This is a genomic window from Achromobacter sp. RW408, from assembly GCF_003184165.1.
Lineage (GTDB): Bacteria > Pseudomonadota > Gammaproteobacteria > Burkholderiales > Burkholderiaceae_B > Achromobacter > Achromobacter xylosoxidans.
In genome coordinates this window covers 636,897-801,567 of record NZ_QHHO01000022.1, presented here as the reverse complement: position 1 = coordinate 801,567, position 164,671 = coordinate 636,897, and the positions used below count along the sequence as shown (strand labels likewise).

The 164,671-nt window shown below is 66.2% G+C and carries 152 protein-coding genes and 1 pseudogene; 79 read left to right on the top strand and 74 right to left on the bottom strand.

What is annotated here, in order from left to right:
- Together DK459_RS05985 and DK459_RS05980 are read left to right on the top strand one after the other, a co-directional pair.
- A partial coding sequence (locus DK459_RS05985; protein ID WP_233256766.1) for an acyl-CoA synthetase occupies positions 1-1,900 on the top strand: 1,900 nt, incomplete at its 5' end.
- 87 nt (positions 1,901-1,987) lie between these two features.
- On the top strand, positions 1,988-2,974 hold the full coding sequence (locus tag DK459_RS05980) for a tripartite tricarboxylate transporter substrate binding protein (RefSeq protein WP_006385083.1): 987 nt from the start codon (positions 1,988-1,990) through the stop codon (positions 2,972-2,974).
- Between the two features lie 55 nt (positions 2,975-3,029).
- Here DK459_RS05980 and DK459_RS05975 read toward each other — a convergent pair whose 3' ends face one another.
- A complete protein-coding gene (locus DK459_RS05975) occupies positions 3,030-4,091 on the bottom strand; it encodes a D-cysteine desulfhydrase family protein (RefSeq protein ID WP_047991017.1) in 1,062 nt (353 codons plus the stop codon).
- Positions 4,092-4,369: 278 nt separating this feature from the next.
- Here DK459_RS05975 and DK459_RS05970 point away from each other — a divergent pair, with 278 nt between their 5' ends.
- Both DK459_RS05970 and DK459_RS05965 read left to right on the top strand, forming a co-directional pair.
- A complete protein-coding gene (locus DK459_RS05970) occupies positions 4,370-5,056 on the top strand; it encodes a GntR family transcriptional regulator (protein WP_035181720.1) in 687 nt (228 codons plus the stop codon).
- A gap of 133 nt (positions 5,057-5,189) precedes the next feature.
- Entirely contained in the window at positions 5,190-5,636 is a 447-nt protein-coding gene (locus DK459_RS05965; protein ID WP_006385086.1) for a universal stress protein, read from the top strand.
- A gap of 77 nt (positions 5,637-5,713) precedes the next feature.
- Here DK459_RS05965 and DK459_RS05960 read toward each other — a convergent pair whose 3' ends face one another.
- Positions 5,714-6,589, bottom strand: coding sequence for a LysR family transcriptional regulator (locus DK459_RS05960; protein ID WP_006385087.1), 876 nt, complete (start codon positions 6,587-6,589; stop codon positions 5,714-5,716).
- Positions 6,590-6,742: 153 nt separating this feature from the next.
- Here DK459_RS05960 and DK459_RS05955 point away from each other — a divergent pair, with 153 nt between their 5' ends.
- Positions 6,743-8,272 (top strand): MFS transporter, encoded by a 1,530-nt coding sequence (locus DK459_RS05955; RefSeq protein WP_110134539.1) that lies wholly within the window; start codon positions 6,743-6,745, stop codon positions 8,270-8,272.
- Between the two features lie 130 nt (positions 8,273-8,402).
- Entirely contained in the window at positions 8,403-8,870 is a 468-nt protein-coding gene (locus DK459_RS05950) for a MarR family winged helix-turn-helix transcriptional regulator (RefSeq protein ID WP_006385089.1), read from the top strand.
- Between the two features lie 111 nt (positions 8,871-8,981).
- Here the strand turns inward: DK459_RS05950 and DK459_RS05945 are convergent, their stop codons facing one another.
- The 4 genes from DK459_RS05945 to DK459_RS05930 all read right to left on the bottom strand — a co-directional run bounded on the left by DK459_RS05945 (position 8,982) and on the right by DK459_RS05930 (position 15,160).
- Positions 8,982-10,298, bottom strand: a complete 1,317-nt coding sequence (locus DK459_RS05945) for an MFS transporter (protein ID WP_006385090.1) — start codon at positions 10,296-10,298, stop codon at positions 8,982-8,984.
- Positions 10,299-10,506: 208 nt separating this feature from the next.
- Positions 10,507-13,431: a cytochrome c gene (locus tag DK459_RS05940; protein ID WP_110134538.1), complete on the bottom strand. Its 2,925-nt coding sequence runs from the start codon at positions 13,429-13,431 to the stop codon at positions 10,507-10,509.
- On the bottom strand, positions 13,428-13,958 hold the full coding sequence (locus DK459_RS05935) for a (2Fe-2S)-binding protein (RefSeq protein WP_038503767.1): 531 nt from the start codon (positions 13,956-13,958) through the stop codon (positions 13,428-13,430). The genes DK459_RS05940 and DK459_RS05935 overlap by 4 nt, the downstream gene beginning before the upstream one ends.
- A 44-nt stretch (positions 13,959-14,002) precedes the next feature.
- Positions 14,003-15,160, bottom strand: coding sequence for an FAD-dependent monooxygenase (locus DK459_RS05930; protein ID WP_006385094.1), 1,158 nt, complete (start codon positions 15,158-15,160; stop codon positions 14,003-14,005).
- Positions 15,161-15,474: 314 nt separating this feature from the next.
- Here DK459_RS05930 and DK459_RS05925 point away from each other — a divergent pair, with 314 nt between their 5' ends.
- Genes DK459_RS05925 through DK459_RS05910 form a run of 4 tightly spaced genes read left to right on the top strand, consistent with a single transcriptional unit; the run spans position 15,475 to position 20,418 of the window.
- Complete coding sequence (locus DK459_RS05925; protein ID WP_038503770.1) at positions 15,475-16,308, top strand: alpha/beta fold hydrolase; 834 nt, start codon at positions 15,475-15,477, stop codon at positions 16,306-16,308.
- A 35-nt stretch (positions 16,309-16,343) separates the two neighbouring features.
- Positions 16,344-17,417, top strand: coding sequence for a hypothetical protein (locus DK459_RS05920; RefSeq protein ID WP_006385097.1), 1,074 nt, complete (start codon positions 16,344-16,346; stop codon positions 17,415-17,417).
- Positions 17,414-18,067, top strand: a complete 654-nt coding sequence (locus tag DK459_RS05915; RefSeq protein WP_006385098.1) for an isochorismatase family protein — start codon at positions 17,414-17,416, stop codon at positions 18,065-18,067. Before DK459_RS05920 ends, DK459_RS05915 begins: the two co-directional genes overlap by 4 nt.
- Before the next feature lie 38 nt (positions 18,068-18,105).
- Positions 18,106-20,418 (top strand): molybdopterin cofactor-binding domain-containing protein, encoded by a 2,313-nt coding sequence (locus tag DK459_RS05910; RefSeq protein ID WP_110134537.1) that lies wholly within the window; start codon positions 18,106-18,108, stop codon positions 20,416-20,418.
- A 33-nt stretch (positions 20,419-20,451) separates the two neighbouring features.
- Here DK459_RS05910 and DK459_RS05905 read toward each other — a convergent pair whose 3' ends face one another.
- Positions 20,452-21,738 carry a cystathionine gamma-synthase family protein gene (locus DK459_RS05905; protein WP_024069149.1) on the bottom strand — a complete coding sequence of 429 codons (1,287 nt, stop codon included), beginning with the start codon at positions 21,736-21,738 and terminating at the stop codon, positions 20,452-20,454.
- 179 nt (positions 21,739-21,917) lie between these two features.
- Here DK459_RS05905 and DK459_RS05900 point away from each other — a divergent pair, with 179 nt between their 5' ends.
- The 5 genes from DK459_RS05900 to DK459_RS05880 all read left to right on the top strand — a co-directional run bounded on the left by DK459_RS05900 (position 21,918) and on the right by DK459_RS05880 (position 27,044).
- Positions 21,918-22,397, top strand: a complete 480-nt coding sequence (locus DK459_RS05900) for an Lrp/AsnC family transcriptional regulator (RefSeq protein WP_026385073.1) — start codon at positions 21,918-21,920, stop codon at positions 22,395-22,397.
- 148 nt (positions 22,398-22,545) lie between these two features.
- Positions 22,546-23,664, top strand: coding sequence for a porin (locus tag DK459_RS05895; RefSeq protein ID WP_006384507.1), 1,119 nt, complete (start codon positions 22,546-22,548; stop codon positions 23,662-23,664).
- A complete protein-coding gene (locus DK459_RS05890; protein ID WP_054438264.1) occupies positions 23,661-24,374 on the top strand; it encodes an ABC transporter ATP-binding protein in 714 nt (237 codons plus the stop codon). Before DK459_RS05895 ends, DK459_RS05890 begins: the two co-directional genes overlap by 4 nt.
- Before the next feature lie 43 nt (positions 24,375-24,417).
- Entirely contained in the window at positions 24,418-25,347 is a 930-nt protein-coding gene (locus DK459_RS05885; protein WP_199234253.1) for an ABC transporter substrate-binding protein, read from the top strand.
- A gap of 41 nt (positions 25,348-25,388) precedes the next feature.
- Positions 25,389-27,044, top strand: a complete 1,656-nt coding sequence (locus DK459_RS05880; RefSeq protein WP_110134536.1) for an iron ABC transporter permease — start codon at positions 25,389-25,391, stop codon at positions 27,042-27,044.
- A 42-nt stretch (positions 27,045-27,086) separates the two neighbouring features.
- On the opposite strand, the gene DK459_RS05875 is transcribed toward DK459_RS05880, so the two are convergent.
- The 11 genes from DK459_RS05875 to DK459_RS05825 all read right to left on the bottom strand — a co-directional run bounded on the left by DK459_RS05875 (position 27,087) and on the right by DK459_RS05825 (position 40,735).
- Positions 27,087-28,130, bottom strand: a complete 1,044-nt coding sequence (locus DK459_RS05875) for a PleD family two-component system response regulator (RefSeq protein ID WP_020928086.1) — start codon at positions 28,128-28,130, stop codon at positions 27,087-27,089.
- A 36-nt stretch (positions 28,131-28,166) separates the two neighbouring features.
- The gene (locus DK459_RS05870; protein WP_024069154.1) at positions 28,167-29,183 is read right to left on the bottom strand and encodes a chemotaxis response regulator protein-glutamate methylesterase; all 1,017 of its coding nucleotides are present in this window, start codon (positions 29,181-29,183) and stop codon (positions 28,167-28,169) included.
- Positions 29,180-31,441 (bottom strand): hybrid sensor histidine kinase/response regulator, encoded by a 2,262-nt coding sequence (locus DK459_RS05865; RefSeq protein ID WP_024069155.1) that lies wholly within the window; start codon positions 31,439-31,441, stop codon positions 29,180-29,182. The genes DK459_RS05870 and DK459_RS05865 overlap by 4 nt, the downstream gene beginning before the upstream one ends.
- Positions 31,438-32,127, bottom strand: a complete 690-nt coding sequence (locus tag DK459_RS05860; protein ID WP_107315833.1) for a chemotaxis protein CheW — start codon at positions 32,125-32,127, stop codon at positions 31,438-31,440. Before DK459_RS05860 ends, DK459_RS05865 begins: the two co-directional genes overlap by 4 nt.
- Positions 32,120-33,430 carry a CheR family methyltransferase gene (locus DK459_RS05855; protein ID WP_110134535.1) on the bottom strand — a complete coding sequence of 437 codons (1,311 nt, stop codon included), beginning with the start codon at positions 33,428-33,430 and terminating at the stop codon, positions 32,120-32,122. The genes DK459_RS05860 and DK459_RS05855 overlap by 8 nt, the downstream gene beginning before the upstream one ends.
- Positions 33,427-33,942: a chemotaxis protein CheW gene (locus tag DK459_RS05850; protein WP_110134534.1), complete on the bottom strand. Its 516-nt coding sequence runs from the start codon at positions 33,940-33,942 to the stop codon at positions 33,427-33,429. The genes DK459_RS05855 and DK459_RS05850 overlap by 4 nt, the downstream gene beginning before the upstream one ends.
- 4 nt (positions 33,943-33,946) lie before the next feature.
- Positions 33,947-35,566, bottom strand: a complete 1,620-nt coding sequence (locus DK459_RS05845; protein ID WP_006385136.1) for a methyl-accepting chemotaxis protein — start codon at positions 35,564-35,566, stop codon at positions 33,947-33,949.
- A gap of 275 nt (positions 35,567-35,841) precedes the next feature.
- A complete protein-coding gene (locus DK459_RS05840; RefSeq protein ID WP_054498790.1) occupies positions 35,842-37,314 on the bottom strand; it encodes an amidase in 1,473 nt (490 codons plus the stop codon).
- A 131-nt stretch (positions 37,315-37,445) separates the two neighbouring features.
- A complete protein-coding gene (locus tag DK459_RS05835) occupies positions 37,446-37,997 on the bottom strand; it encodes a PaaI family thioesterase (protein ID WP_020928093.1) in 552 nt (183 codons plus the stop codon).
- A gap of 107 nt (positions 37,998-38,104) precedes the next feature.
- Positions 38,105-39,682: an alpha/beta hydrolase-fold protein gene (locus DK459_RS05830; RefSeq protein ID WP_110134606.1), complete on the bottom strand. Its 1,578-nt coding sequence runs from the start codon at positions 39,680-39,682 to the stop codon at positions 38,105-38,107.
- Positions 39,683-39,850: 168 nt separating this feature from the next.
- Complete coding sequence (locus tag DK459_RS05825) at positions 39,851-40,735, bottom strand: LysR family transcriptional regulator (protein WP_054498789.1); 885 nt, start codon at positions 40,733-40,735, stop codon at positions 39,851-39,853.
- A 186-nt stretch (positions 40,736-40,921) separates the two neighbouring features.
- Here DK459_RS05825 and DK459_RS05820 point away from each other — a divergent pair, with 186 nt between their 5' ends.
- Together DK459_RS05820 and DK459_RS05815 are read left to right on the top strand one after the other, a co-directional pair.
- Positions 40,922-42,451, top strand: a complete 1,530-nt coding sequence (locus DK459_RS05820) for an MFS transporter (protein WP_035181408.1) — start codon at positions 40,922-40,924, stop codon at positions 42,449-42,451.
- A 123-nt stretch (positions 42,452-42,574) separates the two neighbouring features.
- A complete protein-coding gene (locus tag DK459_RS05815) occupies positions 42,575-42,979 on the top strand; it encodes a group III truncated hemoglobin (protein WP_006384516.1) in 405 nt (134 codons plus the stop codon).
- Positions 42,980-43,048: 69 nt separating this feature from the next.
- Here DK459_RS05815 and DK459_RS05810 read toward each other — a convergent pair whose 3' ends face one another.
- The 3 genes from DK459_RS05810 to DK459_RS05800 all read right to left on the bottom strand — a co-directional run bounded on the left by DK459_RS05810 (position 43,049) and on the right by DK459_RS05800 (position 47,565).
- Complete coding sequence (locus DK459_RS05810; protein ID WP_070541996.1) at positions 43,049-45,319, bottom strand: helicase C-terminal domain-containing protein; 2,271 nt, start codon at positions 45,317-45,319, stop codon at positions 43,049-43,051.
- Positions 45,316-46,980 carry a VRR-NUC domain-containing protein gene (locus tag DK459_RS05805; RefSeq protein ID WP_070541993.1) on the bottom strand — a complete coding sequence of 555 codons (1,665 nt, stop codon included), beginning with the start codon at positions 46,978-46,980 and terminating at the stop codon, positions 45,316-45,318. Before DK459_RS05805 ends, DK459_RS05810 begins: the two co-directional genes overlap by 4 nt.
- 66 nt (positions 46,981-47,046) lie before the next feature.
- A complete protein-coding gene (locus DK459_RS05800; RefSeq protein ID WP_070541990.1) occupies positions 47,047-47,565 on the bottom strand; it encodes an ATP-binding protein in 519 nt (172 codons plus the stop codon).
- Positions 47,566-47,808: 243 nt separating this feature from the next.
- Between DK459_RS05800 and DK459_RS05795 the strand changes: the two genes are divergently transcribed.
- Positions 47,809-48,324, top strand: a complete 516-nt coding sequence (locus DK459_RS05795; protein ID WP_006384443.1) for a GNAT family N-acetyltransferase — start codon at positions 47,809-47,811, stop codon at positions 48,322-48,324.
- 93 nt (positions 48,325-48,417) lie between these two features.
- Positions 48,418-48,663 (top strand): hypothetical protein, encoded by a 246-nt coding sequence (locus DK459_RS05790; protein WP_006384442.1) that lies wholly within the window; start codon positions 48,418-48,420, stop codon positions 48,661-48,663.
- A gap of 47 nt (positions 48,664-48,710) precedes the next feature.
- Here DK459_RS05790 and DK459_RS05785 read toward each other — a convergent pair whose 3' ends face one another.
- Positions 48,711-49,145, bottom strand: a complete 435-nt coding sequence (locus tag DK459_RS05785; RefSeq protein WP_006384441.1) for an SgcJ/EcaC family oxidoreductase — start codon at positions 49,143-49,145, stop codon at positions 48,711-48,713.
- A gap of 151 nt (positions 49,146-49,296) precedes the next feature.
- On the opposite strand from DK459_RS05785, the gene DK459_RS05780 reads away from it, so the two are divergent.
- The 3 genes from DK459_RS05780 (at position 49,297) to DK459_RS05770 (ending at position 51,052) form a co-directional block, all read left to right on the top strand.
- Entirely contained in the window at positions 49,297-50,034 is a 738-nt protein-coding gene (locus DK459_RS05780) for an SDR family oxidoreductase (protein WP_054436513.1), read from the top strand.
- A 65-nt stretch (positions 50,035-50,099) separates the two neighbouring features.
- Positions 50,100-50,417 carry a multidrug efflux SMR transporter gene (locus DK459_RS05775; protein ID WP_024069168.1) on the top strand — a complete coding sequence of 106 codons (318 nt, stop codon included), beginning with the start codon at positions 50,100-50,102 and terminating at the stop codon, positions 50,415-50,417.
- Positions 50,414-51,052 (top strand): TetR/AcrR family transcriptional regulator, encoded by a 639-nt coding sequence (locus DK459_RS05770; RefSeq protein WP_110134533.1) that lies wholly within the window; start codon positions 50,414-50,416, stop codon positions 51,050-51,052. Before DK459_RS05775 ends, DK459_RS05770 begins: the two co-directional genes overlap by 4 nt.
- Positions 51,053-51,241: 189 nt before the next feature.
- Here DK459_RS05770 and DK459_RS05765 read toward each other — a convergent pair whose 3' ends face one another.
- The 3 genes from DK459_RS05765 to DK459_RS05755 are packed head-to-tail and all read right to left on the bottom strand — an operon-like array spanning position 51,242 to position 55,061.
- Positions 51,242-52,558, bottom strand: coding sequence for a cytochrome c (locus DK459_RS05765; RefSeq protein ID WP_020928104.1), 1,317 nt, complete (start codon positions 52,556-52,558; stop codon positions 51,242-51,244).
- 10 nt (positions 52,559-52,568) lie between these two features.
- Positions 52,569-54,344 carry a GMC family oxidoreductase gene (locus tag DK459_RS05760; RefSeq protein ID WP_006384437.1) on the bottom strand — a complete coding sequence of 592 codons (1,776 nt, stop codon included), beginning with the start codon at positions 54,342-54,344 and terminating at the stop codon, positions 52,569-52,571.
- Between the two features lie 3 nt (positions 54,345-54,347).
- Complete coding sequence (locus DK459_RS05755) at positions 54,348-55,061, bottom strand: gluconate 2-dehydrogenase subunit 3 family protein (protein WP_024069170.1); 714 nt, start codon at positions 55,059-55,061, stop codon at positions 54,348-54,350.
- A 343-nt stretch (positions 55,062-55,404) separates the two neighbouring features.
- Between DK459_RS05755 and DK459_RS05750 the strand changes: the two genes are divergently transcribed.
- A complete protein-coding gene (locus tag DK459_RS05750; protein ID WP_054447858.1) occupies positions 55,405-55,980 on the top strand; it encodes a hypothetical protein in 576 nt (191 codons plus the stop codon).
- Positions 55,981-56,094: 114 nt separating this feature from the next.
- Here the strand turns inward: DK459_RS05750 and DK459_RS05745 are convergent, their stop codons facing one another.
- A complete protein-coding gene (locus DK459_RS05745) occupies positions 56,095-57,504 on the bottom strand; it encodes an MFS transporter (protein WP_110059501.1) in 1,410 nt (469 codons plus the stop codon).
- Positions 57,505-57,693: 189 nt separating this feature from the next.
- On the opposite strand from DK459_RS05745, the gene DK459_RS05740 reads away from it, so the two are divergent.
- Positions 57,694-58,584 carry a LysR family transcriptional regulator gene (locus tag DK459_RS05740; RefSeq protein WP_024069173.1) on the top strand — a complete coding sequence of 297 codons (891 nt, stop codon included), beginning with the start codon at positions 57,694-57,696 and terminating at the stop codon, positions 58,582-58,584.
- A 136-nt stretch (positions 58,585-58,720) separates the two neighbouring features.
- Here DK459_RS05740 and ftrA read toward each other — a convergent pair whose 3' ends face one another.
- The gene (gene ftrA, locus DK459_RS05735) at positions 58,721-59,683 is read right to left on the bottom strand and encodes a transcriptional regulator FtrA (RefSeq protein ID WP_006387130.1); all 963 of its coding nucleotides are present in this window, start codon (positions 59,681-59,683) and stop codon (positions 58,721-58,723) included.
- A gap of 127 nt (positions 59,684-59,810) precedes the next feature.
- On the opposite strand from ftrA, the gene DK459_RS05730 reads away from it, so the two are divergent.
- Positions 59,811-60,218, top strand: coding sequence for a rhodanese-like domain-containing protein (locus tag DK459_RS05730; protein WP_053498571.1), 408 nt, complete (start codon positions 59,811-59,813; stop codon positions 60,216-60,218).
- A gap of 119 nt (positions 60,219-60,337) precedes the next feature.
- On the opposite strand, the gene DK459_RS05725 is transcribed toward DK459_RS05730, so the two are convergent.
- Positions 60,338-61,372: an AraC family transcriptional regulator gene (locus tag DK459_RS05725; protein WP_110134532.1), complete on the bottom strand. Its 1,035-nt coding sequence runs from the start codon at positions 61,370-61,372 to the stop codon at positions 60,338-60,340.
- 381 nt (positions 61,373-61,753) lie between these two features.
- Between DK459_RS05725 and DK459_RS05720 the strand changes: the two genes are divergently transcribed.
- The gene (locus DK459_RS05720) at positions 61,754-62,245 is read left to right on the top strand and encodes a GNAT family N-acetyltransferase (RefSeq protein ID WP_026382883.1); all 492 of its coding nucleotides are present in this window, start codon (positions 61,754-61,756) and stop codon (positions 62,243-62,245) included.
- 38 nt (positions 62,246-62,283) lie between these two features.
- On the opposite strand, the gene DK459_RS05715 is transcribed toward DK459_RS05720, so the two are convergent.
- Positions 62,284-63,261 carry a tripartite tricarboxylate transporter substrate binding protein gene (locus tag DK459_RS05715; RefSeq protein ID WP_070541981.1) on the bottom strand — a complete coding sequence of 326 codons (978 nt, stop codon included), beginning with the start codon at positions 63,259-63,261 and terminating at the stop codon, positions 62,284-62,286.
- A 49-nt stretch (positions 63,262-63,310) separates the two neighbouring features.
- Positions 63,311-64,831 carry an argininosuccinate lyase gene (argH, locus tag DK459_RS05710; RefSeq protein WP_024069178.1) on the bottom strand — a complete coding sequence of 507 codons (1,521 nt, stop codon included), beginning with the start codon at positions 64,829-64,831 and terminating at the stop codon, positions 63,311-63,313.
- A 109-nt stretch (positions 64,832-64,940) separates the two neighbouring features.
- On the opposite strand from argH, the gene DK459_RS05705 reads away from it, so the two are divergent.
- Positions 64,941-65,840 carry a LysR substrate-binding domain-containing protein gene (locus DK459_RS05705; RefSeq protein ID WP_024069179.1) on the top strand — a complete coding sequence of 300 codons (900 nt, stop codon included), beginning with the start codon at positions 64,941-64,943 and terminating at the stop codon, positions 65,838-65,840.
- A gap of 14 nt (positions 65,841-65,854) precedes the next feature.
- On the opposite strand, the gene DK459_RS05700 is transcribed toward DK459_RS05705, so the two are convergent.
- Positions 65,855-67,081: an MFS transporter gene (locus tag DK459_RS05700; RefSeq protein WP_110134605.1), complete on the bottom strand. Its 1,227-nt coding sequence runs from the start codon at positions 67,079-67,081 to the stop codon at positions 65,855-65,857.
- Between the two features lie 110 nt (positions 67,082-67,191).
- Here DK459_RS05700 and DK459_RS05695 point away from each other — a divergent pair, with 110 nt between their 5' ends.
- Positions 67,192-68,172: a LysR family transcriptional regulator gene (locus DK459_RS05695; RefSeq protein WP_110134531.1), complete on the top strand. Its 981-nt coding sequence runs from the start codon at positions 67,192-67,194 to the stop codon at positions 68,170-68,172.
- A gap of 35 nt (positions 68,173-68,207) precedes the next feature.
- Here DK459_RS05695 and DK459_RS05690 read toward each other — a convergent pair whose 3' ends face one another.
- The 6 genes from DK459_RS05690 to DK459_RS05665 form a co-directional block, all read right to left on the bottom strand.
- On the bottom strand, positions 68,208-68,618 hold the full coding sequence (locus DK459_RS05690; RefSeq protein WP_049052543.1) for a MerR family transcriptional regulator: 411 nt from the start codon (positions 68,616-68,618) through the stop codon (positions 68,208-68,210).
- Between the two features lie 98 nt (positions 68,619-68,716).
- Positions 68,717-69,484 (bottom strand): DUF4198 domain-containing protein, encoded by a 768-nt coding sequence (locus tag DK459_RS05685; protein WP_110134529.1) that lies wholly within the window; start codon positions 69,482-69,484, stop codon positions 68,717-68,719.
- Positions 69,485-69,970: 486 nt separating this feature from the next.
- A complete protein-coding gene (locus DK459_RS05680; RefSeq protein WP_054443992.1) occupies positions 69,971-71,311 on the bottom strand; it encodes an ATP-binding protein in 1,341 nt (446 codons plus the stop codon).
- A 136-nt stretch (positions 71,312-71,447) separates the two neighbouring features.
- On the bottom strand, positions 71,448-71,963 hold the full coding sequence (locus DK459_RS05675; protein ID WP_006387115.1) for a PaaI family thioesterase: 516 nt from the start codon (positions 71,961-71,963) through the stop codon (positions 71,448-71,450).
- Between the two features lie 164 nt (positions 71,964-72,127).
- Positions 72,128-72,853 (bottom strand): siderophore-interacting protein, encoded by a 726-nt coding sequence (locus DK459_RS05670; protein ID WP_197742400.1) that lies wholly within the window; start codon positions 72,851-72,853, stop codon positions 72,128-72,130.
- 5 nt (positions 72,854-72,858) lie between these two features.
- Positions 72,859-73,563: an O-methyltransferase gene (locus tag DK459_RS05665; RefSeq protein WP_026382891.1), complete on the bottom strand. Its 705-nt coding sequence runs from the start codon at positions 73,561-73,563 to the stop codon at positions 72,859-72,861.
- 144 nt (positions 73,564-73,707) lie between these two features.
- Between DK459_RS05665 and DK459_RS05660 the strand changes: the two genes are divergently transcribed.
- The gene (locus DK459_RS05660) at positions 73,708-74,541 is read left to right on the top strand and encodes an AraC family transcriptional regulator (protein WP_024069186.1); all 834 of its coding nucleotides are present in this window, start codon (positions 73,708-73,710) and stop codon (positions 74,539-74,541) included.
- A 45-nt stretch (positions 74,542-74,586) separates the two neighbouring features.
- Here DK459_RS05660 and DK459_RS05655 read toward each other — a convergent pair whose 3' ends face one another.
- Positions 74,587-75,561 carry an alpha/beta fold hydrolase gene (locus tag DK459_RS05655; protein ID WP_110134528.1) on the bottom strand — a complete coding sequence of 325 codons (975 nt, stop codon included), beginning with the start codon at positions 75,559-75,561 and terminating at the stop codon, positions 74,587-74,589.
- Positions 75,562-75,644: 83 nt separating this feature from the next.
- Between DK459_RS05655 and DK459_RS05650 the strand changes: the two genes are divergently transcribed.
- Positions 75,645-76,076, top strand: a complete 432-nt coding sequence (locus DK459_RS05650) for an Rrf2 family transcriptional regulator (protein WP_058664666.1) — start codon at positions 75,645-75,647, stop codon at positions 76,074-76,076.
- A 36-nt stretch (positions 76,077-76,112) separates the two neighbouring features.
- Here the strand turns inward: DK459_RS05650 and DK459_RS05645 are convergent, their stop codons facing one another.
- Positions 76,113-76,976, bottom strand: coding sequence for an SDR family oxidoreductase (locus DK459_RS05645; protein ID WP_006387112.1), 864 nt, complete (start codon positions 76,974-76,976; stop codon positions 76,113-76,115).
- A gap of 168 nt (positions 76,977-77,144) precedes the next feature.
- Between DK459_RS05645 and DK459_RS05640 the strand changes: the two genes are divergently transcribed.
- Positions 77,145-78,083 (top strand): AraC family transcriptional regulator, encoded by a 939-nt coding sequence (locus DK459_RS05640; protein WP_006387111.1) that lies wholly within the window; start codon positions 77,145-77,147, stop codon positions 78,081-78,083.
- Positions 78,084-78,087: 4 nt separating this feature from the next.
- On the opposite strand, the gene DK459_RS05635 is transcribed toward DK459_RS05640, so the two are convergent.
- The 6 genes from DK459_RS05635 to DK459_RS05610 form a co-directional block, all read right to left on the bottom strand.
- Positions 78,088-79,296, bottom strand: coding sequence for a hypothetical protein (locus tag DK459_RS05635; RefSeq protein WP_054447852.1), 1,209 nt, complete (start codon positions 79,294-79,296; stop codon positions 78,088-78,090).
- 75 nt (positions 79,297-79,371) lie between these two features.
- Complete coding sequence (locus DK459_RS05630; RefSeq protein ID WP_053497878.1) at positions 79,372-80,385, bottom strand: hypothetical protein; 1,014 nt, start codon at positions 80,383-80,385, stop codon at positions 79,372-79,374.
- 3 nt (positions 80,386-80,388) lie between these two features.
- Positions 80,389-80,982, bottom strand: coding sequence for a hypothetical protein (locus DK459_RS05625; RefSeq protein WP_006387108.1), 594 nt, complete (start codon positions 80,980-80,982; stop codon positions 80,389-80,391).
- 110 nt (positions 80,983-81,092) lie between these two features.
- Positions 81,093-81,752 (bottom strand): glutathione S-transferase family protein, encoded by a 660-nt coding sequence (locus tag DK459_RS05620; RefSeq protein ID WP_070541970.1) that lies wholly within the window; start codon positions 81,750-81,752, stop codon positions 81,093-81,095.
- Positions 81,749-82,228 (bottom strand): SRPBCC family protein, encoded by a 480-nt coding sequence (locus DK459_RS05615; protein WP_020928143.1) that lies wholly within the window; start codon positions 82,226-82,228, stop codon positions 81,749-81,751. The genes DK459_RS05620 and DK459_RS05615 overlap by 4 nt, the downstream gene beginning before the upstream one ends.
- Positions 82,225-82,605: a helix-turn-helix transcriptional regulator gene (locus tag DK459_RS05610; RefSeq protein WP_006387105.1), complete on the bottom strand. Its 381-nt coding sequence runs from the start codon at positions 82,603-82,605 to the stop codon at positions 82,225-82,227. Before DK459_RS05610 ends, DK459_RS05615 begins: the two co-directional genes overlap by 4 nt.
- Positions 82,606-82,751: 146 nt before the next feature.
- On the opposite strand from DK459_RS05610, the gene DK459_RS05605 reads away from it, so the two are divergent.
- Together DK459_RS05605 and DK459_RS05600 are read left to right on the top strand one after the other, a co-directional pair.
- Positions 82,752-83,054, top strand: coding sequence for a helix-turn-helix transcriptional regulator (locus DK459_RS05605; protein ID WP_045953579.1), 303 nt, complete (start codon positions 82,752-82,754; stop codon positions 83,052-83,054).
- A 148-nt stretch (positions 83,055-83,202) separates the two neighbouring features.
- Positions 83,203-84,165, top strand: coding sequence for a zinc-dependent alcohol dehydrogenase family protein (locus tag DK459_RS05600; RefSeq protein ID WP_049053418.1), 963 nt, complete (start codon positions 83,203-83,205; stop codon positions 84,163-84,165).
- Between the two features lie 166 nt (positions 84,166-84,331).
- Here the strand turns inward: DK459_RS05600 and DK459_RS05595 are convergent, their stop codons facing one another.
- Both DK459_RS05595 and DK459_RS05590 read right to left on the bottom strand, forming a co-directional pair.
- Entirely contained in the window at positions 84,332-85,228 is an 897-nt protein-coding gene (locus DK459_RS05595) for a methylenetetrahydrofolate reductase (protein ID WP_054444003.1), read from the bottom strand.
- Positions 85,229-85,284: 56 nt separating this feature from the next.
- On the bottom strand, positions 85,285-86,202 hold the full coding sequence (locus tag DK459_RS05590; RefSeq protein WP_026382901.1) for a LysR family transcriptional regulator: 918 nt from the start codon (positions 86,200-86,202) through the stop codon (positions 85,285-85,287).
- A 125-nt stretch (positions 86,203-86,327) separates the two neighbouring features.
- Between DK459_RS05590 and msuE the strand changes: the two genes are divergently transcribed.
- From msuE to DK459_RS05565, 5 genes are all read left to right on the top strand, one after another.
- Positions 86,328-86,909: an FMN reductase gene (gene msuE / locus DK459_RS05585; RefSeq protein WP_006387100.1), complete on the top strand. Its 582-nt coding sequence runs from the start codon at positions 86,328-86,330 to the stop codon at positions 86,907-86,909.
- A gap of 172 nt (positions 86,910-87,081) precedes the next feature.
- Entirely contained in the window at positions 87,082-88,065 is a 984-nt protein-coding gene (locus DK459_RS05580; RefSeq protein ID WP_006387099.1) for a DUF1852 domain-containing protein, read from the top strand.
- Between the two features lie 39 nt (positions 88,066-88,104).
- Positions 88,105-89,133, top strand: a complete 1,029-nt coding sequence (locus DK459_RS05575) for a methionine synthase (protein ID WP_006387098.1) — start codon at positions 88,105-88,107, stop codon at positions 89,131-89,133.
- Between the two features lie 447 nt (positions 89,134-89,580).
- A complete protein-coding gene (locus DK459_RS05570; protein WP_110134527.1) occupies positions 89,581-89,970 on the top strand; it encodes a hypothetical protein in 390 nt (129 codons plus the stop codon).
- A gap of 51 nt (positions 89,971-90,021) precedes the next feature.
- On the top strand, positions 90,022-90,738 hold the full coding sequence (locus DK459_RS05565; RefSeq protein ID WP_070541967.1) for a hypothetical protein: 717 nt from the start codon (positions 90,022-90,024) through the stop codon (positions 90,736-90,738).
- Between the two features lie 123 nt (positions 90,739-90,861).
- Here DK459_RS05565 and DK459_RS05560 read toward each other — a convergent pair whose 3' ends face one another.
- Entirely contained in the window at positions 90,862-91,470 is a 609-nt protein-coding gene (locus tag DK459_RS05560) for a pentapeptide repeat-containing protein (RefSeq protein ID WP_233256765.1), read from the bottom strand.
- A gap of 319 nt (positions 91,471-91,789) precedes the next feature.
- Between DK459_RS05560 and DK459_RS05555 the strand changes: the two genes are divergently transcribed.
- From DK459_RS05555 to DK459_RS05545, 3 genes are read left to right on the top strand one after another with little or no spacing between them, the layout of a single operon-like run.
- Positions 91,790-93,712 (top strand): IucA/IucC family siderophore biosynthesis protein, encoded by a 1,923-nt coding sequence (locus DK459_RS05555; RefSeq protein ID WP_054436557.1) that lies wholly within the window; start codon positions 91,790-91,792, stop codon positions 93,710-93,712.
- Positions 93,709-94,956, top strand: coding sequence for an MFS transporter (locus DK459_RS05550; RefSeq protein WP_070541964.1), 1,248 nt, complete (start codon positions 93,709-93,711; stop codon positions 94,954-94,956). Before DK459_RS05555 ends, DK459_RS05550 begins: the two co-directional genes overlap by 4 nt.
- Positions 94,953-97,082 carry a TonB-dependent receptor gene (locus DK459_RS05545; protein ID WP_070541961.1) on the top strand — a complete coding sequence of 710 codons (2,130 nt, stop codon included), beginning with the start codon at positions 94,953-94,955 and terminating at the stop codon, positions 97,080-97,082. Before DK459_RS05550 ends, DK459_RS05545 begins: the two co-directional genes overlap by 4 nt.
- A 321-nt stretch (positions 97,083-97,403) precedes the next feature.
- Here DK459_RS05545 and DK459_RS05540 read toward each other — a convergent pair whose 3' ends face one another.
- From DK459_RS05540 to DK459_RS05485, 12 genes and pseudogenes are all read right to left on the bottom strand, one after another.
- On the bottom strand, positions 97,404-99,173 hold the full coding sequence (locus tag DK459_RS05540) for a hypothetical protein (protein WP_060720358.1): 1,770 nt from the start codon (positions 99,171-99,173) through the stop codon (positions 97,404-97,406).
- Between the two features lie 47 nt (positions 99,174-99,220).
- On the bottom strand, positions 99,221-100,522 hold the full coding sequence (locus DK459_RS05535) for an ATP-binding protein (protein ID WP_081089550.1): 1,302 nt from the start codon (positions 100,520-100,522) through the stop codon (positions 99,221-99,223).
- A gap of 101 nt (positions 100,523-100,623) precedes the next feature.
- Positions 100,624-102,069, bottom strand: coding sequence for a hypothetical protein (locus tag DK459_RS05530; RefSeq protein ID WP_060720359.1), 1,446 nt, complete (start codon positions 102,067-102,069; stop codon positions 100,624-100,626).
- 76 nt (positions 102,070-102,145) lie between these two features.
- Positions 102,146-103,564 carry a UvrD-helicase domain-containing protein gene (locus DK459_RS05525; protein ID WP_060720360.1) on the bottom strand — a complete coding sequence of 473 codons (1,419 nt, stop codon included), beginning with the start codon at positions 103,562-103,564 and terminating at the stop codon, positions 102,146-102,148.
- Positions 103,551-105,281: an ATP-dependent endonuclease gene (locus DK459_RS05520; RefSeq protein WP_060720361.1), complete on the bottom strand. Its 1,731-nt coding sequence runs from the start codon at positions 105,279-105,281 to the stop codon at positions 103,551-103,553. The genes DK459_RS05525 and DK459_RS05520 overlap by 14 nt, the downstream gene beginning before the upstream one ends.
- A gap of 162 nt (positions 105,282-105,443) precedes the next feature.
- Positions 105,444-106,157 carry a TIGR02391 family protein gene (locus tag DK459_RS05515; protein ID WP_060720362.1) on the bottom strand — a complete coding sequence of 238 codons (714 nt, stop codon included), beginning with the start codon at positions 106,155-106,157 and terminating at the stop codon, positions 105,444-105,446.
- A 95-nt stretch (positions 106,158-106,252) separates the two neighbouring features.
- Positions 106,253-107,158 (bottom strand): AbiJ-NTD4 domain-containing protein, encoded by a 906-nt coding sequence (locus tag DK459_RS05510; protein WP_060720363.1) that lies wholly within the window; start codon positions 107,156-107,158, stop codon positions 106,253-106,255.
- A gap of 33 nt (positions 107,159-107,191) precedes the next feature.
- Positions 107,192-109,414 carry a S8 family peptidase gene (locus DK459_RS05505; RefSeq protein ID WP_110134526.1) on the bottom strand — a complete coding sequence of 741 codons (2,223 nt, stop codon included), beginning with the start codon at positions 109,412-109,414 and terminating at the stop codon, positions 107,192-107,194.
- Positions 109,411-110,568 carry an AAA family ATPase gene (locus tag DK459_RS05500; protein WP_060720365.1) on the bottom strand — a complete coding sequence of 386 codons (1,158 nt, stop codon included), beginning with the start codon at positions 110,566-110,568 and terminating at the stop codon, positions 109,411-109,413. Before DK459_RS05500 ends, DK459_RS05505 begins: the two co-directional genes overlap by 4 nt.
- A gap of 195 nt (positions 110,569-110,763) precedes the next feature.
- Positions 110,764-111,312: pseudogene (locus DK459_RS05495) on the bottom strand (tyrosine-type recombinase/integrase); the annotation flags it as partial.
- A 407-nt stretch (positions 111,313-111,719) separates the two neighbouring features.
- Positions 111,720-111,917 (bottom strand): addiction module antidote protein, encoded by a 198-nt coding sequence (locus tag DK459_RS05490; RefSeq protein ID WP_048279607.1) that lies wholly within the window; start codon positions 111,915-111,917, stop codon positions 111,720-111,722.
- Between the two features lie 147 nt (positions 111,918-112,064).
- Entirely contained in the window at positions 112,065-113,819 is a 1,755-nt protein-coding gene (locus DK459_RS05485) for a hypothetical protein (RefSeq protein ID WP_012540896.1), read from the bottom strand.
- A 432-nt stretch (positions 113,820-114,251) separates the two neighbouring features.
- Between DK459_RS05485 and DK459_RS05475 the strand changes: the two genes are divergently transcribed.
- Both DK459_RS05475 and DK459_RS30715 read left to right on the top strand, forming a co-directional pair.
- Positions 114,252-114,842: a ComF family protein gene (locus DK459_RS05475; RefSeq protein WP_012540894.1), complete on the top strand. Its 591-nt coding sequence runs from the start codon at positions 114,252-114,254 to the stop codon at positions 114,840-114,842.
- A gap of 582 nt (positions 114,843-115,424) precedes the next feature.
- Entirely contained in the window at positions 115,425-115,700 is a 276-nt protein-coding gene (locus DK459_RS30715) for a helix-turn-helix domain-containing protein (protein WP_172593518.1), read from the top strand.
- A 54-nt stretch (positions 115,701-115,754) separates the two neighbouring features.
- On the opposite strand, the gene DK459_RS05465 is transcribed toward DK459_RS30715, so the two are convergent.
- Complete coding sequence (locus tag DK459_RS05465; RefSeq protein WP_034025071.1) at positions 115,755-116,129, bottom strand: CopG family transcriptional regulator; 375 nt, start codon at positions 116,127-116,129, stop codon at positions 115,755-115,757.
- A gap of 487 nt (positions 116,130-116,616) precedes the next feature.
- On the opposite strand from DK459_RS05465, the gene DK459_RS05460 reads away from it, so the two are divergent.
- From DK459_RS05460 to DK459_RS05435, 5 genes are all read left to right on the top strand, one after another.
- Positions 116,617-116,826, top strand: a complete 210-nt coding sequence (locus DK459_RS05460; RefSeq protein ID WP_000101767.1) for a TraC family protein — start codon at positions 116,617-116,619, stop codon at positions 116,824-116,826.
- A gap of 2 nt (positions 116,827-116,828) precedes the next feature.
- Positions 116,829-117,053, top strand: a complete 225-nt coding sequence (locus DK459_RS05455; protein WP_012540891.1) for a hypothetical protein — start codon at positions 116,829-116,831, stop codon at positions 117,051-117,053.
- Positions 117,054-117,322: 269 nt separating this feature from the next.
- Entirely contained in the window at positions 117,323-118,117 is a 795-nt protein-coding gene (trbJ, locus tag DK459_RS05450) for a P-type conjugative transfer protein TrbJ (RefSeq protein WP_012540890.1), read from the top strand.
- Between the two features lie 193 nt (positions 118,118-118,310).
- On the top strand, positions 118,311-119,879 hold the full coding sequence (gene trbL, locus DK459_RS05440) for a P-type conjugative transfer protein TrbL (protein ID WP_110134525.1): 1,569 nt from the start codon (positions 118,311-118,313) through the stop codon (positions 119,877-119,879).
- A gap of 2 nt (positions 119,880-119,881) precedes the next feature.
- Positions 119,882-120,202, top strand: coding sequence for a hypothetical protein (locus DK459_RS05435; protein ID WP_023115107.1), 321 nt, complete (start codon positions 119,882-119,884; stop codon positions 120,200-120,202).
- A gap of 536 nt (positions 120,203-120,738) precedes the next feature.
- Here the strand turns inward: DK459_RS05435 and DK459_RS05430 are convergent.
- The 6 genes from DK459_RS05430 to guaB form a co-directional block, all read right to left on the bottom strand.
- On the bottom strand, positions 120,739-121,437 hold the full coding sequence (locus DK459_RS05430; protein WP_233256763.1) for an ABC transporter ATPase: 699 nt from the start codon (positions 121,435-121,437) through the stop codon (positions 120,739-120,741).
- Positions 121,438-121,477: 40 nt separating this feature from the next.
- A complete protein-coding gene (locus tag DK459_RS05425; protein WP_012540887.1) occupies positions 121,478-122,356 on the bottom strand; it encodes a helicase RepA family protein in 879 nt (292 codons plus the stop codon).
- Between the two features lie 3 nt (positions 122,357-122,359).
- Entirely contained in the window at positions 122,360-122,590 is a 231-nt protein-coding gene (locus DK459_RS05420) for an AlpA family transcriptional regulator (RefSeq protein WP_000410046.1), read from the bottom strand.
- A gap of 291 nt (positions 122,591-122,881) precedes the next feature.
- Positions 122,882-124,084, bottom strand: coding sequence for a site-specific integrase (locus DK459_RS05415; protein WP_023115105.1), 1,203 nt, complete (start codon positions 124,082-124,084; stop codon positions 122,882-122,884).
- A 308-nt stretch (positions 124,085-124,392) separates the two neighbouring features.
- Positions 124,393-125,985, bottom strand: coding sequence for a glutamine-hydrolyzing GMP synthase (gene guaA, locus DK459_RS05410; RefSeq protein WP_020928155.1), 1,593 nt, complete (start codon positions 125,983-125,985; stop codon positions 124,393-124,395).
- A 120-nt stretch (positions 125,986-126,105) separates the two neighbouring features.
- The gene (gene guaB, locus DK459_RS05405; protein ID WP_006387084.1) at positions 126,106-127,566 is read right to left on the bottom strand and encodes an IMP dehydrogenase; all 1,461 of its coding nucleotides are present in this window, start codon (positions 127,564-127,566) and stop codon (positions 126,106-126,108) included.
- 206 nt (positions 127,567-127,772) lie between these two features.
- Between guaB and DK459_RS05400 the strand changes: the two genes are divergently transcribed.
- The 4 genes from DK459_RS05400 (at position 127,773) to DK459_RS05385 (ending at position 131,097) form a co-directional block, all read left to right on the top strand.
- Positions 127,773-128,399 carry a DUF2239 family protein gene (locus tag DK459_RS05400; protein WP_110134524.1) on the top strand — a complete coding sequence of 209 codons (627 nt, stop codon included), beginning with the start codon at positions 127,773-127,775 and terminating at the stop codon, positions 128,397-128,399.
- Between the two features lie 249 nt (positions 128,400-128,648).
- Positions 128,649-129,038: a DCC1-like thiol-disulfide oxidoreductase family protein gene (locus DK459_RS05395; RefSeq protein ID WP_053497856.1), complete on the top strand. Its 390-nt coding sequence runs from the start codon at positions 128,649-128,651 to the stop codon at positions 129,036-129,038.
- Between the two features lie 173 nt (positions 129,039-129,211).
- The gene (locus tag DK459_RS05390; RefSeq protein ID WP_110134523.1) at positions 129,212-130,516 is read left to right on the top strand and encodes a YcxB family protein; all 1,305 of its coding nucleotides are present in this window, start codon (positions 129,212-129,214) and stop codon (positions 130,514-130,516) included.
- A complete protein-coding gene (locus tag DK459_RS05385) occupies positions 130,513-131,097 on the top strand; it encodes a hypothetical protein (protein WP_006387079.1) in 585 nt (194 codons plus the stop codon). The genes DK459_RS05390 and DK459_RS05385 overlap by 4 nt, the downstream gene beginning before the upstream one ends.
- An 82-nt stretch (positions 131,098-131,179) precedes the next feature.
- On the opposite strand, the gene DK459_RS05380 is transcribed toward DK459_RS05385, so the two are convergent.
- Entirely contained in the window at positions 131,180-132,070 is an 891-nt protein-coding gene (locus DK459_RS05380) for a LysR family transcriptional regulator (protein ID WP_006387078.1), read from the bottom strand.
- A 175-nt stretch (positions 132,071-132,245) separates the two neighbouring features.
- On the opposite strand from DK459_RS05380, the gene DK459_RS05375 reads away from it, so the two are divergent.
- Together DK459_RS05375 and DK459_RS05370 are read left to right on the top strand one after the other, a co-directional pair.
- Complete coding sequence (locus tag DK459_RS05375; RefSeq protein WP_026382912.1) at positions 132,246-133,241, top strand: tripartite tricarboxylate transporter substrate binding protein; 996 nt, start codon at positions 132,246-132,248, stop codon at positions 133,239-133,241.
- Positions 133,242-133,429: 188 nt separating this feature from the next.
- A complete protein-coding gene (locus DK459_RS05370) occupies positions 133,430-134,395 on the top strand; it encodes a 2-hydroxyacid dehydrogenase (protein ID WP_110134522.1) in 966 nt (321 codons plus the stop codon).
- Positions 134,396-134,655: 260 nt separating this feature from the next.
- Here the strand turns inward: DK459_RS05370 and DK459_RS05365 are convergent, their stop codons facing one another.
- Positions 134,656-134,895, bottom strand: a complete 240-nt coding sequence (locus DK459_RS05365; protein ID WP_020928164.1) for a hypothetical protein — start codon at positions 134,893-134,895, stop codon at positions 134,656-134,658.
- An 84-nt stretch (positions 134,896-134,979) separates the two neighbouring features.
- On the opposite strand from DK459_RS05365, the gene DK459_RS05360 reads away from it, so the two are divergent.
- A complete protein-coding gene (locus tag DK459_RS05360) occupies positions 134,980-135,189 on the top strand; it encodes a hypothetical protein (protein WP_020928165.1) in 210 nt (69 codons plus the stop codon).
- A 79-nt stretch (positions 135,190-135,268) separates the two neighbouring features.
- Complete coding sequence (locus tag DK459_RS05355) at positions 135,269-135,556, top strand: hypothetical protein (RefSeq protein ID WP_020928166.1); 288 nt, start codon at positions 135,269-135,271, stop codon at positions 135,554-135,556.
- Here the strand turns inward: DK459_RS05355 and DK459_RS05350 are convergent.
- Positions 135,553-136,488, bottom strand: coding sequence for a LysR family transcriptional regulator (locus DK459_RS05350; RefSeq protein WP_006387071.1), 936 nt, complete (start codon positions 136,486-136,488; stop codon positions 135,553-135,555). The two genes, DK459_RS05355 and DK459_RS05350, sit on opposite strands and share 4 nt — an antisense overlap.
- A gap of 137 nt (positions 136,489-136,625) precedes the next feature.
- Here DK459_RS05350 and DK459_RS05345 point away from each other — a divergent pair, with 137 nt between their 5' ends.
- From DK459_RS05345 to DK459_RS05335, 3 genes are all read left to right on the top strand, one after another.
- Positions 136,626-137,612: a tripartite tricarboxylate transporter substrate binding protein gene (locus DK459_RS05345; RefSeq protein WP_024069245.1), complete on the top strand. Its 987-nt coding sequence runs from the start codon at positions 136,626-136,628 to the stop codon at positions 137,610-137,612.
- A 14-nt stretch (positions 137,613-137,626) separates the two neighbouring features.
- Complete coding sequence (locus tag DK459_RS05340; protein WP_110134521.1) at positions 137,627-139,150, top strand: amidase; 1,524 nt, start codon at positions 137,627-137,629, stop codon at positions 139,148-139,150.
- Between the two features lie 98 nt (positions 139,151-139,248).
- Positions 139,249-139,542, top strand: coding sequence for a hypothetical protein (locus DK459_RS05335; protein ID WP_035182813.1), 294 nt, complete (start codon positions 139,249-139,251; stop codon positions 139,540-139,542).
- 15 nt (positions 139,543-139,557) lie between these two features.
- Here the strand turns inward: DK459_RS05335 and DK459_RS05330 are convergent, their stop codons facing one another.
- Positions 139,558-140,106: a hypothetical protein gene (locus DK459_RS05330; RefSeq protein WP_233256762.1), complete on the bottom strand. Its 549-nt coding sequence runs from the start codon at positions 140,104-140,106 to the stop codon at positions 139,558-139,560.
- 328 nt (positions 140,107-140,434) lie between these two features.
- Here DK459_RS05330 and DK459_RS05325 point away from each other — a divergent pair, with 328 nt between their 5' ends.
- From DK459_RS05325 to DK459_RS05280, 10 genes are all read left to right on the top strand, one after another.
- A complete protein-coding gene (locus DK459_RS05325) occupies positions 140,435-141,460 on the top strand; it encodes a MerR family transcriptional regulator (protein ID WP_070541934.1) in 1,026 nt (341 codons plus the stop codon).
- A gap of 212 nt (positions 141,461-141,672) precedes the next feature.
- Positions 141,673-142,641 (top strand): LysR family transcriptional regulator, encoded by a 969-nt coding sequence (locus DK459_RS05320; RefSeq protein ID WP_110134520.1) that lies wholly within the window; start codon positions 141,673-141,675, stop codon positions 142,639-142,641.
- Complete coding sequence (locus DK459_RS05315; protein WP_054497430.1) at positions 142,638-144,113, top strand: NAD(P)/FAD-dependent oxidoreductase; 1,476 nt, start codon at positions 142,638-142,640, stop codon at positions 144,111-144,113. The genes DK459_RS05320 and DK459_RS05315 overlap by 4 nt, the downstream gene beginning before the upstream one ends.
- Positions 144,110-145,084: an ABC transporter permease gene (locus DK459_RS05310; protein WP_110134604.1), complete on the top strand. Its 975-nt coding sequence runs from the start codon at positions 144,110-144,112 to the stop codon at positions 145,082-145,084. Before DK459_RS05315 ends, DK459_RS05310 begins: the two co-directional genes overlap by 4 nt.
- Before the next feature lie 29 nt (positions 145,085-145,113).
- Complete coding sequence (locus DK459_RS05305; protein ID WP_024069310.1) at positions 145,114-146,016, top strand: ABC transporter permease; 903 nt, start codon at positions 145,114-145,116, stop codon at positions 146,014-146,016.
- Positions 146,013-147,035 carry an ABC transporter ATP-binding protein gene (locus DK459_RS05300; RefSeq protein ID WP_110134519.1) on the top strand — a complete coding sequence of 341 codons (1,023 nt, stop codon included), beginning with the start codon at positions 146,013-146,015 and terminating at the stop codon, positions 147,033-147,035. Before DK459_RS05305 ends, DK459_RS05300 begins: the two co-directional genes overlap by 4 nt.
- Positions 147,032-148,066, top strand: coding sequence for an ABC transporter ATP-binding protein (locus DK459_RS05295; RefSeq protein ID WP_110134518.1), 1,035 nt, complete (start codon positions 147,032-147,034; stop codon positions 148,064-148,066). The genes DK459_RS05300 and DK459_RS05295 overlap by 4 nt, the downstream gene beginning before the upstream one ends.
- A 31-nt stretch (positions 148,067-148,097) precedes the next feature.
- Entirely contained in the window at positions 148,098-149,669 is a 1,572-nt protein-coding gene (locus tag DK459_RS05290; protein WP_020928179.1) for an ABC transporter substrate-binding protein, read from the top strand.
- Between the two features lie 10 nt (positions 149,670-149,679).
- On the top strand, positions 149,680-151,038 hold the full coding sequence (locus tag DK459_RS05285; RefSeq protein WP_110134517.1) for an acyl-CoA thioester hydrolase/BAAT C-terminal domain-containing protein: 1,359 nt from the start codon (positions 149,680-149,682) through the stop codon (positions 151,036-151,038).
- A gap of 24 nt (positions 151,039-151,062) precedes the next feature.
- Complete coding sequence (locus DK459_RS05280; RefSeq protein WP_082400485.1) at positions 151,063-152,232, top strand: CMD domain protein; 1,170 nt, start codon at positions 151,063-151,065, stop codon at positions 152,230-152,232.
- Positions 152,233-152,372: 140 nt separating this feature from the next.
- Here DK459_RS05280 and DK459_RS05275 read toward each other — a convergent pair whose 3' ends face one another.
- Entirely contained in the window at positions 152,373-153,272 is a 900-nt protein-coding gene (locus DK459_RS05275; RefSeq protein ID WP_006387054.1) for a LysR family transcriptional regulator, read from the bottom strand.
- Positions 153,273-153,380: 108 nt separating this feature from the next.
- On the opposite strand from DK459_RS05275, the gene DK459_RS05270 reads away from it, so the two are divergent.
- The 6 genes from DK459_RS05270 (at position 153,381) to DK459_RS05245 (ending at position 159,164) form a co-directional block, all read left to right on the top strand.
- Positions 153,381-154,373 carry a tripartite tricarboxylate transporter substrate binding protein gene (locus DK459_RS05270; RefSeq protein ID WP_054444046.1) on the top strand — a complete coding sequence of 331 codons (993 nt, stop codon included), beginning with the start codon at positions 153,381-153,383 and terminating at the stop codon, positions 154,371-154,373.
- 34 nt (positions 154,374-154,407) lie between these two features.
- Positions 154,408-155,454, top strand: a complete 1,047-nt coding sequence (locus DK459_RS05265; protein ID WP_110134516.1) for an Ldh family oxidoreductase — start codon at positions 154,408-154,410, stop codon at positions 155,452-155,454.
- Positions 155,455-155,481: 27 nt separating this feature from the next.
- Entirely contained in the window at positions 155,482-156,453 is a 972-nt protein-coding gene (locus tag DK459_RS05260) for a tripartite tricarboxylate transporter substrate binding protein (RefSeq protein ID WP_110059536.1), read from the top strand.
- A gap of 4 nt (positions 156,454-156,457) precedes the next feature.
- Entirely contained in the window at positions 156,458-157,228 is a 771-nt protein-coding gene (locus tag DK459_RS05255) for an MBL fold metallo-hydrolase (RefSeq protein WP_110134515.1), read from the top strand.
- Between the two features lie 133 nt (positions 157,229-157,361).
- A complete protein-coding gene (locus tag DK459_RS05250; protein ID WP_110134603.1) occupies positions 157,362-158,156 on the top strand; it encodes an ABC transporter substrate-binding protein in 795 nt (264 codons plus the stop codon).
- 150 nt (positions 158,157-158,306) lie between these two features.
- Positions 158,307-159,164 (top strand): SAM-dependent methyltransferase, encoded by an 858-nt coding sequence (locus tag DK459_RS05245; RefSeq protein WP_024069320.1) that lies wholly within the window; start codon positions 158,307-158,309, stop codon positions 159,162-159,164.
- 25 nt (positions 159,165-159,189) lie between these two features.
- Here DK459_RS05245 and DK459_RS05240 read toward each other — a convergent pair whose 3' ends face one another.
- Positions 159,190-159,405 carry a hypothetical protein gene (locus DK459_RS05240; protein WP_006384150.1) on the bottom strand — a complete coding sequence of 72 codons (216 nt, stop codon included), beginning with the start codon at positions 159,403-159,405 and terminating at the stop codon, positions 159,190-159,192.
- Positions 159,406-159,719: 314 nt separating this feature from the next.
- Here DK459_RS05240 and DK459_RS05235 point away from each other — a divergent pair, with 314 nt between their 5' ends.
- Together DK459_RS05235 and DK459_RS05230 are read left to right on the top strand one after the other, a co-directional pair.
- Complete coding sequence (locus tag DK459_RS05235) at positions 159,720-160,592, top strand: leucine-rich repeat domain-containing protein (protein ID WP_035181169.1); 873 nt, start codon at positions 159,720-159,722, stop codon at positions 160,590-160,592.
- Positions 160,593-160,771: 179 nt separating this feature from the next.
- Entirely contained in the window at positions 160,772-161,317 is a 546-nt protein-coding gene (locus DK459_RS05230) for a hypothetical protein (RefSeq protein ID WP_035181172.1), read from the top strand.
- Between the two features lie 31 nt (positions 161,318-161,348).
- On the opposite strand, the gene DK459_RS05225 is transcribed toward DK459_RS05230, so the two are convergent.
- Positions 161,349-163,262 carry a radical SAM protein gene (locus DK459_RS05225; RefSeq protein WP_070541904.1) on the bottom strand — a complete coding sequence of 638 codons (1,914 nt, stop codon included), beginning with the start codon at positions 163,260-163,262 and terminating at the stop codon, positions 161,349-161,351.
- Positions 163,263-163,409: 147 nt separating this feature from the next.
- On the opposite strand from DK459_RS05225, the gene DK459_RS05220 reads away from it, so the two are divergent.
- The gene (locus DK459_RS05220) at positions 163,410-163,838 is read left to right on the top strand and encodes a VOC family protein (protein ID WP_024069322.1); all 429 of its coding nucleotides are present in this window, start codon (positions 163,410-163,412) and stop codon (positions 163,836-163,838) included.
- 103 nt (positions 163,839-163,941) lie between these two features.
- Positions 163,942-164,532, top strand: coding sequence for a hypothetical protein (locus DK459_RS30355; RefSeq protein WP_131726714.1), 591 nt, complete (start codon positions 163,942-163,944; stop codon positions 164,530-164,532).
- The last annotated feature ends 139 nt before the right edge of the window (positions 164,533-164,671 follow it).

The window sequence follows — 164,671 nt, the reverse complement described above, 5'->3', positions numbered from 1 at the left end:
CCCGCCCTTCGCCGCGCCATTCCCGGTGCGTTCCATCGACGACGTGCGCCGACTGGCGGCCCGGCCGCTGGCCGAGACGCTGACGGTGCAAAGCACCTACGAGATCTTCCGCAACTCGGCCGCCGCCTTCGGCGACCGCACCGCGCTGACCTTCCTGCGCAGCGCCGATCCCGACGAGCCGGCCATCAGCTGGCGCTACGACGAGCTGCTGGCCGGCATCCACCAGACCGCCAACCTGCTGCACAGCCTGGGGCTCGGCCCTTCGGACGCGGTCGGCGTGCTGCTGCCGGGCTGCCTCGAATACCACCTGGCGCTCTGGGGCGGCGAGGCGGCCGGCATCGTGCAGCCGCTCAATCCGCTGCTGACCGAGGACAAGCTGGCCTCGCTGCTGACCACCGCTGGCGCCAAGGTGCTGATCGCCTACGGCTCGGACACCGAATGCGAATCCTGGTCCAAGGCCCTGCGCCTGCGCGAGCGGGTGCCGACGCTGCGCACGCTGCTGCGCGTCACGCCGCATGACGAGCCGCCGTCGCAACGCCCGGCGCTGCCCGGCTTCGCGCTCGACTTCAACAGCGCGCGCGCCGCCCAGCCCTCGGACCGGCTGGTCAGCGGCCGCGTGATCCGCGCCGACGACGTGGCCGCCTACTTCCATACCGGCGGCACCACCGGCGCGCCCAAGCTGGCCATCCATACCCACGCCAACCAGGTCTTCACGGCCTGGGCGGCGGTGCAGTTGCAGGGCGCAGGGCCCGGCGACGTGGTCATCAACGGCTATCCGCTGTTCCACGTGGCCGGCGTGCTGCCGGCCTCGCTGGCGGCGCTGTCGGCCGGCGTGCAGACCGTGATCCCGACCACGCAGCTGCTGCGCAACCGCGAGGTGCTGCGCAATTATTGGCGGCTGGTGGAGCGCCACCGCGCCACCTCGCTACAGGGCGTGCCGACCATCCTGGCGGCGCTGGCCGAGATCCCGCTGGACGGCGCCGACATCTCGTCGCTGCGCTACTGCCGCACCGGCGCCGCGCCGTTGCCGGCGGAGCTGGCGGCGCGCTTCGAACGCCTGTTCGGCCTGCACGTGAACGAAAGCCTGGGCATGACGGAGATGGCCGGCATCACCTCGATCACGCCGCCCGGCTCGCGCTTTCCGGTCAACTGCGTGGGCTTTCCGCTGCCCTACGTGCAGGTGCGCGTGGTCGGCCTGGACGCGCCCGCCGGCCAGCCGGCGCGCGACCTGCCGCCCGGGCAGGCCGGCATGCTGCTGTTCAAGTCGCCCAACGTGATCCCCGGCTTTCTCGACCCCGAGGATACGGCCCGTGCCTTCACCGCGGACGGCTGGCTCATCAGCGGCGACGTCGGCTTCCTGGACGCCGAGGGCCGCCTGCATCTGCAAGGCCGGGCCAAGGACCTGATCATCCGCGGCGGCCACAACATCGATCCCAAGACCATCGAGGATGCGCTGGCCTCGCACCCGGCGGTGCGCATCTGCGCCGCGGTCGGCGCGCCCGATCCGTACGCGGGCGAACTGCCGATCGCCTTCGTGACCCTGGCCGACGATGCCGAGGTCTCCGAGGCCGAGCTGGTCGCGTATGCGGCTGCCCGCGTCGACGAAGCGCCGGCGCGGCCCAAGCGCGTGATCGTGCTCGAGCAGATGCCCATGACCAATGTCGGCAAGATCTACAAGCCCGATCTGCGGCGCCTGGCCACGGCGGTGTCCGCGCGCGCCGTGGTGGAGCGCGTGCTCGCACAGGCCGGCCTGCCGCCTGACAGTTCCCTGCTGCGCGTGCTGTCCGACGCGCAGCCCGACGTCGCCGTCGAGGTCGACGCCACCGCCCCCGCGCCGCTGAAGGAGCAGTTGCGCGAGGCGTTGCAACGATTGCCGGTCAAGGTCGCGCTACGCGACTGACCGGCGCCATTGCAAAGCAACACAGCCGTAAAGCAGCCCCCGAAGCGACAAGACCACAAAACCATAATCACATTGGAGACAAGCCCCATGGCCCACCAACCCCTGCGCCGCGCCTGCCTGGGCGCCCTGCTGCTGGCGCTGGCCGGCGGCGCGCTGGCGCCCGCGGCGTCGGCGCAAAACGCCTTTCCCAACAAACCCATCACCCTGATCGTGCCGTTCCCGGCCGGGGGCTCCACCGATCGTCACATGCGCATCGTGGCGCAGGACGCATCCAAGTACCTGGGCCAGCCCGTCATCGTCGAGAACCGTCCGGGCGCCGGCGGCACCCTCGGCACCGCCACCATGTCGCGCACCGCCAAGCCCGACGGCTACACCGTCGCGCTGTACACGCTGGCCATGCTGCGCATGCCGTACATGCAGAAGACCTCGTGGGATCCGATCAACGATTTCACCTTCATCATTGGCCTGTCGGGCTACACCTTCGGCTTCACGGTGCGCGCCGACTCGCCCTACAAGACCTTCAACGAGTACATCGAAGCGGCGCGCAAGAATCCCGGCAGCGTCGACTACGGCTCGACCGGCGTGGGCTCGTCGCCGCACCTGCTGATCGAGGAAATCGCCATCAACGCCAAGGTCAAGCTGAACCACGTGCCCTACAAGGGCAACGCCGACATGCAGCAGGCGCTGCTCGGCGGCCACGTCATGGCGCAGAGCGACGCCACGGGCTGGGACCAGTTCGTGGACTCGGGCAAGATGCGGCTGCTGGTGACGTTCGGCGAAAAGCGCACCACCCGCTGGCCCGACGTGCCGACCGCGCAGGAGCTGGGCTACAAGGTCGTATCGACCTCGCCCTATGGCCTGGCCGGCCCCAAGGGCATGGACCCGGCGGTGGTCAAGACGCTGCACGACGCCTTCAAGAAGGCTTTGTTCGACCCGGCCAGCATGGAGGTCATGAAGCAGCTGAACCAGGAGCCGGCCTACCGCGACAGCGCCGATTACAAGGCCTGGGCCCAGGCCACCTACGTCAAGGAAAAGGGCCTGATCGAATACCTGGGGCTGATGGCCAAGGATTGACGCCCCCTGCTTCGCCCCGGGCGGGCCGGACGCCTTGCGGCGACCGGCCCGCTTTTCATTGGAACGCCGGCTTGTAGGCGTACAGCCCCGGCGCGCCGCCCGTCATCACGAACAGCACGTCGCTGCCGGGTGCATGGCGGCCGGCGCGCACGTCGGCCAGCAGGCCGGCGAAGGCCTTGCCCGAATACACCGGGTCGAGCAGCAGCCCTTCGCTGCGCGCCAGCAGGCCGACGGCCTCGAGCATGGCGGGCGTGGGCACGCCGTAGGCCGGACCACGCTGGCTGCCGTCCACCAGGATGTCGTTGGGCGCCGGCGCGGCCGCCTCGCCCGTGGCGGCGCCGTGTTCGCCATCCGCCCGGCCCAGCAGCGCCAGGGTGGCGGCCATCAGGTCGCGCGTCTTCGCCTGCGCGACCTCGGTGTCGGCCAGGGTGGTGAACGACTGCACGCGGGTTGCCGGCAGGCCCGCCGCGACCATGCCGGCGGCCAGGCCGGCGTGGGTGCCGGCGCTGCCATTGGCCACCACCACCCGCGCGAACGTCACGCCCAGGGCGCGCTCCTGCTCCAGGATCTCCTGCGCGCAGGCCGCATAGCCCAGCGCGCCGACCGGCGTGGAGCCGCCCAGCGGCGCCAGGTAGACGCGGCGTCCCGCCAGTTCCAGCGCGCGCACCCGTTCCAGGGCCGCCGCCATGGCGTCGGCGCCGACCGGCAAGGCGTGCACGGTGGCGCCGAGCAGCCGGTTGAGCAGCATGTTGCCGTTTTCTTCGTAATCGGCGTCGGCGCACGGCACCACCCGCCCCAGCACCAGCTCGCAGGCCATGCCGGCGCGGGCCGCGGCCGCGGCGGTCAGGCGCGCGTGGTTCGATTGCAGGCCGCCCACGGTCACCACCGTGTCGGCCCCCTGCCCGCGCGCCTCGCCCAGCAGGAACTCCAGCTTGCGCAGCTTGTTGCCGCCCCCGCCCAGCGCCATGTGGTCATCGCGCTTGGCGTACAGGCGCACGCCGTTGGCCGCCGCGCCCAGCGCCGCCTCCAGCCGGGCCAGGCGCTGGATCGGCGTCGGGCCATCGAGCAGGGCGTAACGGGGAAAGCGTTGCAGGGCGGACGACAAATCTATGGACATGGGCGGATTCCTGGATACGTTGAAAGCCGGCCGGCAACCGGATGCCGCTGCCGGTCCGGGCGTGACACGGGGATGGCCAGCAGGATACGCCAGGTCCCCCGGGGGATTGATCACGCTTGGCGGCGCGATTGTGCGGAATCCGGCATGAATCGACCCAGACCGGCTCCACCGGGCGCGCGGAAGGCCGGTTCGCCAACAATTTTCGTATGCAATAAATGTTGCGTGCGCGGGTTTTTGATAGACTGGCTGCCCATACCGTCTTCCCGCCCCCGCGCTTCATGACCCAGGCAGTACCTCCCGACCCCAGCGCCGACGACATCGCCAAGGAAGTCGCCGCCGCCATCGTGGCGCACCGCCTGCCGCCCGGCACCCGCTTGCGCGAAGAGGCCCTGGCACGCGTCTACAAGGTCAGCCGGACCAAGATCCGCGCCGCCCTGCTGATGCTGTCCAAGGACAAGCTGATCAACATCGTGCCCGACAAGGGCGCCTTCGTCAGCAAGCCCGACGCCAACGAGGCGCGCGAGGTCTACGCGGTGCGCCGCATCCTCGAAGCCGCGCTGGCGCGGGAGTTCGTCACCCGCGCCACGGCGGCCGACTACCGCCGCATCGACGCCCACCTGGCCGAGGAACGCGCGGCCGTGGAAAGCGGCGACGTGCAGGCGCGCAACCGCCTGCTGGGTGACTTCCACATCCTGCTGGCCGAGGCCGTCGGCAACTCGGTGCTGACCGGCATGCTGCGCGAGCTGTCGGCGCGCAGCGCCGTGATCACCGTGCTGTACCAGAGCTCGCACGACGCCAGTTGTTCCTCGCGCGAGCACCACGCCTTCATCGAAGCCGCTCGCGCCGGCGACGTCGACCGCGCCTGCGCGCTGATGGACGAGCACCTGGAACACGTGCAGACCGCGCTCGACTTCAGCGAGGGCGACCGCGCCGGCGGCGACCTGGTCGCGGCACTGTTGAGCTGACGCGGCGCCACGCGTGGCGGTTTGACCGCGCGCAACCCTTGATTACGCGCAAACGGCGTCCGTCTCCCGCCCGATACAGTGTTACGTAGCCGCCGCAAGTCGCGGCGGCCGCCGCACAAACACGGGAGACACCATGTACAAGCACATTCTCATTCCCACGGACGGCTCGCAATTGTCCTCGGAAGCCCTGGTCGAAAGCCTCGAGCTGGCCAGGTCGCTGGGCGCCAAGGCCACCATCCTCACGGTCGAGGAACCCTTCCACGTCTTCGCCATGGGCGCGGCGCAGGTGGCCCACAGCCTGGGCGAGTACCAGGACCAGATCCGCGCCCAGGCCGAACGCCTCTTGAGCGCGGCCGCCACCCAGGCGCGCGAAGCCGGCGTGCCTTGCGAAACGCTGCGCGCCACCCACGAAGATCCGTACCAGGCCATCATCGACGCGGCCCGCGAGCGCCACTGCGACCTGATCGCCATGGCTTCGCACGGCCGCCGCGGCATGGCCGCCGTGGTGCTGGGCAGCCAGACGCAGAAGGTGCTGGCGCATTCCACCACGCCGGTGCTGGTGTACCGCAAGAAGGCCTGACGCGCCCGGACTCGGGCAGCCGCCGCGGTCGCCTTCCGGAAGCGGCCGGCGCCGGCCGCCCGGCCGCCCCGACCTGCTCAGGCCGCCGGATGCAGCAGTTGCTCCATGCGATCCTGGATCCAGCGCTCGGTGGCCGTCGGCGTCCGGCCTTGCAGCCAGAGCGTGCGCACCGACAACGGCGGCAGCGACAGGCCGACGCACGGCACGTTGGCCAGGTCCTCGCGGTAGCCCTCGTACTCGGCGATGTTCAGCGGCAGAATGGCCCAGCCCAAGCCATCCACGGCCATGGCGGCGATACTGTAGAAACTGTCTGAACGCCAGGCCGACGGACTCATCACCACATCCTCCACCCCCTCCATCCGCATCACCAGTTGACGATGGCGCGCCAGGTCGTTGCGCGTGACTTCGGGCAACGCGGCCAGCGGATGGTCGCGCGCCACGAAGATGCCCTGCCCCACGTCGCCCAGGTAGCGATGGGCGAAGGCCGCGCCCGGATCGCCGCGATCGTAGTGGAACGCCACGCTGGCGCGCCCCTGCGAGACATAGTCCGCCACTTCGGTGGCCGTGCCGTTCAACTGGGTCAGCTCCAGCGCGGGAAAGCGCGCCGAGACCTCCTTCACCAGCGCGCCCAGCACCCGATCGGGCAAGGCCTCGTCCAGCGCCAGGCTGAGGTGCGCGTCCTGCCCGGCCGCGAATGACAGCGCCCGCTGCTCCAGTCCCGCGGCCTGGCGCAACAGTTCGCGCGCCTCCTGCAACAGCACTTCACCGGCCCGCGTCAGCGTGGCATTGCGGCGCGAGCGGTCGAACAATTCCACCCCCAGGTCCGCTTCCAGCAATCCCAGCGAGGTGCTGACGGCCGATTGCGCCCGCCCCACCTGGCGCGCCGCCGCCGAAAACGAGCCGGCGTCCGCCGCCGCCACGAAATGCCGCAGTTGTTCCAGGGTCCAGTGCATGGTTGCCTCCAGTCGTGGCCAAGCAAGCCTTCAAAAGGCCCTCGCCGCGCGAGGCGGCGGAGCCGCCAGTTATACATCTATTTTATAGATGGATTCCAACTTCTTATCCATGCTTCATAGATTGAAAATGTCCGGCGTTACAGGAGTAAATGCATGACGCAGCGCAATCCCTTCCCCGCTGTCGCCGCGCCCGCGCCGGGCCGCTGGCTGGTGCTGGCCATCGTTTCCAGCGCCCTGTTGTTGATCGTGGTCGACATGACCGTGCTGTACACCGCCCTGCCCCGGCTCACGCACGAGCTGGGCGTGACGGCCTCGTCCAAGCTCTGGATCGTCAACATCTACGCGCTGGTGGTGTCCGGCCTGCTGCTGGGCATGGGCACGCTGGGCGACCGACTGGGCCACAAGCGCCTGTTCATGATGGGCCTGGCGGTGTTCGGCGCGGCCTCGCTGGCGGCGGCCTATTCGCCCAACCCCGCGGCGCTGATCGCGGCGCGCGCGGTGCTGGCCGTGGGCGCGGCCATGATGATGCCGGCGACCCTGTCGATCCTGCGCCTGACCTTCGCCGACGAGCGCGAGCGCGCCATCGCCATCGGCGTCTGGGCCTCGGTGGCCTCGGGCGGCGCGGCGCTCGGACCGGTCATCGGCGGCATCCTGCTGGAGCACTTCTGGTGGGGCTCGGTGTTCCTGATCAACCTGCCCATCGTGCTACTGGCCCTGCCGCTGGCGCGCCGCTACATCCCCGCCGGCCAGCCGGATCGCCAGCGCCCCTGGGACCTGATCGGTTCGCTGCAGGTGATGGTCGGCCTGATCCTGACCGCCTATGCGCTCAAGGAGCTGGGCCGCGCCCAGCCGTCGTGGTTGGACGCCGCGCTGGCCTGCGCCGGCGGCGCGGCCATGCTGTTCGTCTTCGCCCGGCGCCAACGCGCGCGGCCGCATCCGCTGATCGATTTCGCCATCTTCCGCAACCGCAGCTTCAGCTCGGCCGTGGCCGCGGCGCTGTTCGCGGCGGCGGCGCTGCTGGGCATGGAGCTGGTGTTCAGCCAGCGCCTGCAGCTGGTGCTGGGCATGTCGCCGATCGAGGCGGCGCTCTACATCCTGCCTTTGCCGCTGGCCGCGTTCATCGCCGGGCCGCTGGCCGGCTGGCTGCTGCCGAAGGTGGGCAGCGCGCGTCTGCTGTTCGTGGCGCTGCTGACGTCCGGCCTGGGCATGGGCGGCTACCTGTTCAGCTACGACGGCGCGCTGGCGGCGCAGATGGCCAGCCTGTGCGTGCTGGGCGTGGGCATCGGCGCCACCATGACGGCCGCTTCCAGCACCATCATGCAGAGCGCCACGCCGGAACGCGCCGGCATGGCCGCCTCGATCGAGGAAGTGTCGTACGAACTGGGCGGCGCGCTGGGCGTGACGCTGATGGGCTCGATCCTGTCGGGCGTGTACGCGCACACGCTGGAAGTGCCGGCGGGCGTTTCCGCGGCCGTCGCCCGCGACAGCCTGGACGAGGCGCTGGCGCTGGCCGAGGGCCTGTCCGGCGAATTGGGCGCGTCGCTGGCGCGCCTGGCGCGCGGCGCCTTCGACGCGGGCTACGCGGCGGTCATCGCCACGGCCGCCCTGATGCTGCTGGGCACCGCGGCGCTGGTGCTGGCAAACCGGCTGCGTGGCGGCGCGGGCGAGGCCACGCCCCGTTGATCGGGCGCCGGCTTCGCGGCGCTGCGAAAAACCTGCCCCCTGTCGGCACAAAGGCGGCAAGCCCCGTAAACTTCCGGACATTCCCATTGAGATAGATCATCGTACCCAGGGTATGGCTTCGGATAGGCTTATGCGAAACGTGAAACACAAGTCCGCCCCCGACAAGGACAGCTATTTGTTCTCCGACCAGATTGGGCACCTGCTGCGGCGGGTGTACCAACGGCATACCGCCCTGTTCCAGCAGTACATCCCCGACTCGCAGCTGACCGCGGCGCAGTTCGTCGTGTTGTGCTCGGTACGCGACAACCAGGGCAGTTCGCTGGCGGATATCGTCAAGGCCACGGTCATCGACCAGGCCACGGTGCGCGGCGTCGTCGACCGGCTCAAGCAGCGCGAGCTGGTGCGGGTCGACCACGACCCGCACGACCGCCGCAAGGTGGTCATCAACCTGACCCCGGTGGGCCAGGAGCTGGTGCGCAAGATGGAACCCTTTGCCCTGCAGATCACCGAAAGCACCTACGGCACGCTCAATCCCGCCGAGCGCGTGGCGCTGGAATTCCTGCTGCGCAAGATGATCGAGGGCGACGCCGGGGAATGAGGCGTCCGGGCTTCCGGCGTCCGGGCGTCCGGCGTCCGGGCTTCCGGCGTCCGCGCTTCCGGCGTGCGAGCGGCACGCGTCCTCCCGGATGCGCGCCGCCCTTCTGACGGATCAGTCCAGCGCGCGGTTGCGCGACTCGACGTCGACCGCCCGGATCGACAGCGCCGCGGCCAGCAGCATGGCCGCCAGCACCGCCAGCGCCAGCGTGAAGTGGGTGGCCATGATGGGTGCGATGATGGCCGGCGCGAACAGCCCGCCGAAACGCGCCACCGCGCCCGCCAGCCCCATGCCGCTGGCGCGCAGGTCGGTCGGATAGACCTCGGGCGTGAAGGCGTACAGCGCGCCCCAGGTACCCAGCAACGCGAAGCTCATGAGCAGCGTCGAGCCAACCACCAGGAAGCTGGAGGTGCCCAGGCTGTACAGCATGCACCCCACCGCGCTCAGGATCAGGAAGCCGACCAGCGTGGGCTTGCGGCCCCAGCGTTCCACCCCGTAGGCCGACAGCGCGAAGCCGGGCAATTGCACCAGCGCCAGCAGCACCAGGAATTCCTGGCCGCGCATGAAGGCGAAGCCCTGGCTGCTGAGCTTGATCGGCAGGTAGACGAATACGCCGTAGTAGGCGATGGAGATCAGCGCCCAGGCCAGGCACAGCGCGATGCTGCGGCGGCGCAGCGCGTTCGAGAACAGTGCCGACAGCGGCTTGCGCTCATGCAGTTCCGGCTTGAGCTCGGGGATGTCGGTCGGACGTCCGTTGACGCGGGCCACGCGTTCGAGCACCTTGCGCGCCTGTCCCGACTTGCCGTTGCGGTTCAGGTACATCGGCGACTCGGGGATGTAGAAGCGCAGTACCACGCCGATCAGCGCCGGCAGGCCGGTGACGAAGAAGATCACGCGCCAGGCATCATCGCCCCACGACAGCGCGGCCAGCGCCAGCAGCGCCAGGCAGATCGTGCCCAGGGCCCAGAACGATTCCAGCAACACCAGCCAGCGGCCGCGGCGCTCGCTGGGCAGGAACTCGGCCATCATGGTGTAGTCCACCGGCAGCGTGCCGCCGACACCGATGCCGGTGACGAAGCGCAGCAGCAACAACCACGCGAAGTCCGGCGCGAAGGCCGAGGCCACGCCGGCGCAGGCGTCGATGACCACCGCCATCATCAGCACCGGCCGGCGGCCGATGCGGTCGGCCAGCCGGCCGAAGGCGAAGGCGCCGATCAGCATGCCGACGAAGAACGCGGTGCCGGTCTGCAGGGCTTCGGGCACCGGGATGCCGAAGGTGCGGGCGATGGACGGCGCGCTGAAGCCGATCGACAGCACCTGCATCGCGTCGGCGAGCCAGACCAGGCCGAAGATCATGAACAGCCGGTACTGGAACTTGCCGACACCGGCGGTCTTGATGCCTTGTTCCACCGTGATGAATGAAGCTGACATATGCGTGATTCCCTTTGTTTGCCGCGCGCGGCCCGTGCCCGCCAAGGCGCCGGTGCCGCTGTCGGTATGTGGCCCGCCCCGCGGATGCGGGGGTACAGCAACGCCCCCTCGGCGCCGGGCGGGTGCCGATGGAAACCGATGCGCGCGATGTTGTGTCGCGAGGCGCGGCCGGACCCGCCATGGGCCGGTCCGCTGCCCCGTCTTCCCCTTACTGCTGCTGCGCGTGCTGGCGCAGCCTGCCTATGGTCGTCGTGTCAACTGGCCAAGCCTCTTCCTCCGGCGCGAATCGCGCGCGCAAATAGTCGATCAAATCGCCGATCTGCCTGTCGTCCAGGCTGTTACCGAACGACGGCATGTAGCCCAGGGCATCGTCGGCCGGGGCCTGGATGCCGTGGAGGATCACCTGGATCAGGTTGTCCGGCGATGCGGCGTGCAGATTGGTGTTCTGGCCCAGCAGGGGCTTGACCCCGAACAGGGTCGGCCCGCTGCCGGCTTCATGGCAGACGGCGCAGGCGTTCTGGTAGATGCGTTCGCCGCTGGCGCGGCGCAGCGTGATGGCCTCGCTGACGGCCGCGGGCGCGGGGACCGCGGTGTTGGTGGCGGCGGCGGTAGCGGTCGTGGCCGCCGGGGCGGACACGACGCTGGCCGACGTGGCGGCGCTTGCCGTGGCCGTGGCAGTAGCCGTCGCGCGCGCCGCCGACGGCGTCCGCCCCGGCACCGCCATCAGGTAGGTGACGATGGCCTTCAGGTCGCTGGCCGGCAGTTCGGCCAGCCCATGGATCACGGGCGCCATGGGGCCCGCGGCCACGCCATGGCGCGGCGAATAGCCGGTGCGCAGGTACTGGAACAGTTCCTCGCCCGACCAAGCCCGCTCGCCCGTGGCGAGCTGGTTCAGCGCCGGCGCGTTCCAGCCCTCGGCCTGGCCGCCGGCCAGGTAGGCCAGGCCGCCCTTCTCCGCGCCCAGCGCGTTGCGCGGCGAATGGCAGGCGGCGCAATGGCCCACGCCTTCCACCAGATACGCGCCGCGATTCCATTCGGCGTCCTGCGAGGGATCCGGCGTGAATGGCTTGGGATCATGGAACAGCAGATTCCAACCGGCCAGCAGCGGCCGCAGGTTGAACGGAAAACCGAGCTCGGTGCGCGGCGGCGTGGCGGCGACCGCCGGCTGCGACATGAGGTAGCCATACAAGGCCTGCATGTCCGCGTCGCTGAGCTTGGCATAGGCGGTGTACGGAAAAGCGGGATACAGCTGGCGGCCATCCTGGTGCACGCCCTGGCGCATGGCGCGTTCGAAGGCCGCGAAGGACCAGCGGCCGATGCCGGTCCGCGGATCGGGCGTGATGTTGGTGGAATAGATCGTGCCGAACGGCGTCTCCAGGGCCAGGCCGCCGGCGTTGCGGGCGCCGCCCGGCGCCGTGTGGCAGGCGACGCAATCGCCGGCCGCGGCCACCAGCCGGCCGCGCTCGATTGCCTGGGCCGAATACAAGGACGGGTCGGGACCGGCGGTCAGCGGCAGCGCCGGCTTGAGCGGCCACAGCGCGGTGGCCAGCGTGGCCACGCTGGCCGCGCCCGCCGCCAGCCAGCCCCAGCCTCGGCGCAGCGCGCCGCGCCGCGCCGCGCGCCGGTCCGCCAGGGCCAGGCGCAATTGGCCGGCATCGAACGGCGCCTGCCGCAGCCGCACCCCGGTGGCGTCCGCGATGGCGTTGGCGATGGCGGCGGCGGCCGGCAGCGTCGCCACGCCGTCCAGGTCGAGGCAGCCGGCGCGCACCACGTCGGGCGGCGTCGGCGCCGCCATGGCCAGCGCATCCGTCGCCCCGTTCGCGGCCGCCGGCGTGGCGGCGCGCCAATCGTCGAACGCCGCCGGCGCGCCGATCAGGCGGCGGGCCTCGGCCAGCCGTTCGGGTTGCTGGCGGGTGATGGCCAGGCGTGTCGTCGCGCCCTGCGCCGGCCGCAGGTCCTGGCTGTCATGGCCGGCGACTACCCGCGTCACCTCGATCGCGCCGGTGGCGGGCTGGATCGCCACCTCGGCAACCCAGGCGCTCCAGACCATGCGTTCCGAACCATCCTCGGCCTCGCAACGCACCTGGGCCGTGGCAAAGCCGCTGCCGCGCAGCAGGCCGTCGCGCGGCGCGGCGGCGTCATCCATGGCCGCCTGCTCGACCACCTGGCGCGCCAGCTCGCGGCCGCGCGCGTCGGCCAGGTGCCGCAGGCGCCAGTCAACCGGATCCTCGCCGGCGGCCAGTGCGCGTTCATGCCACAGGCTTTCGCCGGCGAAGACCTGGGCCGCGTTCAACTCGTCGACGCTGGCGTGCAGCAAGGCATGCGACGACGCTTGCGCCCGTACCGGGCCATCGCCCAGCACCGTGGCATGGCCACTGGCCGGCGCCGGCCCGGACCGCGCCAGCAGGCGCGCCAGGCTGGGCCGCATGGCCCAGGGCTGCGGCGAGCACAGGACCGGCCCCGCCGCCAGGTCCGCTGCGCGCAGGGCCAGCGTGGCCGGCAGCGGCGGGCGGCTGGCCACGCACACCGGCCGCGCCACCGCCTCGGACAGCAGCGCCGCTTCGGCGGCGGCATCCAGCAGATCGAGCGCATGCGCCGCGTGCGCGGCCGGGGCCGCGCCCTGCGGCCATGCCGCCACGGTCACCGCGCACTCGGGCCAGTCGAACAAGGCCGCCAGCTCGCGCCGTGCCAGGGCATGCAGCGCGGCCGCGTCCGGTGGCAGCCACAGCGTCAGGCGGCCTTCCAGGCACCAGGCCGCGACCCGCGCGCTGGCCGCAGCCGCGGCCGGCCGCCAGAGATATTCAGGTTCATCCGCCGGCGCCGTGCCGGCGCTTTCGGCCAGGCCTTCCTGCGCCGGCCGGCCCCCGCCACGCCACGCGGGCGCGAGACTGGCCAGGGCCTGCCGCGCGTGCAGCGGCGTCACCGCCACCACACCGGCGAAGTTTTCCCGCCGCACCACCGCCACCACGCCCGCCTGCGCCCGCGCCTCGTCCAGGCGCACGCTGTCGAGCGCGCTGCCGCGATAACGGCTGCCGTCCCAGGCGGCTTCGGGCGGGCGCAGCGCCAGCCCGTGCAACAGCTCGGAGGGCGGCGCGACGGCGAGCGGCGCGGCCTCGGGCAGCCACGCGCTCATGCGCCGGCCCCTTCCGGCCCGCATGGCCGCGCCGCTGCGCGCAATTGCACCGCGCGCAGCGCCGCCTGCATGATTTCAACGTGCGTGCCGCAGCGGCACAGGTTGTGATGCAGCTCGCTGCGCACGGCCTGCTCCGAGGGCGCGGGGTCGCGGCGCAGCAACGCCTCGACGGTCATGATCATGCCGTTCAGGCAATAGCCGCACTGGGCCGCCTGGCATTCGATGAAAGCGCGCTGGGTCGGGCCGGGCCGCTCGCGCGTGCCCAACCCTTCCAGCGTGGTGACTTCGCGTCCCTGCGCCGCCCGCACCGGGATCACACAGGAACGCGCCGCCACGCCGTCGATCAGCACGGTGCAGGCGCCGCACTCGCCCAGGCCGCAACCGTATTTCGGACCGTTCAGCGCCAGGTCGTTGCGCAGCACCAGCAACAGCGGGGTCGCCGGCGCCACCGCCACCCGCGCGGCGGCGCCGTTGACCTTCAGGTCGATCGGATCGGCGGCGGGCGCGGTGGCGGCGGTATGTTCCATGGTGTGCGTGGCGAAAGTCCGGTGAATGAAGCGCGGCGGGCGCGTCAGGCCGCCGCCTTGGCCTTCGGTTCGACCAGCGGCTCGCTGAACACGTCGTAACCGAAGCACCAGGTCGGATCCTCGTTGGTCCGCAGCCAGGTGTTGTCATGCGAAATGCGCTGCACCTTGCTGGCGCGCTCGGCGCGGTTGGCTTCGTACAGCGCGAAAGCCAGTTCGTGATTATGCGCCCCCACTTCCTTGAAGCAACGCACCAGCATCGCGCCGTCCTCGATGGCCATGGCCGCGCCCTGCGCCATGTGCGGTTTCATCGGGTGGCAGGCATCGCCGAGCAGCACCAGGCGGCCGCGGCTCCACAGCGGCAGCGGGTCGCGCTCCAGCAAGGACCACTTGGTGACCTCGACGGTGGCGTCGATCAGCGCCTGCACCGTCGGATGCCAGCCCTGGAACGCCTCGCGCATCTCGTCCTTGCTGCTGGGCAGCCAGCGGTCGTTCAGGTCCCATTGCTCGACCGGCACGCCGGTCACGTAGTAGAGCTCGTCGGCCTTGCTGGTGACGAAGTACGTCATCATGTGGCGGTCGTCGGTCCACCACTTCACGCAGGCGTCGAACGGCAGCATGCCGGCCTTGACTTCGGGCGTGGGGAACACCGCGCGGTGGGCCAGATAGCCGGCGTACTTGGGAGGCTCGGGCCCCAGCAGTTCCTCGCGGATGCAGGAATTGACGCCGTCGGCGCCGATCACGATGTCGGCATGCTCGACGCTGCCGTCGGCAAAGCGCATCTCGACGTCGTTGCCGCGGTCGGTGACGCCGACCAGGTGCTTGGAATAGGCCATCACCCGCTCGGGCAGCGCCTCGATCAGCAGGGCGTGGAAGTCGCCGCGGTGCACCGTCAGGTACGACGCGCCGTAGGTTTTGACGGCATAGTCGCCCAACGGAATCCGCGCGAGCACGTCGCCGGTCAGGCCGTGGCGGCTGTACCAGTAGTCGGGGTGCGACCCTTGGGCGTTGAGCGCGTCCTCGATGCCGATGCGGCGCAGGATCTTCATGACGTTGGGGCCGACGTGGATACCGGCGCCCAGCCGCGAAAAACTCGGCGCCTGTTCGTACACGCGCACGTCGAAGCCTTCCTGCAGCAGGAGCGAGGCGGTGGCGGCGCCACCGAGGCCGGCGCCGATCACGGCGATGCGGGGGGATTTAGACAAGAGGCTCTCCTACTTTTCTATGCATACACTCTATTTTTTCCAGATGGAAAACCGCACCATCGTGGATCCGAAATTGTTCGCCTGCGTCCAAAACAGTGCATTTTTATGCACATATAGGTAAAAACCACTATGAACATCGGCTTTGCGATTCACCTCGCTGTTTGCAAGAATAGAGCGTCTACACTGTTTTTTTAATTTATCGAAAACCCTAAGATGGATCCGCGCTTCACGTCATCACGCTCGATCCGCGCCCTGCGCGGCGCAAGCGATGACCGCCGGATCCCGTCCTGGCATCGACCCACCCGGAGCACGGCATGAGCCAACCATCCAGCACCTTCCTGTACGGCGCCAACGTCCACGCCAACGGCATCCGCCAGCACTACCTGCGCTACGGCGGCGCGGACGGCGCGCGCGCCGAACGCGACGCGCTCATCCTGATCCCCGGCATCACCAGCCCGGCCGTGACCTGGGGCTTTGTGGCCGAGCGCCTGGGCCAGCGCTACGACACCTATGTGCTGGACGTGCGCGGCCGCGGCCTGTCCAGCGCCGACCCCGGGCTGGACTACGGCCTGGACGCGCAGGCCGCCGACGTGCTGGCGCTGGCGCAGGCGCTGGGCCTGCAGCGCTATGCGCTGATGGGCCATTCCATGGGCGGCCGCATCGCGGTGCGCGCGGCCCGCGGCCAGCCGGCCGGCCTGACGCGGCTGGTCATCGTCGACCCGCCCGTCTCCGGCCCGGGCCGCCGCCCCTACCCCGCCAAGCTGGCCTGGTACGTCGACTCGATCCGCCAGGCCACGCACGGCATGGATGCCGAGGCCATGCGCGCCTTCTGCCCCACCTGGACCGAGGAACAGCGGCGCCTGCGCGCGCAATGGCTGCACACCTGCCACGAACCCGCCATCGTGCGCAGCTTCGAGGACTTCGGCCGCGACGACATCCATGCCGACCTGCCGCATGTGCGCGTGCCGCAGTTGCTGATGACCGCCGAGAACGGCGGCGTGGTCGGCGACGAGGACGTGGCCGAATGGCAGGGCCTGGCGCCCGACACCCTGCACCGGCGCGTGCCCGCCGCCGGCCACATGATTCCATGGGACAACGAGGCCGGTTTCCACGAGGCGCTGGGCGACTTCCTCGAACCGCGCGGCTGAATCCCCTTTTTCCCCTTACCGGACAGGAGTCCGCCATGCCCGTCAGCGACATCGACCTGATCCGCGCCTGGAAACAGGTGCTCACGCTTTCCCGCCTCGAAGCCGGCCAGACCGTGACCGTGCTCACCGGCGCCGACACCCATCCGCAGACGCTGCGCTGCGCCATCGCCGCCGCCGGCGACATGGGCGCGCGGGTCAACCGCCTCGACCTGCCGCCGGTCAACGGCGAAAAATCCCTCAGCCGCGACTCGCTGGCCTACCTGGGCACCACGCCGCTGACCGGCAACCCCGCCGCCATCGCCGCGCTCAAGGCCAGCGACCTGGTGCTGGACCTGATGACGCTGCTGTTCTCGCCCGAGCAGCACGAGATCCTGCAGGGCGGCACCAAGATCCTGCTGGCGGTCGAGCCGCCCGAGATTCTCTGCCGCCTGGTGCCGACCGAGGCCGACCGCGCCCGCGTGCGCGCGGCCGCCGCGCAAATCGCCGAGGCGCGCCAGATGCGCATCACCTCCCGGGCCGGCACCGACCTGCAATGCCGCCTGGGCAGCTTCCCGGCGATTTCCGAATACGGTTTCGTCGACGAGCCAGGGCGCTGGGACCACTGGCCCAGCGGCTTCGTGCTGACCTGGCCCGACGAGGGCCACAGCAACGGCCAGGTGGTGCTGGACCGCGGCGACATCCTGCTGCCGATGAAGGACTACGTCACCGACCCGATCACCCTCACCGTGGAACGCGGCTACGTCACCCGCATCCAGGGCGGCCTGCAGGCCGAGGTGCTGCGCGACTACATGGCGTCGTACGAAGACCCGGAAGCGTACGCCGTCTCGCACATCGGCTGGGGCCTGCAGCCGCGCGCCCACTGGTCGATGCTGGGCCATTACGGCAAGGAGACCCACATCGGCATGGACGCCCGCGCCTTCGAGGGCAACTTCCTCTGGTCCATGGGACCGAACAACGAGGCCGGCGGTCAACGCACCACCGCCTGCCATATCGACATCCCGATGCGCCGCTGCACGGTGATGCTGGACGAACGCGCCGTCGTCATCGACGGCGTGGTGCAGGACGAACCCGGGCTGGCCTACGCCGCCCGCCGCAAGGAGCTGGCATGACCCACACCGTTCCCGCCGGGGATATCTCGGCCTACGCCCGCCAGGGCTTCGGCACGCCGCTGCCGTTGAAGGCGCCGTTCGGCCTGCTGATCATCGACTTCGTCAACGGCTTTGCCGACCCCGCCGTGTTCGGCGGCGGCAACATCCCGCCGGCCATCGAGCGCACCCGGACGTTGCTGGCGCATGCGCGCGAACAAGGGTGGCCGGTGGCCCACAGCCGCATCGTGTTCTCCGACGACGATGCCGACAGCAACATCTTCTGCCTCAAGGTGCCGGGCATGCTGACCCTGAAGGAAGACAGCCACAACAGCGCCATCGTGCCGCAGCTGGCCCCCGCGCCCGGCGAATACGTGGTGCGCAAGAGCACGCCGTCGGCGTTCTACGGCACCATGCTGGCGCCGTGGCTGGCGCAACGCGGCGTGCAGACGCTGGTGGTGGCCGGCTGCGTCACCAGCGGCTGCGTGCGCGCCAGCGTGGTCGACGCCATGCAGGCTGGCTTGCGGCCACTGGTGGTGTCCGACTGTTGCGGCGACCGCGCGCTGGGGCCGCACGAGGCCAACCTGTTCGACATGGCGCAGAAGTACGCCGCCGTCATGCCGCTGGAGCAGGCGCTGGCCGACATCGCCGCGCTGCCCGGCGCGGCGCGATAGCGGCATAATCAGCCAATCCGCCCGGATCGCCTTCGCCCATGAACCTGCCCCATCCCCGCGCGCAGCACGACGCGCTGCTGAGCCACCCCGGCGCGCTCCTGGTCGTGCGCGCGCCGACCGCCCCGCCGCGCCCGGCGCCCGGGCAGCCGGGCGTGGTCTCGGATTACGTCCAGGACACGCCCGAGATCTTCGTGGCGGTGCTGGCAGATGATGCCGCGCCTGATGGCTGGCGCGCGCTGGCCTTCAACGGCCACGTCGACCTGGGCACCGGCATCCGCACCGCGCTGGCGCAGATCGTGGCCGAGGAATTGCATGTGCCGATGGCGCGGCTCGAAATGGTGCTGGGCCACACCAACGCCACCCCCAACCAGGGCCCCACCATCGCCAGCGCCAGCATCCAGATTTCGGCCGCGCCCTTGCGCCGCGCCGCGGCCCAGGCGCGCGAGCAGCTGCTGGCGCGGGCCGCGCGGCAATGGGGCGTGGCGGCGGACACGCTGCGCTTGCGCGACGGCATCGTGCGCCCCGCCGATGAGCGCGACGAACGCGCCCTGCGCTACGGTCAACTGGTCCAGGGCCAGCACACCCGGCTGGAACTGGCCGCCGATGATTCCCAGGTGCGGCTCAAGCCGGCGGGCGACTACACCCTGGTCGGCAGCGCCGTCGCGCGCGTCGACATTCCCGCCAAGGCCACCGGCGAACTGAGCTTCGTGCACGACGTGCGCGTGCCCGGCATGCGCCACGGCCGCGTGGTGCGCCCGCCGCATCCCGGCCGCGATGCCGGCGACTTCATCGGCCGCTGCCTGCTCGATGTCGACACCGGTTCGGTCGCGCACCTGCCCGGGCGCGTCCAGGTCGTGGTGCAAGGCGATTTCATCGGCGTGGTGGCGGACCGCGAGGAGCAGGCCGAAGCCGCCATGCGCGCGCTCAAGGTCCGCTGGAAGCCGGTGCCGCCGGCGCCGGCGCTCGACGACCTGGCCAGCGCCATCCGCGCCAACCCGGCGCGCCGCCGCCTGCTGCTGGAGGAAGGCGACGTCGACGCCGCCTGTGCCGGCGCAGCGGTGCACCTGCGCCGCACCTACGTCTGGCCCTACCAGATGCACGCGTCGATCGGGCCTTCGTGCGCGGTGGCGGATCATCGCGATGGCCGCCTCACGGTCTGGGCCGGCACCCAGAATCCGCACATGCTGCGCGCAGACCTGGACCGCCTGCTCAAGCTGGGCGAGGACCGCATCGACATCATCCGCATGGAAGCCGCCGGCTGTTATGGCCGCAACTGCGCCGACGACGTCTGCGCCGACGCCGCGCTGCTGTCGGCCGCCGTCGGCGCGCCGGTGCGGGTGCAACTGATGCGCGACCAGGAACACCAGTGGGAGCCCAAGGGCACGGGCCAGCTGATGGACGTGGGCGCGGCGCTGGACACCGAGGGCAGGCTGCTGGCCTACGACTTCCAGGTGCGCTATCCGTCCAACGACGCGCCGCTGCTGGCGCTGCTGCTGACCGGCGGCGTGTCCGGCGAGCCGCGCGTGCTGGAAATGGGCGACCGCACCTCGGTGCCGCCGTATCGCTATCCCAGCCGCCGCATCGTCTGCCACGACACCGCGCCGCTGGTGCGCGCCTCGTGGCTGCGCGGGGTCTCGGCCCTGCCCAGCTCGTTCGCGCACGACTGCATGGTCGATGAACTGGCCGAGGCGGCCGGCGCCGACCCGGTTGCGTTCCGGCTCGCGCACCTGGACGATGCGCGCGCCACCGCGCTGCTGGAGGCGACCGCGGCGCGCGCTGGCTGGCACGAGCGGCCGCCCGGCAGCCGCGGCACGCCGGGCGCCGACGGTATCCTGCGCGGACGCGGCGTGGCCTACGCGCGCTATGTGCACAGCAAGTTCCCGGGCTTTGGCGCCGCCTGGGCGGCGTGGGTCATCGACCTGGGCGTGGACCCGGCCAGCGGGCGCATCGCCATCACGCGGGTGGTGGTCGGCCAGGACACCGGCATGGTCGTCAACCCCGACGGCGTGCGCCACCAGATCCACGGCAACGTCAACCAGACCCTCAGCCGCTGCCTGCTGGAACGCGTGCGGTTCGATGCGGCCGGCGTGGCCAGCCGCGAATGGGGCGGCTATCCCATCGTCGGTTTCAAGGACCTGCCGCCCATCGACGTGCTGCTGATGCCGCGCCAGGACGAAGCGCCCATGGGCGCCGGCGAATCCGCGTCGATTCCCGGGCCGGCGGCCATCGCCAATGCGCTGTTCGACGCCACCGGACGCCGCTTCCACCAGGCGCCCTTCACGCCGGAAGCGGTGCGCGCCGCCCTCGCGGACCGCGCTGCCGCGGCCTGCGCAACACCGTCCGCGGCGTAGCGCAGGCCGCCAAACCGGCATTGCGCCCGTCGCTCAGAGCACGCTGCGCATGGCCTGGTCCATGTCGGCGATCAGGTCTTCCTCGTGCTCCAGGCCGATGGAAATGCGGATCAGGCCTTCGGACACGCCGGCCGCGTCGCGTTCGGCCGCCGGCACGCCGGAATGCGTGGTCGAGGCCGGGTGGCAGACCAGCGATTCGGTGCCACCCAGGCTCACCGCCGACTTGAACAGGCGCAGCGCGTTGATGAAGCGGAACGCCTTGGCGCGGCCGCCGTCCAGCACGAATGCGAAGGTCGAGCCCGGCCCCGTGCACTGGCGCTTGTAGACCGCCTGGTAGGCCTCGTCGGCAATGGTCTCGGGATGGTAGATGCGCACTTTCTCGTGCGGATTGCCCGCCAGCCATTGCGCCACGCGGGTGGCGCTGCGGGCGGCCTGCTTCATGCGCAGCACCACGGTCTCCATCGAGCGCGTGATCATCCAGCACGAGTGCGGATCGAGCTGCGAGCCGAAGGCGCTGCGGATGGCGCGCACCTTCTTGATCAGGTCTTTCGAGCCGGTGACCGCGCCGGCCACCAGGTCGCTGTGGCCGCCCACGTATTTGGTCAGCGAATACACGCACAGGTCCACGCCATGCTCGGCCGGCTTCTGGAAGATCGGGCCCAGCAGCGTGTTGTCGCACACCGAGATCGGGCGGTAGCCGTGGCGCGCGGCAAACGCGTCCAGCTCGGCCTTCATGGCCTGGAAGTCGATCAGCGCATTGGTGGGATTGGCCGGCGTTTCCACGTAGAACAGCTTCACCGGCCCCTTGGCGGCGGCCGCTTCCAGCGCATCGCGCATGCTCTGCGCCGACAGGCCGTCGTGGATCGGGTGCGAGCCGATGCCCCATTCCGGGAAGATCTTGGCGATCAGGGTCTCGGTGCCGCCGTACAGCGGCACCGACTGCACCAGCTGGTCGCCCGGGCGCAGGAACGCCAGGAACACCGCGCTGATGGCCGACATGCCGCTGGAGGTCACCGCCGCGTCCTCCGAGCCATCCAGCAGCGACAGGCGATCCTCGACGATCTCCAGGTTGGGATGGTTGAAGCGGCTGTACACCAGCCCGGCCGACTCGCCCTGCGGCAGCGGCTTGCGGCCCGACACCAGGTCGAAGAACTCGGCGCCGTCCTCGGCCGAGCGGAAGGCGAAGGTGGACGTGAGGAATACCGGCGGCTTGACCGCGCCTTCGGACAGGAAGGGATCGAAGCCGTACGACATCATCTGCGTCTCGGCGTGCAGCGGACGGCCGGAAATGTCTTTCTTGTGATAGCTGGAGTAACTCATGGCGTGCCTCTCAATGGGGGAAGTGCGGCCTACCTGACGGCGATATCACGGATTCGGACACGATAGCGCCGCCGGCCGGGGGATGCAGCGAGTATGGGCGCGTCCGGCCACAATATTCTTTCCATTTCTACTCTTTGGATCGGATAATGGGAAATATCGTTTCCCATACCTTCGAAACCATGAAAGAGACTGCCTTGTTACATCAACTTGACGCGATCGATTGGAAAATCATGAAAATCCTTCAAGAAGATGGCCGGCTCTCCAACGCCGAACTGGCCGAGCGCGTGTCGCTGTCGGCCTCGCCCTGCTGGAAGCGCCTCAAGCGCCTGGAGACCTCGGGCGTCATCCGCGGCTACCAGGCCATCCTGGACCGCCGCGCGCTCGGCATGGGGGTGGTGGCGTTCGTCAGCATCTCGCTGGAAAACCACACCGAAAAAACCTGCCGCGCGTTCGAGGCGGCGGTGGCCGCCATGCCCGAAGTGCTGGCCTGCCACAACACCACGGGCCAGCACGACTACCTGCTGCACATCGTGGCGCGCGACTTCGACGCCTATTCCGAATTCGTGCGCAACCGGCTGCGCACCCTGCCCGGCGTCAAGGAACTGCTCAGCACGCTGTCGATGCACGAAGTGAAGTCGTCGACCAAGTTGCATCTTTGAACCCGCAATGACCGGCGCCCGGGCCGTTCCAGCGCGGCCCGGCGGCCGGCCCGCGCCTGCCCGCCAAATGCCAGGGAGTGTCACGAAGCTGTAGCGACCCGTGCCTAGAGTGTCGATTCCGATTGAATCCCAAAGAGGACTTCCTGTCATGAAATCGACTCTCCGCATCGCGGCGGCTGGCGCCTGCCTGTCCGTCTTCAGCTTCTCCCCCGCCCTCGCGGCGACGGCCACTTCCAGCTCGGTCCAGCTCTACGGCCTGGTCGACACCGGCCTGCAATACCTCAGCAACGGACCCAGCGGCAACAGCAAGACGGGCATGAGCACGGGCAACCTGAGCGGCTCGCGCTGGGGCCTGCGCGGCACCGAAGACCTGGGCGACGGCCTGTCGACCGTGTTCGTGCTGGAAAACGGCTTCGACTCCGGCAACGGCACCACCATGCAGGGCGGCCGCCTGTTCGGCCGCCAGGCCTACGTCGGGCTGTCGAGCAAGAGCCTGGGCCGCCTGACGCTGGGCCGCCACAACACGCTCATGATCGACTGGATGAGCAAGTACAACCCGTTCGACAACGCCAATTTCTCGATCAAGCGCCCCGACGCGGCCTTCTCGGACCGCACCGACAACGCGGTGATGTACGTCGGCAAGTTCGGCCCCGTGTCCGTCGGCGGCTACTACAGCTTCGGCTGGAACAACGAGCAGTCGTTCGACGACAAGACGCTGGGCCGCATGCTCGGCGGCGGCGTGCGCTATCAGTCGGGCGGCCTGGACGCCGGCCTGCTGTACCACTCCAAGCATGCCGACAAGCCGGCCAAGGGCGCCAACAGCGACAACCGCGAAGACCGCATCGTCGCCGGGCTGTCGTATGACTTCGAGGGCGTGAAGGTCTACGCCGGCTACCGCTGGCTGGAACAGAAGCTGACGCAGCGCACCTACAAGAACAACCTGACCTGGCTGGGCGTGACCTACCTGCCGGTGCAGAACAACCGCCTGTCGTTGGCCGTGTACCACCTGAACGACTCGGTCTGCGACGACATGAACAATGCCGTCTGCCCGGCCGCGCAGGCCGCCGGCACCGGCCAGAAGTCCACCATGTTCGTCCTGGGCAACGAATACGACCTGTCCAAGCGCACCACCGTCTACGCCGTCGCGGCCTACGCGGTCAACGACGACAAGTCGGCGCAGAGCGTGGTCGGCGGCAAGTACGGCGCCAACGTCGAGCCGGGCAAGAACCAGTTCGGCCTGAACCTCGGCCTGCGGCACCGGTTTTGAACGCGCTCGGACCCTCCGCGGGCGGCACGGCGATCGCCGTGCGCGGCCTGCGCCACGCCTTCAACGGCCACACCGTGCTGGACGGCGTCGACCTGGACGTGCCCGCGGGCGCCGTCCTGGCGCTGCTGGGCCCGTCGGGCTGCGGCAAGAGCACCCTGCTCAAGTCGCTGGCCGGACTGCTGCGGCCGCAGGCCGGCAGCATCGCCTTCGGCGATGCCGTCGTCTGCGACGCGCAGCGCCACGAACCGCCCGAACGCCGCGACCTCGGCATGGTGTTCCAGGACTACGCGCTGTGGCCGCACATGAGCGTGGCCGGCAACGTCGCCTTTCCGCTGGAAATGCGCGGCGTCGCCCGGCGCGAGCGGCCGGCGCGGGTGCGGGAAGCCCTGGCCCTGGTCGGCCTGGACGAGCACGCCGCGCGCCGCCCGTCGGAACTATCGGGCGGCCAGCAGCAGCGCGTCGCGCTGGCCCGCGCCATCGTGGCGCGGCCGCGCGTGCTGCTGTTCGACGAGCCGCTGTCCAACCTGGACCGGGCCCTGCGCGAATCGCTCTGCGTCGAGATCGGCGCCCTGCTGCGCCGGCTCGGCACCACCGCCGTCTACGTCACCCACGACCACGAGGAAGCCCATGCCCTGGCGCACACCATCGCCCGCATGGAACACGGCCGCATCGCCGACCTCGCCGTGTCCAAACCCCAGGACTCTGCCTAAAATGCCCCACGCACCCGTTTCCAAACTACTTGCCACGTTCTTTATGACGCTTTCGTTCGGATTGGCCGCCGGCCAGGCCAAGGCGCTGACCGTTTACACCGCGGGCCCAGGCGGGCTCATCAAGCAACTGGCCGCCGGCTTCCAGGAGAAGACCGGCATCAAGGTCGACGTGTTCCAGGCCACCACCGGCAAGGTCATGGCCCGGCTTGAGGCCGAGTCCGCCAACCCGCGCGCCGACGTGCTGATCTCGGCCTCCTGGGACACCGCGCAGGACCTGGACCAGCGCGGCTGGCTGCTGGCCTATGAAAGCCCCAACGCGGCCCAGGTGCCGGCCCGCTTCAAGGCCCCGACCTACGTGGCGCAGGGCATCTCGGCGCTGGGCATCGTCTGGAATTCGCGCAGCGGCACGCCCGAACCGCGCGACTGGTCCGACCTGACCGGCCCGCAGTTCAAGCAGAAGGTCACCACCCCCGACCCGGCCCTGTCGGGCGCCTCGCTCGACCTGCTGCTGGGCCTGCAAAGCGCCCAGGGCGAATCGGCCTGGAAGCTGTTCGAGACGCTGCGCGACAACGGCATGACCATCTCCGGCCCCAACGCCCAGGCGCTGACGCCGGTGCTGCAGGGCGCCAAGGCGGCGGTGTTCGGCGCCGTCGACTACGTGTCGTACGCCAGCGTCGAGAAAGGCGAATCGATCAAGGTGATCTTTCCGTCCAGCGGCACCGCCATCGCGCCGCGCCCGATGATGATCCTGAAGACCACCAAGGCGCCCGACCAGGCGCGCCAGTTCATCGACTATGTGCTGTCCGAGGACGGCCAGCGCGCCGTCGCCGACGCCTGGCTGATGCCGGCGCGCCAGGACGTGGCCGGCAAGCGGCCGCTGTTCAAGGACCTGGCGCTGCTGCCCGAGACCGCGCCCGGCGCCTCGCGCGCCGAGGTGCTGGCGCGTTTCGCGCGCCTGTTCGGCCAACACTGACAGGCCAGGATGCCGGCGCGTCCGGCATCCCCACTCCGACCATGAAAAGTGCTTTCATCCTGGCGGCCATCACCGTGGCCGCCCTGGGCGTGCTCGTCGCCCTGCCGATGGCCTTCGTCGCGTTGCAGGCCGTCTTCCCGCATCTGGCCGAAGGTTCGCTGCGCGATCCCTTCGGCGCCTGGGCCGCCACGCTGGCCACGCCGGCCGCGCTGACACTGCTGGGCGGCACGCTCAAGCTGGGGCTGGGCGTGGCCGCCGTCAGCGCGCTCATCGGCATTCCGCTGGGCGCCCTGCGCGGCCTGTTCCAGGTGCCGCTGGCGCGGCTGTGGGACCTGTTGTTCCTGGTGCCGTTCCTGCTGCCGCCCTACATCGCGGCGCTGTCGTGGACCATGGCGCTGCAGCCGCGCGGCTACCTGGAACAACTGGCCGGCTTCAACCTTGGGCCGCTGCTGTTCTCGCCCGCTGGCGTGACGCTGGCGATGGGCCTGGCGATCTTCCCGGTGGTGTACTTCGCCGTCTCGCGCAGCATGGCGGCCAGCGGCGCGCGGCTGGCCGAGGTGGCGCGAGTGTTCGGCGCCGGCCCCTGGCGCGCCTTCCTGCGCGTGACCCTGCCGCTGGCCCTGCCGGCCATCGGCGCCAGCCTGCTGCTGGCCTTCACGCTGGCGATCGAGGAATACGGCGTGCCCGCCGCGCTGGGCGCGCAGGCCGGCGTGGCCGTCATGACCACCGCCATCGAGCGGCGCCTGGCGGACTGGCCCATCGACCTGCCGGGCGCCGCGCTGCTGTCGCTGGTGCTGGTGGCGCTGGCGCTGACGGCCTACGCGGTGCAGCGCGCGCTGGTCGCCGGACGCGGCTTCGAGACCACCACCGGCAAGCCCGCGCCGCTGGCGCGCGGCCGGCTCGGCGCCTGGCGCTGGCCGGTGCTGGGCCTGTTCGCGGCGGTGGCGCTGATTGCGGTGGCGGCGCCGCTGGCATCGATGCTGGCCGCGGCCCTGACGCGCCACGTCTCGGCCGGCCTGGCGCCGGACAACCTGACACTGGCCAATTTCACCGCGCTGTTCCGGGCCCGCGGCGAGGCCTGGCAGGCGCTGTCGACCAGCCTGCTGCTGGCCACCGGCACCGCGCTGGCGGCGGGCGCCGTGGGCCTGCTGGCGGCCTGGTGCGTAGCCGGCCGCCACGTGCCGGGCGCGGCCGTCATCGACGCGCTGGCGCTGCTGCCAGCGGCGCTGCCCGGCGTGGTGGTGGGGGTCGGCCTGATCCTGGCCTGGAACCAGCCGTTCTGGCCGGCTTCGCCGTACGGCGGCTGGGGCATCCTGCTGCTGTCCTACACCTGCCTGCTGCTGCCGTATCCGGTGCGCTACGTCAGCGCCGCGCTGGCGCAGCTGGGCGCGAACCTGGAAGCCGCGGCGCGGGTGCATGGCGCCAGCGCGGCAACGGCGCTGCGCCGCATCGTGCTGCCGCTGGTGCTGCCGGGCCTGGCGGCGGCCATGCTGATGGTGTTCGCCGTGGCCTCGCGCGAACTGGTCACGTCGTTGCTGCTGGCGCCCGCCGGCGTGCAGACGGTGTCGGTGTTCGTGTGGCGCCAGTTCGAGCAGGGCTCGGTGGGCGAAGGCATGGCGATGGCCGCGGTGGCGGTCGGCGTCAGCCTGGCGCTGATGCTGGCGGCGACGTCGCTGCGGCGCGGCGCGCGCGCCTGAGCGATCGCGCGGGTCCGGCGGCCGGCGCCCGCCGGCCTCGCATCAGACCGGATCCGGCGTGTCCCCGGCCGACGGCAGCGGCCCCTGCACCACGCGGTTGCGGCCCTGGCGCTTGGCCTGGTAAAGACCGCGATCGGCGATCTGGATCAGATCCGTGCAGGGCTGGTCGACCACGGGCACGGCGGTGGCGGTGCCGATACTGACCGTCAGCCAGGGGCCGCCGCCGTTGTCCTTCTGCGGAATCTGCATGGCCTCGACCGCGCGCCGCAGTTTCTCGGCGGCCAGGCGCGCGCTGCCCGCCGGCGTGCCCGGCAGCACCAGCGCGAATTCCTCGCCGCCAAAGCGCGCGGCCAGGTCGGTGGAACGGTCGCAGCTGGCGAAGATGGTGTTGGCCACGCGCTTGAGCGCCTCGTCGCCGGCGATATGGCCGTAGGTATCGTTGTAGGACTTGAAATGGTCCACGTCGATCATCAGCATGCTGATTTCGCGGCCGTCGCGGCGCGCGCGCAGCCATTCGGCGTTGAGGTATTCGTCGAAATAGCGGCGATTGCCCAGCCCGGTCAGGCCATCGGAATTGGTCAGGCGGCGCAGTTCCATATTGCTTTCCAGCAATTGCTGCTGGCTCTGGCGCAGCGCCTGGTAGGCCTCGTCGCGCTGCACCAGCGCCAGGTACGAGCGCGAATGGTAGCGGATGCGCGCCACCAGCTCGATCGAATCGGGCAGCTTCACCAGGTAGTCGTTGGCGCCGGCCGCGAAGGCGGCGCTCTTGATGGCGGGGTCTTCCTTGGTCGACAGGACGATGATGGGAATATCGCGCGTGACCGGATGGCTGCGGTATTCCTGCACCAGGCTCAGGCCGTCCACCCCGGGCAGCACCAGGTCCTGCAGGATCACGGTGGGCCGGGTCTGCACCGCCACCGTCAGCGCCTTGTACGGATCGGAGCAGTAATGGAAGTCGATATTGCCCTCCGTGGCCAGGGCCCTGCGGATCGCCTCGCCGACCATGACCTGATCATCGACCAGCAGCACCATGGCCGCGTGCGAGTTCAGGTCGGCCGAAGCCGGGCTGTCAATGGGAGGGTGCATAGTGTCTTTCCTTGATTGCTAGCAATGTCCGCCGCCTCAGGCAAAAGCCTGGATCAAGCGGGGTGCGATCCTGTCCAGCGGCCGGATTTCGACCGCGGCCTGTATCGCGGCGGCCGCCTTGGGCATGCCATAGACCGCGCTGGTGGCCTGGTCCTGGGCGATGGTCAGGCAGCCGCGGTCGCGCAGCGCCTTCAGGCCACGGGCGCCGTCCTGTCCCATGCCGGTCAGCAGCACGCCGACGGCCAGCCCGCGCCAGTGCTGCGCGACGCTATGGAAAAATACATCGATGGAGGGACGGTACAGGCTTTCCTTCGGATTCTCGGTGTAACGCAGCGTACCATCGGCCACCAGGTGCAGATGGTCGTCGGTGCCGGCCAGCAGCACCTGCCCTGGCGTCGGCCGCTCGCCTTCGCGCACCAGCCGCACGGGCAATTCGACCTGATCGTTGAGCCAGTCGGCCATGCCGGCGGCGAACGAGGCGTCCACATGCTGCACCAGCACGATGCCGGCCGGGAACGTGACCGGAATATCGCGTAACAACTGTGCCAGGGTCGCCGGACCGCCGGCGGAGGCGCCGATCACCAGCAGGCCCTGCGACGGCCCCGCTTGCGCCGCGTCGCGGACCACCGGCGTGAGCGCGGTGCGGTTATTGCCATAGCGTCCGATCAGCCAGCCGATATTGCGGATCTTGCGCAGCAGCGGCGCGGCCGCGCTGCGCAGGTCGGCGCCGCCCACCACCGGCGTGTCGGCGGCGTCCAGCGCGCCGTAGCCCATGGCGTCGAACACGCGCGCGGTATGGCGTGCCACGTCCACCGTGACCACCACGATGGCGCAAGGCGTTTCGGCCATGATGCGGCGGGTGGCCTCGACGCCGTCCATGACGGGCATGACGAGGTCCATCAGCACCACGTCGGGCCGGTCCTGCGCGCATTGCTGCACCGCCTCCAGGCCGTTGGACGCGACCCAGGCGACCTCCAGCCCTGGTTCCAGCGCGATCACGCGCCTGAGGGTTTCCACCGCCATCTGCATATCGTTGACGATTCCGACTCTCACGTCCGCGCCTTTCCGATCAGGTCTTCCACGGCGTCCAGCAAGGCGTCGTCGTGGAAACTGCCCTTGGCCAGGTAATAGTCGGCGCCCGCGTCCAGCCCGCGCCGCCGATCCTCTTCTCGATCCTTGTAGGACACTACCATTACCGGCAGGCTTTGCAACTTGGGATCGGCCTTGATGCGCGACACCAGTTCGATGCCGTCCATGCGCGGCATGTCCACGTCGGTCACCACCAGGTCGAAGGCCTCGTTGCGCAGCATGTTCCAGCCGTCCATGCCGTCCACCGCCACCGCCACATCGAAACCGCGGTTCAGCAGCAACTTGCGTTCCAGCTCGCGCACCGTCAGGGAATCGTCCACCACCAGCACGCGCTTGCGCCGGCGCGCCTGCGCCACCGGACCGCCGCCATCCACCCGCGCCAGGCGGCCGCCCTCGACCAGCTTCTGCACCGACAGCAGCATATCCTCGACATCCAGGATCAGCAGCGGCGTGCCATCGTCCATCAGCGAGCCGGCCATCACGTCCTGCACCTTGCCCAGGCGAGGATCCAGCGGCTGCACCACCAGGGTGCGCTCGCCGACGTAGCGGTCGACGGCGATGCCGTAGAGCCTGTCGTGGTCGCCGACGACCACCACCGGCAGGGTTTCAGCGGCCGGCGCCGGCGCGCCGGAGCGCAGGATCTGGCGCGCCGACACCAGGCCGATCTGGCGGTCCATGAAGCGGAAATGCTGGTGCCCTTCGAGCTGCTCGATGTCCTGCGCCCGCACCTGCAGCGCGTGGCTGACGTAGGCCAGCGGAAATGCGTAGATCTCGCCCTGCACTTCGACCAGCAGGCTGCGCACCACCGACAGCGACAGCGGCATCTCCAGCACGAAGCGCGTGCCCTGGCCGGTCTGCTGGTGGATGCGCACGGCGCCGCGCAGTTGCCGCACCATGGTCTGCACCACGTCCAGCCCGACGCCGCGGCCCGAGATCTCGGTGACCTCGCCGCGCGTGCTGAAGCCGGACAGGAACAGGAATTCCAGCAGCTCGGCCTCGCTCAGGCGGGCCGCGGTCTCGGCATTGGTCAGCTTGCGCTGCACCACTTCGACCCGCAGGCGATCGAGCGAAATGCCGGCGCCGTCATCGCTCAGTTCAATCAGCAGCATGCCGGCCGCGTGACGCGCCGACAGCCGTATCAGCCCTTCGGCCGGCTTGCCGGCCTCCAGGCGATCCATCGGCATCTCGATACCGTGGTCGACCGCGTTGCGCAGCAGGTGCATCAACGGGGCGTCGAGTTTGTCCAGGATGTCGCGGTCGACCTGGGTCGAATCGCCCTCGACCTCCAGCCGCACCTGCTTGCCCAGCGAGCGTCCCAGGTCGCGCACCATGCGCGCCATGCCGCCCAGGCCGTCGCCGAACGGCCGCATGCGGCAGGCCAGCGCGGTGTCGTACAGGCGCTGCGCCAGGTGGCCCATGCGCCAGCCGAACTCATCGACCTCGCTGGCGCGCTGCGCCAGTTCCCGCTGGCAGGCCTCGACGATGCGCTGGGCGTCATCCAGCGCCGCCTGGCTGCGGGCGTCGATGTGCACGCCGGCCAGCGAGGCGCGCAGGCTGTCCAGCGCCTGGCCGGCGCCGGACTGCAGCCGCCGCAGCCGCAACATGGAGGCGCTGAACGGCGCGATCCAATGCGATTCGACCAGGGTTTCGCTGGACAGGCCGAGCAGTTTGTTGAGCGTATCGGCGGTGACCCGCAGCACCCGCTCACCCTCGCCCAGCGTCTGGTCCGAACTGCGGCGCGCCGGCGGCGGCGCGGGCGGCGGATCATCGGGCTGGTGGATGGGCGGCAGGAAATCCGAAGGCTTGGGCGGCCGCTCGACCACCGGCGCGGCCGGCGGCGCATTGGGCGCATTCGACAGGCGCGTCACCAGCGTGTCGATCTCTTCGCCCAGTTCGACGCCCGGGGTGGCAACCCGCTGCAGCAGGTCCGCGCCCAGCAGCAGCGCATCGATGTCGGCGGCCTGCAGGCGCAGCCGGCCTTCCTGCGCGGCCACCAGGCAGTCCTCCATGGCGTGCGCGATGCGCACCGCCGGGTACAGGTCGACGATACGCGCCGCGCCCTTGAGCGAATGCGCCGCGCGCATGCAGGCTTCCAGCTGCGGCGCCGAGGTCGGGTCGTGCTCGAGCGCCAGCAGGCCGTTGTTCAGCACCTGCACCTGATTGCGGGTTTCCAGCTGGAACAGCTCCAGCAGCGAGGCATCGCGCATCTGGTCCGGGTTCACGCCAGGCTCCGTTCCAAGGCTTGCATCAACAGGGTCTCGTCCAGCACGCCGACGCTGCGGGCGCCACAGCGAACCACGCCGCGCGAGTACTTCAGGCTGGCGCCTTCGATGGTCGCCGGCAAGGCTTCGAGCGCCTCCAGGTCCACGCCATGAATACCCTCCACCTCGTCGACCGGCAACACCACGGCGCGGCCCGCGCCGCCGAAAATCAGCATGCGCGCCGCGGCCGGCCGCTCGCGGCCGCTCTCGGCCGCCGTCCCCTCCAGGCCCAGCAACCGGCCGAGCGAGACACAGACCGTCAGCGTGCCGCGCATGTTGGTAACCCCCAGCACCGCCGGGTCACGCCGGTGCGGCAGGGTCAGGATCGGGCGCGTGCCCGCCACTTCGTCCAGCGCCTTGGTTGGCAGGCCCAGCCATTCCCCCTGCAGGCGGAACACCAGCAGCGATGACAGCCGCCCCCGGCCGGCCTGGGCCGCGCCGGCGCCGTCGTCCGCGCCTTCGGCCTGCGGCGGCAGGCGGTCGAGGATGCGCTTGGCGGCGTCGGCGTACACCGGGCAGTTGCGGCAATGCACGTAGCCGACCAGGCGCTCGCAGCGCTTGTCGCCGCGGATGCCGATGCGGTTCCAGCAGTCGTCCACCTCCGCCAGCCTGGCCAGCGAATCCAGCGAATCCGGGAAATCACTCACGGCGGGCCTCCTGGCGCGCGGCGCGCGCCTGCAAGCGGCGGGCGCCTTCATGGTCGCCTTCGGCCGCGATCAGCGCCGCCAGGTGCAGCAACGCTTCCCGGTGCGCGGGGTCCAGGTACAGCGCCTTGCGGTAGGCAGCCTGGGCCGCGCGCGTGTCGCCGTCGGCGTCCTGCAGCAGGCCCAGCAGGTACAAAGCCTCGGCGCTGGCGCCGTGCCGTTCGAGATGGGCGCGGCATTGCGCCAGGGCGTCCCGCACCCGCCCCTGGTCGGCCAGGGCGGCGATCTCGCGCAGGGCTGCCGCGGTGTCCTGGCCCGCTTGCGCGGTCGTTCCGTGCGGCGCCAGGGATGCCGCATGCGGCCGCGCCGGGGCGGCTGGCGTGTAGGGCTGTGGACGCGCGGCCGGCGTCCAGGGCTGGGCTGCGCGCGGCGCCACGACGGGCGGCGGCGTGGCACGCCCGCTCGCCGCGCCCGCCGTCCGGGCCGGCGCGGCCTCGGTCGGCGGCACGGGCTCGGCGCGGAAGGCGAACGCCCGCGCCAGCGGCACGGCCGGCAGGCGCCGGCCGGTCATCAGGCTGGTCTCGGCCGGCCCCACGAACAGGATGCCGTCGTGGCGGGCAAAACGCCTGAGCACCGTCACCGCGCGCTCCTGCGTGGGCGCGTCGAAATAGATCAACAGATTGCGGCAGAACACGAAATCGTACGGCGCCGCGTTCGGCAGCAGGGCCGGGTCGAACAGGTTGCCGGCCAGCAAGCGCACGCGCGCCGTGACATGCTCCGTCAGTTGATGGCCATCGGCGGTTTCGGTGAAATAGCGGTCACGGTACGACAGCGATTCGCCGCGGAATGAATTGCGGCCGTAGCAGGCGCGCCGGGCAAACGCCACCATGCGTTCGCTGATGTCCACAGCGTCCACCTGGAAGCGCTCCGCCGGCACGCCCGCGTCCAGCAACGCCATGGCGATGGAGTACGGTTCTTCGCCGCTGGAACAGGGAACGCTCAGCACGCGCAACTGGCGCGCCTCGGCGCCCGGCGCGAAGAGGCGCTCGCGCGCCAGCGCCGCCATCGCCTCCTGGGATTCCGGATACCGGAAGAACCATGTCTCCGGCACGATCACCGCTTCGATCAGCTGCTGCATTTCGGCCGGCGAAGTCTGCAGGCGCATCAGGTAGTCGTGCTCGTCGTCGCTACCCACCGACTGCATCCGATGACGCACCGCGCGCTCGACCGCGGCCGCGCCGATGGAACCGCTGTCCAGCCCCATCTTGCGCTTGAGCACCGCGCTGAAGTCGTCCACCAGCATCATGGCTGCGCTCCCCCGGCCGGGAACAGCATCGCCCGCACCGGCTCCGGCAACAGGTCGACGACCCGCAGCGCCTGCACCATGCCATGGCCGTCGCTCAGCACCGGGCCCAGGTAACGGGCCTGCGGCATATCCAGGCCCACCGGCCGGAAGGCGGCGGGGTCATAGTGGACCGTTTCCGTGGCGCGCTCCAGGATCAGCCCCAGCAGGCGCGCGTCGCGCTCGCCGGCGGGCCGATAGCGCACCAGCGCCAGCCGCGTGCTGGTCACCTTGGCCGCCGCGCCCGCTCCGGCCAGCGCGCTCAGATCGATGGCCGGCACCGCCGCGCCGTGGCAATCGAACATGCCCGCCATCCAGGCCGGCGTGCCCGGCACCTGCTTGAACGGGCGCATGCCCAGCACCTCGACCACGTCGGCCGCGTCCAGCGCATAGCGGTCGGCGCCGATGCGAAACAGCAGGTACAGCCGGCGGCCGGCGCCGGCCCCCGCGGACGGGATCGGGGCGAGGTCGGGCATGGAATCAGACCTTGAAGCGCGACACGCCGCTGCGCAGGTCGTTGGCCACCAGCGTCAGCTCCTCGATCGCCAGGCTCGACTGGCGCAGCGATTCCACCGTCTGCTGGGCCGCATCGCTCAGTTGCTGCAATGCCTGGTTGATCTGCTCGGCGCCGGTGGCCTGCGCCTGCATGCCTTCGTTGACCATTTGCACGCGCGGCGCCAGCGTCTGCACCTGCTGGATGATCTGCGACAACTGGTCGCCGACCTGCTGCATGTCGGCCATGCCGCGGCGCACCTCTTCCGAGAACTTGTCCATGCCCATGACGCCGGCCGACACCGACGACTGGATCTCGCGCACCATCTGCTCGATGTCGTAGGTGGCCACGGCGGTCTGGTCCGCCAGCCGGCGGATCTCGGTGGCCACCACGACAAAGCCGCGGCCGTACTCGCCGGCCTTCTCGGCTTCGATGGCCGCGTTCAGCGACAGCAGGTTGGTCTGGTCGGCCACCTTGGTGATGGTGGTGACCACTTGCGTGATATTGCCCGCTTTCTCGTTCAGGATGGCCAGCTTGGCGTTGACCGAGCCCGCCGCCCCGACCACGTTGCGCATGGTGTCTTCCATGCGCGCCAGGCCCACCTGGCCGCTGCCGGCCAGCGATGCCGTCTGCTCCGCCGCGCTGGAGACCTCAGTCATGGTGCGGACCAGTTCGCGCGAGGTCGCGGAAATCTCGCGCGAGGTCGCGCCGATCTCGGTGGTGGTGGCCGCCACTTCCGATGCGGTGGCCTGCTGCTGCTTGGACGTGGCCGCGATTTCGGTCACCGACGTGGCCACCTGCACCGCCGAGCGCTGGGTCTTGCCGACCAGGCCGGTCAGCTCGTCCACCATGCCATTGAAGCCGCTCTCGATGGCATTGAACTCGTCCTTGCGGGCCAGCGTCAGGCGGCGTGTCAGATCGCCGCCGCCGGTCGCCTCGAGCGTCTTGACGATGGCGCTCATGGGGTTGACGATGGCGCGCAGCAGCAACACGCCGCAGATGATGGCGGCCACGATGGCCAGCCCCAACGACACCAGCATGCCGACTTCGGCCTTGTCGACCGCCTTCTGGATGCCGATCGCCGACTCGTCGGCCTGCTCCTTGTTGGCCGCCACCATCGTGGCCAGCACATCGCGGCCGGCGTAGAACGCGGGGCGCAGGTCGCTCTTGATCTTGGCCTGGGCCCGCGCCGGATCGGCCAGCATGGCCGGCTCCAGGATTTCCGCGCGGATGCGCATGTACGTCTGCAGCGCCTTCTCGAAATCGGCGAACATGCGCTGGTCCTCGCCGCGAACCACGGTGCGGCGGTATTGCTCGATGTCGTCCTTCAGGTGCTGGTCGTTCTTGGGCAGCGCCGCCAGGCCGGCCTGGCGCTCCTGTTCGGTATCACTGTTGAAGGCGTCCTGCACCGCCACGAAGCCGGCAAACCACGACGCCCGTATCGAGGTGCTGTAGTAGATGCCGGGCACCGCGTCGGTATTGATCGACTTGGCCTCGGCTTCGACCTGCAACAGCCGCTGGTAATCGACCACGACCATCAGCGCCATGATGGCCAGGATCACCAGGAAACTGGCGATGATGCGCTCGCGGAGTGTCAGATTCTTCATACCGGGGACCCTTGTGCAATGTCGGCGCCAGCATCCGCGCCAGCGCCGTCGACTTTTTTCCGGCGGCCGTTTCGGCCCGCCTTCCACCCGTTTCTGACGGAGTGTGGGAATAGTCAGCAATTATTGCAAAGGCGCGGCCTCTCAGCTACGGAAAAACAGGGGAAACCCCGTATTCCCGCCGCGCTCCGTCGGGAAAAAGCAAAGCCTGCTTACACGGGACTTGTCTTTTGGTGTGACAGGGCGTACGAAATGGCCGCAAGCCTGCGGCCTTTCTCCTACCCCCACAGGCCTTGCGGCGGACGGGACCCGACCCAGTCGCGCAGTTGATCGTGGGCGTGGGCCAGTTGCAGCACCGCCAGGTCGCCGCGCGGCGGCCCGATCAACTGCATGCCCATCGGCAGGCCGGCCGCGCCGAATCCCACCGGCACGCTGATCACCGGGCAGCCGGCCAGCGTCCAGGGCGTGACGGTTTCCATCCAGCGGTGGTAGGTGTCCATCGGCCGCCCCGCGATCTGCCTGGGCCAGTCGAGCTTGGCGTCGAACGGGAACACCTGCGCCGATGGCACCGCCAGGTAATCGACGTCCTCGAACATCCGCAGCACGGCCTGGTACCAGGCGCTGCGCTCCTCGGTGGCCTGGTAGACCTGCCGCGCCGTCATGCCGTCCAGCCCCTCGACTTCCCAGATCAGCGCCGGCTTGACCAGCTTGCGGGTTTCGGGGTTGCGCACCAGGTCGTGGTACTGGCCGCCCACCATCAAGTGCCGGTGCGCCAGCCAGATGCGCCACAGCCGCTCGCCGGCGAACGGCACGCGGTAGTCGTCGACCCGGCAGCCGGCCGCCTGCAGGTCGGCCAGCGCCTGCGCGCACAGGTCCAGGATGCCCGGCTCCATCGGCAGATAGCCGTCCCAGTCGCCCAGCCAGCCGATGCGCTTGCCGCGCAGGTCGGCGTCCAGCGGCTGCGCGAAAACGGCGGGATCGTCGCCCAGCGACAGCGGCGCGCGGGCGTCGTGGCCGGCGATCACCGACAGCATGCGGGCCACGTCGCGCGGCGTGCGGCCCATCGGGCCCTCGTACGACAGTTGCTTGAGGAACACTTCAGTGGACGGCCCGTTGGGCACGCGGCCGGCCGACGGCCGCATGCCGTAGACGTTGCAGAATGCCGCCGGATTGCGCAGCGAGCCGCCGAAGTCGCTGCCATCGGCCACCGGCAGCATGCGCGCCGCCAGGGCCGCCGCCGCGCCGCCGCTGCTGCCGCCGGCGCTCTTGGTGGCATCGTAGGGATTGACGGTGGTGCCGTAGACGGGGTTGTAAGTGTGCGAACCCAGGCCGAACTCGGGCACGTTGCTGCGGCCGATGAAAATCGCGCCGGCCGCCCGCATCCGTTCGACCAGGATGGAATCCTGCTGGCTCACCTGATCCTTGTAGACCAGCGACCCCATCGACGTGACCATGCCGCGCACGGCGGTCAGGTCCTTGGGCGCCTGCGGCATGCCGTGCAGCCAGCCCAGCCACTGCCCGGCGGCCAGTTGCGCGTCGCGCTCGTCGGCTTCGCGCAGCAGTTCAGCGCGCTCGCGCAGCGCCACCAGCGCATTGAGCGCGGGGTTGACCGCATCGATATGGTCCAGGTAGGCCGCCATGACCTCGCGGCAGGATACCCGGCGCTGCCGGATCGCGTCCGACAGCGCATGCGCGGGCATGGCGACGATATCGTTCAGGCGGCCGGCGGCCGCAGGCGTGGCTGCATTCATGGTGTTGTCTCCGCTTTTTTTTCTTGGCAGGCCGACGATACTACGCCAATGCCGTGGTCGCCGCGCGGGGCGGCCGATGCCTGCCGGGCCAGGCCCCCGTCCCGGCCTCGTGCCCGCCGTGTTCGCCGCCTTCAGGCCGGCGGGCGGGCGAACACCAGCAGCGTTGACGTGGCCGAAGCCAGCAGGCGGCCTTCGGCGTCGGTCAGCTTGGCTTCGGCGTAGGCCACGCGCTGGCCGAACGACAGCACCCGGCCCTCGGCCCGCAGCCGGCCGCTGTGGCGCGTGATGGCCTTGTGATAGGCCACCTTCAGTTCCAGGGTGGTGTAGGCCTGCTCGGCCGACAGGCGCGAATGCACCGCGCAGCCGCAGGCCGAATCCAGCAAGGTCGCGGCATAGCCGCCGTGCACCGTGCCGATGGGGTTGTAGGCATGCGGGCCGGGCGTGCCGGCGAACACCGCCAGCCCTTCCTCGGCTTCGACGAAATCGAAATCCAGCGACACCAGGATGCCCGGCTTGCGCCCCGATGCCAGCAGCGCGCGCAATTGCGCCAGGCCGTCCAGGCCGGCGCCGGTCTGGTCGACCAGGCTGGGTTCGCGCCGCGCGGCGCGGTTGGCATCGGTGGACGGGGAAGAGGCGGTCGCGTCGCGGGCGGCGGCGTCCGCGCGGGTCGAATCGGAGGTCATGCGCAATGCTCCGGCAAAGGGAATGGGAAAGCCCGGGAATGGGGAAGCCCGCGGGCGGAAGTATTTATATGACAATCATCATATAGCATCCTTCCCCGCCCGCCGCTTCACCGCGCCTGCGCGCCCTTGCCGATCAGCTCGATCAGGCCGTCCGACAGCGTGCCGCGCCAGCTCAGGTAGTCATGGCCGCCGGCCACCTCCTGGTGCGTGACGACATAGCCCTTGGCCCGCAGCACATCGCGCAGGTGGCGATTGGTCTCGAAGATGCCCGGCTGGCCGGCGCGGCCCGTCTCGAACCGGCCCGCCACCAGGTAGAAGCGGATCGGCAGCTTGCGCACCGCCGCGTATTGGCGCGTCAGCCACTGGTCTTCGCCGCCAGGCTGGCCCCACCAGTAAGAGCCCGACTGGCTCAGCACGTTGCCGAACACTTCCGGGTGGCGCAGCGCGGCGTACGAGGACGCCAGGCCGCCATAGCTGGAGCCGCCGATCACCGTGCGCGCGGCCGGCGCGGCGATGCCCTGGCGCGCCGCCCAGGGCATCAGTTCGCGCGCCAGGAACTCGGCGAAGTCCGGATTCGGCGGCAGTTCGACGCCACGGGATTCGGCGGTGGGGTTGGAGATCAGCAGCGCCGCCGTCGGTGGAATCACGCCGGCCGCGATCATGTTGTCGAGGATGGTCGGCGTGGGCACGCGGTTCAGGTACGGACCGGCGTCGAACAGCACCAGCACGTGATTGTCGGCCGCGCCGGGACGCCAGCCGGCCGGGCGATACAGCTGGATATCGCGGGTATTGCCGAGGATGGCGCTGGTGATCGACCGCGTCTGCACCTCGCCCGGCGTCACGCCGGCGCGCGGCGCCACCCAGGGTTCGGGCGCGGCGTCGGCCAGCTCCAGCACCGAGGCGTACTGGAAGGCGTCAATGCCGCGCGCCGGATAGGCCTTGGGATTGAGCGGGTCGGCCTGCGCCGTCGCCAGGATGGCGCGCCGCCGCGCCGTGTCCGATGCGGGCAGTTCCGGCACGTCGGGCGCCAGCTTGTACGAAAGCCGCGTCGAGCGCGGCAGCACGAAGCTTGCGTACCAGACATCGGACGCGCCCAGGCGGGTCAGCATGGTGTGGTCCTGCCCGGGACCGCCGAACAGCCGCACGTTGCGCTCGGCGCCGCGCCACAGGAAAGTCACCCGGTCGCGCCCGGCGTCGACCGGCTCCACCAGCGGCGTGCCCTGCCCCGCGATCTCGCGCCAGAACGCGTCGGTATTGCCGCCTCGCGCCAGTTCGCGCGCCAGCGCCGCCAGGCGCGGGCTGTCGATGGCGGGCGCCGGCGCGCGCTGCGCCGCCAGCGGCACGCGTTCGTTCAACGTCCAGCGATAAGCGCCCTGCCCGCTGGCCCGCACGGTATAGCGGCCGTCGGCCGGCGCCACCAGCATCAGGCCGCCGGCCGGCCGCTCGGCATCGCTCAGGCGCCGCAGGTGGCGACCGTCGGCGTCCAGCAGGTCCAGCGTCACGCCAGGCGCGGCCTCCCACTGGCCGGCCACGAATTCGCCCTTGGCCAGGGCCAGCGGCGTATCCGCCGGCGTGCCGGAAGCCACCACGCCTTGCGCGCTTTGGGCCGACGCGGCGCCCGGCCCCGCCGCCAGCGCCAGGGCGAGCCAGCCGGCGCGCCACAGATTGTTTTTTCTGGAATGCATCTTGTTGTTCCCCGGGCGCATGCCGCCCGCGGCGCGCTGGCGCCGCTGCGCGGCCTGCACCCGGTTTGAGGTTGTCGAAAACGAAATACGTATCATTATTGCCCGAAAGCGGGCCGCGCCATTGAACGGCCCCGCGCCGGGCGCGGGAATTGCCGCGCCGCCGGAGTCTCAATCGAACAGATGCCGCGCCAGATGGTCGATGAACACGCGCAGCTTGGGCGAGGGATGGCGGCTGGCCGGCCACAGCGCCCACATGGTGGCGTTGCCGCGCGTGCGTTCATCCATTACGGTCACCAGCCGGCCCGAAGCCAGCTCTTGCCTGATGGTGAAATCCGGCAGGCAGACGATGCCCAGGTCGCCCAGCGCCAGGAAGATGCGGGTCTCCACGCTGTTGCAGACGAGCGTCAGCGGCAGTTCGGGCGCAGGCGCGCCGGCCGCCGTCTTCAAGGGCCATTGCTCCAGCTTGCCCGTGCTGGGATAGCGGTAATGCAGGCAGCAATGGCGCTGCAGGTCGCTGGCGCGCCGCGGGGTTCCGTGGCGCGCCAGGTAATCGGGCGAGGCCGCCAGGATGCGGCGGAACTGCCCCAGGCGCCGGCGCTTCAGGCCCGAGTCCTGCATCTCGCCGGAACGCACCACGGCGTCGTAGCCCTCGCCGATCACGTCGACCATCCGGTCGGTGAAATCCAGGTCCAGCCGCACCTGCGGATACTGCTTCATGAACGTGGCGATGGCCGGCTCGAACAGGCGGCTGTAGCGCGGCAGGCTGACGCGCAGGCGGCCGCTGGGCGTGCCGGCGGCCTCGGACAGCTCCAGTTCGGCGGCCTCCACTTCGCACAGGATGCGGCGGCACCGCTCCAGGAACTTCTCGCCTTCGGGCGTCAGGGTGATGTGGCGCGTGCTGCGGTGGAACAGGCGCACTTTCAGGTGCGCCTCCATCCGCGCCACGCTCTTGCCCACCGCCGACGGCGACACGCCCAGGGTGCGCCCCGCCTCCGCGAAGCTGCGGGTGTCCGCCACCAGCACGAAAACACCGATACCGCTCAGGCTGTCCATGGCCGGATTCCTTCAGTACGGACTTCAATGTCCGGAATATCCGGAATCCTAGCCTATTTTTCTTTTATCCATGGCTGCCTATCCTGCCGGCATCGTGTTCCCCGGCGCCATGCCCGTCGGGAGCCGACGCCGTTTCTCCCTGTTTGCCGGCCGACCCGGCCGCCCTCCTCGTTTGACGTGATCGACATGACTCGCCTGCCTCCTTCCCGCATGACCAACCGCTGGCTGCAATTGCTGGCCGCCTGCCTCACCGCGGTGCTCATTCCCCTGTGCTTCACCGGCCCCGCCGTGGTGCTGCCCGCCATCAGCCATGCGCTCGGCGGCACGCCGGTGCAATTGAACTGGATCCTCAACGGCTACATCCTGGCCTATGGCAGCGTCATCATGGTGTCCGGCAGCCTGACCGACCTGTACGGGCCGCGCCGCGTCTGGCTGGGCGGATTGGCGTGGTTCTGCGCCTTCACCTTTCCGATCGCCTGGGCGCCTTCGGCCGCCTGGATCGATTTCCTGCGGCTGATGCAGGGCGTGGGCGGCGCGGCGGCCTTCGCCGCCGCCATGTCGTCGCTGGCGCCGCTGTTCCACGGCGCGGCCCGGGCCCGCGCCTTCAGCCTGCTGGGCACCACCTTCGGCATCGGCCTGTCGTTCGGGCCCCTGGTGTCGGGTTGGCTGGTGCAGACGGCCGGCTGGCGCTGGGTCTTCCACGGCACCGGCCTGGTCGGCCTGCTCGGGCTGGCGCTGGTGGCCGCCAGCGTGCGCGCCACGGCGGGCGCGGCCAACGGACGTTTCGACTGGCGCGGCGCGCTCAGCTTCACCGGCGCGCTGGGGTTGTTCACCTACGGCATGCTGCTGGCGCCCGAGAACGGCTGGCGCGACGCCGCCGTGGCCGGCTCGCTGCTGGCCAGCGCGCTGCTGGCCATCGCTTTCATCGCCACCGAGATGCGCGCATCGCATCCGATGCTGGACCTGTCGCTGTTTCGCAGCGCGCGCTTTGTCGGCGTGCAGGCCCTGGCCGCCTCGCCGGCGTTTCTGTTCATCGCCCTGATCGCCATCCTGCCCGGTCGCTTCATCGGCATCGACGGCCACAGCGCGTTGCGCGCCGGCCAGCTGATGATGGGCCTGGCCACGCCGCTGCTGGTGGTGCCGTTCCTGGCCGCGCTGCTGACGCGCCGCTTCAGCCCCGCCATCTTGTCCAGCATCGGCCTGGCGCTGGCCGCCGCCGGCCTGGCCTGGCTGGCCCGCGACCTGGGCGGCGACGCCGGCCGGCTATGGCTGCCGATGAGCCTGATCGGCATCGGCATCGGCCTGCCCTGGGGATTGATGGACGCGATGGCGGTCAGCGTGGCGCCGCCCGAGCGCGTCGGCATGGCGACCGGCATCTTCAACACCGTGCGGGTATCGGCGGACGGCGTGGCCATCGCGGTCATCAGCGCCTTGCTGGCCACGCTGATCCACGCCCGCGTCGCCATCGACCAGCCGGACGCGGGCGCCCAGCTGCTGTTGCAGGCCGCCAACCGCGCGGCGCTGGGCCAGCTGGACGTCGCCGGCGCGTTGTTGCCCGGCGCGGGCGGCCTGCTGCACCAGGCCTACGACGTGGCTTTCGGGCAGGTGCTGTACGCCCTGTCCGGATTCGCGCTGTTGCTGGCCGTACTGGTCTACGCCTTGCTTGCCCGGCCCGAGGCGGCGCCCATGGCGCCGGCGCGGCCCCAGCCGCATTGAACGCCGGCCGCGTGATCCGGACGCCGGCGCGCGGACCGGCAGCGGTTTGCGCCAGATCAATCCGCCCCTGCGCCGCCGCGCCCTACTATTCGCGCTGCCGATTCACGCCGCCAGGAGACCCATTTGTCCGAACCCGACATCTGCACCGAAGCCGAGATCCGCGATCTGGTGCATACGTTCTACGCCAAGGCGCGCGCCGACGCCGCGCTCGGGCCGGTGTTCGAATCCCAGGTGCACGATTGGGACGAGCACCTGGCGACGCTGTCGGACTTCTGGTCCGCGGTGCTGCTGGGCACGCGCCGCTTCACCGGCATGCCCATGCCCAAGCACGTGGCAATGCCGCACCTGAGCGCCGAACTGTTCGAGCGCTGGCTGGCGCTGTGGGGCGAAACCCTGGCGGCGCTGCCCAACCGCGCGCTGGCCGACGCCGCCGGTGAAATGGCCAAGCGCATGGCGCGCAGCCTGTGGTACGGCTACCAGCTCAGCCGCGATCCGAACCAGCCGCTGACGGAATTGCGTTCGGCCTGAAGCCACGGCCCCACGGCGCCGCCAGCGGGGCGTCTCCGGCGCCGCGTCCGGGTGGAAATCGGCGCGCGCTCAGTCCACCCGCCACCAGCTGGGCAGCAGGTTGCGCACCTTGGCGCGGCGATAGCGGTCGTCGATCAGGTGCACCGTGCCCACGTCGTGCTCGGTGCGGATCACGCGCCCGGCCGCCTGCACCACCTTCTGCATGCCCGGATAGAGATAGGTGTAGTCGTAGCCCTGCGCCTCGCCGTAGCGGCGCTCCATGGCGCGCTTGATGTTCTCGTTGATGGCATTCACCTGGGGCAGCCCGAGGGTGGCGATGAAAGCGCCGATCAGGCGCTTGCCCGGCAGGTCCACGCCCTCGGAGAAGGCGCCGCCCAGCACCGCGAACCCCACGCCCTGCCCGCTTTCGGTGAATCGCGCCAGGAAGGCGGCGCGGCCGCTTTCGTCCATGCCCGGCGTCTGCAGCCAGATCGGCACTTGCGGATGGCGTACCCGCATCAGCTCGGCCACCTGCCGCAGGTAGTCGAAGCTGCTCAGGAACCCCAGGTAGTTGCCGGGCCGGCGCGCATACTGGTCCGCGATCAGGTCCGCGATCGGCGCCAGCGAACGCTCGCGGTCGCGATATCGGGTGGATACGTTGCCCACCACCTTCACCGCCAGCTGCTCGGCCTGGAACGGCGCGGCCACGTCGATCCAGGCCGCCTCGGGCGGCAGGCCCAGCGTGTCGCGGTAGAACTGCTGTGGGCTCAGGGTGCCCGAAAACAGCACCGTGGCATGCGCCGCCGCATGCCGCGCGGCCAGGTACGGCGCGGGCACCACGTTGCGCACGCACAGCGTCGACGGCGGCGTCCTGGCGCCCCATGCGCCGCCTTCGGCCCGCGTCACGTCGAACAACGCGTGCGGCCCGAACTGCTCGGCCAGGCGCATGAAATGCAAGGCCTCGAAGTAAAAGGCCAGCACCGGGTCGTCCTGGGCCAGCGGCGCCTCGCCGAGATAGTCGGTGATGGCCGCCACCGCCTTCTGCACCGCCGCCAGCACGCCGGCCGGCGCCTCGTCGTAGGCCTGGTAGGCCTCGGCCTGCTTCTTGTTGAACGCCGTCCAGGAGCGCTGCAGCCCGTCCAGCGGCTTTTTCAGCGCCTTGGGCGCGGCCTGCCGCGCCGCCGCCAGTCCCAGCTGGTTCAATTCCCCGGTGTACATGCGGCGCGCGCGATCGACCAGATTGTGGGCCTCGTCCACCAGCACCGCCACCTTCCATTGGTGGGCCTGCGTCAAGGCGTACAGCATGGCGGTGGCGTCGTAGTAGTAGTTGTAGTCGCCCACCACCACGTCGCTCCAGCGGATCAGTTCCTGCGACAGGTAGTACGGGCATACCTGATGGGCGCGGGCGGCGGTGCGCACCGCCGGCGCGTCCAGCCGCCCCTGCGCCAGCGCCGCCTCGCGCGCCGCCGGCAGGCGATCGTAGAAGCCCTGCGCCAGCGGGCAGGATTCGCCATGGCAGGCCTTGTCCGGATGCTCGCAGGTCTTGTCGCGCGCCTGCAGGTCCAGCACCCGCAGCGCCGGTTGCGCGGGCTGGGCGTTCAGGGTGTCCAGCGCCGCCAGCGCCAGCCCGCGCCCCGAGCCCTTGGCCGCCAGGAAGAAGACCTTGTCCAGCCCGCTGCCCGGCGCGGCCTTGAGCAACGGAAACAGCGTGCCCAGCGTCTTGCCGATACCGGTGGGCGCCTGCGCCATCAGGCAGCGGCCGTCGCGCGCGCTGCGGTACACCGACACCGCCAGCTCGCGCTGGCCACTGCGGAAATCGCCATGGGGAAACGCCAGCCGTTCCAGCGCCGCGTCGCGCGCCTGGCGATGGGCCAGTTCGGTACGCGACCAGGCCAGGAAGCGATCGCATTGCTCATGGAAAAACGCCGCCAGCCACGCCGCGTCGCGGCTCTCGGACAGCACCGTCTCTTCTTCGGTCGCCACGTTGAAATACACCAGCGCCACGCGGACCTGCGCCAGGCCGCGCGCCGCGCACAACAGGTGGGCGTAGACCCGGGCCTGGGCCCAATGCGCGGCGCGATGGTTGTCGCGCACGCTGTCGAGCCGCCCCCGGTAGGTCTTGATCTCTTCGACCTGGTTGGCCACCGGGTCATAGCCGTCGGCGCGTCCGCGCACCAGCAGGTTCTCGTATTGGCCGGCCAGCGCCACTTCGGTCTCGTAGCCGGGGCCGCGCCGGCTCGTCACCGCCGTGTGGCCCGCCATGCCTTCCAGGCCGCTGGGCGCCGGCGTGAAACGCAGGTCCAGGTCGCCCGCGCGAGCCGTGAATTCGCACAACGCGCGCACCGCCACGGCGTAGGTCATGGCCGCGGCTCCCGCCAGCTGACGTGGCAGACCCGCACCGGCATGCCGTGCTCGGCGCAATACGCCAGCCAGCGGATCTGGTTGTCCTGCAGCTTGTCGCCTGGCCCCTTGATCTCGATGAGTTCGTAGCCCGGCGCCTGGGCCTGGAAGCGGATCAGGTCCGGCAGGCCCGAGCGGTTGGCCTTGACGTCGCGCAGCAGCCGCGTGAAGAACAGCTTCAGGTGGGCCGGCGGAAAGTGATCCAGCGCCCGCTGCAACAGCGATTCGTCGAGCGCGCCCCAGAACACGAAGGGGGACTGCACGCCCCGTTTGTCGGCATAGCGCAGGCGGATCGTGTCGCGATATTCGCCCGTATCCAATTGCGCCAGGCAGGCGGCGAACAGAGCCTGTCGCCGCGCGTGGAAATCCGGCGCGTCGAGGTCGGCGGGCCCGCGCTGGAAGGGATGGAAAAAAGCCCCCGGCAAGGGCGCGAACACCGCCGGCCAGCACAACAGGCCGAACAGGGAATTGATCAACGTGTTTTCCACGTAGTGCACCGGCGCGTCGTCCCGGTGCAGGTGGTCGCGCGCGGCGAACTCCACCGGCATCGGCGCCGCGGGCCGGTCCAGTTCGAGGTCCAGCCGCGCCACCGGCGCCGCCGCGCGCCGCGCCGCGTGCTGTCCCAGCTTGCGGCGCAGCCGCGGCAGCATGCGCGCCAGCCGTTGCGATTCTTCCTCGCTTTCCGGCGCGGCCTCGGCGCGCAGCGCCAGCGCCAGGGCATCCTGGAAACGCGCCATGCGCTCGTACACGCGGATACGGCGATGACGCGCGCCGGGGTAGGCGCACAAGGCATACACCCGCTCGGCCGCCGCCCAGTCCTGCGCGCGCTCGCACGCTTGTCCCAATCGCAGCAACACCTTGGCGCGGCGCTTTTCCAGCCAGGGGTTGTCGCTGGCGCAGCCGGCCACCGCGCGCAGTTGCGCGTCCACGTCCAGGCCTTCGTCCAAGGCCTGTCGGCACGCCTGCAAAGCCAGGTAGCGGTCGACGTCCTGGCGCGCCTGGAACGCGCGCGATGACGGTTCGAACGGCACCACCTCGTACTGGAACACGCCCAGGTCGGCCAGCACGAACTCCGACCAGTCCTGGTGCAGGTTGCCGAAGAACATCAGCCGGAACCGTTCGCACAGATCGGCGATGGCGACCCGCCAGGCCGCATCGGCGCCCGCCGGGTCGGGCTGCGCGCGCGTCCCGGCGCGCCAGCGGGCATAGGGCTGGGCGTCGGGCTGGCAGGCGCGCAGCGCTTCCAGCAGGTCCGCCTTGCGCGCCGCTCCCCGGCCCACGACACCCGCAAAGAGACGATCCAGTTCGGGCCGCGTATGCAGGCCGAACAGCTCATCGAGCGTCATCGGCGCGTCCGCGTCCAGCCAGCCCAGCGCCAGCAACGGCGCGGCGGCGTCCAGGGTGTTCGGGATTTCCTCGTACACCAGGCGGCTGGCGCGGAACCAGGGCCCGCGCCGCATCAGCATGCGCGTCAGCAAGGCCTGCGACGCCCGTGGCAAGGCCGCGAAATCGGCCATGAAAAGGCGTTCGCGTTCGTCCAGCAGATCCGCATAGCGCTCGCCGACCCACGCGAGCGCGCGCTGGAAATTGTGCAGGTAGTAGTAGCGGTGCGGGGGCAGCATCGGCCGGAAGGACAACTGGCTATTTATCCAGTAATCATAGCAGGCCGCCCGCCCCGCCGCCGGGCCTTATTCCTGTCCGTGCCGCACGATATGGAAGCCCTCGTCGTCCTGCGGCGCCACGAAATACGCGGTGATGGCGTCGTACTGGGCTTCGCTGGTGGTGAACGGATGCGTGCCCGACGCGTTGCGCGCGCGCAGCCGTGCCTTGCAGACCTCATCGGGCAGGTCGAGAAAATGCAGTTGATGGCGACAGCCCGCGGCCTGCGCGACCTGCCGCAGCCATGCGCGGCTTGCGCGCGTATTGGCCGGGAAATCCAGCACCATCGACAGCCCCGCCGCGACCACGGCGGCGATATGCCCGCCCATCGCGTCGCGCAGGCGGCCGGCGCAGCGGCCATAGTCGGCCACGCTGAGGATTTCGCCCGGATACAGGGCCGCCAACCACGCGTCCTCGCTGATCAGCAGGGTATCCGGCCGCGACGCCAGGCGGGCCGCCAGGGTGGATTTGCCGGCGCCGATCTTGCCGCACAGAAAGTGCAGCATCGGCGTGGAGGAAGGGGACAGGGAAGACGGGTTCGATTGCATGGCTTGCCTATGAGAAAACCAGCGGCGGGCCAACAACAAACCCGCCTTTGGCGGGTTGATGCAGTGATGATCCGACGCGCGCTAACCCACCATGTTCCGAATGGTGGTAATAATCAGGGCGAACGAAAGCGACGGGCGGTTCATGCGCCGATCATGCGCGAGCCCGCCCGACCTGTCAAACCGATCGCACCCCGACCGCTGCCGCGCCAGCGCCGTCGCGGCCGGGCGCGCCAAGGAATCCCGATGTCCGACCACCCCGTCACCCTGCGCCAGGCAACCGCCCGGGACGCCGACGCCATCGCCGCCATGCATGCGGCCAGTTGGGCCGCCACCTACCGCGGCCTGCTGCCCGACGGATTCCTCGACGCCGGACTGGCCGACGACCGCATGGTGCACTGGCAGGACAGGATGCGGGAATCCAACCTCGACGCCCGGGCCGTATTCATCGCCGAACAGGACGGGCAGCCGATCGGCTTCGTCTGCGTGCAGCAGGAACACGACCATCCCGGCGAAGTCCTGCTCGACAATCTGCACGTCCTGCCGCCCTACCAGGGCACCGGCGCCGGCAAGCTGATGGTGGCGCGCGCCGAGGCCTGGGCCCGCGCCCGTGGCGCCGCGCGCCTGTACCTTTACGCGCTGGAAGGCAATACCCGCGCCATCGCCTTCTATGAACGCCAGGGCTGGCAATACACCGGCAGCGAGATCGACCGCATCGGCGGCATCGAGGCGCGGGCGCGGCGCTATGTCCGGCCGCTCTAGCGCGGAAAGCCCGCGATCGGGAGTAAGGTTCAGGGTAGAAATCCCGATTGCCCCGGCATGCCACCGTGTGCCGCCAGCAGGAATCCGAACACCATGAAGACTTCTCGATCAGTGCTGCGCCCTCTCCTGGCCATGCTCGCTTGCGCGTCGATCACCGCCTGCGCCGACAACCCGCCGCGCCAGGCCACCGATCTGGACTACCGCAGCCGCCCCTCCCCCTCCATGCGGGGCGCGACCAGCTCGCCGGACCAGCGCTTGAGCATCCAGTCCGGCGAGGGGGAAAAGTTGAATCTGCCCTGGTTCATCCAGGATACGCAGGACTGGATCAACCGCAACTGAGCAGCCGCTGCGCGGCAACCGGCCACTCGCCCTCGCCCGCCGCCGGATCAAGCCGGCGGGCTGTCCCTCAACACGGCTTCGCCCGTGCGTGGATTCGTCAGGGTGACGTTTTCCAGCGCCTTGATCCGCCACCCGTCGCCCTGTCGCGTCAGCACGGCCAGGATCAGCGTGTCGACGACGTGGCGGCCCGCGGGATGCGCGGCACCGGCCGACAGGCGGCTCCAGAAATGGATGATCGCCGCCTCGCCGCCGATTGCGGTCACGTCGATCAACTCGTTGCGCAGCGTGGAATCGCGATAGATGGTCTGGTGGATCGGCGCGTGCAGCTTGACGATCTCATCGACGCCGCGCACGTAATGGCCAAAGCGATTCACGAACGTCGCATCCGCATGGAACAGGGTTCCAAGCGCTTGCATGTCGTGGTTGTTCCAGGCGGCTTCAAACGCGATGGGCGCGTCTTCGGGGCGTTCCAGTCCGGGCATAGGAATCCTTGATGGGGTTGAGGTCGGTGCTTGCCGATGCGGGGGCGTCATCCCACACCATAGTCGCTTTGCCACCATTGTCCGCGCTTCTTGACGCGCAATTCCCGTTCGCATAGAATTTTAACCGATCGGTACAAAAGGAGCTGTCGACATGGAATTCCACGGCAAGGCCGCCCTCGTCACCGGCGGCACGCGCGGCATCGGCGCGGCCATCGTCCGCGGCCTGGCGCAACGGGGCGCCGCGGTGGCCTTCACCTACGCCAGCTCGGACAGCGCCGCAAACGAACTGGCGCGTGAACTTGGCGCGAGCGGCGCGCGGGTCCTGGGCATCAAGGCGGACAGCCGCGATCCGGCCGCGGTCCGGGCGGCGGTGGACCATACCGCTCGGGAACTGGGCCGGCTGGACATTCTCGTCAACAGCGCCGGCGTGTTCCCTTCAGGCCCGATCGAGGACGCCACGCTGCAAGAGATCGACGACACCTTGGCGATCCACGCGCGCGCGGTCTTCGTGGCTTCGCAGGCGGCGCTGGCGCATATGGGTTCCGGCGGACGCATCATCTCCATCGGCTCGTGCTTCGCGCAGCGCGTGCCCTACGGCGGCGTGACGCTGTACGCGATGAGCAAATCCGCGCTGATCGGCTTCACCAAGGGACTCGCGCGCGAGGTGGGCGAGCGCGGCATCACGGTGAACATCGTCGATCCGGGCTCGACCGATACCGATATGAACCCGGCCGACGGGCCGGCGGCGTCCGCCGAACTGGCGCTCATGGCGGTCAAGCGCTATGCCCGGCCGGCTGAAATCGCGGCCGCGGTCGCCTACCTTGCGTCGGCCGAGAGCCAGTTCATCACCGGATCATCGCTCGCCATCGACGGCGGCTTCACGGCATAGGCCGGGCGCCGCACGCGGCTGGCCGCCACGGATACACTGACAATCAGAAAGAAGCGAGGCTTTCGATGGCTTGGGCACTCCTGGTTCTGGCCGGCCTGCTCGAAATCGTGTGGGCGCTGGCGCTCAAGCGGGCCGATGGGCTGACCCGGTTCTGGCCGAGCCTGATCGGTGTCAGTGTTGCCATGCTGAGCCTTGTGCTGCTTGGCCTGGCGCTCAGGCATCTGCCGGTCGGTACGGCGTATGCGGTCTGGGTGGGCATCGGCGCCTTCGGCGTGGCAGCCTTTGGAACATGGGTGCTCGGCGAAGCCATGTCACCGGCCAAGCTGCTTTGCCTGGCCTTGATCGGAATGGGTGTGGCGGGTCTGCGGATGGTTGAATCATGAATGCTGGCGACAGGAAAAAATCGGCGAAATCGGCTCCCGCGCCAAGGATCGGGCGCCCCCGGGCCTTCGACAGGGATAGCGCCCTGCTCGCGGCCATGCGGACCTTCTGGACGCAAGGCTATGAAGGCACCTCGATCCAGGACCTGGTCGCCGCCATGGGGGTCAACAAGCCCAGTCTCTATGCAACCTTCGGCTGCAAGGAAGAGATTTTCCGGGAAGCGGTCGAGCTCTACGACCGCCTCGAGGGCCGGGCCACCTCGCACAGCCTGGCCAACGCCCCTACCGCGCGCGAGGCGGTCGAAACCATGCTGCGGGCGAACGCCCGGGCCTACGTCGTCCAGGACGGTCCGCGCGGTTGCATGATCGTGCTGTCATCGCTGCTGGGCGCTCCCGAGAACGAAAGCGTGCGCGCGTTTCTGGCAAGCAACCGATTGCATGGCGAAACGCTGCTGCGCGAGCGCCTTGCGCAAGGCATCGCGCAGGGCGACCTGACCGCCACTGCGGACATCGCGCAGCTTGCCGCCTTCTACACCACCGTTCTCGAAGGGCTGTCGATCCAGGCGCGCGACGGCGCCGGCGTGGACAAGCTCAACCAGATCATCGATGCCGCGATGCTCGCCTGGCCTGCCGGCTAGCGGCGGCAGGCCATCGCGGGCGCCGCGCAGACGACGGCTGCACGGCCATCCACGCCACAATCCGGCGCCCCCTGCCCGGCCTTGGGGCCGATAGGAGTCGAACACTTTCGACAGCCCCCCAAGAAAAATCCGCCCGGCAAAGCGGGCGGATCCAGGAACCGCGCAGGCATGCGCCTGCTGGCAAAGCGCCTACCTTACCGGCGCCTTCGCCGCCCCCACGTCCTTGCGCACCTTTGCCACGTCGGACGCGCTGACTGCCGCGCCCTGGTTGCCCCAGCTGGCACGCACGAAGGTCACCACGTCGGCGACTTCCTTGTCCGTCAGGCGCCAGTCGAAGCCCGGCATCGCGTACGCGGTCGGCGCCGCCGTCGTGCCCGGCATCTGCGCGCCCTTGAGCACGATGTGGATCAGCGAGGCGGGATCGGCCGAATTCACGGTCGAACTCAGGGCCAGCTGCGGGAAGGTCTCCGCGTAGCCCTTGCCTGTGCTGCGGTGGCAGGCCGCGCAGTTGTTCAGGAACGTCATGGCGCCATCGCTGGTGTCCTTGCCGGTGCGCAGGGCCTGCGCCACGGTGTCGTTGTACGCGAGCGGCCTGGTGGCGTCCTTGTTCACCGGCGGCAGGCTCTTGAGATACACCGCGATGGCGTTGACGTCGGCGTCGCTCAGGTGCTGGGTGCTGTCCTGCACCACCTGCGCCATGCCGCCGAACGCGGCCGAATGGCCGTTGCGGCCGGATTTCAGGAAGGCGGCGATGTCTTCCTTGCTCCAGCTGCCCAGCCCGTCGGCCATGTCGCCGCGCAGGTTCTTGGCGAGCCAGCCCTCGACCACGCCGCCGGAAAGGAAGGCCGAGCCGTCGGCGTCGGTCAAGGCCTTTTCCTGCAGGGCGAAGCCGCGCGGCGTGTGGCAGGTGCTGCAATGGCCCAGGCCTTCGACCAGGTACTGGCCGCGCAGCAGCGCCTGCTTATCGGCGTCGTTGGCGGGCGTGGCGCTGACCGGGGCCGTGGCGACGTCCGGCGCGAACATCCAGCGCCACACGCCCAGCGGCCAGCGCATCGACAGCGGCCAGGTGATGTCGGTGTCCTTGTTGGCCTGCTTGACCGGCTCGACGCCGTGCATGAAGTAGGCGTACAGGGCCTTGACGTCATCCGGCGTGACCTTGGCGTAGGCGGTGTACGGCATCGCTGGATACAGCGAGTGGCCGTCCTTGGCCACGCCATGGCGCACGGCGCGGTCGAAGTCCTCCAGCGTGTAGTTGCCGATGCCCGTGTCCTTGTCGGGCGTGATGTTGGTGGAATAGATCGTGCCCAGCGGCGACTCGATGCCCAGGCCGCCGGCGAAGGGCTTGCCGTCCTTGGCGGTATGGCAGGCGATGCAGTCGCCGGCGCGCGACAGGTACTCGCCCTGCTTGATCAACTGGGCATCGGCCGCGGCCGGGGTGCCGTCGGCGGCCCAGGCGCTGCCCGCGGCCAGGACGGAGAGCGCGGCAACAATGGCTTTCTTCATCATTGTCGACTCCTTACGCCTGGACCAGCGGACCGGGATTCTTCAGGTACTGGTCGCGGATCGCTTGCGCGGACCAGAACGCCAGGGCGCCCACCAGGCCGGTCGGGTTGTAGCCCATGTTCTGCGGAAAGGCGCAGGCCCCCATCACGAACACGTTGGGCACGTCCCAGCTTTGCAGGTACTTGTTGACCACGCTTTCCCTGGGGTTGGAGCCCATGATGGCGCCGCCCGTGTTGTGCGTGCTCTGGTAGACGCGGGTGTCGTAGCGCGCGCCCTTCTTGCGCACGGCGACGAAGTGCTTCTCGGGTTTCATGGCCTTGGCCACTTCCTCCATCTTGTTGCCCATGTGGCCGAGCATGTCGAATTCGTTGTCGTGCCAGTCGAACGTCATGCGCAGCAGCGGCTGGCCGAAGCTGTCCTTGTAGGTCGGGTCCAGCGACAGGTAGGCGTCGCGGTACGACATCACCGAGCCGGAAATGCCGATGGTCATGAAGCGCTGGTAGGCGTCCTGCACGCCGGCCTTCCAGGCCGTGCCCCAGGTGGGCGTGCCCGGCGTGGTGGGCGTCATCTTGATGGGACGGCCACCGTAGCGCACGTGGCGGATGCTGGCCCCGCCAAGAAAGCCGAGCGGGCCGTGGTCGAACTGGTCGCCGTTCAGATCGTCCATGCCGACGCCGCCGGCGCCGGTGCCCACGAACGGGTTGAGCTGGGTGCCCTTGGGCAGCAGCACGTTGACCGCGCCGTTCATCTGGTAGGCGTAGTTCTTGCCGACCACGCCTTCGTTGGTCTTGGGATCGTAGGGCTTGCCGATGCCGGACAGCAGCAGCAGGCGCACGTTGTGCATCTGGTAGGCCGACAGGATCACCAGGTCGGCGGGCTGTTCGACCTCGCGGCCCTGGGCGTCGATGTAGGTCACGCCGACCGCCTTCTTGCCGGTCGAATCGAGGTTGACCTTGATGACGTGCGAATGGGTGCGCAGTTCGAAATTGGGCTTTTTCAGCAGCACCGGCAGGATGGTCGTCTGCGGCGAGGCCTTCGAATACATGTAGCAGCCGTAGTTCTCGCAGAACCCGCAGAAATTACAGGGGCCCAGGCGCACGCCGTACGGGTTGGTGTAGGGCCCCGACGCGTTGGCCGCGGGCGCCGGATACGGATGGAAGCCCACTTCGCGCGCGGCCTTGTCGAACAGCTGGGCGCCGTAGGTGGTGGCCAAGGGCGGCAGCGGGAATTCCTTGCTGCGCTTGCCTTCGAGCGGGTTGCCGCCCTCGACGATCTGGCCGTTGAGGTTGCCGGCCTTGCCCGAGGTGCCGCAGACGTATTCGAACTTGGTGAAGTACGGTTCCAGCTCGTCGTAGGTGACGCCGAAGTCCTGGATGGTCATGCCCTCGGGGATGAAGCTCTTGCCGTAGCGCGTTTCGTAGCGGGTGCGCAGTTCCAGTTCCTCGGGCAGCACGCGGTAGTGCATGCCGTTCCAGTGAAAGCCCGCGCCGCCCACGCCGGTGCCCAGGAGGAACGAGCCATTCTGGCGGTACGGCACGGCCACGTCGTCGACGCCATGCCGTATCGTCACGGTCTCCTTGGACAGGTCCTGGAACAGCTTGCCGCGCACGGAGTACGCCAGCTCGTCGAGCACCTTGGGATATTCCGCCTCCTTGGGCGTGTCCTGCATGGCGCCGCGTTCCAGCGCCAGCACGTGCAGGCCGGCCTCGGTCAGTTCCTGGCCCATGATGGCGCCGGTCCAGCCAAAGCCCACCAGCACCGCATCCACTTTGTCTTTCTTGATCGCCATCGCTTACCCCTTTTCCCCGGAGATCGACACGGGCCCGTAGGGATACTTGACGTTGGGCTGGTCGGCCCAGTCCATGTAGTCGCCGCGCGCGCCCGGGAAACCCACCATCTTCCAGCCCACCATGTTCTTGTTGCCGCCGTACATCGGGTCGGCGAAGAAGCCTTCCTTGGTGTTGGCCAGCAGGAAGCTGAAGAAGGTCCTGGCGGGAACGGTATCGAACTCGATCTTGCCGGCCTGCAGGTCCTTCAGGATCTGTTCCTGCATCGGCTTGTCCAGTTCGGCGTAGCGCTTGCCGTGGGTCTTCGTGCACCAGGCGTCACAGGCCTCGATGCCGTGGCGGTAGACCTCGCGCGGGTTCTGGTTCAGCTGGTAGCCCAGTTCCGGCGCCACGTCGGGATGGAACGGCCCCTGCATGTACCAGAGCTTGCCGTGGCCGTAAGGCGTCTCCATCTGGCGGTCGATGAACTCGGGCACGCCGGCCTCGATCGCGCCGGGGCCGTACTGATCCGCGGGGATCAGGTGATCGACCGCGGCCACGATGAAGTCCCATTCGGGCTTGGTGAAGTAGGTGGGCTCGTAGGCCTTGGCCGCGCGCGCCGCGCCGCCGTCGGCGGCGTTGGTACAGCCCGTGGCGGCCACGCCCACCGCCAGTGTCGAGGCCGGCACGATGGCCAACGCCTGCAGAAACCGCCTGCGCGGCTTTGCGTCTTGTGTCATAGACATCTCCGTGAGAATTCCAAGTTGTCCTGGCACAGCCGAACATGAACCCCTGGAAACACGAACTGCCGGGCCGCGCCCTGGTGACAACGCGCTCTTCTTGGTGACAGAAAAGCAGACCCGTCCTACAAAGGGACGGGCCCTCATTATGCGCTTTTCAGCCCATCTGATCTGCTCCAAAGACCATATCAGATCGATTTTCTTGACTTGGGATTTACTTTTGCATTAAGGACACTGTCAGACGAATTCAGGACTGCCCTGCATCTGTATAGTGCGCAGTCAACCTGCGGCCACGGGAGCCCCGCCCGGTCCAATAACAAACGTTACTCATGGAAACGATTCGATGACGGAAAAGAGCAAAACCTGGCGTAGCTCGACCACCACCCACAGCTGGTCGATGTCGGGCGGCACGTCGGCCGACGCGGGCGACGCCATGGACGCATTGCGCCACGCTGGCAACGGCGCCCGGACGCGAGTCAGCGAGCAATGGAGTTACGTCGGCGATGATGCCGACGGCCCCTACCGGGTCGAAATCAAGGACGGCGTGGTCACGCTGAACGGTCGTCGCTACGACAGTCTGGACGCGGTGCCACAGGCCGACCGGGAACGCATCGAAGCCCTGCGCACCGGGCTGAACGACAGCGGCCTGTGGGACGCGCTACGGGATGCCGGCGTGGACATCGGCGGCTTGGCGGGAACGGGGGCGCCAAGACCGGCCGACAAGCCGGCATTCATCATGGAAACGGATATTCCGGATGTGCGCAGCGCGGCGCCCGCCAACGGGCCCGCCCCGCACGCCTTGGATGCGCCCGCTCCCGGCGCGGTGCCGCGCGGCGCTGGCGGGCTGCGCCGCATCGTGTTGATCGCCGTGGCGGTGGGACTGGCGTGGTGGATACTGCGCGTGACGGGCGCGGCCTAGCGCGGCGCTTGCCAGAGGCACTGATGGCCACGTCCACGACCGCGCCGACGCCACGCGCGCCCGCGACATCTGCCAGGCCGGAACGCGCCGACAGCCCCTGACGCCGCCCGCGCTTCAGTGGGCGCGGTGGCGTTGGGCGATCAGCCACGCGCCTGCCCCCAACAGCGCCGCCACGCCGAACGCCACCGCCATTCCCCGTGCGACCGCGGCCGGCGCGGCGGTCGACAGGTCCGGCGCGCCCGTGCCCAGGGCAAACACCGCTCCCATGAGCGAGGCCCCCGTGACCAGCCCCAGGTTGCGCGACAGGTTCAGCATGCCCGCCACCAACCCGCGTTGGCCGGCGTCGATGGCGCCCATGATGGCGGTATTGTTGGCCGCCTGGAACAGCGCATAGCCCGCGGTCAGCAGGACGATGGGCGCGATATACCCCGCCAGTCCCAACGAGGTGGGCGCCGCCGCCAGCAGCGCCGCGCCCAACGCAAGCGCCGCCAGGCCCGCGCGCGCCACGCGTCCCGCGCCACGACGGTCGACCAGGCGTCCCGCCGGCACGCCGCTCAGTGCGCTCACCAGCGGTCCGGCCGACATCGCCAGCCCGGTTGCGGCCGCATCCAGTCCCAGCGCTCGCGCCAGGTAGAACGGCCCCACCACCAGGGTGGCCATCATCACCGTGGAGACCAGCGCGTTCGTCGCCAATCCCGCCGCCAGGCCAGGCTGGCGCAACAACGCCGGACGCAGCAGCGGCGCCGCCGCGCGCGCCTCGACCCGCAGGAACAGCCATGCGCCCAGCGCGGCGGCCAGCAGCAGGCCGGCATTGAACGCGCCGAAGTGACCCCGCCCCGGCGTCATGGCCAACGCATAGGCCGCCAGCGCCATCGCCAGCACTACCGTGCCGGTGAGGTCGAAGCGCGCGGCGCGGCCCCCGCGTGGCGGATCGGCCGGCAGGCAGCGATAGGCCAGCGCCAGCGCCGCCAGACCGAGCGGCGCGTTCACCAGGAAAATCGCGCGCCAGCCGGGCCCGGCGATCAAGGCGCCGCCCAACGTCGGCCCCAGCGCCGTGCCCACCGCCGACATCGTGCCCAGCAGTCCCATGGCGCTGCCTGTTCGATTCCTGGGCGCCAGGTCGCTCACGAACGCCATGGTCAACGCCATCATGAGCGCCGCGCCCACGCCCTGCGCTGCGCGCGCCGCCACCAGTTGACCGAGCGTGGCGGCCAGGCCGCAGCCGGCCGATGCCAGCACGAACACCACGATCCCGCCCAGCAGCAGCCGTCGCCGGCCCGCAATGTCGCCCAGGCGGCCCGCGCCCACCACGCAGGAAGTGATCGCCAGGAGATAGGCCAGCACAATCCATTGCACCTGCGCGAACGGAGCGTCCCACGCGCGGGCCAGCGTCGGCAGGGCGACATTGGCACTGCTGGTACCCAGCGAGGACAGCAGCATCGACAGCGCCAGGCCGGCCAGGCCCCAGGCGGCACGCCGGCCGCCGGCCGCGGCCGGCGCCGAATTCGAAAGAACTTGAGACATGGAGATCCGTGAAAGAAAAACGCGGGGCGACGCGGTCGGCGCCCTGCGCCCCAAGGCGCAGCGGCGGCCCGATCCTGCCCCGATTGCCGCCAGCGTATGCCGGCATCGACCATGGCGGAAGGCGCAGCATTTGCACTTTATCCATGCACCAGACGCCATCTCACGGCAACGCCGTGCTATGTTCGCGCCATGTCCCGCCCCGACCTGAACCTGCTGCTCACGCTCGACGTCCTGCTGACCGAGTGCAACGTCGCCCGCGCCGCGCGCCGCCTGCACCTGAGCCCGTCGGCAATGAGCCGGGCGCTGGCGCGCCTGCGCGACACCACCGGCGACCCGCTGCTGGTGCGCGCCGGCCGCGGCCTGGTGCCGACGCCGCGCGCCCAGGAACTGCGCGAACAGGTGAGCCGGCTGGTGCAGGAAGCGCAAGGCGTGCTGCGTCCGGCCGAACTTCTCGACCCGTCGCGGCTGTCGCGCCACTTCACGCTGCGCACCAGCGATGGCTTCGTGGAGTATTTCGGCCCGGCGCTGATCGCGCTCGCGCAGCGCGAAGCGCCCGGCGTGCGGCTGCGCTTCGTACAGAAACCCGACAAGGACAGCGCGCCGCTGCGCGATGGCAGCGTGGACCTGGAGACGGGCGTGATCGGCGCCGCCAGCAGTCCCGAGATCCGCACCCGGGCGCTGTTTCGCGACCGCTTCATCGGCGTGGTGCGCGCCGGCCATCCGCTGGCCCGTGGCAAGGTCACGGCGGCGCGCTACGCCGCCGGCCAACACGTGCTGGTCTCGCGCCGCGGGCTCGACAAAGGCCCGATCGACGAGGGGCTGCGCGCGCTCGGCCTGGCGCGCGAGATCGCCGTGATCGTCGCCGGGTTTTCCGACGCCCTGTCGCTGGCGCGCGGTTCCGACCTGATCGCCAGCGTGCCCGAGCGCCATACCGGCAACCTGCGGGCCGGCATGCACAGCTTCGCGCTGCCGGTCGAGGTGCCGGCCCTCACCGTCTCGATGCTGTGGCATCCGCGCATGGATGCCGACCCCGCGCACCGCTGGCTGCGCGAATGCGTGCGGCAGGTGTGCGCGGCCTGACGCCGCGCCGCGGCTAGGCGCTCGCGCATCGCCGCCCTCAATCTACCCACCCTTGCCACGCGGCCGCTTTGCACTTGAAGGCAAACCGCTGAAAAGTGATCCGTTCAAAACAATGGCGTTTCAGCCGGAGCCCGCATCACCTCGCGCTCTGACCGAACTTTGCCCGGTAGGCGGTAGGACTCGTCAGCGCGATACGCCGGAAGTGCCTGCGCAGCGACTCTTCCGAGCCGAAACCTGCCAATTCGGCAATGCGGCCGATTGGCAAGGGAGTCTGCGCTTCCAGCATTTCACGGGCTGCTGCCACGCGCTCCCGCACGAGCCATTCGTAGGGTGCCATGCCGGTAGCGTCATGGAATTGCCGTTGCAGTGTGCGCGGACTCATCGCCGCGCGTTCCGCGAGCGAGCGCAACGTGTGCGGCAAGGCGGAATGCTGACGCATCCAGTCCATCAACTTTGTCAGGCGCCCGCTCTCGTCGTGCGGCACGGGGCGAGGCACGAACTGCGCCTGTCCGCCCTCCCGATGCGGCGCTACCACAAGTCGCTGCGCGACCCGATTAGCCACGGCCGCGCCATAATCCCTGCGCACCAGATAAAGCAACATATCCAGCCCGGCCGCGGAACCAGCCGAGGTAATGACCTGGCCTTCGTCGACATATAGCGCATCTGGCTCGACGCGCACTTGCGGGTAACGCTGCCGCAGCATATCGGCATATCGCCAGTGGGTAGTCACCGTCTTCCCGTCCAGCACACCCGCGGCAGCCAGCACGAACACGCCGGAACAGATCGAACAAAGCCGCGCCCCGCTCCGATGAGCCTTTCGAAGCCGTTTCAGCAGCGGCTCGGGCGGCAATTCGTCAGCATCGCGCCACCCGGGCACCACGATCGTGTCCGCAATGTCGAGCATTTTGAGCGAATAGGGTGCGGCGACCATGATTCCACCCGCGGCCCGCAGCGGGCCGGGCTCGATCGCGCAAACGGCGAAACGGTACCAATCCACACCGAGCTCAGGGCGTTCTAGCGCGAACAGCTCAGTCACGCACCCGAACTCGAAAGTGCACAGCCGATCGTAAGCGAGGGCAACGACGAGATGATTTTTCATGGCGCAATATTACCGAACCTTGTCTATTGCGCCACTTATCGGGACGGTCCGTGGACGCCAGAATGCATTTCCTGGATTCCTTTTCCCAGGCGATTTTCATCCGACGATCCACTCAGGCTTAATCAAAATGTCGACTACCAACGCTGTCACCGCCATCCCCGCCGCCGCCCCCGCCGCCGCACTCTCCCACTTCCGCGCTGCGCTTCAGTTCGAAACTGATTGCTCCGACGTCGCCAGCGCGCTCGCAAGTGGCACGCCCGGCTTTATCCTGCTCGACGTGCGGGGTCCAGCCCTGTTCTCGCAGGGCCATGTGCCGGGCGCGATCAATCTGCCTCACGGCAAGATTGTCGAATCGAAGCTGGTGGACTATCCGGCCGACGCCCTCTTCGTCACGTATTGCGCCGGCCCGCACTGTAACGGCGCGACACGTGGGGCCTTGCGCCTCGCTCAACTGGGGCGACCGGTGAAGATCATGATCGGAGGGATTACAGGATGGCTGGACGAAGGCTTCAACTTGTCCGCGAATGAGGATTGAGATCGCACCGAGGGCACGCAACCAGGTGTTCGTCAGCATGACACGCTCAGGAACCCCAAAAAAACGCTGGCTGCGCGAATGCGTGCGGCAGGTGTGCGCGGCCTGACGCCGCGCCGCGGCTAGGCGCGCGGGACGGCCCGCCCGGGCCAGCGCCATGACTGTTCGCGGAATTCCTGCGGCGGCATGTCGTAGGCGCGGCGGAACGCGCGGGCAAAGTCCGATGCGCTGCCGAACCCCAGCCCATAGGCGATTTCCATCACCGTCAGGTGCGGGTAGCGCGCCAGTTCCTCGGCGGCCAGGCGCAGGCGCAGCTGGCGGATGTAAGCCCCCAGCCCGCCTTCGTGCTGGAACAGGCGGTACACCGTGGGACGCGGCAGGCGCAGCGCCTGGATCACCGATTCCGGCGTCAGCCCGGCCTGGTGCAGATTGGCCTGCACGTAGCGCCGGACCTCCGCGACCATGGCCGCCCGCCCCGCCGCGCGCGCATTGCCAGCCAGGCGCGCGTCCTTGCCGAAGACGGCCAACAGCAGCCGCACGCAGGTGATGATGTCGGCCTGCGCTTGCCGCGCGTCCAGGCCGCGCATCGTTTGGCCCAGCGCCGCCACCTGGCCGATCGCCAGCGGCAGCAGCGGCATGCCATCGTGCAGCGTGCGGCCGTGGATCGCCTGCGGATCGGGAAACACCTCCTGCACCAATTCCGCCGGCACGAAAAAGGTCAGCATGCGACAGGCGTGGCGCCACAGCCGCACCGGCTGGCCCAGGTCCACCGCCAGCACCCGCGCCGCGCCGCGCGCATCCGGCGGGCGCGGCGCGTTGCGCAGCGTCACGTCGTCCACCCCGCCTTCCAGGAACACATGGAAGGCGAAGTCGCGGATGTTGTCGCGTGAAATGCGCACCAGCGAACGTTCCAGCCGCAGGGCGTCGGAACGGCAATCGGTGAACATCAGCCGGCCGATGCGATAGCGATCGATGGACGCGTTGAAAGGCTGGCGCAGCGCGTCGCGGTCGGGCAGCACGTCGACCACGTGCCCGACCTGGTCGCGCCATGCCAGCAGGCGGCGTTCGGGGGCCTGCGCCGCCACATCGAAATGATGGTGGGCGATGGCGGGAGGCATGCGCGGCGGTTGGCCGGCCGGATAAGCACTTGGGTTCATGCTTGCAGGTTGCCGCGCGAGTGGCCCGGACGAGGACGCGTCAAGTATGACAAAAAGTAAATAACCGGCAGACTCCGGCAAAACTGAGACGCGCGGTATAGCCACGAGACTAACAGTATCTAAGCTTGCCAGGAGATTCCGCAAGACGTACGCGGACTCGGGCCGAAGTACCGCAAGCAAGCGGGGCGCCGCGCCGGCCCGGCCGGCACGGCGCCGCACAGCGACTTGGCGCATTCCCCTTCGCGGGGAATGCGCATTTTTTTCACGCCGGGGTTCCCGGGATGCCTGGCCGGTCCGGCGCGGTCTCCGGGAATACCCGTGTGGCGCGCGCGGAACAGCTACCATACCGGCTTCGCTGTCATCCCCCGCTGTCGTTCCGCCATGCCTTCCCTGACTTTCCGTTCCCCCACCCTGGCCGACACCGATCGCTGCTTCGCGATCGAAAGCACCGCCTACGAAGGCGACGAGGCCGCCACCCACGCCAAGATCGCCACCCGCATCGCCGAGTATCCGCAGGGCTTCCTGCTGCTGGAGGAGGATGGCGCCATCGTCGGCTTCATCAACAGCGGCTGCGCCCACGACGTGGTCATGTCGGACGAGGCCTTCAAGGAATTGGTCGGCCATGACCCGGCCGCGCCCAACGTGGTGATCATGTCGGTGGTGGTCGATCCGGCGCACCAGGGCAAGGGCCATGCCGCGCGCTTGATGCACCGCTTCATCGACGACTGCCGCCGCCAGGGCAAGCAGACCATCCACCTGATGTGCAAGGAACGCCACGTCGAGCTGTACCGCAAGCTCGGCTACCGCTACGTGCGGCCGTCGCCGTCCGACCATGGCGGCATGGCCTGGCACGAAATGGTGATGACGCTGTAGCGGCCGGGGCGGCGCCCGCTCCCTTGGCCGCCCAAGCCTCAATCCAGCTGGATCCTGGCGCTGTCGACGATCTGCTTCCAGCGCCGGGTTTCCTCGGCCGACAACCTGGCCAGGTCTTCGCTGGTGCCCGGATACGGCACCGCGCCCTGCTCGGCCAGCTGCCCCACCAGCGTTTTGTCGTTGGCGATGGCCAGTATCGTGTCCTGCAACTTGCGCAGCACCTGCGGATCGGTGCCTGCCGGCGCCATCACCCCGTACCAGGATTCCACCACCGCGTCCTTGACCCCGGCCTCGGCCAGGGTCGGGATATCGGCGATGGCATCGCTGCGCTTGTCGCTGGCCACCGCCAGCACCCGCACCTGCCCCGACTTCACGTACGGCAGCACATTGGGCAGGTTGGCGAACAGCACCTGCACCTGTGCCGACAGCAGGTCCGACGTGGCCGGCCCGGCGCCGCGATACGGCACGTGCTCGAAGCGCGCGCCCGAGCGGAACATGAACAGCTCGCCGGTCAGGTGGTTGACCGAACCGATGCCGGCGGACGCCATGTTCAGCTTGCCGGGATTGGCCTTGCCATAGGCCACCAGCTCGGCCACGGTCCTGGCCGGCGCGTCCCTGGACACCGCCAGCACATTGGGCACCGTCGAGAACAGCGCCACCGGCGCGAAGTCCTTGTCGGCGTTGTACGGCAGGTTCTTCGATATCAGCGGCAGGATCGACTGCTGCCCCATCGTCGCCAGCAGCAGCGTGTAGCCGTCCGGCGCCGCCTTGGCCACGAAGTTGGCGCCGATGCTGCCACCGCCCCCGGGCTTGTTCTCGACGATCACCGTCTGCCCCAGCGCCTCGGACATGCGGTTGGCCAGCAGGCGCCCCATCAGGTTGACGGTGCCGCCCGGCGCGAACGGCACCACCATCGTGATCGGCTTGCCTGGATAGTCCTGCGCGGCCTGCGCGCCTGGGCTGGCAAAGAGGGCCGCGGCCAGCGCCACGGCGAATTTCGGCATTGCCTTGAACATATCGGTATTCCCCTTGGTTTGATTTATACGGCGTGATGGGCGCGGCGTCTCAGGCTGCCGCGCCGGTTTCGGTATCGACCAGGGCCGCCACGCGGCGCTGCAGCGCGGCGTGCGCCGCGGCGCTACGCTGGCGCGCGGCGTCGATGGCGGCCTGGCGCAGGTCCAGCAGGGTCTGCTGCTCCCGCAGATGCGTGCGCACCGATTGTGGCGCCGGCCCGCCGAGCGACAGGCGCGCGGCCACGTTGCGCACCGGATCGAGGCAGGCGGCGACGTCGTCGGCCGCCAGCGCCACCGGTCGGCCCAGTTGTTCCCGCGCCGCGGCCGAGATCATCGGCGGCGTGATGGCGCGCGCCGGCAGCCCCTGCTCCAGGGCCTGCCGCACCACCGCGCCGATGACGTGGTGCGCGTCGCGGAACGACATGCCGGCCTTGCGCACCAGCAGGTCCGCCAGATCGGTCACGGTCGAGAAATCGTCCGCCGCGCGCGCCGCCATGCGCGCGCGGTCCGGCTCGACCTGCTCCACCAGCAGCTGCATCAGTTCCAGCGCCTTGAGCGCCTCCTCGCACGCTTCCCAGCAGGTACGGGTGCTTTCGCGGCTGCTGTCGCCGGAGTGGGTGAAATGCGTGGACTTGACCGTGGACAGCGCCGCGCCGGTCAGGCCGATCAGGTGCCCGGTCTTGCCGCGCAGGTATTCCAGCACCGCCGGGTTCTTCTTCTGCGGCATGATGCTGGAGGTGCTGGCGATGCTGTCCGGAAACGACAGGTAGCCGAACTCGGGCGTGGACCAGATATAGAAATCCTGCACCATGCGGCTGCAGGTGACCATCATGATCGACAGCGTCGCGCTCAGCTCCAGCGCGAAGTCGCGCGACGCCACCCCGTCCAGCGCATTGGCCAGCGGCGCGCTGAAACCGAGCATGGCGCTGGTGGCGGCGCGGTCGATCGGAAACGACGTGCCCGCCAGCGCGCAGGCCCCCAGCGGCGAGGCGTCCGCCGTTTCCAGCGCATGCGCCAGCCGGCCGATATCGCGCGACCAGGCATCGACCAGCGCCGACAGGTAATAGCCGTAGGTGATGGGCTGCGCCGCCTGCATGTGGGTGTAGCCCGGCATGACCCAGTCGGCATAGCGTTCGGCCCGGGCCAGCGCGGCGCGCGCCACGCCGATCAGCGCCGCGCCGATGCGGGCGGCGAAATCGCGCGCCCGCATGCGGTCGATGGTGGCGCCGATGTCATTGCGGCTGCGCGCGGTGTGCAGGCGGCCGCCCAGTTCCTGGCCAACGGCCTTGATCAGGTGCGCCTCGTAGTTGAAATACGCTTCCTCGCGCGCCGGGTCCAGTTCCACCGCGTGCGGACCGTCGGCCTGCATCTTGAGCAGCGCCCGCGCCAGGCGCTGCGCGGCGTCGTGATCGAGGATGCCCTGCTCGCGCAGCATCAACAGGTGCGCCAGGTTGACCTGGGTGAGCATCTCGAAGTTGGCGAAGAACTCGCGGTTCAATCGCGGCAGGAAAATATGCTGGAGCACCTCTTTGGCCAGGGGTTGCTTGAGGCGGGCGCTGACTTTGGATTCCATATCGGTCCGGGGGATGCAAGGGCTGAAAACCGTAGTCTCCCGCCGGGCCAATTCATACGTCAAATCAGATATTTACGACTTATCATACAAAACTGATATGATTTGAATCATGAATTTCAAGCAAGTCGAAGCCTTCCGCGCGGTCATGATGACGCGCTCCATGACCACCGCGGCCGGACTGCTGCACACCTCGCAGCCGAACGTCAGCCGCTGGATCGCGCTACTGGAAAAAGCGCTGGGCTTCGTGTTGTTCCAACGGGTCGGCACCCGCATCATTCCCACGCCCGAGGCCGAGGCTTTCTACGCCGACGTCGAACGCGCCTTCATCGGCCTGGAATCGCTCAACGACAGCGCCAGCTCCATCCGCCGCCGCGGCACCGGCCTGTTGCGGGTTGGCGCGGTGGGCTCCATCACGCAGTGCGTGCTGCCGGACGCCATCGTGCTGTTCCGCCAGAAGTTCTCGGACATCCCCGTGGTGGTCAACACCGGGGGCTCCGACGTGGTCGCCAAATGGCTGGCCACCGGCGTCTGCGACATCGGCTTCTGCTCGCTGCATACCGACCTGCCCGGCCTGCGCTACGAGCGCATCAACACCGCCCATGGCGTGGGTATCGTGCCGCGCGGCCACAGGCTGGCAGGCAAGAGGCGATTGGCGCCCGCGGACTTTCGCGACGAGAACTTCATCTCGCTGCCCGCCGGCAGCTTCAACCGCGCCGCCATCGACCGCCACTTTCCCGACGACACCCGCGTGCTGTCTATCGAAACGCCCTACGCCACGACCATCTGCGGCATGGTCGCCAAGGGCCTGGGCGTTTCCATCGTCAACCCGGTGGTGCCGCGCGCGCTGGGCATCGCCAACCTGCGCGAAATCCGCTTTTCGGAAAAGGTCGAATTCCACAGCTACGCCGTCACCTCCGACCATTTCCCCGTCAACACGCTGGCGCGGCGCATGGCCGACTGCGTGCGCGACACCTTCGCCGCGCTGGGTCGGCCGGCCACGGCGGCCTGACACGGCCGGCGGCGTCAGGCCGCGCGCCGCCGGCCCGCCACGAATCCATGGTGGCGCGCTCGCCAGGCCACGGCCAGCGCGACCACCAGCAACACCACGATGGTGCGCGGCAAGGCTGGCGCCCCGGCCGTCTCCAGCACCACGCCGCCGATCGCGCCGCCGGCGGCGAACGCCAGGTTGAACACCGTCACCAACATCGATTGCGCCACGTCGGCCCCGTCGCCCGCGGCGTCCGCCAGGGCAGTCTGCAGCAGCGTCGGCGCGCCGCCGAAGCTCAGCCCCCACAATGCAATGGCGGCAAACACCGCGCCCGTCGACGTTGCGCCGTGCCCCAGGGCCAGCGCCACCAGCGCAAACAGCGCCAGGCTGGCCAGCACCAGCGGACGCAGTCCGCGATCGACCAGCATGCCGGTCATCCAGATGCCGCCCAATGACGCCACCCCGAACACCAGCAAGACCGCATCGACCCGCGCCGCCAGTCCGAACGCGGCCATCAGCGGCGCGATATAGGTGTACAGCGTGTAGTGCGCCAGGATCCACGCCAGGATCACGGCCAGCACCGGCCGCACGCCCGGCGTGCGCCACACCTGGCGCATCGGCATCCGCCGCGCCGCCGCCTGGCCGGGATAGTCGGGCACGCGCCGCGCCACCCACAACATCAGCGCCAGGCTCATCCCCGACAACACGCCAAAGACCGCGCGCCATCCCGCCAGGGCGCCGAGCCAGGCGCTCAATGGCACGCCCAGCGCCAGCGCCAATGGAATCCCCACCATCGCCACCGCCATCGCGCGCCCCTGCAAGGCCGGCGCCACCATGCGCCGCGCATAGCCCGCCAGCAGGCTCCACGCCAGCCCCGTCGCAATGCCCGCCATGAAGCGCGCGCCCAGTGTCAGCGCGTAGTACGGCGACCACGCGGTAATGGCGTTGCACAGCAGGAACCCGCCCACCGCCAGCAGCAAGGCGGCGCGCCGCCGCCAGCCGCGCATGGCGATGGTCAGCGGAATCGCCGCCAGGCCCGAACCCAGCGCGCACAGGGTCGCCAACTGCCCCGCCCAGCCCTGCGACACGCCGAAGTCGCGCGCCATCTGCGGCAACAGGCCGGCGGGCACGCTTTCGTTGGCGGTCGCGATGAAGCTGCACATCGTCAGGGCCAACAGGCCCGCCAGCGGCAACCGCGCGGTAGTGGGGGTGGCTGTGGCGGGGTTGGCGGTGCTGCCTTCCAACGCCGCCGATCCGGACATCTCGCTCATGAGTCGCGCTCCTTGCATATGAAAGACGCGACAGTCTGGAGCTAACCATCCAATTTGATAATTAGCCTAGAATTTGAATGATCTTCAAATCTGGATTTCAAATGGCGACCGACAGGTTGGGCGACATGCGACTTTTCGTGGAAACGGCGGCGGCGGGCAGCCTGTCGGCGGCCGGCCGCAAGCTGGGGCTGTCGGCCGCGGCGGCCAGCGCGCGGCTGATCAAGCTGGAATCCGCGCTGCGCGCCAGGCTGTTTCACCGCAGCACCCGGCAGTTGCGCCTGACCGAGGAAGGCCGTGTCTACCTGGCGCATTGCGAGATCGCGCTACGCGCCATCGACGCTGCCGAGGCCGCGCTGCAGGCGGGCCAGCAGGCCGTGCGCGGCAAGCTGCGGATCTCGGCGTCGGCCGACTTCGGCCGCAACCTGCTGAATGACTGGCTGGAAGAATTCAGCGCGGCGCACCCTGACCTGAAGATCGCGCTGACGCTGTCGGACTCGCTGTCGAACCTGCTGCACGACGACATCGACCTGGCGATCCGCTTCGGGCGGCCACAGGATGGCGCCCTGGTCGCGCGCCATCTCGCCCCCAACTGGCGAGTGCTGTGCGCCTCGCCCGACTACATCGCCCGGCGTGGCGCGCCGCGCACGCCCGAAGACCTGGCGCGGCACGATTTCATCGTGCTGGTCACCGTCGCCGGTCCGCTCAACCAGTTCCATTTCATCAAGAACGAAACCGCGGCCAGCTTCACCGTGCCGCTGGAGCGCGCGTGGGAAACCAACGACGGCGCGCTGGCGCGCCAATGGGCCATCGCCGGCCATGGCATTGCGCGCAAGACCATCTGGGATGCCGCCGACGACCTGCGCGCCGGGCGCCTGAAGGTGCTGCTGCCCGACTATCGGGTAAGCGAGGATGGCGTGCATGCCGTATTCCACGGCACCCGCTACATGGCGCCGCGGGTGCGGCGATTGCTGGACTTCCTGGTGGCGCGCTTTGCCGATGCCGGCGCGGCGTTGACGCGCGATTTCGATATCGAGGCGGGCCGGCCGCGCCAGCCGCCGGACGTCGCCGGTCCCGTGGCGTAGCGCCTGTTCGCGCTGAAAGCGCCTCGCACAGCGCACTAGTCCAGCTTGCTCAGCACGCGCGACAGCACGCGCCGGGCGTCGGACAGGTTGTCGGCATCTCCGGGCCTGGATTCGACATCCCGCATCAAGCCCATCAGTTGGGCCTTGCTACGGGCCAGCCGCGCCTCCAGCGATTCGATCTCGCCCACCTTGCGCCGCAGGGCGGCCAGCAGCGCGTCATGATTCCAGTCGTCGCCCGTGGCCGGCAGCAGCACGCGGATCTCGTCCAGGCTGAAACCGACCTGCTGCGCGGTCGTGATCAGTTCCAGCGCCAGCATCGCCTCGGGAGAAAACGTGCGGTAGCCATTGGGCCGGCGGGCCACCGTCTGCAGCAGGCCCGCGCTTTCATAGAAGCGGATACGCGACGGGGTCAGTCCGGTACGCTTGGCCAGTTCCCCGATATTCATGTCCTTGTCCTTCTCGATAACGATCAATGGGATCGCGGCGGGCGACCGCCGCGATACGGTCCGGGCCGCTCCTGGCGGCGCCGGACCGACGGCCGCTCCTACTTGGCGGCCGCGGATGCCGGGGCAGCCGCGGGCAACTTGTTGGGCGGCCTGACCGGGCCGGCCGGCAGCGGCGTGACGCCATCAGGCTTGACGAAGGTCAGGGTCGCCACGTAGCCGATGGCATCGTAAGGCTCGGGCCCGCTGGCGCCCTGCCGTTCGCCCGCCGTCTTGTCGATATGCATGGCGCGCAGGACGTATTGCGCCTTCCACGGCAGGTCGAAGCGCGCCTTGCCTTGCGCATCGGTGTAGGCCGCCTTTTCCCAACCGGAATCCACCATCGCGACCAGCTTGGCCTTGGGCAGGGGCTGGCCTTTCAGCACCACCTGGAATTCGCCGGCCTGGCCGGTGGGCACGATGTCCAGCGTCAGCTTGGGCGCCACCGCGGCGGACGGGTTGGCGACATAGCGCGCGCCCATGTGGAACCAGGCATTGATCGATTCACCGCCATGCTTGAACTTGCGCAGCGTGTCCATGGGGCTTTCCAGCACCAGGCTCTCGTTGCCGCTGGCCTTGCCCGACAGCGTGAAGCCATCGGCGGTCTTGGTGACCGTCAACGGCGATTCGCCCTTGGCCGAGACCAGGCTCGCCGACATCTTGCCGAAGCCATCCAGGTAGCCGGGCGAGGCCTCGCGCAGGTTCTCGGCGAACTCGCCGAAACGCGCAATGGCGGACTTGCCGCCGGGCTGCTCGATCCAGACTTGATGGGCTTGCGCGGTGGCGGTCAGGCACAGGGCCGCGATCGCCAGGGATAGGGTCTTCTTCATGGAAAGCTCCGGAAAGTGAGGAACGGGGTTGAACAGCTCCCCCCTCCCGCCTGCCCGCGGCTTGCCCGCAAATCGGCCCGAGGCGTCGGGACGATCGAAGATGCAGGCACCGAAGATGTTTGCGCCGAAGATGTCTGCGCCGAAGACGCTTGCACCGCAGACGTCCGCGCCCGTGTGGCCATGAATTCTGGCATTCGAAGGCTATCCACAAATAACAACGAGAATCGCCCTGATTATGTGGAACGACCCGGCGATGTCAAGAACACGCGGGGGACGGGCAACGACCGCCGATCCGCTCGCGCGGGCGGCCACGACACGCGGTTTTCATTGGGACGATGGCTGCGCGCGGGGCGCGCCTGACCCGCCCGGGACGCCCTGGAAGCGCGTCGCAAAATCGGACTGCGCGTCAGCGGTCCACGACCGTCATCAGGCCGCGCCAGCCCGCGCTTGAAGGCCTGGCGCCTCGTTCGCCGCAGCCGGCTTCGCTCACGCGTGGCAGGCCAGCGTCCGCACCGTGTCGCCTGCCCCCGCCGTGTCCGGCCACCTCAGGACGAAACGGGCGCCGCCCAGCGGGCTGTCGCACACACGGATGCTGCCCCCGTGGCTGGCCGCCACGCGTTGCACGATCGCCAGGCCCAGGCCGGCGCCGCCGGTGCCCCGGTCGCGGCTTTCGTCCAGCCGGATGAACGGTTCGAATACCCGCTCCCGGTCCGTGGGCGGGATGCCGGGGCCGTCGTCGTCGACGATCAACTCGAATCCGCCGTCACAGGTGGGCAACAGCGCCACCTCGACCCGCTCGCGCGCATAGCGCACGGCGTTCTGCACCAGGTTCGACAACGCCCGCGTCATGTTGCGCGGGTGCAGGCTCACGTGCGGCGGATGGCCATCGCGCACGCTGCAACGCACCTGCCGCGCCTCGGCCTGGTGCGCGATCTGGGCCAGCGCTTCGCCCAGCCAGTCGCGCGCATCCACCGTGTCCAGCTGGATGGCCTCTTCGTTGGGCCGCTCCAGGCGCGCATAGATCAGCAGTTCGCCCACCATGCTTTCCAGCTCGGCGATGTCGGCGCGCATGTCCTGGAAAGTCTGGCGGTGGCGGGAACGCAGCTTGCCGCGGTCGACGATGTCGATCTCGAACGACAGCCGCGCCAGCGGCGTGCGCAACTCGTGCGAGACCGCGTTGGTCAGATTGCGCTGGTTGTCGATCAGCGCCGAAATGCGCTCGGCCATGTGGTTGAAACTCTCGCCGACGTGGCGGATGCCCGAGACCCGCGACAGGCGCACCCGCCTGCCGAGATCGCCCTGGCCCATGCCGAGCGCGGCATTGCGCAAGGTGTCCAGGTCGCGCCAGACCGGCAGCGCCCACAACAACAGGAACGCCGTCGCCATGATCAGGGTCAGCATGGTCCAGGCGCCCCACGTCATCAGCTTGTCCAGCATGCCGTCGCCCGGCAGGCGCAGTTCCAGCCATTGCCGCGGCGCGCCCGGCAGCGGGATCAGGTAGGTGTTGTATTCATCGCGCATGATGAAGCCGGCCTGCTCCATCTGCTGGCGTTCGCGCTCGTCCGGGCGCACCGCCTCCCAGGGCAACAGGCGCAGGTCGGCGCCATAGTGCGGCAGCAGTTCCTCGCGCAGGAAGGCTTCGCGCGCCTGCGGCGCCACCGGGTCCAGCTCTTTGTGCAGGGCATGCACCTGACCGCGTATCGAGCGTTCCGCCAGATCGTCCAGCCTGGGCGAAAACAGCGTGACGAGTCCCTTGTCGACGACCTGGAAAGCCGCCGTCAGGCTGATGACGGCCACGACAAAGAGACGCAGGATGAATTTGAGCATGGCGTTGGACGGGGAGCGGGCACCGGCAGCTTACGCACAAAACCGGCGGCATTCCGCCGCGCTTTGTACGAGATATGTGAAAACAAGTGAAAAGGCGTCGGTGTCCACGGCGCCCCAGCCCGCCCTGCATCGCGCGTCAGCGGCGCGGGCGCAGTCGCTTGAAGGTCAGCGAGGCCTGGGCGCACAGGCGGGTTTCGCCGCGCTCCACCACGTATACCTGCGCGTCGAAAAACGCGATGCTCTTGCTGTGCGACACCACCTGCGCCACGCAACGGATCGTATCGCCCGCGGCGGGCAGCAGGAACGAAGTCTTGAATTCCAGCGTCGCCATATCGTCGCCCTCCTGGCCGGCGCCGCCGTCGATCAGCGTCAGCGCCGCATAGCCCGCCGTGGCATCCGCCACCATGGCGACGATGCCGCCCTGCACCGCGCCGCGGTGATGCAGCAGGGCGGGCACGATCCTGGCCGACGCCTGGCAGCGCCCGCGCGCCAGGTCCTCCAGGCACAGGCCGACGTGGCGATAGGCCGGCTCGTCGGCGAACTGCCGGGCAAGCAGCCGCATCCGGTCCGGATGCAAGGCCGGCTGCGCCTCGGCCGGCGCCGGGCGCCCGTGCGAAAGCGACGCCGGATGGGCGTGGATGACCTCGATCATGGAAAAAGCCTCTTCGATCCTGATGGGAGATCGAGTATTGGCCATGCGTACGCGGGCGTCTTGAACGCTAGTGACATCGACACCGTCCACGTGCCGGCCCGCGCCGGCGCCGTGTCAGCCAGCCGCCTTCCCCCGCCCGGAGCGGGCCCGGCATGCCGCGCCAGTCAGTCCAGGCCGCGCTTGCCGGGCGCCCAATAGGCCTTGGCCATGATGCGCGCGCCCGGCACGCCCTGCGCGGCCAAGGTCCGGCGCAGCCGCTGGATCGACGGCGCCCTGCCTGTCAGGATGTAGCCGCGGTCGGCGCCGGCAAGCACGGGCAGGCGGCGCGCGATCGCGTCCAGTTGCCCGTCGTCGCCGCAACGTTCGAACAGTTCGACCGCCTCCAGCCCGAGCCGTCTCGACACCGCCCGCGCTTCGGCCAGCGCCGCCACTTCGAGCAGGCAATGGGGCGCGTCAGCGGCAAAGTGGCGGCTGATCGCGTATGCCAGGCCAAGCGAAGTCTCGTCGCCAAGCAGCACGCAACGTCCCTGCACGCGGCCCGGATCGAGCGAGGCGCGCGGACCGAAGACGTCGCATTCGTCGCCCGGCGTCACCTGCCGCGCCCATGCGCTGCCCGGTCCGCCGCCGTGGCAGCACACCAGCAGCCGCGTGCGCCCGGCCACCGCATCCCATTCGATCGGCGAATAGGTGCGGGCCACGAACGCCGAACCCATCGCGATCTGCACCTTCTGCCCCGGCCGCCACGACGCTTCACGAAACGCCGGGCTTTCCAGCGTGATCAAGCGAAAGCCCGGCGCCGGCGTCTCGGCCCGCGCCACCCGCGCGCGCGTCATGAATAGCCGGGTCAGCAGGCGGCTGACCCGGCCTGGCTCCGGCCTCGGATCGGTCATGGCGGTCATCCTGCATACACCGTGAATTCGTTGCCACGGCCCGGGTCGATCTCCAGCGGTTGCGACACGTATCCATTGGCCGGATCGCGCACGTAGTCGAGGTACTCGTTGTCGTGGTCCCACGCATTCTCGGCCAGGATCGGCGTGCCCGGCTTCAGGCGCGGCTCGAGCAGCCTGAGCACCGGCAGATAGAGGCTGATCGCGCCGTCCAGCAACACCAGGTCGATCGGGCCGCCGACATCGGCCAGCGTCTCGCGGGCATCGCCGACGCGGATCTCGACCCCTTCCGCCAGCCCCGCCGCCAGCAGGTTGGCCCGCGCCCGCTCCGCCTTGGCCGGCTCCAGTTCGGTGCCGATCAATTGTCCGCCGCCCATGTCGCGCAGCGCCGCGGCCAGATGGATCGTCGACACGCCCATCGAGGTGCCGAACTCGACGATGCGCGTGGCGCGGCGACTGCGCGCGCATTGGTAGAGAAAGCGACCATAGGCCGCCGAAACGTTGAGGAAATTGCCGGCATAGCCGCGATACACGGCGCGCAGGTCGCGCCGCTCATCGGCCAGCGTACTGGCGATGGCTTGCGCGTACATCTGCCCGGCGTCCTCGTCCGGATTCGCGCCGAACTGATCCATCAGGCCCCGGTCGGCCTCGGCCGCCTCCTGGAAAAGGCGCCGCAGGGTCTGCGCGACGCGGTCGCTATCGAGTGCATTCATGAGTCGTCCTGTTGGGGTGCGGCGGCCCAGCGCCAGCCGTACCGTCATGGTAGGAAGCCTCATACCTGGCAGCATTGGTAAACTACGCCATCAAATTCCATAATCCTGCCAACCTGCCGGCGCCCTCGGCTCCGGCGCCCCGCCATGCCCGTGCTGACCAACCTGGTCGATCCCGTCCAATGGTTCGACCCCGACCTCGTGCCGCGCCCGGTCGTGACCGTCGGCGCGGCCGGCATCGATCTGGCCGACCTCGACGAGCACGGCCTGGACCGGATCGAAAAGGACTTCCACCGCCACCGCAAGGGCCAGCTGCTGCTGTTGCTGCGCGGCGTGCTGACCTGCGAGATCGCCGGCAGCCTGTGGATCGTGCCGCCGCAGAGCGCCCTGTGGGTGCCGGGCGACCTGCTGCACAAGATCACCGCGGCCGGCACGATCGAGGTCTACGTCGCCTTCATCGAACCGGCCGCCGCCTCGGCGCTGCCCGCTGCCTGCTGCGCCGTCACCACCACGGCCCTGCTGCGCGAACTGGTGGTCCGCTCGGCCAGCCTGCCCCTGCTGTATCCGGACGACGGCCCCGCCGCGCATCTGGTGACCCTGCTGCTGGACGAACTGGCGGCCGCGCCCCTGGGCACGCTGCAACTGCCCATGCCCACCGACCGGCGCCTGCGCAAGATCGTCGACGCCCTCATGGCCGAGCCGCGCGAACGCGGCACCATGCAGGGCTGGGCGCGGCGCGTCGGCCTGAGCGAACGCACGCTGGCACGGCTGCTGATGCAGCAGACCGGCATGAGCTTCGGCCGCTGGCGCCAGCAGTTGCACCTGATGCTGGCCGTGAAATGGCTCAGCACCGGCATGTCGGTGCAACAGGTGGCCGACGACCTTGGCTATGAAAGCGCTGGCGGCTTCGTGACGATGTTCCGCAAGGCCCTGGGCACCTCGCCGGGCAGGTATATGGCGCAGCGGCGGCCGGCCGGCTGAAGCGAAAAGCGATGCAATGCGTTCCCGCGCCCCGGGGCCGTCAGGTCACAATGCCCGCAGGAAGGCCACCAGGGCCGCGTTGACGGCGTCGGGCGCCTCCTGCTGAAGCCAGTGCCCCGCCCGCGCAATCACCTGCGAACCACGCAGGTCCGGCGCCAGCAGGGGCATGGCGTCGATGATCTGCCGCATTCCCGGAATCGCCAGGCCCGTGTCGTATTCACCGACCAGATACAGCGCCGGCACCTCGATGCGCAACCCCGCGAAGGCCGCTTGCGCTTGCCAGTTGCCATCCAGGTTGCGGTAATAATTCAGGCCGCCCCGAAACCCCGACCGCGTGTAGGCCTGGACAAATCGCTCCAGATCCGCCGCGCCGAGCCAGGGCGGCAAGGCCGTCGGGTCTGTCAGCGAGTCCAGCAGCCCACCTCCCCGCGGCACCATGCCGAACGGATTGGGCGTGCCACCATCGCGCGGTCCCATCGCCCCGGAGGCGCAGAAGTAGATCTTGCGCAACGTGGCCGGGATATCGCGCTCGAACTCCGCTTCGGCCACGCCCGGCGCCGAGAAATAGTGCGTGTAGAACCACGCCTGTTCGTTCTGAGGAAACAGCCGGCTGGGCGCCATGGGCGCGCGTCCCATCATCGGCACCCCCAGCGCCGCCACCGCGCGGAACCGGTCGGGCCGGACCTGCGCCGCCTGCCATGCGATCGACGCGCCCCAGTCGTTGCCGACCAGCACGGCCTGCCGCTCCCCCAGGGCGTCGAGCAACCCGACCAGATCGCCGATCACGTCCAGCGCCGTGTACTGCCCCACGTCAGCCGGGCAGTCGCTGGCGCCATAGCCGCGCAAATCCGGCGCAACGGCGCGATAGCCCGCCTGCGCCAGCGCTTCGAGCTGGTGCCGCCACGCATGCGCGGTCTCGGGAAAACCGTGGCACAGGATCACCAAGGGGCCGGCGCCCTGCTCCACCACGTGAAGGCGGATGCCATTGGTCTCGATAAAACGTTGGCGGGGTTCAAGCATGCGGGCTCTCGATGGCAAGGGATTACACAATATCTGGCCAAAAGAGTAACATCAAAAGTTGCACATTTTCAAACTGGGGTTCCATGCAACGAGACACCCGCCTGGCGCGCCTGCTGCACGTCCTGGTCCACATGCATTTGCGCGGCGGCGCCACCACGTCGCAGACCATCGGCCAGATGCTGCACACCAACCCCGTCTTCGCGCGCCGCACGATGAGTGTGTTGCGCGATGCCGGCTTCGTCACCTCCACCGGCGGTCCGGGCGGCGGCTGGACGCTGGCCTGCGAACTGGATCGCCTGACCGTCGGCGATGTATGCGACGCCATCGCGCACGCCACGCTGTTCGCCGTGGGACCGGCGCAGGACAATGCGGCGTGCCCCGTGGAAGCGGCGGTGAACCGGCGTCTTCGCGCCGCGCTGGCGTCCGCGGAGCTGGCCTTGCTGCAGGCGTTCAGGGAGATGCCGCTGTCGGAGATTGCCGACGAAGTCCTGGCGTCGGGCGCGCGCCCCAAATGAAGCCGGCGATGACGCCGCCGCGCCCTTGACGCGGGGTCACGCGAAGTCCGTCGCCTCGCCCGCCTCGCGCCACGCCTCGATATCCCTGCGCACCTGCGCCAGCTTCTGCTGCGCGAAATCGTGGGCGATCCTGCCCACAAACAGATGCAACGGCGGCTCGGCCATGCCGGCCACCCGCAAGATCAGCGCGGCCAGCCGTTCCGGGTCGCCCGCCTGCTTGCCGTTCATGCCGTCCCGATGCAGGTCCAGCGATGCCTGGGCCGCGGTGTAGTCGGCGATGCTGCGCCGGGCGATGACCAGGCTGTTGTCGTTCAGGAAGTCCGTGCGCACCGGTCCCGGGTACACCACGGTGGCCTTGATGCCCACCTCCGCGCCCTCGGCGGCCAGGGTCTCGGTCAGGCCGGCCAGCGCGAACTTGGTCGCCACGTAGCTGCCCCAGCCCGCATAGCCGCCCTGGAATCCGGCGATGGACGCGACGTTGAAGACATGCCCTCCGCGCTGTCTGCGCAGTTGCGGCAGCGCGTGGCGCAGCACGTGCAAGGGCGCGAACAGATTCACTTCGACATTGCGCCGCACCTCGTCGTCGTCCAGCGCCTCGAGCGTGCCCTGCTGGCCATAGCCGGCGTTGTTGACCACGCAGTCGATGCGGCCGAACGTGGCGATGGCGCGCTCGATCGCGGCCTGGACACTGGCCTCGGACACCAGGTCGACCTCCAGCGCCAGCAGGCGCGGATTGTCCTGGCCCAGCGCCTGGCGCAGGCTGGCCAGCGTGCGCGACGTGGCCGCCACGTTGTCGCCGCGCGCCAGCAATTGGCGCGCCAGGGAAAGCCCGATGCCGCGCGCGGCGCCGGTGATGAACCACGTTTGATTGCGCTGAGTGTTGCGTTGAGTGTCTTGCATTCCTGTACTCCCGGTTTGGTCGGATGACAGGACAGATGCTAGGCGCGGGCGGGCGGGCCGGATAGGCACAGCGCTATTGGATCATTGCCTATTCCTACTCGAACGCCATATTCTTTGACGAATCAGGAGCAAAATGATGCCTAAGACTCTTACCCAAGCGATAGCGCAATGACGGCACCGCAAGCCCTCCATGACCAGATGACCGCCCTGCTCGACCGGCTCGCCCCGCACGAGGGCTACACCCTGTCGCGCCTGGACGGCGTGCGCTTCATGCGCGCCAACCAGCCGCTCGGCCGCACGCCGGTGCTGTACGAACCCAGCATCGTCATCGTGTGCCAGGGCAGCAAGCGCGGCTACCTGGCCGACAAGGTCTATCGTTACGACGCGCAGCATTACCTGGTGCTATCCGTGCCGCTGCCCTTCTCCACCGAGACCGACGCCACGCCCGAGGAACCCCTGCTGGCGATCCAGTTGCGGCTCGATCCGACCACCCTGGCCGACCTGGTGCTGTCGCTTGACGGCCACGACGGGCCGGCCGCGCCCGCCCCCACCGGCATCACGTCCACCCCGCTCGATCCCACGCTGGCCGATGCCACCTTGCGACTGCTGCGGGCGCTGGCCTCGCCGCTCGAAGCCAGGGTGCTCGGGCCGGCAATCGTGCGGGAGCTGTGCTTTCGCGTGCTGGTGGGCGAACAAGGCGGCGCAATCCGCGCCGCGCTGGCCAGCCAGGGCAACTTCGGCCGCATCTCGCGCGCGCTGCGCCGCATCCACGATGACTACAGCCAGCCCATGGAAGTGGCGACCCTGGCGCGCGAGGCAGGGCTGAGCGCGCCCGCCTTCCACGCGCACTTCAAGACCATCGCCGGCACCTCGCCCATCCAGTACATCAAGTCCATCCGGCTGCACCAGGCGCGCCTGCTGATGATCCGCGACAACCTCACCGCCGCCGCGGCCTCGACGCGCGTGGGCTACGAAAGCGCGTCGCAGTTCAACCGCGAATTCAAGCGCCTGTTCGGCCGCAGCCCGGGCGAGGAAGCGCGCCAGATGAAGGCGATGTTCGCGCTATTGCCCGCGGCGCAACTGGAAGGCGTGGCGGCGACGCACTGAGCGGTCAGTAATCCCGCGCCTCGTCAAACCAGCGCTGCGCCTGCGCTTCGGTCACGCCCAGCTCGACCACCCGCGCCAGCTGGCTGAACTGCCACACGGCTTCGCCGATGTCCTCGCGCTCGGCGGTCTCGATGCCCTTCATGCCGTTGAAATGGCGCGCGAACACCTCGATGGCGGCTCGCGCCGCATCGACCGTGGCCGCCCCTTCAAGCGCCTGGCGGGCGGCGTCGTACGCGGTATTGGCCGCTTTCGCCATGCGGCCGCTCCAGGCGGAAAAAGGTCGGCCATACTCGGTTTGCCACCAATCCGGCTTGCGCAGCTTGCTGACCGAGCTATAGCCGGCCCACGGCCGCAGCTTCTCCCGCGCCTTCATCTGCGCCTTCAGCCACTTGCCTCCGGCGTCATCGATGTTGAAGCCGATGAACCGTTCCAGCGACGGCCAGGTGGCCAGCGCCGGCAGGCCTTCCAGGTCGGGAGCATGGCGGATCTCCAGGCTCTTCAGGCCGGGCAGCCGGGCCAGCGCGTCCCAATCGATGAAAGCGCCCCATAGCGAAAGGTGTTCCAGCGCGGCAAAGCGCTCGATCCCCCGCAGCGAAATCGCCTGCGCCACCGGCTCGCCATACAGCGCCAGGGTCGACACGCCCTGCAGCGCGCCCAGGTCGGGCAAGGCATACGGCGCCAGGCCGGGCCGCCGCCCCAACGCGGGATGCAGCGACAGCAGGTCCGGCAGCGCGCCCGACACGGTAATCCGCGCCAGATCGCCATGCAGGCCCAGGCGCGTGTCCCTGGGCAACACGATGTCCAGGTGGCCCGATACCGCCGCCAGGCGGATCTGGAGCATCTGGATCCTGGCCGGGCGCGCGTCGATCCGGCGCGCATCGGCAAACGCCGGCGCCCAGGAGAACTGCTCGATCGCGCGTTGCGCCGACCAGCCCACAAAGCCGCTGTCATTGCCGTGGTAATCGATATGGCGCGGCCAGGGCGAGCCGGCGGGCGTGGCGAACGGCTCGAACGCCGGCCAGAGGATCACGTCGTCGGACGCCACATGCAGATCCGCCTTCGCGCCCATGCTGGCCGGCCCGATGATCAGGTTGCCGCGCCCCGGCTCCCTGACGAGCACGTGACTGCCCGGCCCGGTCAGGCCCAGCAGGTAGCGGCCATCCCCCGTCACCGAACCCGCGGGTTGGCCGGACACATCGATCGGTTGGGACACACAGCACTCCTCTTGGTGGTCAACGAAGGTGGGGCAACGGACGCAGCCTCGTCGCGCGGCTCGCGCAACGCGCCGTCACAACGTCATCGGGGGCTGGTCTTCGATGCGGAAGGACAGCTCGCGCTGCCCCAGCAAGCCGGCGTCGACATACTCGAACTCGACCCGCTGGCCCGGCGCCGCGACCGGCCCGAGATGATAGACCCGATACATCACGCCGCCCACACGATAGTTCGGGATCAGCGACACCGTGGGCGAGTTCGGCGTGCGCTGGCGATACGTCACCGCCTCCTCGACCACGCCGCGCACGCCATGCTTGCAGTGCGCGCGCTTGAGCCGCGGGCTGCGCATGCCAAGCACCCATCCCAGCAGCACGAAAACCATCGCCAGCAGGATCAAGGGCAGGAAAAAGAAACTCGCGGCCAGCGGCGCCAGCGCGGCCACGAAAAAGAACTTGCGCACGCCCAGTTCCTCGCGGCGCGCGTTGGCGCGGTCGGCGTCGCTGATCTCCTCGACGGACGTCCAGGCCTGGCCGCTCATGGGATAGTCCACCCGCAGCAGCAGCCCCGGCGCATCCGGCATCAGCGTCAGCACATGCAGGCGCACCGGCAGGTCCGTCAGCGCCACCGCGGCGTGCGGCCGGGCGCCGCTGCGGGTGTCGCCGGCGCCCTCGTTCCAGAACGGCACCGCCACTTCCACGCGCTGCTCGCCAAACGCATAGCTGACGCCCGGCCGCCCGGCCGGCCCGAAGCCGGTGAGGTGACCCGACAGGATCTGCTTGGGCACGCGCCCCCGGAGCGCGCGATCGATGCTGCGCCAGGCGCGCGGCAGTCGCAACAGCCGGCGTCCGAAGAAAAAAGCCGCCGCGCCCACCCCGGAGCCGATCAGCAGCAGCATCAGGCCATCGCCAGCGCGCAGCGAGCGCCAGTCGGACAATGCCAGCCCGAAGATCGTCAGCACCGTGCAGGCCAGCAGCAGGAACACGATCAGGCCGAATACGGCGGCCAGCCCCTTGCCCCGGCTGCATCGGCGCAGCAGCGCAAGGTCATCATCGGTCAGCGGGGCTTGCTCGATCCGCAGGGTATCGCCCATGCGTCAATACGTCGCGAAAGGCACTTCCACCGTCAACGCCTTGCCGCCCGCGGCCGGACGCAACGTGTAGGTGGCCACGCCGCCGTCATCGTCGGCCAGCGACGCATCCTTGCGCGATACGGCGTAGCGCTGGCCGCCGACCTCCAGCGCACCCCGCGCCGGCGCCCGAGCATCGGCCGGCACCAGCAAGCCTCCCAGCGCATCCACGCTGTCCGCGAATTCGTATGTGTCCAGCGCCCCCTCGGCGCGCAGCCGCTGTACGCGCGGCCGGTACGGCGCCGCGTCGAGGTTCCAGCCGTTGGTCAGATCGGTAATCCACGGGCCGGGAATGTCGTAGGTGCCCTCCAGTTCGGCTTCCGTCACGGCTTCGCCTTGCACCACCAGGCAGCACACCACCTTGCCGGCCTTGGCGTCGAAAGCCGCCCACTTGCTCGCCACCGGCGCGGCGCTGGGCAGCATGGAAAAATGGTATTGCTTGTCGAGCTGGGAATCGGAAACCTTGCGCCAGGCGCCCACTTGCGGCGACTGGGCGAGGCAGGTGGCGGTCAGCAACAGGCCTGCTGTCAGGACAATGGCGCGGGACACGGAATGGGTCATCTTGGGTAGCTTGTTCCAGGCCAGGAAAAATCATCGAATCGGGGTCAGCGACGTAGTCTATTCCAAGTTGCCGTGTCCTCGGCTCGTGCCGTCGACGCCCCCCGCCCCGCTCAATCCCGGTCCGGCGCCCCCAGCGGAAAGAAGCCGCGGTACGGACGCGCCTCGTCGACCACCCGGGCGATCGACGGCCGCGCCAGCAGCCGGTCCCGATACGCCGCCAGCGCGGGAAACCGCCCGCCCATCGGATGCACCCAATCGCCATAGAACAGCGCCGGCGCCGCGGCGCAGTCCGCTATCGTGAAGCGGCCGCAGGCGGCCCACGGCCCGTCCTGCAATCGCGTCTCCAGCCAGGCATAACACCGCGCGATGACGCCATGCGCTTGCTCCACGCCGAACGGATCGCGGCTGTCTTCGGGGCGCAAGGCGTTGCCGACGATGCGTTGCATCGGCACGTGCACGTAGTCGTCGAACACCTGCGCCATCATGCGCGCAGCCAGCGCCTCGCGTGGATCCTGGGGCACGAGCGGCGCGCCCTTGCCGTGGCGCAGGTCGAGATACTCGATGACGGCATTGCTCTGGACCACCTCCGTGGCGCCATCCACCAGGGCCGGAAACTGCCCGGTCGGCGCCAGCGTCGCGATGCGGGCCGCGTGCTCGGGATGATCCGGATCGATCATGCGGAACTCGAAGTCCACCTCACGTTCATACGCCGCGATCAGCGCCTTCCAGGTGAAGGACGAAAACGGATGACCGTAGATCGCGACCGTCATGGCAGCGCTCCGCCCGGTTGCAGCAGCGTCTCGATCATGTCGAACTGCAGCCCGGTCCCATGGCGGCGCGACTCGACGCCGTCGTTGCCGTCCATGAACACGATCTGCTCGGTGTACGCCACGCGCGTGGCATTGCCGGCCGGCTCGATCTCCAGGCTCGACAGCGTCACGGAATGCAGCCTGCCCGAATGGAACAGGTCATAGGCGTAGACCAGCCGGCTGGCGGGCTCGATCACGTGATAGCGCGCATCGAAGCACGACACCATGCCGCTCTCGTTGAAACGCCCTTCCAGCACCTCCCGGCCGCCCACGCGAAAGTCCATTTCGCGGCGCGACAGCGTCCAGCGATCCGGCGGGCCGGTGAACCACTGCGCCTTGACGCGCGGATCGGCCCACGCCTCGAAGACCCGCTGGGCCGGCGCGTTCCACGTGCGCCGCAGCGTGAACGTGCCATGGAAAAACGGCGTGAAAGTCATGATGTCTTCCCTCCCTGATCGGGCGCGGCGCCCAGCCCGCCCGGGTGATTGCCGGCTTCGCCTTCGAGCAATTGGCCGAGGCGGTCGAATCGGTCTTCCCAAAGCTGGCGACGCTCGCTCAGCCACTGCTCCACCCGCATGACCGCCTCGGCCGAAATCCGGCATTCGCGCGTGCGTCCGCGCTTTTCCGTGACGATCAGGCCGCTGGCTTCCAGCACCCGGACATGTTGGTGGATGGCTGCCAGCGTCGAGTCATACGGCGCCGCCAGCTCGCTGACCGAAGCCGGACCGCGGGACAGGCGCTCGAGCATGCCGCGCCGCGTCGCGTCGGCAAGCGCATGGAAGGCCAGGTCGAGTTGGGATTGATACTCAAGCATTTGCTTAAGTTAGAGAGGGCGACGCGGAAAGTCAAGTATTCACTTAAGTATTTTTGTCGCTGCCTGTCCGCGTCCCACCCGGCGCGTCTCCATACGCCACGCTCGGTCATATTGACATATCGGGAATTTCCGATATCATGCCCGCCATGGACCTGCTCGACGTCTTCAAAGCCCTCTCGAACCGCACGCGCCTTGAAATCCTGAAGGGTTTGAAGGACCCCGTGAACAGCTTCCCGCCGCAGGACGAAGGGGACGTGCATACGGTCGGCGTCTGCGTCAGCAGCATCCAGGAAGGCGTCGGACTGTCCCAGTCCACCGTGTCCGACTACCTGGCCACGCTGCAACGCGCCGGCCTGGTCGAAGCCACGCGCATCGGCTCGTGGACGTATTACAAGCGCAATGAAACCACCATCCGCGCTCTGGCCGAGATCATCGGAAAAGAGCTGTAGCTGGCGGTGGCCGAGGTCGGGCATGGCCGCCCGTGCTTATCTGGCGCCAGCTTGCCGCGCGCTTGCCTTGCCCTGTTCTTCGCATTTTTTTGTTTTTTTAAATCGACAATTCCCGATATCCCGTTTTACCGAAATAAGGAGCCATCCAATGAAAGCCCTCGTCCTCACCGCCTTTGGCGGCCCGCAATCCTTCGAACTGCGCGACGTCCCCAAACCCGTGCCGCAAGCGGGCCAGGTCCTGGTCCGCGTCCACGCCACTTCCATCAACCCGCTGGACTACCAGGTCCGCCGGGGCGACTACCCCGATCTGGTCGCCCTGCCCGCCATCACCGGCCACGACGTCTCCGGCGTGGTCGAAGCCGTCGGGCCCGGCGTGAGCGCCTTCGTGCCGGGCGATGAAGTCTGGTACACCCCGCAGATCTTCGACGGCCCCGGCAGCTACGCCGAATACCACGTGGCCGCCGAAAGCATCGTGGGCAGGAAGCCCGCCTCGCTGAGCCATCTGGAAGCGGCCAGCCTGACGCTGGTCGGCGGCACCGCGTGGGAAGCGCTGGTCGTGCGCGCCGGCTTGCGTGTGGGAGAGAGCATCCTGGTGCACGGCGGCGCCGGCGGCGTCGGCCACGTCGCCATCCAGCTCGCGAAAGCCGTCGGCGCCAGGGTGTTCACGACCGTGCGCGACAGCAATGTCGACTTCGCGCGCAGCCTGGGCGCGGACGTCGCCATCGACTACGAAAAGGAAGATTATGTCGAGGCCATCCTGCGCGAGACCGGCGGGCGCGGCGTCGACGTGGTGTTCGACACCATCGGCGGCAACACGCTGGCGCGCAGCCCCGACGCGCTGGCGCAACTGGGCCGCGTGGTGAGCATCGTGGATATCGCGCAGCCGCAGAACCTGATCCAGGCGTGGGGCAAGAACGCCAGCTACCACTTCGTTTTCACGCGGCAGAACCGCGGGAAGCTGGACGAGTTGAGCGCGTTGGTGGCGCGTGGGCAACTGCGGCCGCACGTGGGCGCGGTGTATCCGCTTGCCGATATTCCGGCGGCGCATGCGCGGTTGGAGAGTGCGAACAACGGGCTGCGGGGAAAGATCGCGATCGCGGTGGCCGATTGACGCATCGGCGGCAAGGCGAACTCACGCTACCTATGACGAGTCATCGCCCGAGACAGTGCCGGATTGCCCGCATGGTCGGCCGTCGGCGACGCCAGGCTGACAACCGCGGCGTGCAACTTGCCGGGCGGCTGGCCAAACGCGGTGAAACGGGCAAGGCCGCCAAATGTCACGGCAGGGACGCCGTGGCGCAACCCGGTTGTCCGGAGCGGGCGCGATACCGTTCCAGCCAGCTCACGGACTGCGCGATCCCTCCGAACGGGAAGAAATGCAGGCTCACCTTACCGTGCGCGTCCGTCAGTCCGGCGGCCAGCCGATCCACGAAAACGTCCGGCCCCGCGGCGCCAAACAGCTTGCCCAGGGAGATACCGTACTTGGCCCACATCGATGCGCAGGCGCCGACCCCGCACAAGGCGGCATAGCGCGCCAGCACCGCGATACCGGCGGGTCCCGGCACACCCACGCGCACGGGGTGTTCGAGGCCGCGCGCGCGCAGCGCTTCGAGCCACGCCAGCACGATGTCGGCATCGAATCCAAACTGCGTGACGATCAAGGGCGACATGCCGCGCGCGCCGATGCCGCGGCACTTGCGTTCCAGCACCTCCCACCGCTGGGCCGCGCTCATGACCGGATGGCCGTCCGGATGCGCGCCCACGCCGACCACCTTGATGCCCGCGCGCTCGAAAACGCCCGTTTCGATCAGCGCGGCGCTATCGGCAAACGGCCCCGCCGGCGTCGACGGATCGCCCGCGATCACGAAGCAGCGCTCAACGCCGGCCTCGGCCACCGCCCGCGAGACGAACGCCTCCAGGTCGGCCAGCGAGGCAATGCGGCGCGCGGACAGGTGCGGCATGGGTTCCAGGCCCAGTCCGCGCACGGCCCGCGCGGCGGCCAGCCGGGCGTCATCGTCCTGGCCCGGCAGGTAGGGAATGGAAATGGTCGACCCGGGCGGTAGCCGCGACGCTGCCGCGGTCAGCGCGGCAATGTCCTTCACGCTGACTTCCAACGAACAGTCGTCGGTGATGTTGCCGGGAAAGAAAGGGGTACCGCGAGGAATCAAGGACATCGATGAAAGGCAGGCCGAACGGCTCGGCGCGCGGCCTGTGTACGGCAAAAAAGGGTTCAACCGTTGGCTTGTTGCGCAACGGTGGCGGCGGCGGCCGGCTGGCGGGCCAGCTCGATGAAGGCGCGCACGTAATCGATGGCCGTGTCGGCCTCGCGCGCCCCCAGGAAGATCTGCTTGGCGATGCCGCGGGCGCCCAGCCGCACCGGCACCACGTCCATCCGGGCGGCGTATTCCTCCACCAGCCAGCGCGGCAAGGCGGCCACGCCGCGGCCGCTGGCCACCATCTGCACCATGATGTCGGTGGTCTCGATGGCCTTGTGGCGCCTGGGCGTGACCCCGGCCGGTAACAGGAACTGGTTGTAGATGTCCAGCCGCTCGATATCCACGGGGTAACTGATCAGCACTTCCTGGGTCAACTGCTGGGGCTTCACATGCGCCACCGACGCCAGCGGATGGCCCTTGGCCACCACCAGCACCTGCTCGTAGTCGAACACCGGCTCGAACTTCAGGCCCGGCTTGAACAGCGGGTCGGGCGTGACCAGCAGGTCGATCTCGTAGCCGAACAGCGCGCCGATCCCGCCGAACTGGAACTTCTGCTTGACGTCCACATCCACGTCGGGCCACGCGGCCAGATAGGGGGAAACCACCTTGAGCAGCCACTGGTAGCAAGGATGGCATTCCATGCCGATGCGCAGCGCGCCGCGCTCGCCCTGCGCGAACTGGCCCAGGCGCTCTTCGGCCAGGTCCAGCTGCGGCAGCACGCGGTTCGCCACCGCCAGCAGGTACTGGCCGGCCTGCGTCAGGCGCAGGCTGCGGCCTTCGCGCAGCCAGACGTCGGTGCCCAGCTGCTGCTCCAGCTTCTTCATGCTGTGGCTCAAGGCGGACTGGGTCAGGCTCAGCACGCCCGCGGCGGCCGTCAATGAACCCTGCTTTTCGACCTGCTGGACGATGCTGAGATGGATGCGCTCAAGCATTCAGATGATTTCCGCTCATGGATTCGTGAAATAAAACCATTTTACTTCATCGCTTCCCGCCCCTAGTATGCGCTTCCGTCGTCTGCGGGCGCGGCGCCGCATAAATCAATTCCAGTGAAGCAAAAATGACACGTCCACTCCGTCTAGTAGCCGTTTCCGGCGGACTGCAACGCCCCTCCAAATCCGCCGCCCTGGCGCAGCACCTGATGGACCTGATCGCCGACGACGTCCCGTGCGAACAGCGCCTGGTCGAACTGGGCCAGCTCGTCCCGCACCTGGCCGGCGCCACCTGGCGCACCCACCTGCCCGACACCGTGGAGCGGGACCTTGACGCGGTCGAACAGGCGGACGTGCTGGTAGTGGCCACCCCGGTCTTTCGCGGCTCCTACACGGGGCTGTTCAAGCATTTCTTCGACTTCATCCACCAGGACGCCTTGATCGACAAGCCCGTCCTGCTGGCTGCCACCGGCGGCAGCGAACGCCATGCCCTGATGATCGACCACCAACTGCGGCCGCTGTTCAGCTTCTTCCAGGCCCGCACCTTGCCGCTGGGCGTCTACGCGACCGACAAGGATTTCGCCGACTACCGGCTGCGGGACGAAGCCTTGATCGAACGGGCCAGGCTGGCGATCGAACGGGCATTGCCCCTGATCGCGTTGTCGCGCCACGCAGGCGCCGTCGCCGCCGTGGAAGCCATCGCAGCCTGAAGCACGCCTCGGAACGCTGGCCAGGCGGCTCGTTCGCCAGCGCCGTTCCAACCCGACATCCGCCCTTCGAGCGCCCCGCAAAGGCTTGTGTTTCCCCCGCCTTGCGGCCGCCCGAACCGGCTTTTCGTTTTCCGCAGACTTTTTTTTCGCAGAATCAGCGCATCCCATCACCATGAGCAACGATTTCACCTTCAGCATCAAGAGCCTTTCTTTTGATGAAAACTATCGTCCCTCGGACAACACGCGCATCACCACCAACTTCGCCAACCTGGCCCGGGGCGAAAGCCGCCAGGAAAACCTGCGCAACACGCTGCGGATGATCGACAAGCGGTTCAACAACCTGGCGCATTGGGACAACCCCAAAGGCGACCGCTACGCCGTCGAACTCGAGATCATCACCGCCGAAATGCATATCGGCGCCGCCAGCGGCGGCGATGTCTTTCCGCTGATCGAGATCCTGAAGACCAATATCGTCGACAAGGCCAACAACGAGCGCATTGAGGGCATCGTGGGGAACAACTTCTCCTCGTACGTGCGCGACTACGACTTCAGCGTGCTGCTGCCCGAGCACAACAACGACAAGCCCACCTTCAGCACGCCGGACAATTTCGGCGATCTGCACGGCAAGCTGTTCAAGCACTTCGTCAATTCCAGCGCCTACAAAGAGCGGTTCAGCAAACCGCCCGTCATCTGCATCAGCGCGTCCAGCAGCAAGACCTACCACCGGACCGAGAACCAGCACCCCATCCTGGGCGTCGAGTATCAACAGAACGAACTCTCGTCGACCGACGAGTACTTCGAGAAGATGGGCCTGCGCGTGCGCTACTTCATGCCCCCGGGCAGCGCCGCCCCCCTGGCCTTCTACTTCCAGGGCGACCTGCTGGGCCATTACACCAACCTCGAGCTGATCAGCATTATCAGCACGATGGAGACCTTCCAGAAGATTTACCGCCCCGAGATCTACAACGCCAACTCCGCGGCCGGAAAGCTCTATCAACCCAGCCTGAAAAACCAGGACTACTCGCTGACGCAGATCGTCTACGACCGCGAAGAACGCAGCCAGCTGGCCGTCAAGCAGGGCAAGTTCACCGAAGAACACTTCATCAAGCCGTACAAGCACGTGCTCGAAAGCTGGGCCGCCAACTACGCGCACTAATCCCCCCGCACCAAACATCCAACACGGGACCGCAAGATCATGAAAAAACTACTGCCCACTTCGACCGCCGGCAGCCTGCCCAAACCCTCCTGGCTGGCCCAGCCTGAAAAGCTCTGGTCGCCCTGGAAGCTGCAGGACCAGGAACTGGTCGAAGGCAAGCAGGACGCCCTGCGCCTGGCCCTGCACGAACAACAACACGCCGGTATCGACATCGTCAGCGACGGCGAGCAGACCCGCCAGCACTTCGTCACCACCTTCATCGAGCACCTGGACGGCGTCGATTTCGAAAAGCGCGAAACCGTCCGGATCCGCGACCGCTATGACGCCAGCGTGCCGACCGTCGTCGGCGCCGTGAGCCGCCAGAAGCCGGTCTTCGTCGAAGACGCCAAGTTCCTGCGCCAGCAGACCACGCAGCCCATCAAGTGGGCCCTGCCCGGCCCCATGACGATGATCGACACCCTCTACGACGCCCACTACAAGAGCCGCGAAAAGCTGGCCTGGGAATTCGCCAAGATCCTCAACCAGGAAGCCAGGGAACTCGAAGCCGCCGGCGTCGACATCATCCAGTTCGACGAGCCGGCCTTCAACGTCTTCTTCGACGAGGTGAACGACTGGGGCATCGCCACCCTGGAACGCGCCATCGAAGGCCTGAAGTGCGAAACCGCCGTGCACATCTGCTACGGCTACGGCATCAAGGCCAACACCGACTGGAAGAAGACGCTGGGCTCGGAGTGGCGCCAGTACGAGGAATCCTTCCCCAAACTGCAGCAATCCAGCATCGACATCGTTTCGCTGGAATGCCATAACTCGCATGTGCCGATCGACCTGATCGAACTGATCCGCGGCAAGAAGGTGATGGTGGGCGCGATCGACGTGGCCAGCGACAAAATCGAAACGCCGGAGGAAGTGGCCAACACGCTGCGCAAGGCGCTCAAGTTCGTCGACGCCGACAAGCTCTATCCCTGCACGAACTGCGGCATGGCGCCGCTGTCGCGCGCCATCGCGCACGGCAAACTGCTGGCGCTGAGCGAAGGCGCGGAGATCGTCCGGAAGGAATTGCAGGGGTGATATCGGGGGGGGTGTGGGATGATCCTCTCCACACCCACCTGCCCGTGATTTTGTGCGCGGGGCCGGGGATAACAATTATTAAAACGCCTGGCCCGCGAAAATACGCACAGGCTCGATGCGAACGGAAAACTCTTCCATGGCGCAGCGAGCGACTTGAACCGCATCTGCCTCACTTGAGCCCGTATCTCGCGGCTCACGACTCGCCGTACCCACACATCCGGCCATGACTCGCCGCAGGCAAAGCGCCAGCACGCCGTGCGTGGTGAGTATGGTATTTTCGTCAGGCCCGGACCTTGCCGCGGCCGCGTTCACGTGCCTGCTTTCATCCACGCTGGCTATCAAGGGAATCCAGTTCAAATAGCAGGACGCCTCGTTGATAGGCGAATACAGTCAGCGCCGGATATCTCCATTTCTGATCCGGACTGATGTTCAGGACTTGAGGGCGTAATGAAATTCGGACTGTCTACAGACACGAGTGGCGCGACCAGTGTCTACAAGATTGCCAACGAGCTTGATTCGATATTTCCGGCCCTGGCGTCGCAATTCCCATCGGTCGAGATCGAGGTTTTCTTTGTTTTTCGCTGTCTGCCAGATGGGATCGGCAGGAAGTCATCGCGGCGCTTTTCGAAGGCGGAGTCCGTTCTCTACCTGGATATGTGTCTTTCAGAGGACCTGCTGAAGGACATGGATGTGGCGCAGCAGAGATCCCTCGTGGCCAGCCATTTCTTCGACTATGTTGAGGCGTCCTTGAACAAGTATGAATTCAAAGGCCTCGATGTTGCGTCATTCATGGCTGCGCTCAAGCGGGAGGCGGCATTGATAGGTTGGCGGGATTGAACATCGAAAGCGGCAGCTGGAAGCATACATTCAAGGCATGCAGGGGTTGAAGTGATAAAAGTCAATCAAATAAGGTCGATTTCCGAGGCTGAAAAACTGGGTTCGATCGACGTCGCAGGCTTTGTCGTGGCGCGCTCGTCCTGCGCGAGCGCGCTGGACCTGGATCAGTGCAGGAGCCTCGGTAGCGTGCTCGATTGCGCGCATGCCGTCCATCCGGTGGGCGGCGTCGATGACATTGGGTTTTGCAGGGAGATCATTGCAGAGTTGAAGCCTCGCTATCTGGAGTTCACGGTTGTGGACCCGGAAAAAACCGAATTGAGCCTGGCGCAGCTGGATGCGCTGTCGAGACTGGATGTGGGCAAGATTGCCAACGGACTTTTCCTGCTCAAGGATGAGCTTTCGCTGCTGGACAGAGCTGCGCATATGGATGCGCTCGTGCAAGCCGGCGTTGAATTCTTTCAAATCGAAGTTGAATCGTTGATTGATCCCGCAGTCAGGATCGGCCCTAAGGTGCGTGCCCGAATCGGGGAGTTCTTCTCTCGTTATCCCGCGATAATTGGGGATTCATTTTCCATGAGCGTCAAAGTCCCTGACGTGCATCAGCGTGGATATTGTTTGAATCTTTCCGTTGACGGCGGCCGCTCATATGACTTCTCACAACAACACTATGCATTATCGTCGGCACTGAGGATCATCAAAGGTCTGCGGACTGCTCCCGGCGCGCCGACGCGCAGGAGACCGCGCGCGACCGCCCCCCATTACGACTAGGGCTACCCAGCCTCGCTAAAAAACGCGATCGATCACCCTGTCGGCTGATGTTATCCGGCATGGCCGCACCTTGAAGCTCCAGCGCCGCAAGCCTTGAAACTCCAGCGCCGCAAGCGCATTGCCCTAACGAATCACGACCCCATCCGTGATACAGCCTTGCAGCTGCGCGAGGGCAACACCGCCAACGAACCTGCTCCTGGCAACGGATCCAGACAGGGTCTTGACTCCCGTGAAGTCACACCCTTCGAATACGCAACTGATGAAGTGAATGCCTGAGAGATTTGCCCCGGCAAACTTGCAATCGACAAACTTGCAGTCTGTCGCAAAGGACCTGGATAGATTCGAGCGCGAGAAGTCACAGCCAATGAACTCCCCGCCCAACCGCGCCCCATTGAGCTTCGCGCCGACAAAGCTGCACGAATCGAATTTCCTTCGCACAAACACGTTACGCATATCCATGCGCTCAAACTTGCATCCCTTTGCCTCGGACTCATTGATGCTGGCCCCGTCTTTGAACACGGCATCGGAGAGATCGACCCTTTCGATGCTCAGGTAGCGAACCGCTTCAGCGAGCGTAATCCCTCGGTAGTCCTCAAAGCCCTCATCGGTGAGTCCGAACGGCGATTCCGGCATCGCCCCCATCTTCATCGACTTGGCCGCATCGAGAAGACGTCTTCCGGCCAACTGCAACTGCTCTGCCTGCCATCTGGCACGTGCATCTTTTGCCTGCATTCCCTGCACCCTCGAGCGTCATGGATTGAATTTTTGCCGTGGGCACTAGTGTAGTTGGCAAGCTTCCGTGCGCGGTCAACTGATCGCTCCCAGCTCTCTGTTGCCATACCTGCTGACCACGGGCCGATTTCGTCCGATTTAGAGGCAGCAGGGACAAGAGTCGGACGACGCGCATCTTAAATAACTCCCATTCTCAACAAAAATCGAGCTCCAACCGAATAGCGCGTCGACACGGCGCGCGACGGTAAATCCCGACGTTGTCGAGCCGATTACACAGTTCTCCCTTCTGCGGCAACGTGGCACTTCAATGAGGCCGTGTATGGAGCTTTCCAGCAGCACCGGACGCCTGCATTCCGTATGGACGCAGGCGCTTCAGACCGAAGCGTTTCAGCGTAATGGCATCCATCAGGCCGACCTGATTGCCGTACTCCCCCGGGTTCGTGAACGTGCGTTTCAGCGTCTGATGCAAGCGTTGCTGCGAGAGAAGCTGATACCGCCTGGGCGCGTCCAACAAGCGCATGGGCGCAGCATCCTGCCGCTCGGCGACGAGGGCGCTTACCTCACCTTTGGGAGCCTGCGGCCGGGGCCCATGGCCAGTTGGTACCTCGCTGGTCCCGTGCTGCTTCACCGTTCTCCGAATCCTTCACGCGAACTGGAACTTCCCTCGGACTTGATCGAACAATTGGTTCCCTTGCTGGCCCCCATCCCCGGCGTCGAGGTGATCGAACAACTGAAACGCGAACTCGACGACAGCTTCCGCAACGACAGCCTGTGCCTGGCGTTTCATGACAATTGGAACGCGCGATTGTTGAAGCAGACTCGCGACGCGCACACCGACAACCTGTTGCAATGGTTGCGATCACCGGACGCGCCCCGCAATCCCACGCAACTGCTGGAACAGTGGGGAACCCTCGGCCATCCCTGGCACCCGGGCTACAAAGCCAAGCTCGGCATGGACACCCGGGAAGTCATTGGCTGCGCCCCGGAATTCGAAGCGCACGTGCGTCTTCCTCTTGTCGCGCTACACCGAGGGGTAGCGCATACCGAGTCGATGTCGGAGCCTGCCTATCCGGCTTGGTGGCGCGGGGCTTTTCCACACGAAGCGCGTACCTGGGATTCGGCGCTGCGTGCGCTGGGACGCGAGCCGGCAGACTTCCTACCCTTGCCGGTGCATCCCTTTCAGCTCTCGACCCTGCGGGAAGCATTCGCCGCCGAAATCGCACAGGGTCAGTTGATCCTGCCAGACGACACTGCGATCGCAGGCAGTCCCGGTATGTCCTTCCGTACGTTGTGGACTGAGGGCGCCGATCCGCGGCATATGCCAATGGTGAAGCTGCCCGTCGCGTTGCGCCTGACCAGTGTGCAACGTACGCTCTCTCCGCGATCGGCAAGGATGGGGCCTCGCATCAGCCGTTTGCTGGCGACCATCCGGCAACGCGAGCCGCAACTGGCCCACTCCTGGGACTTCGTTCCCGAGCGGCACGGCATTCATGTCTTGCTGGAACCGGCCAACGACGAGCGCGCGCGCCACCTCGGCGTTCTCTATCGGGACAATCCGACAAGTCGATTGCATTCAGGCCAGATGGCGATACCCGTCGGCAGCCTGTTCGTCGAAGACCACAACAACGAACCTTTGCTACGCCAATGGGTCGCGATCGCGCAGGGCGCAAGCGACCATCAGGCCGCACAGCGGTTCTTCCAGGACTATGTCGCCACGGCCCTGCCCGGCCTGCTCGACCTCTACCTGGTCTACGGCATCGCCTTCGAAGCCCATCAACAGAACAGCTTCATGGTCATGGATGACGCGGGCCAACCCTCCCGGCTGCTGATCCGCGACTTCGGCGATCTGCGCATCCACCGTCCCAGCCTGGTCCGGCAGGGTCTCACGCTGGAGATCCACGATCCCGCGCTGACGCTCTTTGACGACGCCGACTTCGTACGCGCCAAGCTGCTGCACGCCGGCTTCATGTGCCATCTCGGCGAACTGGCACTGCTGTGCCAGCGCCATTGGCCGGAACTGGATGAGCAAGCGCTCTGGTCCGCGCTCGCCCGGCAGGTCGCCGAACGCTTCGATCATGTCCGCCCACGGACGGAGCCTGAACGCTGGCAATCCGAACGCGCCGCGTTTCTCGAAAACCCCTGGCCCGCCAAGAGTTTCCTGCGCATGCGATTGGCCCAGACCCAGAACGACATCACCGGCCAAATGGACAACCCGCTACGCGTGTGGATCGGCAATGCATGAATTTCGACCGCCGACAGATCTTCCGGCTGGTGCTGATCCAGGCCTTTGCGATGGGCGCGATGGAAATGAGCGGCCCATTCTGGCCGCTACGCCTGCGGGCCTTGTTGCCTCCAGATCGACAAGATCAATTGTCCTGGCTGGCGGCGCTGATCTACATCGGGCCGGCATTAACGGCCATTATCGCCACGCCATTCTGGAGCGCGCTGGGCACGCGTCGCGGACACCGCCCCATGCTGATCCGGGCACTGCTGGCGCTTGGCGTCTGCCAGTGGCTCGCGGCCATTACCGCGAACGTCTGGCTGCTGATCGGCATCCGGGTGCTGCAAGGCGCCTTGGCTGGCTTCATCGCCGCGGCACAGGCTTACGCCACCACCGGTTCGTCCGGCGCGAATCGCGGGCAAATCCTCGCCCGCTTGCAATCGGCCACCGCCATCGGCTCCATGCTGGGCCCCGTATGCGGCGGCCTATTGATGGACCTCTACGGATTCGCCTGGCTCTGCCTCATCGCCGGGCTGATCTGCCTGGCCTGCGTGGTTCCCGTCCTGAGTCTGCCCAAGGACACGCCGGAACCCGCTGCACCAGTGGGCACCGGGACCACCAGACGCACCACCTCGCACACCTGGTTGCTGGCCCCACTGGTGGTGATCACCCTCGTCCAGGCAGCAAAGATGATGCCGCAGCCATTCTTCGCGCCGTATCTGAACGAAGTGCTGCACGCGCCCGCTTGGCTCAGCGGCGCAAGCTACGCCGCAAGCGCCTTGACGCTGGCCCTGTCCGCCCCATGGTGGGCACGCCTATGCACACCCCAGCCCGTCCAACGCGGCTGGCGATGCCTGGAAGTCGCCTCCTGGGCCAGCGCGCTCACGCTCTGCCTGATGGCGCTGGCTCACGACACCATCACGTTCATCGCCACACGCCTGCTGTGGGGCCTGTGGCAAGGCGCGCTCCTGCCTCTTGCCTACGTCCTGATCGGACATACCGCCCCCAACGCCTATCGCGCGATCGGCCTGGGCCTGGGCAACAGCGCCGCCAAAGCCGGAGCCCTTGCTGGGTTCGCCTTGGGTGCCGGCGCCATGTCATGGGCCAGCCTGCATTGGGGCTTTTGGCTGGTCGCGCCGCTCTATGTCGTCGCCGCGTTGAGCGTGCGCTTCCTGCGCCGACTACCCGGTTGCCAGCAGCCACTCCCGACTCCCCCTGACCCACCCGCCACGCCATCCTCCCCGCAAATCAAGGACCCACCATGAAATCCCCTATCGCCGGCATTGCGCCTGTCCGTGTCAATCGACTCCCGCTCCTGCTCGCCTCCGCCTCGATGTGGACCCTGGGTATCGGCCCGCTCCATGCCGAGGAAGCCACCACCCTCCCCACCGTCACGGTCACCGCCACACGCGGCGAAGCCAGCATTGCCAGCATCCCTGGCTCGGTGCAGGTCATCGAAGCCGAAGAAATAAAGCGTCAATCCGGCGCCGGCCGCAAGGTCGCCGACGTCCTTGCGACCCTGGTGCCTGGCCTGGCTCCCAGCAGCGGCACCATGACCAACTACGGCCAGAGCCTGCGCGGACGCAACGTCCTGGTCCTGATCGACGGCGTGCCGCAAAACGCCAGCCGCGACAACTACCGCCAGCTCAACAGCATCGCGCCCGAGAGCATCGAGCGCGTGGAAGTGGTCTCCGGTGCCAGCAGCCTCTATGGCGCCGGCGCCACCGGCGGCATGATCAACATCATCACCAAGCGCAACAAGGGCCAAGACCTGGCCTTCAACAGCCGAGTCGGCATCACCGCCGACAAGGACTTCCACGGCGACGGCATGGCCTACGAACTGTTCCAGAGCGCCACCGGGCGCAAGGGCGCATTCGACTGGTACCTGTCCGGAGACTTCGTCAAACGCGGCGGGCAATTCGATGCCCTGGGCCAACGCATCCCGCAGGACACCTCGCAGGGCAGCGAAATGGACACCCGCAACCATGACCTGACGGCGCGCTTCGGCTTCGACTTCACCCCAGACCGCCGCTTGACCCTGGGGCTGCAGGAGTTCCAGGATAAGCAGCGTTCCGATTACGGTTTCCAGGCGGTTGCTGGAGAAGCCCGCGCCGTATCCGGCCTGGATCTGGACGATCAACCCAAGACGCTCAATCGCGCCATCAACCTCAACTACACAGACCGCGCCTTCTTCGGCCAACGGCTGCAAGCCGAAAGCTACTGGCGCCACAACGAGGCGCTTTTCTATCCCGATCGCCCCAGAAAGAAAGCTGGCATCACCGCCACGGACAGCCGCGCGACGGTCTACGGACTGCGCCTTGCCATGGAAAGCCAGTTACCCAGCTTCAGCGGCATCCAGGGAACGCTGACCTACGGCGGCGACTACGAACGCGAGCAGTTGACCCAGGATGGCAGGCAATACACCGTGAAGGGACTGGTCTACACCCCCACTGGCCGCACGCTTGAACTGGGCCCCGACATGACCACCCAGACCCGCGCCCTCTTCCTGCAATCCGCCTGGGAATTGCAGGATTGGACCCTGCGCGCGGGCGTTCGTCGCCAGTGGATCGACAGCAACGTCAAGGACAGCGTCGCCTATGGCGACATCCAGGCCACCGGCGTGGGCAACATCCTGCCGGGCGGCAAGCTCAAGTACAACGCCACGCTCTACAACCTCGGGGTGGTCCGCCACCTGAGCGATGCGCAGGACGTGTTCGTCAACTTCAGCCAGGGCTTCACCCTGCCCGATATCCAGCGATTCCTGCGCGACGTGCGTAGCGACTACGACATCCAGCAGTTGAACTCGCAGGCGTTGAAGGTCGACAGCTATGAAATCGGTTGGCGCGGTGCGTGGGATGCCGTGCAGGCCAGCCTCACGGCCTATCGGAACAACTCGGATGTGACGCAGTTCTACGACGCGAAGGATCGTGTGCTGCGGCTAATCAACCAGAAGGAGCGCGTGAGCGGGGTCGAAGCGAGCCTGGACGTCAATGTCGCTCGCGCTTGGAAGGTGGGCGGCAGTTATGCGTATACCAAGGGTGCGACCAAGCAGAATGGAAGCTGGACGGCGCTGCCGGCGACCCGGATCGCGCCGCCGAAGTTCACGGCTTATGTCAGTTATGCGCCTGGGACGTATAGCGTGCGGTTGCAGGGCGTGCGCGTGGGCGGGTATGCTGCGGCGGCTCGGGATAAGAATGGGCGCGAGACCGTGGGGTATACGTTGCTGGATCTGTTGGCTTCGGTGGAGTTGCCCAAGGGGCGCGTGGATGTGGGAGTTTATAACCTGACGAATCGGGATTATTACTCGGTGTTCATGCAGGCGAATGCTCGGGCGCCTTGGCCGCGGGCTCAGGGGAGGACTGTGGCGGTGAGTTATAGCTTGGACTACTGACGGCCGGGTAGTCCTACTCGACATACGCCGTAAATGAAAAAGGCGCCGAAGCGCCTTTTTCATTTACCGTTCGCAAAGCGAAGCAGGATCACTCCCACTCGATCATCAACAGGTCTCGCAAACCCGCGTGGATAAAGAGATTAGCTGTGGTCGACACGAGGCCTTACCGTCGCCTTTACCGTCAGAAGCCGCCACCTTTTACTGACGCGGGAGATGGAGCGATTTGCGGGGCGACGACTCTAGCGACACCATCATCGATCACGTCATAAGAATACAGGAGGCAGCGAGCCCTGTCCCCTCTCCGGGCCTCGATCGGTTCCCCTACGCTGGCCTTATCAGCTTCTCGATCGCAGCGGCCACTGCCCCCAAAGCATTGATGACGCCGTCCAAGACGAAATCAAGTGCCCGTCCGTAGCCTGCGTTGACATTTGCTGTGTCGAAGCCAAGCCGCTGCAAGGTCGTCAGGCACTGCTCGACGGCCTCGTGCGCATCGGCGATTCTGAGATCATTGTTCAAAAACAAGGGTGCCATGGCTTCATTGCGGTCGTTCCAACCTTCCGGTTCTCTGCCAGAGGCAAAAGCATCGCTTGCCTCCTCGTGAGCATTTAGCCTTTCGATGACGTTCAGAAGTGCTTGCAACAACCGGAGGCTTCCTAGCTCCTTGACAGCCACCCGCGGGCACCCAGCTCGCTCCAACAATGACTTGAGGTAGCCGTTTGGAACGCGCTGCCACACCTCGTGCAATCCTTTGCAGCGAGCCAGGAACATCTGCTGCGTCATGTTCAACGGTGCAACCTGGGCCAACCTACTGAGCGCCGGATAGGCCAACCAACCATTGGCCGCCACCTCTGCACGATCAAAGCCAGTCAGTTCTACTGCCGACTTGTTCAGCCCCACGGTTGCGCCGAGTGCGGAAAGGCCGTCACCCAATCGTAGAAGCACATCGAGCAGCCGCTGCACTTTGGCGACCACATGCTCTTCATCCAGGTCCACGTGCGCCAAGTCGGACGGATCGACTGCAAATGATCGAGCGTGCACGATCTCGCGATCCGGCTTTGGCTTGTACAACTCACGCATCGGCACCTGGATCAAATTTCTTCCGATGCGACGGCACTCCGTAAAGGCCCACTGCCCTCTGTACGACGGACTGCAGTACCACTGCTCCCAAACAAAAGCTGGTGCCGAGTCGTAAAAAACGCTCTGTTCGTATTTCTGGAGAAACCGATCGTCGAGATAGACCAGATCGTGTCCCACTAGGGCGTCCGCACGCGCGTGGGTCATAGGCTGCGTGTCGCCAGGCCACTGAATGCCCTCCGCGGTTTGTTCTGGACAGAGTTCTGGCATGACCGCCTCGACCGATGCCCAGAGTTGGAGCAGAGGTCGGCCCTTATGTTCGCGAATGTCCAGTTCATACCAAGCCACCCCGTCGGTAGGCTTGCGGAACACATGAGGCTCTCCATCCATGATTGCGCGGATTTCCGGCACATCTGGAAGCAGGACAGAGTAATAGAAGACTCTCACACCTCGAGCCCCACGTAGCCAGAGGTAGCGACGGAGGTATTCGTTCGACATGCGCCAACTGACCGCTCTCTTCAAGCTCCAGTGGTATTCACTGGACACCTCGCCCTCGGCTACCCCGAACTCTGGAAGTTCCAAGTCATCGTAGACCAGACGTTGTTGATCGTTCCCGACGCAGCGGGGTGTCAGTCCAAGCGTCATCCAGACCTTTTCGGCCAGATTGAAGGTGTAGAACGAGCCATCACCCCACGCCGCGACAATGTAGTCATGTCCCGATATAGAAGGACAAAAATTGGCCGAACAACCTCGCTCGTCGCCGACAGGAACAGAATATTCCACCACACCACCGCGCGTTTCAGACAGCACTTCCATCGGGCCATCATCCAGCCCGGGAACCACGGCCATCAGCAAATGAAAGTGCTCGGCCTGCTCCCCATGCGGATCGCATTCTTGCTTTGAGGCCACCTCAACGAATTGGCTTGGCGACAAGCCTACAGGCTCCAGTAGCTCGCGTAACCTTGACGGAATAACGTGGGCCGGGATTGGAAATGCTGCCAGATAATCGAACGGCATAATTGATCTCGTGAGAACTCAATAGTGGTCAAGTTTTAGGCACTAACTCAAAGCCCTGGATCTACACCTAGCCGTTGAATCAGTTCCTGCTGCAGTTCTAAGGCAGAAAGCTTTCGCTTGCCGGCATCGGTCTTGACATACACCTCCTGGCCACCCGTCGCAAAAAGCAACGTACGCCTGACCGACGGCACTCGGACTTCCACGACATACAAATTGTCAATCACAATAGAGCCGTCACTCACAGGGTGAAGATCGATGCGATAGGCGGTCGGGGCAATGGGCGGGACGATCTGGTGCAGCCGCTCCGTGACAATACGCCGAAGCTCATCGCATTCCTGTGGCCGAAGTTCAACACCGACGATGGATCGATCTGTATCACGAATGCCCCAGAAAATCGCTCCCTCTTGGGGAAGCCCAGCATTCAGGAAGGCTACGGCGTACTGATCCACGACTCCCTTGATCGCGCCAACGGCGTTGCCGCCTTTAACCTCCTTAAACTCACAGGTCCGATTTTCCTGAGTCGGATATTGCGCGCCTCTGATCCATTTTGACCAACGAGATCGCTGAAAGTTGGGCTTTCGCGCTTCGTACCACGAGTTGAATGCTGCGAGAGACGTACCGGTCGGTGTCGTGGACATCTTCAGCAGGGACCCTGGACCCACCTCAACGTCATCGCGATGCGGACAAATCAAAAACACTTGCGAATCGTGCGCAATTTCGCCAAGAAGCAGGAGCAGAAACTGATGTTCGTCTTGTGGCCAATGCCAGAACACCTCATCAACTATAAGGGGGAGCTTAAAGTGGGAACGTCGACGCGCCACGATCTGCGCGATTAGCTCCACTGCCAAACGTTGAGCCCCAGACCCGATATAGCTAGCGTCGTTCCCTCTCCGCTTCAGCTCTATCCATCCTGGATGGTTCGTAAGCTCTCTTGGAAGCAGGGCTCCCACCTCGTCGAAATCAAGAGTCTCATGGTCGGTCTCGCGCACATGACCGATCATGAGACGCTGGCCTTCGGAATCGGCCATCGTCGCCAGCGTCTGGAGTGCTAACGCTCCTGTCGCTTTCGACACCTCCGGCTTGCCCCGAGAGGACTCTGTGACGCGAAGACTGACCGTTTCTCTGACATCCCCCTCCCCTAAGGTGAGCGCTACCGTAGAAGGTCCCACGCCGCCCGCAGTCAGCGACAATGCTGGCCTCCCAACAATAGCGGCCACCATCGCCCCCGCCATCTGCGTCTTGCCCGATGCATTATTTCCGATGACCCAATTTATCGCGTTCGGCTCAAAATCGAATTGGGCATCGGAAAACGGCCCAAAGTTTCTAAGCCTGATTTGCGTGAAGTACATGAGGTCCTTGATGCCTATGGAATGACCGTTGGCGTAGCAGCACACCAATTTTTGCAGAGGCTAATGCGTGCTCTTGTACCCGCCACCATAAGAGCATCAGGTCAAGCGCTGGCTTTACGCGCTGCCAGTTTTGCTTCAAGCAGACGATAGGCCCTCTTCTCATCAAGCGTCAGAAGGTTCGGCTCGTTCTGCAAGAGGTCAGCCAGCACCGGCGTTACAACATCGAACAGCGCCGACAGCAGCGCTTCGCCGACTGCGCGCGGCTCTGCCAAGTCTTCCAGTAGTCCGGACATTTCGCCGTGGGCGAGCTTGTTGCGGCCTTCTCGATAGACCTTGTGGACGGCGGCATCTACCGTGAGCGTGCCCTCAGGCGCGGCCTCCCCCTCAGGCTTGAGCGCCGTCTCGGCGAAGGCGGTCATGTCCTTGGCGCTCCCCCCAGCGCCGGAAAGTCCGTCGGCAGCGCAGCCGTAGTCCACAACGGCCATGAAGTCGGAAGCCTCGCGACGAGCTTCACCGATCCAGTACAGCGCATTGGCCCAGCGTTCGACGAGATGCAGCGCATGTCCGCTTCGCCGTCCATCGACGTAGTGCTGCAAGATGGACCCCGCGGCATCCAGGAAGGATTGCTCGCCCGCCATCTTGGCAGCCAACGCACCAGGGGGACCACCAAGGCCAGGCATCTGTACGCTCGACCCATGCAAAATCCGGCCGTCCAGCGTGGTCGCAAACCGGTCCTCTGCAAAAAGATGCTGCCGGCCGGCTTTCGTAAATCGTCGCGCATCCTCGACTTGGAACCTCAGTCCGATTGCGTCAATCGCAAGTCCCACCACCACCGACGCTTTGAAATGGGACCGCGCATGCTCATGCCCTTCCATCCGAATGGTCGCTACCCAGCTGTAATGGCGCAGCGTACGCAGAACGTCCAACGCATGCGACGCACAGCGGCCACCCTCGACGGCAGCTGATCGAGCGGTCAACTCCTCCATGTTCAGTTCACCGACTTCGACCTGGCGGATTAGCTCGCGAACCTCCGAGTCCTTGACAAAAGAACCGAGCCATTCTGCTCTCGGCAGGAATCGCACCGGCCCCACGGCGAATGCCGACACGGCCTGATCCGAATGAAACAGATGACAAGGGATATGCCGGTCGACGTCAGGACTCGCGCTAGCTGCCAGCTGCTGCAAGCGCGCTTGGTAGTCGTCGGCGAGCACCCCGTAAAAATCGTCACTGAGCAGCACGTCACGCTCATTCTGGCCGTTCGGTACTGTTGGAAGGCGCGATTGGCAGTCGCGAAGCGTGTCCCCGATAGCCTGGAACGAGAGCTTCATGAAGGCCTCCCGATCAATCGTCTGGCGCAGGGCTTCCCGTGATTTCCAGCTTTGCTGTGACAGCAAGTAAGCTGCGTCCACGCCGGCTTGCGTGACCCGATACTGACCGCCTTGCGACACCGGAATGGCAAGCGGAACCAAGGGGTTCGCGCTGAGGGCATGCCACTGTGCAAAAGTCATCGCCTTCGCCGTGATCACGTCCCCGATGATGGTCTCCATGAGCTTCCCAGAGGGCGTCTCTTTTGCACCGCCCGAGCTTGCAAACTTGTTCTCTCTTGCCATTTTCCCCTCTCACTTAACCCAATATGGGGCTGGCGCTACACACGACCAGCCTCATTGATCCGCGGGTCATGGCCACATATAAGTGCTGTGCGCTCATGCCCTCTGTATTCAGCACCACCGACACCTCTGCCTCCAGCCCTTTGAGCAGCAGCGTGCTGCCGACCGCACGCTTGGGCAACGGGCGGCCCAACAATCGGTTCTCTTCGCGCACACGCCTGGCAGCTTCCGCAAGCGGGACGTTTCCTGCCGAGGCTCCACGCAGCGCCTTGAGCACGCCGTAAAGAATGGCGGGCCGATGCACGCGCACATTCGGCATTTCACGCAGCTCTGACAGCAGGGTTGCTGCTGCGACGATAGACGGGGCGCGCTGGAACGCCAAGGCACTGCTCTCCGCTGCAGTCGGCGGATTCCTTGCGGTTCCGCGGACCAACGACTCCAGACGCCGTGTCAGCTCTGCGACACCCACGTTGGTCATGACGCTTTGCGCCAGCGCCAGCAACTGCCCCATGGCCCCCGCAGACGCAACATCGAAACTGTTGCCGAAGGCGATGAGGTCTTGCAAATCGACTGCCTCAACGGTCGAGGCCCCGGGCGTCTGGCTTGCAAAGTTCTGCTGGATCGAACGATTACGGCTGTCCGCGATGATCAGCACCCGCCCGTCGGCGGTCGGCGGCAGCGTCCGCGCGGCAGCCAGTCGCTGGGGGTGGTCGTTGGGCGGGACGGTCTGAACCCACGTCACATGTGCTGGTGGTCCGGTGCGCAAATCTACCGACTGACCAGCCACCAGCAGGCGGCGAGCCTCTAGCAGCCATTGTCCGAGTGCTTCCGCACCGGCATTGCGCCACCGCCACGGCGTGGCCAGCTCCGCAACGACTGGGAAATGCGCGCACACTTGCTGCTCCCAGTTGGCCAAGGCGTTGCCACCGAATCCGAAGATGCCCTGCATAGGATCGCCAAGCACACAGGTCGGCAGGAGCAGCGAGAGAAAGTAGACAAGATAGTGCTGAGGCACCGAACAGTCCTGGTACTCGTCAACAATGACTTGCACATAGGACGCTTTCAGTACCTCGCTGACGTGCCCCGCCTGCAACAGCTTCCAAGCGGATTCTCGGATCGCCGGGTAGTCCCGCGCAGGCGTGGCGAGCCGCAGGATTTCCGGGACATGACCGCTGCGCTCCGGAAAGCTCGCAATCAACCGAATGGCCCAACCGTCGATGGTGCTCAATCGATAAGCACTGTGCGGCACGCCGGCACGGTCCAGCCGGCCACGAAGTGCCGCCACGCCAGCGTTCGTGTGCGTGAGCACGAGAATGGGTTTGCGACCTCCATGAGCGGCCAAGGCGTGGGCAATCAACTGCGTCTTGCCGCACCCGGCCGGTGCCGTAACCGTGCCGCGGGCAATCGCGCGCAGGTCGATTTCAGCGGGGTCCATGGGCCGCCCACGCAGACACCTGGTCCACCAGTGCTTTGAAGCCCGGATCGCATAGCGGCAAGTCCGGCGCCACGATGGTCCTTGCTACGTCCTCCATCCAGGAGATGGACTTGAACCAACCGGCCTTGCGGATACGCGCCGCCTGCCCCAGCAAGGCTCGGCTTGGCACTGACAGCGCCCGCGTGTTCTCGATTTCGTCCCAGACGGCCTGAGCGGTCAGAGTGTTGTTCGAGACTGTGCGTAGGTGTTCGTGGATCAAGTCGCCATGCAGTTCGTATGCGTAGCTGATCAGTTTTTGACAAGCCGCCGGCGTAAGGCTACCAAACAGTTCGTCCTCCAAGGCGCGGCCAGCGCGGTAGGCGACGACCGCGCCACCGGCCTGCAGAAATGCCTGTTCGATGGCAGGCGTGGGCTTCTTGTCGTCATCCCGCACCACCATCACCCTGTAGCCTAATGACTGGAAGGCCGCAGCGCGAGCATAGGGGCGGTCGGGCTCACCACCACCACAATCGACCATGGCAATGCCCTGTGCTGCGAGGGACACGCCGCCGTGTTCGACTCGGTGCAAATCCAGGCCACGCAGGAGTCCGATCTCGCTGGCTCCTTCGCACACGATCACCGAGCCGGCCAGAAAGGCCTCAGGATAGAGACGAATGGTGCTTTGGGTATCGTTATCGGTGCCCACCATACGGGCCTCATGGCCGTGGAGACTACGGCGCAGCACGAAGAGCTGGCCGCCCGACAACTCCCTGAGCGCTACTGGCGAATGCGTGGTGAGAAACGCCTGCAGCGGGGCCGGTTCCTTCGCTCCGAGAGAGCCGAGAAACCGAGCAATGCGGTGCGGCTCAAGGCCGTACTCCAGTTCGTCCGAAAGGACGATTGATGCTTGGCTGGCAGCCTTACGCTGCAGACCAGCGACTAACAGGCGTGCGGACCCGACGCCAAGACTGCGAAGCGGGATGCCACCCTCGTTGTGCAGAGAGATGGCCCCGCCTCCGAACGACACGGAATGCGAGTCGAGCAGTGCCCTCGCCTTCTCGCCAATGTAGACGCCGAGTTCCTGAGCGGTCGCAGCGACGATCCCCAGCGCTTCTCCCAATTGCTGCTCAGCCTGATCGCCAAAGCCGCCACGCGCATCCCGTGCTGCCTTCACGAGGGCTGCCGAAGCATCAGCGCGTTCCTCCGAGATGCGGTTCAGTACCGAGCCCCGCTGCCAAGCCAAGTTGTAGTCAGCGAGCGCACCGATCCGCGTCGGCGCCAGGGCCAGGCGATCCTTCCATGCGAGCGTCTTCACCAGACCTTGCTGGGATGCGCGATCAGAGACGAGGGTCCAGGACGGTTCCAGGTCACTGGCGACGGTCAGATTCAAGCAGAGAACCACTTCTGCGCCGGCGGAGGGCTCGTCTTCGACGATGCCCGTGGCGGCGTGATAACCGCGCAGAAACGCACCGAAGCTTTCCAGCGAACTCATGCTGTCGTCCAGCGCGCCGAGCGTCAGCGTGATGCTGACTGGAGCGGTGATGTCCATGCCAAAGAAGTCAGCGTCGGAAATCTGGACATTGCGCCTAGCGCCCAAGCACAGATCGATCGCATCCAACACCGTGGATTTTCCGCTATCGCCGGGGCCGATCAGACAATTGATGCCAGGGGATGGACACCACACCAATTGCTTGATGCCACGGAAGTTGGCGATTTCGATCTTTCTTATTCGTGCCATTGAGTGCCCCTGTAATGTTGTGCGGCCGGGTCCGCTTTAGAAATCCCTGGTGCAGAAGCAAATTGCGAGGTGTGTGATTCTTTGCGCCGCCTGGATTCTTCCGCAGGACATCGCCTGAGTCCCAACGGCCCAAGGTCGAACTACCGACGCAACTGGCGCGACTCAGCTCTTCGGAGCGTCTTTCGCTTCGTAGATCCGTCGGGCCAGAAGGCTGGCGAAGATCAGATACTGCGCGGCCTTCTCCGGGTCGAGATCATGATTCAGCGAATGCGCCTTGGGATTGCGAATACCAAGGTAAGCACCGACCAAAATCTGCATGAAACCCTTCTGCTCATTTCTGCCCGACTCCGTGTCGAGTTCGCTGAGGATCAAGTGCGGTTTTTCCAAGCTCAAAACTTGTGTCGCCAGAGCCGCGCCGTCGAGATCCAGGCCCGTGCGCTCTCGCATCAAATCAAAGATCGCAACGACGGAGTTCAAAACGGCATCGCGGTAGTGTCCGTCCACATAGTGCTGGAAGGCATGCGCGAAGATGACCGGATGCAGCAGTTCCTCAAAGCCGATGCTCGGTTTGGTGCCGGTCGCTTCGCGCACATACGATTCCGCCCTCACCTCTACTTGGGGAAGATCGCGCGCAAGGATGTCGTCGTAGTCATTGGCGTCGCCAAATCCGATATGCCTGCCAAGACTTCCCATGTCTTGCTCAGGGAACCCTGCACCGGTCCATAGCTTGCGCAGTAATTGATAGTCGGCTTTCAAATAGCCATTGATCAACTTGGCTCCTGCTTTATCATTGCTCGCAAGAAGGCCTTGTGCATCGATCGCTTTCTGACGCATTGCCCGAAACAGGGCATTTACCTCCAAGTACCATTCAAGCATTGCGTCTCTCCCCGATTGATCTTTTCCATTTCACAAGTCCCCCAAACCTGCATGAGCGATCGCCGCTATCACGCAACGTACGGGCTTTCGCGCTTTTACTTTTTCCTCAGCATCAACTGAATCATGGCGAACAGTCGATGGAACAGATAGTCAACCTGGTCCACATCGATCACCGGCACCTGGCTGATCTCCGAATGCCGAATGAGGTGACTGTTCCCAATGGAGTTCAGTTCTGTCGCTTCTGTCTCCAACCTCTCTCGCAGCGACGGTACGGAGGTAACTGCATCGAGGATGATCTTGATGGAGCGCTTCTTATCGCTCGGGTCAGCCAGTGACTTGAGTCGCTCCCATGCGTCCCACAACCGCTCCAGCGCTTCACGCCGCACCAACGGATTGCGGTCCGAAAACTTGGCCCGGCATTCGTCGAGCATGTTGTCGAGCGTGCGATCTCCCGTATTGAAAAGCGCTCGTTTCAGTTCTTCGCCAAGCACCGGCGGTAACAGTCGCTCAATTCGACCACTGGGCAGCATCTCGAACGAAACGCCGTTGCGCGCGAATATGCGATTGACGGTCGCACGAAAGTCCGCCTGCCCCGCCTCCTGATCGAAAGTCAGGTGATGATGGCTGAAGAAGTCGTGATACTTCCCCAGAATCGGCTTAGCCACTGACGCGTGAACAAACTCGATAAAATCCAAGATGAGCAAGGTATCCGGCGCGAACGGCTGTCGCTCAGCAAAGTAGCCCTCCCCCTCAACGGAAACGATCTCCAACGGCCAAGCCAGACCCGGCATTTCCGCACTGACGGAAGCCGCCAGCGCATCCGAGTCGCCCCCGCAAGTGGCTTGGCCATCCGGACAGCGTTCGGGAAAGCGTAGACCAAATGCGCCGCCGCTTATCAAGGCTTGTACCGTCGCCACAATGCCGGCCCAGACCGTCGGTGAGATCACCTGCTCGGTGCGTGCGCGTGGACCGTTCTGTCGGTCGCTGAAATAGTCGCTCATAGCGTTGATTTCATATTCGTTCTGCTTGATCCACTACACACGAATAGGCAGAGTGACCTTCGGCTGAATGGGCACCAACATCTTGGCGTAGGCGCGCAAAATGTCGTTGTACAGATCCGCGTGCTTGGGTGCCTCGACAGTGATAATTAGCGCGTAGCGAATCTTCTCCGCACTCGTCGTCGGCGCACCAGCCTCGCGTGCGTTGTAGTGGATGTCGAACACGGGGTTATCCAGGCTAGTGCCGCGCATGGACTTGTTGCCGTGCAGGACCGTCTCCCACTTGCCCATGTCGGAACGACGCTCCTCTTCCGTAGCGTACTTCTTCATATCGAAGAAGCCCTTCGTGTCCGCGTTGCTCTTGCCTTCCTTGACCTTCTTGTCGCTGGGCCGGAACACGATTTCCAAGCCGGCCCGCGTGTAGGCAACGGCATCCTGCGGGTCTGTCGGCGACGCATAGCAGAAGGTCGCCTTCAGGCGGATGTTGCCTTGCAAACCACCGGCAGGCAGAGGAAGTGACGCACGCAGGTATTTTCCCGGCTTCAGCTCACCCTGATAGACCACCCGTGCCACACCGGTTGGGCACGTAATGACATCCATCAAATCTTCCGGCACCTTGCCCCAACCGACTTCGAGCTTGTCGTGCGTGGATGAATCCGCAGCGTGAACAAGCAAGGCCTTGATGGCCAGCGGAGTCAAATCTGCACCGAGGATCGCTCGAACGCCGACGGCATTACGCAATAGATATGGCGACGCAAAGCTGGTACCCAACTGGGGCACTAGTGTCGGCTTCGCACCTGGCGCCAACACATGAAAATACTTGGAGTTAGCAGCATCCCCGCCGAAGGCCATGAGGTCCGGCTTCACCACGCCGGGGCTACGCCCCGGCCCAATGGCACTGTATACAGCGCGTGACCATGATGCGTCGACGTTGTCGGCAGCGCCCACAGCTAGCGCATTGACGCAGTCCGAAGGTACCTGCACACGGGCGTTTCCTACCGACCTATCCATTTGGCCATTGTTGCCAACAGCCACGGTCATCAACGTCTCGCCATCGCTGAGCAGGTCGTCGATCACGGAAGTCCAGGCATGCACATCCGTGTCATCAATTGGAAGATCCGGCCCAAGACTCAAATTGATGAACTGATACTGTCGCGACAACAGCACTTCTTCGACCAGTCCCAGCGTACGATACAGCTCCAACGGGTCTTCCGAGTCAGTCTCGCGATCCAGAACGCGCAAGTGATCGACGTAAGAGTAAGGGCGTGCAGCGGTGCTATTCGGAGCAATTGGGCCGAACAAGAATGCCGAAGTCACACCAAGGCCATGCTCCAAGCCGCCCGGATCGTCCTCTGCCTTTTCATCCAGAACGCGGTAGGTATGCAACCATGACGCAATGCCGTGCTGCTCGGGCAAACCGCCATCGAGGATAGCCACCTTAGGCTCGGACGATAGCGGCTGTTCCGTCGGCAGACTGCACGGCACCGTCACAGCCGCCGAACGCTGCACGGGACGCATACCACGCAGCTTCGGCATAGAACGAACCACGCGAACAAATGAGAATTCGGCCAGGCGCACAACGTTGTCATGCGTCCCCTCAACCGGGAGGAACCACAGATTGCCAGCGCTAAAGGCCAAGTCGGCATGAATCTTCACTCCGACATCAGCCGCGTACTTGGCAAATGCTCGCTGCACGAACTGATCGTTGTCGCCAGGAAGCAGGTGGATGCCAACCTCGAAGAAGCGATCCTTTTCCTCGCCGAGCGAAACGATACGATCCTTCGGCTCGAACGCGGAAATCCGCTCGATATGCGACAGATCCTTCGCTTCGTTCGACCCCTCCTCCAGTTGCCCTGCCCAGTCCTTCAACTGACGGAAGGCCTGGCGCCTGCCCACCACGAACAGCTCTGTGGTGGTCGACTCCCGCGGCGGCCCCTTCTTCGACCAGCCGTCCGGCGTCAGTTTGACCGCCCTGCTGCCGACCGATTCAAGACCTACGCTGCGCAGCATGGCCACCGGAAAAAAAGAGCGCGCAATGTAGCTGGGATTGAGAGCGAGGCGTGCTACTCCCAAATCCCCCGGGCAGGCATTGTCAGGCAAGGTATCGAGGCTTGCTGCAACGTCGACGAACTGCGGTGTCAGCCGACTCCTCGCCTGCTGCAGCGTGTAGACCTCAGCCTTATCCATACCACGCTTCGGACCCTTGATTTCGTGGGTCAGCAGCTCGCCGCGCCCGATGAGGAAATTGGTCTGGTTCATGCCTCACGCCTCCGTCCTTTTGGCGCGACGGTCGAACCGTCGCTTGTGTACTTGCGAATGGTGTCTCGGCTAACACCGGTGATATCCGAGATGCTGTGCTGGGACAGACGCGTCTGCCTAGCCAGCAGCACCGCCATATCGATGCGGCCCGGCCGATCCAGCGACAGTGCGCGCGCCTTGATGAATTCTTCGATCAAATCAGCATCTGGCGTCGTCCCCAACGCCACAGCCCGTCGGAAGCGCTGTATCTCGCGCTCGATGTCGCTGAAGGACTGACCGCGAAATGCGAAGGCCAGAATGTCGATCCAACGACCAAACAACGCGAAATCCGGCCCGAGGAACCGCTTGATCGCCTCTTTTACCGCTGCTGCCTCTGGCACCTTGAATTCCACTACCAGATCGAATCGTCGCCACAACGCCGGATCGATCAATTCCGGGTGATTGGTAGCAGCCAGTAGCACCCCCGTTGCGGGCCACTCATCGACCTCCTGCAGGATCACGGTCACCAGCCGCTTGAGTTCCCCGACATCAGCGTCGTCGCTGCGGCGCTTAGCGATCGCATCGATCTCATCCAGCAATAAGACACAAGGGACGCGCTTGGCGAAATCCAGCGCCGCACGCAGATTGCTGCCGCTACGCCCTAGCAGACTACTCATCACAGCCGTCAGATCGAGTACGTACAACGGCACGCCAAGTTGGGCAGCCAACCAACGCGCTGTCAGCGTTTTGCCAACACCTGGCTGACCAACAAAAATGGCAGAGCGCGTCGGGGTCAAACCCAGTGCGGCAAGACGGGCTGCCTGCTTGCGCTCCTGAATTAACTGACCGAGGGACTCCTCCAGGCTGGCGGACAGCAGAGGCGCCTCCCGGTCCGGAGAGTCCTTGAAAACCTTCAGCAGCGAGAGACGCGACTCGTCATCCACTGGGAGCACCTGCTCGGCCGGTGAAGGCGCAACCGTCTTGCGCAATGACGCCCCTGCCCGATGCGGCTTGGCGCGAAGAAACAGATCCACCTGCTCAGCCAACTCTGGCTCGGTGCCTCGGTACTTTCTGACCAGCCTCGCAGCGAACAGACGAACATCCTCCGTTCGCTCAGCCAGCGCCAACCGAACAACTTGGGCTAAATCAGCCTTCAAACCAGTCAACTCGCCCATAATATAACCAATCTATTGATTTATAACGGTTTTTAAAAACACCAAACCGGACTAAAAGTATTGTCTCACAGTTTTAGGATGGCTGTGAAGGAGATACTGAGCAGGCGCGGCCCGCCAACCCGCCCCTCTAGGGCGCAGGCGCTGAAGCGGCACAAGATGACGGAGGGCGCCACACTGCCGCCGAGCAGTACAGGCCACCTTCTCGCCATGCAGGATCGCAAAGGCATAGACCTGCTTCACGATGTCGCGGATGTGGACTACAGTCGCAGGCGCACCACAGGCTTTCACCTTGTTGCACAACGCGCGCAGATCGTCGGGACCAATCTCGGTGAGCAGTCGGTTCTGGAAGACGGGAAAGATGTCGCGGTCGACGATGCTCTTGCGCATTGCGCGCGTGCTGTCGGCCATGCGGGCATCGGCCAGCCAGCGGGCCAACATGTCGCCAAAGGTCTTGGCCGCCGTCAGCCGGCGCTTCTCGCGCTGCTTCTCCGGCGCGGGCGACTTGCCCTGAGCGACAGCCTTCTTGGCGTCAATCAGCCTTTCACGGGCCAAGGCCAGCGAAATCCCGGCGGGCCCATAGCGTCCGATGGCAAGCGTCTCGCGGCGACCGTTGAGACGGTAGTCGTAGCGGAAGGTGACGGTACCGACGGTTGATACCGTCACGTACTTCCCATCGCGGTCAGAAGCCTTATAAGTCGTGGACTTGGGCTTAATAAGGTTGCGCAGTGCGGTGTCGGTAAGCATCGAGGTTTTTCCTCCTGTTCGTGACGGCTTTTACCGTCAGGGGCCAGGAGACCTGCTGATGCCGGGAAAGCCGCATAAAACAAGCTTTCCCGAGGAGACTTTTACCGTCAAAGACCGGTTTGGTCTGAATAGTAAAAGGGGAGGGTCTTAATCCGGCCTCCGGTTCCCACCGTCAGTTCTACCGCCAACCTGTTCTGCTGGCCGGCGATAGTCACCGATAGCTGCCGCGACGCATTTCCTTCTAATTCAATACGTTACGGCACCCTTTCGATAGCTGACGATAGCCCCCCCCCCCGAGGGACCTAAATTCACTCCCACTCAATTATAAAACACCAAAAAACACCCTTACAAATCATCACGTTAATTGATACAAAGAACACTAAACCATGAAAAATACCATGCTCAAATCAGCGAGGTAGAGTGCGCCCTGTATCGGCGTCATCCGACCTAGCGTCATCTGCCGAGGCCGTGGCCATCAGCCGCAACAAGATGGCCAGCTCGGCTGGATCACCATTGCGGCGCACTTCGGCAAGCAGCTCCGCTGCATAGGCAGGATCGGCGCGGAAGTGCTCGGCCATCGCCTCATCGTGACTGCGGTCTTTCATCAATTGCCCCTGTTCGTAGCGCCCTCAAGTCTCATACATAGCCTACTCAGGCTAATACTAGACCATTTGATTCAGCCAATAGCTGCCGCTTCTGCCCATCGTCCTGTCTGCTAGACAGAAGCGACTTCACCGAAGCAGGGCGGTGGCTTAAAGGGCATCAGGCTGAATTAGTGTGGAAATCATGTGCTTGATGGTCAGGTTAGCCAGTTTTGTTCCCAATCCGGAGAAATTATCTTGATTGGGCCTGATATGCATCGCATCATTATAAATCACCGCCAACAAATAATAGACTTCAGGAACTGTAGTTCCCGCAGCCTCTGCGAATTGTAATTTGTTGACGGTTTTGTGTACCGACAGAAACTCTTCTCGGGACTCTTCCGCTAACGAATCAAATGTCAATTGCTCTACCTTTCGGCGTACGCCACTGCAAACTGCAAGGGGATCAAAGCCCTTACCTTCAACATATCGCTGCATTTGGCTGGCACAATGTACTGAAAACTGAGACGCCTTGGCCAAATCAGCAGGGAGTCCAAGGGCCTGAAACTCGTTAGATAGGTCTACGTCTTCAGAGTGGAAGTGCAGGAAGTGCTTAGAAATTGCATCCGATATGGCAGGGTCATCTCGCTTAGAGATTATGTTTTCGACCGCTTTGTTCGAGACCGCAATTTTGTTTAGATAACAAACTTTTTGATCGCTAAAAGTAAAATTCCTGAAGAACCCAGGATTTAAGTGAGTCATAATCAATGGAAAAATTTGGCGACCTTCAGATTTCAGTTCCGCAATCATTTGCGTCAGATAATATTGGCAGGCAACCAGATTGGCGTCATCCAGATAGTCAAATATCTCATCAATGACTAAAATAATGGCCTTTTTTTTCTTGAGTTGGAGCTTGGCTTTTTTCAACTGAGCTACAAAGCAAATGATATCTCGCTCTCCGTTGGAAATCTGATTTGCCTTCGGAAAGGCAATCACAAGTCCATCCGCTGTTTCCTTTGGCTGAATATTACGCCAAGTGCCTTTAAGCGCAGAGAAATCCTCAATATAGGCTGCTTTTTCGAACGCATAGTTAGCGCGCTCCCCTGCTTTTTTAAAGGAGGCCTTATCGTTGGCGTGAATATCACCAATCTGCAAGGCTACGAGGATAGCCTCGATTTGCGAGAAATCGTTTAATCCGGATTCCGCCAAGGCTGCCAAAATGCTGCTAACAAAGTCAATGGCTAACACCGCTTGTGTTGTTTCATCCTTAACATCGGCAAGGATTTTATCTGTATTTCCTGTCCCGGCGTTGATCTCATCTTGTAGAGCTTTTATTGCCTTCTTAACACCGGCCTGGTCCTGTTTGGTAAAATCTACCTGATTCCAAATTTTAGCCATTATCCGATTATCGGCAAGAAGATTTGAAATGTTTGGCAATACCTTTCCGTTTTTTCCGAAGCCCACTTTTACTGCTGCGAAGGAGTAGCTAAATTTTTCTTTCGGAGGAATATTTTTGATCAGTACGATCGGAGTGACTTCAATTGCTGAAGTGACAATGTTAGCGCCCGCAATTTTGAGTTTCTTTGCTTTCGAAACTAACTGGCTATTAATTACATGAACGCCAAATGTCGCTGCCAGTTCATTTTTTGTATGATTCGCTTCTTTTTCAATCTTGTCTCCGCCCTGCATGGTATAACTAATTTTAAGAGATGGATGGCGACCTTCATCACCCTTGTGGCGTTCGTCCTTATCCAAATCCATCTTTTTCGAACGCAGGCAACCAAAAGCAGCAGCAATAGAGCTTTTTCCGAAACCGTTAGGAGCTACAACGAGTGTCGGTTTGTTTGGAATAAGCTGAACATCAAAAACAGAGCTTTCGATCCCCTTAACATTCGTTATGGCGATTTTATCTATTCTTTTTATCATATAAAATTCATTCCATTAGTTAAATCATGTTTTAATGGACGCTCACCAGACGTCGGTTCATGCAGAAGCACGACCCGGAGCAGTCCTGATTGACTATACTGGCATTTACAGAATAACAATATTTAGCTGAGCGCGGCCTGCACAGGCATCATCCGCCCTCGCCTCACCTTCCGAGGGCGTGGGCATCTGCAGCAACAGATCGGCCATCACCATGTCATGCGATCTGTCTTTCATTGGTGCCGCCCTCCTTTCTCCAGTGACGATAAAGCATGCAACACACCAAGACAATTTCATTGTCCACATTTTGGATTGCACAATCCAACATCTATTCGCCAGATCACACCTTGAAAGATCATACAAAATTTTGTATATTCAGATGGCGTTTCTAGCAGCTTCCCCGACACTGCAAACAACCCAAAGGACCGCCAAAGCATGCAAGTTCAAGTCAGAAAGCTCGAAGGTAGCTGGGACCTCGGCTATGCCCTGCATAAGCATACGCTCTCAAGCGTTTACCTCGGGGACGATGAGTACGGACATCCCCGGTTTGACAACACTCGGTCTGAGCCAGGGGAAGCTCTCTACCAACTCAAGTACCGAGGTGACTGGAATCAAATCGCACCGCTGGCGGCGCAGATTCAAGCCACATTACTGCCATTGTTTGGGAAAATTGGCTTGATAATTCCTATGCCAGCATCCACCACCCGCGCTCGGCAGCCGGTAGATGAACTTGCGGCAGAACTCGGGAGAATTACCGGGATTCCGGTATTCAACAATATTGTGGTGAAAGCACCTGCACCGCAAGGTGCCCCTCAACTCAAAAACTTGCACAGCCGCGAAGAAAAAGATGCGGCTTTGCAAGGTAGGTTCAGCATCAATCCGTGTATCACCAATGAAGGCCGTTGGGATGCACTGTTGCTGGATGATTTGTTCGATACAGGCGCGACTATGGCCGCTGTTTGCAATGCACTGCGGACGTACAACAAAATAAATCGCGTCTACGCTGCCGCAATTACGTGGAAATAAGCTATGACAACAGTATTTATAGCCGGCTCAATCTCGATTAGTCGCCTGCATGCCAAGGTGCAGGAGAGAATCAACAAAATTGTGTCGTCAAACTTCAATATTGTAGTTGGTGACGCAGATGGTGCGGACTCATCCATTCAAGAGTGTCTTCGCAACTATCAAGCCAATAACGTGACGGTGTATTGCACGGGTGAAACCCCACGAAATAACATCGCCGATTGGCCAGTACACCGGGTTTACTCAAAAGCAAAAGTTGGAAGCCGAGCCTATTTTACAGCAAAAGACTTAGAGATGGCTCGCAGCAGTGATTATGGATTAATGATTTGGGACTGCAAAAGCACCGGAACCCTGAGCAACGTCATTGAATTACTTCGAGAGAGAAAAAAATCCGTTGTCTTTATCAACAAAGATAAGGATTTTGTGACGATTTCAGATATTTCGGGGCTTGAGCATCTTCTTACGTTTATGTCGCCACATGCCAGAACTAAGGCAGAAGAAAAAATCGGTCTCACATCAAAAATTGCCAGCATTTCACACGAACAGTTTTCCCTCGACGTGTCCGTAGAGGATAAGACTGCTGCCATGCCAGACGAACAAACAGGACAAGATCCATTTAATGAAAATGCTGCTCAAACAGAAAGCATGAAACTGCGATCAGAACTCATGTCCGCTCTTAAGCAGCATATCGTTAACGCCCATCTAAGCCAGTCACAAGCTGCCAAGGTTTTCGGCGTAACGCAGCCCCGAATTTCCGATCTTACGAGAGGCAAGGTCGATCTGTTTGGACTAGATGCACTGGTGAATATGGCAGCAACAGCGGGCCTACACGTGGAAATGCACGTTCGAAGAACGGCATGATTTCAACACCCATCAGCACGAACAATAAACCGAAACGGCCCGCTTGGGCCGTTGTCATTTCCGGGCAAAGACTATGGCGCTCATCTTCTCTCGAATCTGCGCCTGCAATTCCCTGAATTCGATCATCACGCTTTCGATGTCGATGGGCCTTGCACCTTGGCCTCGCTTTTCCGCAAGCCAGAGTTTCAACAGGCCAGCCACCCGGCCCAGGTCTCCATTCAGCTTCACCAGTTCACGCACTGCTTCAAGATCGGCACGTGCTCCGACCGGTCTATTCAGACCAACGGCGCGCAAATAAGCGGAACGAGACAAACCAGTTTGGTCAGCAAGCTCCGTAATCGCAGTTTTTTCCTCGTCCGTTACCCAAACCTCTATGGGCTTACCGCGCCGCCGCGCCGTCGTATTTTTTGGTGCAACCACGCCACTCATGATGATCAACTCCTATTAGGGACAAATTGTGCACTTGAACGCGGCAGCGTCTGTGTGCCTCGCAGAGCAGGATTCCGTTGAGCCGAAGGCGAATAAGGGGCGGTGTTGGATGGGGACGGGCGTGCCCGTACCCGTACAACACACATCCTGCCTGCTACTTCTCTGCGATTCTATGCGACTGGAGCAGAATCGCCATTAAAATATGGCGTAATCGCGTACATTCGCGCTAATTCGCATACATTCGCGTAGCGTCGCATTAATCAATTCTTTTAATCGCATAGAATCGCGTACATTCGCATAGAAATGCGTTTCCGATTGAGTTCATGAGCATCAAGGACTGACTGACACCAAAAGGAGGGGCTTTGAGAGGCCATCCGCTAGACCAGCCAAATCTAAGCCTTGTAAATTGCTAGACTCAGGTGAGAACATAGCCTCCGTTTACGCGCTTTTTTTCGAAACTCGATCATCAAGAAACAACGGAGTAATCATGGCACGAAAAACCCTCGCAGAGCGCCGTTCTGATGCCCTTTCGGAGCTTGAAATGGCGAAAGCAAGACTGGCAAAACTCGACAATGAGGCAGCAGAAAGAATCGGAAGAATTGCAATAAAGTCAGGATTGGTTAATCTTGAGCTGACGGACGATCAAGTCCGGGAAGAATTCGACAAAATCGTGGAAAGGATCAGCAAGGGGAATTGATCATGAAGACAGCTCACCGCATCAGCGCATTGGCCAATCAACTCAACGAACTGCAAGCCTGCCTCGGTCGAGCCAGCGGGCGGCCTGGCGACAGCGTTATGGAAGCCCAGCGCATAGCGGCCGAGCTGGCTTCTTCACTCGAAGATTGGCACCTTGAAACGCTACACATTCCTGAACCGGAGCGTGACCTCTATCGCGCACAGAATCCCTATTACGCTGCCCACTGACGCCGCGCACTGCCCTATCAAAAGCTCACTTCGGTGGGCTTTTTTTTGTCCGCAAAATGTATCAAAACGGACAACCAAGCTCGTTCCGCTTGTCATGAAAAACGCGATCAAAATCATAGCGTTGAGAAACAATCTCGTGAAAATTGACGGACAGTTTACGGACATAAATCATTGAATTCTATGCGGATACAAGATTATCCGCATATTTAAAACTGCTCCATATCGGTCAATAATCAAACCTCGGACGATGACAAAATGAGGTATTCGGTATGGAAATGGAATCGCAAAAAACGTCGGCTTATGCCGCCCGAAAATTCGGTCGAGGCGCGGCGCTCGCTCTAGCAATGGCAAGCGCAGGCCTTGGTGTAAGTCTCTACATGGCACCGGCTCCGGCCTATGCCATCTACTGCTCGAACTGCTCGACGTTCTATCAGCAGATGTACGAGTACGCCGAAGCGGTCAACACGCAACTGAACACGGCCCAGCAACTGGCAACGCAGATTCAGCAGTATCAAAACATGGTTACGCAGGGTCTGAGCTTGCCCAACTCCATGTTCGGCAGCATCGCGGCCGACCTGCAAAGCGTGGTGAATATCTACACGAAGTCGCAGGCCTTGGGCCGCCAAATCCAGAACATGGATTCGCAGTTCAACACGCAGTTTCCGGGCTTCGAGTCCTACCTGAATCAAGCCGCGAACTCGGAGGCAGTCCCGGCGCGGGATCGTTATCAGAAGTGGTCAGAGCAGGGGCGCGACAACGTGAAAACCGCGATGGAAGCGGCAAACCTCAATACCGGCACTTTCGAGTCTGAGGACGCGCAACTTGCCCGCATGGTTTCCCGTTCGCAGTCGGCCGCTGGCCGGATGCAGGCGATTCAGGCGGGCAACGAAATAGCCTCGCAGAACGTGCAGCAACTGCAAAAGCTGCGCGATCTGGTAGCCACGCAAATCAATATGCAGGGCAACTACATGGCCCAGCAAGGCGACCGGACGGCCGCTAGCGAAGCCGCCGAACAACAGTTTGAAGCGCGTAAAAACACACGCGGCGGCGTTAAGGGGTACTGAGAATGACTATTTCGAAATGGCTTATAGCCCTGATTTGCACCGCGTCCGCATTGGCCGGTTCTGTGGTCACTGTGGCTGTTCAAGGCAATAGCGAATGCACTGCGGTGTCGGAACAACAACGGCACCAGCGTGACGCTGATGCCGCATTTGAGGCGCGCCCGAACACTCGCGGCGGCGTCAAGGGGTACTAGTTATGGAACGTCGTCTGTTGTTGTTCCTTGTCCTAGCGAGCGTGCTTGTCGCCGGAAATGCTATGGCTGCGAACGACCTGTCCCACGCCGATACATCGGTTCAGGGCCTTCTCGATCTCGTTCTGCAGCAGTCGCACCAGTGGTCAGGAAAACTGTATTACTACGCCATTAGACTGTTCTGGCTGCTGGCCACCATCCAGTTCGTATGGACGCTTATGCCTCTGGTCATGAAGCAAGCTGATTTCGGCGAGATTGTCGGCGAACTGCTGCGCTTCGTGATGGTGATCGGTTTCTTCCTCGCAGTCATGACTTATTCCGTGGAGTGGTCGACGGCCATTGTCGATAGCTTCCGCGATGCGGCAGCATCGGCAAGCGGTCTTGGCCGTGCATTAGAACCCGGCGACATGCTCGCAGTTGCGCTGGATTTCGGCCGCACCATGGTGGAAGGCATTTCAGTGTTTTCTCCGGCCAAGGGAATTCTGATCGCTGTATGCGCTGTGCTGGTCTTGGCGTGCTTCGCCTTCATCGCAGCGTTCATGTTTGTGACGCTCGTAGAGTCCTACGTGATCATCAACGCATCTGTGCTGTTCTTTGGCTTTGGTGGTTCGCAATGGACGCGGGACTTTGCAACTGCGCCCATGCGTTTTACCGTCGCAATCGGAGCCAAACTGTTCGTCTTAACGCTGATTGTCGGCCTGATCGTACAGTCGGCTAAGCAGTGGCTAGCAGCCTACACCAACGACGAAGCGTCATTGATGACGATGGTCGGTCTGGCCTTGGTGTGCTGCTATCTGACGAAGACCATCCCTGATCTGATCGGCGGCATGATAAGCGGCACATCGATGGGCGGCGGCTCCGCCATTGGCGGGATGGCGGTAGCCGGTGCTGCCGGGGCCGCCGCAGCGGCGGCCACCATCGCCACGGCTGGGGCCGCGGCTCCTGCTGCTGCCGGTGCGGCGGGTGCCGGAGGGATTGGCGGCGGCGGTCTGGCCGCCGCAATCAATTCCAGCTTTGCCAGTGGTGGTGCGCCCGCAGCGGCCGCAACAGGTGGGGGCGGTGCGACCTCTGGTATCGGCGCGAGCACTGGCGGCCAAACGGCGGCCAAGGGCGCGGCGTCGGTAGGTGCCCGAGTGGGCGGTAGCGGCGCACCACAAACGCCGGGGGCCGCGCCGCAGCATCCTAGCAGCGGAGTGCAGCAGGCAGCCAAGCAGGCCGGAAAAGCGGCGCAGGGCAACGACAACAACGACCAGCAAGCGACACCAAAAGGGGGAGTTGTCAGCTCCGGCAACGCACTTTCCCAAGCGGCCAATGGTGGTGCAAAGATGCTCGGCGTAATGGCCTCGATGGCAGTGCCGGGCATGGAGAACGCGCACTCTTTGTCTCTTGGCGCAGGCTCTCCACCACCTGTTCCCGACGATGCCAACTCGACAGCCCCGGCCAACGGCGCGGAAACGGTAGTCGAGGAATCTAATGTTATCCGACCAGCTTCGGACACCAGTTCTACTCCCGGTCGCCTCGCTTCGCTCGACGTGCAGGGCACCGCTTCGAACAACGATCAACTGGAGAAATAACCATGTTTGACATTCTGATATTCGCTGGATTTGTAGTATTCGCCTCGACCTTCGCTATCGGCATGTGGGCGCTCGGCCGATGGCTACGTAGCAAGGGCTACGGGCCACAGCTTGATAGGCTGGATCGCCAATACACGGCCTTACAGCTTCGGGTAAGCCCGCTCGCCCTGTCAGCTTCCTATCGCATGTTTTCCGGGGCACAGGCGCTGAACCGTCTACCGCTGCTTGGCAGCAAGAATAACGCCGCTCTAAACCAGCAAGTGTTGATGGCCATCCAAGCCGCACAGGAAGCTCAAAGGCAGGAGAAGCGCGACAATAGCTGATCGCTGGCCAGCCACCCAAACAACCCCGCCTAAGTGCGGGGTTTTGTTTTCCTGCCGCAGCTTCTCCGTCTATTACACACCGCAAAAACGGCCTGTATAGCGCTGTGAGAAGTTTTCACACATGACAGCCACAACCCCCATTCCGACACTGAAAAAACGCCGCCACGGCCCATACGGGAGGGATTTTGGACGCTTTCGCAGGCCGTTAGAGGCCTTATGCTCGTTTTGGCCCTGCCCTTCCCTTTTTGGTGCCTGATGTCTTTTTGCCGGTTTCAACGGCTCGACCAGGTGCTACGACCGGTGGGTAATCCACGGAACTAACCGCGTCGACGACGGCAGGCCCGCCCTACCTTTTTGGTGCCCAACGGCCGTAGGCCGACTGGCAAGGCCGGACCGCGCCTCAAGCGCGGGCTGTGCCGCGCAGGATCTGAATATCCTGAATATCCTGCTAACTCCGGGCGGGTGTGCGACGTTTCGGGCGGTTGTGCGACGCTACCGGGCGGTTGTGCGACGCTATGGGGCGGGTGTGCGACGCTTTAGGCGTCACCAGTACCTTTTTTCCTCAACCGGTCGCCATCTAGAATCAGGCCGAGCGCCTTCAATTCGTCGGCATCTTCTCTCAGCCTGAATCGTGCATCTCGCATTGCTTTGCTCGGCACGATCCCAGCAACGGCCACGATAACGGTATCAAGATACCAACCGCCTGTCGGCTCTATTTTGTGGCTCAAGACGTGCCTTGCGACTGCTTGGCTGATGCCATGCTGTAGGCGAGCAATGGGGGCTGGGTCGTAGTACAGACTCAAGTCATGCTCAAGCAGCATCACCAGCGCTACGCCAAGGCGCACTCTCCACAGATTCCGCTCTCCCCCTGTTAGGGGATCAGGCCGTGTCATGGGCGATGGGATAACGTGATCAATCAATCCCCCGATTATTGGGAAATCGAATTGTGGCGTCTCAATTGTGATCGTCGCCGCTCGCAGCTCGGCCAACAGCTTTTCGATCTGCGTAAAGCTGTAGCGGCTGTCGGAAAGCGTCTTTCTCACCCGAGCGGGGTCTACCAGCAGCTCTACGCCGCCGTCAGAGACAGGGCGCCGACGTTCTGCGCAGTACAGGACCGCTTCCACAATATCGGCGTGCCTCTGGCCTAGCCTGCCTGCCACGCGGCAGCGGCCAAATGATGTGTCTGTCCAATCACCCTCGCGCAATCGCGGGCGCTGGCTAGGCTGATAGAGCATTACCCGCGCCTGTGCGCTAGTACTGGTGGGGGTCACAGCATTACCACCGCTCATCGTCACTCCCACTTACGACGTGCAGAGTGCGTTCCTTCGTCACCGCCGCCAATTCCACCGGCAGCAACACGCCGCCGTCATGACGCTGATACCAACGATCAGCGTCAATCTCGGCGTAGTTCTGTTTGCTAACGCCGAAACGAACGAAGAACTTCCGGCGGTTTTCCCCGATAGGCTGTCGGTCATATATGCGATCACTGAGGCGTTCGGCCTCAGCCTCGGTCATTCTGGCGACATAGCCACACCAGCGGGCATTGTCGATTAGAGCGGATGCGCCTCGTGCCGCCTGCTGTTGATCCGTCTGCCCCTCGCGGGCACTGCCCTTGCTGACATGATGCAGATACAGAACTGACGCCCCGGTGCTGGCCGCAATATGCTCCAGCGTGGCGACAAGCCTTGCCATGTCGCCATTGCTGTTCTCGTCCCTGTCATGAATGCGGCTCAGGGTATCCAGTACGATCAATCGGGCACCGGCGCAAAATTCAATGACGCGGGCAAGGTGCCGCTCATCCATCACGTTCAAGCGCTTACCCATGATCGGCTCAAGGGTGAGGTTCTGCGCGATGGCGTCGCGTGACTGCTGGTTCAGGTGCTGGCCAATGGAATGAATACGGCGCACCAGTGCGACTGCCGGGTCTTCCCCGGCGCAATAGACCACGCGGCCAGTACTGGCCGGGGAAAGCCCTAAAAGATCACCACCCGCGACGCTGCACGCGATGGTCATTGCGGCTTCCAGCGCCCAGAAGCTCTTACCTGTGGCTCCGGGAGCCACCAACGCGCCTACTGTCCCTGCGAGGAAGCCCGGCCAAATAAAGTCTAGTGTGGGCGGTTCGTTCTCGAACGCTGCCCGTAAGTCAATCGCCACAATTCAAGCCCCCATTCCGGGGCGAGGGGCCGGGCTGGAATGTTTGCACGCATCAATCCATGCCTCAACCTCAGCCAAATCCCACACGACCTTGCGGCTACTGAGTGCAATGCGCTGAGGGAATTTCCCCTGCTTTTCAAAGTTGTAGATCGTGCGCTCGCACAGCGGAATCATCTCCAGCAGTTGCTTTTTGCTGATGAGAACTTTACTGGCTCTCCTTAATTCTTTTTCCACACCGAATACCTCGTTTTGTCATCGTCCGAGGTTTAATTATTGCTACACAATGCCGGTGTTTTCCAGCATTAATGAGCTATTTTTTCGTTCTAAATCAATGAGTTAGTCGTCCGGCAAACGTATAGTTTCGGGACAGCGACAATCGCCCAATCTTTTGTTTTTTCGGAAGTTTTCTTAAGGAAATTCTGGAGAGGAAGAGTGTCCAGCAAACGTCTATTTCGGGACAAAAAAAATGCCCACCGAAGTGGGCATTTCGCTACAAAATGGAGGTCTCAAGGCTCCGAATCAGCCCTAGAGGCGGGGCTTCCTGATTGTCCACTCGTCAATCATGTCCGCCCAATCCTGTAGCATCGCCCGGCGCTGGTCGCGATATTCGGCCTTGTTGTAGACGGCGCGAACGCCCTTCTGTTCGTGCGCGAGGCACTTCTCAATCCAATCGGTGTTATAGCCCGCCTCATGCAGCAGCGTGCTGGCCGTACGCCGCAAGTCGTGCGGTCCGAACTTGCCAAGCGACTGCCCTTCTTTCTGCGCCAGACGATAGGTCAGCGTGAGCACCTGATTGAGCGTGGCGCTGCTCATCGGCAAATCCGAGTCATAGCGCGATGGCAGAACGTACTCCGAGCCGCCCGCGAACGTTTTCAGGGCTATGAAAATGTCCAGCGTCTGCCTCGACAGGAACACCAGATGGGGATTGCGGCGCTTCATCCGCTCCTTGGGGATTGTCCAGAGCGCGTCGGTGAAATTGATTTCGCTCCACGTTGCGTTGGTCAGTTCGCTCTTGCGTACCATCGTCAGCAACAGCAGCTTGGCGGCCGCGCGGATCGAAGGTGTGGTGCCGATGCGCTCCATGTACTGGTACATCAAGGCGATTTCATCGGGCGTCAGCGCTCGATCTCGCGGCTCGAACTTGGCGATGGTCGAGGGGCGCACCAAATCGGCCGGGTTTTCGACCTTCTGGCCGCGTTCGATGGCCCACCGAAAGACCTGCATCACGATTTCGCGGCAAAGCACGGCCGTTGCCGGTGCCCCGCGCTCCACGATGGCATCAGCCAGCGCCCGTAAATCTTCATGGGTGATTTCTGTCAGCTTCTGGTTGCCGAACTTCGGCTTAAGCTCGCGCTCGAACGTGGCTCGACGCATATCGCGAGTCTTCTCTGCCATCTGATAGCCGCGCAGCCACTTCTCGGCCCACGCGCCGAATGTCTCGGCATCCTTGACGCGTGCTTTGTCCCGCGCCTTCTCCTTGGCTGGAGATTTCCCTGCGGCGATCATCTTCTTGGCTTCACCCAGCCGTTCGCGTGCTTCCGCTAGCGTGATCCCTCCGACACCGTAGCGGCCGAAGGTGATTGTCTCCTGCCTGCCGTGGATCGAGTAGTTGTAGCGGAATGAAATCGAACCCGCTGGCGTGATGGCCACGTAGAGGCCGTCACGGTCATTCACTTTGTAGAGCTTGTCCTTTGGCTTGAGGTTGCGCAGCTTGGTATCAGTCAGCATGGTCGGGTTGGGTTTCCTCTCAAAAATACCATGTTCAAAAAGCCCCACAAATCCTCAAAAAAACTCTTTAAGAACAATTCGTTACCTAAATTCAATACCATGAAAACCCCATCAGAGGCGGCATGGTATCGAGTGCCGAACATGGCATCAGGTTCAAATCGTACCATCTACCATGCCATAGAAACTGGGTGCTTGGCGATGCGAAAATTTGCCAGACAGTGCGACGCCAAGAACGAAAAAAGCCCGCAATTACGCGGGCTTATGGGTGTTTTAATGCTCTTTGGTGCCGGTCTATACCGGACGTGGGATCATTCCCACTCAATCGTCGCAGGCGGCTTGCTCGACACGTCATACACCACCCGATTGATCCCCCGCACCTCATTGATAATCCGCGAGGAAACCCGAGCCAGCAACGGATGCGGCAACGGCGCCCAATCCGCCGTCATGAAGTCAAACGTCTGCACAGCCCGCAGCGCGACAACGTACTCATACGTCCGCCCATCCCCCATCACCCCCACCGACTTCACCGGCAGGAACACGGCGAACGCCTGCGAGGTCAGCTCGTACCAGGTCAGGCCGCTGGCCTCGTCCTTGGTGTTGCGCAGCTCTTCGATGAAGATCGCATCCGCGCGGCGCAGCAGCTCGGCGTACTCATGCTTGACCTCGCCCAGGATGCGCACGCCCAGGCCAGGACCCGGGAACGGATGGCGGTAGACCATCTGCGGCGGCAGGCCCAGGGCCACGCCCAGCTCGCGGACTTCGTCCTTGAACAGTTCGCGCAGGGGTTCCAGCAGTTGCAGGTTCAGCGTGTCCGGCAGGCCGCCGACGTTGTGGTGCGACTTGATCGAGGTGGCCTTGCCGGTCTTGGCGCCGGCCGATTCGATGACGTCGGGGTAGATGGTGCCCTGGGCCAGCCACTTGGCGCTCTTCTGCTTGCCGGCCTGTTCCTGGAACACTTCGACGAATTCGCGGCCGATGATCTTGCGCTTGGCTTCGGGGTCGGCCACGCCGGACAGCTTGCCCATGAACTGGGCGGTGGCGTCGATGTGGATGATCTTGACGCCCATGTTCTCGGCGAAGGTCTGCATGACCTGCTTGCCTTCGTCCAGGCGCAGCAGGCCGTGGTCGACGAAGACGCAGGTCAGTTGGTCGCCGATGGCCTTGTGGATCAGGGCCGCGGCCACCGACGAATCGACGCCGCCGGACAGGCCGAGGATGACTTCGTCTTCGCCGACCTGCTCGCGGATGCGGGCGACGGCTTCGGCGACGTAGTCAGGCATGTTCCAGTCGCCCTGGCATTCGCAGATCTCGTTGACGAAGCGGGCCAGCATGGCCTTGCCTTGCACGGTGTGCGTGACTTCGGGGTGGAACTGCACGGCGTAGAAGCGGCGTTCTTCGTCGGCCATGCCGGCGATGGGGCAGGACGGCGTGGAGGCCATCAGCTTGAAGCCCGGCGGCAGCTCGGTGACCTTGTCACCGTGGCTCATCCAGACCTTGAGCATGCCGTGGCCTTCGTCCGTGGTGAAGTCTTCCAGGCCTTCCAGCAGCTTGGTGTGGCCGTGGGCGCGGACTTCGGCGTAGCCGAATTCGCGGTGGTCGGAGAAGCTGACCACGCCGCCCAGCTGTTGCGCCATGGACTGCATGCCATAACAGATGCCCAGCACGGGCACGCCCAGCTCGAACACGGCGTGCGGCACGCGCATGGAGCCTTCTTCGTAGGCCGATGCATGGCTGCCCGACAGGATGATGCCCTTCAGGCCCTGCGCCATCTGGTCGCGGATGAAGGCATCGTCGACGTCGCCCGGGTGCACTTCGGAGTAGACGCCGGCTTCGCGCACGCGGCGGGCGATCAGTTGGGTGACTTGCGAACCGTAGTCGAGAATGAGGATGCGCTGGTGCATGGAGACTCTACCGGTAAGGAATGAAATCGCTGTAAATAAAACCGCACCGGCAGACCCGCTGACTGATTTTGCGGTTCTGCCGGTGCGTGATGCATGACATTGTAGTTGACTGTACGGGGATCAGTCGGCGCGGTAGTTGGGCGCTTCCTTGGTGATCTGTACGTCGTGCACGTGGGATTCGCGGACACCGGCGGAGGTGATTTCCACGAATTCGGCCTTGGTGCGCATGTCGTCGATGGTGGCGGCGCCGCAGTAGCCCATGGAGGCGCGGATGCCGCCGACCAGTTGGTAGATGATGGCCAGCACGCTGCCCTTGTAGGGGACGCGGCCCTCGATGCCTTCGGGGACCAGCTTGTCGGCGTTGTTGGCCGGGTCCTGGAAGTAGCGGTCGGCCGAGCCTTCCGTCATGGCGCCCAGGCTGCCCATGCCGCGGTACGACTTGTACGAACGGCCCTGGAACAGCACCACTTCGCCCGGCGCTTCTTCGGTGCCGGCGAACATGCCGCCCATCATGCAGGAGAACGCGCCGGCGGCCAGGGCCTTGGCGACGTCGCCCGAGTAGCGGATGCCGCCGTCGGCGATCAGCGGCACGCCCGTGCCTTCCAGCGCCTTGGCGACTTCGGAGATGGCGTGGATCTGCGGCACGCCGACACCGGCCACGATACGGGTGGTGCAGATCGAGCCGGGGCCGATGCCGACCTTGACGCCGTCGGCGCCGTGCTCGACCAGCGCGCGCGCGGCGGCGGCGGTGGCGATGTTGCCGCCGATGACTTCGACCTTGGGGTAGTTCTGCTTGACCCAGCGCACGCCTTCCAGCACGCCCTTGGAGTGGCCGTGGGCGGTGTCGACGATCAGCACGTCGACGCCGGCGGCGACCAGCTTTTCAACGCGCTCTTCGGTGTTGCCACCGACGCCGACCGCGGCGCCGACGCGCAACTGGCCCTGGGCGTCCTTGCTGGCCAGCGGGTGCTCGGTGTTCTTGACGATGTCCTTGACAGTGGCCAGGCCGCGCAGCTCGAAACCGTCGTTGACGATGAGCACGCGTTCCAGGCGATGCTTGTGCATCAGGGCCTGCGCTTCATCGAGCGTGGCGCCTTCCTTCATGGTGACCAGGCGTTCCTGCGGCGTCATGATGTTGCGCAGGGGCTGGTCCAGGTTCTCTTCGAAGCGCAGGTCGCGGTTGGTGACGATGCCGACCAGCTTGCGCCCTTCCACCACCGGCAGGCCCGAGATGCCATGCTGGCGCTGCAACGCAATGGCGTCGCGCACTTTCATCTGGGGGGTGACGGTGACCGGATCGATCACGATGCCGAATTCGTGGCGCTTGACGCGGGCGACTTCACGGGCCTGGGCGTCGGCGGACAGATTCTTGTGGATGATCCCGATGCCACCTTCCTGGGCCATGGCGATCGCCAGGCGGGATTCGGTGACCGTGTCCATGGCGGCGGACACAAGGGGGATGTTCAGGGAGATGTTGCGGGTGAGGCGCGTGGCCAGGGAGGTGTCGCGCGGCAACACCTCGGAATACGCAGGCACCAACAACACATCGTCGAAGGTGAGCGCTTTTTGAACGAGACGCATGGGTAACTCCGGGCGCAAAGCAAGATTATACGCCGCTTGCATGTTTTGACTAGGTATTGACCCTAGGTCGGGACGTAATTTTTGCGACTTTTTTCAATCGCCGTCGTGGGCTTGCATTATTTTTACCCGGATCATATTGACAGAAGCGTTGGAGCCGCGCACAATGCGAGGCGTCAAATTTACCCGGGTAAATACCTGTGCACACCATGAACCCATCCGCCCTTCTCCATACCGCTTTCTCCGGCCACCGCCTGCTGGCGCGCGGCGCGCTTGCCGAGGTCGCGCTGGCCGTCAAGCAGGCCCAGGCCGGCCCCGCCAACGACAACGACAACGACCACGGCGCGATCCTGGTATTCGACGACCAGACCGGCAAGCAGGTCGACCTGGACCTGCGCGGCGCCGACGCCGATATCCGCAAGCGCTACCAACCTTCGCCCGAGCCCGCTCCCAAGCAGGCTGACGAGACGGACGGCGCCGATGCCGCCCCGCGCGGCCGCGGCCGGCCCAAGCTGGGCGTGGTGCCGCGCGAGGTGACGCTGCTGCCGCGCCACTGGGGCTGGCTGGCGGCGCAGCCCGGCGGCGCGTCGGTGGCGCTGCGCAAGCTGGTGGAACAGGCGCGCCGCGACAACGAGGCGCGCGACCAGCAGCGGCAACGGCAAGAGGCGGCGTACCACTTCATGTCGAGCATGGCGGGCAACCTGCCGGGCTTCGAGGAAGCCACGCGGGCGCTGTATGCCGATGACCGCGCGGGTTTCACGCGGCAGGTGGCCGCATGGCCGGCGGACGTGCGCGATTACGCCATGGCGCTGGCGTGGGCGGATGAGCAGGCCTGAGCGGCAGGCCGCGTATCGCCGCGCGCGATCCCAGTGGCCTGTTCCTGCGCCTTATCCCTACGCACATACCTGCGCCACACACCTGCGCCCCATGCCTCCCCACAACGACTGCGGGCCGTCACTGCGCCGCATGGCTGCGCGCGCCGCTGGCGCATGGCGGCGCGAGTGTCATGCGCCGCTTCCAATCGTGCGTCGGCGGCGTCCCGGCGCCCCAAGCAAGCGACGCCCGCCGCTGGTAAGCTGTACGTCATGGATACGGATACCGCGCCCCGCAACTTCCTGCTGTACGACGGCGACTGCCCGTTCTGCACCAACTACGTGCGGATGGTGCAGTTGCGCAAGGCCGTCGGCCCGGTCGAATTGCTCGACATGCGTCAGCATCCCGAACTGGTGGCGTATTTCCGCGACCGTGGCTATGACCTGAACGACGGCATGCTACTGCGGCTGGAGGGGCACATCTACTGGGGCGCCGATTGCATCAACCGGCTGGCGCTGCTCAGTTCGGACAGCGACCTGTTCAACCAGATCAATGCCGCCATCTTCCGCCGCCCGTGCCTGTCGGCGGCGCTGTATCCCTTCATGAGCCGTGGCCGCACGCTGACGCTGGCGCTGCTGGGCAAGAAGAAGATGCCGGCCTGACAGCGGCGACGCGCGGTTGGTCGCGCGCCTTGCCTCGCCCCGCCTCACCGCGCCCTGCCTCGTCGCGCCCTGCCTCTCCCCGCCGCGCCTCTCCCCGTCCCGCCTAACCTAGTCCCGTCTCGTCTCGCCCCGCAGCAATGCTAAATTGCGGGTCAACCCCTGACGGAGACCCCATGCCCGAGCCGAGCACCGCTGCCGACGGTACGCTGACGCCGCCGGTTGCGCCCCCGGACGACGCGCCCGGCGCGATGCCGGCCGACGGTTTCTCGCTGACCGCGCCGATCACGCTGCAGGACCGCATCGCGGCCGCGCTGTTCAGCTACGCGGACATGTTCGGGGCCGCCCGGCGGCGCGCGCTGTACTTCCTGACGTGGGTGGTGCTGGCGCTGTTGGGGATGCTGGGGTTCTCTTCCTGGCGGGATAGCGGCGAGCAGGGCTTCGGCCCATTCCTCTCGCGCTTCTTTCACGACCTGTTCGGGCTGGACGGCGTGCCCATCCTGGTCGTGGCCATCCCGGTGCTGATCTACTACTTCCGCCATCCGGCGATCGTGCGCGGGCGCCTGGCGCGCTGGTGCCGCGACGAAGGGCTCGACCAGACCATCCACCCGCTCTATTACTTTCAGCCGGGCGGGCTTGTCGTCACCCTGCCGGGACGCAAGACGGCCATGGCGTGCTCGCGCATCCAGGGGATTGCCGAGACCTCCGAACACCTGTTCATCCAGTTGCGCAACATCGAGGACGTGTACGCCCTGCCGCGACAGGCGCTATCCGACGAGCAGGTGGCGCGCATCAAGGCGTGGGCCGCATCCTGCCACGCCAGCGCTCCGGACGCGACGCAGCACCCGCCGCAAGCGCGGCAGGCGCCCGAGGCCGCGCCGCCGCTGCTGACGACGCGCTTCCTGCTGAACCAGGAAGACCGGGCCGCCGCGATTTCGTGGCAGATCGAACGTCCCGGCATGCGGCGGCGCCGCCGGCGCGGTTTCCTGCTGGCCTTCGCGCTGACCGCCCTGCTGGTGCCGCTGATATTCGTGCTGCTGTGGCTGCTGGACCCCGAGCGGGTGCCGCTGCGCTATGCCTGGCCGCTGTTCGGCGAGATGTTCACGGACAGTTTCTGGAAGATCACGCTGGGGTTCTGGGCCATCCTGGCCGTCATCATTCTGCTGCATCCCTGGTCCCGGCGCCGCCACGCGTACAAGCTGGCCGGGCAGATGCACCGGCGCATGCCGGCCGAGGAACACGAGGCGCGGCTGTATGACGACCGGCTCGAAGTCCGGCAGGACGGTTGGATCAACAGCTTCGCGACGACCGGCTTCGACCGGGTCGAGCGGCAAGGCAACCACCTGATCCTGATGCGGCGGGAGGGCGAACCGCTGATCCTGCCCCGACGCGCGCTGGACGCGGAGCAGTCGGCGCTGTTCGAACGCACCCTCACGGGCGGCGCGGGCGGCGATCATCGCCAGCGCGGGGGTACGCCATGAGCGGGCCGGCCTTGATCCGCCTGGCGGCCCTGTGCGCGGCGCTTGGCGCGCTGGCGCCCGCCGCGTCCGCCGAAACCCTCGATCTGCCGCATGGCCTGTCGGTGCAGTTGCCGGAGGGCTGGGTGGTGGACGGCTCGCCGCAAGGCGAGGTCTCGCGCAGCGGCATGCGGCGCGTGCAGCTGGTCTGCGAAAGCGAGGCCTGCGAACAGACGCAGGAAACCTGCACCCTGCTGATGCAAGCCAAGCCGCTCGAAGGCGACGACGATGACGCCCGCTTGCAAGCGCTTTATGCGTCGCCGCTCAAGCGCTATTTCCGCCTGCGGGCGGTGCTGCGCGCGACCAGTCCCGACGCCGATATCCGCCAGCCGCTGGAGCGGGTGCGCATCGGCGATCGGGATTGGTACCGGGTCGAGACCGATGCGCGGCACCAGTACCGGTCGGGCGTGTTCGCCGAGACGGTGGTCGACGGCCTGTACGTCGGCGCGATCTGCAAGTCGTGCGAAACCGGCGAACAGCGCCACCGGGACGGACTGCGGATCATCGAGAGCCTGAAGTCGGATACGAACGCCATGTCGCGTTGAACGGCGCGAACGCCATGCAATTCCCTGCCTATCGCGTTGAACGACGACGACATGCCAGGCGCGCGCCCGGCTGTCGCCCCCTTCAGGGTGCCGGGGGCAACACCTCCGCCACCTGCCGCAGGAAGGCCTCCAACGCAGGGTTGTCGTGCTGCGCATGCCAGGCCAGGTACATATCGGCATACAGGTCGCGCTGGCCCAGCGAGCGGAACTCCACCCCCTCCAGGCGCAGCTCGCGCGCCGAATCGGGCACGATGCCCACGCCCAGCCCCGCCCGCACCAGCGCCAGCAAGGTATGCGTCTGGCTGGCGCGCTGCACGTAGTCGGGCTGCACGTCGGCCAGGCCGAACGCGCCGACAATGCGGTCATAGAAGTATTTGCCTTCGCGCGGCGAATACAGCACGAAAGGCTGGCCTTGCAACAGCCGCAGGGGCACCACGTCCTGTTCGCACAGCGGTGAATCCGCCGGCAGCGCCAGCACCAGCGGTTCGCGCTCGATCAGGCGGGCTTCGATGCCCGCCTGCCGCGGCACGCTGCGCGCCAGGATGGCGTCCAGCTCGCGCGCCAGCAGCAGGCGCGACAGGTCGGTGCTGACGGTTTCGCGCAACTGGATCTCCACGCCCGGCAGCCGCTTGCGGGCCCGCATGATGAGCGAGGGCATCAGGCGGTACGAGGCCACCGCCGTGAAGCCCAGCGTGATGTGGCCGGCGTCGCCGCCGGCGGTGCGGCGGGCGCTGGCGGTGGCGCGGGCCGAGTATTCCAGCAGGTGGCGCGCGTCGCGCAGGAAGCGGCGGCCGGCGGCGCTCAGTTCGACCTGGCGGCTGCTGCGCTCGAACAGCGTCACGCCCAGGTCCTGCTCCAGCAACTGGATCTGGCGCGACAGCGGCGGCTGCGTCATGCACAGGCGCTGGGCGGCGCGGCCGAAGTGCAGTTCCTCGGCCACGGCGATGAAGCATTCGAGCTGGCGGAATTCCATCGATCCAATCCTTGAATTGATCAATGCTATTTATAGCTCGAACAGTCATCCATCGGCCGGCGTTCCTATACTCGGCCGCAACACCGGGGCGCGCTCTTTCCGTCCCGCGAAAGGAGTGCCATCGCAGCATCGACTTTCCGCGGCCCGCGCCGCTCACTACTACAAAGAGAAGACCATGGAGACACGCAATTCCGCACGCCCGCGCCGCCGCTTCCTTGCCGCGGCCCTGGCCCTGGCCGCCTGTGGCGCCCTGCCCGCCGCGGCGCAGGCCGCGCCGTTCCCGGACCGCCCGATCAACCTGATCGTGCCGTTCTCGCCGGGCGGCGGCACCGACATTTCGGCGCGCCTGCTGGCGGCGGCGCTGGGCGACAAGCTGGCGGCCTCGGTGGTGGTGGACAACCGCCCCGGCGCCGGCGGGCAGATCGCCGCCGATCTGGTGGCGCGCGCCAACCCCGACGGCTACACGCTGCTGTTCGCCAATTCGGGCATGCTGGCGATCAATCCGTGGATCTACAAGCTGCATTCCGATCCGGCCACCGCGTTCGCGCCGGTATCGCTGTTCTCGGACCTGCCGTTCGTGCTGGTGGTGCCCACCACCCTGCCCGCCAAGAACGTGAAGGACCTGGTGGCGCTGGCGCGCGCCCAGCCCGGCAAGCACACCTTCGCCAGTTCCGGCACCGGCGGCGCGCCGCACCTGTCGGGCGAGATCTTCCAGCAGGCCACCGGCACCGACCTGATGCACGTGCCCTACAAAGGCGGCGGCCCGGCCATGACCGACCTGATGGCGGGCCGCGTCGACATGCTGTTCGCATCGGTGCTGGAGACCATTCCGTACGTCAATTCCGGCAAGCTGCGCGCGCTGGCGGTGACCGGCGCGACGCGTTCGCCCGCGCTGCCCGACGTGCCGACCATCGACGAGGCCGGCGTCAAGAACGCGCAGACCGGCTCATGGACGGCGGTGCTGGCGCCGGCGGGCACGCCGCAGGCGGTGATCGACAAGCTGTCGGCGGCGATCCGCGAGGTGGCGGCGGACCCGGCGATGAAGACCAAGCTGGAGTCGCAGGGCGCGGTCGCGCACGGATCGACGCCGCAGCAATTGCAGGCGCTGGCGGCCAGCGAACGCGCGCGCTACGGGGAGATCATCAAGACCCGGCATATCCAGACGCAGTAACCGGGCGGGCAATGCGGCCGCACACGACGCGGTGACGCGGCCCGAAGGGCGGCGCATTGCCCGCCCCCGTCATTTCTTCGTCCCCGACCCACACGGCCGGGACGGCTTTCATCGCCGGTCGTCCCTCCGCCGGCCATTTCTTGCGACCCGCGCACCCGCGGGTCGTCGCAACAACCGTGACACCCGACATGACCACGACTGCTTCCCCACCTCTTGCCGACCTGCTGATGGTCGGCCCCTTGCTGCCCGAACTGACCGCCGAACTGGAGTCACGCTACCGCGTGCACCGCTGGTGGCAAAGCCCTGACCAGGCGGCGCTGCTGCGCGATCACGGCGCGGCGATCCGCGGCATCGCCACCAGCGGCCGCTTCGGCGCGCCGCGCGAACTGATCGACGCGCTGCCGGCGCTGGAAGGCGTTTTCAGCTTCGGCGTGGGCTACGACACCATCGATCTGGCGGCGGCCCAGGCGCGCGGCGTGCGCGTCACCAACACGCCTGGCGTGCTCGATGCCTGCGTGGCGGACACCGCGCTGGCGCTGATGCTGGCGGCGTCGCGCCGCATCGCCGAGGCCGACCGTTTCGTGCGCGCCGGGCGCTGGCCGCAGGAAGGCTTCGGGCTGGGCACGCGCATGAGCGGCAAGCGCTGCGGCATTGTCGGGCTGGGCAATATCGGCCTGCAGATCGCGCGGCGCGCCGAGGCATTCGACATGCCGATCCTGTACACCAACCGCAAGCCGCGTGCGGACGCGCCGGCGCATTACCGCTACTGCCCGACGCTGACGGCGCTGGCGGCCGAGTGCGATTTCCTGGTGCTGGCGGTGCCGGGCGGCAACGCCACGCGCCACCTGGTCAATGCCGAGGTGTTGCAGGCGCTGGGCCCGCAAGGCTGGCTGATCAACATCGCGCGCGGCACGGTGGTGGACGAGACGGCACTGGTTCAGGCCCTGCAAAGCGGCGCCATCGCCGGCGCGGGCCTGGACGTGTTCGAACACGAACCGGCCACGCCGGCGGCGTTGAACGCGATGGACAATGTGGTGATGCTGCCGCACATCGCCAGCGGCACGCATGAGACCCGGCGGGCCATGGCGGACCTGATGCTGGCCAATCTGGATGGCTGGTTCCGCGAAGGCAAGACGGTGACGCAGGTGGTTTGAGAGCGCGGGCCGCCCGCAAGCGCGCGGGCGGCGGCGTCGCCCGATTTACGGGGAACGCACCGGGATGGCCCAATTCGAATAAATCGGCCACTTAGCGTCCACCACCTGGACACTACATCTTGTTATTTATCTCATACATGATAAATTTCTCACCGCACTGGCTCGTGCCGGCGAGCTGATGTGCTTGTTGTTGTAATTTTTTCCGGCCTTCGGGCCGGATTTTTTTGTCCAGCGTTTTCCAGGCGCCGCGCCGCGGCCCTTCACTCGTCGATCCGTATCGACAGCCCATCGCCTGCGGCCGTGATCGCGCGCACGCGTATCGTCCAGCCGGCGTTGATGGCCTCCTCCTGATCGTCAAACACGCCGTATTCGGTCACCGGCACAGCGCCATGCAACGGGCGGCCGTCGGGCCCCGGCCCGCGCGCCTCGATGACCGGTACGTAGCCATCCTGCACTTGCAGCGCGCCGCGCGTGATCTGAAAACCGTCCAGAATTTCCATCGTCGCTCCCTTGTTGTGGTGAAAGCCATGGTAGCGTGAGCACTGCGCGTCGTCGCCCTCTCCGCCGCTAAGTGTGGACCCGCCATGAAATTCGACATCTACCGCCGCCTGCAATTGGACATCGTTCGCGAGGCCGGCCAATGGGCCGTGTATCAGGCCGTGGCGGGCAAGCGAGTGCGCGCCGGCGGGATCGTCATCCCGGCCGACCTCCCCGAAGACGAACTGTCCACCTATCTGGACGATCTGTACCACGAGCTGGCGCGGCCGGGCGACATGGTGACCCGGTTGTCCTGAAGCCGCCCTGGCGGCGCCTTGCGTCCGGGCGTATCGTGGGCCTATCGTGAAAACCGGCCCAGCGCGCCCGGAGCCCGCCATGTCCGACGACATCCCCGCCATCGAGGCCAGCGCCTCGCAACTGGGCAACCTGACGCAGTTCCTGATCTGGGTTGCCGAGCATCCCCGCACCTATGCGGACATCATGGAGGCGTGGCGCACGTCGTGTCCACGCCTGTCGGCCTGGGAAGACGCCACCAGCAACGGCCTGGTGGACCTGGCCCGCCGGCCTGCCGGCGACGCCGCCGCCCCGGTGGCCACGTTGACGCCCAAGGGCCGCGCCTGGCTGGCCGCGCGCCAGGCCGGCATGAGCGCGACGCCTTCCTAACTATCAGGCGCCGGCACCACGCCGCCATCCGCTTGCAACTGCGCGCGCAGGCTGGCGATGAAGGCCTTGGCCGCTTCGGGCAGCACACGCCCGGCCAGCGTCTGCACCTCGAAGTGGCGTTCGTTCATCTCGCGGTCGCGCAGCGGCAGGGCCACCACCTGCCCGGCGCGCAGGCGATAACGGATCGCCAGTTCGCCGCAGAACGCCACGCCGCCGCCCGCGCCCGCGAACGCCACCAGCGCGTCGACGCTGCGGCTGGAGAACATCGGTTCGCATGACAGTTGCTGGCGGCTGCAGCTGATGTCGATCAGTTGCCGCAGCGTCGAATCGGCATCGGGCAAGGCCAGCGGATAGGCCATCAATTGCGCCAGCGACACCTCGGGCTGGCCTGCCAGCGGATGGCCGGCCGCCACCACCGCGCGCACCGGCGCCGGCATGCGCAGTTCTACCCGCACGTCGCGATGCGAGGTCAGGCTGAGCGTGACGCCGATGTCGGCCGTGCCGTCGCGCACCCGCACCGGCACCTCGCGCTGCGAGCACACGTCCAGCGTGAAGCGGATGCCGGCGTACTGCCGGCGGAAATCCGCGATGGCGGCGGGCAGAAAATCATGGATGAAGCCTTCGGTGCAGACCACCCGCACCAGCCCCTGGCGCAGCCCGCGCAGGCCCATGATGTCGCCGGCGACGCGCTCGACGTCCTGCTGCGCGCGCTTGGCATGGGCGGCCAGCAGTTCCCCCGCCGCGTTGAGCGTCATGCCCCGCGCGCGGCGCTCGAACAGCAAGGTGCCCAGCTCGCGCTCCAGGCGGGCGACCTGGCGGCTGACCGCGGACGGCGCCACGTCCAGCCGCTCCGCCGCGACGCTGACGGAGCCGCAGCGCGCCACTTCCAGAAAGTAGCGGACGGCCATTTCCTGCAGGATCTGCGGGTTCATCGGGGTTTGCCCTTGGTTGAGGTTAGCTTTGCGCCAAACGCAACGCAGAATTCTAACAATTCATATTGCTGCAACGTTGAGCCCCCGCCAAGATGGCATCCGTCACACGCGTCGTTCCGTCCACTCCCTTGTCGAGCATGACCATGAAGACTGCCTTGATTGCCCTTGGTATCACCCTGGCGGGCGCCCTCGCGACTGCCGCCCCCGCCGGCGCCCAGGGCGGCTATCCGACCCGTCCCATCACCCTGGTCGTGCCCTTCCCGCCCGGCGGCGCCACGGATGTGCTGGGCCGCGTCATCGCGCAAAAGCTCGGCCAGGAACTGGGCCAGACCGTGGTGGTGGAAAACCGCGCGGGGGCCGGCACCGTGATCGGCGCCGGCTATGTGGCCAAGGCCGCGCCCGACGGCTACACCCTGCTGGTCAGTTCCGGCACCACCTTCACGGTCAACCCCGCCATCCAGAGCAAGCTGCCGTATGACCCGGTCAAGAGCTTCGAGCCGCTCGGCATCGTCGGCCGCACCGGCCTGGCGCTGCTGGCCAACCCGCAGGTGCCGGTCAAGGACGTGAAGGAACTGGTGGCCTACGTCAACGCGCGCGCCAAGGAGCCGCCGGCCTATGGCTCGTTCGGCACCGGCACCACCTCGCACTTCGTGGGCGAAGCCTTCCTGGCGGCCGCCGGCATCAGGATGGTCCACGTGCCCTACAAGGGCAGCGCGCCGGCCATGACCGACCTGATCGGCGGCCAGATCCCGTTTTCGGTAGACACCGTGGCCGCCGCGCTGCCCCAAAGCAAGCTGGGCAAGGTGCGCGTGCTGGCCGTGTCCGCGCCCGCCCGCTCCAGCTTCCTGCCCGATGTGCCGACCTTCGCCGAGCAAGGCTACCCGTCGGTGGCGATGGACACCTGGCTGATGTTCACCGCGCCGCGCGGCCTGCCCGCCGACGTGAAGGCCAGGCTCGAAAACGCCTTGCGCGCCACGGTCGAATCGCCCGACGTGCGCAAGAGCCTGGAAAACCAGGGCTTCGAGCCGGCCTTCTCCAGCGCCGCCGAGGGCGAAGCGTTGATCCAGAAGGAACTGCCGATGATGCGCGACCTGGCCCGGCGCGCTGATATCAAGATCGACTGAAAGGAAACACTCCCATGATCCTGGACGATTCCCTCGTCTCGTTATCCGCGGTGGAACTGCGGCGCCTGATCGGCGCGCGGCAGTTGTCGCCGGTGGAACTGCTGGAGGCGTGCATCGCCCGCATCGAGGCGGTCAATCCCTACATCAACGCCGTCACCGCCACGGCTTTCGACCGCGCCCGCATCGAGGCGCGCGCGGCCGAACAGGCGGTGATGGCCGGCGACACGCTGGGCCTGCTGCATGGACTGCCGCTGGGCGTGAAGGACCTGGAACCCACCGCCGGCCTGCTCACCACCTATGGTTCGCCGATCTACCGCGATCACGTGCCGGCCGAGGACGTGACGCTGGTGGCGCGCCTGCGCCGCGCCGGCGCCATCGTGGCCGCCAAGACCAACGTGCCCGAGATGGGCGCGGGCGCCAATTCGCGCAACACGGTGTGGGGCGCGACGGGCAATCCCTTCAATCCGAATCTGAACGCCGGCGGCTCCTCGGGCGGCTCGGCCGCGGCGCTGGCCAGCGACCTGTTTCCGCTGTGCACCGGGTCGGACACCGGCGGCTCGCTGCGCATTCCGGCCGCCAAGTGCGGCGTGGTCGGCTTCCGGCCATCGCCCGGCGTGGTGCCCAGCGTGCGCAAGCCGCTGGGCTGGACGCCGATCTCGGTGGTCGGCCCGATGGGCCGCACGGTGGCCGACGCCTGCCTGCAGATGGCCGCCAGCGCCGGCCCCGACGCCGGCGATCCGCTCAGCTACCCGCTCGATCCGCTGCAGTTCCTGGCGCCGGGCAGCGCCGACCTGGGCCGCCTGCGCGTGGCCTATACCGAAGACTTCGGGCTGTGCGACGTGGACGATGGCATCCGCGCCACCTTCCGCGCCAAGATCGCCGCCATGCGCCATCTGTTCGCGGCCTGCGATCCCATCGAGATGGATTTTGGCGAGGCCCACCGCTGCTTCGACGTGCTGCGCGCCGAGGCCTTCGTGGCCGGCATGCGCGACGCCTACGAGAAAGACCCGGCCAGCCTGGGCCCCAACACTCGCGCCAATTTCGAGATGGGCGCGGCCATGAGCCTGAAGGATTGCGCCTGGGCGCAGGCCGAGCAGACCCGGCTGATCAAGCGCTTCCAACGCGCCTTCGACGACTACGACCTGATCCTGTCGCCCACCACGCCTGTGTCGCCGTTCCCGTGGACGCAGCTGTATGCCGAGGCCATCAACGGCAAGCGCCAGGAGAACTATTACCGCTGGCTGGCGCTGACGTATGTGATCACGCTGACCACGCACCCGGCGCTGACGCTGCCTTGCGGGCGCGATCACAAGGGGATGCCGTTCGGGTTACAGATCGTGGGACGGTTCCGGGGCGATCGCGAGGTGCTGGCGGCGGCGCAGGGGATGGAGTCGGCGTTTGCCGGCAATGAGGAACTGCGGCGGCCGCGGCCGGATCTGGCGGGGTTGAAGGCGGCGGAGCCGGCGTTGACGTCGATCGTGACGGCGCCGCCGGGCGGTGCGCTGGGAACAACCGAGGCCAGCGTCTCGGCGGTGTAGGCGCGGCCGCACGCATCGGACGCGCACGGCGCAACGGCAGGACTCGGGCATAATCCCCTCGCCCGCCGGCCATGCCCGGCCCTGAACAGATGCCGTCCATGCGCGCCCTGCCTCACGCCCTTCTCGCCTGCGCCATGCTGGGCGCCGCTTTCACCGCCCAGGCCGGTGATATCGACAAGGGCCGCTGCACCTACAAAGGCATCCCGCTGCACGGCAAGGTCAAGGTGGTCGACGCCTTCGCCGATATCCGGGTGAAGAAAGTCAGCGCCTTCGCCGACGGATGCGGCGAATGGAAGATCGTCGATGCCTTTCCCGACTTCACGGTCCAGTTCGTGGACGCGTTCCCCGATGTGACCGTCAAGTGGGTGGAGGCGTTTCCCGGCACGGACTGACGCCGGGCCGCCGCGTCAGCGCTGGCCGGCGGCCCGGGGCGGCGCGCAGCAATGGGCGGTGTCGATCACGCGGCCGCGGCAGGCCGCCAGCATGGGCGGATTCCTGCACAGCAGCGCGTTGGCCGGCAGCGTCAGCCGGAAGCCCTGATCGAGCATGCACAGCTGCGCGGCGGCGATGTCGTTGAGCAGCATGTCGTCGCCCGGCTCGATCACCGAGGCGTAGCCGCACGCCCGCATGGCTTGCTGCACGCGCTGCGCGTCGGCGTCCGGCCGGGTCCATTGTTCATAGGCGGGCGGGCGTTGCCGTGACGCCGCCGCGGCGCCGTCGGTTGCCGGGCAGGCCGCCAGATGGGGATGGGCGTCACAGTAGGTGTGGCGCTCCTGGTAGGCGAAGCCCTTGCCGAGCATGCACTGCTCACCCCGCGCATAGTCGTTGTTGGTGATGGTCGTGCCGTCGACATGGCTGGCGCTGGGAAAGCCGCAGTCGAGCAGCGCGTCACGCACGCCTTGCTGATCGACGCCAGCCTTGGCCCACAGCGCGTACAGCGGCGGCGGGGGCTGCATCGGCCGGCCATTGATGCAAGCGCTCAAGCCCAGGCAGAGGAGCGCCGCCACCGGCCTATAGAGGCGGAGGCGTCCATCCGTGCCGCCTTGCCGGCCCCGGGCCCCAGGCGTGGCGCGCCGCGTGTCCGATACCGGTCGTCCCCTTGCCATGCTTTCCCCATCAAAGTTGCCAGGATTGAACCGCCAGGCGAGGCGTAATGCTATTGCAATTTCCTTTCCTATGAGCAGACGGGCGTTGTGCCGGCAAACAATCCGATAATGTGTTGACTCGACCCTTGGGGCCGCCCCCAAGCTGGCTGCACCTAGTCAACACAAGGACGGTGAACCCATGAGTTCTTCCAATTCGTGGCTGAATGCTTCCGAAGCAGCCAGACGGCTTGGCGTATCGATCAAGGCCTTGCGGCTATACGAACAGCATGGCTTGATGACCCCCGGGCGTACACCAGCGGGGTATAGAACCTATAGACCTGACGATATCGTCCGCGCGACCGAAATCGTGACGCTGCGCACGCTCGGACTCAGCTTGGCTCAAATCGCGCGCGTACTGGGGGGTGACGTCGAGAGCCTGAGCGCGGCGTTGTCGACACACGAAGCGGTGCTCGACAAAGATATCCAAGCGCTTCTTCACCAATTGGACAGGCTACGAAGTATCCAGGCAAACCTGGCTCGTGGTCGGATGCCATCGGATGGAGAATTAACCGGCTTGCTCGATCGATCGACCGAAACCCGCGCGGCGTTTGCGCTCCCCTGGCCTTGGGGAGGGGAATGGTTCGAAGTTCGGGATGTGCGTCCCCTGAATTACATCATCGGCTCGTTAGGCAGCGGAAAGACCAGGCTGGCCCTTCGTCTCGCGCAGAGCCTGCCAAATGCGGCCTTCGTTGGCCTGGATCGGCTCGACAATGGATGCGCCGCGGCGAAGGCCATGTTGGCAACGGATCCCGCTCTCGGATCGCGCATTGCCAAAGTCATGGCGTGGCTCGTCGACGAGGGCGCAAGAGAATCCGATGCGCTGACAGCTTTACTCGTTGCATTGGAAACGGAAGGCCCCGCGGTGTTGGTGATCGACATGGTCGAACAGGGCCTTGACCAGCCATCTCAGGAAGCCTTGATGGCGCACCTTCGTCAGCGCGCGAAGGCCGCAGGAAAGCCCCTCTTCCTGATGACGCGCTCGTCGGCGATCCTGGATCTTGCCGCCGTTGGACCCGACGAAGCCATTCTGCTTTGCCCGGCGAATCACAGTCCGCCAAGCCGCGTCGTGCCTTACCCCGGCGCGCCGGGCTACGAGGCCGTCGCGACGTGCCTGGCCTCGCCCGAAGTGCGCGAGCGGATATCGAAGCGCCCCCAACCGGCGTGATCGCGCGTGCGTCTCGTCGTGCTCGAAATCCCCCTAGAGTCCCCCAGCCGGAGACGAGTGGCCCTAGGGTAATCCCGTAAGTCGTTGAAATAACGCGAAGTAATGACAGGGCATAAGGAAATCCCGATTAGGGAATTTGCTTATGCCCTTTAATTATTTGTACGGCGCATACTCGATACGTAAGAATTCGTCCTTGGCATAAAGCAAGAAAGATGGAACTTCGTCAACTCGAGGCCTTCGCGGCCGTCATGTCCACGGGCAGCGTCACGGCTGCCGGGCGTCTGCTTGGCCGTTCGCAGCCCGCGATCAGCCGGCTGCTGCAGGAACTGGAAGCCGAGATCGGCTATGCCCTGTTCGCCCGCAGCGGGCCGCGCGTGACGCCGACCGAGCAGGGCTTCCTGCTCTATGACGACGTGGAACGCGCCCTGTCCAGCCTGCGGCAGATCCGCGACCGGGCCGAGGAAATCGCCCGTGGCCAGGCGCAACCGCTGCTGCTGGCGGCCACCTCGGCGCTGGCCGCCGGGCTGGTGCCGGACGCGCTCAAGCGCATCGAGCCGCATGCCAACCTCGCCCCCCGCATCGAACTGCGCAGCGCCTCGCCCGAGCGCGTGGTTCACGCCGTCCTGAGCGGCGCGGCGCAACTGGGCGCGACCAGCCTGCCGCTGGAGCATCGCGGCCTGACCGTGCACTGGATCGGCCAGGCGCCCTGTGTGGTGGCGCTGCCCGAAAACGATCCGGCCGCGCGCCATGACGTGGTGCCGGTGGCCGAGCTGGCCGGGCGCCGCGTCATCACCATGGCCAATCCCTACCGCCTGCGCCGCCGGCTGGACGCGGCGCTGGGCCATGCCGCCGGCGCCATCGAAACCAATTCGTCCGTCAACGCCCTGGCCGCCGTGCGCGCGGGCCTGGGCGTGTCGGTGCTGGAACCCATTACCGCCTACGGCGCGCCGATGGCGGGCGTGGCGATCCGCCCGATCGACCTGGACATCCCCTTTTTCTTCGGGGTCATCACCTCGCAGTCGCAGCCCCTGACGCCGGCCTGCCAGGCCATGGCCGATGCGCTGGCGCAGGCCGCCGCGCAACTGCTGCCCGGCTTCGTGCTGCACGACGCCTGCCAGCACGGCGCGCTGCTGCAGTCGATCTACGGCGATGAAACCCCTCTTACGGATACGCCCGCATGAACCAACCCCTCGCTCCCGCCCCGCAAGGCCTGGCCGCACTGGAAGCGCGCCTGCGCCAGGATTTGTCCTGGCTGGAAATCCCCGCCAAGCCCTGGGTCACGCCGCGCCTGGTCGACGGCCAGCCGGTGCTGGACGTGGCCATCATCGGCGGCGGCATGGCCGGCCTGGCCGCGGCGGCCTCGCTGACGCACCTGGGCATCGTCGCGCCGATCTTCGACCAGTCGCCCGAAGGCTATGAAGGGCCGTGGGCCACCACCGCGCGCATGGAAACCCTGCGCTCGCCCAAGCAGTTGACGGGCCCGGCGCTGGGCCTGCCCGCGCTGACCTTCCGCGCCTGGTTCGAAGCGCAGTTCGGCGCCGAGGCCTGGGAGGCGCTGGACAAGATCCCGCGCCTGCAATGGATGGACTACCTGCGCTGGTACCGCCGCGTGCTGAACCTGGACGTGCGCAACCAGCACCGCGTGCTGGCCGTGCTGCCGCGCGCCGACCGGCTGGTGCAACTGGACATCGAAGCGCCCGCCGGCCGGCAGACCGTACTGGCGCGCCGCGTGGTGCTGGCCACCGGCCGCGACGGCCTGGGCGGCGCCTACGTGCCGGACTTCGCGCGCAAGCTGCCGCGCGACCGCTGGGCGCATTCGTCGGACGTGCTGGACTACGCCACCCTGGCCGGCAAGCGCGTCGGCGTGGTGGGCGCGGGCGCGTCGGCCATGGACAGCGCCGCCACCGCGCTGGAAGCGGGCGCGGCCAGCGTCGACCTGCTGATCCGCCGCGACGACATTCCGCGCATCAACAAGGGCAAGGGCGCCGGCAACCCCGGCCTGACCCACGGCCACCTGAACCTGCCCGATGAGTGGAAGTGGAAGATCCGCCACTACATCAACGCCGCCCAGGTGCCGCCGCCGCGCGGCAGCACGCTGCGCGTGTCGCGCCACCCGAACGCCCGCTTCAACCTGGGCTGCGGCGTGCAGGACCTGGCGCTGGTCAATGACGAAATCCGCGTGACCACGCCCAAGGGCGTCTTCACGCTCGACTTCCTGGTGTTCTCCACGGGCTTTCGCATCGACTGGACCGTGCGGCCGGAATTCGCCGCGCTGGCGCCCCACGTGCGCGCCTGGGGCGACCGCTACACCCCGCCCGCCGGCGAGGAAGACCAGGAACTGCATGATTCACCCGACCTGGGCGCGGCCTTCGAATTGCAGGAAAAGACCCCGGGCGCCTGTCCCGGCCTGGACCGGGTGCACTGCTTCTCGTACCCGGCCGCGCTGACGCACGGCACCGTGTCGGGCGACATCCCCGCCATCAGCGAAGGCGCCAAGCGCCTGGCGCAAGGCATCGCGGGCCTCTTCTACCGCGAGGACGTGGCCACGCACTACGCCAACATGGAAGCGTTCGCGGAACCCGAGGTGTTCGGCGACGAATGGACGCCGGCCCCGGCGCCCGGCGCGGCCCGGCAGGCGGAGACCGCGCAATGACCGCTTGGCTGCTCCGCCGCGTGGCGCAAGCCGCGGTGGTCGTGTTCCTGATGACGCTGATCGTCTTCGTCGGGCTGCACGCCATCGGCAACCCCGTCGACATCCTGATCGGCCAGGACGTCGACCAGGTCGACCGCGCCCGCATCATCGCCGAACTGGGGCTGGACAAGCCCTTGTGGCAACAGTACCTGGGCTTTCTGAACGGGGCGCTGCACGGCAACCTGGGCAACAGCTTCGTCTACAACATCCCCGCCGTGGAACTGGTGATCCAGCGCCTGCCGGCGACCCTCGAACTGGCCATCGCCGCGCTGCTGCTGGCGGTGATCATCGGGCTGCCGCTGGGCCTCTTGGCCGGGCTGTATCCCGACAGCCGCTTCTCCAAGCTGGTGATGGCGGGCAGCATCGTCGGCTTCTCGCTGCCGACCTTCTGGGTCGCGCTGATGCTGATCATGACCTTCAGCGTGTCGCTGGGCTGGCTGCCGGCCAGCGGCCGCGGCCAGACGGTGGAACTCCTGGGCTTCCAGTGGTCGTGGCTGACGGCCGACGGCTGGCGCCACCTGATCCTGCCGGCGCTGAACCTGTCGCTGTTCAAGATCTCGCTGGTGATCCGCCTGACCCGCGCCGGCGTGCGCGACGTGATGCCGCTGGACTTCGTCAAGTTCGCCCGCGCCAAGGGCCTGTCGCCGTTCCGGGTGGTCTGTGTGCACGTGCTGCGCAACACCATGATCCCGCTGGTGACGGTACTGGGCCTGGAGCTGGGCTCGACCATCGCCTTCGCCGTCATCACCGAAAGCATCTTCGCCTGGCCCGGCGCCGGCAAGCTGATCCTGGACAGCCTGAACGCGCTGGACCGCCCGGTGATCGTGGCCTACCTGATCGTGGTGGTGTGCCTGTTCGTGACGCTCAACCTGATCGTCGACATCCTGTACAAAGTGCTGGACCCGCGGGTGCGGCTGGAGGCCTCGGCATGAGCGCTCCGAACACTCCCCAGGCAAATGCCATGCAAACCGCCGCCCCTGCGCTGAAGCGTGAATCGCCCTGGCGCCGCAACCTGCTGGAATTCCTGTCGTCCAAGACGGCGGTGTTCGGGCTGGTGATCGCCACCCTGCTGATCCTGGCCGCCATCCTGGCGCCGTGGATCTCGCCGCAGAACCCCTACGACCTGCTGCAGATCGACGTGCTGGACGCGCGCCTGGCGCCGGGCACGATGAACGGCCTGAACACCTTCCACTACTGGCTCGGCACCGACGGCCAGGGCCGCGACCTGCTGTCGGGCATCCTGTACGGCCTGCGCATCAGCCTGATGGTGGGCGTGGGCTCGGCGCTGATCGCCGGCATCATCGGCACGCTGCTGGGCCTGCTGGCGGCGTATGCCGGCGGCAAGGTCGACGCGCTGATCATGCGGCTGGTGGACCTGATCCTGTCGTTCCCGTCGATCCTGGTGGCCATGATGATCCTGGCCTACCTGGGCAAGGGCGTGGGCAACGTGGTGCTGACGCTGGTGATCCTGGAATGGGCCTACTACGCCCGCACCGCGCGCGGCCAGGCCCTGGTCGAGCGCCGCCGCGAGTACGTCGAGGCGGCGCGCTGCCTGGACATCCCCAACTGGCGGATCATGCTCAAGCACATCCTGCCCAACTGCCTGCCGCCGCTGATCGTCATCGGCACCCTGCAGATCGCGCGCGCCATCACGCTCGAAGCCACGCTGAGTTTCCTGGGCCTGGGCGTGCCCGTGACCGAGCCGTCGCTGGGGCTGCTGATCTCCAACGGCTTCCAATACATGCTGTCCGGCGAATACTGGATCAGCTTCTACCCCGGCATCGCGCTGCTGATCACCATCGTCGCCATCAACCTGGTGGGCGACCGCCTGCGCGACGTGCTGAACCCGAGGACCCACAAATGAGCGCCGCCCGTCCCGTCGCGGCGCCGGCCGCCGCCAACGTGCCGACCCTGGAAGTGCGCAACCTGCGCACCCACTTCTTCACTCGCGCCGGCACCCTGCCCGCCGTGGACGACGTGTCCTTCACGCTCGAACGCGGCAAGATCCTGGGCCTGGTCGGCGAGTCCGGCTCGGGCAAATCCGTCACCGGCTTTTCCATCATGGGCCTGGTGGACGCCCCCGGCCGCGTGGTTGGCGGCCAGGTGCTGTTCCAGGGCCGCGACCTGACCCAGCTGGCCCCGCGCGAGCTGCGCAAGCTGCAGGGCAACCGCATCGCCATGATCTTCCAGGATCCGATGATGACGTTGAACCCGGTGCTGCGGGTCGACGTGCAGATGATCGAAACGGTGCGCGCCCACAACAACATGAGCAAGTCGCAGGCGCGCGAGCTGGCCCGCGACACGCTCGGCATGATGGGCATTCCCAGCCCGGAAGAACGGCTGCTGGCGTATCCGCACCAGTTGTCCGGCGGCATGCGCCAGCGCGTGGCGATCGCCATCGCCATGCTGCACCGGCCCGACCTCATCATCGCCGACGAGCCGACCACGGCGCTGGACGTCACCATCCAGGCGCAGATCCTGTCCGAAGTGCAGAAGCTGGCGCAGCAACACGGCACCAGCCTCATCTGGATCACCCACGACCTGTCGGTGGTGGCGGGCCTGGCCGACGACGTGGCGGTGATGTACGCCGGCCGCATCGTCGAACACGGCAAGGTCGACGACGTGCTCGATCGTCCGCAGCATCCCTACACGGTGGGCCTGATCGACAGCCTGCCCAGCAACAACCAGCGCGGCCAACGCCTGCGCCAGATTCCCGGCATAACACCCAACCTGCTCACCCTGCCCGCCGGCTGTGCCTTCGCGGCGCGCTGCGCGCGCGCCACGGCGCAATGCGGCCAGCAGCCCGCCATCACCGACGTGCTGCCCGGCCATCAGGTGCGCTGCTTTCATCCGTCGCGCCAACCGGGCGAGGTGGCGGCATGAGCCCGACGACGATTCCGGACACCCGCGACGGCGCCACCCCGCTCATCGACCTGCGCCAAGTCAGCAAGCGCTTTGGCGAACGCCCCGTCGGCGCCGCCGGCCGCGCCTTGCAGCGCCTGGGCCTGTCCAAGCCGCCCGCCATCACCCGCGCCGTCGATCGTGTGGACCTGCTGGTGCGCCCCGGCGAAGTGGTCGGCCTGGTCGGCGAGTCCGGCTGCGGCAAGTCCACCCTGGGCCGCATCGCGGCCGGCCTGCTGACGCCGTCCGGCGGCGAGGTGCTGATCAACGGCCAGCGCCCGGCCGACATGACGCCGGCCCAGGCCCACGCCGCGCGCCTGAAGGTGCAGATGATCTTCCAGGACCCGTACGCGAGCCTGAACCCGCGCCTGCGCGTGGACGAGATCGTCGGCGAGGCCGCGCGCATCCACGGCCTGGTCGGCAACGGCGACTTCGACGACTACGTCAGCGCGCAACTGCAACGCGCCGGCCTCGACCCGGCCCTGCGCCAGCGCTATCCGCACCAGTTCAGCGGCGGCCAGCGCCAGCGCATCGGCATCGCCCGCGCCCTGGCGGTGCAGCCGTCGATGCTGGTGTGCGACGAGGCCGTGGCCGCGCTGGACGTGTCGATCCAGGCACAGATCCTGAATCTGTTCATGGACCTGCGCGAACAGCTCAACCTGACGTACCTGTTCATCAGCCATGACCTGGGCGTGGTCGAGCACCTGTCGGACCGCGTGGTCATCATGTACCTGGGCCGCGTGGTCGAGACGGCGCCGGTGGACGAAGTCTTCCGCCGCCCCAACCATCCGTACACCCAGGCGCTGCTGGCCGAGATCCCCAACCTGAAATCGCGCCACAAGACCTTCACCGCCATCAAGGGAGAGATTCCCAGCCCGCTCAATCCGCCCGGCGGCTGCCACTTCCACCCGCGCTGTCCGCATGCGATGGCGCGCTGCAAAACCGAGGTTCCCACCCTGAAGGGAATCGCCATCAACCACCTGAGCGCCTGTCACCTGAACGACATGGCCTGAAAGAAGTTCCCCCTCACCAAGGACCCCGAACATGAAACGCCTGATTCTCTCGACCCTGACCGCCGCCATCCTGGGCGCGTCCGCCGCGGCCTCGGCCGACAACCTGTCGATCGGCTTTGCCGATCCGCTGTCCTCGCTCGACCCGCAACTGAACAACCACGCCGGCGACCGCTCGGTGGCCCTGCACTTCTGGGATCTGCTGATCGAGAACAAGTGGAACAAGCTGCAGCCCGGCCTGGCCGTGAGCTGGAAGCCGCTGGACAGCACCACCTGGGAATTCAAGCTGCGCGAAGGCGTCAAGTGGCAGGACGGCACGCCGTTCACCGCCGACGACCTGATCTACTCGTACACCCGCGCCCGCGCCGTGCCCGGCAGCGTCGCCACCTACGCCGGCTACCTGCGCACCATCGACACGATGACCGCCAAGGACCCGCTGACCCTGATCGTCAAGACCAAGGCGCCCAACCCCGACCTGCCCCTGAACCTGGCGTCGGTGCACGTGGTCAGCAAGCACGTCGGCGAGAAGTCCACCACCGAGGACTACAACTCGGGCAAGGCCATGGTCGGCACCGGCCCCTACAAGTTCGTGTCCTACACCCCCGGCGACCGCGTCATCATGGAACGCAACGACGGCTACTGGGGCGAGAAGGCCACCTGGGACAAGGTCAACTACCGCTACATCAACAACGCCGCCGCCCGCACCGCCGCGCTGCTGGCCGGCGACGTCGACGTGATCGACAAGGTCTCGGTGTCCGACCTGGCCAAGCTGCAAAAGGCCGCCAACATCTCGGTCTACCCGTACGACGGCCTGCGCGTCATGATCCTGCAGCCCAGCTTCAACCCCGCGCCGAATCAGTACATCACCGACAACAACGGCAAGCCGCTGGACAAGAACCCGCTGCTGGACGTGCGCGTGCGCCAGGCGCTGAACCTGGCGATCAACCGCAAGGCCATCACCGACCGCATCCTGCAGGGCGCCGCCACCGAAGCCAACCAGTGGATGCCCAAGGGCACCTTCGGCTACAACCCCGACGTCAAGGACATCCCCAACGACGTCGAAAAGGCCAAGAAGCTGCTGGCCGAAGCCGGTTTCCCTGACGGCTTCAAGCTGACCATGCACGTGCCCAACGACCGCTACCCGCAAGGCCCGGAAACGGCCCAGGCGGTGGCGCAGTTCTGGACCCGCATCGGCGTCAAGACGCAAGTGGAAGTGGTGCCATGGGCCGTGTACTCGGGCCGCGCCAACAAGAACGAATTCGCGGTCAGCATGCTGGCCTGGGGCAACGGCACGGGCGAAGCCAGCTACGCGCTGGTCAACATCCTGGCCACGGTCGACGCCAAGAAGGGCCTGGGCGCCTCCAACTGGGGCCACTACAGCAACCCCAAGGTCGACGCCGCGCTGGACCAATCCACCTCGGAATTCGACGTGGCCAAGCGTGAAGCCATCCTGCGCGACTCGGTCAAGCTGGTGTCCGACGACGTCGGCATCATCCCGCTGTACCACTACAAGAACATCTGGGCCGCCAAGAAGGGCCTGAAGGTCACCCCCATGACCAGCGACCGCACCGCCGCCATGATGGTCACCAAGGACTCGGCCAAGTAAGGCGCGCATCATGGTTCCTACCCTGAGCATCCAACCCGCCGACGCGCTCATCGACGTGCCCCGCCAGATCCGGGTGGAGCACGTCGCGCCCGGCCAGACGGTGGAGATCACCGCCCTCACCCGCCGCAACGGCGTGCTCTGGCAAAGCCACGCCGCCTTCGTCGCGGGCGAGGACGGCGTGGTCGACCTGACGCGCGACGCGCCCGTCTCGGGCGACTACAGCGGCCTCTCGCCCATGGGCCTGGTGTGGTCGCAGTCGCCCGTGGACTCGCCCAGCCGCGAGCACTTCAACCACCCGGTCAGCGAGCCGCTGGTCACCGAAGTGGTGGCGCGCGTGGCCGGCGCCCAGAGCGTGGCGCGCTTCACCCAGCGCCTGGCAGCCGAAGGCGTCACCCGCCAGGAGGTGCGCGAGGAAGGCCTGGTCGGCACGCTCTACCTGCCGCCCGGCGCCACGCCCGGCTCGCATCCCGCCGTGCTGATCCTGAACGGCTCGGGCGGCGGCATCAACGAACCGCGCGCCGCGCTGTACGCATCGCGCGGCTACGCCGCCTTCGCGCTGGCCTACTTCAAGGCGCCCGGCCTGTCGGACTACATCTCCAACACGCCGCTGGAGTACTTCCAGACCGGCCTGCGCTGGCTGCGCAAGAAGGTCCAGCCCAGGCACGACTTCGTCGCTATCAGCGGCCAGTCGCGCGGCGGCGAACTGGTGCTGCTGCTGGGCGCCACCTTCCCCACGGAAGTGTCGGCGGTCGTGGCCTACGTGCCCGGCGCCGTGGTCCACAGCGGCCAGAACGCCTGCGACCCCAAGATCGGCCGCGAAGGCCCGACCTGGCTGCTGGGCGGCAAGCCCCTGCCGCACGTCTGGGAAAACAACCGCACCGCCACCTGGGCGCCGTTCGACGAAGGCCCCGCGCCGCATCGCCACGAAAAGGCCATCCTCACCGCGCTGCAGGACCCCGACGCCGTGGCCCGCGCCCGCATCAAGGTCGAGGACATCCAGGGCCCGGTGATGCTGCTGTCGGCCACCGACGACGGCTCGTGGCCGTCCAGCCTGTACTCGAAGATGGTGCGCGACAAGCTGGCCGAGGTGGAGCATCCGTATCCGGTCCAGTGGCTGGACTACGAGAACGGCGGCCACTCGATCCTGTTCCCCTACGTGCCCACCACACAACTGGTCTACGCCCACCCCGTGTCCGGCAAGATCAGCACCAGCGGCGGCAACCCCAAGGACAACGCGCGCGCCGACGAGCAATCGTGGGAAGGCGTGCTGAAGTTCCTGGACGCCGCGGTCAAGGCGCGCGGCCAGGCCGCGCCGTCCGCGAACCGCGCCGAAGCCGGCGCGGCCGCCACGCCCGGCAACGCCGGCTGAACGACATCCAAGGAGACTTTCTCAATGGCACAACCACCCATCGTCTATGACGCCGCCCGCGACCTGGTGGACCAACTCGTCGGCCTGAAGGCCGACAGCGCCACCTACGCCGTGCGCCACCAGCGCGACAAGGTCGCCGCCGCCACCCAGGGCAGCTACGACGCCCTGTTCGACCCGGCCCTGCCCGGCCTGACGCTGGCCGAGCGCCTGCTGGTCGCGCTGTACGCCGCGCGCCTGACGCCGTCGCCGGCGCTGGCCGCGCACTACCGCCAACGCCTGGTGGAAGCGGGCGCCAGCGCCGCCGACATCCAGGTGGCCGAGTCCGGCAAGCCGGCGGACGCCGCCGACCCGCGCCTGGCCGCCATCCTGGAATTCACGCGCAAGCTGATCGAAAAGCCCGTCGAAGGCGACGAAGCCGCGCTCAAGACCCTGCCGGCCGCCGGCGTCTCCACGCCTGCCGTGGTCACGCTGTCGCAACTGGTGGCGTTCCTGTCGTATCAGGTGCGCCTCGTCGCCGGCCTGCAGGCCATGCTGGCGCTGGAAGCCAAGCCCGCCGCGGCCGGCACGCCGCCCGCGCCCTTCCCGGCCAACACCGCCGCCACCGAACCGGGCGCCGTCATCAAGGCCCACGGCTTCACCAACGAAGTGCTGGAGTGGAAGGCGTGGCTGGACGTGGTCCAGGTCGACAGCGCCACGCCCGAGCAGATCGCGGTCCTGGAAGAAAGCCACCCCAAGGCCAAGGTCTCGGATTACTACCTGTTCCTGGTGCACCAGCCCGAGATCCTGCGCCAGCGCTCCACCGCGTTCAACGCCATCATGTACGCGCCCGGCGGCCTGTCGCGCGCCGAGCGTGAACTGGGCGCGACCGTGGTGTCGCGCGTCAACGGCTGCGTCTACTGCGCCTCGGTGCACGCGCAGCGCTTCGAGCAACTGGCCAAGCGCAATGACGTGATCGCGCAGGTGTTCGAGGATCCGGCCACCGCCGGCACCACCGCGCGCGAGCTGGCGATCGGCAAGTTCTCGATCCAGATCACCGACGCGCCGGCCTCGGTGGATGCGGCCAGCATCCAGGCGTTGAAGGACGTGGGCCTGAGCGACGGTGAAGTGCTGGACCTGCTGCATTCGGACGCGATCTTCGCGTGGGCCAACCGGTTGATGTTGAACCTGGGCGAGCCGGTGGTCGTGCAGGTCTGACGATCGCGCGCGCATCGCGCCGCGCAGTACCTGGACAGGCCGCGTTTTCGCGGCCTGTCTGCTTTACGGCTCGCGGTTGATGCCCGTCATCCGCAGGCGGCCGACAACGCAGCGGCGTGTCGGTTGAACCGCGCGCCCGCCTACTTCTGCCGCGCCTCCACCCGCTGCGACAGCAGGTCGTAGAACAGCCGCGCCACCGGATTCAAGGTCTTGCCGCGCGGATGGATCAGGCCGATCGTGCGGCTCACGGCGGGATTGCGCAGCGGCACGCTGACCAGCGTGCCGTGATCCTCATCCGGCATCGCCAGGCGCGGCACCACACCCACGCCCAGGCCCGCCTCCACCATGCTGACCAGCGCCGGCACGTGCTGCACCTCGCAGAAATGGCGCGGCCGGCTGCCGCTGTGCACCAGCGCCTGGTCCATCAGGAAACGATTGCCGCTGCCCTGCGCCAGCGTGATGTACGGATGCGCCTCCAGGTCGGCCCAATCCACCGACTTGCGTTTGGCCAGCGGATGCTTGCGGCTCACCGCCGCCACGAACGGCTCTTCCAGCAGCGGCTTGAACTCGATCTCGGCGTCATTGGCGCCGATGTAGGTCAGCCCGAAATCCGCGTCGCCGCGCGCCACCGCCGTCAGCACCTGCGAGGACGACTCGTCGATGATGCGGATGCGGATGCGCGGATAGCTGGCGTGGTATTCGCGGATCACATCCGGCAGGAAATACGCCACCGCCGACGGCACGCAGGCAATCGTCACCATGCCCGACAGCCGCTCGGCCACGTCGCGGATGCCGACCAGCGCGCTCTCCAGCTCATTCAGCACGCTGCGGGCGCGCGGCACGAAGCCGCGGCCGAGGGTGGTCAGCTCGACCTTGCGCGTGGTGCGCGTCATCAGCTGCACGCCCAGCGCCGCCTCCAGCTTGTCCACGCGGCGCGACAGCGCCGACTGCGACAGGTGCAGCGCCTCGGACGCGGCGCGGAAACTGCCCAGGTCGGCCACCGCCAGGAAGGCGCGCAGATCGGCAAGGTCGAAATTCATGCGTTTTCATCAAGAATTGAACGAATTTTTGCACTTTACTCGATTCCGAGGGCGGGGCACGATGTCTCCCAGCCGCAACCAATAGCGGCCCGAACAGGAGACCCACCCATGAATCCGCTACGGAGAGCCTGCCTGCGCACCGCGCTGGCGCTGGCCGCCGCCCCCTTGTTGTCGTCCGCCCCCTTCTCGGCCCACGCCGACGCCTGGCCGCAACGCCCCATCCGCCTGCTGGTGCCCTATGGCCCCGGCGGCAGTTCCGACGTGGTGGCGCGCGCCGTCGCCGTGGAGATGTCGCGCGACCTGGGCCAGCAGGTCATCGTCGAGAACAAGGGCGGCGGACAGGGCAGCATCGCCACGGTGGAAGCGGCGCGCGCCCGGCCCGACGGCTACACGCTGATCCTGGGCCACGTCGGCACCCTGGCGGTGAACCCGACCATGATGCCCAACCTGTCGTATGACCCGCGCCGCGACTTCGCCCCGATCATTCTGCTGGCCAAGCTGCCCATGGTGTTCGCCGTGGGCGCCAAGGTGCCGGCCGCCACCCTGCCCGAATTCGTGGCGCTGGCGCGCGCCAAGCCGGGCGTCCTGAACTACGGCTCGGCCGGCAACGGCAGCGCCGGCCACCTGGCCTTCGAAATGCTCAAGACCGCCGCCGCCATCGACGTGGTGCACGTGCCGTACAAGGGCACCGGCGCCCAGGTCACCGACCTGCTGGCCGGCAACATCGACGCCGCCGCGGCCGGTATTCCTGGCCTGCTGCCGCATGCGCAGGCCGGCAAGATCAAGATCGTGGCCGTCGGCTCGGCCCAGCGCCTGCCGATCCTGCCGGACGTGCCCACCGTGGCCGAGCAGGGCTACCCCGGCTTCGAAAGCTCGCAGTGGTTCGGCCTGCTGGCCCCGGCCGGCACACCGCAGGAAGCGATCTCGCGCCTGCAGGCCGCCGCCCAGCGCGCCCTGCGGACCGACGCCGTGCGCCAGCGCCTGGCCCATGACGCCGCCGAGCCCTCCGGCGCCGGCCCGGCCGAATTCGCCGCCTTCATCGACGCCGAAGAACGCCGCTGGAGCCAAGTGGTGAAAGACGCCCGTCTTTCCGCCGAATAAGTCCCCCTCTTTTCTCACACAAGGATTGCTGATCATGGCCGCCACTGCTGGCTCCCCCTCCCTCGTCCCGGAAACCGAACTGCGCGAGCTTGGCGTGCGCGCCTTCGAAGGCCTGGGCCTGCCGCGCCAGGACGCCGTCGACGTGGTCGACATCCTGGTGCTGGCCGATCTGTTCGGCCTGTCCACCCACGGCCTGTCGCGCATCGAATCGTATGGCGAGCGCCTGCAGGTCGGCGGCATCAACCGCCGGGCCCGCATCCGCGTGGACAGCCCCGCCCCCGCGCTGCGCCTGGTCGACGGCGACAACGGCGTCGGCCCGCTGGTCGGCATGCACGCGCTGCGCGCCGCCATGCAGGCCGCCAGCGAATGCGGCGTGGGCCTGGCGTTCGCCCGTCAGAGCAACCATTTCGGCCCGATCTCGCCCTACGGCCTGATCGCCGCTGAGGCCGGCTACGCCAGCATCATCGGCAGCAACGCCACCACCACCATCGCCCCCTGGGGCGGCACCGACGCGCGCGTCGGCAACAGCCCCATCGGCTTTGCCGTGCCGAATCCGGACGGCGCGCACTTCCTGCTCGACATGGCCATGAGCGTGGTCGCCCGCGCCAAGATCCGCAACGCCCTGAAGGCCGGCCAGGCCATCCCCGACACCTGGGCCACCGACGCCCAGGGCCAACCGACCACCGATCCCAGGCAGGCGCTGGACGGCTTCCTGCTGCCGATCGGCGGCCACAAGGGCTACGGCCTGGCGCTGATGGTGGACCTGTTCGCCGGCCTGCTGTCCAACGCCGCCTACCTCACCCACGTCAAATCCTGGGTCGACGCGCCCGACGAACCGCAGAACCTGGGCCACTTCTTCCTGCTGATCGACACCCGCCGCCTGGGCTCGACCCAATGGCTGGCCGAACGCATGAACGACTTCGCCGCCATCCTGCACGCCAGCCCGGCCGCCGACCCGGCCCGCCCCGTGATCCAGCCCGGCGAGATCGAACTGGCCAAGCTGGCGCGCCAGCGCGCCCACGGCATCGAGGTCGCCGCCGATGTCCTGGCCCTGCTGCGCCAACACGCCGGCCAGGGCTGAGCCGGCATCCCGGAGGAGACCGACAACATGAAGAACATCGCCCGACTCACCCTGGTCCTGGCGGCGACCCTGGCCGCGCCGCTGGCCGGCGCCGCCGACTACCCCAGCCAGCCGATCCGCCTGATCGTGCCCTACGTGGCCGGCGGCGCGGCCGACATCACCGCGCGCGTGGTCGCGGCCCGCATGGCCAAGACCCTGCAGGGCACCATCGTGGTCGAGAACAAGCCCGGCGCCAACGGCATGATCGGCACCGACTTCGTCGCCAAGGCCGCGCCCGACGGCTACACCCTGCTGCTGGACGCCAGCGGCCCGCTGGTGGTCAACCCGTCGCTGTACAAGAAAACGCCCTATGACCCGCTGAAGGATTTCGCCCCGATCAGCCAGATCACCAGCTACCAGTACGCGCTGGTGGTGCCGCGGCAATCGCCGGCGCACAGCATCGACGACCTGCTCGCCGCCGCCCGCAAGAAACCCGGCGCCGTCACCTATGGCTCGGCCGGCCTGGGCGCCGGCGGCCACCTGGCCGGCGAACTGCTGGCCCTGCGCACCGGCACCCAACTGACGCACGTACCCTACAAGGGCAACGCCCAGGCCCTGACCGACGTGCTGGGCGGGCAACTGTCGTTCACCTTCGACACCACCGTCACCGCCACCCCGCACATCCAGTCCGGCAAGCTGCGCGCCTACGCCGTCACCGGCCCGCGCCGCGCCTCCAGCCTGCCCGACCTGCCCACCATGCAGGAACTCGGCTACAAGGACTTCGTCATCACCCAGTTCCAGGGCCTGCTGGCGCCGGCCGGCACCGACCCGCGCATCATCGCCACCCTGCATGACGCCGTGGTCCAGGCGGTGAAGGACCCGGAAGTGGTGCGCAAGCTGGCCACCGAAGGCGGCAATGAAATCATCGCCGGCACGCCCGAGGAATTCACGCGCCAGTTGCGCGACGACCTGCAACGCTACCGCCAGCTGATCAGCGAAGCCCACATCACCGCGGAGTGACCCCATGTACCAGATCGATATCCTGATCCAGGGCTACCCCGGCCGCGCCGTCTGCCATGGCGGCCTGGGCTGGAGCACCAGCACCCTGCTGCGCTCGGACCGTCACAGGATCCTGGTGGACGTCGGCACGTTCGGCGTGCGCCACCTGCTCGGCCGCCACCTGGATGCCTGCGGCGTCGCGCCGGCCGACATCACCGACGTCGTCCTCACGCACGCCCACTACGACCACGCCGTCAACTTCACGCTGTTCCCCAACGCCACCGTCTGGATCGGCGCGCGGGAACTGCAATGGGCCGCCGCGCAACCGCCCGGCTTCAACCCGCTGCCCGAACTGTACGTGCGCGAACTCGACCGGCTGGACCGCGTGCGCCGCATCGGCGACGGCGACGCCTTCCTGCCCGGCATCACCGCCATCGCCGCGCCCGGCCATACCCCCGGCCATCTGCTGTTCTACGTCGACGATCCGCGCCAGCCCATCCTCTTCACCGGCGACGCCGCCAAGAACCGCGCCGAACTGGTCTCGGGCCAGGTGGTCGACACCGCCGACGCCGCCGCCAGCCATGCCAGCCTGGAACGCATCTGGGAATGGTGGCGCAAGCGGCCCGATACCCTGCTGGTGCCGGGCCATGACCTGGGCATGAAGCTCGACGCCGATGGCGCGCCGGTCTATGTCGGCGAGCGCCGCGCCGCGATCAATGCGTGGTTCGGGGATGACCTGGAGCCGCAACGGATCGACTTGTGCTGTGCGCCGGGTGCGGGGCGGTACAGCGTGTGAGTCGGCGGCTACGGCTTTAAGCCCGTAGCCGATGGCCTCTAGGCCGCCTCTACGGCTTGTGAGTCATCCGCCACGGCCAGTAAGCCCTGCGCTACCGCCTTTGAATTTCCCACCTTCCTTTGCCATGACCACCATGACCGCGATTTCCGACACTACCGCCCGTCCTGACGCCCACGCGCTTTCCAGCGCCTCCACCATCCCCGCCAACATCGTCCAGGCCTTCACCCCCACCGGCGCGCTGCGCGCCACCATCAACCTGGGCAACCCCATCCTGGCCACCCGCGACGCCAGCGGCGCCCCCGCCGGTGTCTCCGTCGACCTGGCCCGCGCCTTCGCGCAGCGGCTCGGCGTTGCCCTGGAACTCATCGTCCTGGACAGCGCCGGCAAGGCCGTCGACACCGTCAGCCAGGACGCCGCCGACATCGGCTTCTTCGCCATCGACCCCAAGCGCGCCGCCGGCATCGCCTTCACCGACGCCTACGTCCTGATCGAAGGCGCCTACCTGGTGCGCAACGATTCGCCCCTGCGCGAGATCGCCGAGGTCGACGACCCGCGCCATCGCGTCACCGTCGGCCTGGGCAGCGCCTACGACCTCTACCTGACGCGCGAACTGCAACGCGCCGCCATCACCCGCGCCGCCACCTCGCCCACCGTGGTCGACACCTTCCTGCAGACCGGCACCGACGTCGCCGCCGGCGTGCGCCAGCAACTGGAAGCCGACGCCCGCCGCCTGGGCGGCCTGCGCCTGCTGCCCGGCAGCTTCATGACCATCCGCCAGGCCATGGGCCTGCCGCGCGGGCGCGGCGAAGCGGCGGCGCGCGTCCTGGCCGACTTCGTCGAAGACATGAAACGCAGCGGCTTCGTGGCCCAGGCCCTGGCCCGCCACGGCATCGACGGCGCCGCCGTCGCGCCGGCTGCCGGCGGATAGCCGCCGCATAGTCGGCCGACCCGCGCACGGCTCAACGCCAAGCAAGCCCGCCGTCTCGGCAGCCTGACGGAAAGCCAGCGGTTTCGTTAAAATGACGCTTTCCGCCTTCCACTGCGCCCCGCCCCAAGCGGGGCGCATTGCCTTACCCCCATGTCCGACAAAACCCACGACATCCGCCCCGGCCAGTCGATCGAACTGCTCAAGGCCCTGCACATCCTGACCCGCGACGGCAAGATGAACCAGGACAGCCGCCGCAAGCTCAAGCAGGTCTACCACCTGTTCCAGTTCATCGAACCGCTGCTCAAGGACGTCCAGCAACAACGCGGCGCCGTCACCCTCGCCGACCACGGCGCGGGCAAGTCGTACCTGGGCTTCATCCTGTACGACCTGTTCTTCAAGGAGCAGCCCGACGCGCTGAAGAACGGCTCGCACATCTACGGCATCGAAACCCGCGAGGAACTGGTCAAGTCATCGGAAGAACTGGCCAAGCGCCTGGGCTTTGGCGGCATGTCGTTCCTGAACCTGTCGGTGGCCGAATCCATCACCTCCGACAAACTGCCCGCGACCATCGACGTGGTCACGGCCCTGCACGCCTGCAACACCGCCACCGACGACGCGATCCATTTCGCGTTGGAGAAAAAGGCCAAGTACATCGTGGTCGTGCCCTGCTGCCAGGCGGAAGTGGCGTCGGTGCTGAGGAAGAACAAAGCCAAGGCGCTGGCCGATCCGCTGGCGGAGATCTGGCGGCACCCGCTACACACGCGGGAGTTTGGCAGCCAGATCACGAACGTGCTGCGGTGCTTGCAGCTCGAAGCGCATGGGTACCAGGTCAGCGTGACGGAGCTGGTGGGGTGGGAGCATTCGATGAAGAATGAGCTGATCATTGCGCAGTACAAGGATCTGCCGCGTCGGAAGCCTGCGGAACGGCTGACGGAGATGCTGGATCGGATCGGGTTGCAGGAGTTGAAGGATCGGTTTTTCCTGCCGACCCCTATGACGACATCCTGAACGCAACGGCAGGACGTCGCCGGATTCAATCCCCGGAGCTTCGGCGCAACCGATCCGTCGACTGCTTGTTCAGCCGCTTTGCCTCGGCTTCCGCGTAGTCTTCCTCGCCCTGTTCGTATTTGCCTTCATACATGCAGCTGCTGCGGGCCAAGCCGCACTCGCCGATGATTGAAGAGCAGCCCGAGCTCAACGCAGCGAGAAATAGCACAATACCGTAACGGCCCAACGTTTGAATCGACATATGGCTCCTTGGGGAATCACGGTAGTGTACCGGCGACGATGGCAACCTCAACCTCGGGGCGGGGTAAAAAATAGTGTCAACCGTCGGCGCCGGCTGGCAGCAACACCGGCCAGCGCGGTTGAAAACCGAGTACCGATCGCATCACGGCATTGGAACAGTGAAAAAGCGGAGGCCATCACGGCGCCACACAGACAGAACGGCAATCCGGCTCGCGCGGGATTGCCGTTCTGCTTTATTGTTCTACCCTTCGAGAATGCCCGCCCCGCTGTCGCCATGCCCGCCCTGCCGACAGAAGCCATGACTCCGGAGCCCGTATGCCACTAGTCCCGTTTTCGACGCCCCAACCCGGCCGCGACAAGCGATGGCTGTTGATGCACAGCCGCCAGGCCGCGCAGGCGCATGGCTCGGATCAAGTCCTTGTCTACGATGCGCCGCCGGACGCGACAACGCTGGCGACGATCGAATACGTCCATCTGTGGGCGCCGCCCCTGGACCCGGTGCAGGAATTGCCGGCATTGATCGCGCGCCTGCCGTCCCTGACGCATCTGTCCATCGGACCTGGCAATATCCAGGCCTCGGTGATCGAGAACCTGCGCGCCGATATGCTGCCGGACAGCCTGCGGCATCTGTCGATTTTCGATTGCCCCGGTTCGCATACCTGGTCGGCGGGAGCGATGCCGCAACTGGAATCGCTAGAAGTAAATGTACCGATGCGGTTCAAGGCAGAGGATTTCCCCGCGCTGCGGTCGCTGTCGATATTGCCGGACAAGCCAGGCAAGCTGCTGGACCAGACCTTGCGGCTGCCGCTGGCGGAACTGAATCTGTACAACGTGCCCTTCGATGCGACCGTGTTTGATCGCATCGCGGCGTTGCCGCTGGTGTCGCTGGGGTTGATGGCGGGGCGTTCGTTGCAGACGCTGGCGGGTATAGAACAATTATCCGGACTGCGCTCGTTGCGGCTGAAGAATCAAGGGGCATTGGAGACGATCCGGCCCATCGCCGCCCTGCCCGCACTGGAATGGCTGAACATCCAATATTGCAAGAAAATTGCCGATATCGATGTCCTGGAAGAACTTACCGGTTTGCAGGAGCTGACCCTGGTGGGTTGCGGCAATATTGGGCTGGGTGAGTTGGAAGACAAGCTGCGCACTAAACTGCTGCGGTCAAATATCGCCGCCACGAGATAGTTCTTATATTTGCCCTTCGCCCGATGGCATCCTCTGGCATGGAAACTCGCGAAGGAACGGCCAAAAACTGTCGCAATTCGACCTGACATGCCACCTCCATTTCGATACATTGCTCTAGGGCTTAATTCCTGAAAGCCGTTATCTGCACAATGTCGAACGCATGAGGAGACGTACCGGCGATGAATAAAGAGACTTTGGAAAAGTTAAAGGCTCGCACGGCCCGCACCGCCGTAGGAGCATCCACCGCGCAGAAGATGGGCCCCAAAGGAACGATCGCCGCAGCGCGAGAGTTCTTGCAAGGCGTGAACCTGCGCAAGTTCGGAAACGCCAAGACGGAACGTGCCTATTTTCGATTGCTTGATACGGAGACTGCCGCACTGCAGAACGCCTTGCCCCGAACTGCCCAGCACTGGGGAAGCGCGCGCAAGTTTCTGAATATCTTTCTTCGCAATTGCGCCTACAACAAGTATCTGTGCAGCGAATACGCCCTCGACACGATAGAGCAATGGATGGAAGTGCCGCTGGACAGCCACGTAGCATCCGGCTTGAGGAAGCAGCCGGAAGGCGCCAAACTGCTGCGCTGGAAAACCGTTATCGGATTAACACCGGAAGAAAGCGCGATCTTGCAGGAGGTCGCATCCCGGATCGCCAACCGGGAGGGCATAGCTCGGGTCCATCTGGACGTGCATTATTGGAACGGTCCACACGTGAAGCCGCGCGCCTGAACCGCTCCGCAAGCAGCGGGGGAAGAAGCCCCTACCCCCGCTGGCTCAACGCCTTGGCAATCCGATGCCGCCCCACCGTCGTCTTCGGCACCTTGAACGGAAACCAGCTACGGACGTCCTCGTCCAGCCCGATCCCGTGCATGTAGTTGTAGATCGCCTTTTTCAACGCCCGTCCCAGCGCGTCGTGATCCACCCCGGTCGGGTCGTCGAAGCCGATGTCGTTCTTGGCAAACGTCACCTCCGGCAGCGGCCGCAGCGTCACGCCGTATTCCTCGGGGTTCAGCCCGACAGGTGAATGCACCGTACAGGCGAAGCGGTGGAAGAACCCGCTCTGGATACAGCCGTTTTCGAACAGCTGGCGCACGTATTCCAGCGCGTCGACCGTGTCCTGCACGGTCTGCGTGGGAAAGCCGTACATCAGGTAGGCGTGCACCAGGACGCCGGCGTCGCTGAAGGCGCGCGTGACGCGCGCCACCTGGTCGACCGACACGCCCTTCTTCATCAGGTTCAGCAGGCGGTCCGAGGCGACCTCCAGGCCGCCGGAGACAGCGATGCAGCCGCTGTCGGCCAGCAGTTCGCACAGTTCGGGGGTGAAGGTCTTCTCGAAACGGATATTGCCCCACCACGAGATGCCGGCGTTGCGGTCGATCAATTCCGTGGCCAGGGCCTTGAGGGACTTGGGCGGCGCGGCCTCGTCGACGAAGTGAAAACCCGTCTGCCCGGTTTCCTGCACGATGGCCTCGATGCGGTCGGCCAGCACGGTGGCCGAGGCGCCTTCGTAGCGGCCGATGTAGTCCAGGCTGACATCACAGAAGCTGCACTTCTTCCAGTAGCAGCCGTGGGCCACGGTCAGCTTGTTCCAGCGGCCGTCGCTCCACAGGCGGTGCATGGGGTTGAGCATGTCCAGCAGCGACAGGTAGCGGTCCAGCGGCAGGCCGTCCCAGGTGGGCGTGCCGACTTCGGCGAAGGCGACGTCGGGCTCGACCAGGTTGACGTAGCGCACCGCGCCGCTGTCGGCGTCGCGCAGGAAGGTACGCACCAGGCGCTGGCGCGAGCGCTTGCCTTGCACGTGTTCCATCAGCGCCAGCAAGGGGCGCTCGCCGGCGTCGAGACTGACGAAGTCGAAATAGTCGAAGACGCGCGGGTCTTTCAGTTCGCGCAGTTCGGTGTTGACGAAGCCGCCGCCCAGCACAGTGATGATCCTGGGGTCTTGCGCCTTGATCGCCTGGGCGATGCGGAAGGCGGCGTAGACGGCGCCCGGGAACGGCACCGACAGCAGCACCATGGTGGGCTGGTGGCGCGCCAGGGCTTCCAGGGTCAGGTCGCGCAGGGTGTCGTCGACCAGGTTCAGCGGCGCGGCCAGCGCCTCGGCCAGCGGGTCGAAAGTCGGCTGACTGCCCGCCAGTGATTCGGCGTAGCGCACGAATTCAAAACGCGGATCGATGGCGTCGCGCAGCACGTCGGCCAGGTCGTTCAGGTACAGCGTGGCCAGGTGCTTGGCGCGGTCCTGCAGGCCCAGGGCGCCAAAGGCCCAGCCCAGCGGGTCGCCGCCCTCGTCGTCGATGTACACGTCCAGCGAGGCGAAGCGCGGGCCTTCGGGCAGGAAGTGGCGGCCGACGATGCGGTGCGCCAGCGTCGAGTCGCGGCCCTGCAGAAAGGCGATCACCGGGCCGATGGTGGCCAGGTAACGCGGCTGCATGGCGACGAAGGCCTGGATCGCGGGGGTGTGCTTGTCCAGCGGCAACGCGTCCACCTTGGCCGCCACGGCGCGCAGGCCGTCGGGCGACAGCAGGCGCAAGACCAGCGCCAATGCCAGGTCTTCCTGCGTGGCCGTGACGCCGCGCGAACGCAGGAAGCCGGTCAGGTAGGCGGTGGACGGGTATGGCGTATTGAGCTGCGTCATCGGCGGGATGACGGACAGCACGCGAAGGGGCGTGGCGGACATGAGACACGGCGGGAAACGCCGTCAAAGCGGGGATCGAGGGGGGATTATAGTTACCGGCGGGTCCGGGACGCTGTCGCAAGGGAAATACGGGTGCGACGCCCGGGCGGCGGGTTTCCCTGTTTTTCCCTCATCCACGAGGAGCGTTTCGTGCTGAATCGAGAACGACACAAGGGCCGTTTGATTGATCACATCGGGTTGGTGGTGCGTGATCTGCCCGCCAGCAAGAAGTTCTATACCGCCGTGTTCGAAGCGCTGCGAATTCCGATCGGCGGGTCCGATGACAGGAATTTCTGGGCGGATGAGTTGTTCATTTCCACGCCGGATAGTGATGAGGTGCAGGGGCAGCTGACCGGGCGGCTGCATCTGGCGTTCCAGGCGCATGACCGGGACATGGTGGATGCGTTCTACCAGGCCGCGATGGCCCATGGCGGACGCGACAATGGCGCGCCGGGGGAACGGGCGTACCACAAGGGGTATTACGCGGCGTTCGTGCTCGATCCGGATGGGAACAATATCGAGGCGGTCTGCCGGGATTCGGCGGTGCGGACGGCGGAGTCTGTGGTGGTCAGGTATTGAGCAAGACTAAAGCCATGCCTCGGTGTGCCTTGACGCATCCAATAAACTCCTTAACTATCAGCCATCCGGCTGTAATTCCAAAAGACTCTGAAAAACACCTTAGATGCCACACAACAAGATCGTCTCAGATGCAATCAACAGCTATCAGGAAACATTGAGCGAAGCAATCACCATCGCCCGCACCCTGACACTGGAACCATTTTTCGAACTGAGTTTCAACACATCTGTCATTTCGAACGAATGGACAGAGTCCAAACTTCAAGATCTGAGAACGGGCTACGCGCTGCCCGACAAGCGAAAGTGTGTTCTGTATATATTCAAACTCGACACCCCCGAACAAAGCAAGATCGTTCTAAGCGAAATCGAACGCGCTAAGGGCGAACAAGGTACAGACGACGGAAAGAAGAATCTTTGCACATTTAATCCTCAGTTCGATGGTTCTGAAACTCTCTATGTGGGTCGCAGCTTTACCCCTCGATCGAGAATAAGCCAACATCTGGTTTCGTCAAAAAGTGGCACCTACGCGATGCACCTGGAGGAATGGGCGAAACCACTCGCATTGACCATCAACTTAACCGTTTATGACGTACCGCAATATAGCGACAAGGTCGAAGTCGAAAGAGCGATGAGCGTTCTGGAAACAGGTGTATGGGACCACCTTAGGCCACTCCTCGGGCGCAGGGGTGACAGGTGACCGCAAAAGATCAGCGGCAGGAATTCCGATTGAAATTGCTTGTGAGGATTGCAGCCCAGGGGCCTGGGCCAACCCCCTTGAACGATATGCGGCGACAGATTTGCGCCGCATACGAGAGGGCATCCGGCATTGCGCCATC

Coding starts and splice junctions, on each gene's coding strand:
- DK459_RS05600 (WP_049053418.1), top strand. CDS start 83,203: ATGAAAGCCCTCGTCCTCACCGCCTTTGGCGGCCCGCAATCCTTCGAA.
- DK459_RS05525 (WP_060720360.1), bottom strand. CDS start 103,564: ATGGACCCCGCTGAAATCGACCTGCGCGCGATTGCCCGCGGCACGGTT.
- trbJ (WP_012540890.1), top strand. CDS start 117,323: ATGGAAATGGAATCGCAAAAAACGTCGGCTTATGCCGCCCGAAAATTC.
- DK459_RS05355 (WP_020928166.1), top strand. CDS start 135,269: ATGTCCGACGACATCCCCGCCATCGAGGCCAGCGCCTCGCAACTGGGC.
- DK459_RS05640 (WP_006387111.1), top strand. CDS start 77,145: ATGACGGCACCGCAAGCCCTCCATGACCAGATGACCGCCCTGCTCGAC.
- DK459_RS05570 (WP_110134527.1), top strand. CDS start 89,581: ATGAAATTCGGACTGTCTACAGACACGAGTGGCGCGACCAGTGTCTAC.
- DK459_RS05395 (WP_053497856.1), top strand. CDS start 128,649: ATGGATACGGATACCGCGCCCCGCAACTTCCTGCTGTACGACGGCGAC.
- DK459_RS05960 (WP_006385087.1), bottom strand. CDS start 6,589: ATGCACTGGACCCTGGAACAACTGCGGCATTTCGTGGCGGCGGCGGAC.
- DK459_RS05250 (WP_110134603.1), top strand. CDS start 157,362: ATGACCGCGATTTCCGACACTACCGCCCGTCCTGACGCCCACGCGCTT.
- DK459_RS05900 (WP_026385073.1), top strand. CDS start 21,918: ATGAAAGAGACTGCCTTGTTACATCAACTTGACGCGATCGATTGGAAA.
- trbL (WP_110134525.1), top strand. CDS start 118,311: ATGGAACGTCGTCTGTTGTTGTTCCTTGTCCTAGCGAGCGTGCTTGTC.
- DK459_RS05760 (WP_006384437.1), bottom strand. CDS start 54,344: ATGGCGATCAAGAAAGACAAAGTGGATGCGGTGCTGGTGGGCTTTGGC.
- DK459_RS05690 (WP_049052543.1), bottom strand. CDS start 68,618: ATGAATATCGGGGAACTGGCCAAGCGTACCGGACTGACCCCGTCGCGT.
- ftrA (WP_006387130.1), bottom strand. CDS start 59,683: ATGAAAAATCATCTCGTCGTTGCCCTCGCTTACGATCGGCTGTGCACT.
- DK459_RS05545 (WP_070541961.1), top strand. CDS start 94,953: ATGAAATCCCCTATCGCCGGCATTGCGCCTGTCCGTGTCAATCGACTC.
- DK459_RS05615 (WP_020928143.1), bottom strand. CDS start 82,228: ATGACTTTCACGCCGTTTTTCCATGGCACGTTCACGCTGCGGCGCACG.
- DK459_RS05590 (WP_026382901.1), bottom strand. CDS start 86,202: ATGCTTGAGCGCATCCATCTCAGCATCGTCCAGCAGGTCGAAAAGCAG.
- DK459_RS05345 (WP_024069245.1), top strand. CDS start 136,626: ATGACCATGAAGACTGCCTTGATTGCCCTTGGTATCACCCTGGCGGGC.
- DK459_RS05770 (WP_110134533.1), top strand. CDS start 50,414: ATGAATGCTGGCGACAGGAAAAAATCGGCGAAATCGGCTCCCGCGCCA.
- DK459_RS05805 (WP_070541993.1), bottom strand. CDS start 46,980: ATGCTGCCCCCGCACCGCTACTACTACCTGCACAATTTCCAGCGCGCG.
- DK459_RS05750 (WP_054447858.1), top strand. CDS start 55,405: ATGACGGAAAAGAGCAAAACCTGGCGTAGCTCGACCACCACCCACAGC.
- DK459_RS05365 (WP_020928164.1), bottom strand. CDS start 134,895: ATGGAAATTCTGGACGGTTTTCAGATCACGCGCGGCGCGCTGCAAGTG.
- DK459_RS05285 (WP_110134517.1), top strand. CDS start 149,680: ATGGTTCCTACCCTGAGCATCCAACCCGCCGACGCGCTCATCGACGTG.
- DK459_RS05315 (WP_054497430.1), top strand. CDS start 142,638: ATGAACCAACCCCTCGCTCCCGCCCCGCAAGGCCTGGCCGCACTGGAA.
- DK459_RS05235 (WP_035181169.1), top strand. CDS start 159,720: ATGCCACTAGTCCCGTTTTCGACGCCCCAACCCGGCCGCGACAAGCGA.
- DK459_RS05715 (WP_070541981.1), bottom strand. CDS start 63,261: ATGTTCAAGGCAATGCCGAAATTCGCCGTGGCGCTGGCCGCGGCCCTC.
- DK459_RS05775 (WP_024069168.1), top strand. CDS start 50,100: ATGGCTTGGGCACTCCTGGTTCTGGCCGGCCTGCTCGAAATCGTGTGG.
- DK459_RS05260 (WP_110059536.1), top strand. CDS start 155,482: ATGAAGAACATCGCCCGACTCACCCTGGTCCTGGCGGCGACCCTGGCC.
- DK459_RS05850 (WP_110134534.1), bottom strand. CDS start 33,942: ATGCCCGACCTCGCCCCGATCCCGTCCGCGGGGGCCGGCGCCGGCCGC.
- DK459_RS05970 (WP_035181720.1), top strand. CDS start 4,370: ATGACCCAGGCAGTACCTCCCGACCCCAGCGCCGACGACATCGCCAAG.
- DK459_RS05400 (WP_110134524.1), top strand. CDS start 127,773: ATGAACCCATCCGCCCTTCTCCATACCGCTTTCTCCGGCCACCGCCTG.
- DK459_RS05370 (WP_110134522.1), top strand. CDS start 133,430: ATGACCACGACTGCTTCCCCACCTCTTGCCGACCTGCTGATGGTCGGC.
- DK459_RS05535 (WP_081089550.1), bottom strand. CDS start 100,522: ATGTACTTCACGCAAATCAGGCTTAGAAACTTTGGGCCGTTTTCCGAT.
- DK459_RS05765 (WP_020928104.1), bottom strand. CDS start 52,558: ATGATGAAGAAAGCCATTGTTGCCGCGCTCTCCGTCCTGGCCGCGGGC.
- DK459_RS05845 (WP_006385136.1), bottom strand. CDS start 35,566: ATGAAGAATCTGACACTCCGCGAGCGCATCATCGCCAGTTTCCTGGTG.
- DK459_RS05550 (WP_070541964.1), top strand. CDS start 93,709: ATGAATTTCGACCGCCGACAGATCTTCCGGCTGGTGCTGATCCAGGCC.
- DK459_RS05620 (WP_070541970.1), bottom strand. CDS start 81,752: ATGACGGTCGCGATCTACGGTCATCCGTTTTCGTCCTTCACCTGGAAG.
- DK459_RS05490 (WP_048279607.1), bottom strand. CDS start 111,917: ATGAAAGACCGCAGTCACGATGAGGCGATGGCCGAGCACTTCCGCGCC.
- guaA (WP_020928155.1), bottom strand. CDS start 125,985: ATGCACCAGCGCATCCTCATTCTCGACTACGGTTCGCAAGTCACCCAA.
- DK459_RS05415 (WP_023115105.1), bottom strand. CDS start 124,084: ATGCTGACTGATACCAAGCTGCGCAACCTCAAGCCAAAGGACAAGCTC.
- DK459_RS05915 (WP_006385098.1), top strand. CDS start 17,414: ATGACCCACACCGTTCCCGCCGGGGATATCTCGGCCTACGCCCGCCAG.
- DK459_RS05510 (WP_060720363.1), bottom strand. CDS start 107,158: ATGAGCGACTATTTCAGCGACCGACAGAACGGTCCACGCGCACGCACC.
- DK459_RS05230 (WP_035181172.1), top strand. CDS start 160,772: ATGAATAAAGAGACTTTGGAAAAGTTAAAGGCTCGCACGGCCCGCACC.
- DK459_RS05305 (WP_024069310.1), top strand. CDS start 145,114: ATGCAAACCGCCGCCCCTGCGCTGAAGCGTGAATCGCCCTGGCGCCGC.
- DK459_RS05645 (WP_006387112.1), bottom strand. CDS start 76,976: ATGCAAGACACTCAACGCAACACTCAGCGCAATCAAACGTGGTTCATC.
- DK459_RS05730 (WP_053498571.1), top strand. CDS start 59,811: ATGTCGACTACCAACGCTGTCACCGCCATCCCCGCCGCCGCCCCCGCC.
- DK459_RS05685 (WP_110134529.1), bottom strand. CDS start 69,484: ATGAAGAAGACCCTATCCCTGGCGATCGCGGCCCTGTGCCTGACCGCC.
- DK459_RS05575 (WP_006387098.1), top strand. CDS start 88,105: ATGAAAAAACTACTGCCCACTTCGACCGCCGGCAGCCTGCCCAAACCC.
- DK459_RS05855 (WP_110134535.1), bottom strand. CDS start 33,430: ATGATGCTGGTGGACGACTTCAGCGCGGTGCTCAAGCGCAAGATGGGG.
- DK459_RS05520 (WP_060720361.1), bottom strand. CDS start 105,281: ATGGCACGAATAAGAAAGATCGAAATCGCCAACTTCCGTGGCATCAAG.
- DK459_RS05610 (WP_006387105.1), bottom strand. CDS start 82,605: ATGCTTGAGTATCAATCCCAACTCGACCTGGCCTTCCATGCGCTTGCC.
- DK459_RS05300 (WP_110134519.1), top strand. CDS start 146,013: ATGAGCGCCGCCCGTCCCGTCGCGGCGCCGGCCGCCGCCAACGTGCCG.
- DK459_RS05460 (WP_000101767.1), top strand. CDS start 116,617: ATGGCACGAAAAACCCTCGCAGAGCGCCGTTCTGATGCCCTTTCGGAG.
- DK459_RS05280 (WP_082400485.1), top strand. CDS start 151,063: ATGGCACAACCACCCATCGTCTATGACGCCGCCCGCGACCTGGTGGAC.
- DK459_RS05675 (WP_006387115.1), bottom strand. CDS start 71,963: ATGATCGAGGTCATCCACGCCCATCCGGCGTCGCTTTCGCACGGGCGC.
- DK459_RS05350 (WP_006387071.1), bottom strand. CDS start 136,488: ATGAACCCGCAGATCCTGCAGGAAATGGCCGTCCGCTACTTTCTGGAA.
- DK459_RS05965 (WP_006385086.1), top strand. CDS start 5,190: ATGTACAAGCACATTCTCATTCCCACGGACGGCTCGCAATTGTCCTCG.
- DK459_RS05560 (WP_233256765.1), bottom strand. CDS start 91,470: ATGCAGGCAAAAGATGCACGTGCCAGATGGCAGGCAGAGCAGTTGCAG.
- DK459_RS05740 (WP_024069173.1), top strand. CDS start 57,694: ATGTCCCGCCCCGACCTGAACCTGCTGCTCACGCTCGACGTCCTGCTG.
- DK459_RS05725 (WP_110134532.1), bottom strand. CDS start 61,372: ATGAACCCAAGTGCTTATCCGGCCGGCCAACCGCCGCGCATGCCTCCC.
- DK459_RS05680 (WP_054443992.1), bottom strand. CDS start 71,311: ATGCTCAAATTCATCCTGCGTCTCTTTGTCGTGGCCGTCATCAGCCTG.
- DK459_RS05950 (WP_006385089.1), top strand. CDS start 8,403: ATGCGAAACGTGAAACACAAGTCCGCCCCCGACAAGGACAGCTATTTG.
- DK459_RS05310 (WP_110134604.1), top strand. CDS start 144,110: ATGACCGCTTGGCTGCTCCGCCGCGTGGCGCAAGCCGCGGTGGTCGTG.
- DK459_RS05335 (WP_035182813.1), top strand. CDS start 139,249: ATGCGCGCCCTGCCTCACGCCCTTCTCGCCTGCGCCATGCTGGGCGCC.
- DK459_RS05745 (WP_110059501.1), bottom strand. CDS start 57,504: ATGTCTCAAGTTCTTTCGAATTCGGCGCCGGCCGCGGCCGGCGGCCGG.
- DK459_RS05945 (WP_006385090.1), bottom strand. CDS start 10,298: ATGTCAGCTTCATTCATCACGGTGGAACAAGGCATCAAGACCGCCGGT.
- DK459_RS05505 (WP_110134526.1), bottom strand. CDS start 109,414: ATGAACCAGACCAATTTCCTCATCGGGCGCGGCGAGCTGCTGACCCAC.
- DK459_RS05875 (WP_020928086.1), bottom strand. CDS start 28,130: ATGCACCCTCCCATTGACAGCCCGGCTTCGGCCGACCTGAACTCGCAC.
- DK459_RS05935 (WP_038503767.1), bottom strand. CDS start 13,958: ATGGAACATACCGCCGCCACCGCGCCCGCCGCCGATCCGATCGACCTG.
- DK459_RS05670 (WP_197742400.1), bottom strand. CDS start 72,853: ATGACCGATCCGAGGCCGGAGCCAGGCCGGGTCAGCCGCCTGCTGACC.
- DK459_RS05360 (WP_020928165.1), top strand. CDS start 134,980: ATGAAATTCGACATCTACCGCCGCCTGCAATTGGACATCGTTCGCGAG.
- DK459_RS05225 (WP_070541904.1), bottom strand. CDS start 163,262: ATGTCCGCCACGCCCCTTCGCGTGCTGTCCGTCATCCCGCCGATGACG.
- guaB (WP_006387084.1), bottom strand. CDS start 127,566: ATGCGTCTCGTTCAAAAAGCGCTCACCTTCGACGATGTGTTGTTGGTG.
- DK459_RS30355 (WP_131726714.1), top strand. CDS start 163,942: ATGCCACACAACAAGATCGTCTCAGATGCAATCAACAGCTATCAGGAA.
- DK459_RS05800 (WP_070541990.1), bottom strand. CDS start 47,565: ATGCAATCGAACCCGTCTTCCCTGTCCCCTTCCTCCACGCCGATGCTG.
- DK459_RS05700 (WP_110134605.1), bottom strand. CDS start 67,081: ATGTCCGGATCGGCGGCGTTGGAAGGCAGCACCGCCAACCCCGCCACA.
- DK459_RS05810 (WP_070541996.1), bottom strand. CDS start 45,319: ATGACCTACGCCGTGGCGGTGCGCGCGTTGTGCGAATTCACGGCTCGC.
- DK459_RS05880 (WP_110134536.1), top strand. CDS start 25,389: ATGAAAAGTGCTTTCATCCTGGCGGCCATCACCGTGGCCGCCCTGGGC.
- DK459_RS05295 (WP_110134518.1), top strand. CDS start 147,032: ATGAGCCCGACGACGATTCCGGACACCCGCGACGGCGCCACCCCGCTC.
- DK459_RS05665 (WP_026382891.1), bottom strand. CDS start 73,563: ATGAATGCACTCGATAGCGACCGCGTCGCGCAGACCCTGCGGCGCCTT.
- DK459_RS05940 (WP_110134538.1), bottom strand. CDS start 13,431: ATGAGCGCGTGGCTGCCCGAGGCCGCGCCGCTCGCCGTCGCGCCGCCC.
- DK459_RS05455 (WP_012540891.1), top strand. CDS start 116,829: ATGAAGACAGCTCACCGCATCAGCGCATTGGCCAATCAACTCAACGAA.
- DK459_RS05515 (WP_060720362.1), bottom strand. CDS start 106,157: ATGCTTGAATGGTACTTGGAGGTAAATGCCCTGTTTCGGGCAATGCGT.
- DK459_RS05270 (WP_054444046.1), top strand. CDS start 153,381: ATGAATCCGCTACGGAGAGCCTGCCTGCGCACCGCGCTGGCGCTGGCC.
- DK459_RS05555 (WP_054436557.1), top strand. CDS start 91,790: ATGGAGCTTTCCAGCAGCACCGGACGCCTGCATTCCGTATGGACGCAG.
- DK459_RS05340 (WP_110134521.1), top strand. CDS start 137,627: ATGATCCTGGACGATTCCCTCGTCTCGTTATCCGCGGTGGAACTGCGG.
- DK459_RS05290 (WP_020928179.1), top strand. CDS start 148,098: ATGAAACGCCTGATTCTCTCGACCCTGACCGCCGCCATCCTGGGCGCG.
- DK459_RS05885 (WP_199234253.1), top strand. CDS start 24,418: ATGACGCTTTCGTTCGGATTGGCCGCCGGCCAGGCCAAGGCGCTGACC.
- DK459_RS05375 (WP_026382912.1), top strand. CDS start 132,246: ATGGAGACACGCAATTCCGCACGCCCGCGCCGCCGCTTCCTTGCCGCG.
- DK459_RS05790 (WP_006384442.1), top strand. CDS start 48,418: ATGAAGACTTCTCGATCAGTGCTGCGCCCTCTCCTGGCCATGCTCGCT.
- DK459_RS05920 (WP_006385097.1), top strand. CDS start 16,344: ATGCCCGTCAGCGACATCGACCTGATCCGCGCCTGGAAACAGGTGCTC.
- DK459_RS05705 (WP_024069179.1), top strand. CDS start 64,941: ATGAATTTCAAGCAAGTCGAAGCCTTCCGCGCGGTCATGATGACGCGC.
- DK459_RS05650 (WP_058664666.1), top strand. CDS start 75,645: ATGCAACGAGACACCCGCCTGGCGCGCCTGCTGCACGTCCTGGTCCAC.
- DK459_RS05605 (WP_045953579.1), top strand. CDS start 82,752: ATGGACCTGCTCGACGTCTTCAAAGCCCTCTCGAACCGCACGCGCCTT.
- DK459_RS05325 (WP_070541934.1), top strand. CDS start 140,435: ATGAGTTCTTCCAATTCGTGGCTGAATGCTTCCGAAGCAGCCAGACGG.
- DK459_RS05475 (WP_012540894.1), top strand. CDS start 114,252: ATGCAAGTTCAAGTCAGAAAGCTCGAAGGTAGCTGGGACCTCGGCTAT.
- DK459_RS05540 (WP_060720358.1), bottom strand. CDS start 99,173: ATGCCGTTCGATTATCTGGCAGCATTTCCAATCCCGGCCCACGTTATT.
- DK459_RS05835 (WP_020928093.1), bottom strand. CDS start 37,997: ATGACCTCCGATTCGACCCGCGCGGACGCCGCCGCCCGCGACGCGACC.
- DK459_RS05385 (WP_006387079.1), top strand. CDS start 130,513: ATGAGCGGGCCGGCCTTGATCCGCCTGGCGGCCCTGTGCGCGGCGCTT.
- DK459_RS05785 (WP_006384441.1), bottom strand. CDS start 49,145: ATGCCCGGACTGGAACGCCCCGAAGACGCGCCCATCGCGTTTGAAGCC.
- DK459_RS05895 (WP_006384507.1), top strand. CDS start 22,546: ATGAAATCGACTCTCCGCATCGCGGCGGCTGGCGCCTGCCTGTCCGTC.
- DK459_RS05255 (WP_110134515.1), top strand. CDS start 156,458: ATGTACCAGATCGATATCCTGATCCAGGGCTACCCCGGCCGCGCCGTC.
- DK459_RS05660 (WP_024069186.1), top strand. CDS start 73,708: ATGCCCGTGCTGACCAACCTGGTCGATCCCGTCCAATGGTTCGACCCC.
- DK459_RS05500 (WP_060720365.1), bottom strand. CDS start 110,568: ATGGGCGAGTTGACTGGTTTGAAGGCTGATTTAGCCCAAGTTGTTCGG.
- DK459_RS05485 (WP_012540896.1), bottom strand. CDS start 113,819: ATGATAAAAAGAATAGATAAAATCGCCATAACGAATGTTAAGGGGATC.
- DK459_RS05695 (WP_110134531.1), top strand. CDS start 67,192: ATGGCGACCGACAGGTTGGGCGACATGCGACTTTTCGTGGAAACGGCG.
- DK459_RS05530 (WP_060720359.1), bottom strand. CDS start 102,069: ATGGAGACCATCATCGGGGACGTGATCACGGCGAAGGCGATGACTTTT.
- DK459_RS05320 (WP_110134520.1), top strand. CDS start 141,673: ATGGAACTTCGTCAACTCGAGGCCTTCGCGGCCGTCATGTCCACGGGC.
- DK459_RS05330 (WP_233256762.1), bottom strand. CDS start 140,106: ATGCAGCCCCCGCCGCCGCTGTACGCGCTGTGGGCCAAGGCTGGCGTC.
- DK459_RS05435 (WP_023115107.1), top strand. CDS start 119,882: ATGTTTGACATTCTGATATTCGCTGGATTTGTAGTATTCGCCTCGACC.
- DK459_RS05390 (WP_110134523.1), top strand. CDS start 129,212: ATGCCCGAGCCGAGCACCGCTGCCGACGGTACGCTGACGCCGCCGGTT.
- DK459_RS05755 (WP_024069170.1), bottom strand. CDS start 55,061: ATGACACAAGACGCAAAGCCGCGCAGGCGGTTTCTGCAGGCGTTGGCC.
- DK459_RS05780 (WP_054436513.1), top strand. CDS start 49,297: ATGGAATTCCACGGCAAGGCCGCCCTCGTCACCGGCGGCACGCGCGGC.
- DK459_RS05430 (WP_233256763.1), bottom strand. CDS start 121,437: ATGCTCTATCAGCCTAGCCAGCGCCCGCGATTGCGCGAGGGTGATTGG.
- DK459_RS05595 (WP_054444003.1), bottom strand. CDS start 85,228: ATGTCCTTGATTCCTCGCGGTACCCCTTTCTTTCCCGGCAACATCACC.
- DK459_RS05240 (WP_006384150.1), bottom strand. CDS start 159,405: ATGTCGATTCAAACGTTGGGCCGTTACGGTATTGTGCTATTTCTCGCT.
- DK459_RS05795 (WP_006384443.1), top strand. CDS start 47,809: ATGTCCGACCACCCCGTCACCCTGCGCCAGGCAACCGCCCGGGACGCC.
- argH (WP_024069178.1), bottom strand. CDS start 64,831: ATGGAATCCAAAGTCAGCGCCCGCCTCAAGCAACCCCTGGCCAAAGAG.
- DK459_RS05830 (WP_110134606.1), bottom strand. CDS start 39,682: ATGCATTCCAGAAAAAACAATCTGTGGCGCGCCGGCTGGCTCGCCCTG.
- DK459_RS05275 (WP_006387054.1), bottom strand. CDS start 153,272: ATGAATTTCGACCTTGCCGATCTGCGCGCCTTCCTGGCGGTGGCCGAC.
- DK459_RS30715 (WP_172593518.1), top strand. CDS start 115,425: ATGCCAGACGAACAAACAGGACAAGATCCATTTAATGAAAATGCTGCT.
- DK459_RS05720 (WP_026382883.1), top strand. CDS start 61,754: ATGCCTTCCCTGACTTTCCGTTCCCCCACCCTGGCCGACACCGATCGC.
- DK459_RS05825 (WP_054498789.1), bottom strand. CDS start 40,735: ATGGACAGCCTGAGCGGTATCGGTGTTTTCGTGCTGGTGGCGGACACC.
- DK459_RS05245 (WP_024069320.1), top strand. CDS start 158,307: ATGTCCGACAAAACCCACGACATCCGCCCCGGCCAGTCGATCGAACTG.
- DK459_RS05980 (WP_006385083.1), top strand. CDS start 1,988: ATGGCCCACCAACCCCTGCGCCGCGCCTGCCTGGGCGCCCTGCTGCTG.
- DK459_RS05840 (WP_054498790.1), bottom strand. CDS start 37,314: ATGAATGCAGCCACGCCTGCGGCCGCCGGCCGCCTGAACGATATCGTC.
- DK459_RS05655 (WP_110134528.1), bottom strand. CDS start 75,561: ATGCTTGAACCCCGCCAACGTTTTATCGAGACCAATGGCATCCGCCTT.
- DK459_RS05265 (WP_110134516.1), top strand. CDS start 154,408: ATGGCCGCCACTGCTGGCTCCCCCTCCCTCGTCCCGGAAACCGAACTG.
- DK459_RS05465 (WP_034025071.1), bottom strand. CDS start 116,129: ATGAGTGGCGTGGTTGCACCAAAAAATACGACGGCGCGGCGGCGCGGT.
- DK459_RS05630 (WP_053497878.1), bottom strand. CDS start 80,385: ATGGGCGATACCCTGCGGATCGAGCAAGCCCCGCTGACCGATGATGAC.
- DK459_RS05380 (WP_006387078.1), bottom strand. CDS start 132,070: ATGGAATTCCGCCAGCTCGAATGCTTCATCGCCGTGGCCGAGGAACTG.
- DK459_RS05905 (WP_024069149.1), bottom strand. CDS start 21,738: ATGAGTTACTCCAGCTATCACAAGAAAGACATTTCCGGCCGTCCGCTG.
- DK459_RS05580 (WP_006387099.1), top strand. CDS start 87,082: ATGAGCAACGATTTCACCTTCAGCATCAAGAGCCTTTCTTTTGATGAA.
- DK459_RS05925 (WP_038503770.1), top strand. CDS start 15,475: ATGAGCCAACCATCCAGCACCTTCCTGTACGGCGCCAACGTCCACGCC.
- DK459_RS05975 (WP_047991017.1), bottom strand. CDS start 4,091: ATGTCCATAGATTTGTCGTCCGCCCTGCAACGCTTTCCCCGTTACGCC.
- DK459_RS05955 (WP_110134539.1), top strand. CDS start 6,743: ATGACGCAGCGCAATCCCTTCCCCGCTGTCGCCGCGCCCGCGCCGGGC.
- DK459_RS05820 (WP_035181408.1), top strand. CDS start 40,922: ATGACTCGCCTGCCTCCTTCCCGCATGACCAACCGCTGGCTGCAATTG.
- DK459_RS05910 (WP_110134537.1), top strand. CDS start 18,106: ATGAACCTGCCCCATCCCCGCGCGCAGCACGACGCGCTGCTGAGCCAC.
- DK459_RS05625 (WP_006387108.1), bottom strand. CDS start 80,982: ATGACCCATTCCGTGTCCCGCGCCATTGTCCTGACAGCAGGCCTGTTG.
- msuE (WP_006387100.1), top strand. CDS start 86,328: ATGACACGTCCACTCCGTCTAGTAGCCGTTTCCGGCGGACTGCAACGC.